This window comes from Nocardioides sp. SLBN-35 (assembly GCF_006715725.1).
Taxonomy (GTDB): Bacteria; Actinomycetota; Actinomycetes; order Propionibacteriales; family Nocardioidaceae; genus Nocardioides.
The window spans coordinates 5,008,848-5,236,111 of sequence record NZ_VFNU01000001.1; the positions used below are offsets into that span (position 1 = coordinate 5,008,848).

General features: G+C 72.3%; 209 protein-coding genes, 3 tRNA genes, 1 other RNA gene and 1 riboswitch. Of the genes, 71 read left to right on the top strand and 142 right to left on the bottom strand.

From position 1 onward, the window contains the following. Positions 1–76 precede the first annotated feature (76 nt). Positions 77–1,414 (top strand): iron ABC transporter permease, encoded by a 1,338-nt coding sequence (locus FBY23_RS24135; protein WP_260806530.1) that lies wholly within the window; start codon positions 77–79, stop codon positions 1,412–1,414. Beyond that, positions 1,414–2,451, top strand: a complete 1,038-nt coding sequence (locus FBY23_RS24140) for an ABC transporter ATP-binding protein (RefSeq protein WP_141800463.1) — start codon at positions 1,414–1,416, stop codon at positions 2,449–2,451. The genes FBY23_RS24135 and FBY23_RS24140 overlap by 1 nt, the downstream gene beginning before the upstream one ends. 17 nt (positions 2,452–2,468) lie before the next feature. Here the strand turns inward: FBY23_RS24140 and FBY23_RS24145 are convergent, their stop codons facing one another. Then, positions 2,469–3,611 (bottom strand): response regulator transcription factor, encoded by a 1,143-nt coding sequence (locus FBY23_RS24145; RefSeq protein WP_141800464.1) that lies wholly within the window; start codon positions 3,609–3,611, stop codon positions 2,469–2,471. Beyond that, on the bottom strand, positions 3,611–4,738 hold the full coding sequence (locus tag FBY23_RS24150) for a response regulator transcription factor (RefSeq protein WP_141800465.1): 1,128 nt from the start codon (positions 4,736–4,738) through the stop codon (positions 3,611–3,613). Before FBY23_RS24150 ends, FBY23_RS24145 begins: the two co-directional genes overlap by 1 nt. A 137-nt stretch (positions 4,739–4,875) precedes the next feature. Between FBY23_RS24150 and FBY23_RS24155 the strand changes: the two genes are divergently transcribed. Further along, positions 4,876–6,246, top strand: coding sequence for an FAD-dependent oxidoreductase (locus FBY23_RS24155; protein WP_141800466.1), 1,371 nt, complete (start codon positions 4,876–4,878; stop codon positions 6,244–6,246). Positions 6,247–6,274: 28 nt separating this feature from the next. Here FBY23_RS24155 and FBY23_RS24160 read toward each other — a convergent pair whose 3' ends face one another. Next, positions 6,275–7,324, bottom strand: coding sequence for an LD-carboxypeptidase (locus FBY23_RS24160; RefSeq protein WP_141800467.1), 1,050 nt, complete (start codon positions 7,322–7,324; stop codon positions 6,275–6,277). A 91-nt stretch (positions 7,325–7,415) separates the two neighbouring features. On the opposite strand from FBY23_RS24160, the gene FBY23_RS24165 reads away from it, so the two are divergent. Beyond that, on the top strand, positions 7,416–8,930 hold the full coding sequence (locus FBY23_RS24165; RefSeq protein ID WP_160158356.1) for an ATP-binding protein: 1,515 nt from the start codon (positions 7,416–7,418) through the stop codon (positions 8,928–8,930). 1 nt (position 8,931) lies between these two features. Here FBY23_RS24165 and FBY23_RS24170 read toward each other — a convergent pair whose 3' ends face one another. From FBY23_RS24170 to FBY23_RS24180, 3 genes are read right to left on the bottom strand one after another with little or no spacing between them, the layout of a single operon-like run. Continuing rightward, complete coding sequence (locus tag FBY23_RS24170; RefSeq protein WP_141800469.1) at positions 8,932–9,618, bottom strand: response regulator transcription factor; 687 nt, start codon at positions 9,616–9,618, stop codon at positions 8,932–8,934. Then, positions 9,608–10,432 (bottom strand): hypothetical protein, encoded by an 825-nt coding sequence (locus FBY23_RS24175; RefSeq protein WP_141800470.1) that lies wholly within the window; start codon positions 10,430–10,432, stop codon positions 9,608–9,610. The genes FBY23_RS24170 and FBY23_RS24175 overlap by 11 nt, the downstream gene beginning before the upstream one ends. A gap of 3 nt (positions 10,433–10,435) precedes the next feature. Then, positions 10,436–12,346 (bottom strand): hypothetical protein, encoded by a 1,911-nt coding sequence (locus tag FBY23_RS24180; RefSeq protein WP_141800471.1) that lies wholly within the window; start codon positions 12,344–12,346, stop codon positions 10,436–10,438. A 148-nt stretch (positions 12,347–12,494) separates the two neighbouring features. Between FBY23_RS24180 and FBY23_RS24185 the strand changes: the two genes are divergently transcribed. Both FBY23_RS24185 and FBY23_RS24190 read left to right on the top strand, forming a co-directional pair. After that, positions 12,495–14,618, top strand: coding sequence for an O-antigen ligase (locus tag FBY23_RS24185; RefSeq protein ID WP_141800472.1), 2,124 nt, complete (start codon positions 12,495–12,497; stop codon positions 14,616–14,618). Beyond that, positions 14,608–15,522, top strand: a complete 915-nt coding sequence (locus FBY23_RS24190) for a glycosyltransferase family 2 protein (protein ID WP_141800473.1) — start codon at positions 14,608–14,610, stop codon at positions 15,520–15,522. The genes FBY23_RS24185 and FBY23_RS24190 overlap by 11 nt, the downstream gene beginning before the upstream one ends. Before the next feature lie 367 nt (positions 15,523–15,889). On the opposite strand, the gene FBY23_RS24195 is transcribed toward FBY23_RS24190, so the two are convergent. Further along, positions 15,890–17,356, bottom strand: coding sequence for a hypothetical protein (locus FBY23_RS24195; protein WP_141800474.1), 1,467 nt, complete (start codon positions 17,354–17,356; stop codon positions 15,890–15,892). 649 nt (positions 17,357–18,005) lie between these two features. On the opposite strand from FBY23_RS24195, the gene FBY23_RS24200 reads away from it, so the two are divergent. Next, positions 18,006–19,457 (top strand): carbohydrate binding domain-containing protein, encoded by a 1,452-nt coding sequence (locus tag FBY23_RS24200; RefSeq protein WP_160158357.1) that lies wholly within the window; start codon positions 18,006–18,008, stop codon positions 19,455–19,457. A 39-nt stretch (positions 19,458–19,496) separates the two neighbouring features. On the opposite strand, the gene FBY23_RS24205 is transcribed toward FBY23_RS24200, so the two are convergent. The 5 genes from FBY23_RS24205 to FBY23_RS24225 are packed head-to-tail and all read right to left on the bottom strand — an operon-like array spanning position 19,497 to position 25,627. Continuing rightward, entirely contained in the window at positions 19,497–20,666 is a 1,170-nt protein-coding gene (locus FBY23_RS24205) for a hypothetical protein (protein ID WP_141800476.1), read from the bottom strand. A gap of 5 nt (positions 20,667–20,671) precedes the next feature. Beyond that, positions 20,672–21,871 (bottom strand): ParB N-terminal domain-containing protein, encoded by a 1,200-nt coding sequence (locus FBY23_RS24210; protein WP_160158358.1) that lies wholly within the window; start codon positions 21,869–21,871, stop codon positions 20,672–20,674. Next, the gene (locus FBY23_RS24215; RefSeq protein ID WP_141800478.1) at positions 21,868–22,752 is read right to left on the bottom strand and encodes a sulfotransferase; all 885 of its coding nucleotides are present in this window, start codon (positions 22,750–22,752) and stop codon (positions 21,868–21,870) included. Before FBY23_RS24215 ends, FBY23_RS24210 begins: the two co-directional genes overlap by 4 nt. Further along, the gene (locus tag FBY23_RS24220; protein ID WP_141800479.1) at positions 22,749–24,224 is read right to left on the bottom strand and encodes a lipopolysaccharide biosynthesis protein; all 1,476 of its coding nucleotides are present in this window, start codon (positions 24,222–24,224) and stop codon (positions 22,749–22,751) included. The genes FBY23_RS24215 and FBY23_RS24220 overlap by 4 nt, the downstream gene beginning before the upstream one ends. Continuing rightward, positions 24,221–25,627 carry a hypothetical protein gene (locus tag FBY23_RS24225; protein ID WP_141800480.1) on the bottom strand — a complete coding sequence of 469 codons (1,407 nt, stop codon included), beginning with the start codon at positions 25,625–25,627 and terminating at the stop codon, positions 24,221–24,223. Before FBY23_RS24225 ends, FBY23_RS24220 begins: the two co-directional genes overlap by 4 nt. Before the next feature lie 385 nt (positions 25,628–26,012). Here FBY23_RS24225 and FBY23_RS26785 point away from each other — a divergent pair, with 385 nt between their 5' ends. The 8 genes from FBY23_RS26785 (at position 26,013) to FBY23_RS24265 (ending at position 40,155) form a co-directional block, all read left to right on the top strand. Further along, complete coding sequence (locus tag FBY23_RS26785; protein ID WP_160158359.1) at positions 26,013–31,436, top strand: PKD domain-containing protein; 5,424 nt, start codon at positions 26,013–26,015, stop codon at positions 31,434–31,436. A 243-nt stretch (positions 31,437–31,679) separates the two neighbouring features. After that, entirely contained in the window at positions 31,680–33,125 is a 1,446-nt protein-coding gene (locus tag FBY23_RS24235; protein WP_141800482.1) for a sensor histidine kinase KdpD, read from the top strand. Between the two features lie 5 nt (positions 33,126–33,130). Continuing rightward, positions 33,131–33,817: a response regulator transcription factor gene (locus FBY23_RS24240; protein ID WP_260806531.1), complete on the top strand. Its 687-nt coding sequence runs from the start codon at positions 33,131–33,133 to the stop codon at positions 33,815–33,817. A gap of 476 nt (positions 33,818–34,293) precedes the next feature. Further along, positions 34,294–35,718 (top strand): hypothetical protein, encoded by a 1,425-nt coding sequence (locus tag FBY23_RS24245; RefSeq protein ID WP_141800483.1) that lies wholly within the window; start codon positions 34,294–34,296, stop codon positions 35,716–35,718. A 109-nt stretch (positions 35,719–35,827) separates the two neighbouring features. After that, complete coding sequence (locus tag FBY23_RS24250) at positions 35,828–36,277, top strand: UDP-N-acetylglucosamine--LPS N-acetylglucosamine transferase (protein WP_141800484.1); 450 nt, start codon at positions 35,828–35,830, stop codon at positions 36,275–36,277. Further along, positions 36,274–36,777: a glycosyltransferase gene (locus FBY23_RS24255; RefSeq protein ID WP_141800485.1), complete on the top strand. Its 504-nt coding sequence runs from the start codon at positions 36,274–36,276 to the stop codon at positions 36,775–36,777. The genes FBY23_RS24250 and FBY23_RS24255 overlap by 4 nt, the downstream gene beginning before the upstream one ends. Further along, a complete protein-coding gene (locus FBY23_RS24260) occupies positions 36,774–38,153 on the top strand; it encodes a sugar transferase (RefSeq protein WP_141800486.1) in 1,380 nt (459 codons plus the stop codon). The genes FBY23_RS24255 and FBY23_RS24260 overlap by 4 nt, the downstream gene beginning before the upstream one ends. A gap of 22 nt (positions 38,154–38,175) precedes the next feature. Further along, complete coding sequence (locus FBY23_RS24265) at positions 38,176–40,155, top strand: hypothetical protein (RefSeq protein WP_141800487.1); 1,980 nt, start codon at positions 38,176–38,178, stop codon at positions 40,153–40,155. Positions 40,156–40,158: 3 nt separating this feature from the next. Here the strand turns inward: FBY23_RS24265 and FBY23_RS24270 are convergent, their stop codons facing one another. Further along, a complete protein-coding gene (locus FBY23_RS24270) occupies positions 40,159–40,671 on the bottom strand; it encodes a nuclear transport factor 2 family protein (protein ID WP_141800488.1) in 513 nt (170 codons plus the stop codon). 63 nt (positions 40,672–40,734) lie between these two features. Beyond that, a tRNA-Tyr gene (locus FBY23_RS24275) sits at positions 40,735–40,816 on the bottom strand. A gap of 92 nt (positions 40,817–40,908) precedes the next feature. On the opposite strand from FBY23_RS24275, the gene FBY23_RS24280 reads away from it, so the two are divergent. The 4 genes from FBY23_RS24280 to FBY23_RS24295 all read left to right on the top strand — a co-directional run bounded on the left by FBY23_RS24280 (position 40,909) and on the right by FBY23_RS24295 (position 48,268). Beyond that, entirely contained in the window at positions 40,909–41,400 is a 492-nt protein-coding gene (locus FBY23_RS24280) for a YajQ family cyclic di-GMP-binding protein (RefSeq protein WP_141800489.1), read from the top strand. A 4-nt stretch (positions 41,401–41,404) separates the two neighbouring features. Continuing rightward, the gene (locus FBY23_RS24285) at positions 41,405–42,181 is read left to right on the top strand and encodes a lytic transglycosylase domain-containing protein (protein WP_141800490.1); all 777 of its coding nucleotides are present in this window, start codon (positions 41,405–41,407) and stop codon (positions 42,179–42,181) included. Between the two features lie 235 nt (positions 42,182–42,416). After that, positions 42,417–47,735 (top strand): sortase domain-bontaining protein, encoded by a 5,319-nt coding sequence (locus tag FBY23_RS24290; RefSeq protein ID WP_141800491.1) that lies wholly within the window; start codon positions 42,417–42,419, stop codon positions 47,733–47,735. 47 nt (positions 47,736–47,782) lie between these two features. Then, complete coding sequence (locus FBY23_RS24295) at positions 47,783–48,268, top strand: SRPBCC domain-containing protein (RefSeq protein WP_160158360.1); 486 nt, start codon at positions 47,783–47,785, stop codon at positions 48,266–48,268. On the opposite strand, the gene FBY23_RS24300 is transcribed toward FBY23_RS24295, so the two are convergent. The 5 genes from FBY23_RS24300 to FBY23_RS24320 form a co-directional block, all read right to left on the bottom strand. After that, positions 48,222–48,674, bottom strand: a complete 453-nt coding sequence (locus FBY23_RS24300) for a hypothetical protein (RefSeq protein WP_141800492.1) — start codon at positions 48,672–48,674, stop codon at positions 48,222–48,224. The genes FBY23_RS24295 and FBY23_RS24300 overlap by 47 nt on opposite strands. A gap of 81 nt (positions 48,675–48,755) precedes the next feature. Next, positions 48,756–49,754 (bottom strand): sulfate/molybdate ABC transporter ATP-binding protein, encoded by a 999-nt coding sequence (locus FBY23_RS24305; RefSeq protein ID WP_141800493.1) that lies wholly within the window; start codon positions 49,752–49,754, stop codon positions 48,756–48,758. Beyond that, positions 49,751–50,599: a sulfate ABC transporter permease gene (locus FBY23_RS24310; protein WP_141800494.1), complete on the bottom strand. Its 849-nt coding sequence runs from the start codon at positions 50,597–50,599 to the stop codon at positions 49,751–49,753. Before FBY23_RS24310 ends, FBY23_RS24305 begins: the two co-directional genes overlap by 4 nt. Beyond that, positions 50,592–51,440 (bottom strand): sulfate ABC transporter permease subunit CysT, encoded by an 849-nt coding sequence (gene cysT / locus FBY23_RS24315; RefSeq protein ID WP_141800495.1) that lies wholly within the window; start codon positions 51,438–51,440, stop codon positions 50,592–50,594. The genes FBY23_RS24310 and cysT overlap by 8 nt, the downstream gene beginning before the upstream one ends. Continuing rightward, the gene (locus FBY23_RS24320; protein ID WP_141800496.1) at positions 51,437–52,471 is read right to left on the bottom strand and encodes an extracellular solute-binding protein; all 1,035 of its coding nucleotides are present in this window, start codon (positions 52,469–52,471) and stop codon (positions 51,437–51,439) included. The genes cysT and FBY23_RS24320 overlap by 4 nt, the downstream gene beginning before the upstream one ends. A 365-nt stretch (positions 52,472–52,836) precedes the next feature. Here FBY23_RS24320 and FBY23_RS24325 point away from each other — a divergent pair, with 365 nt between their 5' ends. Then, a complete protein-coding gene (locus FBY23_RS24325; RefSeq protein WP_141800497.1) occupies positions 52,837–54,816 on the top strand; it encodes a 2-oxoacid:acceptor oxidoreductase subunit alpha in 1,980 nt (659 codons plus the stop codon). A 17-nt stretch (positions 54,817–54,833) separates the two neighbouring features. Next, positions 54,834–55,916, top strand: coding sequence for a 2-oxoacid:ferredoxin oxidoreductase subunit beta (locus FBY23_RS24330; RefSeq protein ID WP_260806604.1), 1,083 nt, complete (start codon positions 54,834–54,836; stop codon positions 55,914–55,916). Between the two features lie 81 nt (positions 55,917–55,997). Here the strand turns inward: FBY23_RS24330 and FBY23_RS24335 are convergent, their stop codons facing one another. Beyond that, the gene (locus FBY23_RS24335) at positions 55,998–56,444 is read right to left on the bottom strand and encodes a hypothetical protein (protein WP_141800499.1); all 447 of its coding nucleotides are present in this window, start codon (positions 56,442–56,444) and stop codon (positions 55,998–56,000) included. Positions 56,445–56,560: 116 nt separating this feature from the next. On the opposite strand from FBY23_RS24335, the gene rarD reads away from it, so the two are divergent. Then, on the top strand, positions 56,561–57,469 hold the full coding sequence (gene rarD, locus FBY23_RS24340; RefSeq protein WP_174245242.1) for an EamA family transporter RarD: 909 nt from the start codon (positions 56,561–56,563) through the stop codon (positions 57,467–57,469). A gap of 364 nt (positions 57,470–57,833) precedes the next feature. Here rarD and FBY23_RS24345 read toward each other — a convergent pair whose 3' ends face one another. The 23 genes from FBY23_RS24345 to FBY23_RS24455 form a co-directional block, all read right to left on the bottom strand. Beyond that, the gene (locus tag FBY23_RS24345; protein ID WP_141801253.1) at positions 57,834–58,778 is read right to left on the bottom strand and encodes a polyprenyl synthetase family protein; all 945 of its coding nucleotides are present in this window, start codon (positions 58,776–58,778) and stop codon (positions 57,834–57,836) included. A 68-nt stretch (positions 58,779–58,846) separates the two neighbouring features. Beyond that, positions 58,847–60,448: an NADH-quinone oxidoreductase subunit NuoN gene (gene nuoN, locus FBY23_RS24350; RefSeq protein WP_141800500.1), complete on the bottom strand. Its 1,602-nt coding sequence runs from the start codon at positions 60,446–60,448 to the stop codon at positions 58,847–58,849. Next, complete coding sequence (locus FBY23_RS24355; protein WP_141800501.1) at positions 60,448–61,956, bottom strand: NADH-quinone oxidoreductase subunit M; 1,509 nt, start codon at positions 61,954–61,956, stop codon at positions 60,448–60,450. Before FBY23_RS24355 ends, nuoN begins: the two co-directional genes overlap by 1 nt. Continuing rightward, entirely contained in the window at positions 61,956–63,899 is a 1,944-nt protein-coding gene (gene nuoL, locus FBY23_RS24360) for an NADH-quinone oxidoreductase subunit L (protein ID WP_141800502.1), read from the bottom strand. Before nuoL ends, FBY23_RS24355 begins: the two co-directional genes overlap by 1 nt. Positions 63,900–63,909: 10 nt before the next feature. Further along, entirely contained in the window at positions 63,910–64,203 is a 294-nt protein-coding gene (nuoK, locus tag FBY23_RS24365) for an NADH-quinone oxidoreductase subunit NuoK (protein ID WP_141800503.1), read from the bottom strand. Further along, positions 64,200–64,982 carry an NADH-quinone oxidoreductase subunit J gene (locus tag FBY23_RS24370; RefSeq protein ID WP_260806605.1) on the bottom strand — a complete coding sequence of 261 codons (783 nt, stop codon included), beginning with the start codon at positions 64,980–64,982 and terminating at the stop codon, positions 64,200–64,202. Before FBY23_RS24370 ends, nuoK begins: the two co-directional genes overlap by 4 nt. A gap of 26 nt (positions 64,983–65,008) precedes the next feature. Beyond that, complete coding sequence (gene nuoI / locus FBY23_RS24375) at positions 65,009–65,578, bottom strand: NADH-quinone oxidoreductase subunit NuoI (RefSeq protein ID WP_141800505.1); 570 nt, start codon at positions 65,576–65,578, stop codon at positions 65,009–65,011. After that, positions 65,571–66,881, bottom strand: a complete 1,311-nt coding sequence (gene nuoH / locus FBY23_RS24380; protein WP_141800506.1) for an NADH-quinone oxidoreductase subunit NuoH — start codon at positions 66,879–66,881, stop codon at positions 65,571–65,573. The genes nuoI and nuoH overlap by 8 nt, the downstream gene beginning before the upstream one ends. Beyond that, positions 66,878–69,322: an NADH-quinone oxidoreductase subunit G gene (locus FBY23_RS24385; protein ID WP_141800507.1), complete on the bottom strand. Its 2,445-nt coding sequence runs from the start codon at positions 69,320–69,322 to the stop codon at positions 66,878–66,880. Before FBY23_RS24385 ends, nuoH begins: the two co-directional genes overlap by 4 nt. Beyond that, positions 69,319–70,629, bottom strand: coding sequence for an NADH-quinone oxidoreductase subunit NuoF (gene nuoF, locus FBY23_RS24390; protein ID WP_222117931.1), 1,311 nt, complete (start codon positions 70,627–70,629; stop codon positions 69,319–69,321). The genes FBY23_RS24385 and nuoF overlap by 4 nt, the downstream gene beginning before the upstream one ends. A 57-nt stretch (positions 70,630–70,686) precedes the next feature. Continuing rightward, positions 70,687–71,412, bottom strand: coding sequence for an NADH-quinone oxidoreductase subunit NuoE (nuoE, locus tag FBY23_RS24395; RefSeq protein ID WP_141800508.1), 726 nt, complete (start codon positions 71,410–71,412; stop codon positions 70,687–70,689). Further along, entirely contained in the window at positions 71,409–72,746 is a 1,338-nt protein-coding gene (locus tag FBY23_RS24400; RefSeq protein ID WP_141800509.1) for an NADH-quinone oxidoreductase subunit D, read from the bottom strand. The genes nuoE and FBY23_RS24400 overlap by 4 nt, the downstream gene beginning before the upstream one ends. Beyond that, positions 72,746–73,477: an NADH-quinone oxidoreductase subunit C gene (locus FBY23_RS24405; protein WP_141800510.1), complete on the bottom strand. Its 732-nt coding sequence runs from the start codon at positions 73,475–73,477 to the stop codon at positions 72,746–72,748. The genes FBY23_RS24400 and FBY23_RS24405 overlap by 1 nt, the downstream gene beginning before the upstream one ends. Continuing rightward, positions 73,474–74,028 carry an NADH-quinone oxidoreductase subunit B family protein gene (locus FBY23_RS24410; RefSeq protein WP_141800511.1) on the bottom strand — a complete coding sequence of 185 codons (555 nt, stop codon included), beginning with the start codon at positions 74,026–74,028 and terminating at the stop codon, positions 73,474–73,476. The genes FBY23_RS24405 and FBY23_RS24410 overlap by 4 nt, the downstream gene beginning before the upstream one ends. Before the next feature lie 2 nt (positions 74,029–74,030). Next, positions 74,031–74,387 carry an NADH-quinone oxidoreductase subunit A gene (locus FBY23_RS24415; protein WP_141800512.1) on the bottom strand — a complete coding sequence of 119 codons (357 nt, stop codon included), beginning with the start codon at positions 74,385–74,387 and terminating at the stop codon, positions 74,031–74,033. A 171-nt stretch (positions 74,388–74,558) separates the two neighbouring features. Beyond that, complete coding sequence (locus tag FBY23_RS24420; protein WP_141800513.1) at positions 74,559–75,020, bottom strand: hypothetical protein; 462 nt, start codon at positions 75,018–75,020, stop codon at positions 74,559–74,561. A 19-nt stretch (positions 75,021–75,039) separates the two neighbouring features. Beyond that, on the bottom strand, positions 75,040–75,729 hold the full coding sequence (locus tag FBY23_RS24425) for a demethylmenaquinone methyltransferase (RefSeq protein WP_141800514.1): 690 nt from the start codon (positions 75,727–75,729) through the stop codon (positions 75,040–75,042). A gap of 5 nt (positions 75,730–75,734) precedes the next feature. Next, positions 75,735–76,394: a hypothetical protein gene (locus FBY23_RS24430; RefSeq protein ID WP_141800515.1), complete on the bottom strand. Its 660-nt coding sequence runs from the start codon at positions 76,392–76,394 to the stop codon at positions 75,735–75,737. Positions 76,395–76,458: 64 nt separating this feature from the next. After that, positions 76,459–77,097, bottom strand: coding sequence for an MBL fold metallo-hydrolase (locus FBY23_RS24435; protein ID WP_141800516.1), 639 nt, complete (start codon positions 77,095–77,097; stop codon positions 76,459–76,461). A gap of 22 nt (positions 77,098–77,119) precedes the next feature. Next, positions 77,120–78,985: a Na+/H+ antiporter gene (locus FBY23_RS24440; protein ID WP_141800517.1), complete on the bottom strand. Its 1,866-nt coding sequence runs from the start codon at positions 78,983–78,985 to the stop codon at positions 77,120–77,122. A 1-nt stretch (position 78,986) separates the two neighbouring features. Beyond that, the gene (menD, locus tag FBY23_RS24445) at positions 78,987–80,591 is read right to left on the bottom strand and encodes a 2-succinyl-5-enolpyruvyl-6-hydroxy-3-cyclohexene-1-carboxylic-acid synthase (protein WP_141800518.1); all 1,605 of its coding nucleotides are present in this window, start codon (positions 80,589–80,591) and stop codon (positions 78,987–78,989) included. Continuing rightward, positions 80,588–81,547, bottom strand: coding sequence for an o-succinylbenzoate synthase (locus FBY23_RS24450; RefSeq protein WP_141800519.1), 960 nt, complete (start codon positions 81,545–81,547; stop codon positions 80,588–80,590). The genes menD and FBY23_RS24450 overlap by 4 nt, the downstream gene beginning before the upstream one ends. Continuing rightward, the gene (locus tag FBY23_RS24455) at positions 81,544–82,590 is read right to left on the bottom strand and encodes an AMP-binding protein (protein ID WP_260806535.1); all 1,047 of its coding nucleotides are present in this window, start codon (positions 82,588–82,590) and stop codon (positions 81,544–81,546) included. The genes FBY23_RS24450 and FBY23_RS24455 overlap by 4 nt, the downstream gene beginning before the upstream one ends. A gap of 38 nt (positions 82,591–82,628) precedes the next feature. Between FBY23_RS24455 and FBY23_RS24460 the strand changes: the two genes are divergently transcribed. Beyond that, complete coding sequence (locus tag FBY23_RS24460; RefSeq protein ID WP_141800520.1) at positions 82,629–83,930, top strand: MFS transporter; 1,302 nt, start codon at positions 82,629–82,631, stop codon at positions 83,928–83,930. On the opposite strand, the gene FBY23_RS24465 is transcribed toward FBY23_RS24460, so the two are convergent. Further along, positions 83,920–84,366, bottom strand: a complete 447-nt coding sequence (locus FBY23_RS24465) for a MarR family winged helix-turn-helix transcriptional regulator (RefSeq protein ID WP_141800521.1) — start codon at positions 84,364–84,366, stop codon at positions 83,920–83,922. The genes FBY23_RS24460 and FBY23_RS24465 overlap by 11 nt on opposite strands. 55 nt (positions 84,367–84,421) lie before the next feature. On the opposite strand from FBY23_RS24465, the gene FBY23_RS24470 reads away from it, so the two are divergent. From FBY23_RS24470 to FBY23_RS24490, 5 genes are read left to right on the top strand one after another with little or no spacing between them, the layout of a single operon-like run. Further along, entirely contained in the window at positions 84,422–85,396 is a 975-nt protein-coding gene (locus FBY23_RS24470) for a glutamate-cysteine ligase family protein (protein ID WP_160158361.1), read from the top strand. Then, positions 85,393–86,382, top strand: coding sequence for a glutathione synthase (locus FBY23_RS24475; protein WP_141800523.1), 990 nt, complete (start codon positions 85,393–85,395; stop codon positions 86,380–86,382). The genes FBY23_RS24470 and FBY23_RS24475 overlap by 4 nt, the downstream gene beginning before the upstream one ends. Then, entirely contained in the window at positions 86,379–86,774 is a 396-nt protein-coding gene (locus FBY23_RS24480; protein WP_141800524.1) for an MAPEG family protein, read from the top strand. The genes FBY23_RS24475 and FBY23_RS24480 overlap by 4 nt, the downstream gene beginning before the upstream one ends. Before the next feature lie 60 nt (positions 86,775–86,834). After that, positions 86,835–88,124 (top strand): MFS transporter, encoded by a 1,290-nt coding sequence (locus tag FBY23_RS24485; RefSeq protein ID WP_141800525.1) that lies wholly within the window; start codon positions 86,835–86,837, stop codon positions 88,122–88,124. Between the two features lie 10 nt (positions 88,125–88,134). Further along, a complete protein-coding gene (locus tag FBY23_RS24490) occupies positions 88,135–89,016 on the top strand; it encodes a 1,4-dihydroxy-2-naphthoate polyprenyltransferase (protein WP_141800526.1) in 882 nt (293 codons plus the stop codon). 9 nt (positions 89,017–89,025) lie between these two features. Here the strand turns inward: FBY23_RS24490 and FBY23_RS24495 are convergent, their stop codons facing one another. Further along, positions 89,026–89,289: a DUF4229 domain-containing protein gene (locus FBY23_RS24495; RefSeq protein ID WP_141800527.1), complete on the bottom strand. Its 264-nt coding sequence runs from the start codon at positions 89,287–89,289 to the stop codon at positions 89,026–89,028. Between the two features lie 82 nt (positions 89,290–89,371). Between FBY23_RS24495 and FBY23_RS24500 the strand changes: the two genes are divergently transcribed. Then, a complete protein-coding gene (locus FBY23_RS24500; protein WP_141800528.1) occupies positions 89,372–89,611 on the top strand; it encodes a hypothetical protein in 240 nt (79 codons plus the stop codon). Positions 89,612–89,632: 21 nt separating this feature from the next. On the opposite strand, the gene ccsB is transcribed toward FBY23_RS24500, so the two are convergent. From ccsB to hemL, 6 genes are read right to left on the bottom strand one after another with little or no spacing between them, the layout of a single operon-like run. Next, entirely contained in the window at positions 89,633–90,658 is a 1,026-nt protein-coding gene (gene ccsB, locus FBY23_RS24505; protein ID WP_141800529.1) for a c-type cytochrome biogenesis protein CcsB, read from the bottom strand. Continuing rightward, positions 90,655–92,241 (bottom strand): cytochrome c biogenesis protein ResB, encoded by a 1,587-nt coding sequence (locus FBY23_RS24510; RefSeq protein ID WP_141800530.1) that lies wholly within the window; start codon positions 92,239–92,241, stop codon positions 90,655–90,657. The genes ccsB and FBY23_RS24510 overlap by 4 nt, the downstream gene beginning before the upstream one ends. Next, positions 92,238–93,002 (bottom strand): cytochrome c biogenesis CcdA family protein, encoded by a 765-nt coding sequence (locus FBY23_RS24515; protein ID WP_141800531.1) that lies wholly within the window; start codon positions 93,000–93,002, stop codon positions 92,238–92,240. Before FBY23_RS24515 ends, FBY23_RS24510 begins: the two co-directional genes overlap by 4 nt. Then, positions 92,995–93,570 (bottom strand): TlpA disulfide reductase family protein, encoded by a 576-nt coding sequence (locus FBY23_RS24520; protein WP_141800532.1) that lies wholly within the window; start codon positions 93,568–93,570, stop codon positions 92,995–92,997. The genes FBY23_RS24515 and FBY23_RS24520 overlap by 8 nt, the downstream gene beginning before the upstream one ends. Then, entirely contained in the window at positions 93,567–94,262 is a 696-nt protein-coding gene (locus FBY23_RS24525) for a histidine phosphatase family protein (protein WP_141800533.1), read from the bottom strand. The genes FBY23_RS24520 and FBY23_RS24525 overlap by 4 nt, the downstream gene beginning before the upstream one ends. Beyond that, positions 94,259–95,581 (bottom strand): glutamate-1-semialdehyde 2,1-aminomutase, encoded by a 1,323-nt coding sequence (hemL, locus tag FBY23_RS24530; protein WP_141800534.1) that lies wholly within the window; start codon positions 95,579–95,581, stop codon positions 94,259–94,261. The genes FBY23_RS24525 and hemL overlap by 4 nt, the downstream gene beginning before the upstream one ends. Positions 95,582–95,791: 210 nt before the next feature. Between hemL and FBY23_RS24535 the strand changes: the two genes are divergently transcribed. The 4 genes from FBY23_RS24535 (at position 95,792) to FBY23_RS24550 (ending at position 99,615) form a co-directional block, all read left to right on the top strand. After that, positions 95,792–97,015, top strand: a complete 1,224-nt coding sequence (locus tag FBY23_RS24535) for a lytic transglycosylase domain-containing protein (protein ID WP_141800535.1) — start codon at positions 95,792–95,794, stop codon at positions 97,013–97,015. 127 nt (positions 97,016–97,142) lie between these two features. Continuing rightward, positions 97,143–97,688: a dTDP-4-dehydrorhamnose 3,5-epimerase family protein gene (locus FBY23_RS24540; protein ID WP_160158362.1), complete on the top strand. Its 546-nt coding sequence runs from the start codon at positions 97,143–97,145 to the stop codon at positions 97,686–97,688. Then, positions 97,685–98,611, top strand: coding sequence for a Gfo/Idh/MocA family protein (locus FBY23_RS24545; protein WP_160158363.1), 927 nt, complete (start codon positions 97,685–97,687; stop codon positions 98,609–98,611). Before FBY23_RS24540 ends, FBY23_RS24545 begins: the two co-directional genes overlap by 4 nt. Beyond that, a complete protein-coding gene (locus FBY23_RS24550; RefSeq protein WP_141800538.1) occupies positions 98,608–99,615 on the top strand; it encodes a glycosyltransferase family 2 protein in 1,008 nt (335 codons plus the stop codon). The genes FBY23_RS24545 and FBY23_RS24550 overlap by 4 nt, the downstream gene beginning before the upstream one ends. On the opposite strand, the gene hemB is transcribed toward FBY23_RS24550, so the two are convergent. From hemB to FBY23_RS24595, 9 genes are all read right to left on the bottom strand, one after another. Next, on the bottom strand, positions 99,575–100,513 hold the full coding sequence (gene hemB, locus FBY23_RS24555; RefSeq protein ID WP_260806606.1) for a porphobilinogen synthase: 939 nt from the start codon (positions 100,511–100,513) through the stop codon (positions 99,575–99,577). The two genes, FBY23_RS24550 and hemB, sit on opposite strands and share 41 nt — an antisense overlap. Before the next feature lie 254 nt (positions 100,514–100,767). After that, entirely contained in the window at positions 100,768–102,108 is a 1,341-nt protein-coding gene (locus FBY23_RS24560) for a hypothetical protein (protein WP_141800539.1), read from the bottom strand. Then, positions 102,102–102,623 (bottom strand): SigE family RNA polymerase sigma factor, encoded by a 522-nt coding sequence (locus tag FBY23_RS24565; protein WP_141800540.1) that lies wholly within the window; start codon positions 102,621–102,623, stop codon positions 102,102–102,104. Before FBY23_RS24565 ends, FBY23_RS24560 begins: the two co-directional genes overlap by 7 nt. A 163-nt stretch (positions 102,624–102,786) precedes the next feature. Beyond that, positions 102,787–104,457 (bottom strand): uroporphyrinogen-III synthase, encoded by a 1,671-nt coding sequence (locus FBY23_RS24570; RefSeq protein WP_141800541.1) that lies wholly within the window; start codon positions 104,455–104,457, stop codon positions 102,787–102,789. Continuing rightward, entirely contained in the window at positions 104,454–105,473 is a 1,020-nt protein-coding gene (gene hemC, locus FBY23_RS24575; protein ID WP_141800542.1) for a hydroxymethylbilane synthase, read from the bottom strand. Before hemC ends, FBY23_RS24570 begins: the two co-directional genes overlap by 4 nt. Then, positions 105,470–106,777, bottom strand: a complete 1,308-nt coding sequence (locus tag FBY23_RS24580) for a glutamyl-tRNA reductase (RefSeq protein WP_141800543.1) — start codon at positions 106,775–106,777, stop codon at positions 105,470–105,472. The genes hemC and FBY23_RS24580 overlap by 4 nt, the downstream gene beginning before the upstream one ends. Beyond that, entirely contained in the window at positions 106,774–107,466 is a 693-nt protein-coding gene (locus tag FBY23_RS24585; RefSeq protein ID WP_260806536.1) for a redox-sensing transcriptional repressor Rex, read from the bottom strand. The genes FBY23_RS24580 and FBY23_RS24585 overlap by 4 nt, the downstream gene beginning before the upstream one ends. Before the next feature lie 149 nt (positions 107,467–107,615). After that, positions 107,616–107,855 (bottom strand): glutaredoxin family protein, encoded by a 240-nt coding sequence (locus FBY23_RS24590; protein ID WP_141800544.1) that lies wholly within the window; start codon positions 107,853–107,855, stop codon positions 107,616–107,618. A gap of 4 nt (positions 107,856–107,859) precedes the next feature. Continuing rightward, positions 107,860–109,488, bottom strand: a complete 1,629-nt coding sequence (locus FBY23_RS24595) for a class I adenylate-forming enzyme family protein (RefSeq protein WP_141800545.1) — start codon at positions 109,486–109,488, stop codon at positions 107,860–107,862. 42 nt (positions 109,489–109,530) lie between these two features. On the opposite strand from FBY23_RS24595, the gene FBY23_RS24600 reads away from it, so the two are divergent. The 3 genes from FBY23_RS24600 (at position 109,531) to FBY23_RS24610 (ending at position 112,601) form a co-directional block, all read left to right on the top strand. Further along, complete coding sequence (locus tag FBY23_RS24600) at positions 109,531–110,418, top strand: HAD family phosphatase (protein WP_141800546.1); 888 nt, start codon at positions 109,531–109,533, stop codon at positions 110,416–110,418. 133 nt (positions 110,419–110,551) lie between these two features. Then, complete coding sequence (locus FBY23_RS24605; protein WP_141800547.1) at positions 110,552–111,331, top strand: sigma-70 family RNA polymerase sigma factor; 780 nt, start codon at positions 110,552–110,554, stop codon at positions 111,329–111,331. 133 nt (positions 111,332–111,464) lie between these two features. Next, positions 111,465–112,601, top strand: coding sequence for a DUF5667 domain-containing protein (locus FBY23_RS24610; protein ID WP_141800548.1), 1,137 nt, complete (start codon positions 111,465–111,467; stop codon positions 112,599–112,601). 33 nt (positions 112,602–112,634) lie between these two features. Here the strand turns inward: FBY23_RS24610 and FBY23_RS24615 are convergent, their stop codons facing one another. The 4 genes from FBY23_RS24615 to FBY23_RS24630 all read right to left on the bottom strand — a co-directional run bounded on the left by FBY23_RS24615 (position 112,635) and on the right by FBY23_RS24630 (position 115,403). Beyond that, on the bottom strand, positions 112,635–113,822 hold the full coding sequence (locus tag FBY23_RS24615; RefSeq protein WP_141800549.1) for a lysophospholipid acyltransferase family protein: 1,188 nt from the start codon (positions 113,820–113,822) through the stop codon (positions 112,635–112,637). Beyond that, a complete protein-coding gene (locus FBY23_RS24620) occupies positions 113,815–114,876 on the bottom strand; it encodes an NAD-dependent epimerase/dehydratase family protein (protein WP_141800550.1) in 1,062 nt (353 codons plus the stop codon). The genes FBY23_RS24615 and FBY23_RS24620 overlap by 8 nt, the downstream gene beginning before the upstream one ends. 44 nt (positions 114,877–114,920) lie before the next feature. Continuing rightward, positions 114,921–115,022, bottom strand: coding sequence for a 30S ribosomal protein bS22 (locus FBY23_RS24625; RefSeq protein WP_008356322.1), 102 nt, complete (start codon positions 115,020–115,022; stop codon positions 114,921–114,923). A 165-nt stretch (positions 115,023–115,187) separates the two neighbouring features. Continuing rightward, on the bottom strand, positions 115,188–115,403 hold the full coding sequence (locus FBY23_RS24630; protein WP_141800551.1) for a helix-turn-helix domain-containing protein: 216 nt from the start codon (positions 115,401–115,403) through the stop codon (positions 115,188–115,190). Between the two features lie 248 nt (positions 115,404–115,651). Between FBY23_RS24630 and FBY23_RS24635 the strand changes: the two genes are divergently transcribed. The 4 genes from FBY23_RS24635 (at position 115,652) to FBY23_RS24650 (ending at position 118,580) form a co-directional block, all read left to right on the top strand. After that, complete coding sequence (locus FBY23_RS24635) at positions 115,652–116,089, top strand: hypothetical protein (RefSeq protein ID WP_141800552.1); 438 nt, start codon at positions 115,652–115,654, stop codon at positions 116,087–116,089. Next, positions 116,086–116,706, top strand: coding sequence for a TetR/AcrR family transcriptional regulator (locus FBY23_RS24640; RefSeq protein ID WP_260806537.1), 621 nt, complete (start codon positions 116,086–116,088; stop codon positions 116,704–116,706). The genes FBY23_RS24635 and FBY23_RS24640 overlap by 4 nt, the downstream gene beginning before the upstream one ends. Positions 116,707–116,867: 161 nt before the next feature. Beyond that, positions 116,868–117,833, top strand: a complete 966-nt coding sequence (trpS, locus tag FBY23_RS24645) for a tryptophan--tRNA ligase (protein WP_141800554.1) — start codon at positions 116,868–116,870, stop codon at positions 117,831–117,833. 54 nt (positions 117,834–117,887) lie between these two features. Next, positions 117,888–118,580, top strand: a complete 693-nt coding sequence (locus tag FBY23_RS24650) for an HAD family hydrolase (protein ID WP_160158364.1) — start codon at positions 117,888–117,890, stop codon at positions 118,578–118,580. A gap of 15 nt (positions 118,581–118,595) precedes the next feature. Here the strand turns inward: FBY23_RS24650 and FBY23_RS24655 are convergent, their stop codons facing one another. Then, positions 118,596–119,081: a DUF1772 domain-containing protein gene (locus FBY23_RS24655; protein WP_141800556.1), complete on the bottom strand. Its 486-nt coding sequence runs from the start codon at positions 119,079–119,081 to the stop codon at positions 118,596–118,598. Between the two features lie 255 nt (positions 119,082–119,336). On the opposite strand from FBY23_RS24655, the gene FBY23_RS24660 reads away from it, so the two are divergent. Continuing rightward, positions 119,337–120,269: an AraC family transcriptional regulator gene (locus tag FBY23_RS24660; protein ID WP_141800557.1), complete on the top strand. Its 933-nt coding sequence runs from the start codon at positions 119,337–119,339 to the stop codon at positions 120,267–120,269. Between the two features lie 32 nt (positions 120,270–120,301). Here the strand turns inward: FBY23_RS24660 and proC are convergent, their stop codons facing one another. The 7 genes from proC to FBY23_RS24695 are packed head-to-tail and all read right to left on the bottom strand — an operon-like array spanning position 120,302 to position 125,799. After that, positions 120,302–121,120, bottom strand: coding sequence for a pyrroline-5-carboxylate reductase (gene proC / locus FBY23_RS24665; protein WP_141800558.1), 819 nt, complete (start codon positions 121,118–121,120; stop codon positions 120,302–120,304). Continuing rightward, complete coding sequence (locus tag FBY23_RS24670) at positions 121,117–121,938, bottom strand: proline dehydrogenase family protein (protein WP_141800559.1); 822 nt, start codon at positions 121,936–121,938, stop codon at positions 121,117–121,119. Before FBY23_RS24670 ends, proC begins: the two co-directional genes overlap by 4 nt. A 33-nt stretch (positions 121,939–121,971) precedes the next feature. Further along, positions 121,972–122,706 (bottom strand): ABC transporter permease, encoded by a 735-nt coding sequence (locus tag FBY23_RS24675; RefSeq protein WP_141800560.1) that lies wholly within the window; start codon positions 122,704–122,706, stop codon positions 121,972–121,974. Continuing rightward, complete coding sequence (locus FBY23_RS24680) at positions 122,703–123,419, bottom strand: ABC transporter ATP-binding protein (protein WP_141800561.1); 717 nt, start codon at positions 123,417–123,419, stop codon at positions 122,703–122,705. Before FBY23_RS24680 ends, FBY23_RS24675 begins: the two co-directional genes overlap by 4 nt. A 39-nt stretch (positions 123,420–123,458) precedes the next feature. After that, positions 123,459–124,049 carry a TetR/AcrR family transcriptional regulator gene (locus tag FBY23_RS24685; protein ID WP_141800562.1) on the bottom strand — a complete coding sequence of 197 codons (591 nt, stop codon included), beginning with the start codon at positions 124,047–124,049 and terminating at the stop codon, positions 123,459–123,461. Beyond that, on the bottom strand, positions 124,046–124,864 hold the full coding sequence (locus tag FBY23_RS24690; protein WP_141800563.1) for a sugar phosphate isomerase/epimerase: 819 nt from the start codon (positions 124,862–124,864) through the stop codon (positions 124,046–124,048). The genes FBY23_RS24685 and FBY23_RS24690 overlap by 4 nt, the downstream gene beginning before the upstream one ends. Beyond that, positions 124,861–125,799, bottom strand: a complete 939-nt coding sequence (locus tag FBY23_RS24695; protein WP_141800564.1) for a Ppx/GppA phosphatase family protein — start codon at positions 125,797–125,799, stop codon at positions 124,861–124,863. The genes FBY23_RS24690 and FBY23_RS24695 overlap by 4 nt, the downstream gene beginning before the upstream one ends. 59 nt (positions 125,800–125,858) lie before the next feature. On the opposite strand from FBY23_RS24695, the gene FBY23_RS24700 reads away from it, so the two are divergent. From FBY23_RS24700 to FBY23_RS24710, 3 genes are all read left to right on the top strand, one after another. After that, positions 125,859–126,620 (top strand): hypothetical protein, encoded by a 762-nt coding sequence (locus tag FBY23_RS24700; protein ID WP_141800565.1) that lies wholly within the window; start codon positions 125,859–125,861, stop codon positions 126,618–126,620. A 307-nt stretch (positions 126,621–126,927) separates the two neighbouring features. Continuing rightward, on the top strand, positions 126,928–127,566 hold the full coding sequence (locus FBY23_RS24705) for a VOC family protein (protein WP_141800566.1): 639 nt from the start codon (positions 126,928–126,930) through the stop codon (positions 127,564–127,566). A 104-nt stretch (positions 127,567–127,670) separates the two neighbouring features. Then, positions 127,671–128,267 carry a class I SAM-dependent methyltransferase gene (locus FBY23_RS24710; protein WP_260806538.1) on the top strand — a complete coding sequence of 199 codons (597 nt, stop codon included), beginning with the start codon at positions 127,671–127,673 and terminating at the stop codon, positions 128,265–128,267. Here FBY23_RS24710 and FBY23_RS24715 read toward each other — a convergent pair. Then, positions 128,242–129,279 (bottom strand): LacI family DNA-binding transcriptional regulator, encoded by a 1,038-nt coding sequence (locus FBY23_RS24715; protein ID WP_141800567.1) that lies wholly within the window; start codon positions 129,277–129,279, stop codon positions 128,242–128,244. The genes FBY23_RS24710 and FBY23_RS24715 overlap by 26 nt on opposite strands. A gap of 90 nt (positions 129,280–129,369) precedes the next feature. Here FBY23_RS24715 and radA point away from each other — a divergent pair, with 90 nt between their 5' ends. Continuing rightward, positions 129,370–130,803, top strand: coding sequence for a DNA repair protein RadA (radA, locus tag FBY23_RS24720; RefSeq protein WP_141800568.1), 1,434 nt, complete (start codon positions 129,370–129,372; stop codon positions 130,801–130,803). Between the two features lie 271 nt (positions 130,804–131,074). After that, positions 131,075–132,148, top strand: coding sequence for a DNA integrity scanning diadenylate cyclase DisA (gene disA, locus FBY23_RS24725; protein ID WP_141800569.1), 1,074 nt, complete (start codon positions 131,075–131,077; stop codon positions 132,146–132,148). 22 nt (positions 132,149–132,170) lie between these two features. Here disA and FBY23_RS24730 read toward each other — a convergent pair whose 3' ends face one another. Together FBY23_RS24730 and FBY23_RS24735 are read right to left on the bottom strand one after the other, a co-directional pair. Further along, the gene (locus FBY23_RS24730; protein ID WP_141800570.1) at positions 132,171–132,602 is read right to left on the bottom strand and encodes a hypothetical protein; all 432 of its coding nucleotides are present in this window, start codon (positions 132,600–132,602) and stop codon (positions 132,171–132,173) included. A gap of 67 nt (positions 132,603–132,669) precedes the next feature. Beyond that, complete coding sequence (locus FBY23_RS24735; protein ID WP_141800571.1) at positions 132,670–133,443, bottom strand: hypothetical protein; 774 nt, start codon at positions 133,441–133,443, stop codon at positions 132,670–132,672. A 244-nt stretch (positions 133,444–133,687) separates the two neighbouring features. On the opposite strand from FBY23_RS24735, the gene FBY23_RS24740 reads away from it, so the two are divergent. Further along, positions 133,688–134,560, top strand: coding sequence for an A/G-specific adenine glycosylase (locus FBY23_RS24740; RefSeq protein WP_186348244.1), 873 nt, complete (start codon positions 133,688–133,690; stop codon positions 134,558–134,560). 7 nt (positions 134,561–134,567) lie between these two features. Here FBY23_RS24740 and FBY23_RS24745 read toward each other — a convergent pair whose 3' ends face one another. Next, entirely contained in the window at positions 134,568–135,152 is a 585-nt protein-coding gene (locus FBY23_RS24745) for a TetR/AcrR family transcriptional regulator (protein ID WP_260806539.1), read from the bottom strand. Positions 135,153–135,232: 80 nt separating this feature from the next. Between FBY23_RS24745 and FBY23_RS24750 the strand changes: the two genes are divergently transcribed. Further along, on the top strand, positions 135,233–135,559 hold the full coding sequence (locus FBY23_RS24750; protein WP_141800573.1) for a multidrug efflux SMR transporter: 327 nt from the start codon (positions 135,233–135,235) through the stop codon (positions 135,557–135,559). A 75-nt stretch (positions 135,560–135,634) separates the two neighbouring features. Further along, positions 135,635–136,525 (top strand): hypothetical protein, encoded by an 891-nt coding sequence (locus tag FBY23_RS24755; protein WP_141800574.1) that lies wholly within the window; start codon positions 135,635–135,637, stop codon positions 136,523–136,525. Between the two features lie 90 nt (positions 136,526–136,615). Here FBY23_RS24755 and FBY23_RS24760 read toward each other — a convergent pair whose 3' ends face one another. After that, positions 136,616–139,192 (bottom strand): ATP-dependent Clp protease ATP-binding subunit, encoded by a 2,577-nt coding sequence (locus FBY23_RS24760; RefSeq protein ID WP_141800575.1) that lies wholly within the window; start codon positions 139,190–139,192, stop codon positions 136,616–136,618. Positions 139,193–139,410: 218 nt separating this feature from the next. Here FBY23_RS24760 and FBY23_RS24765 point away from each other — a divergent pair, with 218 nt between their 5' ends. Continuing rightward, positions 139,411–140,952 carry a hypothetical protein gene (locus tag FBY23_RS24765; RefSeq protein ID WP_141800576.1) on the top strand — a complete coding sequence of 514 codons (1,542 nt, stop codon included), beginning with the start codon at positions 139,411–139,413 and terminating at the stop codon, positions 140,950–140,952. 81 nt (positions 140,953–141,033) lie between these two features. Here FBY23_RS24765 and FBY23_RS24770 read toward each other — a convergent pair whose 3' ends face one another. The 7 genes from FBY23_RS24770 to FBY23_RS24800 all read right to left on the bottom strand — a co-directional run bounded on the left by FBY23_RS24770 (position 141,034) and on the right by FBY23_RS24800 (position 147,220). Continuing rightward, positions 141,034–141,363: an Lsr2 family protein gene (locus tag FBY23_RS24770; protein WP_141800577.1), complete on the bottom strand. Its 330-nt coding sequence runs from the start codon at positions 141,361–141,363 to the stop codon at positions 141,034–141,036. Between the two features lie 93 nt (positions 141,364–141,456). Further along, positions 141,457–142,233, bottom strand: coding sequence for a type III pantothenate kinase (locus FBY23_RS24775; RefSeq protein ID WP_141800578.1), 777 nt, complete (start codon positions 142,231–142,233; stop codon positions 141,457–141,459). A 1-nt stretch (position 142,234) separates the two neighbouring features. After that, entirely contained in the window at positions 142,235–143,149 is a 915-nt protein-coding gene (gene nadC, locus FBY23_RS24780) for a carboxylating nicotinate-nucleotide diphosphorylase (RefSeq protein ID WP_141800579.1), read from the bottom strand. Beyond that, positions 143,146–144,840 (bottom strand): L-aspartate oxidase, encoded by a 1,695-nt coding sequence (locus tag FBY23_RS24785; protein WP_260806540.1) that lies wholly within the window; start codon positions 144,838–144,840, stop codon positions 143,146–143,148. The genes nadC and FBY23_RS24785 overlap by 4 nt, the downstream gene beginning before the upstream one ends. A gap of 156 nt (positions 144,841–144,996) precedes the next feature. Beyond that, positions 144,997–145,416 (bottom strand): aspartate 1-decarboxylase, encoded by a 420-nt coding sequence (gene panD, locus FBY23_RS24790; RefSeq protein WP_139624442.1) that lies wholly within the window; start codon positions 145,414–145,416, stop codon positions 144,997–144,999. Positions 145,417–145,433: 17 nt separating this feature from the next. Beyond that, entirely contained in the window at positions 145,434–146,312 is an 879-nt protein-coding gene (gene panC / locus FBY23_RS24795) for a pantoate--beta-alanine ligase (protein ID WP_141800580.1), read from the bottom strand. Then, positions 146,309–147,220: a Rossmann-like and DUF2520 domain-containing protein gene (locus tag FBY23_RS24800; RefSeq protein ID WP_141800581.1), complete on the bottom strand. Its 912-nt coding sequence runs from the start codon at positions 147,218–147,220 to the stop codon at positions 146,309–146,311. Before FBY23_RS24800 ends, panC begins: the two co-directional genes overlap by 4 nt. Positions 147,221–147,415: 195 nt before the next feature. Here FBY23_RS24800 and FBY23_RS24805 point away from each other — a divergent pair, with 195 nt between their 5' ends. Beyond that, the gene (locus FBY23_RS24805; RefSeq protein ID WP_141800582.1) at positions 147,416–148,555 is read left to right on the top strand and encodes a hypothetical protein; all 1,140 of its coding nucleotides are present in this window, start codon (positions 147,416–147,418) and stop codon (positions 148,553–148,555) included. On the opposite strand, the gene FBY23_RS24810 is transcribed toward FBY23_RS24805, so the two are convergent. From FBY23_RS24810 to folP, 11 genes are all read right to left on the bottom strand, one after another. Further along, positions 148,539–149,945 (bottom strand): bifunctional cytidylyltransferase/SDR family oxidoreductase, encoded by a 1,407-nt coding sequence (locus FBY23_RS24810; RefSeq protein ID WP_141800583.1) that lies wholly within the window; start codon positions 149,943–149,945, stop codon positions 148,539–148,541. The genes FBY23_RS24805 and FBY23_RS24810 overlap by 17 nt on opposite strands. A 20-nt stretch (positions 149,946–149,965) precedes the next feature. Next, positions 149,966–151,099 carry a hypothetical protein gene (locus tag FBY23_RS24815; protein ID WP_141800584.1) on the bottom strand — a complete coding sequence of 378 codons (1,134 nt, stop codon included), beginning with the start codon at positions 151,097–151,099 and terminating at the stop codon, positions 149,966–149,968. Further along, positions 151,099–152,325 carry a hypothetical protein gene (locus tag FBY23_RS24820; RefSeq protein WP_141800585.1) on the bottom strand — a complete coding sequence of 409 codons (1,227 nt, stop codon included), beginning with the start codon at positions 152,323–152,325 and terminating at the stop codon, positions 151,099–151,101. Before FBY23_RS24820 ends, FBY23_RS24815 begins: the two co-directional genes overlap by 1 nt. Next, the gene (locus FBY23_RS24825; RefSeq protein ID WP_141800586.1) at positions 152,322–153,155 is read right to left on the bottom strand and encodes a hypothetical protein; all 834 of its coding nucleotides are present in this window, start codon (positions 153,153–153,155) and stop codon (positions 152,322–152,324) included. The genes FBY23_RS24820 and FBY23_RS24825 overlap by 4 nt, the downstream gene beginning before the upstream one ends. Further along, the gene (locus FBY23_RS24830; RefSeq protein WP_141800587.1) at positions 153,152–154,324 is read right to left on the bottom strand and encodes a hypothetical protein; all 1,173 of its coding nucleotides are present in this window, start codon (positions 154,322–154,324) and stop codon (positions 153,152–153,154) included. The genes FBY23_RS24825 and FBY23_RS24830 overlap by 4 nt, the downstream gene beginning before the upstream one ends. A gap of 9 nt (positions 154,325–154,333) precedes the next feature. Then, complete coding sequence (locus FBY23_RS24835) at positions 154,334–157,921, bottom strand: CDP-glycerol glycerophosphotransferase family protein (protein ID WP_141800588.1); 3,588 nt, start codon at positions 157,919–157,921, stop codon at positions 154,334–154,336. A gap of 60 nt (positions 157,922–157,981) precedes the next feature. Next, positions 157,982–158,578 (bottom strand): hypothetical protein, encoded by a 597-nt coding sequence (locus FBY23_RS24840; RefSeq protein ID WP_141800589.1) that lies wholly within the window; start codon positions 158,576–158,578, stop codon positions 157,982–157,984. Between the two features lie 100 nt (positions 158,579–158,678). Next, on the bottom strand, positions 158,679–159,077 hold the full coding sequence (locus FBY23_RS24845) for a DUF3180 domain-containing protein (RefSeq protein WP_260806541.1): 399 nt from the start codon (positions 159,075–159,077) through the stop codon (positions 158,679–158,681). 112 nt (positions 159,078–159,189) lie between these two features. Next, the gene (folK, locus tag FBY23_RS24850) at positions 159,190–159,759 is read right to left on the bottom strand and encodes a 2-amino-4-hydroxy-6-hydroxymethyldihydropteridine diphosphokinase (protein WP_141800591.1); all 570 of its coding nucleotides are present in this window, start codon (positions 159,757–159,759) and stop codon (positions 159,190–159,192) included. Continuing rightward, positions 159,756–160,163 carry a dihydroneopterin aldolase gene (gene folB / locus FBY23_RS24855; RefSeq protein ID WP_141800592.1) on the bottom strand — a complete coding sequence of 136 codons (408 nt, stop codon included), beginning with the start codon at positions 160,161–160,163 and terminating at the stop codon, positions 159,756–159,758. Before folB ends, folK begins: the two co-directional genes overlap by 4 nt. Next, positions 160,156–161,031, bottom strand: a complete 876-nt coding sequence (gene folP / locus FBY23_RS24860; RefSeq protein ID WP_260806542.1) for a dihydropteroate synthase — start codon at positions 161,029–161,031, stop codon at positions 160,156–160,158. Before folP ends, folB begins: the two co-directional genes overlap by 8 nt. A gap of 23 nt (positions 161,032–161,054) precedes the next feature. Between folP and FBY23_RS24865 the strand changes: the two genes are divergently transcribed. Next, positions 161,055–162,620 (top strand): glycosyltransferase, encoded by a 1,566-nt coding sequence (locus FBY23_RS24865; RefSeq protein WP_141800593.1) that lies wholly within the window; start codon positions 161,055–161,057, stop codon positions 162,618–162,620. Positions 162,621–162,723: 103 nt separating this feature from the next. On the opposite strand, the gene rfbA is transcribed toward FBY23_RS24865, so the two are convergent. Beyond that, positions 162,724–163,617, bottom strand: a complete 894-nt coding sequence (gene rfbA, locus FBY23_RS24870) for a glucose-1-phosphate thymidylyltransferase RfbA (RefSeq protein ID WP_141800594.1) — start codon at positions 163,615–163,617, stop codon at positions 162,724–162,726. Between the two features lie 79 nt (positions 163,618–163,696). On the opposite strand from rfbA, the gene rfbB reads away from it, so the two are divergent. Both rfbB and FBY23_RS24880 read left to right on the top strand, forming a co-directional pair. Next, positions 163,697–164,692, top strand: coding sequence for a dTDP-glucose 4,6-dehydratase (rfbB, locus tag FBY23_RS24875; protein ID WP_260806543.1), 996 nt, complete (start codon positions 163,697–163,699; stop codon positions 164,690–164,692). A 2-nt stretch (positions 164,693–164,694) separates the two neighbouring features. Continuing rightward, a complete protein-coding gene (locus tag FBY23_RS24880) occupies positions 164,695–166,083 on the top strand; it encodes a bifunctional dTDP-4-dehydrorhamnose 3,5-epimerase family protein/NAD(P)-dependent oxidoreductase (protein ID WP_141800596.1) in 1,389 nt (462 codons plus the stop codon). A gap of 53 nt (positions 166,084–166,136) precedes the next feature. Here the strand turns inward: FBY23_RS24880 and folE are convergent, their stop codons facing one another. From folE to dacB, 6 genes are all read right to left on the bottom strand, one after another. After that, entirely contained in the window at positions 166,137–166,727 is a 591-nt protein-coding gene (folE, locus tag FBY23_RS24885; RefSeq protein WP_141800597.1) for a GTP cyclohydrolase I FolE, read from the bottom strand. Beyond that, positions 166,724–168,787, bottom strand: coding sequence for an ATP-dependent zinc metalloprotease FtsH (ftsH, locus tag FBY23_RS24890; protein ID WP_141800598.1), 2,064 nt, complete (start codon positions 168,785–168,787; stop codon positions 166,724–166,726). Before ftsH ends, folE begins: the two co-directional genes overlap by 4 nt. A gap of 109 nt (positions 168,788–168,896) precedes the next feature. Beyond that, a complete protein-coding gene (gene hpt / locus FBY23_RS24895) occupies positions 168,897–169,448 on the bottom strand; it encodes a hypoxanthine phosphoribosyltransferase (protein ID WP_141800599.1) in 552 nt (183 codons plus the stop codon). Positions 169,449–169,452: 4 nt separating this feature from the next. Then, positions 169,453–170,433 carry a tRNA lysidine(34) synthetase TilS gene (gene tilS, locus FBY23_RS24900; protein WP_141800600.1) on the bottom strand — a complete coding sequence of 327 codons (981 nt, stop codon included), beginning with the start codon at positions 170,431–170,433 and terminating at the stop codon, positions 169,453–169,455. A 14-nt stretch (positions 170,434–170,447) separates the two neighbouring features. After that, positions 170,448–171,497 (bottom strand): zinc-dependent metalloprotease, encoded by a 1,050-nt coding sequence (locus tag FBY23_RS24905; protein WP_260806544.1) that lies wholly within the window; start codon positions 171,495–171,497, stop codon positions 170,448–170,450. A gap of 39 nt (positions 171,498–171,536) precedes the next feature. After that, the gene (gene dacB / locus FBY23_RS24910; protein ID WP_160158365.1) at positions 171,537–173,000 is read right to left on the bottom strand and encodes a D-alanyl-D-alanine carboxypeptidase/D-alanyl-D-alanine-endopeptidase; all 1,464 of its coding nucleotides are present in this window, start codon (positions 172,998–173,000) and stop codon (positions 171,537–171,539) included. A 163-nt stretch (positions 173,001–173,163) separates the two neighbouring features. Between dacB and FBY23_RS24915 the strand changes: the two genes are divergently transcribed. Then, complete coding sequence (locus FBY23_RS24915; RefSeq protein WP_141801263.1) at positions 173,164–173,652, top strand: inorganic diphosphatase; 489 nt, start codon at positions 173,164–173,166, stop codon at positions 173,650–173,652. Positions 173,653–173,791: 139 nt separating this feature from the next. Here the strand turns inward: FBY23_RS24915 and FBY23_RS24920 are convergent, their stop codons facing one another. From FBY23_RS24920 to FBY23_RS24970, 11 genes are all read right to left on the bottom strand, one after another. Beyond that, positions 173,792–174,355 (bottom strand): TetR/AcrR family transcriptional regulator, encoded by a 564-nt coding sequence (locus FBY23_RS24920; RefSeq protein ID WP_141800602.1) that lies wholly within the window; start codon positions 174,353–174,355, stop codon positions 173,792–173,794. Continuing rightward, positions 174,352–175,047, bottom strand: a complete 696-nt coding sequence (locus FBY23_RS24925; protein ID WP_141800603.1) for a class I SAM-dependent methyltransferase — start codon at positions 175,045–175,047, stop codon at positions 174,352–174,354. The genes FBY23_RS24920 and FBY23_RS24925 overlap by 4 nt, the downstream gene beginning before the upstream one ends. After that, positions 175,044–177,032, bottom strand: a complete 1,989-nt coding sequence (locus tag FBY23_RS24930; protein WP_141800604.1) for an acyl-CoA dehydrogenase — start codon at positions 177,030–177,032, stop codon at positions 175,044–175,046. The genes FBY23_RS24925 and FBY23_RS24930 overlap by 4 nt, the downstream gene beginning before the upstream one ends. 32 nt (positions 177,033–177,064) lie before the next feature. Beyond that, positions 177,065–178,294, bottom strand: a complete 1,230-nt coding sequence (locus FBY23_RS24935) for a C40 family peptidase (protein WP_141800605.1) — start codon at positions 178,292–178,294, stop codon at positions 177,065–177,067. Between the two features lie 245 nt (positions 178,295–178,539). Further along, a complete protein-coding gene (locus FBY23_RS24940) occupies positions 178,540–179,616 on the bottom strand; it encodes a phosphatase PAP2 family protein (RefSeq protein ID WP_260806545.1) in 1,077 nt (358 codons plus the stop codon). A 10-nt stretch (positions 179,617–179,626) separates the two neighbouring features. Further along, positions 179,627–180,622 (bottom strand): ABC transporter ATP-binding protein, encoded by a 996-nt coding sequence (locus tag FBY23_RS24945; protein WP_260806546.1) that lies wholly within the window; start codon positions 180,620–180,622, stop codon positions 179,627–179,629. A gap of 28 nt (positions 180,623–180,650) precedes the next feature. After that, complete coding sequence (locus FBY23_RS24950) at positions 180,651–182,282, bottom strand: iron ABC transporter permease (RefSeq protein WP_141800607.1); 1,632 nt, start codon at positions 182,280–182,282, stop codon at positions 180,651–180,653. A gap of 11 nt (positions 182,283–182,293) precedes the next feature. Then, on the bottom strand, positions 182,294–183,361 hold the full coding sequence (locus FBY23_RS24955; RefSeq protein ID WP_141800608.1) for a thiamine ABC transporter substrate binding subunit: 1,068 nt from the start codon (positions 183,359–183,361) through the stop codon (positions 182,294–182,296). Continuing rightward, a riboswitch (TPP riboswitch) is annotated at positions 183,353–183,461 on the bottom strand. Its footprint overlaps the gene before it by 9 nt. Before the next feature lie 7 nt (positions 183,462–183,468). After that, positions 183,469–184,536 (bottom strand): MBL fold metallo-hydrolase, encoded by a 1,068-nt coding sequence (locus tag FBY23_RS24960; RefSeq protein WP_141800609.1) that lies wholly within the window; start codon positions 184,534–184,536, stop codon positions 183,469–183,471. A 9-nt stretch (positions 184,537–184,545) separates the two neighbouring features. After that, positions 184,546–185,370, bottom strand: coding sequence for an SDR family oxidoreductase (locus FBY23_RS24965; RefSeq protein ID WP_141800610.1), 825 nt, complete (start codon positions 185,368–185,370; stop codon positions 184,546–184,548). Next, entirely contained in the window at positions 185,367–186,500 is a 1,134-nt protein-coding gene (locus tag FBY23_RS24970) for a diacylglycerol kinase (protein WP_141800611.1), read from the bottom strand. Before FBY23_RS24970 ends, FBY23_RS24965 begins: the two co-directional genes overlap by 4 nt. Before the next feature lie 131 nt (positions 186,501–186,631). Between FBY23_RS24970 and FBY23_RS24975 the strand changes: the two genes are divergently transcribed. Continuing rightward, complete coding sequence (locus FBY23_RS24975) at positions 186,632–186,928, top strand: hypothetical protein (protein WP_141800612.1); 297 nt, start codon at positions 186,632–186,634, stop codon at positions 186,926–186,928. A 15-nt stretch (positions 186,929–186,943) separates the two neighbouring features. Here the strand turns inward: FBY23_RS24975 and FBY23_RS24980 are convergent, their stop codons facing one another. Then, positions 186,944–188,146: an NADH:flavin oxidoreductase gene (locus FBY23_RS24980; RefSeq protein WP_260806547.1), complete on the bottom strand. Its 1,203-nt coding sequence runs from the start codon at positions 188,144–188,146 to the stop codon at positions 186,944–186,946. Positions 188,147–188,264: 118 nt separating this feature from the next. On the opposite strand from FBY23_RS24980, the gene FBY23_RS24985 reads away from it, so the two are divergent. After that, positions 188,265–189,161, top strand: coding sequence for an oxygenase MpaB family protein (locus tag FBY23_RS24985; protein ID WP_141800613.1), 897 nt, complete (start codon positions 188,265–188,267; stop codon positions 189,159–189,161). Between the two features lie 13 nt (positions 189,162–189,174). Here the strand turns inward: FBY23_RS24985 and FBY23_RS24990 are convergent, their stop codons facing one another. From FBY23_RS24990 to nth, 5 genes are read right to left on the bottom strand one after another with little or no spacing between them, the layout of a single operon-like run. Continuing rightward, positions 189,175–189,951, bottom strand: a complete 777-nt coding sequence (locus FBY23_RS24990; protein WP_141800614.1) for an enoyl-CoA hydratase/isomerase family protein — start codon at positions 189,949–189,951, stop codon at positions 189,175–189,177. 21 nt (positions 189,952–189,972) lie between these two features. Continuing rightward, the gene (locus tag FBY23_RS24995; protein ID WP_141800615.1) at positions 189,973–191,157 is read right to left on the bottom strand and encodes a MarP family serine protease; all 1,185 of its coding nucleotides are present in this window, start codon (positions 191,155–191,157) and stop codon (positions 189,973–189,975) included. 19 nt (positions 191,158–191,176) lie between these two features. Continuing rightward, positions 191,177–191,917, bottom strand: coding sequence for a CoA pyrophosphatase (locus FBY23_RS25000; protein WP_260806548.1), 741 nt, complete (start codon positions 191,915–191,917; stop codon positions 191,177–191,179). Next, positions 191,914–192,534 carry a TlpA disulfide reductase family protein gene (locus FBY23_RS25005; protein WP_141800616.1) on the bottom strand — a complete coding sequence of 207 codons (621 nt, stop codon included), beginning with the start codon at positions 192,532–192,534 and terminating at the stop codon, positions 191,914–191,916. Before FBY23_RS25005 ends, FBY23_RS25000 begins: the two co-directional genes overlap by 4 nt. Further along, on the bottom strand, positions 192,534–193,250 hold the full coding sequence (gene nth, locus FBY23_RS25010) for an endonuclease III (RefSeq protein WP_141800617.1): 717 nt from the start codon (positions 193,248–193,250) through the stop codon (positions 192,534–192,536). Before nth ends, FBY23_RS25005 begins: the two co-directional genes overlap by 1 nt. 60 nt (positions 193,251–193,310) lie before the next feature. Between nth and FBY23_RS25015 the strand changes: the two genes are divergently transcribed. Beyond that, the gene (locus FBY23_RS25015; RefSeq protein WP_218235436.1) at positions 193,311–194,042 is read left to right on the top strand and encodes a Crp/Fnr family transcriptional regulator; all 732 of its coding nucleotides are present in this window, start codon (positions 193,311–193,313) and stop codon (positions 194,040–194,042) included. Positions 194,043–194,182: 140 nt separating this feature from the next. Here the strand turns inward: FBY23_RS25015 and FBY23_RS25020 are convergent, their stop codons facing one another. From FBY23_RS25020 to FBY23_RS26280, 5 genes are all read right to left on the bottom strand, one after another. Beyond that, positions 194,183–195,091, bottom strand: a complete 909-nt coding sequence (locus FBY23_RS25020; RefSeq protein ID WP_141800619.1) for a DUF559 domain-containing protein — start codon at positions 195,089–195,091, stop codon at positions 194,183–194,185. Positions 195,092–195,266: 175 nt separating this feature from the next. After that, a complete protein-coding gene (locus FBY23_RS25025; protein WP_260806549.1) occupies positions 195,267–196,085 on the bottom strand; it encodes an MBL fold metallo-hydrolase in 819 nt (272 codons plus the stop codon). Between the two features lies 1 nt (position 196,086). Next, complete coding sequence (locus FBY23_RS25030; RefSeq protein ID WP_141800620.1) at positions 196,087–196,977, bottom strand: NUDIX domain-containing protein; 891 nt, start codon at positions 196,975–196,977, stop codon at positions 196,087–196,089. Further along, entirely contained in the window at positions 196,974–197,450 is a 477-nt protein-coding gene (locus FBY23_RS25035; RefSeq protein ID WP_141800621.1) for a RidA family protein, read from the bottom strand. The genes FBY23_RS25030 and FBY23_RS25035 overlap by 4 nt, the downstream gene beginning before the upstream one ends. A 3-nt stretch (positions 197,451–197,453) precedes the next feature. Continuing rightward, complete coding sequence (locus FBY23_RS26280) at positions 197,454–197,609, bottom strand: hypothetical protein (protein ID WP_174245243.1); 156 nt, start codon at positions 197,607–197,609, stop codon at positions 197,454–197,456. Between the two features lie 65 nt (positions 197,610–197,674). On the opposite strand from FBY23_RS26280, the gene FBY23_RS25040 reads away from it, so the two are divergent. Then, the gene (locus FBY23_RS25040) at positions 197,675–198,088 is read left to right on the top strand and encodes a hypothetical protein (protein WP_141800622.1); all 414 of its coding nucleotides are present in this window, start codon (positions 197,675–197,677) and stop codon (positions 198,086–198,088) included. 5 nt (positions 198,089–198,093) lie between these two features. Here the strand turns inward: FBY23_RS25040 and FBY23_RS26090 are convergent, their stop codons facing one another. Further along, the gene (locus FBY23_RS26090) at positions 198,094–198,246 is read right to left on the bottom strand and encodes a hypothetical protein (protein WP_160158366.1); all 153 of its coding nucleotides are present in this window, start codon (positions 198,244–198,246) and stop codon (positions 198,094–198,096) included. A gap of 95 nt (positions 198,247–198,341) precedes the next feature. Between FBY23_RS26090 and FBY23_RS26360 the strand changes: the two genes are divergently transcribed. From FBY23_RS26360 to FBY23_RS25070, 6 genes are all read left to right on the top strand, one after another. Then, the gene (locus tag FBY23_RS26360) at positions 198,342–199,490 is read left to right on the top strand and encodes a sensor histidine kinase (RefSeq protein WP_141800623.1); all 1,149 of its coding nucleotides are present in this window, start codon (positions 198,342–198,344) and stop codon (positions 199,488–199,490) included. Then, complete coding sequence (locus FBY23_RS25050; RefSeq protein ID WP_260806550.1) at positions 199,487–200,164, top strand: response regulator transcription factor; 678 nt, start codon at positions 199,487–199,489, stop codon at positions 200,162–200,164. The genes FBY23_RS26360 and FBY23_RS25050 overlap by 4 nt, the downstream gene beginning before the upstream one ends. A gap of 88 nt (positions 200,165–200,252) precedes the next feature. After that, complete coding sequence (locus FBY23_RS25055) at positions 200,253–200,954, top strand: ABC transporter ATP-binding protein (protein ID WP_141800624.1); 702 nt, start codon at positions 200,253–200,255, stop codon at positions 200,952–200,954. Next, positions 200,954–203,395 (top strand): ABC transporter permease, encoded by a 2,442-nt coding sequence (locus tag FBY23_RS25060; RefSeq protein ID WP_141800625.1) that lies wholly within the window; start codon positions 200,954–200,956, stop codon positions 203,393–203,395. Before FBY23_RS25055 ends, FBY23_RS25060 begins: the two co-directional genes overlap by 1 nt. Before the next feature lie 200 nt (positions 203,396–203,595). After that, the gene (locus FBY23_RS25065; RefSeq protein WP_141800626.1) at positions 203,596–204,594 is read left to right on the top strand and encodes an ArsA-related P-loop ATPase; all 999 of its coding nucleotides are present in this window, start codon (positions 203,596–203,598) and stop codon (positions 204,592–204,594) included. A gap of 5 nt (positions 204,595–204,599) precedes the next feature. Next, a complete protein-coding gene (locus FBY23_RS25070; protein WP_141800627.1) occupies positions 204,600–205,790 on the top strand; it encodes an ArsA family ATPase in 1,191 nt (396 codons plus the stop codon). Positions 205,791–205,828: 38 nt separating this feature from the next. Here FBY23_RS25070 and FBY23_RS25075 read toward each other — a convergent pair whose 3' ends face one another. Continuing rightward, the gene (locus FBY23_RS25075; protein WP_141800628.1) at positions 205,829–206,110 is read right to left on the bottom strand and encodes a WhiB family transcriptional regulator; all 282 of its coding nucleotides are present in this window, start codon (positions 206,108–206,110) and stop codon (positions 205,829–205,831) included. Between the two features lie 204 nt (positions 206,111–206,314). On the opposite strand from FBY23_RS25075, the gene FBY23_RS25080 reads away from it, so the two are divergent. Further along, entirely contained in the window at positions 206,315–208,645 is a 2,331-nt protein-coding gene (locus FBY23_RS25080; RefSeq protein ID WP_141800629.1) for a transglycosylase domain-containing protein, read from the top strand. A 78-nt stretch (positions 208,646–208,723) separates the two neighbouring features. On the opposite strand, the gene FBY23_RS25085 is transcribed toward FBY23_RS25080, so the two are convergent. Beyond that, positions 208,724–209,182: a GatB/YqeY domain-containing protein gene (locus FBY23_RS25085; protein ID WP_141800630.1), complete on the bottom strand. Its 459-nt coding sequence runs from the start codon at positions 209,180–209,182 to the stop codon at positions 208,724–208,726. Positions 209,183–209,218: 36 nt separating this feature from the next. Between FBY23_RS25085 and FBY23_RS25090 the strand changes: the two genes are divergently transcribed. From FBY23_RS25090 to FBY23_RS25100, 3 genes are all read left to right on the top strand, one after another. Further along, positions 209,219–210,148 carry a metallophosphoesterase gene (locus FBY23_RS25090; RefSeq protein WP_141800631.1) on the top strand — a complete coding sequence of 310 codons (930 nt, stop codon included), beginning with the start codon at positions 209,219–209,221 and terminating at the stop codon, positions 210,146–210,148. Positions 210,149–210,252: 104 nt separating this feature from the next. After that, positions 210,253–210,326: transfer RNA gene (locus FBY23_RS25095), tRNA-Pro, on the top strand. A 137-nt stretch (positions 210,327–210,463) separates the two neighbouring features. After that, the gene (locus tag FBY23_RS25100; RefSeq protein WP_141800632.1) at positions 210,464–211,366 is read left to right on the top strand and encodes a hypothetical protein; all 903 of its coding nucleotides are present in this window, start codon (positions 210,464–210,466) and stop codon (positions 211,364–211,366) included. A gap of 110 nt (positions 211,367–211,476) precedes the next feature. Here the strand turns inward: FBY23_RS25100 and FBY23_RS25105 are convergent, their stop codons facing one another. The 6 genes from FBY23_RS25105 to FBY23_RS25130 form a co-directional block, all read right to left on the bottom strand. Then, complete coding sequence (locus FBY23_RS25105) at positions 211,477–212,520, bottom strand: aspartate-semialdehyde dehydrogenase (RefSeq protein WP_141800633.1); 1,044 nt, start codon at positions 212,518–212,520, stop codon at positions 211,477–211,479. Positions 212,521–212,525: 5 nt separating this feature from the next. Continuing rightward, complete coding sequence (locus FBY23_RS25110; RefSeq protein ID WP_141800634.1) at positions 212,526–213,806, bottom strand: aspartate kinase; 1,281 nt, start codon at positions 213,804–213,806, stop codon at positions 212,526–212,528. 81 nt (positions 213,807–213,887) lie between these two features. Further along, positions 213,888–214,535 (bottom strand): DUF5063 domain-containing protein, encoded by a 648-nt coding sequence (locus tag FBY23_RS25115; protein WP_141800635.1) that lies wholly within the window; start codon positions 214,533–214,535, stop codon positions 213,888–213,890. Between the two features lie 8 nt (positions 214,536–214,543). After that, positions 214,544–215,140, bottom strand: a complete 597-nt coding sequence (gene recR, locus FBY23_RS25120; protein ID WP_141800636.1) for a recombination mediator RecR — start codon at positions 215,138–215,140, stop codon at positions 214,544–214,546. Positions 215,141–215,155: 15 nt separating this feature from the next. Next, positions 215,156–215,542: a YbaB/EbfC family nucleoid-associated protein gene (locus tag FBY23_RS25125; RefSeq protein WP_141800637.1), complete on the bottom strand. Its 387-nt coding sequence runs from the start codon at positions 215,540–215,542 to the stop codon at positions 215,156–215,158. 56 nt (positions 215,543–215,598) lie between these two features. After that, positions 215,599–217,815 (bottom strand): DNA polymerase III subunit gamma and tau, encoded by a 2,217-nt coding sequence (locus FBY23_RS25130; RefSeq protein WP_141800638.1) that lies wholly within the window; start codon positions 217,813–217,815, stop codon positions 215,599–215,601. On the opposite strand from FBY23_RS25130, the gene FBY23_RS25135 reads away from it, so the two are divergent. Continuing rightward, the gene (locus FBY23_RS25135; protein ID WP_141800639.1) at positions 217,814–218,884 is read left to right on the top strand and encodes a methyltransferase domain-containing protein; all 1,071 of its coding nucleotides are present in this window, start codon (positions 217,814–217,816) and stop codon (positions 218,882–218,884) included. The two genes, FBY23_RS25130 and FBY23_RS25135, sit on opposite strands and share 2 nt — an antisense overlap. A gap of 7 nt (positions 218,885–218,891) precedes the next feature. Here the strand turns inward: FBY23_RS25135 and ffs are convergent. Both ffs and FBY23_RS25145 read right to left on the bottom strand, forming a co-directional pair. Further along, positions 218,892–218,982: signal recognition particle sRNA small type (gene ffs, locus FBY23_RS25140), an RNA gene on the bottom strand. A gap of 47 nt (positions 218,983–219,029) precedes the next feature. Then, a complete protein-coding gene (locus FBY23_RS25145; protein WP_141800640.1) occupies positions 219,030–219,251 on the bottom strand; it encodes a hypothetical protein in 222 nt (73 codons plus the stop codon). 82 nt (positions 219,252–219,333) lie between these two features. Here FBY23_RS25145 and FBY23_RS25150 point away from each other — a divergent pair. Further along, positions 219,334–219,422: transfer RNA gene (locus FBY23_RS25150), tRNA-Ser, on the top strand. Positions 219,423–219,486: 64 nt separating this feature from the next. Here FBY23_RS25150 and FBY23_RS25155 read toward each other — a convergent pair. From FBY23_RS25155 to FBY23_RS25180, 7 genes are all read right to left on the bottom strand, one after another. After that, positions 219,487–220,605, bottom strand: coding sequence for a glycerophosphodiester phosphodiesterase family protein (locus FBY23_RS25155; RefSeq protein ID WP_141800641.1), 1,119 nt, complete (start codon positions 220,603–220,605; stop codon positions 219,487–219,489). After that, complete coding sequence (locus FBY23_RS25160) at positions 220,605–221,828, bottom strand: S8 family serine peptidase (RefSeq protein ID WP_141800642.1); 1,224 nt, start codon at positions 221,826–221,828, stop codon at positions 220,605–220,607. The genes FBY23_RS25155 and FBY23_RS25160 overlap by 1 nt, the downstream gene beginning before the upstream one ends. Before the next feature lie 29 nt (positions 221,829–221,857). Next, positions 221,858–223,261 (bottom strand): type VII secretion protein EccB, encoded by a 1,404-nt coding sequence (gene eccB, locus FBY23_RS25165; protein ID WP_141800643.1) that lies wholly within the window; start codon positions 223,259–223,261, stop codon positions 221,858–221,860. Positions 223,262–223,268: 7 nt separating this feature from the next. After that, entirely contained in the window at positions 223,269–224,651 is a 1,383-nt protein-coding gene (gene eccD / locus FBY23_RS25170) for a type VII secretion integral membrane protein EccD (protein ID WP_141800644.1), read from the bottom strand. A gap of 113 nt (positions 224,652–224,764) precedes the next feature. Further along, the gene (locus tag FBY23_RS26095; RefSeq protein ID WP_160158367.1) at positions 224,765–225,079 is read right to left on the bottom strand and encodes a WXG100 family type VII secretion target; all 315 of its coding nucleotides are present in this window, start codon (positions 225,077–225,079) and stop codon (positions 224,765–224,767) included. Positions 225,080–225,119: 40 nt separating this feature from the next. Next, positions 225,120–225,440 (bottom strand): hypothetical protein, encoded by a 321-nt coding sequence (locus FBY23_RS26100; RefSeq protein WP_160158368.1) that lies wholly within the window; start codon positions 225,438–225,440, stop codon positions 225,120–225,122. Positions 225,441–225,574: 134 nt separating this feature from the next. Further along, positions 225,575–226,972, bottom strand: a complete 1,398-nt coding sequence (locus tag FBY23_RS25180; RefSeq protein ID WP_160158369.1) for a hypothetical protein — start codon at positions 226,970–226,972, stop codon at positions 225,575–225,577. Between the last annotated feature and the right edge of the window lie 292 nt (positions 226,973–227,264).

Here is a 227,264-nt window from a genome sequence, read left to right on the forward strand (position 1 = left end):
CCGGACGGAGGCCGTCGACTTCTTGTGGCGCCCCCGGATCGGGGAGCTGCTATGGAACACGTCGCGGCTGCTGGTCGTGGGGGTGCTCACGAGCGTCGTGGTCGGCGTGGCCGGAGCGTGGGTGGTCGAGCGGACCGACGTACCGGGTCGCGGATGGTGGCACGGCCTGCTGTGCGCGCCGCTCGCCGTACCCGCGTTCGTCAACGGCTTCGGCTGGGTCTCGACGACGCACGCGGTGCAGTCGTACCCGGGTGCGGTGATGGTGGTGACGCTGTCCTACTACCCCCTCGTCTACCTGCCCACGGTCGCCGCGCTTCGGCGGCTGGACCCGGCGGTCGAGGAGGTCGCGACGGCGCTCGGCAAGGGGCCCTGGCAGGTGTTCCTCCGGGTCACCCTCCCGGCGATCAGCCCGGCGGTGCTGGGCGGTGCGCTGCTGGTCGGGCTGCACCTGCTGGCGGAGTACGGCGCCCTGCAGCTGCTCAACTACCCGACCCTGACCACGGCGATCCTGCAGCAGTACGCCACCGTCTTCAACGGCCCCGAGGCGACCCTGCTGGCACTCGTCCTCGTCACCTTCTGCCTGCTCCTGCTGGGCATCGAGCTGCTGCTGCGGGGCCGACGGCCACGTTCGCGCGTGGGTGCCGGCACCAGCCGGGAGTTCTCCCGGGTCCGGCTCGGCCGGCGGCGGCCGCTGGTCGTCGCGGGTCTGGCCGGGCTCGCGCTCTGGGCGCTCGGCGTCCCCCTCGCCGCCCTGGTGCGCTGGCTGGTCCGCGGCACCTCGACCGGGCTCGAGACCGGCGAGCTGGCCGGCGCGCTCGGCAACACACTGCTGCTCGCGGTGCTCGCCGGCGCGCTGACCACGGCCGCCGCGATCCCCGTGGTGTGGCTGGCCGTCCGGCACCGCGGCTGGGTCACGACCGCCATCGAGCGCAGCGTCTATACCGCGAGTGCGATGCCGGGCATCGTGATCGCACTGGCCCTGGTGACGGTCTCGATCCGGGTGGTGCCGGACCTCTACCAGACCCTGCTGCTCCTCCTGGTCGGCTACCTCATCCTGTTCCTGCCGCGGGCCGTGGTCAGCGTGCGCGGCACCTTCGAGCTGGTGCCGCCCGGCCTCGAGGAGGTGGCTCGCAGCCTGGGCTGCTCCGGGCCCGAGGTCGCACGCCGGGTGACCCTGCCGCTCGTCGTACCCGGCCTGGCGTCGGGCGCCGCCCTCGTCGCCCTCGCCGTGTCCACCGAGCTGACCGCGACCCTGCTGCTCGCGCCGCTCGGCACCGAGACGCTCGCGACGAAGTTCTGGTCCGACGCGTCCTCGATCGCCTACGGCGCCGCGGCGCCGTACGCCCTCGCCCTCATCGTCTTGTCCGTCCCGTCCACGTGGCTGCTGGCCCGACTGTCGATCAGGAGCCGCTGATGACCGCACTCGAGATCCGCGGCCTGACGGCCGGCTACGGCCGCACCACCGTGCTCCAAGGGGTCGACCTCCACGTCGGCTCCGGCGTCACCGCGATCCTTGGCTCGTCGGGCTGCGGCAAGACCACGCTGCTGCGGGCGGTCGCGGGCTTCGTCGAGCCCACCGCCGGCACCATCGCGGTCGCCGGGCGACCGGTCGTCGGCGGCCCGCGCCCGGTCCCGGCGCGTGATCGCGGGATCGGGTACGTCCCCCAGGAAGGTGCGCTCTTCCCGCACCTGAGCGTGGCCCGCAACGTCGCCTTCGGCCTGCCCCGGTCCCGCCGCCGCGATGCCGGTGCGGTCGTCGCCGAGGCGCTGCAGCTGGTCGAGCTCGACCCCGCCCTGGCCGAGCGCTACCCCCACGAGCTGTCCGGCGGCCAGCAGCAGCGGGTCGCCCTGGCCCGGGCGCTGGCCCCGCGGCCCGCGCTGGTGCTGCTCGACGAGCCGTTCTCCTCGCTCGACGCCTCCCTGCGCGAGGAGACCGGTCGCGCGGTGGTCCGGGCGCTGCGCGCAGCCGGAGCGGCCGCCGTACTCGTCACGCACGACCAGGGCGAGGCGCTCTCCCTGGCCGACCAGGTGGCCGTGATGGTCGCCGGCCAGTTCCTGCAGGTCGCCGCCCCCGCCTCGGTCTACCTGTCCCCCGCCGACCCCCGGGTCGCGGCGTTCATCGGCCACGCGTCGCTGCTGCCGGGCGAGGTGCTCGGCGAGGGTCGCGGGCGGTGCGCGCTCGGCGAGGTGACGCTGCGGTCCGGTGGCTCGGCGGGCACGGCACGGTTCGCCGTACGGTCCGAGCAGCTGCAGGTGCGGCCCTCCGGCTCCGCCGACGGCGTCCCCGGCGAGGTCGTCGACGTCAGCTTCTTCGGCCACGACGCCACTATCCGAGTGCGGCTCGCGTCGGGCGAGCAGGTCACCGCACGTACGCCGGCCGACTCGGTGCCGGCCGCCGGGGACCAGGTGCGCGTCGTGGTCGTCGGCGACGTGATCGCGTTCGCCGACTGATCCACCGGCCCCCGCGCCTAGCCCACGTACCAGCCGGCGGGCCCGATCTCCCCACCCATCCGCGGCACGTACTGGTCGAAGAACACCCGCGCGATCAGCTCGCGTCGTGACCGCACGCCCGCCTTGTCGAAGACGGCCTTGAGGTGGTCCTGGACGGTGTACGCCGACAGATGCAGGGTGCGGCCGATCTCTTGGGTGCCGACGCCCTGCAGCACCAGCTGGGTGACGTCGCGCTCGCGCGGGGTCAGGCCGAAGGCGGCGACGACGAGGCCGACGATCTCGGGCGGACGGGCCTCCTCGATGGTGATCACGACATCGCCGTCGTGGTCGCCGGTGCTGCTGAGCGGTCCTGCCTGGAGGATCAGCCAGCGGCCGAGCCGGGTGCGGGCGCGGCAGCGGGGCAGCACGGTGGACTCGCCCCGGGCATAGCGGCGCGCTGCGCCGACCAGGCCAGAGAGCAGAGCGACGGGGATCCCGCCCTGGGGGGCGCGGGCGAGCTCGCGGAGCCGGTGCTCAGCGGTGGGCGTCATCTGGGCGATCCGGTACCCGGCGCCGATGATGACGACGGCCGGGCCGGGGAGCTCGGTGCCCCCGTCCTCGGGTTCGTCGACCTCGGCCAGCCGGGCCATCAGGCCGGCGCGCACGCCACGAGCGAAGGCGGGCGCGAGGGAGGCGAGGAAGTCGATCTCGGCATTGTCGAAGGGCCGGTCGTCGGCGCCGCGCATCAGACCCATGCCGCCCCACACCTCGGTGCCCTCGCGGAAGACCAGGCGGGCCTCGTCGGCGTGGCCGAAGTGGAGCAGGTGGTAGGACGCGATCCGCATCGAACGCTCGACGTCGCCGCCGGTCTGCAGGAAGACGCCCGCGGCCGGACGCTCCGCCGTCGCGAGCTCAGTGAACGAGGTCGCTTCCGGGCTGCCGTACTCGAGCAGGCCGAACTCGTCGTCACGCGGGTCCTGGGTCAGCAGGTGCCCGAACTTGCGGTCGCTTGTCAGGAGGAGGGTCCGCGGGTCGTGGGTGCCGACGCAGGCACTCACCCACGGCACCGCTCGACGCAGCGACTCCACGGCCTCCACCAGGAAGGAGTCGAGGTCGAGGCCGGCCTGTGCCACCACCCCGACGTCTTGCCGCACGCGCTCGCGGGTCAGCGTCGAGGCCATCAGGAGAACCAACCGGACGGGGCCAGCTCGCTGCCCATGCGAGGGACGTACTGGTCGAAGTAGACCCGCGAGATCAGCTCGCGTCGTGACCGCACGCCTGCTTTGTCGAAGACGGCCTTGAGGTGGTCCTGGACGGTGTACGCCGACAGGTGCAGCGTGCTCGCGATCTCCTTGGTGTCGACGCCCTGCAGCACCAGCTGGGTGACGTCGCGCTCGCGCGGGGTCAGGCCGAAGGCGGCGACGACAAGCGCCACGATCTCCGGCGGACGCGCCTCCTCGATGGTGATCACGACGTCGCCCTCACGGTCGCGGAAGGTGCTGAGTGGACCGGCCTGGAGGACCAACCACATGCCACCTGCGGTGCGCAGCCGGCAGCGCGGGGGCGCGGGGATCTCGCCGCGTGCGTAGCGGCGGGCCGACGCGATGAGCGCGGCGACCGGGGAGACCGGGTCAGGGTGGGTGGGGCTGCCGGCCAGCTCGCCGAGCCACTGCTCAGCGGTCGGCGTCATCTGGGTGGCCCGGTCGTCGGGGCCGACGATGATCACGGCGGGACCGGGACCGGGAGCCGGCGCGACGACGTCTGCCATCCGGGTGAGCACGCCGGCGCGGACGCCGCGGGCGAACATGCCGGTCAGCGAGGCGAGGAAGTCGATCTCCCCGGCGTCGAACGGCCGGTCGTCGGGGCCGCGGAACAACGCCGCGGCGCCCCACATCTCCCGGCCGTCACGGAAGGCCACCCGGGCCTCGTCGCCGATACCGAAGCGCGGCACCATGAACCGCTCCATCCGGGGCGAACGCTCGACCTCCCCGCCGTGCACGAGGTGCACGCCGGCGGCATCGGTCTGGGTGCGGACCAGCTCGGTGAACGCGGTGGCCTCGATGTCGCCGTACTCGATCAGCGCGAACTCGTGATCGTGCTCGCTCTCGCCCGCGAGGGCACCGTACTTGCGGCCGCTGGTGAGCAGGTGGGTGCCGGGGTCGTGGGTCGCCACGCAGGCGCTCTCCCAGGGGACGGCCCGGCGTAGGGAGGTCATCGCCTCCTCGAGGAAGGTCTCGAGGTCGAGGCCGGCGCGCGCGACGACGTCCACGTCCTGGCGCACGCGCTCAGCGGTCAGTCCTCGGGCCATGCCAGCAGTGTGGCGGATGCATCCGGGGGTGCGTATCCCACTTTTCTGGGGAAGTCCCGATCCCAGTCGCCAGTACGCGCAGCACCACCCGGAACAGGGATGGTCCGGACCCGTCGCGCGACCGCAGGGTGGGCGCCATGACCACCACTCCTGACCTCACGTCCCTGACCCGGCTCGGCGCCGGTTGCGAGCTCCACCTGCCCGGCGACGACGGGTACGACGTCGCCCGCACACCGTGGAACCTGGCCGTCGACCTGCGGCCGGCCGCGGTCGCCGTCCCGCGCACCGTCGCCGAGGTGCAGGCGGTCGTCCGGGCCGCGGCAGCCGCCGACCTGCGGGTCGCCCCGCAGAGCACCGGCCACGGTGCCGCGCCCCTCGGCGAGGGCGCCCTCGACGACGTCGTCCTGCTCCGGCTGCACGCCCTGACCGGTGTCAGTGTCGACCCGGCGACCCGCACCGCACGGGTCCTCGGCGGGACCCTGTGGGAGGACGTCGTCACCACGGCGGCCGCGCACGGGCTGACCGCGCTGCACGGCTCGGCTCCTGACGTGGCCGTCGCCGGCTTCGCGCTGGCCGGCGGGCTGTCCTTCTACGGTCGCCGGCACGGCCTGGCATCCGGCTCGATCCGGGCCGTCGAGGTCGTCACCGCCGACGGCGCGCTGAGGCGGCTGAGCGCCACCGAGGAGCCGGACCTGTTCTGGGCCGTGCGCGGCGCGGGAGGCAACGTCGGCGTCGTCGTCGCCGTCGAGCTCGAGCTGCTGCCGTACGCCGACGTGTACGCCGGCATGCTGCTGTGGGACCGCGAGCGGGCTCCCGAGGTGGTCCGGGCCTGGGTCGAGTGGACCCGCTCCGCACCGGAGTCGGCGACCACGTCGCTACGGGTGATGAGCTTCCCGCCGCTGCCCGAGCTGCCCCCGTTCCTGTCCGGGCGCGACATCGTCGTCGTCGACGGCGCCGTGCTCGAGTCCGACGAGGACGCGGCCGCCGTGCTGGCGCCCCTGCGGGCGCTCCAGCCGGAGCTGGACACCTTCGGACGGATCCCGACGACGGCGCTGCTGCAGGTCCACATGGACCCGCCGGGCCCGTCGCCGGCAGTCGCCGACCACAGCGTGCTGGGCTCCCTGGACGACGCCGCGGTCGAGGTCTTCCTCGAGCAGGTCGGTCCAGGCACCCGCGGCGGGCTGATGTTCGCCGAGCTGCGGCACCTGGGCGGGGCGTTCGCCGTACCGGATGCGGACGGGGGCGTGCTGTCGCACGTGCCCGGCGAGTACGCGCTCCTCTGTGTCGCCATGGCCCCCACCCCGCAGGCCGCGGTCGCCGGCCGGGCGGCGGCCTTCACGGTCGTGCGGGCGCTGGGCGCGTGGTCGCGGACCAGCCTGGTGCCGACATTCGCCGAGACCCGCGTCGACCCGAGCAGGTTCTACGACGGCGAGGACTGGGTCCGGCTGTGCCGCGTGCGCGACGCCGTCGACCCCGAGCGGCTGCTCGTGGCCAACCACGGCATCTGATCTCGGTCGGGCCCGGGTGTGGGTCGGGTCAGCCGAAGTCGGCCCACACCCGCCGGGCGGCGCCGTCGACCGTGACGGCTCCTCCGTGGGGGAGGATCCACTGCGGTCGGGTGTGCCCGAAGGGGATGCCGACGCAGACGACGGCGTCGGGGTTGTAGCGGCTCACCTGCTCGAGGACGACGTCACGCTGGGCGGCGCGCAGGGCAGCCCGCTCGGCCGGGTCCGGCCGTCGCTCGAAGTCGGAGACCGGTGGTCGCGCCACCAGCACCGCGTCGGCTGCGGCGATGAGACCGCGCTCCCCCAGGGCACGCACGATCCAGCCGACCTCACGGGCGGGGAGCAGCTCCTCCGAGGTCTCGAGCAGCAGCACGCCGCCGGCCAGGGCGTCCGGCTCCTCGCGGAACCGGCCCGCGGTCAGCACCCACTGGAGCACCTCGAGACAGCCGCCCCAGGTCGGCCCCGTCACCGACCGGGCGGGGCCCGACCAGGCCCACGGCTCGGTGGGCTCCCGGTCGCCGTACTCCGTGAGGGCACGGGGGTCGTTCCAGTCCCGGCCGACGTCCTCGGACTCGCCCGGGTCGGTCACCTCCAGCCGCCCGCCGTCGAGCAGGGCCGCCCGCAGGGAGGCTTCGTGCACGGGATCGAGGCCGGGCCCCGGGCCGAGGTGCACCTGGGTGGAGCCGCCGTAGAAACTGGCGATGCCGAGCGACCACAGCCACTGGTGCAGGTTGGTGTTGTCGCTGGTGCCGAGGAACGGCTTGGGGTCGCGACGAGCCGCCGCCGCGTCGAGGTGGGGCACGACGGTGACCTGGTCCTCGCCGCCGATCGTGGCGACGATCGCGCGCACCTCCGGGTCCGCGAGGGCGGCGTTGACGTCGGCTGCCCGCTGCTCCGGCGACGCCCCCAGCACACGGGTGGTCGGGTACTCCACCGGCACCAGCTCGGTCACCTCCGCCAGCCGCCGCATCGCCTGCTCGTGCACGGCCGGCGCGAACCCCGGCGCGGCGAAGGACGGCGACAGCACCGCGACCTTGTCGCCGGGTCGGGCCTTGGGCGGGTGGGCCGGAGCACGGGTCATGGAGCCAGCCAAGCACGGGTCGGACCGGGACCGGCGTACCGAATCCGGCCGATCCCGCCCGGAACCGGGCAGCGCTGCCGACAATGGGAGGGTGACGGCGCACCTGGGGGGCCGTCGGGACCGTGACCCCGCCGGGTCGCCCACCCGGCGGTGGATCCGCCGCGACGGGCACAGAGCAAGGCACTCGTCGTGGTGGTGGAGTGCTGCCGTCGCCGGCCTGCTGCTGTACCCGTACCTCGTCGTCGCGATGATCGGCGACCCCGACGGCGAGCGGGTGATCCTCGCCGGGCACGCGGTGATGCTGCTGTCCGACCTGCTGGTGCTCGGCGCGAGCGTGGCGCTCGCCGTCGACGCACGCCTGATGTACGACGGCCTGCGCGGCAGCATGGCCGTCGCCGCTGCCGTGGTGGCACTCCAGGACGCACCGCTGGAGGTGCTCGGGATGATCGACCGGTCACTGAGCCCGCTCGCCTTCCGGCTGACGAGCGGACACCTGGTCACGGTGCTGATCGTGCTCGTCGTGATCCACCGGGGACGCCGCGCCGCCGTCCCGGGCAGGTACCTGATGGTGACTGGCATCGTGCTGGGCCTGAGCGCCTCGACACTCACTATCGGCCTGCATCGGGCCGTGAAGCACTTCGAACGCGACGCGGGCGTCCTGACGACCGACGACCCGGTCGACATCGCAATCATGGTGTTGATCGGCCTGGTCCTGGTGGCGATCGGCCTGCAGCTGGCGACCTCCGCGCTGCCTAGGTGGGCCACGGCCCGCATCGGCGTCGGCATGCTCGCGATCTTCACGGCCCGGCTGTACTCGACCGTCGTCGACGCGATGACGCCCCCGCCCATCGCCGTCGTCGGCGTCGCGCTGTTCAGCGCCCTCACCGCCACGACTGCGGCCTCCCTGCTGCGGATCGCGCTGGAGCACCTGGACGCCCGGGTCACCCGCTACGCCCATCTCGCCGCCGAGGCCGAGGCCGAGGTCAAGCAGGACCGCGAGGTCGCGCACGAGGTCAGGTCGGCAGCCGCCGGACTCGCTGCCGGCGCGCGGCTGCTGGCCAGCGGGCAGATCCCTCCCGGGCCGCGACGCGACGCGCTGGAGAAGATGGTCGACATCGAGGCGGCCCGGCTGCGTCGTACCGTCGCCGCCCAGCCGGGTCCGATGACCATCGTCGACGTCGACGCCGTCGTCTCCTCGTTCGTCGTCGCCCAGGCCACCCTCGGCCACGTCGTCGCCTGGACTCGCGGCGGCCACCGGGTGCGTGCCCGGCACGACGCGCTCGCCGAGGCCCTGGGCACCCTGGTCAAGAACGCCGCCGACCACGCCGGCGGCCAGGGCACCACCATCACCTCGCGCCGGGTCGGCGAGCACGTCGAGATCCTGGTCTCCGACGACGGCCCCGGCCTCGAGCCCGCGCTGCGCGAGCGGCTGTTCTCGTGGGGCAGCCACGGGCGGGCGTCCGGCGGTCAGGGCATCGGGCTGCACCGGGCCCGCCGGATCCTGCACGAGCAGGGCGGGACCCTCGAGCTGGGCGAGCGGCCCGACGGCGGTGGTACGACGTTCGTCATCCGGCTGCCACGGGCGCGGGGACCGGAGGAGGACTAGATCACTGCCGGGCCCGGGGGAACACCTCCAGCGACCGCCGGTACAACGCCACCGCCGCGAGCTGCGAGTCCACCCCGAGCTTGCGCCGCAGCGACTTCACCTGGCTGCGGACGGTGGCCTCGGCGACACCGGACGCGTCGGCGATCCGGCGTACGGACAGGCCGTCGTAGAGAGCGCCGAGGACCTCGTACTCACGGTGGGTGAGCAGCTCCATGCGGCGTACCAGCTCGCGCTGCTCCTCCGCGACGCTCTCCCACTCGCGCAGGGCGCGCTCGCGCAGGACGTCGGGCGTGGGCGAGCCGCCGGCGAGGGTGTCGCGGACGGCCTTGGCGAGCCCGGCGGTGGTGGTCGTCGTGGGGAGTACGCCGGTCGCCCCGGCGCCGAGGACGGTGCCCCAGCGGGGCCCGAACTCGCTGTCGGTGAGGACCAGCCAGCGGATCGGGCCGCGGCTGACGAGCAGCTCGACGTCGTGGAGGAGGTCGGGGGTGCGCAGGTCGCAGAGGATCACGCCGACCGACGCACCGCTGCGGGCCAGGCCCTGGCGGAAGGAGAGGCGGCCGCCGCGCTCGGGCCACTCGAAGAGGACCGGTGCCAGGCCGCGACCGCGCAGGGCCGCGGCGATCGCCTGGCCGACGAGACGTCGCTCGGCGACCAGCGCCACGCGCCGGACCGGCTCCTCAACGGACATCGAGGACGACACGGTCGATCGTTCCGTGGAACTGGTCGGAGGAGCCCTGAGCGATCCGGCCGCGGTCGGCGACCTTGGCTCCGACGGACAGAGGGGCGTGGTCGAAGGTGATCGCGCCGGGGTCGCCGGCGACGGTCCACTCCTGGGGGTCGGTCTCGCCGTCGAGGTCGACCAGCCGCAGCCGCACCGACGGGCCGGTCCGGGTGCAGGTCAGCCGGTACCAGCGATCGGGCGTCACCGGCTGCTCCGCCGTGACGAACACCTCCCCGAGGGTCCCCGCGAGCCGGCAGGACGGGACGCCGTGGTCGAGCTGGACCTTGAGCTGCGCAGCCTGGCCGAACCGCCCCCGCTGCACGAGGTTGTCGCCGTCGTCCTCCGGGCGCCCGGCCGTCGCCGGGTCGGCACGGAAGTCCACCGCCACCAGCAGGTCGGCGGTGCCGGGGTCGAGCGGGTCGGCGGCCGACGGGTCGGTGCGCACGAGGAGCGCGGCCGCCGGGACCGGGCCCTCGGCGGCGTAGGCCGGGGTCCGGATGGCCGAGCCTCCGCCGCGGCCGGGCGTCCAGGTGAGGCGGCCGCCGGCCTGGGTGACGACGGTGACGTCGACCCGGGCGGTGCCGCTGTTGACGGTCCCCGGGACCATGTCACCGGGGACGACCACCTGGTCGAAGCCGAGCCCGAGGTCCACCTTGACGAGGCCCTTGGCCGGCGGCCCGGACGGCGGTGCGGCCGTCGGTGTCGCAGCGTCACCACTCACCGCGCATCCGCCCGCGGCACCGATCGCGAGCAGGACGACCACCAGGGCCGGGGCCGACATGACTCAGCCGCCCTGCACCGGAGGACCGGCGAACACCACGCCCGGCGTCCAGGTGCCGCGGACCGCGGCCACTTCGCCGCTCGGGCGGCCGGACTGCGCGGTCTGGGTCCAGCCGGTGCGCCGCAGGCGCCCCGACCCGGTGACCCAGTACAGGTGCTTGCCGGCGACGAACATGCCCCGCACCCGGCGCGGCGCGAAGCCACCGACCCGTCGCGACGCCACCAGTCGCTGGGCACCGACGATGCCGCTCTCGGGGTTGAAGTAGCGGTAGTGGAGGGCCCGGGAGCCGGCGAGGGTGAAGTAGATCCGTCCGCGGTCGTAGAACATCCCGGTCACACTCGCCAGCTCGGCCCGCCAGGCCAGCAGCGGCGTCACTGCATCGGCTGCGTCGACGGGCTCGGCCGGGCCGTAGCCGCTGCCGTCGAAGGCACGCCGGGTGAAGGACCCGTCCCGCCCGGCGACGTACAGCCGGCCGTCGAGCAGGAACGCACCGGCGACCGCTCCCCAGTCCGGCCCGCCGGGCACCGCCGACGCGGGTCCGGCCCGGCCACCCCGGTGGCTGCGGCGGAGCAGGTCGCTGCCGCGGCCGTTGTAGACGGTCGCGGGGCTGCGCGGCGTCGCGAGCGCCGGGTACGACGCCCCGCCGGTCGGGAGCAGCGCGATCCGGGCGCGCACCTGGTCACCGATCCGGTCCGTGTCGGAGCCGACCCACAGCCCGGCGCCCGTCGCGAGCAGGTCGCCGACGCCGATCCCCTTGGAGCGACCCGGATTCCAGCTGAACGGAAGGCCGTTCACGGGGCTGAGCGCGGCGATGCCCTCGCGGCTCACGGCCCCCGGGCCGGCGGTGTTGGAGCCGAACGGGTTGTTGAGCCAACGCTGGTGGCCGCCGACGTACACCGCTCCCGCGGTGACCTCGACCGACTGGAGGGTGTCGCCCCCGGTCGACGAGATCCACGACGGTCGAGCGGCACGGTCGGTGCCACGGGTCTCGAAGCGCGCGACGCTGTCGCACGGCGATCCGGGACCACCGGGACCTCCGGAGGTGGCGACGACGAAGTACGAGCCGTCCGGTGCGAAGGCGACGTCGCGGACGTAGCTGTAGTAGATGTCCACACAGGTGGCTGCGTAGAAGCGGGTGTGGAAGGACGTGGCCCGCGCGCCGTGCCGCAGGTCGAGCACGGCGAGCTGCGAACGCCGCTCGCCCTGGACCGAGCGGAAGTTGCCGATCAGCGCCAGGTAGCGCCCGTTCGCGCTGACGTCGATCCGCGAGACCGAGGTGCGGCCGAGGCCGCGCCGGGCCCGTCCGGCGACTGCCAGGTCCGGGTTGCTCCGAGCCCGCCCGGTCCGCGGCGCGAGCACCGCGAGCGCGCGCCGATTGTGCCCGCCGATGCGGGAGAACGCGCCCGCGACCCAGAGCCTGTTGCGGACCAGGCGCAGGTCCCGGACCGGGCCGTCGACCCGACCTGCGTCGAAGCCCGGCACCACCGAGCCGCCGGCGAGCGCGACCTGCGCGACCCCCGGCCGCGGCAGCCCGCCGATCCGGGCGAACTCTCCGCCGACGTACACCGTCCCGTCACGGCCGACCGCGACGGCGTTGACCGCTCCGTCCGGGTCGGGGTGGAAGCCCGGGTCGATCCGGCCGGTCGCGGCGTCGAAGGAGAGCAGACCGCGGCGCGGGAGCACCACGTCGCTGCCGTCGTCGCTCGCCCGGGTGAAGCTGCCGCCGAGGATCACCGTGCCACCCACCTGCACGACGGCGAGGACCTCGCCGTCGAGCACCTGCGGGGTGCCGGCGACCGGCTGCTCACCGACCAGGGAGCCGCCGCTCTCGGAGCCCGCCGAGGCCGGCGCGACCAGCAGCGCCGACCCCAGGAGGGTGACGCAGCAGAGCACGACTGCAGCGATCCGTGTCATGGCGACCTCCCCTCCCCACCGGTCCGATGAACGGGTTCACGTGGTCACTGGCGACAGTAGGACGGTCCAACCGGAGCCATGGCGGGTGCGCCGTTAGTCCCCCAAAATTGGTGAGCCGCCACGAGCGGAGGCCGGGTTCGCTTGCTCCATGACGTCCGCCACGTCACCGGGGGACCGGCCCGGACGGGGACCGACAGGGCGAGCCGAGCGCTGCTTCGTCGTCGGGATCGTCGGCCTGCCCCTGTGGTGGGTGCTGGGGTTGGCGTCCGTCGTGCCCCTGCTGGTCGCCGTACCGCTGCTGCTGGACCTGCGGCGCCGCCGGCGGGTCGTGGTGCCGTCCGGGTTCGGGTGGTGGCTGCTCTTCCTGGCCTGGGTCGCGCTCGGCGTCGGCACGCTGTGGGCCGCGGCCCCGGGTGCCGTCGACGACGGCGGAGCGGGGCGGCTGATGGTGTTCGGCTACCGGCTGTGCTGGTACGTCGCGTCCACCGTCGTGCTGGTCTGGCTCGGCAACACCCCGCCGGACCGGATCTCCGACCGGGTCGTGCACCGGATGATGGCGGCGGTGTTCGTCGTCGCCGTGGCCGGCGGGCTGCTCGGTCTGGTGGCACCGGACCTGTCGATCACGACGCTGGCCGAGCGGGTGCTCCCTCACGGCCTGCGCAGCAACGGCTTCGTGAGCACGCTGGTCTCGGCGCGGGCCTCGGACGTGCAGACCGTCCTCGGCGTCCCGGAGCCCCGGCCCAAGGCCCCGTTCCCCTACACGAACACGTGGGGCAGCGTGATGTCGCTGGGCCTGGTCTACTTCGTCGCGACCGTCGCGCGCTCGCGCTCCCGGTTGCGCCTGCTCGCGCCGGTCGTGCTGGCGCTGGCCGCGATCCCCGTCGTGTGGAGCCTCAACCGCGGGCTGTGGCTGGCGGTCGGCAGCTGCTGCATCGGCCTGCTCGTGCTGCTGGCGACCCGCCGCAACCACACGGCGCTCGCCGGGCTGGCGGTGGTGGTCGTCCTCGGCGGCTTCGCGCTGACCAGCACCCCGCTCGGTACGACGATCTCCGAGCGCCTCAGCCATCCGCACAGCAACGAGCGCCGCTCCCAGCTGCTGGTCGCGACGGTCGACTCGATGACCCGCGGCTCGCCCGTCGTGGGCTTCGGCAGCACCCGCAACGTGGCGGGCACCTTCACCTCGATCGCCGGTGGCGCGAAGCCGGACTGCCCCGCCTGTGGCGTGCCCCCGCTCGGCACCCAGGGCCAGCTGTGGCTGGTGCTGTTCTCCCAGGGCTGGGTGGGGACCGTGTTCTTCCTGGCGTTCTTCGTGCTCGCGCTGCGACGGACCTGGCGATGTCGGACGCTGAACCAGACCGTCGCGACGTTCGTGATCGGCGTCTTCCTGCTCCAGCTGTCGGTCTACGACACGATGGAGCTCCCGATGATGCTGGTGATGACCGCCATCGGCCTGGCCTGGCGCGAGCAGGGCGGCGGCAGCCGGCTGCGGTCCCCCGGCCGGCGGGCCGCGGTGGTCGTGGCCGGTACGGCGGCGCTCGGCGGGCTCCTCGGCGCAGCCACCACGCTCCGCCACGACCCGCACCGCACCAGCACGGTCACCGTCGCGCTCACCCCGTCTCCGACGTACCTGGACGTGGGCGACTTCGCGCGCGAGGTGACCGTGGGGGCGCTGGTCGACCAGCCGGTGGTCCAGCCGGTCGCCGCGACCATCGACACCGAGGCCGCGCTGGTCCGCTCCCAGCGGGCGCTCGCCCGCGCCGGGCAGCGGGTCGCGATGTCACCCCGCGAGCTGCGCGACGACATCAGCGTCACGGCGCCCCCGCTGTCGACGGTGCTGCAGCTGACCCTGACCACGGCGGCACCGCACGACCCCGAGGCCGCCGCGCGGGCCGTCGCCGAGGAGTACCTCGCCGAACGGCGCACCTACCTGGAGGACCGGCGCACCACGCTCGTCGCGCGGCTCCAGGAGCGGCTGGCCGCCATCGACCCGACCGATCCCGCGTGGGCCGCCACCCGGACCTACCTGCGCGCCGCGATCGACCACCTCACGACCCACCGGCCCGACGCCGGGACCCTGATCCGGCTCACGCCCGCGCGCCCCGTCGGCGCGGACCGCGGCGTACCGGTGACCAGCGGACTCGCGCTCGGCGGTCTCGCGGGACTGATCGGCGTACGCCTGCCCCGGCGCAGGCGCAGCAAGACCCGGACAACAAAAGAGCCCCCGGCCGGTCTGCCGGCGAGGGCCGAGGAGGTGCTGGTCCATGCAGGATGACATCTGGCCCGAGGTCGACGTCGTGATCGCGACCCACGACCGCCCCGTCATGGTGCGCGAGGCGATCGCGGCGGTGCTCGAGCAGGAGTATCCCGGTCGCATCCGCGTGATCGTCGTCTTCGACCGCTCCGAGCCCGACCCGCTGCTCGTGCGGACCACGGTCGAGCGGCAGGTCGACGTGGTCCGCAACACCCGCAGTCCCGGGCTCGCGGGCGCCCGCAACACCGGGATCCTCGCCGGCCGCGGCGACCTGGTCGCCTTCTGCGACGACGACGACCTCTGGCTCCCCGACAAGCTGCGCCGCCAGGTGCGCGCACTCGCCGGCAGCACCGCCCCGACGTCGGTCACCGGAATCGAGGTGACCTACGACGGCACCACCACCCGCCGGGTGCCGGCGCCGGCCGAGCTCGAGCTGCGCCACCTGGTCCGGCACCGGACGATGGCCGCGCACCCGTCCTCGGTCGTCGTACGGCGGCACGACCTCGTGCACCGGATCGGGCTCGTCGACGAGGAGATCCCCGGCAGCTACGGCGAGGACTTCGACTGGATGATCCGCGCCGCACAGCACGGCGGCTTCGCGCTCGTCGAGGCGCCGCTGGTGCGGGTGCGGTGGGGCGGGTCCCAGTTCTCCCAGCAGTGGGCGACCATCGCGGCCGCGATCGACTACGGCCTGGCCAAGCACCCGGCCTTCTTCGACGACCGGCGGGCCCTGGCCCGCGAGACCGGTCGCAAGGCGTTCGCCCTCGCCGCCCTCGGCCGCCGCGACGCCCTCCCCTGGGCCGCCCGGACCGCCTGGAGCTCACCGCTCGAGCCGCGCGCGTACCTGGCCGCGGCGGTCGCGCTGCACCTGGTGAGCGCCGAGCGGCTGTTGCACCTGGCTCATCGGCGGGGGCACGGGATCTGAGCCGTCGCGAGGCATTCGCGCCACCAGTCGACCGATGGCCGACGGTTCCCGCCCGTCCTTGGACCCGATTGCCAACGGCATCAAACCTGGGGCGCTTCAAGGCGCCTGTCGAGGTCGAGCCGACCGCGGCCACGACCGTTCGCGCCGTGGAGTGCCGGCTGGATGCGACCGTCGACCGCCACTGGTCGGAGCTGCGACAGTCGCAGGACACACCACCCCCGACACCGGCTGCGCCCACAGCGACGCCGACTCCCACACCGAGTCCCCCACCGACGAATCAGCCGTGCCCGCCGTCCGGAGAACCCTCCGCGAGTCCGGCCCCGACCGAGGTGCCCACGTGCCGACGAGCACGCCGGAACCCGAGCCGTCAGGCGGCGAGGTCGCCGGCGAGGGTGAGTTCCTGTTCGGCGTGGAGTTGGTATTCGGCTCGGGTGATGGGTCGGGTGCCGCCGCCGGTGACGAGGCGGTAGAGACCGTGGGGTGTGCCCCAGATCCATCGGTCGGGCCCGAGCTGCAGGACGGTATAGCCGGAGACATGCGTCTTGGCGCGATGGTGGGGCCGGGTGAGGGGCGTGTCGTTGTGATCACCGGTCTGGCCGGGTGGGCCGTGCTTGTCGTACGGCGTGGTGTGGTCGTGGTCCGGTGCCCGACCTTGTTTCGTGAAGAGGTTGGTGGCGTGGGGGAACACGTCCCCGACCGTGCGTAGCTGGGTGCGACGTTTGACGTCGGTGGGGTGCTCGTAGCCGTTGACCGACCGTCCGGTGTGCAGGTCGATGACCGGTTGGACGGTGATGGTCGCGTGCCGGCGCAGGAGGTTGCGGACCTGGGCGAGGAGCCTCGGGCCGAGGTTCTCGATGCGGGCGAGGGGTCCGAACTCGCCGGTGTCGGTCAGGGAGATGTGGACGATGAGCTCGGCGGTCGGGCTGCGGTGGTCTCGTGACGGTTGCTGCGCAACCTCCTCGACCTCCGGGGTTGACGGTTGCTGCGCAGCCTCCTCGACCTCCTCTGCCTGCGAGGTGTCGTCGATGCTGTTCAGGAAGGCGAGGACGGCGGCGGGGTCGGCGAGCATGGCGAACGCCTCGGCCCGCCAGTGGTCCAACGAGAATGGTTCGGCACCGTCGGGGACGTCGGCGTGCTCGGCGAGGGCAGCTGCGAGGTCGTCGACGGTGTGTTGGTGGGCGAGGGCGTCGGCCTCGTCGAGCCGCGCGAACACCGTCCCGATCCCCGCAGTGCCGTCGGTGTCGTCGACCTGGGATCCGGGGCGGGGCTTGGGGTACCAGACGCCCTTGTCGTTCTGATTCTTGCTGATCCGGGCCTGGTGGGCGACGGGGTCGGCCTCGATCACCTTGGCTTCAGCGATCGCGAGAATCCGCGACGGTGCCTCGTCCAGAGCAGCAGCCACCGCGGTGTCGACGACCCGTACCTGGCGGCGGTCGAGGCTGCGGGACATCCGTGCAACCCGCCGCACCACCCACACCTCACAACGTCCCTCGCGGACCCCGACCCACACGGACGGGAGGCGGTGACGCAGGTCGAACGCATCGGCCAACGCGCCACGGGTCACGAGCACGTGCTCGTGACGGGCGATCGCCATCTCGACCAGCGCGAGGTCGGCCACCTCCGGAGTCCCGTCGCCACCCAGGGCGATGAGCCGCGGCCCACCGAACCGGACCGGGACCGCGCCAGGTTCGGCCTGCGGGTCACCGGAGTGCAGATCGGCCCAGGCCAGCAGCAGTTCCAGCTGCTGGACCTCGTGGAGCCGGCGGATCCGGACGCCGTCGTCGGCCGCGTGGAGCAACTGCTCCGGCGTGGCATCCGAGAGGTCCGAGATCATGCCTCGATTCTATCGCACACATGTTCGAATGACGAGGCCTGTCGGGGACTTTCTCCTTGTTTCTAGGGGTTTTCGACCGCGCGCGAACCGCAGCCCGACCGCGGAACCCAGCCACCTCCCGACGTTCCTCGTCGCTGCCTTTCGGAACGCAACCGGCTACGCACCCGAAGGCCCGCGGACAGTTCGCGCAAACGGCCCCGGTGGTTTCGAGGCTCGTCGCTAGCGCTCCTCGCACCTCAACCACCGGACGAGGCGTCATCATGGTTTCGTGACGGGCGATCGCCATCCCCAGCAAGCACGGGTCGACCACCTGCGGCATGCCGTCCGAGAGGTGCAGGATCATGACTCGATCCCGTCGCGCACATGCTGGAACGAACAGGTCTTCTCGACGACCTTCCCTTGTCGTCCAGGACGGTTTCGAGGTTGGTCGGGTGGTTTCGAGGCTCGTCGCTGGCGCTCCTCGCACCTCAACCACCGCAGGGCTCGTCGCTGGCGCTCCTCGCACCTCAACCACGGCATGCGCCGTACCTCAAATGGGGGAGGATATTGGCCCCGAACTCTCCTTCCGGTTCCAATCGAGCCGATGACAAGAGAGAACGAGGGCCGTAATCCCGCTCCCACGGCCCCGGAGATCCGGGGAGGTGGCGTCGTGCAGGACGCCGAGAAGACGAAGAACAAGAACGGCCTCGTGCGGTGGCTCTGGCTACCGGTCCTGGCTGCGGTGCTGATGGCCAGCGCCGTCGCGGCGGTGCCGACGTCGGCGCAGCCCGGCACGGCAGCGAAGGAGACGGTCCCGACCGGCACCTTCGAGTCGCACCTGGACGGGTTCGCCGGTGTCGGCGGCAGCCGGGTGAAGCTGTCGCGCACCGGCGCGGGACGCAACCACAGCCGCGCGCTGGTCGTCCGGACCAAGAAGCACGGGCCGGCCGCGGCCGTGAGCAAGCGCAAGTTCGGCGGCGCCCACGCCAAGGGCACGGCGTACGTCGTGCGGGCCTGGGTCCGATCGACCGGCCAGCGCGCCGTCGCGCTGCGGGTCCGTGAGGTCAAGGGACACACCCTGCAGACCAAGACGAGGACCGTGAACGCCAAGGGCCGGGCCTGGACCCGGGTGAAGGTCAAGATGACCGCGAAGGCGGCGAACTCGGTGTTCAAGCTCCGATTCCGTACGCCGTCGCTCACCTCGGGGCAGCGCCTGCTGGTCGACGACCTGCGGGTCACCCCCCGTGGCGGCAAGGGCGCGGCGGGCACGCTGACCAACGGCTGCAGCCGGGACGCGCGCGGCATCCCCGCGTGCGGCACGTACATCGGCGCGGCCCACGGCGGCAACACGGACCCCACCGCGCTCGAGCAGCAGCTCGGCAGCAAGCTCGCGGTGCGCCGTACCTACTACACCGGCACCGGCGTCTCCAGCGCCGTCAAGACCGCCACGACCGACCTGGCCGCCGGCCGGCTGCCGTGGATCAGCTTCAAGCCGCCGTACAGCTGGACCGAGATGGCCGACGGCAAGGGCGACGCCTGGGCGAGTGACCTCGCGCAGCGCCTGGCCGCGCTCGACGGCCCGGTCTGGGTGGCCTTCCACCACGAGCCGGAGAACGACGGCGACATCCAGGAGTGGCGCCGGATGCAGGAGCACCTCGCGCCGATCATCCGCGGCATCGCCCCGAACGTGGCGTTCACCGTGATCGTGACCGGCTGGCACCAGTTCTACGGTGACCCGCAGTACAGCCTGGCGAACATCTGGCCGCGGGGCGTGAAGATCGACGTCGCGGGCTTCGACATCTACCAGGAGTACGGCGCGGTCAAGGACGGCAAGATGGACCTGCGCTGGGTCGACATGCCCGGCTACTTCCAGAAGATCGCGGCCTGGGCTCGCACCGTCGACGTCGACTGGGCGCTCGGCGAGACCGGGATCACCGACAAGGCGGCCGTCGACCGGCCGACCGAGATCGCCAACACCGTGCAGAGCATGGAGGACTTCGGCGGGATCGCCTACTCCTACTTCGACAGCGAGCTCAACAGCACCGCTCCGTGGACGCTCGGCACCCCGGAGAAGCTCAACGAGTTCGCCCAGGTGCTGGCCGGATCGCCGCACCTGCGCTGAGCGTAGGCCGAGATCCCCTCTCGAGCGCCTGCCCCGGGTTCACACCTGGGTCAGGCGCTCGAGTGCGATCAGGGTCTGCATCGCGCGCGGCGAGATGTGCTCGCCGCCGGGCACCTCCACCAGGCGCAGGTAGCGGGTCAGGATCGCGACCAGGTAGAGCAGGCTCGTCACGTGCGGCTCGCCACCGAGGCTGCGGTCGCGGTACGACGCGAAGCACAGTGCGCGCAGCACGCCCTCCGGTGACGTCGGCACGCCGGCGTTGAACGAGTTCACGACGTAGTGCAGCGGGTCCAGGCCCATCGGCACGCCGGTCTCGAACCGCTCCCAGTCCCACAGCAGGACGGCGTCGCCGGCGATCGCCATGTTCCACGGGGTCCAGTCGCCGTGCCAGGCACCCCAGCTCAGCTCCCGGCGGCCGACGATCGAGTCGACGCGCTCCATCGCCCGCCCGAAGCGGCCGCGCAGCACCGGGTCCGTCAGCGCGCCGGTCGCCTCCCACTGGCGGTGCCACCACGCGGAGTCGGCGAGCCGCCCGTCCGTCGAGGCGAAGGACGACGCGAGCTCGGTCATCGCCTCCTCGGGAGGCGTCCAGGACCGCCGGTGCCGACGCCAGGGCGAGGGCTGCAGCGGTCCGATCACGAGGACCGGCCGCCCGGCCCACGACGTACGGGCCAGCAAGGGGGGTGGGACCACGTGCTCGTACGAGAGCGCCGTCACGGTCGCCAGGGCCCGGCCCTCCGCGGTGACGTCGGCGCAGGTGTTCTCCGACCAGCCGACCTTGGCGAACGCCCGGCAACGGCCGTCCTCGTCGAAGACCTGCAGCACCGGCTTCCGGTTCACCCGGGCGGTGCCGATGCTGATGCTGAAGCTGACCCTGGTCCCGAGGACCTCCGAGAGGTGCTCGGCCAGCCCGTCGTGGCCGCCGCGGATCTCGACCCGCTGCCGCAGCAGGCCGGGGACGGCGCGCACGGCGGCACCCGCGGCCACCCGGGTCGTCGTCTCCCACCACGAGGAGGCGGTGCTGAACCGGCGCAGCGAGGCGCCGGCGGCCGTCGCCGACTCCACCGGCACGAGGACGGTGGGGTCCTCGCCACGGCTGAGCAGGGCGTAGCGGGCACGGACCGGCCGGCCGTCGCCCGCCGTACCGGCCGGGACGACGTCGGCGCCGGGCCACAGCTCGGCGACCGTCTCGAGGAGCTCGCTGGTCACCGCGCTCACCGGTCCCCGCGGGTGCACACGAACAGGTGCCGTCCGTAGTTCTCGGCGTACGGGCCGACCGCGTCGCGGTCGGGGCCGAGGTCGAGGACCTGTTCGAAGGTGGTGTTGGTCAGCAGGAACTCGCGGATGTGCTCGGGGTTCCAGCCGCGCAGCGACTTGTGGAACCAGCGCTCGTGCTCCTGCCCGGTGTCGAAGAAGAGCACCCGCCGCGTCGACCTGTCGAGCAGCCGGATCAGCTCGACCTCGTCGCAGGCACCGCGGCCGAGGACGAAGTGGTGCAGCAGGCTGAAGCACGACACCACGTCCCACTGCTCCCGGGTCCCGCGCAGGGCGTCGACGACGTCACCGATCCGGATCCGGTCCGGGTCGACGCCGTAGACCAGCCGGCCCAGGGTGGCGCCGAGCGGGTCGCGCTCGATGCCCTCGGCCGCCATCCCGCGCTCCGCCATCTGGCCGACGAACCAGCCGTAGCAGCTGGCCACGTCGAGGTAGCTCCCCTCGAGCAGGCCCCGCGGGCGCAGGAAGGCCTCCATCGCCTCGAGCCGGTCGATGCAGCAGCGCACGATCGGCCACATCGCCGTGAGCTCGGGTGAGTCGACCGGCTGGTAGAGCTCCCGGCCGCCCTCGAGCCACGACATCTCGTGGAGCAGGTCCTGCAGCGGCGTGGTCACCTTGCCGCGGCGAACCCGCACGGGCGTCGTGGTCGCCCCGGCCGCGGCGGCCAGCGCGATCCGGTGGTGGCCGTCGATCACCTGGAAGCAGCTCGAGTCCGCGATCGGTACGACGAGCACCGGCTGGCCCGGCGGCGAGTGCATCACCCCCGTCGGCACGTCGGCGGACCGACCCGCCGCGCGGGCGAGGACCTGCCGGGCCTGGGCCACGATCCCGGCGTCGTCGGTCGCGTCGAAGTAGACCCCGGTGTGTCGGATGCAGGCTCGTGCCATCCGCGCGTAGGAGGACCTGAGGATGTCCCGGTCGGACTGCTCGGGGCCGCGTTCCAGCAGGTGCGCGTGCGGCCCCTCGACGACCCGGCGCGAGGGCCACAGCGGGTCGATCATGGCCGTCGCGAACTCGTGTCCGGTCATCCCGTTCTGCCCCCCGAGGAGCAGGTGCGACAGGCGGACCTCACGGGTCCCGGCGTGCCACCTGGTGCCCCGGGCCAACCGGTGTCGGACGGGTGCGGAGAGAACGGTCATCGCGATGATTCCTTTCGCCAGCTGGGCACCCGGCCGAGAACCTCGGTGAGGCGGGCGTCGTGCTCGTCGAAGTGCCGCCGCAGGCGGGCCTCGAGGTCGGGTGGCAGCGGCTCGCCCGGCCGCTCGTTCCATCGGCCGACCTCGTCCGGGCGGTGCACCGGCAGGCCGAGTCGGCGCTGCAGGTCGACGTACACCGGGACCGGGTCGGCGAAGAGCTCGTCGGCCTCGACGACGTGCACGCGCTCGGGACCGAGCGCAGCGACGAAGCGGTCCAGCTGCGCGGCGTACTCACCGCGTTGGAGGTAGGCGTGGTGCCGGTGCTCGAAGCTGACGGCGCCCGGATCGGCGACCAGCAGTGCGGCGGCACCCGCCGTCCGCTCCCTCTCGCGGTCGACGGCCTCGGCGAACGGCAGCGTGTCGAACCCGCGGGCCAGCTCGTGGCGGTGGGCCGAGTGGGCGCGTGCGACGGGGTCGCGGACCATCGCCACGACCTGGACGCCCGGCAGCTCGCGGGCGATCCGCTCGGCCGCGAGCGGGTGGAAGAGGTAGTAGCCGCTGCACTCGAAGCTGGTCCGACGCCACCGGCCCGGTCGGCGTAGCGGGAAGTGGGCGCGGTACCAGCGCCGGCCGTGCCGGTAGCCGTCGTCGAAGTAGCCGGTGCCCTTGTCGACGGTGGGGCGACGCAGGTGCGGGTGCTCGCTGAGCAGGCGGAACAGGGTGGTCGTCCCGGCCCGCTGGGCGCCGACGACGATGACCGCCGGCTCCTCGCGCAGGTCGGCGGTCAGCCAGCCCCACCCGAGGAGGACCGCCCGCGCCGCACGGACCGCGGGCTCGGGCAGCCGGCGCCGGGCCCGGCCCGCGACCGCGCGCAGGCCGCTCATGCCGGCACCAGCTCGGGGCGCGCCGGGAGAAAGAGGTCGACGGCCAGCCGGGCACGCAGCCTCCACACCACGGCGGCGTACCCGACCGCGACGACCGCCGCGGCCAGCAGCCAGGTCGCCGGCGACAGGCCGCCGAGCAGCTGGAGCGCGGCGAGCGGCAGGCCGACGCAGCCGAGGGGAACGGCTGCGGCGAGGAGCAGGAGACGGCGCCCGGGCAGCAGCCCGATGTCGCCCCGGACCTGGACCACGGCGAGCGTGCACCGCACGACGACCGCGACCGCCCAGGCCAGCGCGGCGCCGGCGATGCCCATCCGGGGCACCAGCAGCAGGCACCCGCCGACGTCGATGACCAGCGCGACGAGGGTGTTGGCGAGGCTGCGGGTGCTGCGCCCGGTCATCAGGAGCAGGGTGTCGACGGGGCCCGAGGCGACCGCGACCAGCATCCCGCCGGCCATCACGAGGGCGACGGTGCGCGCGTCGTCGGTGGTGTACGCCGGCCCGAACCACCCGAGGTAGGCCAGCGGCGACGCCGCCACACACAGGTAGACCGGCCACGCCAGCAGCACGCTCCAACCGGTCGTCACCGCGAACACCCGGCTGAGCAGCGCGCGCCGTGCGCTCGCGTCCCCCTCGGCGCCGGCCAGGATCAGCGTGAACCGCGGCTGCACCACCGAGGACACCGCCTGGTTGGCCAGCTGACCGAAGACCACGAACCGGGTCGCCACGGTGTAGATCGCGGCGTCCGTGGGCGACAGGAGCCACGCCACCAGCACGATGTCGAGACGTTGCACGCCGACCTGCGCGATCCGGGCGGCCCCGCGGGCCCAGGTGAACCGCCAGAACGCGCGGGGCGTCACCGCCTCTCCCCCGCCCGCCGCGGGCCGAGGGGTGCGCAGCACGCGGTGCAGGGCGCGGACCGCGAGCACCGCGCTCAGCAGGTACGCCGCCCCCCAGGCCAGCGCCAGCGCCGCGCCCGGCAGGCCGGCCACGACGACGGCGGTCACCAGCACGATCTGCGCCGCGGGGCGCACGATCCGCTCGATGAGCACGGCGGCCCGGAACCTCGCGTGGGCCTGGACCGCGGCCAGGCACAGGTCGGAGGTGGCAGCGAGCGGCAGCGCCCAGACCAGCCACCGGGTGTCGGGCCACCAGGTCGCCAGGGCCAGCGCCAGCCCGCCCGCCGCCACCAGCACGGGGACGGCCGCCATCACGACCAGTCGTCGTACGGCGGCCGGCTCGTCGGTTCGCAGCACGAACCGGGCCAGCCCGGTGTCCGTCCCGAGCCCGGCGGCCGCGAGCGCGACGACGAACAGCGCCGACGCGGCGAAGAACCGGCCGGCCGGATCCGGGTCGACGCCCCGGGTCACCACCAGCACCAGCCCGAAGCCGGCGACGGTGCTGAGCACGGCGCCGAGCAGGGTCGCCGTGCTGCCCCGTGCGACGGCACGCAGGTGCTCGGAGGTATCGGTCACGACTCGTCCTCGCGGCCGTGGGTGAGGATCAGCCCGGCGACGACGGCGCCGGCCCGCTCGGCCTCGTCGGCGAGGACCGCGAGGTCGGCCTCGGTCGCCGTCCCCTGCGCGATCTCGGCCACCACGACGGTCGACGCGGCGAGCACGGCCCGCCCGACCGTCGTACCGAGTCCGGGCGAGCGGAGCAGCACCAGGTCGGCGCGCTTGGCGAGTTCGGCGAGGCTGCGGCGCATCTCGGCGGAGGCCGCGAGGTCGTCGAGGTTGTCGGGTGGCGATGGCGCGTCCTCCGCACCGGGCACGAGGGGACGAAGCCGGCTGCGGAAGTGGCCGTCCTCGACGAGGACGTCACTGACGACGGCGTCCTGCAGCACCAGCTCGGCCATCGCCTGCCGGTCCGCGCGGCGGGTCAGGTCGACGGCGACGACCTCGTAGCGGGCGCGCACGAACGAGTCGACGAGCGCGGGGAAGGCGATCGAGGGACCGGCAGCGACCGCGCCCACGGCGACGACGGGAGGCCGGTCCGAACCGACAGCGAGCACCACAGATCGCGCGTGGGCGATCACGTCGCTGTCGGCCCGGACCGGGGTCCAGAGCTCGCCGAGGACGGTCGGGCCGGCGTCGGCGAGGTCGTCCAGGTGCCGTACGACGTCCGGTGCCGCGCTGGTGCGGCGGACCACCGCGATCCCCAGCGCCACGAGGGCGGCGAGGAGACCCGCGATCCCACCGACCCGCGCCGGGGAGGCCCACAGCCCGGCGCCGACGACCTGCCCCGGGGTGACCACCTGGCCGGGGTCGAGCGCGACGGCCTGGGCCGCGGCGAGCTGGGCACGCAACGAGCTGATCTGGACGACGACCTCCTGCACCTGCTGCTGGATCAGCGCCCGCTCGGGTGCGTCGCTCTTGAGCTGGTCGAGATGGGCGACGGCCGCGTCCCGCTCGTCCTCGCGCTGCTTGACCAGCTCCTCGAGGCGCGAGGTCTGCTCGTAGACGGCCGACTCGGTGCGCGAGCGGCGGAACTCGAGGTAGACGTCGCCGAAGGCCGACGCCCGGGCCACCGCGGTCGCGTCGTCGTGGCCGCGTGCGGTGATCTGGAGCAGCTGGGTGTTGGGCGGCACCGCGACGGTGACGGCGGCGAGCAGGTCGGCCGGCGTGCCGGTCTCGTGGAGCTGGTCGAGGACGGCGCGGGCCACCGTGTCCGACCGCAGCACCTGTGCCTCGGTCTCGAGGTTGACCAGGTCGTCCCCCCGGCCGCCGGGGCTGTAGGCGTTGCCCTCCAGCGGGTGGAGCATGATCGTGGCGGTCCCGACGTGCTCCTGGGAGCGGCGCTGTGCCCAGCCCCAGGCGGCGGCACCCGCGAGCAGCCCCGCGAGGAGCGCGAGCACGACGACTCGCAGTGGAAACACACGACGCTGCTCCACGTCCACCTCCCCGGTCCAGGTCCGGCAGATCGGTCGGGGTCGACCGAGCCGGTCCGCTCGATGACCGGTTCATCATGGGCGCCCCCGGAGGCCGGGGAGCACGGAGTCGGCAGATACCCCCAATTTGTGGGATGGGTCGGCTCCGGGGTGCCGAGACCCCCGAAAGTACGGGCGAATCCTGCCCAATATCGGTCATGCCGCCGACCGGCGCCGGTTGACACGATCACACCGCCCTCAAGGACCGAGGGAACATGCGAGTGCGGGGACGGTGAGGCAGATGCGCACAACCACCACCAGTCGGCGTCAACCGGTCCCTAGCCGACGATGGCGGCGCGTCGCCCGGGCGGTCGTCCCCATCATCACCGCCTTCGTGGTCGTCCCCGCACTCGCGCCACTCAGCCCGCTCGCCCCGCCGGCCCAGGCCGCGCCCGGCGTCGTCTCGTACGTCGACTCGGCGAGCACCGCCGGAAACCGGACCTCGCACGTCGTCCGGATCCCGAGCACCGTCCAGGCCGGCGACGTGCTCCTCCTGGAGCTCACCACCAACAACACCGCCGCCACGATCGCCGACCTCCCGGGCTGGAACCTGATGGCCACCCGCGACGGAAACGGCATCCTGAGCCGGCTGTGGAGCCGGACCGCGGTCGCCGCAGACGCAGGCGTCAACGTCTCTGTCACGACCAGCGCCGCGGCCAAGTCGGTGATCGCGGTCGCCGCCTACCGCAGCTCGGGCGTCACCCCGTCGGCCGTCGCCGTCGCCGGCGGGTCGGACTCCTCCAGCACCAACGTCGACGCCCCGGCGATCGCCGTCACCGACGCCGGCTCCTGGCTGGTCGGCGTGTGGACCGAGAAGTCCTCGACCGACAGCACCTGGACGCTGCCGGCCGGCACCTCCAGCCGCACCACCGCCGCCACCACCGGCAGCGGCAAGATCAGCGGCGTGTGGGGCGACTCCAACGGCCCCGTCGCCACCGGTACGGCGCCCGCCCGCACCGCGACCCTCTCCTCGGCCGCCTCACGCAGCGCCACGTTCTCGGTCGTGATCAGCCCCGGGCAGCTCAGCGACACCGCGCCGCAGGCGTCCTTCACCGCGGGCTGCAGCGGGCTCACCTGCTCCTTCGACGCGTCCGGCTCGCTCGACGCGGACGGCGACACCCTCACCTACGCGTGGGCCTTCGGCGACGGGCAGACCGGTACCGGTCGTACGCCCACCCACACCTACGCCACCGCCGGGCCGCGCACGGTGACCCTGACCGTGAGCGACGGCAGCCACCAGGACGTCACCACCCGTCAGGTCAGCCCGGACGTGACGGTCACTGCCGGCGAGATCCAGTACGTCGGCGCGGCCAGCACCGCCGGCAACGCGCCCGGGCGCTCGGTGACCATCCCGGGCGCCGTCGAGCCCGGCGACCGGCTCGTCCTCTTCTTCGTCACGAACACCACGACCGTCCCGATCGACGACCCTGCAGGGTGGACGTTGATCCAGACCCGTGACGGCAACGGGATCCGCGGTCGGGCCTGGACCCGCAGCGCGACCGCGGCCGACGCCGGCCGCGACGTCACCGTGTCGAGCGGGACGACGTACGTGAAGTCCGCGATGACCGTCGCTGCCTACCGCAGCACGGGACCTGCCGTGGTCGGGGCGTCTGCTCTGGGGGGTGTGGACGCCCCGGCCACCAGCCACACCGCACCGGCCGTCACCGCGGCCCACGCGAACTCGTGGCTGGTCAACGTGTGGAGCGAGAAGTCATCCACCGAGACCGTCTGGACCCTGCCCGCCAGCGAGAAGGCGCGGACCCAGGCCGCTGCTTCGGGGACCGGCAAGGTGAGCGCGATCCTCGGCGACTCCGACGGCTCCGTACCCGTCGGCCCGGTCCCCGGGCGGACCGCCACCACCAGCACGTCCGTCTCGCGCGACATGCTCCTCTCGGTCGTCATCGACCCCGGCGTCGACGCGACGTCCACCAACGAGCCACCGGTCGCCGACTTCTCGACCGGCTGCGCGGGCATGACCTGTGAGTTCGACGCCTCGCACTCCTACGACCTCGACAAGGACGCGCTGACCTACACCTGGCAGTTCGGCGACGGGCAGACCGGGACGGGCGTCAAGCCGTCGCACACCTACGCGACCACCGGCACCCGGACGGTCACGCTCACCGTGAACGACGGCAACGGCCACACCGACCAGGCCACCGGCACCGCCACCGCGGTGCCGTCCGACCCGACGCCGGGCCACACCGCGCTCGTGCCCGACACGCCGCGCACCAACCAGCCGACCATCACCGACGGTGAGATCTGGGACATCGAGGTCGTCGGCAACCGCGTCTACATCGCCGGCACGTTCACCTCGATCCGCCAGCCCAACAACGGCGCGATCATCAACCAGGCCGGCCTCGCGGCGTACAACTGGAGCACGGGGCAGGTCGACACCGGCTTCCGGCCGACCTTCACCAACGGCGGCGTGGACGCGGTCGAGGCCACGCCCGACGGCACCAAGCTCTACATCTCCGGCACCTTCGGCACGGTCAACGGCCAGACCAGGAAGGCGATCGCGCGGATCGATCCCGCGACCGGCGCGCCGATCGCCGGCTTCACCGCCAACGCCAACGGCAAGGTCAACGAGCTCGCGGTCACCAACACGACCGTGTACGCCGGCGGCCGCTTCAGCACCATCAACAACGTGCCACGCGGCGCGCTCGCCGCCCTCGACGGCGTGACCGGCGCTGTCCGCGGCGACTTCGTCAACAACATCTCCGGCGGCATCGGCACCAACGGCGACCTGGCGGTGCAGCGGCTCAAGCTGAGCCACGACGAGGGTCGTCTGCTCGTGGTCCACACCGGGCGCCAGGTCAACGGCCAGGACCGGTACGGCGTCGCGATCATCAACACCCGCACCAACAAGCTGACCCCGTGGAAGACCACGCTGTGGCAGGACAACCTGCAGTTCGTGGGTGGCATCCAGCGCGCCTACGGCGGCGACATCTCGCCCGACGACTCCTACTTCATCGTCACCAGCGGCTCCGGCGGCGACCGACCGCCGATCAACGACACGGTGGTCCGGTTCAACCTCGACGAGGACCCGGACGCGCAGCCGGTCTGGATCACACGCCAGTTCGACTCGACGTACTCGGTGGCGATCACCGAGGCCGGCATCTACGTCGGCGGCCACTTCCAGTGGTCCGAGTCGGCGACCGCACCGCTGCCCTGGCCCGGTCTCGACGACGTCGGCTACGGCACCGGCCAGGGGCTGTCGGCGTACGCCCTGGGCGACGCGGTGGTCAAGCGCGCCCACCTCGCGGCGCTCGACCCGGTGGACGGTCACGCCCTGGAGTGGTTCGTGTCGTCCAACTCCAACGAGGGCGACAAGCACCTCGAGGCGACGCCGCGCGGCCTGTTCGTGGGCGGTGACGGCAACACCAAGGGCGGCTACAACGTCGGCCGGATCGCCTTCCTCGACTTCAACAGCGTGCCGGCCCAGAACGGCACCCAGACCACGATCACCGCTCCCATCGAGGGCCGGATCGAGCCCGTGAACACGCCGTACGAGATCACCGGCACGGCGACCGCCGCCACCGGCATCAACCGGGTCGAGGTCGAGATCCAGGACCGCAACTCCAACCGCTACCTCAACGACGACCTCACCACGTGGGGCACCACGACGCTCAACACCTTCAACGCGACGCTCGACCCGGGCACCGGGCCGACCCGCACCTGGCGGCTCCCGGTCACGATGACCAACAACCGCGAGCTGCTCGTCCGGGCTCGCGCGGTGGCCGGCAACGGCACGGGCGACAACACCAAGGCGTCGAAGAAGTACGAGACCTTCGGGACGTCCGACGCACCACCGACGACGAGCATCACCGGACCGTCGAGCCCGCAGGCCCAGACGACCTTCACCATCACCGGCAGCGCGTCCGACGACATCGGCGTCAACGGGGTGAGCCTGACCCTGCGCGACACCCAGAACCGCTACCTGCAGGACGACGGCACGGTGTCCTTCACCTACAACTCCTTCCAGATCACGCCCGACGTCGTCGGCGCGACGACCACGACCTGGTCCTACGAGGTGACCGTGCCCTTCGAGGACGAGTGGTGGGGCCAGGCCCGCTCCTCCGACACGGGCGGCCAGTCCTCGCTCGACACCGCCGACCGGCGCTGGATCGTCACGGCCAACGGACAGGCACCCGCGGTGTCGATCACACAACCGGTCCCGATGGTGCCGCCGACGACGGTCCAGCCGGTGACGGTCACTCCCGGCAGCCCGATCACGTTCGCCGGCTCGGCGACCGACGACCAGTCGTTGCACCAGGTGTGGGTGACGCTGCGCAACACCTCGACCGGTGAGCGGCTCGCCGCCGACGGCTCGTGGGGCACCAATGTGATCGCGGGCTCGTACCGGATCTCGCCGGTCAACATCAACCAGGCGAGCTACAACTGGAGCTACACGACGCCCTTCAGCCTCAGTCCCGGCACCTATACCTTCACCGTCAGCGCCGACGACAACATCGGGCTCTCGACGTCCTCGGCCAACCAGGGCCGGTTGACGCTCAACGCCACGATCCCCGGCGACAGCCCACCCAATGCGACCATCACCCCGACCGGCACGATCACCGGCCAGCAGGTGCTGCTGCTGAACCTCACCGGCTCCGCCACCGACGACAAGGGCGTCGCCCGCGTCGCCGTGTCGCTCCGCGACGCCGACACCAGCCGCTACCTCCAGCCGGACGGCACCATGTCCGCCTCGCTCGCCTACCTGGACGCCACCCTGGCCAGTCCCGGCGCGCCGAGCACGACCTGGTCGCTGAACCGGGCGCTGCCCGCCCAGGGCGACTGGAACGTGACGGCGTACGCCTGGGACAGTGCGGGTCAGCAGGACCCGTCGACCAGCGGAGCGACGTCTCGCTACCCGATCTACCCCGGTGACCAGCCCCCGGTGCTGACCGAGGACCTGCTCAGCCCGACCGAGGGCACCGTGTTCCCGGACGGCAAGATCTTCGTGAGCGGGCGTGCCGAGGACGACCAGGCGATGCAGCAGGTGCAGGTCGGGATCGTGAACTCGGCCGGGCAGTACATGAGCTCGTCGGGCACCTTCACCAGCACGACCGCGAGCTGGCGCACGGCGTTCCTGAACAGCCCCGGAACGCCCGGCTCGAACTTCTCCTACACCACACCGGTGATCCCGGCCGGTGACTACACCGTGCAGGTGCGGGCGATCGACCAGCACAACTTCATCAGTGCGGTCTACGAGCGGCACGCGACGGTCACCCACCCGCCGAACAACCCGCCGGTGGCGAGCTTCACCGTCAGCTGCACCAACAACGTGTGCACCTTCGACGCGCGCGGCTCGACGGACGAGAACGCCGCGACGCTGACGTACGCGTGGAACTTCGGCAACGGCAGCGGCAGTGGCCCGCTCCCGACCCGCACCTACACGGCGGCCGGGACCTACACGGTCACGCTCACCGCGAAGGACGAGTGGGGCGACACCGGCACGGCGACGCAGACCGTCACGATCGCCATCCCGCCCGGCAACCGGGCGCCGGTCGCCGTGCTCAACCCGCCGGCCTGCTCGGGCCTGGTCTGCAACTTCTCGGCCGTCGGCTCGAGCGACCCCGACACGGGCGACACGATCACCTACCGCTGGGTCTGGGGCGACGGCACCGCCAACTCGACGACGAGCTCGGCGTCCCACACCTTCCCGGCGGCCGGCAGCTACACCGTGGAGCTGACCGTGACCGACGGCTGGGGAGTGGCGACCACGACCACCCGCTCCGTGACCGTGTCGACACCCTGAGGATGGTGACGCCGTACCAACACGCCCGACCGATCGGCCAAAAATTGGGTACGTTGAGGCCTTCCTCGACGACGGACCGGAGACCCGCGCATAATCGCCAGCATGACGAGTCCGCACCCGGACCGTCAGTCCCGGCGCTCACGCAGGGCGCTCTCTCGGGCGGTCACTGGTCGGTCGTCTCTCCCCTCCCTGAGAGCTGCTGACCGCGCGCCCCTGTGGTGGGCCCTGCTCCTCGCGTGTCTGATGCTCCACCCGTACGGCGTCCTGCTTCTCGAGGCACCGTCCGCCCAGTCCCTGGCCGCCGCCGGGCACCTGTGCATGGTCCTGGCGGACCTGGTCCTGATCGCCAGTGCCCTGGTCCTCACCTTCGACGTGAGCATCGGGCAGAGCCTGGTCAAGGCCAGGATGGCGACGGCGATCACGCTGGTGGCCGTCCAGGACCTGCCGCTCGTGGTGATGTCGCTCGGCGATGCCGCGCACGGCGGCCACAGCTACCGGCTCACCGCCGGGCACCTGGTGACGGTCGTCGTCCTGTACGGCGTCTTCTCCGTCGGCGCTCGCGACCAGCGCCCGCCGCGGCTGAACCCGATGCTCGGCGGGCTGCTGCTGGGCCTCGGCGTGCTGGCCGCGCGGTTGGGCCTGATCCTCACCGACCCGTCGCCGTTCCTGTCGGTCCACCGGTGGCAGGACCAGCTGGTGCTCGCGGCGATCGCCGTCGTCACCGTGCTGGTCGCCCTGCGCCTGCTGCGCTCGGCGCTGCCCGCCTGGGCCGCGCAGCGCATCGCATGCGGCATCTTCGTGATCTTCGCGGCCCGGGTCTGGGCGACGCTCACCGAGGCCACCTCGCCGCCCCCGGTGGCGATGGCGGGCGTGGTGCTGTGCTCCTCCCTGGTCGCCACCACCGCGATCGGCATGCTCGTCTCCTCGCTGCGCGAGCACACCACCCGGGAGGCCAGCCTGGTGCTGCGGGCCGCCGAGGCGGAGGCGACCGTCCAGCACGATCGCGAGGTGGTCCACGAGATGCGCGCCGCCACGGCCGGCATCGTCGCCGGCGTCCATCTGCTCGCCAGCGACCAGCTGCCGCCGGGACCGCGTCGCCTGGCGCTCAAGCACATGGTCGACGTCGAGGCGGCCCGCCTCGGCCGGACCTGCACCGACGACGGTCCCGACCAGCTCGCCGCACTCGCGGTCGACCACGTCGTCGAACCGCTCGTCATCGCCCAGGAGGCGCTCGGCCACCGGGTGCACTGGCATCCCGACGGGCACCGCGTGCTCGCCCGTCACGACACCCTCGCGGAGGTCCTCAACGTGCTGCTCACCAACGCCCACCGCCATGCCCACGGACACGCCACGACCATCTCCTCGCGACGGGTCGGGGAGCACGTCGAGATCCGCGTATGCGACCGCGGCCCCGGCCTCGAGCCCGGCCTCGAGGAGCGGCTGTTCCAGTGGGGAGCGCGCGGCACCGGCTCGACCGGCCAGGGCATCGGCCTGCAACGCGCCCACCGGCTGATGCTCGAGCTCGGCGGCTCGCTCCACCACGACCCGGCAGCCGCCACGCTCGGCGGCGCGACCTTCGTGGTCACCCTGCGCAGCGCCGACACCGACGCGGACCTCGCGCGGACGCCGCACGTCCGGCCCGCCGTACCTCCGGAGCCGTCGGTCCCGACGGCCCTGGCAGCGGGCTGACGACCATGTCGACCGGACGCCCGCGCCCCATGCGGATCACCATCATCGACGACCACGCGCTGTTCGCGGAGTCGGTCTCGCTGACCCTCGAGGCCGAGGGGTACGGCGTACGCCGGATCGACCTGACCGACGAGCACACCACCCTGGCCACCGTGCTCGCGACCGCCCTGCGCAGCGCGCCCCGGGTGATCCTGCTCGACCTCGACCTGGGACGCGTCGGCGACGGCATGCGGCTGATCACGCCGCTCGCCGCCGCCGGGATCGCCGTCGTCGTGGTGACCGGCAGCGGTGAGAGCGCCCGCCGCGGCGAGTGCCTGCGCCGCGGCGCCAAGGCGGTGCTCGTGAAGACCTGTCCGCTGCACGAGGTCGTCGCCACGGTCCGCCGGGCCCGCGACGGCCTGCCCCTGATGAACGCCCAGGAACGCGGCTCCCTGATCGAGATCGCCCTCCACGACCGCGACGAGGTCCGCGACATCCGGACCCGGCTCGACCGGCTGACCCGGCGCGAGATGGAGGTGCTCGGCGCCCTCATGCGCGGCGCACCGGTCCGCGAGATCGCCCGCACCAGCGTGGTGTCCGAGGCCACCGTCCGCACCCAGGTGAAGTCGATCCTGGCCAAGCTGGAGATGAGCTCCCAGCTCGCCGCCGTCGGTGCGGCGTACAAGGTCGGCTGGCACCCGCCGCAGGGCTGAGGGTCTCGCGGTGGTTGACGTGCGAGGAGCGCCAGCGACGAGTCTCGAAACCACCTGGGCTATTCGTGTGAACTGTCCGTGGGCTTCGGTTGCGTCAGTGGTTGCGTTCCGAAAGACAGCGACGAGGAGGGTCGGGTGGTGGCTGGGTTCCGCGGTCGGGCGACGGTCCACGCCTGGAGGTCGAGGAGGTCGCGCAGCGACCGTCACGAGACCACCGCAACCGACCTCGTCCGATGGTCGAGGTGCGAGGAGCGCCAGCGACGAGCCTCGAAACCACCTGAGCTATTGCGCGAACTCCCAGCGGGCTTCGGGTACGTAGCCGGTTGCGTTCCGAAAGGCCGCAACGAGGACGGTCGGGAGATGGCCGGGTTCGGCGGTCGGGTCAGAGTTCGCGCGTGGTCGAAAACCCCCTAGAAACAAGGGGAAAGTCCGCGACGGGCCTCGCTATTCGAACATATGTGCGATAGAATCGGCGCATGATCTCGGACCTCTCGGATGCCACGCCGGAGCAGCTGCTCCACGCGGCCGAGGACAGTGTCCGGGATCGGCGGAAGGCCGAGGTCCGGCAGCTCGAGCTGCTGCTCGCGTGGGCCGATCTCCACTCGGGTGATCCGCAGGCCGAGCCCGGCGCCGTACCGGTCCGGTACGGCGGTCCGCGGCTCATCACCCTGGGCGGGGACGGGACCCCGGAGGTCGCCGACCTCGCACTGGTCGAGATGGCGATCGCCCGTCACGAGCACGTGCTCGCGACCCGTGGCGCCCTGGCGGACGCGTTCGACCTGCGCCACCGCCTCCCCGCCATGTGGGAAGGCGTGAAGGCCGGCCGTTGTGAGGTGTGGGTGGTGCGGCGGGTCGCACGGATGTCCCGCACCCTCGACCGCCACCAGGCCCGCGTCGTCGACACCGCGGTCGCTGCCGCCCTGGACGAGTCGCCGTCGCGGATCCTCGCCATCGCGGAGGCCAAGGTGATCGAGGCCGACCCGGTCGCCCACGCCGCGCGGGTCAAGGAGAACCAGAACCAGAAGGGTGTCTGGTACCCCAAGCCCCGTCCCGGGGCCCAGGTCGGCGAGGACAGCGATCAGGCTGGTGTGGGGACGGTGTTCGCGCGGCTCGACGAGGCCGATGCCCTGGCCCACCAGGAGGCGGTCGAGGACCTCGCTGCCGCGCTGGCCGAGCACTGCGAGGTGCCTGAGGGTGCCGAGCCGCTGGGCATGGACCACTGGCGGGCCGAGGCGTTCGCCATGCTCGCCGACCCCGCCGCCGTCCTCGCGTTCCTGAACGGCATCGACGACACCCCGGGCACCTCGGAGGTCGAGGAGGTTGCGCAGCAACCGTCACGAGACCCCCGCCGGGTCGCGGAGATCGTCGTCCACGTCTCCCTCACCGACACCGGTGCATTCGGGCCCGTTGCCCGGGTCGAGAGCCTCGGCCCACGACTCCTCACCCAGGTGAGCGACCTCCTGGGTCGCCACACGACCATCACCGTGCAGCCCGTCATCGACCTGCACACCGGACGCTCGGTCAACGGCTACGAACACCCCACCGACGTCAAGCACCGCACCCAGCTACGCACCGTCGGAGACGTGTTCCCCCACGCCACCAGCCTCTTCGCGAAACACGGCCGGACACCGGACCACGACCACACCGTCGCCTACGACAAGCACGGCCCACCCGGCCAGACCGGTGATCACAACGACACGCCCCTCGCCCGGCACCACCACCGTGCGAAGACCCACCTCGGCTACACGGTGCTGCAGCTCGGACCCGACAAGTGGATCTGGGGCACACCCCACGGCCTCTACCGCCTCGTCACCGGCGGCGGCACCCGACCCATCACCCAGGCCGAGTACCAGGCGCACGCCCAGCAGGCGATCGTCCTCGCCGACGACTACGCCGCCTGACGCCGACCGAGCGAAGCCCCAGACATGCCGTATTTGGGGCATGTCAGCCCCTCGGCACCTCCCTAAGGTCGGGGCATCGCCGTCAGCCACCAAGCTCCGGGAGTGCGTCATGCGGGTGCTTCTCGTCTCCTCCTCAGGAGGTCATCTCGCCCAGCTGATGTGCCTGCGCCCGTGGTGGGAGAAGCACGACCGGCACTGGGTCACCTTCGACACCGCCGACGCCGTCGCGAAGCTCGAGGGCGAGAGCGTGACCTGGGCGCACCACCCGACGACCCGCAACCTGGTCAACCTCGCGCGCAACTCCGTCCAGGCGCACCACGTGCTCGACGACTTCGGCCCCGACGTGGTGGTCTCCACCGGTGCCGCGGTGGCCGTGCCCTACTTCTGGCTGCGCCACCGGCGGCAGACGTCGTCGATCTACCTCGAGGTCTACGACCGGGTCGAGACCCGCACGCTGACCGGCAAGCTGTGCCGGCCGGCCACCGACCTGTTCCTCGTGCAGTGGCCCGAGCAGCAGCACCTCTACCGCTCCTCGGTCCTGGTCGGAGAGCTGTGGTGACGCCCGACCAGCCGCCGCTGGTCGCGGTCTTCCTCGGCACCGACCACCACCCGTTCGACCGTTTGCTGCGCTGGGTCGGCAGCCTGGCCGAGCAGCGGATGTTCCGCTTCCACGTGCAGCACGGCTCGACAGCACTGCCCGACGGACTGACAGGCACGTCCCTCCTCGGTCCGGGCGCGATGGCCGACCTGCTCGACCGGGCTGACGCGGTGGTGACCCACGGCGGGCCCGGCTCGATCATGGATGCCCGCGAGCACGGGCACCTTCCCGTCGTCGTACCGCGTGACCCGTACCAGGGTGAGCACGTCGACGACCACCAGCAGCGGTTCGCGCGCTTCGTCTCGCGGACCGGCCTGGTCGTGACGGCGTACGACGAGGACGAGCTCGCGACCCGGCTCTCGCTGGCGGTGCTGACCGGTCACCACGTCCCGACGGAGCACCGGGTCTCCCCCACGCTCGCCCGCTTCGAGGCGCTGGTCGAGGACCTCGTGCACCGATGACTGTCCTGGGTACCCGCACGACGGCGGTGGTGACGACCGAGCACGGGGTGTCCCGGGCGACGGCCCCGCTGCACCGCGCCGGGCGCCTGCTCGCCGCTGCCGACGCGGTGGCCGCGCTGGTCGTCGTCCTCGTCGCGAGCCTGGTTCCCGACGCGATCTCCCGCGTAGGTCCGGCCTTCCTGTTCGTTCCGATGTGGGTGGTCGCGGTGTGCGCCACGGGCGACTACCAGCTGCCCGGCCACCTCGGCGCCCGCTGCCGCCGGGTCGTGGTGGCCGCGCTGGTGCTGCCGACCGGCGCCCTGCTGGTCGCCGACCTGGTCGGCTACCCCCTGTCCGCCGGCATCGTCGCCGTGGTCTGCCTGACCAGCGCGGGACTCGGCGCGGTCGCCCGCGGGGCGATGGCCGTCGCGGCCCGCAGCGGCGTCCGGCTCAGCGGCGTGAGCCACCGCGTCGTCGTCGCCGGCACCCCGGACACCCTGCCCCGCCTGCTCGAGCGGCTCGGGACGTCGCTGACCCACCGCTTCGACGTGGTCGGGGCGGGCGACCTCGCCACCTGCGCCGGGACCGCCCGGGACACCAGTGCTGACGCAGTGATCCTCGCGCCGGACCCGAACGTCCCCGCCGCCGACCTGCAACGCCTGTGCTGGAGCCTGGAGGACGACGGCGTCGCGATCTTCGTGTGGACCGGGTTGCTCACCTCCCCGGCCGGGCGCACCCGGCTCGACCTGGGCGAGCAGCTGCCGCTGCTCCACCTCGGCGCGCCCCGTCGCCTGGGCCCCTCCCACATCGTGAAGCACGTGCTCGACCGGGCCGTCGCCGCGCTCGCCCTGCTCGTGCTGTCGCCCGTCCTGCTGGGGCTGGCACTGGCGATCCGGCTCGACTCGCCCGGCCCCGCCTTCTTCAGGCAGACCCGGATCGGCCGGAACGACGCGCCCTTCACGATGTGGAAGCTGCGCACCATGGGCTGCGACGCCGCGACAGCGGCGCCCGACCTGGTCGAGCTCAACGAGGCCAGCGGCCCCCTGTTCAAGATCCACCGGGACCCGCGGATCACCCGCGTGGGCCGGTGGTTGCGTCGTACGTCGCTCGACGAGCTCCCACAGCTGATCAACGTGGTGCTCGGCCAGATGTCGCTCGTCGGGCCGCGCCCGGCGCTGCCGGCCGAGGTGGCGGCGTACCTCCCCGACGTCCGGCACCGGCTGGTCGTACGTCCCGGGATCACCGGTCTGTGGCAGGTCTCCGGCCGCTCCGACCTCTCGTGGGAAGAGACGGTGCGCTTGGACCAGCAGTACGTCGACAACTGGTCGCTGCTGCTGGACGTCCGGATCCTGCTCCGCACTGCCGGAGCCGTCCTCGGCGGCCGAGGCGCCTACTGAGAGTCGAGAGGAAGAACGTCCGATGGGAACTGGGACCGCTCGCAGGACGACCACCCTGCTGCTTGCCGTGGGGATCGTCGTCATCACCTACCTGACGGGGCCGATCGCACCCGCTGCCCGCGCCGCCGACACCGGCAACGCGGCACCGCAGACAGGCCGGATCGTCGACGCCGACCCGGTCGCCTTCACCCCGCACGTCATGGACGGCGCCGTCTACGCGATGGCCCGGGTCGGTGACATGGTGCTGGTCGGTGGCACGTTCACCCGGGTCCGCAACGCGGGCAGCTCGACCGACATCGCGCGGGTGAACCTGTTCGCCTTCAACGCGTTCACGGGACAGGTGTCCACCTCCTTCGTCCCCAACCCCAACGACCGCGTCTACACACTCGCACCGGCGGCCGACGGGACGTCGGTCTACGTCGGCGGCGCCTTCACGAGCGTGAGGTCCGGCGGCGCGAGCGTCTCGGTCAGCCGGCTCTACGAGGCAGACGTCGCCACGGGCACCCGGATCGCGACCTTCCAGCCGGGCACCATCAACGGCCAGGTGCGCGACCTCTCGGTCACCGGCAACCGACTGTGGGTGGCTGGGAAGTTCACGCACCTGCAGGGTCGGCCGAGCGCCGCTCTCGGCACGCTCAATGCCACCACCGGAGCCCGCGATCCCTACTACACCGGCGTGATCGCCGGCGTTCACAACGGCGGCATCACCAACGTCCAGAAGATCGCGACCGACCCGGCCAACAGCAGGCTGGTCCTGGTCGGCAACTTCAACTCGGTCAACGGCGTGCGCCGCCACCAGCTCGCCGTCCTCGACATCGGCGGACCGAGCATGGCGCTCGCGAACTACTACACGACGCAGTACGAGTCCGCGTGCAGCTCCTCGTTCGAGACCTACATGACCGACGTCGAGTTCTCACCCGACGGCAGCTTCTTCATCGTCTCGACCACCGGCGCGTACGGCGGCTCCGCAAGTGTCGCCGGCACCAGCGGCTGCGACCTGGTTGCCCGCTACGAGTCCGCCGCCACCGGCACGAACGTCCGCCCCACCTGGGTGGCCTACACCGGTGGCGACACCACCTGGGACACCGAGGTGACGGCCGACGTCGTCTACGTCGGCGGCCACATGCGTTGGCAGAACAACCCCACCCGCGGTGACGCCGCCGGTCAGGGCGCCGTGTCCCGACCCGGCATCGGAGCCCTCGACGTCGCCAACGGTATGCCGTACTCCTGGAACCCGACCCGCACCCTCGGCGTCGGCGTCAAGGACATGGTCGCCACGCCCGAGGGCCTCTTCGTGGGCTCGGACACCGACGTGTTCGCCAACGAGACCCACCGCAAGGTCGCCTTCGTGCCGCTCTCCTCCGGCGCGACCCTGCCGGTCCGTCAGGTCGCGACGCTGCCTGCCACCATCTACCGGGTCGCCAGCGGGGGCTCCCAGCTGGTCAGCGTCGGATTCGACGGGACCACGGCCACGGTCCCCACCGACGCCCCCAATGGCACCGGCTGGGGCACGACGGTCGGCGCGTTCATGGTCAACGGCGACCTCTACACGGCCTACGCCAACGGCACGCTGACGCGTCGTACCTTCGACGGGACGACGTACGGCGCACCGGTCACGATCAACGCCGCCGACCAGCTCGTCCCCCAGTCCGACTGGCACAACGGCGACGTCCCCAACCTCACCAGCCTCTTCTACGACCGCGGCTGGATCTACTTCACCAAGGCCGGCTCGCCCCAGCTGTTCCGCCGCGGCTTCGAGATCGAGTCCGGCGTGGTCGGCCAGCAGCTGTACACCTTCCCGTCGGTCACCGGCGCCAGCTACAGCGGCATGCGGGGCGCCTTCGTCGCCGACGGGAAGCTCTGGTTCGCCGGCACCAACGGCTCGCTGACGCGGGCCGACTGGACGCCCACCGGAGCGGTCGCCGGCACCGCCACCCCGATCGCACCGTCCGGGTCGGGCTGGGCGTCACGAGCGCTGTTCCCGTTCCAGGCACGGCCGTAGCCATCAGCCGACGGCGCGGTCCCCGAGCACGGCCTGCCGCACGACGGCGAGCGGATCGCTCCCGTCGCGGCTGCCGCGGGGGCCGGCGCCCTCCGGCGCGAGCAGCCGGCCCGCGTCGCTGCGCGTCCACTCCCGCACGGCGTACCGCTCCCGGATCCGCCAGCCGGCGGGGGTGCGGACGAAGTGGTCGACGTACCGGAAGCCGGTGGTGAAGTTGCGCCGCGCGTCGCTCGACGGCGTCCCCCAGTGCACGGCGGTGCCGTACGTCTCGGCGACCGCCTCGTCGCCCGCCACCTCGGCGAGGTGGTTGCCGATGACGTGCATGGTGCCGTCGAGCCGGGGCAGCACCTCGCGCAGCCAGGCGACGTAGTCGTCGGCCGGCCCGCTGAACCCGGTGTGGTGGTCGACGCCGTCCTCGGCGTACACCGCCCGGATGCCGGCGTAGTCGAGCCGGTCGACCGCGCGGCAGTAGCGGAGCACGGTGTCGTGGATGTCGCGGCGGTCGGCGTCGGTCACGACGGCGAGTAAAGCAAACCGCCCCCGGTCCGCGTCTCCGCGGGCCAGGGGCGGTTCGTGCCGTGGCAGGTGAAGGATTCGAACCTTCGAAGGCAAAGCCGACGGATTTACAGTCCGCTCCCATTGGCCGCTCGGGCAACCTGCCTCGGTGCGATCCGGACCGCTTTTGGCGACCGGACCTCTACGCGGAACAATAGCGCAGCAGGACTGACCCCTCCGAATCAGCAGGTGACACCCATGGCCGACTCCTCGTTCGACATCGTCTCCAAGATCGACCGCCAGGAGGTCGACAACGCGCTCGGGCAGACGGCGCGCGAGATCTCGACCCGCTTCGACTTCAAGGGCACCGGCGCCACCATCGAGTGGAAGGGCGAGCACGCGATCGAGATCAGCGCGTCCGCCGACGACCGGGCCAGCGCCGTGCTCAGCGTCTTCCAGGACAAGCTGATCAAGCGCAACCAGTCGCTGAAGATCCTCGATGCCTCCGAGCCGCGCCAGTCCGGCCAGGTCTCCAAGATCGGGATCACCCTCAAGGAGGGGATCAGCTCCGAGGACGCCAAGAAGGTCTCCAAGCTGATCCGCGACGAGGGCCCGAAGGGCGTCAAGGCGCAGATCCAGGGCGACGAGCTGCGCGTCTCGTCCAAGAAGCGCGACGACCTGCAGGCCGTGCAGGCCCTGGTCAAGGCGCAGGACTACGACTTCGCGGTGCAGTTCACCAACTACCGCTGACCCGATGCCCCGGCCGGACCGCTACCTGGTCGGCGCGGTCTCCCTCGCGGTCGTCACGATCGCGCTGGTGATCGGCGTCGGCGTGGCGTTCGCGTACGACGCCGGCTCGCGTCGCCCACCGCTGCCGGACCCGGCGGCGCAGGCCCCGGCGCCGGCGCTCACCGGGGTCCCGCCGGCCCCCGCCGCCCCCGCCGCGCCCGCGACCGCGCCGGACCCGTACCGGCCCGACGCCGCCTGGCTGGCCCGGGTGGCGGCGCAGACCGGCATCCCGGCGCGGGCGTTGGCGGCGTACGCACGAGCGCACCTGCAGGTCGCGGCCGAGCAGCCGGGCTGCCGGGTCGCGTGGAACAGCATCGCCGCGATCGGCGGCATCGAGTCCACCCATGGCAGCGTGCACGGCTCGGTGCTGGGCGAGGACGGCGTGCCACGTCCGCAGATCCTCGGGCCGGTGCTCGACGGGGGCGCGTTCGGCGCCGTCCACGACACCGACGGCGGCGCGATGGACGGCGACGCCACCTGGGACCGCGCGATCGGACCGCTGCAGTTCATCCCCTCGACCTGGGCGACGTGGGGCGCCGACGGCAACGGCGACGGGGTCGCCGACCCGAACCAGATCGACGACGCGGCGCTCGCGGCCGCGCGCTACCTGTGCCACGCGGGCGACCTCACCGACCCCGACACCTGGCGGCGCGCGATCTTCAGCTTCAACCACTCCGACGCCTACGTCACCGACATCGCCGACCTGGCCAACGTGTACGCCGCGCGCTCCGCGCCAGCCTGAGCGCGAGATTTAACTCAGCACTGTCGACAAATCGACACGACGCGGTCGGACCCGGGCCTAAGGTCCCAGCTGACGCACCCGATCGGAGGTTGCGTCGCACGGGGAACCGTCGCCGGAGGGACCGGTGGCTCAGGTTCGACCGTCGGAGCGGTCCTGGCGCCGTTCTCGGGCCGATGTGTCGTGGGGGACGATCGGCATGTCGTTTTTCCGGCGAGGACTGGTAGTCGCGACGACCATGGCCTGCGTCTCGGTCGCCTTCCCGGCGGCCGTGGCACCGGCCACAGCACCTGCAGCGGCCGCGGCACCGGCGTCCGCGCGCGTGGCGTCGACCGTGGCGATGGGCCTGTTCGGTGGGTTCGAGATCGACGGCAACACCACCGTCGACGGCACCGGGCTCGACTGGGACACCACCGGTCAGCATCTCGTCGACGGCGCCGACGACCCGACCCAGTACAAGAACCCGAAGGACTTCGACAACCACCCGTCGACCTGGCAGGCCGCCGACGCGGTCGCTCCCCAGAAGGACGACTTCACCGACGCCTGGGTCCACACCGCGACCCTCAACGGCGAGGTGTTCGCCTACTTCGCCTTCCAGCGCGCAGCCACCCAGGGCACCGTGAACTACGACATCGAGTTCAACCAGCTCGACAACATGCCCGGGCTGCCGGCGCGTCCGGTCCGCTCGGTCAACGACCTGATGCTCGACGTCCAGCAGGGCGGCAACGGCGACTTCCAGATCGTGCACGCCTACCTGTGGACGCTGAAGAGCAGCCCCGACTGGGGCGCCAACTGCACGGAGGTGTCCGGCTACTCGCCGGGCGCCGGCTGGTGCGAGGTCCCCGTGCCGGCGAGCGCGTTCGAGGGCGCGATCAGCGGCGACAAGATCTTCGGCGAAGGGTCCCTGAACCTCTCGATGCTCTTCCCCGCGGGCACCTGCTCGAACGACTACGGCACCATCAACATGCGCTCGCGTACCTCCGACTCCCCCAACGCCTCGCTCAAGGACTACGTCGCTGCCGACGTCTCCGTCCCGTCCACCTGCGGCAGGCTGACCATCAACAAGCGGGACCCGCAGGGCGCCCCGGCCCCCGGCGCCACCTTCCAGATCTCGCCGGACCCGACGCCGGGCAGCGCCGCGGCGACGCTGACGGTGACCGACGGCGGGGCCGGCGACGACGACGGCGCGGCCGACGGCGTGATCGTGATCGACCCGGTCGAGCCCGGCACCTACACCGTGACCGAGACGGCGCCGCCGACCGGCATGCTCCTTCCGCCACCCGCCGACCGGACCCAGCAGGTCACCGTCGACGAGGCGGAGAGCGTCACGGTCAACTTCGCCGACCCGCACAAGTGGCTGCCGCCGACCCTCACGAAGACCGCCGAGGCGTCGTACGCCGCCCGTTACGACTGGACGATCACCAAGACGGTCGACCAGGCCGCGTGGAACGTGCCCGACGGCACGACCGCGAAGCCGACCTACACGGTCACCGTGACCGCCGGCCCCGAGCAGACCACCGACTACCGGGTCGTCGGCGAGCTGAGCATCACCAACCCCAACCCCCGCCCGATGGTCGTCACGGTCACCGACCTGCTCGCCGACAACACGGCCTGCACGGTCGCCGGCACCGACGCGGACGCCGGCGCGCCCGGTGAGCAGCGCACCCTCGCAGCCGGGCCGACCACGCTCGGCTACACCTGCACGTACGCGCAGGCACCGGGCAGCCCGAGCGGCACCAACACCGCGACGCTCACCTGGAGCCGCGCGGACTACCCGCAGCAGCAGAGCGACGCCAACGACCCCGCCAACGCACCCCAGGGCAGCGCGGTGGCGACGAAGGACTACACCTTCGCGCGCACCAGCCGCACCGACGAGACCGTCGACGTGACGGACACGCGACAGGGCGCCCTCGGCACCCTGTCGTGGGACGACGTCTGGGCGATGACCGACCACCAGAAGGTGTTCACCTACCAGCTCGAGCTCGCCGGCGAGCCGGGCGAGTGCACGACCTACGACAACACCGCGGCGCTCACCGAGAAGGACACGCCGACGACGCGCGACGACGACGCGTCGGTCGAGGTCTGCGTGGGCCTCGACCTGACCGTCGAGAAGACCGTCGCCGTGGCCTACGACCGCACCTACAACTGGTCGCTGGACAAGACCGGCCCGGCGAGCGTCTTCGTCGGGGACGACGGCAAGACCACGGTCGACTACCAGATCGACGTCCAGGCGCTGCCGACCACCGACTCCGCCCCGATCCTCGACGGCACGATCACCGTCGAGAACCCCAACGACTGGGACGTGACCGCCGACGTGGCCGACGTCTTCACCCTCAACGGCGACGACGTGACCTGCACCGTCACCGGAGGCGACGACGCCGTGGTCCCGAAGAACGGCACGCTCGACCTCGACTACACCTGCACGATCGACGCAGGCTCCTGGCCCGACAACTACCACGGCACCAACCGGGTCACCGTCACCTGGGACAAGGCCACGTACTTCTCGCCGACCGGATCCGCGACGTACGACAACGCGGTCGAGGACAGCGAGACCACCGAGACGCCGGCCCACAAGGACATCGACCTGGTCGACGCGATCACCGAGGCGGGCGGCAACCCGGTGGCCGTCACTCTCAGCCCGTCCAGCCTGAACTGGGTCGACGTCTGGAACGAGACAGGCCACACCGTCACGATCGACGCCCAGGTGCAGCTGGACACCGGGCTCGCGGCGGGCGCGTGTACGACGTACGACAACGTCGTCTCCATCACCGGGACCCAGATCTCCGACACCGCCACCACCGAGGTGTGCCGCCCGGAGATCACCAAGACGGTGAAGGCGGAGTACGGCCGCACCTACAGGTGGACGCTCGACAAGACCGTCGACGAGGACTCCGTCGAGATCGGTCCCGACGGCTCGGCGACCTTCCACTACGGCGTGACCGCGACCCCCGACGGGTTCACCGACGGAACGGCGTCCTGGACCGGCACCATCACGGTCGAGAACCCCTCGGCCACGAAGGCGCTGGACACGACGATCACCGACGTCTCGGGGGTCGCCGGCTGGACCTGCACGATCACGGGCGACCCCGCCGTCACCGTCGACCCGGGCGACACCACCGTCGTCCCCTACACCTGCGCCGGTGACGTGACCACCCACCCGAGCGGTACGAACACCGCCACGGCGACCTTCGGCGGCAAGGCCGTCACCACCGAGGTCCCGGTGTCCTTCGCCAAGGTCACCGACGTCGACAAGACGATCACGGTGACCGATCCGAAGGCCCCGAACACCACGCTCGGCAACGCCGACTGGGGCGACGGCACCCAGGCGACCACCTTCGAGTACGACTGGACGGCTCCCGCGGGCACGCTCGGGGTCTGCGAGACCTACGACAACACCGCCACCATCACCGAGACCGGCCAGACCGCCACCGAAAAGGTGGAGGTGTGCCGGGAGGCGCCGCTCGAGGTGACCAAGACCGCGGCCGGCTCCTACGACCGCACCTACCACTGGAAGATCGCGAAGGCGGCCGACGAGACGTCCGTCGAGATCCGCGACGGCCAGAGCCACGACTTCCACTACACCGTCGACGTCACCAAGGACGGCTACGTCGACTCCGGCTGGGAGGCGCACGGCACCATCACCGTGCACAACCCCAACGCGTACGCCGACGGGGCCATCGTCGCCGACGTCACCGACGATCTCTCCGGCGTGACCGGCGGCGTCTGCACCGTGACCGGCGGCACCGACGTCGAGCTCGCGCCAGGCGCGACCGAGGAGCTCGACTACGCCTGCACCTTCGGGGCCGAGCCCGCGGCGTACACCGGCACCAACACGGCGACCGCGAGCTGGACCGACCCTGACGACGAGGACGCGACGGCCACCGGCACCGCGCCGCTGACCCTCCAGGTCGACGACGAGATCGACAAGTCGGTCGACGTGGTCGACGACAAGACCGAGCCCGGGGCGAACCACCCGCTCGGCACCAGCACCTGGGACGCCGGTCCGTTCTCCTACACCTACACCGTCACCAAGTCGGGCGTGGCCGGGACGTGCACGACCTACGACAACACCGCGACGATCGTGCAGACCGAGCAGTCCGCCGACGAGTCGGTCGAGCTGTGCGTGGTGAGGACGCCGGCCGCCGCCGCCGCGTTCGCCGGCGACTTCGACCGGTCCTACGCCTGGGCGATCACCAAGGAGGCGGACCAGAGCCAGCTCCAGGCCGGGGTCGACGGGAAGGCCAACGCCCACTACGTCGTCGCGGCGATCCCGGGAGCGGCGACCGACAGCGGCTGGACCGCCTCGGGCTCGGTGCAGGTGACCAACCCGAACGACTTCAAGGACGTGTCCGCCGGCGTCTCGGTGACGCTGGACGTCGACGCCCCGGCCACCTGTGTCGCGACGGGCTCACCGGTGACGGTGCCGGCGGGCCAGACGGTCGCCGTACCGATCACCTGCACGTTCCCCGACAGCGGGTACGCCGACGGCACGGCCACCGTGTCGATCGCCTGGGCCGCCGGCTCGCCGGTCGTGACCCAGGTGCCGGTCGCCTTCGTGCTGGACACCGAGACGAACCGGACCGTCACCGTCACCGACGACAAGGCCGGCACCGTCGGCGCCCCGGCGACGCTGGGCACCGCGGACTGGAACGCCGGCGGCCAGCCGACCCTGTTCGACTACACGCTGCCCCTGTCGGCGGTCCCCGGCCAGTGCCAGACCTGGACCAACACCGCCACCATCGTGGAGACCAAGCAGTCGGCGGGCGAGCAGGTTCAGGTCTGCATGCCGGGTCAGGTCGGCGGCATCGAGCTGTCGATGCAGGCCTCGGTCAAGACCGCCTGCGTGACCAGGCGGTACGGCGAGGCGCTCGTGACGGCGGTCAACCCGATCACCTCCTCGATCCCGGGCACGGTCCGGGTCCGGGTGGGCAAGAAGGTCCGCGGCACCGCGCAGGTGCAGCCCGGCCAGACCCGCGAGATCCACCTCACCGGACTCCGGATCGGCAAGATTGTGCGGGTAGTCATGGACGGTGGCGCCGTCCTGGCGAAGGCGAAGGTGAAGGGCGGTTGCAAGGTCAAGGCGGTGGCACCGACCACCGGCGTGCGGCAGGCCGCCTGGGACGGAGGCCGGCTGAGCGTGCCGTCGACCGGGATCTCCGCCCAGCTGCGCGCGACCGCGACGCCGCGGGTCCCGCTGAACCGGAACGCCCTCGGCCAGGCCTTCTTCTGGCGGGGCGACGGCGAGCCCGGCGGCCCCGGCTCGGTCCTCGTGGCGCTGCACTCCAACCGCAGCGGCTGGGCCGCGGGCAACCGGCTGCCGAGGCTCCGCAAGGGCGCGACCGTGCAGGTGGAGCTGGCGTCGGGCAAGGTGCTGACCTACCGGGTGACCCGGTCGATCGCCCGGGCCCCGCTGAACCTCTCCGAGAAGCGGATGGCCGAGCTGCAGAGCAACCTCGGCCCGTCCCAGCTGGTGCTGACCACCTGCAACCGCTGGGCTCTCGACGGGAGTGGGCGGTACCGGTACCGCAGCCTGGCCTACCTGAAGCTGATCGACTAGATGTTCTGGCGCGCGCAGGGGTTCACGGGTTCGGCCATGATGACCCCGTGAACCCCTCCGCGCAGATCGACATCGACGCCCCGCTCGCCGTCGTGTGGGACGTCATGACCGACACCGGGCGCTACGGCGAGTGGAACCCCTTCGTCGAGCGCGCCGAGACCGCGCAGCCCGCCGCCGTCGGCAACCCGATCGTGCTCCACGTCGTGTGGGCCAACGGCCGCCGCACCCGCTCACCTGAGCGGATCACCGCCCTGGAAGGCCCCACCACCGACCCCGTCAGCGGTACGACGACCGCGCTGATGTCCTACGTCTACGAGGGCCTGCCGGCGCGGCTCGGGCTGGTCAGGGGGGTGCGTCACCAGCGCCTCACGCAGCACCCGGGCGGGCCCACGACGTACGACACCGTCGAGGAGTTCAGCGGACCACTCGTCCGCCTCGCCGGTCCCGGCCGGGTGGCCGACGGCTTCCGCCGCCACGCCGAGGGGCTCAGGCAGCGGGCGGAGCGGGAGGCTTCCTCGCGCCGGGAGGGATGAGCTCGTCGGAGTTCTTCGCCGCCCAGAGCGCGAAACCGAACACAGCGGCGCCGCACACGATGTCGGCGACCACGTGTGCCTGGCGCCACCAGACCATGTCGGTGGCGCCGGGGACCGTGTAGTGGCCGATGCCGATCAGCCCCGAGAGCGAGTAGCCGGTCAGGAACACCGCGGCGGTGGTGATGTGGCGCCGGAACCACAGCAGCAGCCCGACCGCCCCGAGCGCGGTGAAGACGAACCAGCCGATCGCGACCAGGGCCTTGGTCACGGTCGGCAGGGTCGCGTCGTCCGGCGGCACCGGGTAGTCGTCGTAGTTGACGTAGTTGTCGACGTAGTGGACGACCGACACCAGTACCGCGATCCCGAGCAGCCAGCACAGGACCCGCGTCGCCCGCAGATAGCTCACGCGCCCAGACTATGAGATGACCGGGCCGACGCCGCCTGCTACGCGCCGCGACGCACGCGCGCTGGCGCCGGCCCGGTCATCTCAGGCGGAGGCCACCGCCTCCCGCGGAACCCCGAGCACCGGGACCGTCGTCGCGCCGGTCGTCGGGCTCAGCCAGACCCTGCTGCCGAGCTCCAGGTCGAGCGCGCGTGCGTGGGTGCGGGAGAGCACGACCAGGACCGGCTCGTCCTGCCCCTCGACGTCGACGGTGAGGCGCACCTCGAAGCCGACGCGCAGCGCGCGCTGGACCACGCCCGCCGAGGAGCCGGGTACGCCGGGCGCGACCGCGACCTCGATGTCGTGGGGCCGCAGGACCAGCGGCCCGAGCCGGGTCACCGCGCCGAGGAAGCCCATGACGAAGTCGTTGGCCGGCTCGTCGTACAGCTGGTCGGGGCTGCCGATCTGCTCGATCCGGCCCTCGTTGATGACCACGATCTCGTCGGCGACCTCGAGGGCCTCCTCCTGGTCGTGGGTCACGAACACGGTCGTCACGTGGACCTCGTCGTGCAGGCGGCGCAGCCAGTCACGCAGCTCCTTGCGGACCTTCGCGTCGAGGGCGCCGAACGGCTCGTCGAGCAGCAGCACCGAGGGCTCGACGGCGAGGGCGCGGGCCAGCGCGAGGCGCTGCCGCTGACCACCGGAGAGCTGGGAGGGCAGCCGGTGCGCGAACTGCGAGAGGTGCACGAGCTCGAGCAGCTCGGCGACCTTCGCCTTCACCTCGGCCTTGGGACGCTTGCGGATCTCCAGGCCGAAGGCGACGTTCTTGGCGACCGTCATGTGCTTGAAGACGGCGTAGTGCTGGAACACGAAGCCGACGTTGCGCTTCTGCGGGGGCAGCCTCGTGGCGTCGGTGCCCTCGATCTCGACCGAGCCGGAGTCGGCGCTCTCGAGGCCGGCGATGATGCGCAGCAGGGTGGACTTGCCACCACCGCTGGGCCCGAGCAGGGCGGTCAGCTGGCCGGTCGGCAGGGAGACGTTGATGTCCTCGAGGGCGACGAAGTCGCCGTAGCGCTTGCCGACACCCCTCACTTCGATGCTCATGCGTGATCCTCCTTGCGGATCAGGGAGACGACGACGAGGGCCAGCACGGAGGCGAGCACGAGCACGAACGCGGCGGCGTACGCCGTGGGCTCCTCGTAGTTGTTGTAACGGTTCTGGATGAGAAGGGTGGCGGTCTCGCCGCGGAACTCGGCTCCGGGACTGACGATCTTGACCGCGCCGAACTCCCCGAGCGAGCGGGCCATGCTGAGCACGACGCCGTACACGACCGCCCACTTGATGCTGGGCAGCGTGATCCGCCGGAAGGTCTGCCAGCCGTTGGCCCCGAGGCTGCTGGCGGCCATCTCGGCGTCGGTGCCGATCTCCTCGAGCACGGGCACGATCTCCCGGATCACCAGCGGCAGGCTGACGAAGGCGGTCGCCATGATCAGGCCCGGCGTGGTGCCGATGACGTAGAAGCCGACCGACTCGAGTGCCTCACCGAACCAGCCCTTGCCGGTGCTGTAGGCCAGCACCAGCGCGAGGCCGACGACCACCGGCGAGACCGACATCGGCAGGTCGACGAGCACCGAGAGGATGCGCCGGCCCGGGAACTGGTAGCGCACGATGAGCAGCGAGATGCCCACCCCGAACAGGGTGTTGATCAGGACCGCCCAGAACGCGACGGTTCCGGTGAGGTTGAAGGCGTAGGTCACCGACGGGTCGCTGAGCCGGTCGAGGAAGGCGGACAGGCCTCCCTCCGCACCGACCTTGCTCGGCGCGAACGTCTGCTTGCCGACCTCGTAGAGCGGCCAGATGACCAGCACCGCCAGGTAGACGATCACCAGCGTGCGCAGGAGGTAGGCCACCGGACCGCGCCGGGCCCGGATCTGTCGGGTGTCAGCCACGGCGCGCCACCCTCCGCGAGATGACGTCGAGGGCCACGATCGTCAGCACCGCCACGACGAGCAGCAGTACGGCGACCGCGGCCGCGCCGGCCTGGTTGTCCCCCTCGAGGAACTTGAGGATCTTCAACGACGCGACCTCGGTCTCGTAGGGCGTGTTGCCCGAGATGAGGACCAGGGAGCCGAACTCGCTGATCGCGCGCGCGAAGCCCAGCGAGGAGCCGGCCGCGATCGCCGGCACCAGGCTCGGGAGGATGACCCGGCGGAAGGTGGTGAGCCGCGAGGCGCCCAGCGACGCCGCCGCCTCCTCGACGTCGGCGTCGAGCTCGAGCAGCACCGGCTGCACCGTGCGCACGACGAAGGGCAGCGTGACGAAGAGCAGCGCCAGGAAGATTCCCTGGCGGGTGTTCACGATGTTCACCCCCACCGGGCTCTCCGGGCCCCAAAGGCTGAGCAGGACCAGGCCGGCGACGATCGTCGGCAGCGCGAACGGGATGTCGATGACGACGTCGAGGATCCGTTTGCCGAAGAACTGGTCGCGGACCAGCACCCAGGCGACGACGGTGCCGATGACGGCGTTGACGACGGTGACGCCCGCGGCCTCGAGGACCGTCAGGCGCAGCGCGGCGAAGGTCTGCGCGTCGGTCAGCGTGTTCCAGAACGCCTCCCAGCCGCCGGCGGCAGCGGCCCCCACGACCGCCGCGAGCGGCAGCAGGACGAGGACGCTGAACCAGACCAGTGCCACGCCCAGGCCCACCCCCGAGGCGGGGGTGAGGCGGAACAGCCCGCTGGGCCGGCTCGTCGTGCGAGCCGGCCCAGGGGGTGCGACGAGTGTGTCGGTCACTGCTTGGTCGCTTCGGCGTACAGCTTGTCGAAGCGAAGCTTCTCACCGTCCTTGCCGAACCACTCCGCGTTGATGGCGCTCCAACCGCCGAGGTCGGCAGCGGTGCTCAGCGAGGCCGGGGCCGGGAAGGGGTCGGCCGGGTCGTTCGCACCCTCGACCTGGATGCCGGAGATGTCGAGGTCGCCGACGGGGCGGAAGCCCTTCTCCACGAACGCGGTCTGGCCAGCGTCGCTGAGGACGAAGTCCAGCCAGTCCTTGGCGGCCGGGTCGGACTTCTCCAGCACGGCGCCCGGGTTCTCGATGAGGAAGGTGTGCGGCGGGACGATGTAGTCCAGGTCCTCGCCGTTCTGGCGGGCCAGGATCGCCTCGTTCTCGTAGGTGAGCAACACATTGCCGACACCCTTCTTGAACGCCTCGGTCGCCTCACGGCCGCTGGCGGCCCAGGTGGTGACGTTCTTGAAGACCTTCTCGAGGAAGGCGTCCGCCTGCTCCTCGGTCGCGCCGTTCTGCTTGGCGTAGGTGTAGAGCGCCAGGATGTTCCACTTCGCCGAGCCGGAGCTGGCCGGGTCGGGCGTGACGATCTTGACGTCGTCGCGGGTCAGGTCGTCCCAGTCCTCGATGCCGAGCGGGTTGCCCTTCTGGGTGGCGATCACGGCGACCGACTCGGAGACGATGCCCTTGTTGGGGCCGGCATTCCAGTCGTCGGCCACGAGGCCGGCGTCGACCAGGCGGGTCATGTCGGGCTCGAGCGAGAAGACGACGTAGTCGACGTCCTTGCCCTTGGTGTCCGCGACCTTGCGGCTCTGGTCGCCCGACGGGCCGTAGGAGCCGGAGAACGTGACGTCCTTGCCGGCCTCGGTCTTGTTGAACTCCGCCGCGGCGGCCTTGTTGCCGGCCTCCGGGACGGCGAACCCGACGATGTTGACCGTCGAGCCCTTGTCGTCGCCGCTGCCGCCGTCGGCGCTGGCGCAGGCGGTCAGCGCCAGAGCGCCGGTCATCGCCAGGGCCGCAGCCTTGAGAACTCGCTTCATCGCACCCATTCCTTGCTTGCTCGGGCCGGCCTCTCGGGTGGCCAGTTCCATCAAACTAGATCGGAATAATACACATTAGTGAGTTAAGCGACTCGGTCGTAGACAAATCGACGACATGACGGAGGTCACACGCCCCCTGGCCGCCCGGAACGGCCCATCAGGCGGCACGGGGCCGAGCGCGTGAGCAGGGCGGACTATCGTGGTGAGGAGTTTTCGAGAACCGCGCCGCACGCCGGCCGCAGGGGACGACGAAAGACATTCACCGAAAGGTGGAACGTGTTCTAGTTTGAACCTAGAATCGACCCACCTGACGCCGTCGCCGCTTCCCCACGGCCGACGTCGATGTCGAGAGAAGTGGAGCAGGTGTGAGCCAGACCAAGCAGGTCAAGCAGCTGGACCGGGTCATCATCCGGTTCGCCGGTGACTCCGGTGACGGCATGCAGCTGACCGGTGACCGGTTCACCCAGGAGTCGGCCGTGTTCGGCAACGACCTGGTGACGCTGCCCAACTTCCCCGCCGAGATCCGGGCGCCCCAGGGCACCATCCCCGGTGTCTCGTCGTTCCAGATCCACTTCGCCGACCACGACATCCTCACCGCGGGCGACCGGCCCGACGTACTGGTCGCGATGAACCCGGCCGCCCTCAAGGCCAACCTGGGCGACCTGCCGCGCGGGGCGACGATCATCGTCGACACGCACGACTTCTCCAAGCGCAACCTCGACAAGGCGGGCTACACCTCCAACCCGCTCGACAAGCTGGGCGAGGTCGACGACCTCCTCGCCGGCTTCCAGGTCCAGCCGGTCGACCTGACCGGCATCACCGTGGAGGCGGTCAAGGAGTTCGGCCTGTCCCGCAAGGACGCCGCCCGCGCCAAGAACATGTTCGCGCTGGGCCTGCTGTCCTGGATGTACGGCCGCCCGACCGAGCCGACCATCGCGTTCCTCGAGAAGAAGTTCGCCAAGGTCCCCGACATCCTCGGCGCCAACATCGCGGCCTTCAAGGCCGGCTGGAACTACGGCGAGACCACCGAGACCTTCGTCGTCCAGTACGAGATCAAGCCGGCCCGCATGCACGCCGGGACCTACCGCAACATCACCGGCAACCTGGCCCTGTCCTACGGCCTGGTCGCCGCCGGCGTGCGCTCCGAGCTGCCGGTGTTCCTCGGCTCGTACCCGATCACCCCCGCCTCCGACATCCTCCACGAGCTGTCGAAGCACAAGGCGTTCGGCGTGACCACGCTGCAGGCCGAGGACGAGATCGCCGGCATCGGCGCCGCGATCGGCGCCTCCTTCGCCGGCCAGCTCGCGATCACCACCACCTCGGGCCCGGGCATCGCGCTCAAGTCCGAGGCGATCGGCCTGGCCGTGATGACCGAGCTGCCGCTGGTCGTCGTCAACGTCCAGCGTGGTGGGCCGAGCACCGGCCTGCCGACCAAGACCGAGCAGGCCGACCTGCTGCAGGCGATGTACGGCCGCAACGGCGAAGCGCCGGTCCCGATCGTTGCGCCGCAGTCGCCCGGCGACTGCTTCGCCGCCGCGGTCGAGGCCGCCCGGATCGCGATCACCTACCGCACTCCTGTCTTCCTGCTCTCCGACGGCTACCTCGCCAACGGCTCCGAGCCGTGGGCGATCCCGTCGATCGACGAGCTGCCGAAGATCGAGGCGAACTTCGCCACCGAGCCCAACCACACCTCCACCAACGCCAAGGGCGAGCAGGTCGAGGAGTTCTGGCCCTACGCCCGCGACAAGGACACCCTGGCGCGCCCGTGGGCCATCCCCGGCACCGCCGGCCTCGAGCACCGCATCGGCGGCCTCGAGAAGGCCGGCACGCCTCAGACCGGCCACGGCAACATCTCCTACGACCCGGCCAACCACGACCAGATGGTCCGGCTGCGCCAGGAGAAGATCCAGCGCATCGCCGACTCCCTGCCGCCGCTCGAGGTCGACGACCCCTCGGACGAGGCGAAGGTCCTGGTGATCGGCTGGGGCTCGACCTACGGCCCGATCGGTGCCGCCTGCCGCCGCGTCCGCCGCGCCGGCTACAACGTCGCACAGGTCCACCTGCGCCACCTCAACCCGTTCCCCAAGGACCTCGGCGAGATCCTGAAGGGCTACGACAAGGTCCTCGTCCCCGAGATGAACCTCGGCCAGCTCTCCAAGATGCTGCGCGCGGAGTACCTCGTCGACGCCCAGGGCTACAACCACGTCTACGGCCTGCCGCTCAAGGCCGCCGAGCTGGCCGAGGCCATCGGCGTCCTGGTCGGCGACGCCGAGGGTCGCGAGGTCGACCTCGGCGAGCACGGCCTCAACCTTCCTGCCGACCACGAGGAGGCTCCGGTCCGATGAGCACCATCGATCTCCCCATGCCCAGCCTGGGCACCGCGCTCGTCCCCACCCTGGCCGAGGGCGAGACCCAGACCGCGAAGGACTTCTCCAGCGACCAGGAGGTCCGCTGGTGCCCCGGCTGCGGCGACTACGCCGTCCTCAAGGCCGTCCAGTCCTTCCTGCCCGACCTCGGACTACGACGCGAGAACATCGTCTTCGTCTCCGGCATCGGCTGCAGCTCGCGCTTCCCCTACTACCTCGACACCTACGGCATGCACTCGATCCACGGCCGCGCACCCTCCATCGCGACCGGCATCGCCACCGCCCGCGAGGACCTCTCGGTCTGGGTCGTCACCGGCGACGGCGACGCACTCTCCATCGGCGGCAACCACCTCATCCACGCCCTGCGCCGCAACGTCAACATGACGATCCTGCTGTTCAACAACCGCATCTACGGCCTCACCAAGGGCCAGTACTCCCCCACCAGCGAAGTCGGCAAGGTCACCAAGTCCACCCCCGTCGGCTCGCTCGACCACCCCTTCAACCCGGTCTCGCTCGCCCTCGGCGCCGAAGCCACCTTCGTGGCCCGCACCATCGACTCCGACCGCAAGCACCTCACCGCCGTCCTCGCCGCCGCAGCCGCGCACCGCGGCACCAGCCTCGTCGAGATCTACCAGAACTGCCCGATCTTCAACGACGGCGCGTTCGACGCGATCAAGGACCGCGACAACGCGCACGCCCTGATCCCGCTCACCCACGGCGAGCCGATCACCTTCGGCGTGCGGGACGAGGCCACGGGCCTGGGCGACAAGGCGCTGGTGCGCGGCGCCGGTGGCGGCGTCGAGGTCGCCGACACCGCGTCCGTGGCGACCGAGGCGATCATCGTCCACGACGCGCAGAGCCCCGACCCGTCGACCGCGTTCGCGATCTCGCGGCTCACCGACGCGGGCTACCTCAACCGGAGCCCGATCGGCATCTTCCGCCAGGTCGAGCGCCCGACGTACGACGACCAGGCCCGTGCCCAGGTCGCCACCGCCAGCGAGGCCGCGGCAGCGCAGGGCAGCCCCGAGGAGCGGCTCACCGCCCTCATCAACGCGGGCGACACCTGGACCATCGACTGACCCGGTCCCCCGACGTACGAAATCGCAACGCGCCGCCGAGCTGAGCTCGGCGGCGCGTTGCGTTGCGCGGGACGGGGTCCGTCAGCTGCGCGGGTAGACCTTGAACTTGAAGATCGCCTTGGCGTAGACGGCGTCACCCTTGGCGACGACCTTGTAGCGGGTGGTCTTGCGACGCTCGGCCTTGACGAAGACCTTCTTGGTCAGGCCGCTGGCCTTGGTCTTGACCTTGGCGACCCGGACCCACTTGCCGCTGCGCTTGACGTAGACCTTGATCTTGACGCCCGGCGCGAGCGGGTTGGTCGCGAACTTGGCCCACAGGCGCTTGCCGTAGCAGTTCGGCGGGTTGGGGCCGCAGTCGCCGATGCCGACAGCGCGCGGCGTGACGCCCTTGGCGGCGACGACCTTGCTGGTCGCCGGCTGGACCTGGATCGAATCGGCGGCCTGGGCACCGGTCGGCGCCAGCGTCAGGCCGAGGAGCGCGGCGGTGAAGGCCGCGACCAGGACAGAGATCGTGCGAGTGAATCGCATCAGGGACTCCCCCTCGAGATCGGGATCGTTCGTGGACACGGCCTTCGTGCCCACCTGGACACGACCTGAAACCACCGGCCCCGCGGGTCGTGGCAACACGTCGCTAAGGTCCCAGTGTGTCGGACCAGCGCCGTGGCTTCGTCCTCGGGTTCCTCGCGTACCTGATGTGGGGTGCGTTTCCCCTGTACTGGCCCCTGCTCAAACCCAGCGGCGCCGTCGAGATCCTCGCCCACCGCATGGTCTGGTCGTTGGTCGCTATGGGCGTGCTCGTCGTCGCGCTGCGGCGGCTGGGCGCGCTGCGTGACGTGCTCCGCGATCGTCGCACGACGCTCCTGCTCGTGGTCGCCGCCGCCACCATCACGGCCAACTGGGGCACCTACATCTACGGCGTCAACAGCGAGCGCGTCGTCGAGACCTCCCTCGGCTACTTCATCAACCCGCTGGTCACCGTGCTGATGGGCGTGCTCGTCCTCGGCGAGCGTCTCCGGCCCGTGCAATGGACCGCCCTGGCCATCGGGTTCGCCGCCGTCGTGCTCCTCACCGTCGACTACGGCCGGCCGCCTGTCATCGCGCTCGTCCTCGCCTTATCGTTCGGCACGTACGGCCTCGCCAAGAAGTCCGCCGGCGTCGGCGCGATCGAGAGCCTCGCCTTCGAGACCGCCGTGATCGCCCCCTTCGCCCTCGGCTACCTGGTCTGGCTCGGCGCCAGCGGCCGCGCCCACTTCGCCGGTGAGGGCCCCGGCCACGTCTTCCTGCTCGTCGCGAGCGGAGTCGTCACCGCCATCCCCCTGCTCTGCTTCGGTGGCGCGGCCACCCGGGTCTCGATGACGACCCTGGGCCTGCTGCAGTACCTCACCCCGTCGATCCAGTTCGCCCTCGGCGTCACCCTGCTCGGCGAGCACATGCCCGCCGGCCGCTGGATCGGGTTCGCGCTGGTGTGGCTGGCGCTGGTCGTGCTCACCGCCGAGGCGCTGCGCCACCACCGCCGCCAGCTCGCGGCGGCCGCCGAGGCCTGCGCGGTCTGAGCCGCTTGTAACTAAGGGTTACAGCACGAAAACAGCCGCCAGAGCACCGAGGTAGGTGCCATAACGCCCGGGTAGTCAGGTGCGGGCACCGACTGCGGCAACGGCTCAGTGCCCGCCTGGGTCGCCGTCGACCCGCCGCATCTACCTCGGCACTCTTGCTAGTACCCGGGCGTTAGAGCACCGAAATTCGTGCAGTAACGCGTAGTTACAAGCGCCCGAGGCCTCGTGCGGCGGCGGACGGGGTGCACGTCGCCGCCGCACGAGACGCCAGAAAAGTTAACTGACTTACTGGCATTCAACGAGCCCGCGCCACCACGGTTCGGCCGAACCCGTGACAGGTGCTGCCGATCACTCCGCGCGTGCGTCAGGCGGAGCGGACCGCAACGACGTCGGCGAACGCCTCGAGCGCGGTGCGGACCGAGCCCTCGGGCAGCGCCCGGAGCAGCTCCTTGGCCTCCTGGGCGCGCGCGACGACGTACGCCTGCGCCTGGCCCATCGCGGGGTGCTTGCGGAGCAGGTCGAGCGCCTCGGCGTGCAGCTGCGCGTCGCCGGCGAGGTCGGATCGCGACGGGTCGAGCAGCTCGAGCAGGCGTGCGTCGGCCGGGTCGGTGGAGGCGCGGGCCAGGAGCACCGGCAGGGTGGGCACGCCCTCCTTGAGGTCGGTGCCGGGGGTCTTGCCCGACTCCTCGCTCTCGGAGGCGATGTCGAGGATGTCGTCGGAGAGCTGGAAGGCGGTGCCGACGAGCTCGCCGTACGCCGTCAGCGCCTCGACCACCGCCGGGTCCGCGCCGGAGAACAGGGCGCCGTAGTGGGCCGAGGTCGCGATCAGGGAGCCGGTCTTGCCGGCGACGACCTCGAGGTAGTGGGCCAGGGCGTCCTCGTCGGGGCCCGGCTTCACGGTCTCGAGGATCTGGCCCTCGACGAGGCGGGTGAACGTCTCCGCCTGGATGCGTACGGCGTCCGGGCCCAGCTCGGCGGTCAGCTCCGAGGACTTCGCGAACAGCCAGTCGCCAGTGAGGATCGCGACCAGGTTGTCGTAGCGGGCGTTGGCCGAGTCCTCGCCGCGGCGCAGCGCGGCCTCGTCCATGACGTCGTCGTGGTAGAGCGAGCCGACGTGGGTGATCTCCACGACACAGGCCGCGGTGAGCACCTCGTCGGCGTCCGGGCGCGGGCCGGCCTCGGCGGCCAGCAGGACCAGGAGCGGGCGGAACCGCTTGCCGCCGGCGGCGAGCAGGTGGCGCGCCGCCTCGGTGACGTACGGCGCGCGGCTGGACGCGTGGCCGTAGAGGGCCTCCTCGACCGTCGCCATCCGCGCCCGCAGGCGGTCGGCGAGTTCGGTGTCGTCGATCGGCAGCGCAAGCTCGGCCCCAGGTGTGTTCACCTGATGAAGTCTCCCGTACGGGTCACGAGATCGAGAACCGGGCCCGGCACGACGCCCAGGACCAGGGTCGCGACCAGGCACACCGCGATGGTGCCGGAGGTCAGCAGCGAGGACCTGGTGACCACACCCGCGCCGTCGGCACTGGGCTCGGTGAAGAACATCAGCCGGATGTGCCGCACGTAGAACGTGATCGCCAGGATGCTGCACGCGATCGCCACCAGCACCACGGGCCAGGCCCCCGCAGACAGCGCCGAGGTGAACACGGCCCACTTGCCGATGAAGCCGGCGGTGAGCGGGATCCCGGCCATCGAGAGCAGGAAGAACGCGAACGCGCCTGCCACCAGCGGGGAGGTCCGGCCCAGGCCGGCCCAGCGCTCGTACGCCGTCGCCTCGCCGCCCGCGTCGCGGACCAGCGTCACGATCGCGAATGCGCCGATCATGGCAAAGCCGTAGGTGGTCAGGTAGAAGAGCACGCCCTCGAGCGAGGTGTACTGGCCCTTGGCGAGCTCGCCGGCGCTCTGCACGCCCAGCACGCCGACCAGGATGAAGCCGGTGTGGGCGACCGAGGAGTAGGCCAGCATCCGCTTGACGTCGTTCTGGACGATGGCCAGCACCGCGCCGAGGACCATCGAGGCGATCGCGATCACCCACAGCATCGGCTGCCAGCTCCAGCGCTCGCCGCCGAAGGCGACGTACAGCAGGCGCAGCAGGGCGCCGAAGGCGGCGACCTTGGTGCCGGCGGCCATGAACGCGGTCACCGCGGTGGGCGCGCCCTGGTAGACGTCGGGGGTCCAGGCCTGGAAGGGCGCGGCGCCGATCTTGAAGAGCAGGCCGACCGCGAGCAGGCCGATGCCGGCGAGCAGCAGGCCGTGGTTGGCCGTGCCGGCGCGGACCGCCTCGTTGATGCCGGCGAAGGAGACCGAACCCGCGTAGCCGTAGACCATCGCGGCGCCGTACAGGAAGAAGCCGGAGGCGAAGGCGCCGAGGAGGAAGTACTTCATCGCGGCCTCCTGACTCAGCAGGCGGCGACGGCGTGCCAGGCCGCAGAGCAGGTAGAGCGGCAGGGAGAGGATCTCCAGGGCCACGAACATGGTGAGCAGGTCGCCGGAGGCCGGGAAGAGCAGCATGCCGCTGACGGCGAACAGGAGCAGCGGGTAGACCTCGGTGTGCTCCAGGCCGCGGGTCGAGGCCTCGCGCTCGCTCTCGGTGCCGGGCAGTGCGGCCGCCTGGCCGGTGAAGGCCGAGACGCCGCCCTCGAGTCGCTGCTCGGCGAAGAGCGCGACGCCACCGAGGGCGAAGACGAGGAGCAGGCCCCACAGGTAGACGGTGGGGCCGTCGACCACGACGCTGCCCATCGCGCCGACCAGGCCCCGTCCCTCGGCGCCGTCGGCGCCCTTGTGGGTGTCGAGGTCCATGCCGACGACGACGGTGGCCACCAGGGCGGCGATCACGGTGACCGCGGCGAGGCCGACCTGGGGCAGGCGGCGGGTGCCGCGCGGCAGGAAGGCCTCCAGCGCTACGCCGACGCAGGCGCCGCCGAGGACGATGAGGATCGGCAGCAGCTCGGCGTACTCGAGCTCGGGCTTCACGAACTCCATCAGTGCGCCTCCTCCGTCTGCACGACCGTCGGCTGGTCGTCCTGGATCCCCATCTGGTGCATCAGGTCACCCACCATCGGGTTGCTCACGTCGAGCAGCGGTGCGGGATAGAACCCGAAGAACACCAGCGCGGCCATGAGCGGGGCGACGGCGACGATCTCGCGCACGCCGAGGTCCTTGGTGCCCTCGACCTCGGGCGGCGTGGGGCCGGTCATCGTGCGCTGGTACATCCACAGCACGTAGATCGCGGACAGCACCACCGCGGTCACCGCGATCGCGCCGACGTACCACCCGTAGTCGAAGGCCGCCACGAACACGAGGAACTCGCTGACGAACGGCGAGAGGCCCGGCAGGCCGAGCGTGGCCAGGCCGGCGACGAGCAGCAGCCCGGCCAGGACCGGCGCGACCTTCTCGACGCCGCGCATCTCGCGGATCGAGGACGTGCCGCTGCGGTCGTAGAGGTAGCCCGCGACCAGGAACAGCGCGGCGGTGCCGAGGCCATGGTTGACCATGTAGAGGATCGCGCCGGTGCCACCCTGGCTGGTCATCGTGAAGACGCCCAGCGTGATCAGGCCGAAGTGGCTCAGCGAGGTGAGGCCGATCAGGCGGAAGATGTCGTCCTGGCCGATCGCGATGAACGCGCCGTAGACCACGGAGATCAGCGCCAGCGTGATGACCAGCGGGGTCGCCCACTGCGAGGCCTCCGGGAAGATGCCGAGGCAGAACCTCATCATCCCGAAGGTGCCGATCTTGTCGAGGATGCAGACCAGCAGCACGCCGGTGCCGGGCGTCGCCTTCTCGGTGGTGTCGGCCAGCCAGGTGTGCAGCGGGAACAACGGCGCCTTGATCGCGAAGGCGATGAAGAAGCCGAAGAACAGCCAGCGGCCGGCCTCGGTGCCGATGTCGAGCTTCTCGAGGTCGGCGAGGAGGTACGACGGCTCGCCCTGCTGGGCGGAGACGACGTAGAGCCCGATCACCGCGGCGAGCAGGATCAGGCCGCCCGCGAGCTGGAACATCAGGAACTTCAGCGCCGCCGCGCCCCGGCCCTCGCGGCCGAAGCCGCCGACCAGGAAGTACGCCGGGATCAGCGTCGCCTCGAAGACCACGTAGAAGAGGAACACGTCGGTCGCGCAGAACACCGCGAGCGAGAGGCCCTCGAGCGCCAGCGTCCAGGCGACGAACGCGCGGGCGCCGGCCGAGCCCGCGGCGTCGGCCTTGAACCACTCCGCGCCGAGCACCAGCGGGACCAGGAGGACCGTCAGCAGGACCAGCAGCAGGCCGAGACCGTCGACGCCGAGGGCGTAGTGCACCCCGAACGCCTCGATCCACTCGTGCTCCTCCTTCAGCTGGCGGCCGCCGTCGGCGTCGTACGACGCCGCGACGACCACGCCGACGACCAGCGTCGCCAGCGCGACGCCGAGGCCGGCGGTCTTGCTGACCGTGCGCGGGAGGAACGCGACGGCGACCGCACCGGCGACCGGCAGCCAGACGAGCAGGCTGAGCAACATCAGTTCACCACCACCAGGGTCAGGACGAGGAGCAGTGCGCCGCCGAGGATGCCGAGGGCGTAGGACCGGACGTAGCCGTTCTGGAGCCGCCGGAGCAGCTCACCGGTGCCGGCGAGGACCGTCGTGCCGCCCATGAAGAGCCCGTCGACGAGGGTGCGGTCACCGTCGGTGAGCGCGCGCACCGTGGCGCGGCCCGGGTTGACGACCAGGCCCTCGTTGATCGCGTCGCCGTAGAGGTCGGCGCGGGCGGCCCTCGTGGCGAACGAGACGTCGGCCGGCGCGGTGCGCGGGACGTCGCGCTGGCCGACCAGCACCCAGGCCAGTGCCACACCGACGGCGACCACGGCGATCGTGATCAGGGTGAGCACGATGACCGGCAGCGGCGGCTCCTCGTGCTCGGCGTGGCCGACGACCGGGCCGAGGAAGTCGACGATCCAGTTGCCGGCGAGCATCAGGCCGCCGAGCGCGGAGAGCGCGGCCAGCACCATCAGCGGAATGGTCATCACGAGCGGGCTCTCGTGGGGGTGGACGTCCTTCTCCCAGCGCTTCTTGGTGAAGAAGGTCATCAGCATCATCCGCGTCATGTAGAAGCCGGTGATGCCGGCACCGAGCAGCGCGCAGATACCGACGACCGGGTTCTCGGTCAGCGCGACCTCGATGATCTTGTCCTTCGACCAGAAGCCGGCGAACGGCGGGATGCCGATGATGGCGAGGAAGCCGAGGGCGAAGGTCGCGAACGTGATGGGCAGCGCCTTCTGCAGCGCGCCGTAGTGGCGCATGTCGACGTCGTCGTCCATCGCGTGCATCACCGAGCCGGCCCCGAGGAACATGTTGGCCTTGAAGAAGCCGTGGGTCAGCAGGTGGAAGATCGCGAACGCGTAGCCCGCGACGCCGAGGCCGGCACCGAGCATCATGTAGCCGATCTGGCTCATCGTGGAGCCAGCGAGACCCTTCTTGATGTCGTCCTTCGCGCATCCGATGATCGCGCCCCACAGCAGCGTCACCGTCGCCACGATGACCACCGCGGTCTGGGCGGTCGGCGCGAGCTCGAAGACGAAGTTGGAGCGGGTGATCAGGTAGACGCCGGCGGTGACCATGGTCGCCGCGTGGATGAGGGCCGAGACCGGGGTCGGGCCCTCCATCGCGTCGAGGAGCCAGGCCTGGAGCGGGACCTGGGCCGACTTGCCGCAGGCGCCGACGAGCAGCAGCACGCCGATCCAGTTGAGCGTGGTCTCGGTGGCGCTGCCGGCCAGGGCGCTGACGCCGCTGAAGCTCGCGGTGCCGAACGTGACGATCATCAAGAAGATCGCCAGGCCCATGCCCACGTCGCCGACCCGGTTGATGACGAACGCCTTCTTGGCCGCGGCGGCCGCCGACGGCTTGTGCTGCCAGAACCCGATGAGGAGGTACGACGCGAGGCCGACGCCCTCCCAGCCCAGGAACAGGCCCACGTAGTTCTCCGAAAGGACCAGCATGAGCATGGCCGCGACGAAGAGGTTCAGGTAGGCGAAGAACCGGCGCCGGCGCGGGTCGTGGGCCATGTAGCCGATCGAGTAGACGTGGATCAGCGAGCCGACGCCGGTGATCAGCAGCAGGAAGAGCGCCGACAGCGGGTCGTAGAGCAGGTCCATGCCGATGTGCAGCCGACCGGAGTCGATCCAGTCGTAGAGGTGCTGCGCGACCTGGCGGTCGCCCTCCTCGCGCCCGAGCAGGCTCACGAACAGAACGAGGCTGATCACGAAGGAGGTGGCCGCGGTCGCCGTACCGAGCAGGTGGCCCCACTTGTCGGTGTAGCGGCCGCCGAGCAGCAGGATCGCGGCGCCGAGCAGCGGCAGCGCGATGATCAGCCACAACAGGGTGAAGGGTCCGTCGGCGTCGGTCGGCGAGACCACGGGGATGTGCGTCTCGCTGGCCTTGAGGGTCAGCGCGGTGAGTGCGTGCATCATCTCGTCCTCAGAACTTCAGCAGGCTCGCGTCGTCGACCGAGGCCGAGCGACGGGTCCGGAAGATGGTCATGATGATCGCGAGCCCGACCACGACCTCGGCCGCGGCCACCACCATCACGAAGAAGGCGGCGATCTGGCCGTCGAGGTTGCCGTGCTGGCGGGCGAAGGCGACGAACGCGAGGTTGCAGGCGTTGAGCATCAGCTCGACGCACATGAACACGACGATCGCGTTGCGGCGGGTGAGCACCCCGATCGACCCGATCGTGAACAGGATGGCGCTGAGCACCACGTATTCGGTCACGCCTCGTTCTCCTCACTCGAGCCGGTCGCAGCGCTCTTGCCCGCCGTCTCAGGCTTCTCCGTGGGATCGACGCCGAGCTGGTCCTTGATCACCTCGATGTCCTTGAGGCCGGCCTTCTGCATGGTGCCGCGGGCCGCGAGGACCCGGGAGACAGACGCGGGCGCCGGGCTGCCGTCGGGCAGCAGGGCCGGGGTGTCGACCGCGTTGTGGCGGGCGTAGACGCCCGGTGGCGGCAGCGGGCCGAGGTGGGCGCCGCTCTCGGCGTACGCCCGGACCTTGTCGGCGGCGATGCTCGCCTGGGTGCGCTTCGGGGTGAGCCGCTCGCGGTGGGCCAGCACCATCGCGCCGACGGCGGCGGTGATGAGCAGGGCGCTGGTGGCCTCGAAGATGAACACGTAGCGGGAGAACAGCAGGTCGGCCAGCGCCTGGACGTTGCCACCGGCGTTGGCCTCGTCGAGGCCGACCGCGGTGCCGAAGGTGAGCTGGGTCAGCGCGACCACCATCACCACGACGAAGGCCAGGCCGACCAGCCAGGCCAGCGGCCGCTGGCCCTTGATCGTCTCGACCGTGGAGTCGGAGGCGTCGACGCCGACCAGCATCAGCACGAAGAGGAACAGCATCAGGATCGCGCCGGTGTAGACGATGATCTGGACCGCGAACAGGAACGGCGCCTCGAGGACGGCGTACAGCACCGCGAGGCTGATCATCACGACCGCCAGCAGCAGCGCCGCGTGGACGGCCTTGCGCACGAACAGGATGCCGAGCGCGGCCAGCACCATGATCGGCGCGAGGATCCAGAAGGCGGTCACTGCTCGGCCCCCTTGAAGTCGCCGCGGTAGTAGTCGTCGTCGGAGCCGAGCAGCTGCGGGTGCGGCGGCTGCTCCATGCCCGGCAGCAGGGGCGCCAACAGGTCGGACTTCTCGTAGATCAGGCTGGCCCGGCTGTCGTCGGCGAGCTCGTACTCGTTGGTCATCGTCAGCGCCCGGGTCGGGCAGGCCTCGATGCACAGACCGCACAGGATGCAGCGCAGGTAGTTGATCTGGTAGACGCGGCCGTAGCGCTCACCGGCGCTGTAGCGCTGGGACCTCCCGTCCGCGTCGAGGGTGTCGTCGTTCTCGGCGCCCTCGACGTAGATCGCGTCGGCGGGGCAGGCCCAGGCGCACAGCTCGCACCCAACGCACTTCTCGAGGCCGTCGGGCCAGCGGTTGAGCTGGTGGCGGCCGTGGAAGCGCGGCGCGGTGGGCAGCTTCTCCTTGGGGTACTGCTCGGTGACGACCTTGCGGAACATGGTCCGGAAGGTGACCCCGAACCCGGCCACCGGGTCCCAGAGCTGCTCCTTGAGGGAGGGCCCCTTTTCGCGCGGCTGGTCAGCCATTGCTCACCCCTGAATCGCGGACGGTCTCACTGACGGTGGCATCGGTGCGGAACACCAGCGGCGCGGCGGCACCGCGGACGGCGCCACCCGCCGGCATGGGCGGCACCGGGAAGCCCCCGGCGCGTGGCTCGACGGGCTCGGCGGTCGCCTCGTCGTCCTTCTCCGGGACGAAGAAGGTCAGCAGCAGCACGGCGAGCACCACGCCGCCGATGATCAGCCAGAACTGAGGGTTGCTGCCGAAGCCCTCGTCGAACACGCCCTCGTTGCGGGCCGCGCGCATGGTGGCGACGGCGACGATCCACACCAGCGAGACGGGGATCAGCCGCTTCCAGCCGAACGCCATGAACTGGTCGTAGCGCAGCCGCGGCAGCGAGCCGCGCAGCCAGATGAAGATGAAGATGAAGAACAGCACCTTGCCGAAGAACCACAGCACCGGCCAGTAGCCCTCGTTGGCGCCCGCCCACACGTGGTCGATCCAGAACGGCGCGTGCCAGCCGCCCAGGAAGAGGGTGGTCGCCAGTGCGGAGACGGTGGCCATGTTGATGTACTCGGCGAGGAAGAACAGCGCGAACTTCAGGCTGGAGTACTCGGTGTGGAAGCCGCCGACCAGCTCGCCCTCGGCCTCGGGGAGGTCGAACGGCGCACGGTTGGTCTCACCGACCATGGCGATCGTGTAGATCACGAACGACGGCAGCAGGATCAGCCCGAACCACAGGTCGTCCTGGGCGGCGACGATCTCGCTGGTGGACATCGAGCCGGCGTACATGAACACCGCGACCAGGGCGAGGCCCATCGCGACCTCGTAGGAGATCATCTGCGCGCTCGAGCGCAGCCCGCCCAGCAGGGAGTACGTCGAACCGCTGGACCAGCCGCCGAGGACGATGCCGTAGATGCCGATCGACGCGATCGCCATCACGAAGAGCACGGCGACCGGCATGTCGGTGAGCTGCAGCGGGGTCTGGTGCCCGAAGAAGCTCACCTCGGGCCCGAACGGGATGACGCTGAACGTCACGAACGCCGGCACCACGACGATCACCGGCGCGAGCACGAAGACCACCTTGTCGGCGGCCTTGGGGATCAGGTCCTCCTTGAAGGCCAGCTTCACGCCGTCGGCCAGCGACTGCAGCAGGCCGAAGGGGCCGTGCACGTTGGGGCCGATCCGGTGCTGCATCCGGGCGACGACCCGGCGCTCCCACCAGATGTTGAACAGCGTGAGCAGGACCAGGATGACGAAGATCAGGAGGGTCTTCAGCCCGACGACCCACCAGGGATCCTTGCCGAACAGACCGAGCGACTCGCTCACCCGTGCACCCCTTCCGCTCCCGTGATGGTGACCGTGGCGCCCGGGGACGCCAGGTCGGCGAGGACGCCGTTGCCGACCGAGTTGGCCGGCACCCAGACCACGCCCTCGACGAGGTCGTCGCAGATCTCGGCCGGCAGCGTCATCGAGCCGCGGTCACCGGTCACCGTGACCGTCGGGCCGTAGCGGTCGAAGTCGGCCGGCGTGACCAGGGCGACCGGCGTGCGCGCGGTGGCCTTGAGGAACTTGTCGCCGTCCTGCAGCGAGCCGTTGTCGAGCAGCTGCTTCCACGTGGCCAGCCGGACCGTCGAGTTGCCGCCTTCTCGCTGTTGAGTTGCCGCAGACTCGCCCGGGGCCGCCGGCAGGCCGACGCGCTCGCCGTCCCACGGCCCGAGCTGAGCCATCTCGGCTCGGACCTCGTCGACGGTGCGGAACCCGAGCGGACTCCCCTGACCGAGCCGGGCCATCTCGTCGGCGATGCCGGCGAGGGCGCGCAGGTCCGGCAGCGAGGCCGGGTTGTGCAGGGCGGCCTCCCAGGTGCGGACCCGGCCCTCCCAGTTGACGAAGGTGCCGGCCTTGTCGGTGGTCGGTGCGACCGGGAAGACGACGTCGGCGTGCTCGGTGACCTCGGTACGACGCAGGTCGAGCGCGACCAGGAAGCCGGCGGCGTCGATGGCGGCGCGGGTGGCGGCGGGGTCGCTGGTGTCGTCGGGGTCGACGCCGGCGATGACCAGGCCGCCGAGCTCGCCGGCGCTGAGGGCGGCGACGATCGCGTCGGCGCTGCGGCCCTCGGTCTCGGGCAGGTGCTCGACGCCCCAGGCGGCGGCGACGTCGATCCGGGCGCCGGTGTCGCCGACCGGACGGCCGCCGGGCAGCAGGGTCGGCAGGCAGCCGGCCTCGAGCGCCCCGCGGTCACCCGCGCGGCGCGGGACCCAGGCCAGCCGGGCACCCGTGGACGCGGCGACCTCGGCGGCGGCGGTGAGCGCGCCGGGCACGGTGGCCAGCCGCTCCCCCACCAGGAGGACCGACGTGGCGTCCAGCTCGCCGGCCAGCGCCCGCAGCGCGGCCGGCTCGTCGCCGGGCGCGGTCGAGACCACGCGGGCGGACAGCTTGTCGAGGCCGCGGGTCGTGAACGGCGCGAGGCTGATCACCTCGGTGCCGCCGGCACGGACCGACTTGCGCAGCCGCAGGAAGATCGCGGCCGCCTCGTCCTCGGGCTCCAGGCCCACGAGGACGACCGACGCCGCGGACTCGAGGTCGTCGTAGGTGACACCGCCGTTGCCGGGTCCGGTCAGCACCACCGACGCGGCGAGGAAGGCCGCCTCCTCGGCGGAGTGGGGGCGGGCCCTGAAGTCGATGTCGTTGGTGCCGAGCGCGACTCGGGCGAGCTTGCTGTAGGCGTAGGCGTCCTCGGCCGTCAGCCGGCCGCCGGTCAGTACGCCGACGCCGCCGGCCGCCTTCGCGGCGGCGAGACCGCGGGCGGCGACGGTGAACGCCTCGGGCCACGAGGCCGGGCGCAGTGAGCCGTCCTCGTCGCGGACCTGCGGGTAGGTGATCCGGTCGTCACCCTGCGTGTAGGCGAACGCGAACCGGTCCTTGTCGCTGATCCACTCCTCGTTGACCGCGGGGTCGTTGCCGGCCTGGCGGCGCAGCACGGCGCCACGGCGGTGGTCGACGCGGATCGCGGAGCCGCAGGCGTCGTGCTCGGCGATGCCCGGCGTCGAGACCAGGTCGAAGGGGCGGGACCGGAACCGGTACTGCTCGGAGGTGAGCGCGCCGACGGGACAGATCTGGATGACGTTGCCGGAGAAGTACGACAGGAACGGTGCGTCCTCGGCGATGCCGATCTGCTGCTGGGCGCCGCGCTCGACCAGCGCGATGAACGGGTCGCCGGCGATCTCGTCGGCGAACCGGGTGCAGCGCTGGCACACGATGCAGCGCTCGCGGTCGAGCAGCACCGTCGGCGAGAGGTTGATCGGCTTGGGGAAGGTGCGCTTCACGCCGCGGTTGCGGTCGTCGGAGAAGCGGGACTCGCCGCGGCCGTTGGACATCGCCTGGTTCTGCAGCGGGCACTCGCCGCCCTTGTCGCAGACCGGGCAGTCGAGCGGGTGGTTGATGAGCAGCAGCTCCATCACGCCCTGCTGCGCCTTGTCGGCGACCGGGCTGGTGACCTGGGTGCTGACGACCATGCCCTCGGCGACCGGCAGCGTGCACGAGGCCTGCGGCTTGGGGAAGCCGCGGCCGTTGCCGGCGTCGGGGACGTCGACCAGGCACTGGCGGCAGGCGCCGACGGGCGCGAGCAGCGGGTGGTCGCAGAACCTCGGGATCTGTACGCCGACCTGCTCGGCGGCCCGGATCACCAGGGTGTCCTTGGGGACGCTGACCTGGACGCCGTCGATGGTGACGGTGACGAGATCGGTCTTCTCGACTTCGCCGGTCGTCATGCCGAGACCTCCGTTCCGGACCACGCGGTGGACCGCGCCGGGTCGAACGGGCAGCCGCCCTGCTCGAGGTGGGCGAGGTACTCGTCACGGAAGTGCTGGATCGAGCTGGACACCGGACTGGTCGCGCCGTCGCCGAGCGCGCAGAAGGAGCGTCCGAGGATGTTGTCGCACTGGTCGAGCAGCTGGTCGAGGTCGGCCTCGCTGCCCTGGCCGTTCTCGAGGCGGGTCAGCGCCTGCACCAACCACCACGTGCCCTCGCGGCACGGGGTGCACTTGCCGCACGACTCGTGCTTGTAGAACTCCGTCCAGCGCAGCACCGCACGGACCACGCAGACCGTCTCGTCGAAGATCTGCAGCGCGCGGGTGCCGAGCATCGAGCCGACGGCTCCGACGCCCTCGAAGTCGAGGGGGACGTCGAGGTGCTCGGCCGTGAGCAGCGGGGTGCTCGATCCGCCAGGGGTCCAGAACTTCAGCTGGTGGCCCTCGCGGATGCCGCCGGCGAGGTCGAGCAGCTCGCGCAGGGTGATGCCGAGCGGCGCTTCATACTGGCCCGGAGTCCGCACGTGCCCGGACAGCGAGAAGATGCCGTGGCCCTTGGACTTCTCGGTGCCCATCGAGCCGAACCAGGCCGCGCCGTTCTTGACGATCGCCGGCACGGACGCGATGGACTCGACGTTGTTGATGACCGTCGGGCTGGCGTACAGGCCGGCGACCGCGGGGAAGGGCGGGCGCAGTCGCGGCTGGCCGCGGCGGCCCTCGAGGCCCTCGAGGAGGGCGGTCTCCTCGCCGCAGATGTAGGCCCCGGCACCGGCGTGGACGACGACGTCGAGGTCGTAGCCGGAGCCGTGGATGTCCTTGCCGAGGTGGCCGGCGGCGTACGCCTCGGCGACGGCGGCCTGGACCCGGCGAATGACGTGGACGACCTCGCCGCGGATGTAGATGAACGCCTTGTTGGCGCGGATGGCGTAGGAGCTGATGATGACGCCCTCGACGAGGACGTGGGGGTTGCCCATCATCAGCGGGATGTCCTTGCAGGTGCCCGGCTCGGACTCGTCGGCGTTGACGACGAGGTACTTCGGCTTCGGGTTGTCCTGCGGGATGAACGACCACTTCATGCCGGTGGGGAAGCCGGCGCCGCCCCGGCCGCGCAGGCCGCTGTCCTTGACGGCGGCGATGACGTCGTCGGGGCTCATCGCGAAGGCGACGTCGAGGGCGGAGTACCCGCCCTTGCCTGCGTACGTCGCGAGCTTCCAGGACTGCTCGGCGTCCCAGATGTCGGTGAGAACCGGGGTCAGAATGTCAGCCACGGAGTGTCCTCTCCCGGTTGTTGAGGAGCGAGCGCCAGCGAGCGTCTCGAAACACGCTCATGCGTCGCTCTCCGACTTCTGTGCGGCCTCGACGGCGGGCGTGGCCGCCGGATCGGGGGCGTGCCAGCCGCGCTGGCGGGCGATCTCGAGGCCGGCGAGCGACGCGGAGCCCGCGGAGGGGCCCTCGTCGACGCGGCCGTCGGGGAACCCGGCGAGGACCCGCTCGGCCTCGCGCCAGGTGCAGAGCTTGGGTCCTCGGGTCGAGCTGACCTCGTGGCCGGCGCGCAGTGCCTCGACCATCTGGACCGCCGACTCGGGGGTCTGGTTGTCCATGAACTCCCAGTTGACCATCACCACCGGCGCGTAGTCGCAGGCCGCGTTGCACTCGATGTGCTCGAGGCTGACCGTGCGCGAGTCGCCCTGGCGCTGGACTGCGACCTCGTCGTTGCCGATCTCGAGGTGGTCCTCGAGCCGCTGGAGGATCGCGTCGCCGCCCATCACCGCGCACAGCGTGTTGGTGCACACACCGACGTGGTAGTCGCCGACGCCGTGGCGCTTGTACATCGTGTAGAAGGTGGCGACGCCGTTGACGTCGGCAGCGCTGATCTCCAGGATCGCGGCGCAGGCCTCGATGCCCTCGGGGGTGATCCGGCCCTGTACCGACTGCACGAGGTGCAGCATCGGCAGCAGGCCCGAGCGCGGCTCGGGGTAGCGCTCGGCGATCTCGCGCAGCTCGGCGATCGTCTTGTCGTCCAGCTGGTTGGCGCTGGGCTGGGTGCTCATCGGTCGACGCCTCCCATGACCGGGTCGATGCTCGCGATGGCGACGATGACGTCGGCGATCTGGCCGCCCTCGCTCATCACGCCCATCGCCTGGAGGTTGTTGAACGACGGGTCGCGGAAGTGCGCCCGGAAGGGACGGGTGCCGCCGTCGGAGACGACGTGGGCGCCGAGCTCGCCGCGCGGCGACTCGACCGGCACGTAGGCCTGCCCGGCCGGGACCCGGAAGCCCTCGGTCACCAGCTTGAAGTGGTGGATCAGGGCCTCCATCGACTCGCCCATGATGTGGCGGATGTGGTCGAGGCTGTTGCCCATGCCGTCGCTGCCGATCGAGAGCTGGCTGGGCCAGGCGATCTTCTTGTCGGCGACCATGACCGGCGCGCCCTCGAGCCGGGCCAGCCGGTCGGCGGCCTGCTCGATGATCTTGAGGGACTCGTGCATCTCGTTGAGGCGCACCCGGAACCGGCCGTAGGAGTCGGAGGTGTCCCAGGTCTGTACGTCGAAGTCGTAGGTCTCGTAGCCGCAGTAGGGCTGCGCCTTGCGCAGGTCGAAGCCGTAGCCGGTGCTGCGCAGGACCGGGCCGGTGAGGCCGAGCGCCATGCAGCCCTCGAGGTCGAGGTGGCCGACGTTCTCGAGACGGGCCTTGAAGATCGGGTTCGCGTTGCACAGCGCGGCGTACTCGGGCAGGCGCTTCTTCATCAGCGCGACGAACGAGCGGATCTCGTCGAGCGCGCCCGGCGGCAGGTCCTGCGCGACGCCGCCGGGGCGGATGAACGCGTGGTTCATCCGCAGGCCGGTGATCAGCTCGAACAGGTCGAGGACCAGCTCGCGCTCGCGGAAGCCGATCGTCATCACCGTCAGCGCGCCGATCTCCATGCCGCCGGTGGCGATGCACACCAGGTGGGAGGAGATCCGGTTGAGCTCCATGAGCAGGACCCGCATGATCTGGGCCTTCTCGGGGATGTCGTCCTCGATGTCGAGCAGCCGCTCGACGCCCAGGACGTAGGTCATCTCGTTGTAGAACGGCGAGAGGTAGTCCATCCGGGTGCAGAACGTGACGCCCTGGGTCCAGGAGCGGAACTCCATGTTCTTCTCGATGCCGGTGTGCAGGTAGCCGATGCCGCAACGGGCCTCGGTGACCGTCTCGCCCTCGATCTCGAGGATCAACCGGAGCACGCCGTGGGTCGACGGGTGCTGCGGGCCCATGTTGACGACGATCCGCTCGGCGGCGTCGCCCTCGCCCATGTCGGCGGCGATCTCGTCCCAGTCCTGGCCGGTGACGGTGAAGACCTTGCCCTCGGCGGTGTCGGTGCCGTCGGCGTAGAAGTCGGTGCTCATCAGTTGTAGCTCCTCCGCTGGTCCGGCGGTGGCACGCTGGCGCCCTTGTACTCGACGGGGATGCCGCCGAGCGGGTAGTCCTTGCGCTGCGGGTGGCCCGGCCAGTCGTCGGGCATCAGGATCCGGGTCAGCGCCGGGTGGCCGTCGAACTGCAGGCCGAACATGTCCCACGTCTCGCGCTCGTGCCAGTCGGCCGCGGGGTAGACCGGGACGAGGGACGGCAGGTGCGGATCGGCGTCGGGTACGGCGACCTCGACGCGGACCCGGCGGTTCCAGGTGAACGACATCAGGTGGTAGACCGCGTGCAGTTCGCGGCCGGTGTCACCCGGGTAGTGCACGCCGCTGACCCCCGAGAGCAGCTCGAAGCGCAGACTCGGGTCGTCGCGGAGCTTCTTCGCCACCTCGCTCAGGTGGTCGCGGTGGACGTGGAAGGTGATCTCGCCGCGGTGGATCACGACCTGCTCGATCAGCGGGTCGAGCACGTCGGCGACCTTGTCGAACCAGCCGCCGTAGGGGCGCTGCGCCGCACCGGGCAGGACCACGGGAGCCACCAGGCCGCCGTACCCGCTGGTGTCGCCGGAGCCCTTGACGCCGAACATGCCGTGGCGCTCGCCGACCGCACGGACCTCGAGGCCCGGCTCGCCGAGCGCCTCGGGGGCGTTCTCCGGGGACTGCTCGACCGCGGGCTGCTCGACCGCCTTCTCGGGACCGGCGGGCTTGTCGTCGCTCACCGGAGCATCCCCCTCATGTCGCTGGTGGGAAGGGCGACCAGGCCCTCGGCCTCGAGCTCACGGATCTGCGCCTGGCGGTTGGCGCCGAGCGGGGTGTGCTGGACCTTGTCGTGGAGCTTGAGGATCGCGTCGATGAGCATCTCGGGGCGAGGCGGGCAACCCGGGAGGTACATGTCGACGGGGACGACGTGGTCGACGCCCTGGACGATCGCGTAGTTGTTGAACATGCCGCCGCTGCTGGCGCACACGCCCATCGCGAGCACCCACTTGGGCTCGGCCATCTGGTCGTAGATCTGGCGCAGGACCGGGGCCATCTTCTGGCTGACCCGGCCGGCCACGATCATCAGGTCGGCCTGGCGCGGGCTGGCGCGGAAGACCTCCATGCCGAACCGGGCGAGGTCGTACTTCGGGCCGCCGCTGGTCATCATCTCGATCGCGCAGCACGCGAGCCCGAAGGTCGCCGGCCAGAAGCTGGCCTTGCGCATGTAGCCGGCCAGGCCCTCGACCGTGCTCAGCAGGACTCCGCTCGGGAGCTTCTCCTCGACACCCATGGTCAGTCCCAATCCAATCCGCCGCGGCGCCAGACGTAGGCGTAGGCCACGAAGACCGTGGCGATGAACAGCACCATCTCGATCAGTCCGTACCAGGCCATGGCGTCGAAGCGAACGGCCCACGGGTAGAGGAAGACGATCTCGATGTCGAAGACGATGAAGAGCATCGCGGTGATGTAGTACTTCACCGGGAAGCGCCCCGTCAGCGCCTGGGGGGTCGGCTCAATGCCGCACTCGTAGGAGTCGTACTTCGCGCGGTTGTAGCGCTTCGGCCCGACCAACGTGCTCATGACGACCGACCCGACCGCGAACAACGCGGCCAAAGCCGCCAGCACCAGCACCGGCGTGTAGAGCTCCATGAGCCTCCCTCTCGTGATCTTGTGAACAGAATCACTAGTGGCGTGCCACACATCCTGCCACTGCCCGGAGGCCTCGTCACAGGGGGGTGGTCATCGGGGGCGTCCGATGCGCCCGGCGACGCCGAAACCGGCCCTGACCTGCGGATTTAACGCACGAGAGGGTTGCGTAATTCAGGGTCTCGGGATGCGCTGGACCCACGTGTCCGGGAACAGCTGGCGCGGGATGGTGAGCCACTGCCGGCTGGCCTCGTCGCGTGCCAGGACGACGACGGATCCCGGTACGACGCGGGCCAGTCGCGCCCAGGGCAGCTCGCTGGCGCCGGCCGCCGTCTCGAGGCGCAGCGCCTCGTCCGTGGCCTCCGCCGCCGCCGTGGCGCCGACCGGGTAGGCGGCCAGCAGCATCCGGCGCACGGAGCGGCGCGCGCTCACCCAGAGCCAGGCTCCCATCGCGACCCCGAACACCGGACCCAGGAGGAGTCCGGGCGTGCCCCAGCGAGCCGAGCCGAACACCGCCATCGCACAGGCGGCGAGCACCACGAGGTAGAGCGCGAGCCGGCGCCACAGCTGCCAGGTCGACGTACGGACCAGCGCAGCCTGCTCGGCCTCCGTGACCGTCCACTCGACGCGGTCCACGGACGACTCCACGGGCCGGTCAGGCCGTCGCGCGGTGCAGGGCGACGATGCCGCCCGACAGGTTGCGCCACTCGGGCCTGCTCCAGCCCGCCTCGCCGATCAGGTCGGCCAGCCCGCGCTGGTCGGGCCAGGCGCGGATCGACTCGGCCAGGTAGACGTAGGCGTCGGGGGCCGAGGAGACGGTGCGGGCGACGGCGGGCAGCGCCTTCATGAGGTACTCGATGTAGACCGTGCGCCACGGGCTCCACGTGGGGTGGCTGAACTCGCAGACCACCAGCCGGCCGCCGGGCTTGGTGACCCGGCGCATCTCGGCGAGCCCGGCCAGCGGGTCCACGATGTTGCGCAGGCCGAACGAGATCGTGACCGCGTCGAAGGTCGCGTCGCGGAACGGCAGCTTCGTGCCGTCACCGGCGGTGAACGGCAGGTGGGGCAGCTGCTTCTTGCCCACCTGGAGCATGCCGATCGAGAAGTCGCACGGCACCACCTCGGCGCCGGCGTCGAGGAACGGCTGGCTGGAGGTGCCGGTGCCGGCAGCGAGGTCGAGCACCCGGTCGCCGTACGACGGGTCGACCGCGGCGAGGACGTCGCGCCGCCAGCGACGGTCCTGCCCGAAGGACAGGATGTCGTTGGTCAGGTCGTAGCGCCGAGCGACGGTGTCGAACATCCGTCGGACGTCGGCGGGCTGCTTGTCGAGCTCTGCACGGGCCACGCGCGTCAGGCCCTTCCGGTGAGCTCGAGCACCTTGTCGACGTACGACGCGACCTCGTCGGGCGTCAGGCCGTTGGTGTAGAGGTCGTAGGTGAGGCCGTCGACCTCCTTGCGGCACTGCACGCGGTAGTCGGCGCCGGTGGGCTTCTGGCCGGTCGGCGTGCCTGTGGTCTGGTCGACCGGCTCGTTCCATGCGATCGCGCAGTGACTGCCGTCGATCACCTCGAGCGTGTAGTGCGAACCCGACTCGTCGACGACGAACGGACCGCTCGGGTTGACCAGTCCGGCGTTGCCGGGGACGACCGTCACCGCGATCTGCGCCGGGATGGACTGGGACGAGGAGGAGGCGGCGGGCACGTCGATGTAGGCGCGGACGGCGGCCTCGTCGTACTGCTCGGCGAGGATCTTGCGGGTCTCCTCCTCCGACTTCGCGGCGCGGTCGGTGAAGGTCTTGATCTGGGCCGCCTGGTCGGGCGAGGTCGCGCCGGCCTGCTCCGGCGTGATCGCCTGGAGCGCGACGAAGCGGTCGTCGAGCTTGGTCGGCAGCGTGGGCACCGCGGCCGGGTCGTCGACGACCTTCGGGAGGCCGACGCCGAAGCCCACGGCTCCGGCGAGGAGGAGGACGCCGGAGGTGGCGCCCACGACGGTGGATCGAGCGATCGGCATCAGGCCATCATGCCGGGTCGACCTGAGCGTGTGCTGACCGGGCCGTCCAGCGACCGCCGGCGGATCAGAGGTCGGCGCCGTCGGCCAGCCGGGCGTACTCCTGGCCCGCGGCCTCGAGGAACCGGCCGAACTGCGCGTCGGCGACACCGAGCCCCTCGGCGGAGAACACCCGGTCGTGGATGGCGACATTGCGCGGCGCACCGACCTCCCGGGCGAAGTCGACGCCCTCGGAGACCCGCATCCAGGGCGCGCACACCGGCGCCAGCAGTACGTCGACCGCCGCCCCCGGCGCGACCAGCGCGTCGCCGGGGTGGAACACCGTGCTCTCCCCCGCGGTCAGCAGGTAGCCGCTGTTGTGGAAGCGCGGCAGCTCCGGGTGGATCACCGCGTGCAGCTCGCCCACCGCCCGGATCGCGAACCCGCCGATCGTCCAGGCCTCGTCGGGGGCGACCACGGTGACCCGCTCGAGCAGGTCCGGCGCGTGCTCGCGGATCTGGGCGGCGACGGCGTCGATGGTGAAGATCGGCGCGTCCGTGGCCCGCAGGTGGTCGGGCGCGTAGTGGTCGGGGTGCTCGTGGGTGACCAGCACCGCGTCGACGCCCTCGACGGACTCGCGCTGGCTCCACACGCCGGGGTCGAGGACGATCGTCGTACGGCCGTGCTCGAGCCGGACCGCGGAATGACCGAACTTGGTGAGGCGCATGGGCCCACGCTAGCCCGCTGGCTCAGCCGGTCTGGTGGTGCACGTAGCACCAGCGCCAGTCCTCGTCCGGCTCGACCGAGCGCATGACGGGGTGCTGGGTGGCGCGGAAGTGGGCCGTGGCGTGCCGGCTCGGGGAGGAGTCGCAGCAGCCGACCTCGCCGCAGGACAGGCACATCCGCAGTGCGACCCAGCGGGTGCCCTCGGCGAGGCACTCGGTGCAGACCGGGTCGTCCGGCGGGTCGAGCAGCGGCGCGTCGGCGAGGTGCTCGCAGCCGTCGTTGCGCTGCATCCGGCTGGTGGCGCGCAGGTCCGCGCGGGCGGCCTCCGCGGCGTCGAGCATCGACTCCTCGACGTCGAGCATGGCCAGCACCTCGCTGACGATCTCCGAGGGCACCGACCCGGTGGAGCGGATCTCCAGCACCCGGCGGCGCTCGGCCTCGATCATCTCGCCGCGCCAGCGTGAGTACAGGTCGCTCGGGCTCTCCTCGCCCTCGGTGGTGCCGAGGCGCTCCCAGGCGGCGAAGTTGCGCTGCTCGATGCGCTGGATGATCAGCGCGCGGACCTGGTGCGGGTCGTCGCAGTCGACCGCGAGCTCGTCGAGCCGGTGGATGCCGGCCTTGGCCGCCTGCTGGAGCAGGGTGGCCCGGGCGAGGGCGTCGTCGTGCGGGTCGGGCGAGGGCACGTGGAGCCTGCGGGCCAGGAGGGGCAGGGTCAGGCCCTGACCGAGGAGGGTGCCGGCCACGACCGTGAAGGCGACGATCAGCAGCACCTCGCGGTGCGCGGTGTCCTCGGGGACGGTGAACGCGGCGGCCAGGGTGACCACGCCGCGCATGCCCGCCCAGCCGATGAGGAAGGAGTAGCGCCACGAGCGCTGCTCCCCGGTCACCGGGTCCGGGCCGTGGCGCAGCAGGAAGGCCTGGCCGGCGAACACCCACACCATCCGCAGCACCACCACGGCCACGAACACGGCGGCACAGGCGACGGCGACGGTGCCGACACCGAACTCGCTCTCGCCGACCTCGGCCAGCAGCCAGTCGGCCTGCAGCCCGATGAGGAGGAAGACCGTGTTCTCCAGGACGTAGGCGATGGTGCGCCAGTTCATCCGCTCCGCGATCCGCGACTGCGCGGTCTGCAGCACCGGCGCCACGTGCCCGAGCGCCAGGCCCGCCACCACGACCGCGACCACGCCCGAGGCGTGGATCCGCTCGGCGACGATGTACGCCGCGAACGGGATCACCAGCGAGATCGCGGTGTCCATCAGCGGATCGGTGATCTTCTTGCGCAGGAAGCCGACGACCACGAACGTCAGCGCCCCGATCGCCACCCCGCCCCCGGCGGCGATGACGAAGTCGCGCCCGACCTGCCAGGCGGTGACCGTCGTACCGATGGCGGTGACGGCGGCGCGCAGCGCGACCAGCGCGCTCGCGTCGTTGAACAGCGACTCGCCCTCGAGGATCGTGACGATGCGCCGGGGCAGCCCGATCCGGCGGCCGATCGCGGTCGCGGCGACCGCGTCGGGCGGCGCGACGACCGCGCCGATCGCGAGCGCCAGCGGCCACTCGACGTCCGGGATGACGAGGCGGATGACGGCGGCGACGCCGAACGTCGTGAACGCGACCAGGCCCACGGACAGCAGCAGGATCGGACGCCGGTTCGCGTTGAAGTCGACGAGCGAGGTGTTGACCGCGGCCGAGTAGAGCAGCGGTGGGAGCAGGCCGAGGAGCACGACCTCGGGTTCGAGGCGCAGCTCCGGCACCCCCGGGACGTACGACGCCGCGACGCCCACCACGACCAGGGTCAACGGCGCCGGGACCTCGAAGCGCTCCGAGATCGCGGTGACCGTCAGGACCGTGGCCGCGATGGCGATGAGCAGGAAGGCGATCTCCACGTCAGTCTCCTTCGGTCGCGAGCGCCCGGATCCGCAGGTCCAGCTCGCGCCGGCCCTCCCGCGACACGACGGCCTCGACCACCTCGATGCCGCCGTTGGGACTGGCCAGCGCCTGGTCCAGCTCGGGGCGCGAGGTGACCCGCAGGTGCGGGACCCGGGCAGCCGCGCAGAGCCCGGCGAGGTCGTGGCCGTGGGGGGTGCCGAAGAGCCGCTCGAAGGACGCAGCGTGCTCGGGGGCGCCCTGCTCGAGCATGGAGAAGATCGCGCCTCCGTCGTCGTTGGGTACGACGATCGTCAGGTCCGGGCGCGGCTCGTCGGGCCCCAGGACCAGCGCGGTCTGGTCGTGCAGGAAGGTCAGGTCGCCCATCAGGGCGAGGTTCCGGGTGCCGTCGGGGCGGCCCAGTGCGGCGCCGACGGCGGTGCTGATGGTGCCGTCGATGCCGGCGAGGCCGCGGTTCGCGATCACCTTGCGGTGGGTGCCGACCGCGGGCGGGCGGGCCATGATGTCGAGGTCGCGGATCGGGCTCGACGCCCCCACGACCAGCAGGCCGCCGGCGGGGAGGGCGGCGTGGGTGGCCGCCGCGACGTCGTACGGTGTCAGGGCGGGCTGCTCCGCGAGCAGCCGGTCGATGCGCCGGCCGAGCTCGCGGTCCGCCGTACGCCAGGCGTCGAGCCAGGCCGGGTCGTCGGGCTGGCCCGCGGTCCACACCGGTCCGTCGATCGTGCGGGACCCGTCGGGCCGAACCGGCCACACACCCGGCCCCGGCACCACGAGGACCTCGACGTCGGCGCGCTCGAGCAGCCGGGTCACCGGCCGGGACAGGGTCGGGCGCCCGAACACGACGACCCGCTCGATCCGCGCCCCCAGCGGCCCGGCGAGCAGCAGGCGGTAGGTGCGCAGCGCGTTCTCGCCGGTCCGCGAGCCGCTGGACGGCTCCGCGAACAGCGGCCAGCCGGCGGCCTCGGCCAGCTGCCGCGCCCGCTGGCTCGCGTCGTCCCCCGCCACCACGACGGTCCGCGGCCCCTCCGTGAGCGGGTCGGCACCGCGCCCCATACGAATTGGTCGCGAATCCGGCTCGACCGCAGCCAATTCGCATGGGGCGCGGGACACATCAGGCACGAGCGGGGTGTCGAGCTGGAGGTTGAGGTGGACGACGGAGTCCCACGGGGCGGGGACGGCGGCGAGGTCGGCCACCGAGTCGATGTCGTACGTCGGCACGAAGCCGCCGAAGATGCCCACCTGGTCGGTGGTCTGGTTGGCGCCGGTGCCGCGCAGCCGGGCGGGGCGGTCGGCCGAGACGACGACCAGCCCGACGCCGGCGTGCACCGCCTCCAGGACGGCGGGGTGCAGGTTGGCGACGGCCGTGCCGGAGGTGGTGAGGACGGCGGCGCGGGCGCCGGACTTGGTCAGGCCGAGGGCGAGGAAGCCGGCGGTGCGCTCGTCGATGCGGGTGTGCAGCCGGAGCGCGCCGGCCTGCGCGGCGGCCCACAGCGCCATCGCCAAGGGCGCGTTGCGGGAGCCGGGGGCGACCACGACCTCGCTCACGCCGGCTCGCCGCAGCCGGTCGACGAGGGCGTCCGCGAGCGCGAACGAGCTGTCCGTCATGGACGCTGATCCTTCCGCACCGCCCGCACCTGCGTGAGCCGGGCCTCCCAGTGCGCCACCCGGTCCGGCGTGGCGGCGAGGGCGTCGAGGCGCGCCTCCTCCACGGCAGGTCGTACGACGGGCAGCGCACCGCCGACCGGCAGCAACGACTCGCCCACGACGTCGCCGGTGAGCAGCTGCACCGTGGCCAGCCCGCAGGCGTACGGCAGCTCGGGCAGGGCGGCCGCGAGCGCGACCCCCGCGGCGATGCCGACCGAGGTCTCCAGCGCGCTGGACACCACGACGGGCAGGCCGATCCGCTCGGCGATCTCGAGGCACGCGTGGACCCCGCCGAGCGGCTGCACCTTGAGCACCGCGATGTCGGCGGCGTCGAGCTCGCGGACCCGGTAGGGGTCCTCCGCACGGCGGATCGACTCGTCGGCCGCGACCGGCACCGAGACCCGGCGCCGCACGAGCGCGAGGTCCTCGACGGACGTGACCGGCTGTTCGACGTACTCCAGGCCGCCGGCGGCCCGGTCCAGCCGGCCGATCGCGGCGACCGCGTCGTCGACCGACCAGCCACCGTTGGCGTCGACCCGGATCCGACCGCCCGGGCCGAGGGTGTCGAGCGCGTCGCGCACCGCCTCCAGCCTGGCCTCCTCCTCGGCGAGGCCCTGCCCCGGCTCGGCGACCTTGACCTTGGCGGTCGCGCAGCCACCGGCGAGCACGATCTCGTGCGCTCGCTCGGGTCCGACAGCGGGCACGGTCACGTTGACCGGCACCCGGTCGCGCACCGGCGCGGGCCACGTCCCGGCGGCAGCCTCCTCCGCGCAGCGCAGCCACGGCTCGGCCACCTCGGGCGGGTACTCCAGGAACGGGCTCCACTCCCCCCACCCGGCAGGCCCGGGCAGCAGCACGGCCTCACGCACCGTGATGCCGCGGAAGCGGGTCCGCATCGGGATCGAGACGACCCTCATCGCACCTCCTGGTCTCGAGACGGTTGCTGCGCAACCTCCTCGACCTCCGGGTGGTGCAGCAGCGCCTGCCGGTCGGGCTTCCCGTTGGCCAGCAGCGGGATCGCGTCCAGCAGCACCAGCTGGCGCGGCGCCCAGGCCCGGGGGTGCGCGGCGCCCACCCAGTCCCGCAGCTCTTCCAGCCCGGCCGTCCCCACGACGAAGGCCACGACCCGGTTGCCCCACTCCGGATCAGGTACGCCGAGCACCTCGGCGGCATCCACACCCGCATGCCCGCGCAGCCGCTCGGCCACCGCCGGCCCCGGCACGTTGAGCCCGCCCGTCACGATCACGTCGTCGACCCGCCCGATCACGGCCAGCCGCCCGTCCTCGTCGAACCGGCCGGCGTCGGAGGTCAGGAACCAGCCGTCGACGAGCACCTCGGCACTCAGGTCCGGCCGGCCGTCGTACCCGGTGAACAGGGTCGGCCCGGCGATCCGGATCCGGCCACCCTCCCCCAGCGCGACGGCGACCCCGTCGAGCGGCATCCCGTCGTACACGCAGCCTCCGGCGGTCTCCGCCGATCCGTACGTCGCGACCACCCGGACCCCCAGCTCCGCGGCCCGGAGTCGCAGGGACGCACCGATCGGACCGCCACCGAGCAGCACCGTGTGCGCGCGGCGCAGCGCCTCCAGGTCGGGCTGCGACGACAGCATCCGCGTCAGCTGCGTCGGCACCAGCGAGACGAACCACCCGTCGCCGTCGGGCCAGCCGTCACCGTCCAGCACGGTCGGCGCGTGCCCGGCGACCAGCGAGCGGACCACGACCTGCACCCCGGCGACGTACGACGGCGGCAGCGCCAGCACCCACGGTCCGCTCGCCCCCAGCCGGGCCGCCGAGGCGCGCACCGACGCGAGCACCGCGGCCCGCGGGACCCGGACCCGCTTGGGCTGCCCGGTCGACCCGGACGTGGCGACGACCAGGTCGACGTCGTCGGGGCCGTCGAGCCAGGCGCGCGCCTGCGCCACCACGCTGTCGGGCGAGCCCTCGGGCGACCAGAAATCCACGCGACAGACGCTAGCGGGCCCGGCGAGAATGACTGCCGATGAGCACTCCTCTCCCGGGCGATCCACGCGGGTTCTTCGCCCGCCTGATGCCTCCTGTCGGCCTGCCGCGACGACTCGCCACGCAGGGCATGGTCTTCGCCGTCGGCGAGAGCGCCTTCATGACGGGCAGCGCGGTCTTCCTGACCAAGGTCGTGGGCATGTCCGCGGGCCGCGCCGGCCTGGCACTGACGATCATGGGCATCGCCCAGTTCGCGTTCTCCTATCCCGCGGGCCGGATCATCGACCGGGTCGGCCCCAAGCGGATCTGGGCGGCCCAGGCCGTGGCCCGCGCCCTGGTGTTCCTCGCGCTCCCGTTCGTCGAGGGCTTCGGGCAGTACGTCGTCGCGGCCGCCCTGATGGGCGCCTTCACCGCCTTCGGCCGGTCGAGCCACCAGGCCTACGTCTACGACGTGCTGCCGCCCGCGACGCGCGTGCAGACGCAGTCCTACATGTACTCCTGGCTCAACATCGGCCACACCCTGGGCGCACTCGTGGGCGGCCTGGCGCTCGCCACCGGCAGCCTCGAGGTGATCCGGTGGACGCCCGTGGTCACGGCCGTGCTGATGGTGCTCAACGCCGTGGGCATCACCCGGCTGCCCGCCGCCCCGCACGACCTGCGCGTCTCGAGCGGCGAGGCCCGCGTCCGCCCGACCGGACCCGGCCCGCTGCGCAACATCGGCTGGATGTTCACGACCTTCTTCCTCGGCGTGATGTGGACCAACCAGATCCTGCTCAACGTCGTGATCCCGCTGTGGCTGGTCGAGGCCACCGACGCGCCGCAGGTCCTGCTGGCCTGGCTGTTCGGCACCAACACGGTGCTGTGCATCTTCCTGCCGGCCTACACCTCGAAGGGGGTGCGCAACCTCGACGACGCCCTGCGCTACGTCTGGATCTCGTCCGCCTTCTTCGTGACCTCCTGCGTCATCACGATGATCACCCACTCGACGGTCGGCCTGATCACGGTGCTGCTCGTCTGGCTGGGTCACGTCACGGTCACCGGCGCCGAGCTCGCCATCTCCGGCGCCAGCTGGTCCTTCGAGGCCGAGCTGTCCGACCCGGACCGGCGCGGCGAGTACCAGGGCGTCCAGGAGGTCGCCGGCGCGCTGGGCTTCCAGTGGTCGCCGGCCGTCTACACCTTCCTCGCCCTGACCTGGGGCGCCGAGGGCTGGCTGGTGATCGCGGGCATCATCCTCGTCGCCACGATCGGGCTCGGTCCGTCCGTGCGGGCGGCACGGCGCTTCGCCGAGCGGAACTTCCGGCCCGTCGCCGCCGGGGAGAGCGCACCCACCGTCACGGCGTGAGCAGGGTCCGCACCCGTTCGAGGACGCGACGGGCGGCGTCGTACTCCTCGTCGCCGAGCTCAGCGCGGAACCGGCGGTCGAGATCGGTGATGTGGTCGAAGCCGGCCTGGGCGACCTCCTTGCCGTACGCCGTGTAGGTCACCAGCTTCGCGCGCCCGTCGGAGGGGTCCGGCACCATCTCGAGGATCCCGAGCCGGACCAGGTCGCGGACCGCCTCGCCCATCGACTGCCGGGTGATCTCCGCACGGGCGGCCATGTCGGCGGCGCGGGCCCCCTCGGGCGGCAGGGTCGCGAACACCGCCGAGTGCGCGAGCGCGACCTCGGGGAAGCCGGCGCGGTGCGCGCTGGCGATCATGTCGGCCCGCAGCGCCCGGGCCGTCTTCTCCACGAGCGCGATCAACGGCTCGCGATCGGGGCGGTTCAGCTCTCTTGACATATTGACAGGCTACCTTCCATTATTGACAGGCAGCCTTACTTTATCAGGAGATGCCATGGACGTACGAACCCTTCGGCCCGCCGTCGCCCGGCTGTTCCGACCGCAGCTCCCCGGCAGCACCCGCACGGTCCGGGTGGCGGTCGAGCAGGAGCTGTTCGCCATGGGCCTCTTCAGCGGCGCAAGCGTCGCGCCCGAGCGGGTCCGTGAGGCGAGCGCCGGTCGCTGGTACGCACCCTGGCTGAGCTTCGAGCCCGGCGGCCAGGTCGAGCTCAGCCTCCCGTCCGCACCGTCGCCCGATGCCGCGGCCCGCCACCTCGTCGAGGTCACCGCCGCCCTCGGCCGCGACCTGCAGCCGCACTCGGTGGTGCTCGACGCCCGCCCCGTCCGCCGCTGTGACCCGGCCACGCCGCGCCACCTGCGCACCCCGCGGTACGACGCCATGGAGCACCACCTCGACACGATCGGCCCCGCCGGCCGCCGGATGATGCGCTCCACCGCCTCCACCCAGGCCTGCCTCGACTGGTGGCCGGGCGCCGCCGGGATCGAACAGTGGCGGGTGCTGCTGCTGGCCGGCCCGTTCCTCGCCGCCGCGACCGCGCGCAGCACCGGACCCGACGGCCGGCTCACCACCTGGCTCGCGGTCGACCCCGCGCGGACCGCCTTCGACGACCGGCTGCTCCACGGCGACGACCCGGTCGCCGCCTACGCCTCCTTCGCCGCCGGCGCCACCGACTTCCTTGGAGCCTGCGCCGAGGCGCACCTCAGCACGCTGTTCCCGCCGGTCCGCCCGCGCGGGCGCTACCTCGAGGTCCGCTTCCCCGACGCCCGCCCTGCCCGCGAGGTCGGCGACCTGCTGCACGGCCTCGCCGCGCTCCTGTACGACGACGAGCGCCGGCGTGCGGCCCTCGCCTCCCTCTCGGGAGAGCGGGCCCGGCTGGCCGAGCACTGGGCAGACGCTGCGGCGGGCTGCTGCGACGCGGACCGCGGGCTCGCTCTCCTGACCGGCTCGCGCCGGAGGGTCGCGGCATGAGCGTCCTGGTCGTGGCCGACCCGTGGGCCGGGCTGGACCCGGCGGTCGACTCGACCGTCGGGCTGGTCGCCGCGGCCCAGGACCTCGGCGTCGCCGTCCGGGTCTGCACGCCCGAGGACCTCACGGTGGTCGCGGGGCGCCTGCTGGCACGAGCCACGCCGGTGACGCTCGGTCCGCGCGTCCGCGGCGACGACCACCGCTGGCTCGTCAGCACGCCGTGGTGCCACGTCGGGCTCCCGGATACCGTCGACGTGGCCGCGACGGTGCAGCTCGTGCTGCTGCGGATCGACCCGCCGGTCGACGCGCGGTACCTGCACACGACGTACCTCCTCGACCTGGTCGAGGCCGCCGGCACCCGGGTGGTCAACCACCCCGCGGGCGTGCGCGCGCTGCACGAGAAGCTGGTCGCGCTGCGCTTCCCCGAGCTCTGTCCACCGACGCTGGTGACCCCCGATCCCGCGCAGGTGCGCCGATTCGTGGTCGAGCACGGCGCGGCCGTCGTGAAGCCGGTCGACGGGTTCGGCGGCCTCGACGTGTGGCTGCTGCACGACGACGCGGCCGCGCGAGCGCTGGCCGAGTCGGCGACCGCCGGCGGCCGGCGGCACGTGATCGCGCAGGCCCACCTCAGCGCCGTCGCCGACGGCAACAAGCGGCTGTTCCTCGTCGACGGCGAGATCGTCGGCGCCGTCCTGCGTCACCTCGAGCCCGGCGACTTCCGGATCGGGCCGCCCTCCGCCCCTGCGAGCGTCGACGCCGCCGACCGGCGCATCGTCGCCGCCGTCGCTCCCCTGCTCGCCCGCCACGGCATCGCGACCGCCGGCCTCGACGTCATCGACGGCCGGCTGATCGAGGTCAACGTGACCTGCCCCGGCGGCACGAGCAAGACCGACGCCCTGCTGGGCACCGACCTGGCCGGTGCGACCCTGCGCCGGCTCCTCCCGACCGTCCTCCCGACCGTCCTCCCGAGAGAAGAGGCCTTCGCATGAGCACCATCGTGATCACCTGCATCGCCCTGATGGGCATGCTGCTGTTCGTCCTCGGCGCCAACGTCACCCGGCACCGGGCGATCCGCGGCGCGGACGGACCGCAGATGCCCACCGACCCGGCCGACCGGCTGCTCATCGCGCAGCGCGCGCACGGCAACGCGGCCGAGTACGTCCCGACGCTCGTCGTCCTCCTCGTCGTCTGCTCCACGCTGACCGCCGGCTGGTGGCTCGACGTGCTCGCCGTGGTCGCCACCGCGGCCCGCTTCGGGCACGCCTTCGACATGCTCAGGTCGAGGACGCTGGCCGCGCACGGCCCGGTCCGCGACTCCGGGGCGATGTTCACCTACCTGTCCGGCATCGCGCTCGGGGTGACGGCGCTCGTCGCGATGTGACCCGGATCCCCCGGAAGTCCTTCGACAGCCGGCCGGCGCCGGGCATAGGTTCTCCTCTCGATGCCCAACCTCCTCTCGGACCGGGTCACCCGCCTCGCTGGCCCCACTCCTCTCGTCCGCCGTCTGTCCGGCCAGTCCGTGCTCTCCGCCTTCGGCGACGGGGTGTTCCTCACCGGGAGCGCGGTGTTCTTCACCCAGATCGTCGGGCTGTCCGCGGCCCAGGTCGGCTTGGGCCTGTCCATCGCGGGCCTGGTGACCTTCCTGCTCGCCGTACCCCTGGGCAAGCTCTCCGACCGCTACGGCGCCAAGCGGGTCTGGGCGCTCGCCTCGCTGGTCGAGGCGCTGCTCTACCTGGCGTGGCTGGCCGTCGGTGGGCTGCTCACGTTCGTCGCGATGATGATCGTGTTGGAGAACGTCACGTCGGCGAGCCGGTCGGCGCGCAACGCCTACCGCTTCGACGTCTTCCCGCGCGAGGAGCGGGTGTCGTCCAACGCGTACTTCCGCGCCGCCCGCAACGTCGGCTACACCCTGGGCGCCCTGCTGGCCGGCATCGCGCTGGCCACCAACGACGACCACGTGATCCGCGCCGTACCGCTCGCGACGGCCACCCTGCTCGTCCTCAACGCCGCCCTCGTCTCCCGGCTGCCCTCGGTCGCGCACCACGCCGAGGAGGCGCCGCTCGAGGAGGCCCTGGAGGCGGTGACCGACGGACGGGACGGCGACCGGCGCAGTGCGCTGCGCAACAAGGGGTACGTCGCGATGGCGGTCTGCGGCGGCATCCTCGGCACCCACCAGGTGCTGCTCAACGTCGTCATCCCGCTGTGGCTCGTCGAGGAGACCGACGCGCCGCGGGTGCTGCTGGCCTGGCTGTTCGGCACCAACACGGTGATGGCGGTGCTGCTCCAGGTGGCGGCTGCCCGCGGCGTCACCACCGTCGCCGACTCGCTGCGCGCCCAGCGCCGGGGCGCGTTCTTCTTCGTCCTGTCCTGCGGGATCGTGCTGGTCACCCACGACACGGTCGGCTGGGTGACCATCGCGCTGGTCTGGATCGGGCACGTCACCGTCACCGGCGCCGAGCTGTTCCAGTCCGCCGGGGAGTGGGGCCTGCAGGCCGAGCTGTCCGACCCCGCGCGCCGCGGCGAGTACCAGGGCGTCTCCCAGCTCGGCTACACCCTCGGCACGGTCTGGGCGCCGGCGGCGTACACCTTCCTCGCCATGGAGTGGGGCACCCCGGGATGGTTCGTGATCGCCGGGATCGTCCTCGTCGCGGCCGTCCTCATCCACCCGGCAGCACGCGCCGCCGAGCGCCACCTGACCCGGCTGGACGACGCCGCGGCCGCGCCTGCTTGAATCGACGGCTATGGCCACTGCAGCGCACTGGATCGCGGGCGCCCGCGTCCGCACCCTCCCGGCGGCGGTCGCGCCGGTCGTCGTCGGCACCGCCGTCGCCGTGTACGACGACCGCGGGGTCTGGTGGAAGGCGCTGCTCGCCGCCGTGGTGAGCCTGGCCCTCCAGGTCGGCGTCAACTACGCCAACGACTACTCCGACGGCATCCGTGGCACCGACGACGAGCGGGTCGGCCCGCTGCGCCTGGTCGGCTCCGGGCTCGCCAGCCCCGGCGCGGTGAAGCGCGCCGCCTTCGGCTCCTTCGGCGTCGCCGGCGTCGCCGGCCTGGTCCTGGCGGCGACCACCTCGTGGTGGCTGGTCCTCGTCGGGGCGCTCTGCGTGCTCGCCGCCTGGTACTACACCGGTGGCAAGAAGCCCTACGGCTACCTCGGGCTCGGGGAGGTCATGGTGTTCGTGTTCTTCGGCCTGGTCGCCGTCGTCGGCACCACCTGGGTGCAGACCGAGCGCTGGGGCGCCAGCGGCTGGGCCGCCCTCGCCGCCGGCACCGGTGTCGGCGCGCTGGCCTGCGCGATCCTGGTCGCCAACAACCTGCGCGACATCCCCACCGACAGGGTCGCCGGCAAGATGACACTGGCCGTGCGGCTCGGCGACCGTCGTACCCGGGGCTTCTACGCCGTCCTCGTCGGCCTGTCCGCCGCCGCCGTCGTCGTGCTCGCGGCCCTCACCACCTGGTGGGCACTGCTCGGCCTGGGCTTCCTGCTGCCCGCCGTGGCGGCGGCACGGATCGTCCTCGGCGGCGCCCAGGGCCCGGCGCTGATCCCGGTGCTGCAGAAGACCGGGGTGGCCGAGCTGGTCTGGGCCGTGCTGGCCGGCGTCGGCCTGGTCGTGGGCTGAGGCTTCGCCTCAGTCCTCCGTGTCCTCCTTGGACCGCATCTCCTCGTACTTCTCGGTGATCCGGCCCGCGCGGTTCTCGACCTTCACCGCGAACGCCGAGCGCTGCCGCTCGAGCAGGACGTACGACGCGACGCCGCTGACCAGGAAGGCGATCACGATGACCCACAGCACGTTGACGGTGTCGGCGACGAGCAGCCACACGCCGCCCACCACGCAGAACGCGCCGATGAACAGGCCCGCGCGCAGGGCCGTGTAGATCCAGAACTCCTTCACCTGTCCAGCCTAGGCCGGAGAAGCGCGGAGAAGGTCATCGGGAGGGGGAACGATCTCACCGCCCAGGTCCTACTCTGGAGACGTGAAGCTGTTGCTCGTCGTCCTCGTCTTCGCGGCCGTGACCTACCTCGCGGTCCGCTGGCTGCAGGAGCACGGCGACGGCGACCAGCCGGCGCGTCGTCGGACGCCGAAGCCGCACCCGCCCACCCGTCCGGTCGCCCCTGACGACGACGAGGGCTTCCTGCGCGACCTCGAGTGGCGTCGCCGCCAGCGGGAGCGACACCGCGACACACCGCAGCCGCCGGACTCACCCGACGCCTGAGTCGGCCGGCCTCCGGTTCAACTACCGAATTCGTCCCCGGAACGGCAGTTCGGCGACAAGTCCGGTAGTTGCGTCGACAACACGCTCGGCCGCGTAGGAGTGCTGGCTCGTGGTCGAGAAGTAGTTGATCCCGATGAAGTTGAACCACAGCGTCGCGACGCCGAGCAGCGCGAGCAGGGCGGCCTTGCGGCCCTTCCAGCCGGCGGTGGCACGGGCGTGGAGGTAGCCGGCGTACACGACCCAGGTGATGAACGCCCACACCTCCTTGGGGTCCCAGTTCCAGTAGCGCGACCAGGCCTCGTGCGCCCAGATCGGGCCGGTGATCAGGACCGCGAAGGTCCACACCGGGAACGCGAAGGCGTGCACCCGGTAGGCGAGGCGGTCGAGGGCGTCGAGCTGGGGGACCCGCCCGATCCATCGGCTCAGCGGCCGCTCGGTCGCGGCGGCGCGGCGCTCGGCGCGCATCCGGACGAGGTACATGGCCGACGCGATGCCGCCGAGGGTGAAGGCGCCGGTCGCGGTGATCGCGGACACCACGTGGATCACGAGCCACGGCGAGTTCAGCGCCTCGGTGAGCGGCGCGACGGCGTCGTAGAGCCAGATCACGGCCAGCATGAGGGTGGCGACGACGAAGCCGACGACGAGCGGGCCCATCCAGCCGAGGGCGAACTTCTTGTAGAGCACGACGTACAGCAGCGCCACGACGAACGTGCCGGAGAGCGTGAACTCGTACATGTTGCCCCAGGGCACCCGGTTCGGGTCCGCGGCCATGCCGCGGCCGACCAGGGCCACGAAGTGGGCGGCGCAGGCGATCGAGGTGAGCAGGATGCCGAGCCGGCCGAGGAACGCCGTCCGCGCGCCCTCGGGCTCGGGCTCCGCCGCCGTCGGCGCGTCCGCCGCGGCGCCGGCGCCCACCAGCTCACGGTCGGCCGCCGGCTGACGCAGCGAGGCCCATTCGGCCAGATAGACCACCAGGGCCAGGAAGTAGACGACGCCGGCCGTCGCGACGGCCTGGTTGCTCAGAGTCTCCCACGCGGTGTTGCTCATGACTGCCTCACGTTCTCGGGTTCGTCCCGCAGCTTGTCGAGTACGGCGGCGAGGACCTCGTCCATCTCACCATTTCCGGATCTGTCGAGGACCGCCACCTCGACCCGGGTGCCGCTGCCGTCCCCATCAGCACCGACGGGCACCGCCCGCACCCACACCCGGCGCGGCCGGATGAAGAGCGAGCAGCACAGGCCGATGAGGGCGAGGATCACGCCGGTCAGCGCGATCCCCTTGCCGGGCGTCTGGCTGATCTGCACCCGGATCCACGGGTCCACCCGGTCGAAGGTCACCGAGCCGAGCCCGTCGGGCAGCTCGACGGAGTCACCCGGCTGCAGGTCGACGCGCAGCGGCTTGCCGTCGGCCTTCTTCAGCTGGGTCGCCTTGGCCTTGTCGAGGACGTAGACCGACTGCGAGCGACCGTCGTCGAGCCCGAGGTCGCCGGTGTAGGCGAGCATCGACAGCGTCGGGTTGAGGTCGTCGCCGAAGACGGTGACGGGATTGCCGTCCTTCATCTCGAAGCTGGGGAAGAACAGGCCGTCGAGCCCGATCTGGCCCGGCTTCGCGGTCGGGCACTTCACGACGCCGTACGACAAGAAGCTGGCGTCTCGTGGCAGGAAGACCGTCGGCCCGGTGCACACGACCTGGCCGGTGCCGTCGCGGACCGTGATGACCGGCGCGTAGCCGTGCCCGATCAGGAAGACGTCGGTGCCGTCGATCTCGAGCGGGTGGTTGACCTTGAGGTCGTACTTCTTCGGCTCGCCGTCGCCGACGCGGTAGGTCAGCCCGGCCTGGAACTTGCGGGCCTGGCCGAAGCGCGGGCCCTCCTTGAGCCAGTCGACGGAGAACTTGTCGACGCTGAACCGGAAGTTCTCCATCTGGCTCTGCCGGAACAGGCCACCGGGCTTGAAGTCGTCGTACTGCGTGAGGTTGTTGCTGAAGGTGGTGCCCTGCACCAGGATCACGCCGCCCTGGTAGCCCCACAGGCCACCCATCGCGACGCCGGCGAGCACGATCAGCAGGGACAGGTGGAAGACCAGGTTGCCGGCCTCGCGGACGTAGCCCCGCTCGGCGGCCACGAAGTCGTCGCCCTCGCCGGCCTTGCGGATCCGGTGGCGGCGGCCGAGCACCCGGCGGGCCCGGGCCAGCACCTCGTCGGGCTCCTGCTCGGTGTCGTACGACGCCTGGACCGGCATGCGGGTCAGGTGGCGCGGTGCCGCGGGCGGCTGGGCGCGCAGGGCCCGGTAGTAGACGAACAGGCGCGGGATGATGCAGCCGACCAGGGACAGCACGAGCAGCAGGTAGACCGCCGAGAACCACGGCGAGCTGTAGACCGAGAACAGGTCGAGCTTCTCGTAGACCGGCGTCAGCTTCGGGTGCTCGTCCTTCCAACGGGTCACGGCGAGCGAGTCGACGTCGGCCTGCGGGATCACCGAGCCGGGGATGGCGGCCAGCGCGAGCAGCAGGAGCAGCATCAGCGCGGTGCGCATCGAGGTGATCTGGCGCCACGTCCACCGGCCGAGCTCGCGCGCCGTCAGCTCTCCGGACCGGCGCCCGTCGGCACGACGCTCGTCGGGGCCGCTCATACGAGCGTCTCCCCGAAGTCGACGGTGCGCAGCTGCGCCCACTGGACGATGTGGTCCCACCAGCCGGTGACCATCAGCAGGCCGATCGCGACCAGGAACAGCCCGCCGATCCGCATCACGGTGGCCTGGTGGCGGCGTACCCACTTCAGCGCGCCGACGGTGCGGTTGTAGGCCAGCGCCACGATCACGAACGGGATGCCGAGGCCCAGCGCGTAGCAGAGCGCGAGCAGCGCGCCGCGGGCGGCGGTGCCGCCGTCGGCGTAGGTGAGGTTGAGGATGACGCCGAAGGTCGGGCCGACGCAGGGCGTCCACCCGATCGCGAACAGCGCGCCGATGAGCGGGGCGGCACCGAGGCCGACGCCCGGCAGCTTGTGGATGCGTACGTCGCGCTGCAGCCACGGGACGAACCCGGCGAACACCAGCCCGAGCACGATGAGGATCCCGCCGAGCACGAGGGTGATGGTGTCCTGCCAGCGCTGCAGCTGGGAGGCGAGGCCGCCGAACGCCGTACCGGCGAACACGAAGACGACCGCGAAGCCGAGCACGAAGAGCACCGAGCCGAGCAGCATCCGGCCTCGGCGGTGGCTCGCCTCACCGGCGGCCAGGTCGGCGCCGGAGAGCCCGGTCGCATAGGAGAGGTAGCCCGGCAGCAGCGGCAGCACGCACGGGGAGAAGAAGGAGACCAGCCCGGCGACCATCGCGACGGGGACGGCGATCCCGAGCCCGCCGGCGAGCGCCTGCTCGCGGAACCAGTCACCCATCGGACTCCGCCAGGGTGTCCTCGACGACGGTGGTCAACGTGGTCTTCGACGGGACCGGCCCGTTGATCAGCGCCGCGACCCGGCCCTCACGGTCGAGGACCAGGGTGGCCGGGGGCGCGTACGGCGCGTACTTGCCCATGTCGAGCAGCGTCTCGCTGCCCGGGTCGTAGAGCGACGGGTAGTCGACGCCGCGGTCCCTCTCGAACGCCGCCGCGGTCTCCGGCGCGAGGTCACGGATGTTGATGCCGACGAAGGCGACCTGGTCGGGCTGGTCCTTGGCCAGCTCGTCCTCGGCCTCGACCAGCATCGGCATCTCGCTGCGGCACGGCCCGCACCCGGACCACCAGACGTTGAGCACGACGACCTTGCCGCGCAGGTCGGCGATGTCGAGCGGCTGGCCCTGGATCGTCGTACCGCTGATGCCGAGGGGCTGCTGCCGGTCGGCGGCCTTGACCAGGACGAGCTGCTGGTCGCCGTTGATGTAGTTCTGGTCGCCGGTGCCGCCGATCCGGGAGCACCCGGACGCGAGGAAGACCAGCCCGATCAGGGCGACGACACGACGTCTCATGCCGAAGGGGTCCCCTCCGGCCGGTTCTCCTCCGGTGCGTCACCGGCGGAGAACGGCGCGGCGATGTCGCCGGTCGGGATCAGGTCGATGGCGGGCTCGGCGTACGAGATCTCGACCAGCTCCTCGCCGGCGAACCCGAACGAGGTGATCGAGCACAGCGTGCACTGGCGCTTGCGCGGGTCGTGGAGGAAGGAGCGCTTCTCCGCTGCCAGGCGGGTGGTCCAGATCGGCAGCTGGTGGGAGACCAGGACGGCCTCGTGACCGGCGGCGTCGCGACGCGCGTCGTGGACGGCCGCCATCATCCGCTCGACGATCGCCCGGTAGGGCTCGCCCCACGACGGCTTGAACGGGTTGTAGAGGTGGCGCCACAGCAGCGGGTTGCGCAGCGCGTTGTTGCCCTTGCCGAAGGTCAGGCCCTCGAACCGGTTGGCGGACTCGATCACCCGCGCCTCGCGACCGACCTCGAGCCCGAGCGCGGACGCCAGGGGCGCGGCGGTCTCCTGGGCGCGCTCCAGCGGCGAGGAGCGGATCACCGTGATGTCGTTGCCCTTGAGCGCCTCGGCGACCCGGTCGGCCATCGCGCGCCCGCGGTCGGAGAGGTGGAAGCCGTCGCGGCGGCCGTAGAGCACGCCCTCGGGGTTGTGGACCTCGCCGTGACGGACCAGGTGGACGATCGTGTCGGGGGTGCTCACAGCGCGGCTCCGAAGGCGGTGGCGGCGGCGCGGGCAGCCACCGGAAGGGCGTCGAGGATCTGCTGGACGGCCCGGTCGTCGTGGGACGAGGAGACGAACCACGCCTCGAAGGCCGACGGCGGCAGGTGCACGCCCTGGTCGAGCATCGAGTGGAAGAGCGCCGCGTACGCCGGCACGCTGGTGCCCTGCGCCTGCGCGAAGTTCGTCACCGGGGCCTCGGTGAGGAACACCGAGAACATCGAGCCGGTCGACTGGATGACGTGCGGCAACCCGGCAGCGGTGAACGACTCCGCGACCCCGGCGCGCAGCGCGTCGGCGACGACGTCGAGCCGGGCGTAGACCTCGTCGGTCGCGGCGGTGAGGGTGGCGAGGCCGGCGGCGGTCGCGACCGGGTTCCCGGCCAGGGTGCCGGCCTGGTAGACGGGGCCCTCGGGAGCGAGGTGGGCCATCACGTCGGCGCGGCCGCCGAACGCGGCGGCCGGGAAGCCGCCGCCCATCACCTTGCCGAAGGTCATCAGGTCGGGGGCCCAGCCCTCGACGGCGCCGTCGGTTCCCCACTGGCCGGCCTCCGAGACCCGGAAGCCGGTCATCACCTCGTCACTGATGAACAGCGCGCCGTGAGCCTTGCAGGTCTCGGCGAGGAACCGGTTGAACCCCGGCGCGGGAGGTACGACGCCCATGTTGCCCGGCGCGGCCTCGGTGATCAGGCAGGCGATCCGGTCGCCGTGCTCGGCGAACACCGCGGCGACCGCCTCGCGGTCGTTGTAGGGCAGCACCAGGGTCAGCTCGGTGGAGCTGGCCGGCACGCCCGGGGTGCCGGGGATGGAGAAGGTGGTCAGGCCCGAGCCCGCCGCGGCGAGCAGCGAGTCGACGTGGCCGTGGTAGCAGCCGGCGAACTTCACGACCACGTCGCGGCCGGTGAAGCCGCGGGCGAGCCGGATCGCCGACATGGTCGCCTCGGTGCCGGAGGTGACCAGGCGCAGCCGCTCGACCGGGGTGCGCGCGACGATCGCCTCCACGAGCGCCACCTCGCCCTCCGTGGGCGTGCCGTACGACGTCCCGCGGCCCACCGCCGCCTGGACGGCGTCGAGCACGGCGGGGTGCCCGTGGCCCAGGAGCATCGGCCCCCAGGAGCAGATCAGGTCGACGTACTCGTTGCCGTCGACGTCGGTCAGCCACGGCCCGGAGGCCGAGCGGATGAACCGCGGCGTACCGCCGACGGCGTTGAACGCACGGACCGGGGAGTTGACGCCGCCGGGGGTCACCTCACGGGCCCGGGCGAAGAGGGCCTCGGAGGTCGAGGTCAGGGGTGCGGACACCGCGCCATTGTCGCCGATGGGTCCCAATGGCCCTCATCCCGGCCACCTGTTTTGTGCACCGCGCCCATAGCACGGGCGCGACGTTGTGTGCGGGATCATGTGACACCCGTAACGCGGGTGTGTCACGATTCGTTGACTCGGTGCACAGGTGGGCACTGAGGGAGAGCCCGCGAGAACGGGGCCACTCGTGGCCAGGGGAGAGAGTTACACATGTCGAGGAAGCGTCTGGGGCGACTGCAACGCGTCGCGACCATCATCCCGCTCGCCTTGCTGTCCGCAGCGTGGACCGCTTCGGTCGCCGGCATCGGCGGCATCGGCTCGCCGGTCCAGGCCGCCGAGACGCCCGGTCAGGTGACCGACGGCACCAGCGTCCCGGAGGAGTCCATCGAGGACCCCGCGAGCCTCTCCGACCCGGCCTCGATCGAGGGACTCGAGGACGGCAACGAGGCGGGCATCGTCTCCGCCGCCTCCACCAACGCGATCCCGGCCGCCGCCCTGGCCGCCTACCAGCGCGCCGAGACGGTCATCAACTCCGCCGACGAGTCCTGCAACATCACCTGGCAGCTCATCGCCGCGATCGGCCGCGTGGAGTCCAACCACGGTCGCCACGGCGGCAACGTCCTCGACAACGACGGCGTGGCCACCCCCGGCATCTACGGCCCGGCGCTCGACGGCCAGGCCAACACCAAGGCCATCTCCGACACCGACGCGGGCGTCTACGACAACGACACCCAGTGGGACCGCGCGGTCGGCCCGATGCAGTTCATCCCCTCGACCTGGCAGGTCGTCGGCGTGGACGCCGACGACGACGCCGCCCGCAACCCGCAGGACATCGACGACGCGGCGCTGGCCGCCGCCGTCTACCTCTGCTCCGGCGACGGCGACCTCTCCACGGTCGTCGGCCAGCGGGCCGCGGTCTACCGCTACAACCACAGCCAGGCCTACGTCGACCTGGTCCTCAAGATCATGAACGCCTACCTCGAGGGCGACTTCACCTCGGTGCCGAACAACTCGACCGCCGCGGGCTACGTCGTCCCCGAGCCGCCGAGCTTCGACGTCAGCGGCCCCGGCAAGTTCAAGAGCAACAAGGGCGGCAAGGGCACCACCACCGGCACCCCGTCCGCCGACCCGACCCTCCCGGCACCGCCCGCGGACGCCGGCAACGGCGGCAACAACGGCGGCGGCACCGGCGGCGGTGGCACCGGTGGCGGCGGCACCGGCGGCGGCAGCCCCGCGCCGAGCCTCCCGGAGCTGCCCGGCCCGCTCAACGACGTCGACACGGGCGCCGGCGCGGTCACCTCGAACCTGATCAGCGGCGTCCTGGGCCTGCTGACCAGCCAGCAGGCGGCGAGCGCCTGCCAGGCCGAGTACCCGAAGCTGACCCAGTCGGTGCAGCTGCTGAACTGCCTGCTCAGCTACGGCCTCAAGCCGTAGCCCACGCACGACCCGCGAGAGCCCCGGAACTGCCCCCCTGGTCCGGGGCTCTCGTGTTTCTCCTGCCGTGGGCCCACCCAGCGACTACCGTTTCCCGCGGCCTCCACCGAGGCCCGGAGGAGGAGACGTGGCACTCACGGGCGAGGACACCGCGCTGGCAGGCGTGCGGGTCGTGGACCTCACCGCCCACGCCGACGAGCGGGGACAGTTCGTGGAGGTGTTCCGCGACGAGTGGCCGCTCGACGTGCGCCCGGTGCAGTGGAACGCCGTCCGCTCCCGGGCCGGGGTGCTGCGCGGGGTCCACGTGCACGTCACCCACCACGACTACCTCACCGTCCTCGCCGGCACCCTGGTCCTCGGCCTGCACGACCTGCGTCCCGACAGCCCGACGACCGGACGCTCCGCCGTGCTGACGATCGACGCCGACGCGCCCACGGCCGTCGCGATCCCGCCCGGCGTGTGCCACGGCTTCTGGTTCCCGGTGCCGAGCGTCCACCTGTACGGCGTCGACAGCTACTGGGACGTCGCCGACGAGCTCGGCTGCCGCTACGACGACCCCGCGCTCGGCCTCGACTGGCGGCTGGACCCCGACCCGCTGCTCTCCGAGCGGGACCGGGGCGCCCCGGACTTCGCGACCATGCGCGCGGCGTACCTCTCCGGGGTCGAGGCGTGAGCGCACCCGTCGTCGGCCTCGTCGGCTTCGGCCGCTGGGGACGGCTCATCTTCCGGGACCTGCGCGCCCTGGGCGCCGAGGTGCACGTCGCGGTGCCGTCGGAGGCCTCGCGGCAGGCCGCACTCGGGGGCGGCGCCGCCTCCGTGGTGGCGTCGGCCGCGGACCTGCCCGATGCCGACGGCTACGTCATCGCGCCGGTCACGGTGCGGCATGCCGAGTGCGTGCGGGCACTGCTCCCCCGCGAGCGGCCGATGTTCGTCGAGAAGCCGCTGACCGCCGACGCGGAGAGTGCCGCCGAGCTGGTCGCGGCCGCCGGCGAGCGGATCTTCGTGATGGACAAGTGGCGCTACCACCCCGGGATCCTCGAGCTCGCCCGGCTCGCCCGCAGCGGCGCCTTCGGCCCGCTGCGCAGCATCACCAGCCACCGGCTGGGCTGGGGCAACCCGCACCGCGACGTCGACGCCGTGTGGATCCTGCTCCCCCACGACCTGTCGATCGCGGTCGAGATCCTCGGCCGGGTCCCGCAGCCGCGGTTCGCGGCTGCGGCGGACGCCTCGGGCAGCGGGCTGCTCGCCGTCCTGCGCGACGACGACGGACCGCTGGTCACCTGCGAGGTGTCGGCCGACCACCCGGTCAACCGTCGTACCGTCGTCGTGGTCGGCGAGCACGGCTCCGGCCAGCTGGCCGACTCCTGGGACGACCGGATCGTGCTGGCCGGGACCGTCGACGGGGTCGAGATCACGCCCGAGACCCGCGAGCGGCCGGTGGGCGCCGAGCTCCCCCTGGCGGCCGAGCTGCGGGCCTTCCTGGACCACCTGGCCGGCGGCCCGCCGCCCCGGTCCGACGCGAGCGACGCCCTCGCGGTGGTCCGGGCCATCGCGACCCTGCGGACCATGGCCGGGCTGCCCGGCGCGAGCGGTTGACCGGGTTCACCGTCCTGCTCCCGGTGCACCGCCCACCGGTGATGCTGGGGACGGCGATCGAGTCGGTGCTGGCGCAGAGCGTCACCGACCTCGACCTGGTCGTGATCTGCGACGGCGCGCCGCCGGAGACCGCCGCCTTCGCGCAGGAGTACGCCGAGCGCGACCCGCGGGTCCGCGTCCTCGACCTGCCGAAGGGCGAGCGGCACGGAGAGGCGCACCGTCACCGGGTGCTGGAGGAGGTCGACGAGGCGACGCGCCCGCTGGTGGCCCAGATCGCCGACGACGACCTCTGGTTCCCCGGACACCTCGCCGAGCTGCGGCAGCTGCTCGCCGACGCCGACTTCGGCAACCTGCTCCAGGTCCGACTGACGCCCGAGGGCGAGATCGCGGTGCACCTCGGCGACCTGGCCGACCCGGCGACGCGGGAGCGGATGCGCACCGAGAGGTTCAACCTCTTCGGGCCGAGCGTCGCGGGCTACCGGCTCGCGGCGTACCGCCGGCTGGTCCACGGCTGGCAGCCCGCCCCCGCCGACGTGTGGAGCGACCTGCACATGTGGCGCGCCTTCCTCGACACCCCGGGCCTGCAGCTGGCGACCCGGTACGCGGTCGAGGGCGTCAGCCTGCCCGACGCGGAGCGCACCGACGTCGACCTGGCCGACCGAGCGGCCGAGAACCGGCGGATCGCCGCCGCGCTGCTCGGCTCGGACACTGCCCAGCGCGACTTCCGCGCCCGCGCCTTCGCCGAGCTGGGGGCCAGCCTGAGCGTCACGACGACGTACGCCCGGGAGGTCGCGACGGCCCACCAGGGCGCCATCACCCAGATCTCCGACCTGTGGACCCACCTCGAGGGGACCCGCGGGGCGTTCGACGCCGCCTCCGCCGCGCTCGAGAGGAAGCGGAAGGCCAACCGGCGGCTCCGGGCCCGCAACCGGGCCCTGGCCGAGGAGCTGGCCGCGCTGAAGGTCAGCTCAGCAGGCCGGCGGCCTCGGTGGCCCAGTAGGTGAGGATGATGTCCGCACCGGCGCGCCGGATCGAGGTGAGCGTCTCGAGGATCGCCGCCTCGCGGTCGATCCAGCCGTGGGCCGCGGCCGCCTCGAGCATGGAGTACTCCCCCGAGATGTTGTACGCCGCCGTCGGCACGCCGAGCTCGCTCGCGGCGTCGGCCACGCGGCGCAGCACGTCGAGGTAGGCCAGGGCCGGCTTCACCATGACGACGTCGGCCCCCTCCTCGATGTCGAGGAGCGCCTCGCGCACGCCCTCGTTGGCGTTGCGACGACCGTCCTGCTGGTAGGTGCGGCGATCGCCCTGCAGGGAGCTGTCGACCGCCTCGCGGAAGGGTCCGAAGAAGGCGGAGGCGTACTTCGCGGAGTAGGCGAGGATCCCGGTGTCGGTGAACCCGGCGGCGTCGAGGGCGTCGCGGACCACCGCGACCTGGCCGTCCATCATGCCGCTGGGGCCGACCATGCCGGCGCCGGCCTCGGCCTGGACGACCGCCATGTCGGCGTACCGCACCAGGGTGGCGTCATTGTCGACCCGGCCGGCCGCGTCGAGGACCCCGCAGTGGCCGTGGTCGGTGAACTCGTCGAGGCACAGGTCGCCCATCACGACCAGCGCGTCGCCCACCTCGCTGGCGACGTCGGCGATCGCGACGTTGAGGATCCCCTCGGGGTCGGTGGCGCCGGAGCCGGTGGCGTCCTTGACCTGCGGTACGCCGAACAGCATGATCCCGCGCAGCCCCGCCTGCGCCGCCTCGGCCGCCGCCTTGCGCAGCGAGTCGCGGGTGTGCTGGACGACACCGGGCATCGAGCTGATCGGCGTCGGCTCGCTCGCGCCCTCGCGCACGAACGCCGGCAGCACCAGCTGCTCGGGCCGCAGCGTGGTCTCGGCGACGAGGTCGCGCATCGCCGCCGAGGTCCGCAGGCGACGGGGACGGACGACGGGGCGCAGGATCTCGTTCACACCTCCGAGTCTAGGAGCGGGCTAGATGAGTAACTCCAAGGGATCGTGCACGCGAGCGGCGCTCGACGCGTGCGCTGGCAAAGGCCACTTCGTTCAGACCTAGGTTGCGGCCATGCTGGGCGCACGTCGAGCGTCTGCAACGCCGCCAGCGTGCGTGGTGAGCGTCGCGGAGCGTGCGACCCCTTGGAGTTACTCATCTAGGGAAGCCAGCGCGCCAGCCACTGGGTGGCCCCGGGGATCGGCTCCTGCGGGCCGCTCGCCGTACCGACAGGGGTGTCCCACAACACGTAGCCCGCCGGCGTCGGACCGCCGAGGGAGTAGGAGGACACCGCCTCGCTGACCCGGAGGAACCGGCCGCTGTCGAGCTCGTAGACGTAGGTCCCGGCCGCATCGCGCTTGTAGGACGTCACCTGGACCAGGTCGCCGTTCACCCCGCCGCCGATGTCGTCGTCCTGGAGGGTGGTGATCGTCCGGCCGTCGAGGTCGAGCACCTGGACCCGGTCGTCGCGGCCGTCGTCGTAGGTGCCGCAGTACTGGCTGAGCACGATCCGGTCGCCGCTCGCGCCGAAGCCGAGCAGGTTGCACCGCTTGCCGGAGTGGGGGTCGAAGTCGTGCTCAGCGCCGGTGGCGAGGTCGCGGACGTGGATGCGCCGGTTGATGCCGTTGGTGGCCGCGGTCCAGATCATCGCGTCGTCGGTGAAGGCGAGGTCGCCGGCCCGCAGGTGCTCGTCGCGGACGTCGGCCGGGTCGGTCAACGAGACCGACCACACGTCGTAGGTCTCCCCCTCGGCGCCGGCGTCCTCCGCCTCGCCGTCGGGGCCCGTGGGCCAGCCGCCGGGAGGCGGCGACCCGGCGGTGGCCGGCACCCCGAGGTACAGCCGGCCGTCGGGGCCGAGGTCGGCCTGGAAGACGTCCGCCTTGCGCGGCAGTCCGGGCCACTGCACCGACGACCACGCACGCGAGGTGCGGTCGTAGGTCCACGCCCGGACGCCGTTGCCGCTCCCGGTGCGGAAGGTGAGCAGCACGATCCGGTCGGCTCCGAGCTCGAGCGGGAACACCTGCTGGTGCTCTGGGAAGTCCGGCAGCCAGTCCTTCGCGCCGGTGGCGGGATCGAGGAGCGCGTAGCGGACCGCGTTGTCGGGCCCGTGGGGGCCGTCGCGGAACAGGAGCCTCCCGTCCTCGGTGACGCCGTCGTAGTACTGCCCGTTGGCGGCGTCGAGGTCCTCGTTGGTGTAGGACGCCAGCACCTCGTAGTCGGTGCCCTCCTTCGCCGGCCGCGCATCGGAGAGCCGGACCACCGGCCCGTCGGGGCGCGGCACCAGGCTCGCCTCCGGCGCGTCCCGGCCGTCGGTCCCCTGGCCCACCAGGGCGCCGGCGGCGACGGCACCGGCCACCGCCACGGCGAGCCCGCCCGCGAACCGGGCCCGGCGTCGTCGTACCTGTCGGCGGCCGCCGTCGAGGACCGCGGCCAGGTCGATGTCGTCACCCGGCGGGGTCGCCGCCGCGTCGTGCAGCAGTGCGCGAACGTCGTTCACCATGTTCCAGCTCCCAGGGTCAGCTCGCCGAGCGACGAGTCCTCGAACACGGAGCGGAGCCGGTCCAGCGCACGCGCGGTCTGGCTCTTCACGGTGCCCTCGCTGCAGCCCAGCGCCTTCGCGGTGTCGGCGACGCTGAGGTCGTCGAAGTACCGCAGCACCACGCAGGCCCGCTGCCGCGGCGGCAGCCCGGCCAGCACCTGCAGCAGGGTCTCCCGGGCGCTGACCAGCTCGGCGACGTCGACGCCGTCGGGCCGCTGGTGGTCGGGCTCGACCACCAGCTCCGTGCTCGACCGGCGCCGGGCGTGGTCGAGCACCACGCTGACCAGCGCCCTGCGGGCATAGGCGTACTCGCGCCCGGCCCGGGTCAGCCGCGGCCACGCGACGTATACCCGGATCAGCGTGTCCTGGACGTGGTCCGCCGCCCGGTCCCAGTCGCCGCACAGCAGGTACGCCGTACGGCGCAGCCGGTCGCGCGCCCCCTGGGCGAAGGCGACGAACTCGTCCTCGTCACGCATCGGTCATCCGCTCCATGACGCACCCAACGTGGTGACCACCCACCCAGGTTGCACCGACCCGGCACAAAGTAGCTCCGGAATTGCGCCGACCCGGCAGAAAGTGGCCTGCGTACGAGCCACTTTCTGCCGGGTCGGCGAGAAATTCGAGCCTGTTCGGGCCGGGTCAGGCCTTGCGACGACGAGCCGAGGGCTTGCGGTCGCTCGGCTTGGTGACCGGCTCGCCGGCCTCGAGCATCGCGGCCCGGCGGCTGGCGCCGAAGCCGGCGAGCGCCTCGACGAGCAGCTCGACGTCCGGCTTGGGGGCCAGCACGTCGACCCGCAGGCCGTGCTCCTCGGCGGTCTTGGCCGTGGCGGGCCCGATCACCGCGATGATCGTCGACGGGTGCGGCTTGCCGGCGATGCCGACCAGGTTGCGCACCGTCGAGGACGACGTGAACACGACGGCGTCGAACTTGCCGGTCTTGATCGCGTCACGGGTCGGCGCCGGCGGCGGAGCGGCCCGGACGGTGCGGTACGCCGTGACGTCGTCGCACTCCCAGCCGAGGTCGATCAGGCCGGCGACGAGGTTCTCGGTCGCGATGTCGGCGCGCGGCAGGAACACCCGGTTGATCGGGTCCAGCTGCTCGTCGTACTCGGGCCAGTCCTCGAGGAGACCGGCGGCGGACTGCTCGCCCGAGGGGACGAGGTCGGCGCGCAGGCCCCAGTCGGCGATCGCCTGGGCGGTCTTCTCACCGACGGCGGCGATCTTGAGGCCGGAGAAGGCGCGGGCGTCGAGGCCGTACTCCTCGAACTTCTCGCGGACCGCCTTGACAGCGTTCACGGAGGTGAACGCGATCCACTCGTAGCGACCCTCGACGAGTCCGCGGACGGCCTTGTCCATCTGCTGCGGGTTGCGCGGCGGCTCGACGGAGATCGTGGGGACCTCCTCCGGGACGCCGCCGAACTCGCGGATCCGGTTGGACAGCGACGCGGACTGCTCCTTGGTGCGCGGCACCAGCACCCGCCAGCCGAACAGCGGCTTGGTCTCGAACCAGGACAGCTTCTCGCGCAGGTCGACGACGGCGCCGATGACGGTGATCGCCGGCGGGGCGATCCGCGCGGCGCGCGCGTCGGCGGCGATGTGCTCGAGCGTGGAGGTGATCGTCTCCTGCTCGGTGGTCGTGCCGACCCGGGTCATGGCGACCGGGGTCTGCGGCGAGCGGCCGATCGCGATGAGCTGCTTGGCGATGTCGCCGATCTGGCCGACGGCGGAGAGCAGCACCAGGGTCGGGGTGTCGGCGTACCGGGTCCAGTCGACCTTGTCGCCGCAGGTCACCACGGCCACCTCGCGGTGGTCCTTGGTGGTCAGCGGGATGCCGGCGTACGCCGGGACGGCGCCGACCGAGGAGACACCCGGGACGACCTCGAACGCGAGCCCGGCCTTGGCGACCGCCTGGGCCTCCTCCGGACCGGACGCGTAGAGGAACGGGTCGCCGCCGAGGAGGCGGACCACGCGCAGGCCGCGCTTGGACTGCTTCACGACGACCTTCGCGCGGGCGGCGTGGGTGAGCGGCTGGCCGTCCTCGCCGAAGCCGCCGTCGATGATCTCCGGGTCCGGGGCCGGCTCGTCGCCGACCTGCTCGGCGCGGGCGCGCACCACCGCGACCAGATCGGCATGACCCGGTTCCTCGGTGATGACCACGTCGGCGTCCTCGATCAACCGGACGGCCCGCACGGTGAGCAGGTCGGGGTCGCCGGGGCCGGTGCCGACGAAGGCCGTGAAGCCGGGGCCTCCGGGGTGGACCTGGGCGGCGGCGGGAGTCGAAGCAGCCTTGGCTGTCGTGGCTCGCGTCATGGGTTGTGCACCTCTGCAGATCGTGCGGACGGGGGGTCGTTCGGTTCGGGGGTGCGGGACTGGTCCCGCAGCTGGGCCATCAGCTCGTCGCCACCGTCGGCCAGCATCTCGGCGCCGAGGTCGCCGCCGAGCTTGGCGGCGGCTTCGGGCCAGGACGTGGGGTCGGTGCCGAGCTCAGCCGACGCGGAGCGACGTACGGCGAGCGCGCCGTCCTCGGACAGCACGACGGCCCGCAGCCACAGCTCGGGTCCGTCCTCGCCCTCGGCGACCTCGGCGAGCGCGCCGATCGGGGCGGCGCAACCGCCCTCGAGCGTGGCCATCAGGGTGCGCTCGGCGGCAACGGCGGCGTGGCTGGCGGGATCGTCGAGGCGGGCGAGCAGCGCGAGGGTCGCGGTGTCGTCGGCCCGGCACTCGACCGCCAGCGCACCCTGCCCGGGGGCCGGCAGCACCTGCAGCGGGTCGAGCACCTCGGTGACCTCGTCGAGCCGGCCGAGCCGGGCCAGGCCGGCGCGGGCGAGCACCACGGCGTCGTAGGTGCCCTCGGCGATGCGGCCGATGCGGGTGTCGACGTTGCCGCGGACCGCGACCAGCTCGACACCGAGGCCGAGGGCCTCGATCTGCGCGACCCGGCGCGGGGAGCCGGTGGCGACCCTGCTGCCCTGCGGCAGCTCGCCGAGGGTGAGGCCGTCGCGGGCGACGACGACGTCGCGCGGATCCTCGCGAGGAGGTACGGCGGCCAGCGCGATCCCCTCGGTGGCGTACGTCGGGAGGTCCTTGAGCGAGTGGACGGCGACGTCGACCTCGCCGGCGAGCAGCGCGTCACGCAGTGCGCTGACGAAGACCCCGGTCGAGGGCGCGCCGACGAGCGAGACGCCGCTGGCCTGGCTGCGGTCGCCGTCGGTGGTGATCTCGACCAGCTCGGTCGGGGTGCCGAGCGCCGCGAGGGCGTCGGCGACGTGGCCGGACTGGGTCGTGGCCAGCAGGCTGCGGCGGGTGCCGATGCGCAGTCTCGTCATGACCGGCCCTCCTCGCTGACGACGGGACGGGTGACGGCGTCGACCGCGTCGGGGTCGAGCGCGAACAGCTCGGCGAGCGCGGCGGCGTACGAGACGGCGCCCTGCTCGTTGGCGAGCTCCTTGACCCGGACGGTCGGCTCGTGGAGCAGCTTGTCGGCGACCCGGCGCACGGTCTGCCGGATCTCGTCGCGGACCGCCTCGTCGAGCTCGGGCAACCGGCCCTCGAGGCGGGTCATCTCGGCGTCGACGACATTGGTGGCCATCGAGCGGAGCGCGACCACCGTCGGGGTGACGCTGGCCTGCCGGCGGGCGGCGAGGAAGGCGGTGACCTCCTCACCGAGGATCCGGCGCACCTCCTGGACCTCGCGGCCGGTGGCGCCGCCGTGGAGCAGGTCGGCGAGCTCGGCCAGCCCGACGCGTCGTACGCCGGGCAGGTCGGCCACGTCGGGCGCGATGTCGTGGGGCAGCGCGAGGTCGATCAGCGCCAGCGGCCGCTCGACCTCGCCGCGCACGCGGGTCAGCAGCGCCCGGTCGATGATCGTGCCGGACGAGCCGGTGCAGCTGATCACGATGTCGGCCCTGGCCAGCTCGTCGCCGAGGTCGGCCAGCCGGACCGCCTCGCCGGAGTACTGCACGGCCAACCGGACCGCCCGGTCCACGGACCGGTTCACGATCGAGAGGCGCCCGGCACCGAGGCGGCTGGCGGTGGCGGTCGCGAGACCGGCCATCGCGCCGGCGCCGACCACGACGACGTGCTTGCCCTCGACCGCACCGACGACCTGGGCCGTCTCGTCGAGCGCCGCGCTGACCAGCGTCGGCGCGACCTGGTCGATCTCGGTCTCGGCGCGGGTGCGCTTGCCGACCCGGAGCGCCTGCTGGAAGAGCAGGTTGAGGTTGGGACCCACGGTGCCGAGCTCCTGGCCGCGGCGCAGCGCCTCGCGGGTCTGGCCGAGGATCTGGCCCTCGCCGACCGCCATCGAGTCGAGGCCGGCGGCCACCTGGAACAGGTGGGAGATCGCACCGTCGTCGTAGTGGACGTAGAGGTGCGGGAGCATCGCCTCGGTCGTCTCGCCGGCCCGGTCGACCAGGAGGCGGGAGATCTGCTCGATGCTGCCGTGGAAGCGCTCGACCTCGGTGTAGATCTCGAGGCGGTTGCAGGTCGCGATGACCGTCGCCTCGCTGACGTGCTCGCACGACGCGGCGTCGGTGATCAGCTTCTGCACGCCGTCACGGTCGAGCGCGACCCGCTCGAGCAGGGAGACGGGCGCGGAGTTGTGGGAGATGCCCACCACCAGCACGCTCATGCGGCACCTCCGTCGGCCGACGGGGCGGCGTCGGCGCCGTTGGCCTTGCGCTGCTCGTGGTAGGCGAGGATCTGCAGCTCGATCGACAGGTCGACCTTGCGTACGTCGACGCCCTCGGGCACCGCGACCACGGCCGGCGCGAAGTTGAGGATGCTGGTGATGCCGATCGCGACCATCCGGTCGGCGACGTCCTGCGCGGCGACGGCCGGCGTGGCGATGACGCCGATCGCGACGTCGTGCTCGCGGACGATCTCCTCGAGGTCGGCGAACGGGCGGACGACGACGCCCGCCACCTCACGCCCGACGATCCCGGGGTCGGCGTCGAGCAGCGCGACGACCCGGAAGCCGCGGCTGCGGAAGCCGGAGTAGTTGGCCAGCGCGTGCCCCAGGTTGCCGATGCCGACGATGACGACGGGCCAGTCCTGGGTCACCCCGATCTCGCGGGCGATCTGGTAGCGGAGGTAGTCGACGTCGTACCCGACGCCGCGGGTGCCGTAGCTGCCGAGGTAGGAGAGGTCCTTGCGCAGCTTCGCGCTGTTGACGCCGGCGGCGCTGGCGAGGTCCTCGCTCGAGCAGGTGCGGATCCCGCTGTCGGCCAGCGCCGTCAGGGCCCGCAGGTAGACGGGCAGGCGGGCGACCGTGGCCTCCGGGATGACCCGGGCGGCATCCGTCGAACTCCGTGTGGTCACAGCTCCACTTTCCAGCCGCACGATCAGGCGTCGACCACGCGGCTCGATCACTGTAGGAGTTTGTGAACGTGGGAACAAAATGGACGGGAGCACCCCGCATCGGGTACGGGCGCACCCCGTGGTAGGCGCCGGCGGACCGGGACGCGTGGTCAGCGCAGGGCGGCCCGCAGGCGGTCCGGGCTGACCCGCCAGAAGTCGTGCTGGCGACCGTCGACGAAGGTGACCGGGATCTCGTTGGCGAACCGGTCGGCGAGGGCGGGGTCGTCGTCGATCGACAGTTCCTCGTAGCTCTCGCCGAGCTCGGCGCACACCGCCTCGATGACCGCGCGTGCGTCGTCGCACAGGTGGCAGCCGGGCCGGCTGTAGAGGGTGATCCGGGGGGTGCTCACCGGCTCACTCCAAGATCCCCAGCGCCTTGCGCCGCTCGGCGCCGCGCAGCACGCCCTTGCGGATCTTGCCGGTCACGGTGCGCGGCAGGGCGGTGACGACCTCGACCCGCACCGGTCGCTTGTACGGCGCCAGCTGCTCGGTGGCCGCGGAGCGCACCGCGCTCACGACGGCCTCGGCGACGGGTCCGGTGACCTCGCCGGCGTCGGGGACGACGTACGCGACGACGGCCTCGCCGGTCTGCTCGTCGGGTACGCCGAGCACAGCGGCCTGGCGCACGCCGTCGACCTCCTCGAGCACCGCCTCGACCTCGGTCGGGTAGACGTTGAAGCCGGAGACGATGACCAGCTCCTTGACCCGGTCGACGAGGAAGAGGTCGCCGTCGGCGTCCAGGAAGCCGACGTCGCCGGTGGACCACCAGCCGTCGTCGGCAGGTCCGTCGTGGCCGTCGGGCCAGTAGCCACTGAACAGGTTGCGGCCGCGGATCTGGATCTCGCCGGGGTCGTCGACGGCGGCCTCGTCGAGCGGGACGCCCTCCTCGTCGACCAGGCGCAGGTCGATGCCGTCGAGCGCGGCCCCGACCGAGCCCGGCTTCACCTGCGCCGAGCGCAGGGTGCTGGTGACCACCGGCGAGGCCTCGGTGAGGCCGTAGCCCTGGTGGATCGGGACCTGGGCCAGCGCGTGGAACTCCTCGACCGTCTCGGCCGCGAGCGGCGCCGAGCCGGACAGGATCATCCGCACCGGCCCGAGCCGCTCGGCGAGCGCCTCGACGCCCTGCCAGGCCGCGAACACCGGCGGTGCGACGGGGACGACGCTGCAGGCCTCGTCCTCCACCAGGTCGAGGGTGCCCTCGGGGTCGAAGCGCTCGGCGAGCACCAGCTTGGCGCGGTGCCGGATCACGCCGCCGAGCACGGCGCCGAGACCGTAGACGTGGAAGAGGGGTAGTACGCCGAGCACGACGTCGTCGGAGTGGATCATCGGCGGCTGCACGGCGGCGACCTGGTCGACGTTGGCGAGCAGCGCGCGGTGGGTGAGCATCGCCGCTCGCGGGCGCCCGGACGTGCCGCTCGTGTAGAGCAGCACGGCGAGCTTCTCGGGGTCCTGCAGCGGCGGGACGGGGACGGCGGGCTCGGCCCGCAGGTCGTCGTACCTGCTCTCGGCCGGGCCGACCTCGTCGGCCTCGACACCGACCAGCACGACCCGCGGGGCCGGCCGGTTCTCGTCCTGCGCGGCGGCGACCACCTCGGCGCGGGCCACGGCTTCGCGGACGGCGGCGGCCGTCTGCCCGCCGGCGAGGACCAGCCGGGCACCGCAGTCGACGAGCATCGCGGCCAGCTCGGTGGGCACCGACCCCGGGTTGACCGGTACGGCGACCGCCTGGGCGCGCAGCACGCCGAGGTAGCCGGTCACGAACTCGAGCCGGTTGCCGAGCGCCAGCAGCACCCGGTGACCAGCGACGACGCCGGCGCGGCCCAGACCGGTGGCGATCCGGCCGACCTCGTCCTCGAGCTCGGCCCAGGTCAGGCCTCGGCCTCCTGCTTCGACCACGGCGAGACGTTCGGGATGCTCGGCGGCGGCTGACGCGACGAGGGCGGCCACGTCGGGGACAGCAGCGGCGGCGTCCGGCAACGACATGGAGGGATCCTACGTCGCTCTGATTCTTCTAGGCTGGGGCGCATGGTGCCGCCCGCCGACCGCCCCCGCCGGCTCAACCTGCAGCAGCGCTCGCGCCTCGCCGGCGAGGCCGCGGCCGCCGCCGCGGAGGTCGAGACCGCGCTCGCGCACCCGGTCGACCCGAAGGCGGCCGCCTTCTTCGACGTCGACAACACGGTCATGCAGGGCGCCAGCATCTTCCACCTGGCCAAGGGGCTGTACCGCCGCAAGTTCTTCACCACGCGCGACCTGGTCGGGGCGGCGTACAAGCAGGCGTACTTCCGCATCGCCGGCGTCGAGGACCCCGAGCACGTCGCCGAGGCCCGCAACTCCGCGCTGGCCTTCATCGCCGGGCACACCGTGCAGGAGCTCGAGGAGATCGGCGAGGAGATCTTCGACGAGGCGATGGCCCACCGGATCTGGCCCGGCACCCGCGCGCTGGCACAGATGCACCTCGACCAGGGCCAGCGGGTGTGGCTGGTGACCGCGGCACCGATCGAGATCGCCGGCCTGATCGCCCGCCGCCTCGGCCTCACCGGTGCCCTCGGCACCGTCGCCGAGCACGTCGACGGCGTCTACACCGGCAAGCTGGTCGGCGACATGCTGCACGGCCCGGCCAAGGCGGTCGCGGTGACCGCCCTCGCGGAGCGCGAGGGCCTCGACCTTGCACTGTGCTCGGCCTACAGCGACTCCAGCAACGACCTGCCGATGCTGAGCCTCGTCGGCGACCCGTGCGCCATCAACCCGGACGCGAAGCTGCGCGCCCACGCCCGAGCCAACGGCTGGCGGATCCGCGACTACCGGACCGGCCGCAAGGCCGCCCGGGCCGGGCTGATCGCCGGATCGGCGGCCACCGGCGCGGCGATCGCCGGGGCGGTCGTGCGGCGGCAGCTGCGTCGGCACATGTCCTGACCCGTCCCTACCGGACGGTAACCTGACCCGTTCGGGTGGTCCGGGATCCGGTCGATCGGTTGTCGCGTTCCGGTACCACTGCGGAAGGATCCGCCGTAGGATCCCCTGCGGGGGCATTAGGGAGGGGACCCGCATGACCTGGCAGCGCACTGACCTGTCGCGAGGGCTGGAGGCCCTGCGCGCGGCCGTGCTCGCTGCCCTGTCCCCGCAGCCGGTGCTCGCGGGCGGGCCCGCGGGCCGGCGTCGTACCGCCGACCACTGGCTGCTCAGCGAGGCCCAGGCGGAGACCGAGGGCTTCGACCGCGACGGCTCGCCGGGCTTCGGCGACTCGACCCTCGCCACCTCCTCTGAGGACTCCCCCGAGGCGCGCGAGCGCCTGATCGCGCTCGTCGAGCTGGCCCGCGGCGGCGACGCCGAGGCGTTCGGCCAGCTCTACGACCACTACCAGCCCTCGGTCTACCGGTTCCTCTACTACCGCACCCGCTCGGTCGTGGTGGCCGAGGACCTGTGCTCGGAGACCTTCTTCCGGGCGCTGCGCAACATGTCGTCCTTCCGCTGGCAGGGCAAGGACTTCGGCGCCTGGCTGATGACCATCGCCCGCAACCTGGCCACCGACCACTTCAAGGCCGGCCGGACCCGCCTCGAGCTGACCACCGAGGACATGGGTCAGCACGACGACGCGACCGAGGGGCCCGAGAACGCCGTCCTCGCCAGCCTCACCAACGAGATCCTGCTGGAGTCGCTCACCAAGCTCCCCAACGAGCAGCGCGACTGCCTGATCATGCGCTTCCTGCAGGGCATGAGCATCGCCGAGACCGCCGCCGCCCTCGGGCGCAGCGACGGGGCCATCAAGCAGCTCCAGCTGCGCGGCGTGCGCAATCTCGCGAAGCTGATGCCGGAGGGAATCCGATGATCCTTTCGGACTACTCCGGTGTGGCCTTCCGGACCGTAACCAGCCGCAGCTCCCTGTCGTTGGATGTTCGAGAGAACACGAGGGCGTGCTCCACGGGAGCCCGCGCCCTCCCGACACGAGGACGGACGTTGTGATGCGCGGGAACGCCTGGTCGCGCGGCGCCGAGGAGTTCGACGCTCTGGTCTCCGGCCGCGCCGGTGACTCGGAGGCTCACGCCGAGCTGCTCGAGCTGGTCGCCGCCCTGCGCGCCGTCCCCCCGGTCACCGCCCGCCCCGAGTTCGTCTCCTCGCTGCGCACCCAGCTGGTCGCCGCCGCCGAGCGCGAGCCCGCACGCGCCGAGCACGCCCTGGCCGTCCACCTCACCCCGCGCCAGCGCCGTGGCTCCCGCGAGCGTCGTCTCGCCGCGGTCATCGGCGGCTTCGCCGTGGTCTCCGCGACCGGCTCGATGGCGATGGCCTCGCAGGACGCCCTGCCGGGCGACGTGCTCTACCCGGTCAAGCGTGCGATCGAGAACGCCCAGACCAACCTGCAGCCCGACGGCGCGGCCAAGGCCGAGGCCCTCATCTCCCACGCCGAGGCCCGCCTCGACGAGCTCCAGTCGCTCGTCGCGCGCGACCGGAGCGCCGACGAGGTCAACGCGACCCTGCAGGACTTCACCGACCAGGCCCGCCAGGCGTCCGAGTTCGCGCTCGACGACTACACGGCCACCGGCAAGGCCGACCGGATCGCCGACCTGCGCGCCTTCGCCGGCGACAGCATGGACGCCCTCGCCGCGCTCGGCCCGATCGTCCCGTCCGACAGCCGCTCGCTGCTGATCACCGCGACCCAGACGATCCGCCAGATCGACGCCGCCGCCTGGGAGGCCTGCCCGAGCTGCGCCGAGGGCGCGGTGGCCGAGGTGCCCGACTTCGCGACGCTGCCGCTCAGCGCGGTGCTCAGCGGCAACGTGACCGCCTCGGTGACCGACGCGGCCCCGCTGACGACCAAGAAGAAGGACAAGGCGCCGCAGACCACCGCCACCCCCGGCGCGACCGCACCGCAGGTCCCGCCGGTGCTGCCTCCGATCGAGCTCCCGTCGGTGCCGAACCCGACGAAGAGCCCGAAGCCGCTGGGCGAGACGGTCGACAACGTCACGAAGGGTCTCACCGGAACCCTCGGCATCGACGGCGGCAGCCAGACGACCGACGGCACCACGACCGACCCCGGCCTCGTGCCCAACCTGGTCGACGGGGTGACCGGCATCCTCGGCGGCCTGCTCGGCGGCCAGTAGCAGCCCGAGCGCAGGCTCTCCGTCAGTTCTGCGTCAGCGGAAGACGGACTCGCGCTGCATGAGCAGGCTGTAGAGCGTCTGCTGGATGGTCTCGCGGACCTGGTCGGTCACGTTGAACACCAGCATCGGGTCCTCGGCCGCGCCGTCGTCGTACTCGTCGGTGCGGATCGGCTCGCCGAACTCGAGCAGCCACTTGGACGGCAGCGGAACCAGGCCGAGCGGCCCGAGCAGCGGGAACAGCGGCGTGATCGGGATGTACGGCACGCCGAGCAGGCGGGCCAGCGACGGGATGTTGCCGACGAGGGGGTAGATCTCCTCGGCGCCGACCACCGAGAGCGGCACGATCGGAACGCCGGTGCGCAGCGCCGCCGACACGAAGCCACCGCGACCGAACCGCTGGAGCTTGTAGCGCTCGGAGAACGGCTTGCCGATGCCCTTGAAGCCCTCGGGCCACACGCCGACCAGCTCGCCGCCGCGCAGCATCCGCTCGGCATCCTCGCTGCAGGCCAGGGTCGCGCCGCCCTTGCGGGCCACGGAGCCGACCACGGGCAGCCGGAACACCAGGTCGGCGCCGAGCGGGCGCAGGAAGCGGCCGGTGTGGTCGTGGATCGACACCATCGTCATCAGGCCGTCGACCGGGATGGTGCCGGAGTGGTTGGACACGACCAGGGCGCCGCCCTCGGTCGGGATGTTCTCGACGCCGCGGACCTCGATCCGGAACCACTTCTGCGCCACAGGTCGCAGCGCCGCCATGAAGAAGCGCTCGGTGACCTCGGCGTCGAAGCCGTACTCGTCGACCGTGTAGTCGCCGGTCACCCGGCGGCGCAGGAACGCCAGGAAGCGGGCCAGCTGAGGCTCCCACTGGTCGCCGAACAGCTCCTTGCTGGCGGCCTGGAAGCCCGCCAGCCAGTCGCCGACCGGGATGCCGGCGAGCGGGCCGGCGCCGCGCTCCTCGGTGCGTGCCGGCGCCACCAGCGGCGCAGCGGGTACGTCGGCCGGCGCGTCGAGCAGCGACGGCGTCTCGATCACGGGCGTCTCGTCGACCGGCGGCTCGGCGACCGGGGCCTCGGTCGGAGCCGGCTCGGCGGGCTTCTTCGCCGGCGCCTTGCGCGGGGTGCTGCCCTTCGGCGCGAGCCCGCGAGCCGCGGCCGAGGGCCGCTTGCCGGTGCCGCGGCCGGGCTGGCCGCGGGTGCCGATCGGGATGATCTCGGCGTCAGCCATCCGTGCCTCCAGCGAGGGTGAGCTGGGCGGGACGGTCGTCGTCGACCGCAGGGAGGCGCTCGGCGAGCGAGCCGAGCACCCGGTCGGTGCGGCGCGAGCCGGGCGGGAGCGAGGCGGCGAACTCGGCGAACGCCGAGGCCGTCGTGTAGTGCGGCTCGAACCCGAGCTCGCTGCGCATCCGCGTGGTGTCGACGCCGCGGCCGTAGGTCAAGAAGGCGACCAGCTCGGGCGACAGGTCGGCACGGCGCACCGACTTGAGCACCGAGCCGAGGCCGCCGAAGGCGACGCCGGGGACCGCGACGTTGGGCCGGCCGGAGCGGCGCAGCGCCTGGGAGAGCATGAGCAGCCCGTCGCCGGCGACGTTGAAGGTGCCACCGACGTCCTGGTGGACGGCGTGGCGCAGCACCCGGTTGAGGTCGGTCTCGTGCAGGAACTGCAGTCGCGGGTCGAAGCCGAGGACGGTCGGGATCACCGGCAGCCGGAAGTACGACGCCAGCGGGCTCACCACGCGCGGGCCGATGACGTTGGCGCAGCGCAGCAGGGTGGTCGTGACGTCGGGACGCCGGCGCGCGAAGCCGCGGACGTACTGCTCGACCTCGACGACGTCCTTGGCGTACCCGGTGCGCGCGGGCCGGCGCGGCTCCATGTCCTCGGTGAACATGGCGGGGTCGCGGCTGCTGGCGCCGTACGCCGTCGTCGAGGACTTCACGACCAGGGCGCGCAGCCCCTCGGCCTTCTGGCAGGCGGCGAGGAGCTGCATCGTCCCGATGACGTTGAGCTCCTTCATGGTGCCGCGGGCACCGGCGGAGCCGGGGGTCGCGATCACGCTCATGTGGACGACGGTGTCGACGTCCTCCTTCGCGATGACCTTCGCGATGACCGGGTTGCGGATGTCGGCGCGCACGAACATGACGTCGCCGAGGTCGCCCCGCGGGGGGACGACGTCGACACCGATGACCCGGTCGATCCCGGGGTCGGTGGCCAGGGTGCGCGCAAGGGTGCGGCCGAGGTCTCGCGAGACCCCCGTGACCAGGACCGTGCGTCCGGCACCCATCTCCACCGACTCCTCGGAATCAGGAAGCTACTGGTCGGCTCGGGTCACTTGCCGAGCTTGCGACGCTGGACGCGCGTCTTCTTCAGCAGCTTGCGGTGCTTCTTCTTCGCCATGCGCTTGCGGCGCTTCTTGATGACAGAACCCACGTGGAACCTCTCCAGAGCGCCGGGCGCGGCAGCGCTCGGCGTGACGTACGACGCCCCGGGGACCCCGGAGCACCGGGTCAGCCTATCCGGAGCCTCGTGAGCGCAGTGAATCAGCGCAGGAGATGGGATGAAGATCGCACCGCCGCCGAGCGGGCGGCGCAGCCGTCAGCCGGCGGAGTAGAAGGACTTGCGCAGGTAGTCGTTGACGTCGTCCTCGGTGACCCGGAACGAGCGACCCACCCGGACGGCCGGGAGCTCGCCGCCGTGGACCAGGCGGTAGACGGTCATCTTGGACACGCGCATGACCGAGGCGACCTCGGCGATCGTGAGGAACTTCGGGTCCGGTAGGGACTCGGCGCGCTCGCGCGACGAAGGAGCCATGACACACCAACTTTCCGCGTCCGGGGTCACCGCCTTCCCCAGCTGTGATCCGCCGGACGCCACTTGCGTGAGAATAGGGCCAGATGTGACTCGTGGGGAAGAGATGGACCATTGAAACTTTCCCGCACCGGCGTGTCGGCTTGACCGCCCCTTCTTCGAGGACGATGTCCCGAACCTCTTGTCGTACACCTATGTTCAACTTATGATCTTGAACATTCTTGTACGACTTAGTTCCGGAGGTGAGACCGATGAACGGCCGACAGATCCGCAGGTTCGCGCTCCACTACGGCGAGATGGTCGCCGCCATGCTGATCGGCATGATGGCGCTCTGGCCGGTGTGGTCACTCGCCACGGGCGCCGCCGCCGACACGTCGTGGCTGCGCTCGCAGAGCGTCGAGACGCTCGTGATGGCGACCACCATGGCGCTGCCGATGGCCGGGTGGATGCGCGTGCGCAGCCATCGCTGGGCGCCGATCGTCGAGATGTGCGCCGTCATGTACGCCGGGTTCGCCGTGGCGCTGCCCCTCTACTGGACCGGGGTCCTCGACGCCGCCGGCCTGATGCTGGTCGGCCACGTGGCGATGTTCGTGCTGATGCTGGCCGCGATGGCCTGGCGCTGGGAGGAGTACGCCGGATGCCACGACCCGCACCGCCACGACCGGGCAGCGACCATGATGGCGTCGTGACGACCAGTGCCGCCCGCCCCCTGCGCGCCGACGCCCGCCGCAACGTCGAGGCCATCCTCGACGCGGCCACCGCGACCCTGGCCCGCGACCCGGACGCCAGCGTCAACGACATCGCGAAGGCGGCCGGGGTCGGCCGGGTGACCCTCTACGGCCACTTCGAGAACCGCGGCGGGCTGGTGGCGGCCGTCGTGGCGCGTGCCATGCACGAGTCGGACGCCTCGCTGCGCGGCGTCGACCTGTCCGGCGACCCGGCGGCCGCCCTGGTCCGGCTGGTCGAGGCGACCTGGCAGGTGACACTGCGGTACGGCGCCCTGGTGGTCGCGGCCGAGAGGAGCCTGCCCGCGGCCGACCTGGCCGCCGCCCACGACGAGCCGCGCGAGCGCGTCGAACGGCTCCTGGAGCGCGGGCGCGACGCCGGCCGGTTCCGCGCCGACCTCCCGGTCTCCTGGCTGGTGACGACCATGCACACGGTGACCCATGCGGCCGCGACGTCCGTCTACGCCGGCGACCTGGCCGCCGAGCAGGGCGCCCGGGCGATCGCGGCCACCATGCTCGGGCTGCTGACCCCGCCCGGTCAGGTGGTCCCGGACCTCGACGCGTTGCGCGCCGTGCACTGACGCGTGCGATGATCGGGGTGTGTCGACCTCGATGACCTTCGCCTGGCGGCCCGCCTGACGGCGGCCGCCTCGACACACCCCACCACCGGCCGCCCACGGGCGGCCGTCGTGCTTCTCCGGACCGGTCCGGCGCCCGTGGGCCTCATCCCAGGAGCCCTGCCATGTCCGTCCCGCCCCGACGTCTCTCCCTCCTCACCCCGAGCGGTCGGCTGACCCTCGGCAACCTCCTCGGCGCGCTGCGCCCGATGCGGGCCGCCCAGGCCGAGGCCGACTGCTTCTACGGCATCTCCGACCTCCATGCCCTGACCACGCCCCGCTCCCCCGACGACCTGCGGGCCGCGATCACCGAGCAGTCGACGCTCCTGCTCGCGGCCGGTCTCGACGCGAGCACCCTGTTCCGGCAGAGCCAGGTGCCCGCGCACGCCGAGCTGTCGTACCTGCTCGAGTGCGTCGCCGGCACCGGCGAGCTGGGCCGGATGATCCAGTTCAAGGAGAAGTCGCGGCGCCAGGAGTCGGTGCGGACCTCGCTGTTCACCTACCCGGTGCTGATGGCCGCCGACATCCTGCTCTACCGCCCCACCCACGTCCCGGTCGGCGACGACCAGCGCCAGCACATCGAGCTCACCCGAGACCTCGCCCTGCGGTTCAACACGACCTACGGCGAGGTGTTCACGATCCCCGAGATCACCGTGCCCGCGGCCGGCGCGCGGGTCATGGACCTGTCCGAGCCCACCGCCAAGATGAGCAAGTCCGGGCCCGACGCCGGATCGATCGCGCTGCTCGACCCGCCCGACGTCGTACGACGCAAGGTCGCCCGCGCCGTCACCGACTCCGACACCGGGCCGGCGGCGGTACGGTCCGACCGCACGGCCAAGCCGGGCGTGACCAACCTGCTCGAGATCCTCACCGCCTGTGGCGGGTCGACCGACGGGATCGGCTCCTACGGGGCGCTCAAGTCGGCGGTCACCGACGCAGTGGTCGCGGAGCTGGCGCCGCTCCAGGATCGGTACCGGGAGCTGGCAGCGGACCCGGTGCACGTGAGCGAGGTGTACCGCCGCGGCGCCGAGCGGTGTCGCCAGGTGACCGCCCCGGTGCTGGCCGCCGCCCGGGCCGCGATGGGGCTGTGAAGGGGCTGTCAGGGGATGCGGAGGGTGTCGGTGGCCGCTGGCAGACTGCTCCGCATGACGTTCCGGGCCCTGCTCCTCGACCTGGACGACACCCTGGTCGACCACCGCGGCGCCTCGGAGCGGGGCCTGCGCGCGTGGCTGTCCGGGCTCGGGCTGGCGCAGACGCCGGACGAGCTGGAGCACCACGTCGAGCGCTGGTTCGTGCTCGAGGCGCGCCACTACGAGCGCGCCCAGCGCGGCGAGGTGAGCTACGTCGAGCACCGGCGGGCCCGGATCCGCGACTTCCTGCCGGGCTGGGACCTGGCCGACGACACTCTCGCCGACGACGTCTACGCCGGCTTCCTCGGCTGCTACCGGGCCGCCTGGCGGGCCTTCGACGACGCGGCCGCGGCAATCGGGCGTGCCCGTGCCGCGGGCCTGCCGGTCGGCATCCTCACCAACGGCCAGCTGCCCATCCAGACCGAGAAGCTGCGCCGCACCGGGCTGCTCCGCGCCGACGTACCCGTGTTCGCGTCCTCCGCGCTGCCGGCCGCCAAGCCCGACCCGCGCTCCTACCTGACCGCCTGCGCGTCCCTCGGCGCCGAGCCTGCCACGACCCTCATGGTCGGAGACTCGCTGCGCCACGACGTCGTCGGCGCCCAGCGGGCCGGGCTGCAGGCCCGGCTGCTCGACCGCTACGGCCGCCACGACGCCCGCCGCACGGGCGTGCGGGTACGGACCGTGCGCAGCCTGGCCGAGGTCGCCTGAACGGCGCGGACCGGCTCATCGCTCCGTGACCACCAGCGCCCATGCCAGCAGGCCGAAGGCGCCGGTGGCCAGGACGGTGCGGATCACGTTCGACGCGACCCAGCGGGCCTCGTCGAACGCCTGCCGGGCGGCCGCCACGTCGATCCGCAAGGGGTCGCCGGCGGCCTTGAGGGCGTCGTTGAGGGGCACGTTGACCGCCAGCGTCAGCACGAACGCGACGAGGTAGAGGGCGAGGGCGGTCGCGACCCAGACGAAGGCGTCGGTCCGGAAGGCGCTGGCGGCCGCGGTGGCGGTCAGCAGGAGCGCTCCCATGAAGCAGCCGCCGATGAACCAGGGATTCATGATCGCCCGGTCCATCTCCTGGAAGGACCAGACGAACGTGCGGTCGTCGGTGCGCGCGAGGCCGGGCATGACGGTGTGGGCGTAGAGGGCGAAGGCGCCGGCGGTCAGGCCCATCGAGACCGTGGCGGCCAGCAGGCTGAGGATGCGGAGGGTGGACATGGCTCCATCCCACCGGCTCGCAGCGAGTCGTGACATCGCCGAGACGCTCGACTGCATACGCGATCGTCCTAGTGTCCTGTCCGGTTGAAGCGCTGACATAGTCGGTGGTCCTGGTGCGTGCATCGCAAGGCGCCGTCGCGCAGCCATACCGGGTCGTCTCGCAAGCGTCGGCAACGCCGCGAGGTGCGTGCCAGGGCCGCCGAATATGGCGGCGAATCATCCGGACAGGACACTAGCCTTCCCTAGGCTCTCTCCATGGACGCACTCGGCGCTCTGCTCAGCGGGCCCCGCGCACAGGACGCGTTCCTGCTGCGGGCGGTGCTCGAGCCACCCTGGTCGATCCGGATCGAGGACGAGGCGCCGCTCACCGTGCTCACCGTGGTGCGCGGCTCGGCGTGGCTCGCTCCCGAGGGGCAGGAGCCGACGTGGCTGGGGCCGCGCGACGTACTCGTCGCCCGCGGGCCCGACCCCTACACGATGGCCGACGCGCCCAGCACGCCCGTGCAGACGATCATCCACCCCGGCCAGCGCTGCACGACGCTGTACGGCGAGGAGCTGGCCGAGAAGCTGGCCCTCGGCGTGCGCAGCTGGGGCAACAGCCCCGACGGCGGGACGGTCATGCTGATCGGCACCTACCAGCTCGCCGGCGAGGTCAGCCGTCGCCTTCTCGACGCGCTACCCCGCTCGCTCGTGCTCCGCGGCGACGAGTGGGACTGCCCGATCATCGACCTGCTGGCGGCCGAGATCGTCAAGGACGCCCCGGGCCAGGAGTCCGTCCTCGACCGGATGCTCGACCTGCTGCTGATCTCCGCGCTGCGCGCGTGGTTCGCCCGTCCGGACGCCCGCGCGCCGAGCTGGTACCGGGCCAACGGCGACCCCGTGGTCGGCCGGGCGCTCCGCCTGCTCCACAACAACCCCGAGCACCCCTGGACCGTCGCCGACCTCGCCCAGCGCACCGGCATCTCCCGTGCCGCCCTCGCCCGTCGCTTCACAGCCCTCGTCGGCGAACCCCCGATGGCCTACCTGACGGGCTGGCGGATCGCCCTGGCCGCCGACCTCCTCCACGAGCCCGGCGCCACCCTCGAGGCCGTCGCACGCCAGGTCGGCTACAGCACCCCGTTCGCGCTGAGCACCGCCTTCAAGCGGGTCCGCGGCATCTCCCCCGCCGACCACCGCCGCGCCTCATAGTGGTGTGGCGCCGAGGGGCCGGGCCCGGAACCCTAGGAGCCGAGCTCGCGCGAGCGGTCGCGGGCCGCTTCGAGAGCGGCGAGGAAGGCCGCGCGCACCCGGTGCACCTCGAGCTCACGCAGGGCCGCGGCCGTCGTACCGCCCGGCGAGGTGACCTGCTCGCGCAGCACGGCCGGGTGCTCGCCGGTCTCGCGCAGCATGGTCGCCGAGCCGACCAGGGTCTGGATGACCAGCTCCTGGGCGATGGTGCGCGGCAGGCCCAGGTGGACGCCGGCCTCGATCATCGACTCGACCACGAAGAAGACGTACGCCGGCCCGGAGCCGCTGATCGCGGTCACGGCGTCCTGCTGCTTCTCCGGCACCTGGACCACGCGGCCGACCGACGCCATCAGCTCCTCGGCCTCGGCGAGGTGGCTCTCGTCGCAGTGGGTGCCGGGCGAGATCGCGGCCATGCCCTGGTCGACGAGCGCGGGGGTGTTGGGCATGACCCGGACGACCGCGACGCCGTCGGGCACGTGGGCCTCGACGAAGCCGGTGGTGATGCCGGCGGCGAGGGAGACGAGGAGCTGGCCGGGGAGCAGGGCGGGGGCGAGCTCGGTGAGCACGTCGGCCATGTCCTGCGGCTTGACGACCAGCAGCACGGTGTCAGCCGTGGCGGCCTCGGTGACGTCGTCGACCACGCGGACGCCGTACCTCTCCGCGAGCTCGGCGGCACGCTCGGGCCGCTTCTCGACGACCACGAGCGACTCGGCGCTCCGGCCGGCCCGGATCAGGCCGGACAGCAGGGTCTCCCCCATCACACCGGCACCGATGACTGCGGTCCGCTTCTCGCCCACGCCCTGCTCACTCATCCTCTGGAGACCAACGACGTGAGGAAGAGTCTCAGGTCGGCGGGACGCTCCGCCAGTCGTCCCACCAGGTAGCCGTGCCACGCGGCGCCGTACGGAACCAGCACCCGCACCTGCTCGCCGGTACCGGCCAGCCGCTGCTGCTCGGCCGACCTGACGCCGTACCGGAGCTGGAGCTCGTAGGTCGCGGGCGCGCGACCGTAGCGACTCGCGAGGGCGACCGCGATCTCGATCAGCCGCGGGTCGTGGGTCGCGATCACCGGATGCCCGGCGCCGTCGAGCAGGACCTTGAGGCAGCGCACATAGGCCTTGTCAGCCTCCGCAGCGTCCTCGCCCGCGCCGTGTTCGAGCCGGACCCGGCTGCCCGGCCCGGCCAGCGCCCGGCAGTCGTCCTCGGTGCGCGGGAGAGCCGCGTGCAGCTCCACGCCCACGCCGGGGAGCTCCGCGCGCAGGGCCGCGACCAGCGCCAGCCGCGCGTCCACGTCGGTGAGGTCCGCCCCGATCGTCACGGTCGCGCCGGCAGCGGCAGCGGTCCGGCAGATCCTGCGGGCCTCGTCGAGCGAGCACGTGCCGACGGTGATGTCGGTGCCGGCCGCGAGGCCGGCGTCGGAGAGCCGGTCGATCAACGTGAGGTGCTCGGCGACCACGGAGCCGCTCGGCTCCCCGAGTCGCTCGACGCCGGCCGCGAAGCCCGCGGCCCGCAGCTCACCGACGGCTCGCACCGCGTCGTCGACCCGCTCGCCCGCGACGTAGGCGCGCACGACCCGTCGGCCCACCGGGCTGCGGGACAGCAGCGTCAGGGAGTCCCGCAGCGGTCGCATTCCCCAAAAGTAGGGGGTGTCGGGTGAACCCGATCAGTCGGTACGACGCCGGAGCGTCGCCGCACCGAGGGCGAGGGCGGCGACCGCGAACGCCACCACGATCCCGACGTCACGCCACACCTCGCCGGCGCGGGTCGTGGTCGCGAGGTGCTCCATCGCGTCGACCGCCCAGGTCAGCGGCATCACGTCGGCGACCTTCTCGAGCACCTGCGGCAGCCGGTCGCGGGGCACGATCAGCCCGCAGAGCAGGATCTGCGGCACCACGATCGCCGGCAGGAACTGGACGGCCTGGAACTCGGTGCGGGCGAAGGCGGAGACGAACAGGCCCAGCGCCGTACCGAGGACGGCGTCGACCACGCCCACGAGGACGAGCAGTGCGTCGGGGCCGCGCAGGTCGAGGTCGAGCAGCCCGATCGCCACGCCCGCGGCCAGCGCCGCCTGCACGGCGGCGATCGCGCCGAAGGCGAGCGCGTAGCCGACCAGGAAGTCGAGGCGGCCCATCGGCATCGTGAAGAGCCGCTCCAAGGTGCCGCCCGACCGCTCGCGCAGCGTGGTGATGCTGGTGACGAGGAACATCACGAAGAACGGGAAGATCGCCAACAGGGCGGGCCCGATCCGGTCGAAGACGAACGGCTGGTCCTGGAAGATCCACCACAGCAGGGCCTGCAGCAGGCATGGGAGCACGAGCAGCATCGCGAGGGTGCGGTGGTCGCGGCGCAGCTGGGTGAGGACCCGTACGGCGATCGCCAGGGTCACCCGGGGCGTCATGCCGCATCCCCGTGCTCGACGAGGGCGAGGAACGCCGACTCGATGTCGTCCGCGCCCTGCGACTCCTTGATCTCGGTGGGCGTGCCGTGGGCGATGATCCGGCCCTCGCGCATCAGCAGCAGCGTGTCGCAGCGCTCCGCCTCGTCCATCACGTGGCTGGACACCAGGACCGCCGTACCGGCCTCGGCGATGCGGTGGAAGAGCGCCCACAGGTCGCGCCGCAGCACGGGGTCGAGGCCGACGGTCGGCTCGTCGAGCACGAGCAGCGCGGGGCTGCCGAGCAGCGCCACGGCCAGCCCGACGCGCGAGCGCTGGCCGCCGCTGAGCCGGCCGACGACGGCGTCGCGGTGGCTGCTCAGGTCGACCGACGCCAGGGCATCCTCGGCCGCGGCGGTCGGCAGGCCCAGCACGCGGGCGAAGAAGCGGAGGTTCTCGAGGACGGTCAGGTCGTCGTACACGCTGGAGGACTGGGTCTGGTAGCCGATCCGGTCGCGCAGCGGTGCGCTGCCCGCCGCCTCGCCGAGCACGGTGACGTCACCCGCGGCCACCCGCTGGACGCCGACGATCGAGCGCAGCAGCGTGGACTTCCCGCAGCCGGACGGGCCGAGCAGGCCGGTGACGCCGGCGCCGACGGACAGGTCGAGACCGTCGATCACCGTCGTCCCGCCGCGCACCACACGGAGGCCGGCGATCTCGACGACGGAATTCATCATGTGTTGAATAATGCGCCTCCGCGACGGCACGCGCAAGGGTCAGGGGAGGGGTCCGGCGAGGAAGCCGTCCAGCACCGGGGCGTACGCCGCCACCAGGGCGTCGACGTCCATCGCGACGATCGCGTCGGCACGCACGACGTACCGCAGCACGATCACCCCGATGACCTGGCTCGCCACCAGCTGCATCCGTCGCTCGGGCGCGTCGATCCCGAGCGCCTGGCCGAGCGGCACCAGCACCACCGGCACGAACCCGCCGCGGAACAGGGCGTCGCCGCCGGGCTCGATCAGCCGCCGCACCATCGCCAGCAGGGCCGGCCGGGTCGCGGCGTCGTCCCACACGCCGATCAGCGCGCGCAGCAGCCGCTCGCCGGCGCCCTCGACCGGGCCGACCACCTGCTCGGCGAGCACCGCGCGCGGGTCGACGGGCAGCTCGAGCGCGGCCACGAACAGGTCGTCCTTCGAGCCGAAGTAGTGGTGCACCAGCGCCGGGTCCACGCCCGCGTCGCCCGCGACCCCGCGGATCGTCGTACCGGTGAACCCGGACTCCGCGAACCGGGCGCGAGCCGCCGAGAGGATGGCGGCGCGGGTGTCCGGGTTGCCGCGCCGGCGGCCCCGCGTCGTCGCGGTCACGGACCTTCCCCGGCGTCGGCGGGTACGGCGGTCAGGTGCTCGATCGCGAACTCGAGAGACTCGCGCAGGTCGGCCTCGCGCTCCTCGCGGGTCGTGCAGCGCCGGGTGTTGATCTCGAGCACCACCTCTCCGGCGAACCCGGTGGCCGCGAGGTGGCGCAGGAAGGCGTCGGCGCCCATGTCGCCGCGCCCGGGCACGAGGTGCTCGTCCTTGGCCGAGTCGGTGCCGTCGGTGAGATGGATGTGGCGCAGCCGCGGGCCGAGCCGCTCGGCCATCGCGACCGGGTCGGACTGCGCGATCGCCGCGTGGGACAGGTCGATCGTGGTGTTGGCGTAGGGCTCCGCGGAGGGATCCCAGCCGGGGAGGTACATCTCGAGGCGGCGGCGCGATGCCCGCCACGGGTACATGTTCTCGACGGCGAACGCGATGCCCGAGGACTCCTCCAGGGCGGCGATCCCGTTGACGAAGTCGCGGGCGTACTCCTTCTGCCAACGAAACGGCGGGTGCACGACGACGACCTCGGCGCCCACCTCCTTCGCCATCGCCGCCGAGCGCTCGAGCTTGCCCCACGGCTCGACGCCCCAGACCCGCTGCGTGAACAGCAGGCAGGGCGCGTGGATGGCGCTGATCGGGATGTCGTGGTGCTCGGAGAGCTGGCGTACGGCGTCGACCTGCTGCGACAGAGCGTCGATGCCGACCATCACCTCGACCGCCTCGTAGCCGACGGCGGCGGCGTAGGTGAACGCGTGAGCCGTCGACTCCGGGTAGACCGAGCTCGTGGAGAGCCCGATCCGGGGACGGCCCCGCTCGCTCATGACGGGTCGTTGACGCTGAGCTTGTCGATCCGCTCGAGGATCACGCCCTCGCGCAGGGCCCACGGGCAGATCTCCAGCTCCGACAGGTCGAAGATGTCCATGCAGGCCTCGGCGACCAGCGCCCCCGGCACGATCTGGTGGGTGCGGCTCGGGGAGACGCCGGGCAGCGCGGCCAGCTCCTCGGGCGTCATCGCGACCAGCTTGGGGATCCACTGGCGCAGCTCCGCCAGCGGCAGGGTCCGCGGCACGAGCGGGCCGTCGGCCGACGGCGCGGCGCCGCAGATCCGGGCCAGGGAGCGGAAGGTCTTCGAGGTCGCGGAGGCGCGGTGCGTCGTACCGGCACGCAGGAGGTGGCCGGCGTCGCGGGCGATGTCGGCCCGGATCCGGCGCCGGATCTGGCGCAGCTGCTCCTCGTCGGGCTGGGCCGCGAACTCCGCGCGTGCCAGCCGGGCGGCCCCCAACGGCAGGGACCACGCGACGTCGGGGCGCTCGTCGGAGCCGGCCGCGATCTCCAGCGAGCCGCCGCCGATGTCGAACACCGCGAGCCGGCCGGCCGACCAGCCGAACCAGCGTCGTACGGCGAGGAAGGTCAGCCGCGCCTCGTCCTCGCCCGGCAGCACGGCGATCCGCACCCCCGTCTCGGCCTCGACGTGGGACAGCACCTGCTCGGAGTTGCCGGCGTCGCGGACCGCGGAGGTCGCGAAGGAGAGCATCTCCTCGCAGCCCTTCTCCTCGGCCACCACCAGCGCCTGCGCGGTGAACGCGGTCAGCGCGGCGATCCCGGTCGGCGACACGTCGCCCTGGTCGTCGAGGTGCTCGGCCAGCCGCAGCGGCTCCTTGTAGGAGTACGCCGGCAGCGGCGCCGCACCTCCGTGGGCGTCGACCACCAGGAGGTGGCCGGTGTTCGAGCCGATGTCGAGCACACCCAGACGCATGTGTCCACGGTACTAGTCAGGAGCGCGCCCACGACCACACGGCCACTACTGTGGGGTGAGTGCCTGAGGTCCCGCTCGACTTCCCCCGTGCGTGGGTGGAGTTCACCAATCCGGCCGACGAGTCCGAGGTCCTCAAGTGCGACCTCACCTGGCTCACGTCGTCCTTCACCTGCATCTTCGGCAGCGGCTGCGCCGGCATCTACGCCGACTCGCCCGACGTCGGCTGCTGCACCCTCGGCGCGCACTTCGCCGACAAGGCCGACGAGAAGCGGGTCGCGGGCTTCGTCGAGCAGCTGACCCCGGCGCACTGGCAGTCCCACCCGGGCCGCCCGGTCAAGCGCAAGGACTGGGTCGAGAAGGACGAGGACGGCGAGCGGAAGACCCGCATGCACGAGGTCGACGGCCAGCGCTCGTGCGTGTTCTCGAACCGCCCCGGCTTCGCCGGCGGCGCGGGCTGCGCGCTGCACGGGCTCGCTCTCGAGCTCGGCCGCAACCCGCTGGAGACCAAGCCTGACGTGTGCTGGCAGCTGCCCATCCGGCGTACCTTCCGCGAGATCGAGCGGATGGACGGGTCGTCGTACGTCGAGGTCACCATCACCGAGTACGACCGCCGCGGCTGGGGGCCGGGCGGGCACGACCTGGACTGGTACTGCTCCGGCAACACCGAGGCACACGTCGGCGTCGAGCCGGTCTACGTCACCAACGAGGCCGAGCTCGTGGCGCTCATGGGGCACGAGGCCTACGTCGAGCTGGTGCGCCACTGCGAGGCTCATCTGCGCTCGCGATCGGCCCTCGCGCTGCATCCCGCGGACCCTCGCTGATCCAGCCGCTTGTAACTAAGGGTTACAGCACGAATTCCAGCACCACAACGCCCGGGTAGTAGCAACAGCGCCCGGGTAGCCGCGCGCCGCCGCGAGCCGATGCCGCGCGGGACAGCCCAGATCGCAGTCGGCTCGTCCGCCCCATCTGCCCGGGCGCTGTTGCCACTACCTCGGTGCTGCTGCACCAAATTCGGCGCTGTAACCCTTAGTTACAAGTGGCCTCCGGGAGGCGCCGGCCACCTCTCGACATCAAGAGACAGCGACCCCGATTCGTCGGACCTCTCCGGGCATGCTCAGAATGTCTGGCATGCGCCTGGATCATCTCTCCTACGCGGCCGGCCCCGACGGACTCGCGAGCACGGCAGCCCGCCTGGGTGCGGCGATCGGGCGTGAGTTCGTCGACGGCGGTGTCCACCCCCGCTTCGGCACGCGCAACATGATCCTGCCGCTCACCGACGGCACCTACCTCGAGGTGGTCGAGGCGCTCGACCACCCGGCCTCCGACAAGGCCCCCTTCGGCCAGGCCGTCAAGGCCCGCTCCGCGCTCGGTGGCGGCTGGCTCGGCTGGGCCGTCGCCGTCCCCGACATCACCATCGTCGAGGAGCGCCTCGGCCGCCCCGCCGTCCCCGGCTCGCGGCACCGCCCCGACGGCACCGAGCTGCGCTGGAAGCAGATCGGCATCAACGGCCTCATCGCCGATCCGCAGCTGCCGTTCTTCCTGCAGTGGGACCTCCCCGCCGACCTCCACCCCTCGACCGGCGCCGACGGCACCGTCTCGCTCGCGGGCATCGAGATCGCCGGCGACCCGCAGCGGGTCAGCGAGTGGCTCGGGGAGACCGTCGAGGCGCCGCTCGAGGACGTCAAGGTCGAGTGGGTCGCCCCGCACGGCACGCCCGGCATCCTCGCCGCCCAGGTGCTGACGCCCGCGGGAATCGTGAGGATCTGAACCACGTCGCCGGGGCCATCCCGAGCCCCAACATCTGGCACCACACCGCGACGTACGAGATCGAGAACCGCGCCGCCGATCCCGACGGCCGGCTCTGGTCGGCCATGTCCGCGCGTGCGGACTGGACCGGCCGCACCGTGCTCGACCTCGGCTGCGGCACCGGCTTCCACCTGCCCTCCTTCGCCGAGACAGCGGCGCACGTGATCGGCGTCGAGCCGCACGCCGGCCTGACGAAGCTGGCTGCCCGACGGCTGCGGACGCGCCAGGTCGCCAACGCCGAGGTCCGGCAGGGCACGGCCCAGCAGGTCCCGCTCCCCGACGCGTCGGTCGACGTCGTGCACGCCCGGTGGGCGTACTTCTTCGGTCGCGGCTGCGAGCCCGGGCTGGTCGAGCTCGACCGCGTCGTACGGCGGGGCGGGGTCGCGCTGGTCATCGACAACGACGGCTCCCGGTCCACGTTCGGCGGCTGGTTCCGCCGCGGCTACCCGCACCTGGACCCGCCCGAGGAGACCGAGCGGTTCTGGAGCGTGCGCGGGTGGACGCTGGACCGGGTCGACATGGGGTGGCGGTTCGCCTCGCGGGCGGACCTGGAGGCCGTCGTACGCATCGAGTTCGCACGCGAGATCGCCGACCAGGTCCTCGCCGAGCACCAGGGGCTCGAGGTCGACTACGCGGTCAATCTCTGGTCGAAGAGCTTCTGACCTCCAAGGACGGCTGGAGGAGTACGCCGCTCTCGGCGGCGCGACCGGGCGCGAGCAGTGCCCGGAGCGCGGCGACGAGGTGGACCGCGACCTCCTCGAGCGGCTGGCGGACCGAGGTCAGGCCCATCACCTGGGCGACCTGGGAGTCGTCGAACCCGACCACGCCGACGTCTCGACCGGGCTTGAGGCCACGGTCGGACAGCGCCCCGAGGACACCGACCGCGAGCGTGTCGGAGGCACAGACGAACGCGGTCGGAGCGCTCGACTCGAGCAGCGAGGCCGCCGCACGCCCGCCCGCGAGCACGCCGTCCTCGACCGCGGCCTCGAGCCCGGCAGTGGGCAGCTCGAGCGCGGTCATCGCGCGATGCCAGCCGGCCCGCCGGTCCTCACCGATGCGCGAACCGGGCTGCCAGCCCAGCCATGCGATGCGCTCGTGGCCCTGCGCGCGCAGGTGCTCGGTCGCCGCCGCGACGCCCGCGGCGCCGTCGACGTCGACCCACGGATGGGCCGCGCCCGGGTCGTCCCACGGGCGCCCGAACGCCACGAACGGCGCGCGGCGCTCCGCCAGGCCGATGGTCTGCGGGTTGCCGAGGTAGGTGTCGGTGACGACGAAGGCGTCGACGGCGGTCGAGCGGAGCAGGTCGTCGTACCCGCCGAGGGGGTCGGGCAGCTCGCCCTCCGCCGCGCGGCCGCCGGAGAACAGCAGCACGTGGTAGCCCGCCTCGCGCGACGCCTCGACCAGCGCGTGCACGAACCGGTCCATCGCCATGTTGGCGGTGAACTCCTGCGCCGGGCTCAGACGCAGCCCGACGAGGTGCGAGGAGCGGGTGCGCAGGTGGCGGGCGGCCTGGTTGGGCGTGTAGTCGAGGTGCTCGATGGCGTCCTGCACCCGCGCCAGGGTGTCGGGCCGCAGCAGGTCGGGGTTGTTGATCGCGTTGGACACCGTCTGCCGGGAGACGCCGGCCCGCTCGGCGACGTCGGCGAGGGTGGCCGGCGGGCGAGGGGTGTCCACCGCGCGATTCTCCCACGCCGTTCTCCGCCGCTTTCCACAACCGCCGCGTGCCAGGACGGTTCCGTCGGCGGTCTGTTCTACTGTCGTGCCATGGCTGGTTCGAAAACACGTTCGACTTACCGCTGCGGCGAGTGCGGCTGGTCCACGGCGCGCTGGGTGGGCCGTTGCGGCGAGTGCCAGGCGTGGGGCTCGGTGTCCGAGGTGGCGGTGGCGAGCGCCGGTCCCTCCCGGCGTACGTCGTCCGCCCCCGTCACGAACGCCGCCGTCCCGATCGGCCAGGTGTCGGCCGAGCGGGCCGTCCACCACCGCTCCGGCGTGCCCGAGCTCGACCGGGTGCTCGGGGGCGGGCTGGTGCCCGGCGCCGCGGTGCTGCTCGCCGGCGAGCCCGGCGTCGGCAAGTCGACCCTGCTGCTCGAGGTGGCCGCCCGCACCGCCGGCACCCAGCAGCGCACGCTCTACGTGACCGGCGAGGAGTCTGCCGCCCAGGTCCGGCTGCGCGCCGACCGCACAGGGGGCATCCACGACCAGCTCTACCTCGCCGCCGAGACCGACCTCGGTGCGGTGCTCACCCACATCGAGCAGGTGCGGCCGAGCACGGTGGTCATCGACTCGGTGCAGACGATCAGCGCCTCCGGCGTCGACGGCGTGCCCGGTGGCGTCACCCAGGTCAAGGAGGTGGCGCAGGCGCTGGTGCGGATGGCCAAGAGCCGTGACATCACCGTGGTGATGATCGGCCACGTCACCAAGGACGGCGCGATCGCCGGTCCGCGCGTGCTGGAGCACCTCGTCGACGTCGTGCTCCACTTCGAGGGCGACCGCAACTCGCGGTTCCGGATGCTGCGCGCGGTCAAGAACCGGTTCGGGCCGGTCGACGAGGTCGGCTGCTTCGACCTCGGCCCCGACGGCATCCGCACCGTCGAGGACCCCACCGGCATCTTCGTCGAGCGCCACCACGGCCGGGTCCCCGGCACCTGCGTCGCCGTCTCGATGGAGGGGCGCCGTCCGCTCCTGGCCGAGGTGCAGGGTCTGGTGACCCTCTCCCCCGCCGAGCGTCCGCGGCGCACCACCTCCGGCATCGACAGCTCCCGGCTGGCGATGATCCTGGCCGTGCTCCAGCAGCACTGCGGCATCCGGCTCCACCAGCACGACGTGTTCGCCTCGACCGTCGGCGGTGCCCGGATCAGCGACCCCGGGGCCGACCTCGCCCTCGCGGTGGCGATCGCCTCGGCCCACTTCGTCAGCGCCCCGCCCGCCGGCGTCGTCGCCCTCGGCGAGATCGGGCTCTCCGGCGAGCTGCGTCGGGTCCGCGACCTCCCCCAGCGGCTCGCCGAGGCCGCCCGGCTCGGCTTCGCCATGGCCGTGGTCCCCGCCGACCCCGGCGCGGCCCAGGGCGCCCGTCGCGGCGGCGGTCGTGAACGGACCGTCGACGGCATGCGAGTGGTCGAGGTCGCCGACGTCGCCTCCGCCTTGGTCGCGCTGCACCTCGACCGGCGGACCAAGCACGCGCTGGAGGTGGTCGAATAGCCCCGACCACCCCGCCTCACCCGCACCCTAGGGCCGGGACATGCTTCCCCAGCCCGGTCGCGGCCTCGTCGTGGCAGCCGACGCCCGGACCCATCGGCTGCTGATCGATCTCGCCGCACCCCCACCTGGCCGCGATCGAGGACGGCTCGGGGAAGCGCGATCCGGCATCCACGGATCCGAGGACACCCCGTGCGCGGATATCGAGGCGTGAGGCGCACCCTGCGCGGATAGGGTGAGACCTGTCCGAGCAGCACATCAGCAGGGAGCACCAGTGGTCACGTCGGCCGATCCCCGACTCCGCGAGGCCCTCGCGTCCATCGCCCCCGGCACTCCGCTGCGCGACGGACTCGAGCGGATCCTGCGCGGCCGTACCGGAGCACTGATAGTGCTCGGGCAGGACCGGCTGGTCGACAGCCTGTGCACGGGCGGCTTCGAGCTCGACGTACCGTTCACCGCCACCGGCCTGCGCGAGCTGGCCAAGATGGACGGCGCGATCATCGTCGACGGCGCTGTCAACCGGATCATCCGGGCTGCCGTGCACCTGATGCCGGACCAGAGCATCCCGTCGGAGGAGACCGGTACCCGACACCGGACCGCCGACCGGGTCGCCAAGCAGACCGGGCACCCGGTGATCTCGGTGTCGCAGTCGATGCAGATCATCGCGGCGTACGTCGGCGAGACCCGTCACGTGCTCGAGGACTCCGGCCAGATCCTGTCCCGCGCCAACCAGGCGCTGGCGACCCTCGAGCGCTACAAGTTGCGCCTCGACGAGGTCTCCAGCACCCTGTCGGCGCTGGAGATCGAGGACCTGGTGACGGTGCGCGACGTCGCGGTCGTCGCCCAGCGCCTGGAGATGGTCAGCCGGATCGCCCGGGAGATCGAGGACTACGTGCTCGAGCTCGGTACCGACGGCCGGCTGCTGGCCCTCCAGCTCGAGGAGCTGGTGACGGGCGTCGACACCGAGCGCGAGCTGGTGATCCGTGACTACGCCCCGTCCCGGCGCCGCAGCCGCGAGCCCGGCGACCTGCTCGGCAAGCTCGAGCAGCTGTCCTCGACCGACCTGGTCGACCCGTCGGCGGTGGCGAAGGTCCTCGGCATCGGCACCGGCGAGCACCTCGACGGCGCGGTCGCGCCGCGCGGCTACCGCCTGCTCACCAAGGTGCCGCGGCTGCCCGCCAACGTCATCGAGGGCCTGGTCGACCACTTCGGCACGCTGCAGAAGCTGCTGTCCGCAGGAATCGACGACCTCCAGGCCGTCGAGGGCGTCGGCGAGCTCCGCGCACGCAGCGTCCGCGAGGGACTGAGCCGGCTCGCCGAGTCGACGATCCTCGAGCGCTACGTGTAGCCAGCGCCCGCGCCGGAGAGGCTCACCGGGCCGGGGCGCCGGCTCCAGCGCCGGCCGACGGCGACTCAGCATCCGCGGCGGCGCAGGTCTTGTTGACGTAGTCGAAGAACGCAACGACGTCGGCGGCGTCGTCCTCGTCGATGCCGTAGACCTCGGCGAGGCCGGCCGTGTCGGCCACGGCCTGGTCGAGCTGCTCGAGCTGCTCCTGATCGATGCTGCCGAGCTGCTCGACGAACACCTCGAACCCGTCGCGGGCGTCGTCGTCGATGTCACCCGGGGCGCCGACCTCCTCGAGCGCCTTGGCCCGGGCGTGCACGCCGGCCAGGTCGTTGCCGGAGTCGGCCGACCAGGTGGTGCAGAAGTCCTTCGTGCTCGCGGCGTCCGGCGAACCACCGCAGGCAGCGAGGGCGGGGACGAGCAGCAGCGTGGTGACGATCCCGAGTCGTGTGCGCATGGGGGCGCTCCTGCCCCGGGCCGCGATGGCCAAACGGCCGCGGTCGCCCGTCGGGGATCGCGCCGGGTCAGTTGACCGGCGTCTTCGACTTCTTCGCCTTCTTGGTCTGCTTGTCCTGCGGGGTGACCTGGATGGTCTCGGCGACGGGAGCGTTGAGGACGAAGTCGGCCTCCGCAGGCTCGCCACCGAGGGCCGCGGCGGCGACGGTGAAGTCACCGGGCTCGGCCCAGCCGGCGCGGCGGGTGCAGCCGTCGGTGGACTCGCGGGCCTCGGCCCAGGTGAGCTGGATGGTGCTCGGGACGGCCTTGCGTACGACGACCGACTGGGCGGGGATCGCCTGCTTGCACTGCCGGGTGGTCCACACGTCCTCGGAGCCTCGGGCGACCTTCACGACGAGGGAGTCGGGGCCGACCTGCCAGGTGCAGGCCTCCGACTCGCGGGTCTGCAGCGACAGCGAGATGACGACGTCCCGGCCCGCGACGGCACCGGGCGCGATCGAGGGCGTGACGAGGACGTCCGCGGCCGAGCACTCGCCGTCGGGTACGGCGAGGGTGGGCGTCGTGGGCACGGTGGCCGGCGTCGTCGCGCCCCCACCAGCCTGCGCGCCGTCGGCCGCACCGTCGGCCTTGCCGCCGTCCTTGCCGCCCTTGCCCGCCTCGTCGGACCCGGTCGTCCGGACCTGGCCCCCGGCCTGCTCCGCGGCCGGCTGCTCGCCCGAGCTGCCGTCGCTGCCGGCGGTGAGCAGGCGCGCGATCACGAACACCAGCGCGAAGGCGATGCCGAGCACGAAGACCCGGCGCCGCCAGTACACCCCGGGCGGGAGCTGGCGAGACGTGGGCATGGGACGACGGTAGTCAGCCGCGCCCCACGATCCCGGCTGACCCGCCGACGTCACCGGCGATCGGGGCCACGTCACAATAGGGGCGGTCGTCTCCGAGGACTCGCCTCCAGCGCCCTGTGCACGCACCTGGCAGCGTTGGCGTCGCTCGTTGGACGACCTCAGTACGACTTCGCTCCGCCGCCTTGCCATGCACGCACCCAGAACACTGGCCACCCGACGATCCCCCGGAGACGACCACCCCGCGATGACGACGAGCCCGCTGGTCGAGACGGTCCTGCACTGGTACGACGAGAACGCCCGCGACCTGCCGTGGCGCCGCCCCGAGGCGACCCCGTGGTCGGTGCTGGTCAGCGAGTTCATGCTCCAGCAGACGCCGGTCGTCCGGGTCCTGCCCGTCCACGAGGCCTGGCTTGCCCGCTGGCCCACGCCGGCAGCCCTGGCGGCCGAGTCGTCCGGCGAGGCGGTGCGGGCGTGGGGCCGGCTGGGCTACCCGCGCCGGGCGCTGCGGCTGCACGCCGCGGCGGTCGCGATCACCGAGCAGCACGGCGGCGAGGTCCCGGCGTCGTACGACGACCTGTTGGCGCTGCCCGGGATCGGCGACTACACGGCGGCGGCCGTGGCGGCGTTCGCGTACGGGCAGCGCCAGGTCGTCCTCGACACGAACGTGCGACGGGTCCTGGCCCGCACCGTGAGCGGGACCGAGTTCCCGCCGCGCTCGGTGACCCGCGCCGAGCGCGACCTGGGCGCCTCGTTGCTGCCGGAGGACGCACCGACGGCGGCGACCTGGTCGGTGGCGGTGATGGAGCTGGGCGCCCTGGTCTGCACCGCCGACCGGCCGCGCTGCGACGGCTGCCCGGTCACCGAGCTGTGTGCGTGGCAGCTGGCCGGCGCCCCGGCGTACGACGGGCCGCCGCGCAAGGTGCAGACGTACGCCGGCACCGACCGTCAGTGCCGCGGCCGGCTGCTCGCGGTGCTGCGCGATGCGCCCGGAGCCGTACCGAAGGCACGCCTGGACCTCGCCTGGGAGAGCACCGACCAGCGCGAGCGGGCGCTGGCGTCCCTCGTCGCCGATGGCCTGGCCGCGGTCGACGCGGACGGCCGCTACCGGCTGCCCTGAGCCCTTCTCAGCCTCCCGATGCCGCGATAGCGGCCACCGCGTCGGCGAGGTCGGTGACCGACCGGTCGAGGGCGGCGGTGCCGCGGTCGAGCGGCAGGTCGAGCTGGAGGCCCATCATCGCGGCGTCGAGCAGGTTGGCGGCCCGCGGCGCGAGGGCGGGGCTGCAACCCGCCGCCACCAGCAGGTCGGCGAGGGCGCGCAGCCAGGCCTGGTTGGAGTCCCCGACCACGCTGGCGTACGGCTCCTGGCCGAACAGGCCGAGCGCCGCGGCCTCGACGTACAGCCGCTGGCAGCGCTCGAGCTGCCCCTGCGTCGAGGCGGCCCACAGCGCCACCACCGCCTCACGCACCGACGGCGCAGCGGGCAGGGAGCGGACCAGCCCTATCGACCGCTCGTTCGACGTGTGCAGCACGGTTGCGACCAGGTCGTCCTTGCCGGAGAAGTGGTAGAGCAGCATCCGGTCGCTGGTCCCCAACGCGGCCGCCAGGGGGCGCAGGCTGAGCCCGATCAGGCCGTGCTCGAGGACGTGGTCGGTCGCCGCCTCGGCCAGCTGTCGTCGCCGGTCACCCTCTCGTGCCGTCGCCGTTTCCACCCCACGAATGTAGCAGGTGCTACAGTATGTAGCAGTTGCTACACGCGGCCCGTGAGGACGGGCAGAGAGGAAGGTGCGCCATGGCGATCGCCTGGGCGCTCCTGATGGCCGCCATCGGGGTCGAGGTCGCGGCGAGCGCCGCACTCCCCCGCACCCAGAGCTTCCGAGACCCGCTGTGGACCGCGCTCGTGCTGGCCGGGTACGCCACGTCGATCTGGCTGCTCGCGCTGGTCGTGAAGCACCTACCCGTCTCGATCGCGTACGCCGTGTGGGCAGGTCTCGGCACGGCCGGCATGGCCGTGGTCGGCGTGCTCTTCCTCGACGAGCGGCTCGACCTGATGAAGGCGGCCGCGCTCGCGCTGATCGTGCTCGGCGTGGTGCTGCTCAACCTCGCCGGCGCGCACTGACCGCGCCTCGAGCCGACCGCGTTCATCCCCAAATCTGGGGATGACCGAGTAAGGCACCGTCCCTACGTTGACCGGATGCGGACGCATCGAGCCCTCGTCATCCTCCCCCTGGCCGCGGTGCTCTACGCATCGGTCGGCCAGGCGGCCACTCCGACGCTCACCGTGGGCGGCACCGCCGCCACGCCCGCCGACACGGGGGGATGCGCCCCCGACACCGTCTTCTGGCAGGACTCGGTCGCCGGGAGCAGTCCTTCCTACACGGTGCCGGGCAAAGGTGTGATCACGTCCTGGTCGGTCATGGCCGGCGCCGGCCCGGGCGGCATCGTCCAGCTCAAGGTCGGACCCGAGGGCCCGGACAACACGTACACGATCGCCGGATCGAGCGTCCCGAGGGCACTGACCCCGTCCGTGCTCAACACCTTCCCGGCCCGCATCTCCGTGGCCGCGGGCGACAGGCTCGGCCTGCGCGTTCCCTCGGGCTCGGCGGTCGCACCGTGCAGTATCGCCGGGACCGCGGGCGACACGATGAGGTACATCTCGGGCGTGGGACCCGACCCCGCGCTCGGCTCGACGTACGTGACGAATACCGCGGCGAACCTCCGGATCAACGTCTCCGTCCAGGTCGAGCCCGACGCGGACGGGGACGGGTTCGGCGACGTCACCCAGGACCAGTGCCCGACCAGGGCGACGTCGCAGGGCGACTGCGCGGCGCCCACGGCCGGGTTCGGCAAGTACAAGAAGGTCCTCAGGACGAGCGGTGCCAAGGCGAAGCTCAAGCTGACGCTGACCTCGACCGAGCCCGGCTCCACGTTCATCTGCTCCGTCGACGGCAAGCAGCCCAAGCCCTGCGCGAGCCCGTTCAAGGCGAAGCTGAGGCTCGGCAAGCACACCATCCACGTCACCGCCACCGATGCCGCGGGCTACACCTCGCCGGCCGCGGTCGCCAGGATCAGGGTCGTGAGGTAGGCCTGGACCCAGCGCCCAGGCCCGAGAAACACCTCGACCCGGCAGAACTTCTGCCGGGTCGAGGTGTTTCAGACGCCAGTTCGTGCCGGGTCAGTCGTTCCCGGCAGCCGGGAGGTCGCCCTCACCGAGGTCACCCAGGTCGCCGGGCTCGGCGATGGTCTCGGCGACGGTCTCGAGCGGCGGCATGTCGGGCAGCTCCCCGACCTTCTGGCCCTCGAAGGTGAAGGTCGCGGCCGGACCCTCGCCGTCGACGTCCACGAGCACGATCTGGCCGGGGCCGACCTCGCCGTAGAGCATCTTCTCGGCGAGCACGTCCTCGATCTCGCGCTGGATCGTGCGGCGCAGCGGCCGGGCGCCCAGCACCGGGTCGAAGCCCCGCTCGGCGAGCAGGTTCTTCGCCTTCTGGGTCAGCTCCAGGCGCATGTCGCGGTCGCGCATCCGGACCTCGACCGCCGCGATCATGTTGTCGACCATCGCGACGATCTGCTCCTGCGACAGCGGCGGGAACACGATGATCTCGTCGACGCGGTTGAGGAACTCGGGGCGGAAGTGCTGCTTGAGCTCCTCGGAGACCTTGCCCTTCATCCGCTCGTAGGAGCCCGCCGCGTCACCGGCCTGGTTGAAGCCCAGGTTGATGCCCTTGGCGATGTCGCGCGTGCCGAGGTTGGTGGTCATGATGATGACGCAGTTCTTGAAGTCCACGACCCGGCCCTGCGAGTCGGTCAGGCGACCTTCCTCGAGGATCTGCAGCAGGCTGTTGAAGATGTCGGGGTGGGCCTTCTCGACCTCGTCGAACAGGACGACGGAGAACGGCTTGCGGCGCACCTTCTCGGTGAGCTGGCCGCCCTCCTCGTAGCCGACGTAGCCCGGGGGCGAGCCGAAGAGGCGCGAGACGGTGTGCTTCTCGCCGAACTCCGACATGTCGAGCTGGATCAGCGCGTCCTCGTCGCCGAACAGGAACTCGGCGAGCGTCTTGGACAGCCACGTCTTTCCGACACCCGAGGGGCCGGCGAAGATGAACGAGCCACCGGGACGCTTCGGGTCCTTCAGGCCGGCACGGGTACGGCGGATCGCCCGGGACAGCGCCTTGACGGCCTCCTCCTGGCCGATGACCCGCTTGTGGAGCTCGTCCTCCATCTTGAGCAGTCGCGTGGACTCCTCCTCGGAGAGCTTCACGATCGGGATGCCGGTCGCCACGGCGAGCACCTCGGCGATCAGCTCCTCGTCGACCTCGGCGACCTCGTCCATGTCGCCCGCGCGCCACTGCTTCTCGCGCTCGGACTTCTTCAGGATGAGCTGCTTCTCCTCGTCGCGCAGCCGCGCGGCGGCCTCGAAGTCCTGGCCGTCGATCGCGGCCTCCTTGCGCTGGCGGACCTCGGCGATCTGCTCGTCGTACTCGCGCAGGTCGGCCGGCGCCGTCATCCGGCGGATCCGCAGGCGCGAGCCGGCCTCGTCGATCAGGTCGATCGCCTTGTCGGGCAGGAAGCGGTCGGAGATGTAGCGGTCGGCGAGGGTGGCCGCGGAGACCAGCGCCTCGTCGGTGATGGTCACCCGGTGGTGCGCCTCGTAGCGGTCGCGGATGCCCTTGAGCATCTCGATCGTGTCGGCGATCGACGGCTCGGGCACCTGGATCGGCTGGAAGCGGCGCTCGAGGGCGGCGTCCTTCTCGAGGTACTTGCGGTACTCGTCGAGGGTGGTCGCACCGATCGTCTGCAGCTCGCCGCGGGCCAGCATCGGCTTGAGGATCGAGGCCGCGTCGATGGCGCCCTCGGCCGCACCGGCACCGACGAGGGTGTGGATCTCGTCGATGAACAGCACGATGTCGCCGCGGGTGCGGATCTCCTTGAGCACCTTCTTGAGGCGCTCCTCGAAGTCACCGCGGTAGCGGGACCCGGCGACCAGCGCACCCAGGTCGAGGGTGTAGATCTGCTTGTCCTTGAGCGTCTCGGGGACGTTGCCCTTGACGATGTCCTGGGCCAGTCCCTCGACGATCGAGGTCTTGCCGACGCCGGGCTCACCGATGAGCACCGGGTTGTTCTTGGTACGCCGCGAGAGCACCTGCATGACGCGCTCGATCTGTTGAGCACGGCCGATGATCGGATCGAGCTTGCCCTCACGGGCGTCCTGGGTCAGGTTGCGGCCGAACTGGTCGAGCACCAGCGAGGACGACGGGGCGTCGCCGCTGCTGGCGGACCCGGTGCTGGCCGCGGCGGCGGTGCCCTCCTTGCCCTGGAAGCCCGAGAGCAGCTGGATGACCTGCTGGCGGACCCGGTTGAGGTCGGCGCCGAGCTTCTGCAGGACCTGGGCGGCCACGCCCTCGCCCTCGCGGATCAGGCCGAGCAGGATGTGCTCGGTCCCGATGTAGGAGTGACCGAGCTGCAGCGCCTCGCGCAGGGACAGCTCGAGGACCTTCTTGGCTCGCGGGGTGAACGGGATGTGGCCCGACGGCGCCTGCTGGCCCTGGCCGATGATCTCCTCGACCTGGGCGCGCACGGCCTCCAGGGAGATGTCCAGCGACTCGAGAGCCTTGGCGGCGACACCCTCACCCTCGTGGATGAGGCCGAGCAGGATGTGCTCGGTCCCGATGTAGTTGTGGGAGAGCATGCGGGCCTCCTCCTGGGCCAGCACGACCACCCGGCGGGCACGGTCTGTGAACCGCTCGAACATTGCACGCTCCTCACACGTCGCACGGGGTTGTTCTCAGGGTCTACAACCCCGCTCACACCCTACGCGTTCCGATCCAGCCGTCCGGATCCGTCCGCTGTCAGCGAACGGACGGTCTCGCCGACCGATCCGCCCCGATCGTCCCGATCCCGTTTCGCCGGGACGAGGCCGGGCACGTGTCGCACATTGACCTTGGGGGGCCATCGGGCAGGAGGACGACTGTGACCACGTATTCGAGTCAGGCGATCACCGACTTCAAGAAGAGGATCGCCCACAACGCCATCAAGATGATGTTCGAGGAGAAGGGAGTGGGCTGGGAAGGCGATGCCGCCACCGGCTTCAACCAGGGGTCGATGATCCCCTATCCCGCCCTCTCGGGAAACACGCTGCCTCCGGTCAGTGGCCCGACCGGCATCGTCCAGTTCTTCGTCCCCGGGGTGTCGATGAACGCTCACGGTCAGTGGGACCGTGAGGACGGGGCCGCCCTCACCTCCACCAGCTTCCCGCCGGGCACCACGCTGGTGCGCGAGGAGGAGATCAACAACCTGCCCGGCTACATCTGCCAGGTCGACCCGTGGACCTCCTGCTACCAGCCGTGGATCCAGCGGATCGAGTCCGCCCTCGAGGGGTGGGACACCCTCCCCGACCACGGCCGGTTCGCCACCGAGGCCGGGAAGGCCAACGCCGCGGTCCAGGAGCTCACCCCCACCAGCGGCTTCGGCAGCCCGAGCGCCGAGGAGTGGCGCCCGACCTTCACCGACCCGAGCCGGACCACGGCCTTCGACCTGTTCTCCGAGTACGTCGGCGCCGACGTCGACTCCAACATGGTCTACGCCTTCCGCAGCAAGTACGGCCCCGTCCGGGCCGGCACCGTGATGCAGAACCAGGGCCAGATCGCCTACGGCCTGACCCTGATCCTGGGCGGCGAGGCCAAGCTGTGGGAGGAGGCCGGGGTCGACATCATGAAGCTGTGCGAGGCGGCCGAGGCGGCCTTCCACTACGAGCCGCCCTCCTTCGACTTCAACTTCAGCCTGAAGATCTTCAAGGCCTTCACCGATCTCGCCGGCACCTTCGTGCCGGCCCCCGCGGGCACCGTCCTCAAGGGCGCCTCGGCGGTCGCCGGGTTCCTGCAGGCCGTGATCCCGGAGAACACCACGGAGACCACTCCGCCTCCCCCGCTCTCGGCGTCGACGGCCGAGCAGGTCGCCAAGAACTTCGAAGAGGCGATCCTGACCCTGCGCCGCGCCACCTTCCACCAGGAGGAGGTGCTCTACCACTGCGCCCGACGGCTCAAGGAGGGCATCGACACCGTCAAGGTGGACTACCTCCACATCCATGCCGGCGCCGGCATCGACCCGGGAGTCGCCACCGCTGAGCGAATCCAGGTGCACACCGGAGCGCTCAAGGACATCGGGATCAACCAGGTGCCGATCATCGCCTCCATCTTCGCCAGGGCGGCCGACGACACCTACGGTCTCGCGCCTGCCGACATCTGGGCCCGCGGCTGGCCCCTGGGCTACGGCTTGAAGGGTCCTCAGGAGATCGTCGCGGAGATCCTGACCGACTTCGACAAGGTCGCCACCGGCTCCGCCCGGGAGCTCGTGGACGCCGGCAAGCTGCTCGCCATCGCCGCCGGCTGGATCGAAGGCGTCGACGAGGGCAGCCAGGCCGACCTGACCGGTCTCAACGACGAGCTCGAGCGCGGCAAGACGAGCTGGGAGCACCCGCCGCCGGAGCCGGTGCTGCCCCCCGGCCTGCGCTGACGCGCGGGCTCAGCCTCGATCCACCGACTCGCCGCGTCGCGAGCGGTGGCGCGCAGCAGCGGGGAATCGGTGGACCGAGGCTCAGTGCGCGGACTCGTAGGCCTCGCGCACGTCGGCCGGGATCCGCCCCCGCTCCGGCACCGTGAACCCGTTGTCGCGGGCCCACTCGCGGATCTCCTTGGCGGAGGTGCCGCCGGCGGCCGCGGCCCGGCCGCCGCGCTTCGCGCCGCCGGCGCGAGCGACCTTGCGGCCGTGGCCGACGTAGGCCGCCAGGGCGTCGCGCAGCTTGGAGGCGTTCTTGTCGTTGAGGTCGATCTCGTAATTGGCGCCGTCGAGCCCGAAGCTGACCGTCTGGGTGGCGTCACTTCCGTCGATGTCATCGACCAGGACGATGTTGACCTTCTGTGCCATGCGCGGAGCTCCCTCGAAAAGGAAAAGGAAAAGGATGACTGCGCCGAGCTCGACGCGATATTCGATCCTTGCACAAGTTGGGGAAGGAATGCATCAACGCCGATTGCGCAGGAATACCTTTTCCAGTCCGCGCAGGGTCAGCCACGGCGCCCGGTGGGTGAAGCACCGGCACTCGTCGGTGACGAGGGGGGCCAGATAGCCGGTGGAGATGACCGACACGTCGCCGGCCGTGGCACCGAGCGCCGCGGTCAGCCGCTCGACCATGCCCTCGACCTGGCTGGCGACGCCGAACACCATCCCGGACTGGAGCGCCTCCACGGTGTTCTTGCCGATCACGCCGCGGGGGCGGACCAGCTCGACCATCCGCAGCTGGGCACCGCCGCGGCTGAGCGCGTCGAGGGAGATCTCGATACCGGGAGTGATCGCACCGCCGACGTAGCGGCCCTGCTCGTCGACGACGTCGTAGGTCGTTGCGGTGCCCCCGAAATCGACGACGATCGCCGGGCACTCGAAATCGGCGGCGGCGGCGAGCGCATTGACGATGCGGTCGGTGCCGACTTCTCGAGGATTGTCGACGAGAATGGGCACACCGGTGCGAATACCGGGCTCGACGATGACGCACGGAATGTCCGGAAAATGCGACGGCAGCATCTCGCGCCATGCATTGAGGACCGCCGGGACCGTCGCGCACACCGCGATTCCGCTGACCTCGTCCTCGCGAGTGCCGAGCAGGCCGCGCAGCAGCACGCCCCATTCGTCGGCGGTGCGGTTCTCGGCCGTCGACACCCGCCAGTCGGCGTGCACCGCGCCGTCGGACACGAGTCCGAGGACGGTGTGGGCGTTGCCGATGTCGGCGGCGAGCAGGGGCATGTCAGCTCGTCCGGAAGTCCAGACCGAGGTCGAAGACGTTGACGGAGTGGGTCAGCGCGCCCACGGAGATGAAGTCGACGCCGGTCTCGGCGACCTCGCGGGCCCGCTCCAAGGTGAGCCCGCCCGAGGCCTCGAGCGTCGCCTTGCCGCCGGCGGCCTGGTTGATCCGGACCGCCTCGGCCATGTCGGCGGTCGACATGTTGTCCAGCAGCACCTCGGTGCAGCCGGCTGCCAGGACCGCGCGCAGCTCGTCGAGGTCCATCACCTCGACCTCGACCCGCAGGCCCGGGTGCTTGGCGACGACGGCGTCGTAGGCCGCCACGACACCGCCCGCGGCGACGGCGTGGTTGTCCTTGACCATCGCCCGGTCGACCAGGCTGAACCGGTGGTTGACCCCGCCACCGCACCGCACGGCGTACTTCTGCAACGCGCGCCAGCCCGGCAGCGTCTTGCGGGTGTCGAGCACCCGGGCGCGGGTGCCGGCGAGCGCGTCGACCCACAGCGAGGTCGCGGTCGCGATCCCGGACAGGTGCGAGGCGAAGTTGAGGGCGGTGCGCTCGGCGGTGAGCACGCCGCGGACCGGTCCGGAGACGGTGAGCACGACGTCGCCAGGCCTCACGCGGGTGCCGTCGGGGACCCGGTCGGTGACCTCGACGGTGTCGCCGAGGGCGTAGCCGAAGGCGAGCTCGGCGATCGCGAGACCGGCGACGACGCCCGGCTCGCGGGCGGCGAAGTCGGCGACCGCCCGGCCCATGTCGGGCATCGCGTCGCTGGTGACATCGTCGACGCCACCGGGCAGGTCCTCCTCGAAGGCGACCACGACATGGTCGTAGACCGCCTTCGGGTCGAGCCCGGCGGCCCGGATCTCGGCGACCAGCGTGGCCGGCAGCTCGTCGAAGGGGGTGCGGGCGATCATGCGGGCAGGTCTCCGTCGGTCGCGGGCGCGGGGACGAAGGTGACCGTGGTGGCGCCGTCGTCCATGGTCACGTCGAAGTGGCCGGCCCAGCGGGCGTCGTCGCGCTCGGGGAAGTCCTCGCGCCAGTGGGAGCCGCGCGTCTCCTCACGCAGCGCGGCGGCCTCGGCGAGCGCGGCGCTGATGGTGACCAGGTTGGTGGCCTCCCACGAGGCCTGGTCGACGGTCTCGGCCGTGCGGCCGGCCAGCTTGTCGAGCACGGTGGCCGCCTCGCTCAGGCCGGGCGCGGTGCGCAGCACGCCGACCCGGGAGCTCATCGTCTCCTGGAGCTCGCCACGGACGTCACCCGCGACCAGCCCTGCGGTACGACGGTCCGCGGCCGGCTCGCGCCAGGGGGCCAGGTCCCCGGGCAGCACCTCGGCGATCCGCCGCGAGAACACCAGGCCCTCGAGCAGCGAATTGGACGCGAGCCGGTTGGCGCCGTGGACACCGGAGCAGGCGACCTCGCCGGTGGCGTAGAGCCCGGCGACGTCGGTGCGGCCGTGGAGGTCGGTGCGGACGCCGCCGGAGGCGTAGTGACAGGCGGGGGCGACGGGGATCAGCTGGGTGACCGGGTCGATCCCGTAGGAGCGCGCGGTGGCGAGGATGGTCGGGAAGCGGTGCTCCCAGAACTCCGCGCCGAGGTGGCGGGCGTCGAGCCACATGTGGGGCCGGCCGGTCTCGAGCATCCGCTTCATGATCGCCTTGGCGACGACGTCGCGGGGCGCCAGGTCGGCGAGCTCGTGGACGCCCTGCATGATCCGGTTGCCCTCGTCGTCGACGAGGAAGGCGCCCTCGCCGCGGACGGCCTCGGAGATCAGCGGCTGCTGGCCGCGGGAGTCGGGGCCGAGGTACATCACCGTCGGGTGGAACTGCACGAACTCCAGGTCGCGCAGGGTCGCGCCGGCCCGCAGCGCGAGCGCCATCCCGTCGCCGGTCGACACGACCGGGTTGGTGGTCTGGGTGAACACCTGTCCGAGGCCGCCACTGGCGAGCACGACCGCGCGGCAGTGGACGGCGCCGACGCCGTCGCGCTCGCCCTCGCCGATGACGTGGAGGGTCAGACCCGCCACGCCCGTCGTACCTGTCTCGTCCTCGCCGAGCAGCAGGTCGACCGCCAGCGCGTGCTGGATGACCTCGATGTCGGGGGCCGCCTCGATCGCGGCGATCAAGGCCCGCTGGATCTCGGCGCCCGTGGCGTCGCCGCCGGCGTGCGCGATCCGGTCGCGGTGGTGGCCGCCCTCGCGGGTCAGCGACAGCTCGCCGTCGGCGGTGTGGTCGAAGTTGGTGCCGAGCGCGATCAGCTCACGGACCGCCTCGGGGCCCTCGTTGACGAGCACCCGCACGGCTTCCCGGTCGCAGGCACCGGCACCGGCGACGAGGGTGTCGAGCTCGTGCTGCTCGGGGGTGTCACCGGGACCGAGGGCGGCGGCGATGCCGCCCTGCGCCCACTGGGTCGACCCGGCGTTCAGGACGTCCTTGGTGACGACCAGGATCTTGTCCACCCGGCCGCGCAGCCGCAGGGCGGCGGTGAGGCCGGCGATGCCGGAGCCGACGATGACGACGTCGGCGCGCGTCGTCCAGCCGGGGCTCGGGGCGGTCAGGCACCCGGGCAGGCGCAACGTCTGTAGTGGCGTGCCTCGAAGATCACTCACCACTCCACGCACCCAGTGCACGCACCTCGCTGCGTTGGCGTCGCTCGGTAGACAACCCGGTATGCCATCGCTCCGCCGCCTTGCGATGCACGCACCCTGGGCACGTGGACCAGCAAGTCATCTTCGAGACACGCCACTAGCATCCCCGCAGGCTACTCAGCGACCGGCGGTCACGTCGCCCCGGGACAACCCCGGGTCGCCGAAGGTCTCGGCGGGGTCGAAGCCCGTCGCCATGATCTTGTTGTCGGCGTCGACGAAGACGACGTGCGGCTGGTGCTCCTTGGCCTCCTCGGTCGTCATCTGCCCGTAGCCGATCAGGATGACCAGGTCGCCGGGGTGGACCAGGCGGGCGGCGGCACCGTTGATGCCGATCACGCCGCTGCCGCGCTCGCCGGCGATGGTGTAGGTCTCGAGGCGGGCGCCGTTGGTGATGTCGACGATGTGGACCAGCTCGCCGGCCAGCAGGTCGGCCGCCTCGAGCAGGTCCTCGTCGACGGTGACCGAGCCGACGTAGTGGAGGTCGGCCTGGGTGACGGTCGCACGGTGGATCTTGCTCTTCATCATGGTGCGCAGCATGGGAATCCCCCTGGGTGTCAGAACTGCAGCGGCAGGTTGTCGATGAGCCGGGTGGTGCCGACCCGGGCGGCGACGAGGATCCGGCCCTCGGTGCCGGGCTCGGGGTAGTCGGGCAGCTCGCCGAGGCCCGTGGTGGTCAGCGCGAGGTAGTCGAGCTCGACGCCGGGCTCGGCCTTGATGACGCCCATCGCGGCCCAGCGCGCGGCCGGGACGCCGTACGACGCCCGCTGCTGCGCCGCGCGCAGGGCCCGGCTCAGCGTCGCGGCCTGCTGGCGCTCCTCGTCGTCGAGGTAGCGGTTGCGGCTCGAGCGGGCCAGGCCGTCGGGCTCGCGGTCGGTCTCGGCGCCGACGATCTCGATGCCGAGGCACAGGTCGGTGGTCATCCGGCGGATCAGCGCGAGCTGCTGGTAGTCCTTCTCGCCGAAGATCGCGACGTCGGGACGCACCAGGCCGAACAGCTTGGCGACGACGGTGAGCACGCCGCGGAAGTGGCCGGGGCGGCTGGCGCCCTCGAACAGGTCGCCGAGCGGGCCGGGCTGGACGGTGACGGCCTCGGTGGCGACGCCCTCGTGCGGGACGCCGTCGGGGTACATCTGCGCGACCGTCGGCGCGAACACGATGTCGACCCCCTCGGTCGCGGCGAGGGCGAGGTCTGCGTCGAAGGTGCGCGGGTAGCGGTCGAGGTCCTCGGTCGGCCCGAACTGCAGGGGGTTGACGAAGATCGAGAGCACGACGGTGCCGTCGTCCCCGGCACGCTCGCGCGCGATCCGCAGCAGCGACGCGTGGCCCTCGTGGAGCGCGCCCATGGTCGGCACGAACACCACCGGGCCGGTGCCCCGCAGGTCGCGCAGCTCGGACCGGCTGCGGGCAACAGCCGGGACGGTCGCGGTGGTCACAGGCTGTCCACCCGCGGTGCGTGCAGCACCCGCCGGTCGCCGTACGCGCTGAGGACCGTGGCGATCGCCTGGGCGCGGATCGGCAGCAGCCGGCCGTCGGTGACGGCACGGTCGAGAGTGGCCCACGCCATCGCGACGTACGACGGCACGGTGTCGGGCGCGTTGGCCGAGATGTCCTTCAGGTGAGCCGCGACCGTCTGGACGTCGCCGCGGACGATCGGGCCGGTGAGGGCGGCGTCGCCGTGGGCGAGCGCGTTGTCGAGGGCGGCGTCGAGCAGGGGGCGCAGGGTGCCGGCCGGGTCGTCGACGCCGGCGGCGCTGAGCAGGCCCATCGCCTCGCTCACCAGGGTGACCAGGTGGTTGGCCCCGTGGGCCAGGCCCGCGTGGTAGAGCGTGCGCATCTCCTCGGGGACCCAGGTCGGGCGCCCGCCGAGGTCGGCGACGAGGGCCTCGGCGAGCTCGCGCTCGGCCGGGCCGGCGGTGAGGCCGAACACGCATCCCTGGAGGCGTTCGAGGTCGACGGCGGTGCCGGTGAAGGTCATCGCCGGGTGCAGCGCGATGACGCGGGCCCCGACCGCGGCGGCCGGCGCGAGCACGGCGAGGCCGTGGCGACCCGACGTGTGGGCGACGACCTGGCCGGCGTGCAGCGCGCCGCTGTCGGCGAGCACCGTCACCACGTTGGGCAGCATGTCGTCGGGCACGGTGAGCAGCAGCAGGTCGGCCTCGCGGGCGACGTCGCTCGGCTTGCGCATCGGGACGCCGGGCAGCAGGTCGGCGGCACGACGACGCGAGGCATCGGACTCACCGGCGGCGGCGACGACGGGGTGGCCGGCTGCGCGGAGACCCGCGGCAAGGACGGCGCCGACGCGACCCGCGCCGATCACACCCACGGAGAGCTTGGGGGACATCGTGAACCTTTCGTTCCCGTCCCTCCGACCACTCGCGCCCTGCGGTGCGAGCCGGTGTGGGTACCGGACGTTGTGCTCAATGGTGTCGTCCCGGGGTTCCGGGACGCCTCAACGGTACGCCTACTCAGATTGCCCCGGAACGGGTCGGTCCGGTGGCTTGCGTCACAGAAGTCGAGCGTCTCCTATCCTCGGGGCATGTCGTCGCCCTCCCCGCTGCCCGCCGGCGCGCGCGTGCTGCACGTCGGGCCTCACAAGACCGGCACGACGGCACTGCAGAGCGCGTTCCACCTGGCCCGGAAGGCCGCCGCGGAGCAGGGGGTCCGCTACCTGTCGCGCAGCCAGCACGACGCGCGGGCGGCCCGCTACGTCACCGACCGGATGGTCGCCGGCCGCGACCCGGCCCGGGCCGAGAAGGCGTGGCGGTCCGTGGTGGAGGGGCTCACCGCTCCCGGCCCCGAGCGCCGCGTGTTCAGCAGCGAGTTCCTCTCGGACGCCACAGACGAGCAGGTCGCGCGGATCGTCGGCGAGGTCGGCGCCGAGGACCTGTGGGTAGTGGTCACCCTGCGTCCGCTCGCCCGGATCCTGTCGTCGCAGTACCAGCAGGGCCTGCAGCGACAGAGTCGCCACACGTACGACGCCTGGCTGCGGATGGTGCTCGCCGACGACGTCTCCGATCCGGAGCCGCGGGAATTCTGGAACCGGCACCGCCATGATGCGCTCGCGCGCAGGTGGTCCGGCCACGTCGGCGCCGAGCGGGTGATCGTCGTCGTCCTCGACCCCCGCGACCACACCTTCCTCCCCCACACCTTCGAGCAGCTCCTCGGCCTGTCGCGCGAGACCCTCGCCGGCCAGGACGCACGGGAGAACCGGTCGCTCACCGCCGACGAGGCCGAGGTGCTGCGCCGCTTCAACGGCAGCTACGCCGACCTCGGCCTTCAGCCCGATCACTACGTCCGACTGTTCCGCCACCTCAAGGACCACCTCAAGGAGCGCGCGCCCGGGCCCGGGGAGGCGCCACTCGTCACGCCGGACTGGGCGGTCGAGCGCGCCAACGCGATCGGGGCCGCGATGGCCGCGGCCATCCGCGATCTCGGCGTTCCGGTGTACGGCGACCTCGACTCGATCTCCGCGACCCGGCCCAGCGGCGTCGACGCCACCCCCGAGCCGCCTGCGGCGATCGACGCGGGCGTGGCCGCATGGTTCGGCGCGGGGCTGGCGCTGGCGGCCGAGCGGCTGGTCGCACAGTCGCCTGCTGCACCGCCACCGGCGGCGCCGGAGCCCACCGCCGCCGTACCGACCGGGGGGCTGCGGGGAAGGCTCAGTCGCCGAGGCTGAAGGGGTCGTCCTTGCGGACGTCGTAGACGTGCCCCGACTGGTCGGAGATGAGCACGTCGACCGAGGTGCGCGCGACCGTCTGGGAGCCGAGCAGGGTGCCGGGGGCCTCCTGGCCGAAGGCCTTGGTGCGCATCGGGGTGGCGGTCCGCTCGGGGTTGATGCAGTTGACCCGCACGCCCGCGTCGGCCCACTCGTCGGCGAGCGCCTGGGTCAGGTTGACCGTGGCGGCCTTCGCCGAGGAGTAGAGGCTGTAGCCGCTGCGACCGCGGGTGTAGGAGCTCGACGTGAACAGGAGCAGGGAGCCCTGGGAGGCGGCGAGGTGGGGGTAGAACTCCTGAGCGATGAAGATCGGCCCGAGGTAGTTGATCTCGGTGGCGGCGTAGACCGTCTCCTCGGTGGTCTCGAGGAGCTCGCCGCGGGGCAGCACGCCGGCGGTGTTGACGACGAAGTCGATGGTGCCGGCCTTGGCGATCGCCTCCTTCGCCGCGGCGGCGACGTCGGAACGACGGCCCACGTCGGTGTTGGTGGTCGACCGGCTGAAGGTGAGCACGGTGGCGCCGTAGGACTGCGCGAGCTCGGCGATGTCGGCACCGATGCCGTAGCTGCCGCCGAAGACGACCATCGTCCTGCCCTCGAGCGCGGCGCGGTAGCCGGCGTCGTCCTTCGCGCGGGGCAGGTCGATGCCGGTGAGCTGGAAGAGCTTGTCGGCGATGTAGACGTCGATCGGCTCGGTGACCTTCATGTTCCGGTCGTCGCCGTGGACCACGATGATCGGCTCGTCGGGCAGGTACTTCAGCACGACGCTGCAGTCGTCGGTGGCGGTGAAGTCGGGGTCGCCGGCGGCGATCTCGTAGGCCCGGGCGAGGACGTCGAGCCGGAAGGCCTGGGGCGTCTGGCCGCGGCGCAGCGACGCGCGCGGCGGGATGCTGCGGATGGTGTCGTCGGTGGCGACCTCGATGATCGTGTCGGCCGACGGGATGGCGACGTCGACGGCCGGGTAGCGCTCCAGCGCGGTGAAGCACTCGCCGATGATCCGCGGCGTGACGAGCGGGCGGACCGCGTCGTGGAGCAGGATCCGGGTCTCGGCGACGTCGCCGGTCCCGGCCAGGTGGTCGATCGCACGCTGGGTGGTGTCGTTGCGGGTCTCGCCGCCCTCGAGGATCGCGGTGACCTTGGGGTAGGCGCCGCCGCGGGTGATGTCGCGCACCGCGTCGGTGTGGCCGGGCGTCATCATCACGACGACCTCGTCGACGTCGGCGTGGTCGTGCAGTGCGAGCAGGGTGTGCTCGAGCAGGGTCTTGCCCGCGACCTTGATCAGCTGCTTGGGGATGTCGAGTCCGACCCGGCTCCCGACACCACCGGCGAGCAGGACGGCGACATTCCTCGTCATGGCTGGCAGTCTCCCACGGGTCAGGAGCGGCGGAGGATTCGGCGCCGGAGCTCGGCGACGATGGCGCGGCCGCTGACGGCGTCGAGCGAGCGGGCAGGCGTCGCGGCGGGAGACTGGGGCGCGAGCGTGAGGGCGACGCGGAAGTACGCCTCCATCATCCGGCCGGCCGACGCGACGTCCACGACCTCGGGGACCTCGACCTCGACGGGGTGGGAGGCGGGGTCGCTGGACAGGTGGCGCACGTCGCCCAGCACCCGGGCGCCGGACGACTCCAGCGCCTCGACCCACTCGGCGACGTACTCGTTGGCGCGCTCGGCCGCCCACCGGGGCACCCGCACGGTCTGGTGCCGAGGCGCGGCCTCCACGACCGAACGCAGCTTGATCCTGCGGGTGTCGCCTGCGGTGGCCATCCACGCGTCGAGGTCTCCGCCGTGCTCGCGGTAGGCGGTGGCGAAGTGCCGGAGCATCTCGGCCTCGGGCATCGGCAGGGACAGGTTGCGCGACGGCGACGGCTCGAGCAGCTGGGGGACCCCGAGCAGGCTCTCGAAGGCGCGCAGCAGCCACGCGTGGTCGGTCGGGTCGAGCACGACGAAGACCAGGTTCTCCTCGCCGAACGCCGCACCCCAGTCCTGCAGCACGCGGCGGGGATTGAGCCGCCGCAACGGCTGGCCCGGGACGAAGCCGGCACCCACGCCGCCGAGCGGCTCCTCGGCGAAGGTGGTGCGCAGCCAGTCGTCGAGCGGCTGGGGGTGGGCGCGGCGCAGGCCCTGCTGCCAGCGCGAAGCGAGCTGAGGTGCGAGCGCGCGGATCGTGCAGACGACGTACGACGGCCCGAGCTCCTCGCGCAGCCCGCGGATGCGGTCGGGCTGGGCCAGCGACAGGGACTCGCTCGACCAGAACGTGCGCCGGGCCGTGGACGTGCGGAACTCGTGGGCGAGCTGCTGCCAGCGCTCGTGCTCGGCGCCCCAGTAGGACCGGACGTTGCCGGCCGCGGTGATGGCCACCTTCCGCTCGTGCGCCCGGCGCGAGACGTTGTGGGCGCCGTGCTGCTCGAGCGCGGCACGCGCGGCCCACAGCGAGTGCTGGAGTGCGGTGGTGCCGGTCTTCGGCATGCCGATGTGGAGCAGCCTGGAACCGTCGGGAAGGGAGTCCATCAGCGCTCACCGAGCCGGCGGCGGGCGCGGCGGGCGAGCTCGCGGGCCGCCGTACGACGGGCGCCGTCCTGGTCGCGCTCGGTGTCCCAGTGCTCGGCGACGGCCCGGTGCCGCGACCACACCGCCTGCTCGACCGGGCCCGCGAGGTCGCGGTGCTCGGGGCGGGGGTGGACGCCGGTCAGCTTGCTGATGATGCCGACGGCGAGGGCCGCGGCGGCGCCGGGGTCGATCGCGGTGACAGGGGCGTTCTCGCCCTCGGCGGGCGCGAGCGCGCGGTCGGAGAGCAGGCCGAGGTCGCCGATGACCCGCGCACCGGACGCCGCGATCCGCTCCGCCATGCCGGCGCCGACCTCGAGCGCCCGGTCGATCGCCCAGCCGGGGGTCAGCAGCCTCTCGGCGGCGGGGTCGGGCGGTGCGGCCTGCAGGCCGCGGGCGGCGCCGAAGCGGATGAACCGGCCGTGGTCGGCGCTGGTCCACGGCGCCCGGGCGGTGCGGTCGACCAGCTCCTGCATCAGCGTCGCCTCGGCGAAGGTCAGCGACCGGTTGGTCTTGTCGGCCGGCGGGCGCAGCAGTCCGTCGGGGAGCCCGAGCAGGCTCTCGAAGGCCGCCGGGAGCCCGCGGTGGTCGCGGTCGTCGACCACGATCACGCTCACCCGGTCGCCGCCGACGAGCCCGACCCAGCGCTCGACCAGCCGGTCGTGGCGGTGCCGCTGCCAGAAGGACGGGGTGACGGTGCCTCCGTCGGGGTCTTCGGCCTGGTCGAGGATCGCGCGCAGCCACTCGCCGTACGACGGCACGGGGACGTTCTGGCCGTACTGCTGCCACTGCGAGCCGAGCAGGCGCACGATCGGGCGCACGGTGATCACGACATGGGTCTGCGGGCCGAGCACGTCGAGGACGGTGCGGGCGCCGTCGTCGGTGGCCTCGCAGTAGACCTCGCTGCTGAGCACGCCGATCCGCGGCCGGTCGGCCTGGAGGGCGGCGACCATGGCGTACCACCGCTCGCGGAACGCGTCGATGTCCTTGCCGGGGTCGACCCGGCCGAGGGCGACCGCCATGGCGGCGTTCATCTCGTGGGCGAGCTCGCCCGGGTAGGCGACGCCATGGGTCGCGAGGGCCTCGCGGGCCTCCCACAGCGCGCCCTGCATCGCGGTGGTGCCGGTCTTGTAGGGCCCGATGTGGACCAGCGTGGTGCCGTCGGGCAGCGGGGTGATCGGCGCGGTCATCGGGTCCCCCGCAGTCGGGTGAGGAGGGCGCGGGCCGGCAGCTCCGCCAGGGGTACGACGACCGCCCGGTCCGGCGCGAGGTCGGCCGGCCGCTCGACCTGGCCGAGCATCACCTCGAGCGCGGCGTCGGCGGCCACGTCGAGCGGGACCAGGCCGCGCTCGGCGGGGACCGGCCACAGCAGCGCGTCGCGGGGCCCGCTGACGGTGACCCCGTCGGCCTCCAGCGCCGCGAGAGCGGCCCGGCAGGCGTCGCGCATCGCCCGGGCCTCGGCGGGACCGAGGTCGGGATCGGTGTCGAGCGCCCGGCTGATGCAGGCGGTCGCGTCGGCGGTGCCGTCGACGGCGGTCTGCCAAGCGGGCGGCAGCAGCACCTCGACCTGCGCGACGATCGCGTCGGCGTACGCGCGAGCGGTGTCCTGGCCGCCCGGCACGCTCTGCGGCGGGATCGGGTCGGCATCGGTGTGGGCGGCCGCTGCGGCGACGTCGAAGCGCGGCCAGCGGCGACCGGCGGCGAGGGTGAGCAGCTCGTCGAGCGAGGTGACCTCGTCGAGGGACACCGCGAGGTGCACCGGCGCCTCGGCGGTGTGGACCGCCCGGACCTCGGCCACCCAGGCGGCCAGGCCCTCGGGGGTCGGCTCGGACAGCAGCTCGGCGACGGCGCCGACGACCAGCAGGGTGCGGTCGGCGTCGAGGTCGACCTCGACCACGGTGACGTCGGGCCGCTCGTCGTCGTCGCGGGTGACCCGCTCGTCCTCCAGCGAGGCCCACCAGGTGGGCACGGCGAAGGCGTTCATCCCGGCGTGGGCGTCGGGCACGTGGAGCAGGCTCATCCCCTGCCCACCCGTCGCCGGGCGCGGCGGCCGAGCTCGCGGACCAGCTCCCGGCCGCCGTACGACGACAGGTCGGGCGTCTGGGATGCGCCGGACGGGGTCCTCGCCGCGTGCTGGAGGGCGGCAGTGAACGCGACGTCCATCAGCCGGCCCGCGCTCTCGACGTCGACGGTGGTCGGCACGTCGACCCGCTCCGGGTAGTCGGCCGGGTCGACGAGCAGGTCGGCCAGATCGCCGACCACGGTGACTCCGGAGTCCTCGACGGCGGAGTTCCACGCCGCGGCGTACTCGTTGGCGCGCTCGGCGACCCACCGCGGGGCGCGGATGGGGTGCGCCTCGAGAGTGTTGGTGTAGTCGCGCAGCGGGATCCGCGCGAGCACGCCGATCACCTCCATCCACGTGGGGTGGTCGCCGCCGTGGTCGGTCCAGGCGCGGTTGAAGTGCCGCAACATCTCGGCCTCCGGGTAGGGCAACGAGGCGTTGCCCTCGGGCACTGGCTGCAGGATGTCCGGAACCCCCATCAGGCGCTCGAAGACGCGGAAGTTGCGCAGCCTGTCGGTCGGGTCGGGTACGACGAGCACGATCCGCTCCTCGCCGAAGACTGGGCCCCACTCCTCGACGATGCGACGCAGGCTGAACCGGTGCAGCGACGGCATGAACCTGAGGTAGTCGATGGTCACCTCGCCGTCGGGGGTGACCGCGTCGAACTGGTTGACCGCCCATTCGTCCAGCGACTGGGTTCCGCGCCGGCGCAGCCACTGCTGCCACTGGGACACCATCAGCGGCGCCAACGGCCGCAACGTGACGACGACATGGGTGTCGGACCCGAGCTGGTCGGCGAGATAGGCGACCCGCTCGCCCCGGGCATGGCTCAACGACTCGCTCGACCAGAACGTGCAGCGGGCGTCGGACTCGCGGAACTCCGTGGCCAGTGCCTGCCAACGCTTCTCCCAGGCGCCCTGCCAGAACTCGGCGAGCCCGCCCGCGGCGACCTGCCCGACCCGCATCTCGTGCCGGCCATGGTTGACGTTGTGGGCGCCGAGCGCCTCGAGCTCTGGACGGGCTCGGTCGAGTGCGCCCTGCAGCGCGGTCGTCCCCGTCTTCGGAAGCCCGATGTGGAGGAACCGCGAGCCGTCCGGGAGGGCGTCGGGCAGGTCGACAGAGCGCATCGGGTGATCCTAGATCTCGGTCCCGAAGAAGGCCGCCGCCACCCGCTCGGCGGCGTGCCCGTCCATGAAACGGCTGAACCGCTCGTGGAAGGCGGCCACCTCGCCGGCGTACCGCCGCCGTAGTCCGTCGAGGTCGCGCAGCAGGTCGACGACCTGCTCGGCGGTGTCGACGTGGGGGCCGGGGGCGGTCGGGCCGTAGTCGTAGAGGAAGCCGCGCACACCGCCGACGTAGGTGTCGAGGTCGGGGACCAGGAAGACCATCGGCCGGTCGGTGAGGGCGAAGTCGAAGCGCAGCGACGAGTAGTCGAGCACGGCGGCGTCGGCGGCGAGGATCAGGTCGTTGATCTCGGGGTACTCGGTGACGTCGAGGAAGCGCGTGGCCCCGGCGCCGTCGCCGGAGGGGTTGTGGAACCGGTGGCCGCGCAGCAGCAGGACGTAGTCGGGGCCCAGCTCGCGGGCCGCGGAGGCGACGTCGAGGTGGTGGACGGCGTCGGCCGCGCGCCAGTTGGTGGCCTGGTCGTCGCGCCACGTGGGGGCGTAGAGGATCGCCTTCTGGTGGGGCTCGATGCCGAGGCGGCGCCGCACGTCCTCGCGTACGACGGCCGCGCGGTCGCCGACGAGGACGTCGTCACGGGGATAGCCCTCGCTGTGGATCGCCCCGTCGTAGGCGTACTCGCGGCGGTAGAACTGGTCCATGTCGGGGTCGGGCGTGAGGATCAGGTCCCACTGCTGCGAGGTGCGGGCCAGCTCGAGCTCGATGCGCCGCGGCGGGTAGTGCTTGGCGTCCCACATCCGGATGCCCATCGACTTCGACGGGTAGCCGTGGAAGGTCTGCAGCAGCCGCTGGCCGGGGCGCTTGCGGAACCAGCGCTCCGGGTCGATGTTCATGCACAGCTGTCCGGCGGCGGCCAGCACGCGGTACCACTCGCGGGTGGTCATCACGACGGGCACGGCGCCCTCCGGCACCCACGAGGCGGCGGACGCGACGCCCCAGTAGAGCGTGAGGTCGGGGCGGGTGCGCCGCAGCTCGTGGTGGAGCGCGAGCTGGCTGTCGGTGGCGGTGGCGCCGACGTAGGACTGGAAGTAGACGGCGTCCGGCTCGAGCGGGATGTCGCCGTCGGCGTACCACTCCTGCAGCTGGGTCTGGCCGTAGGGGACGCGCTCGTCGACCGGCACCGGCGGGAGCAGCTCGATGCCGGCGACGCGGCCCTCCTGCACGACGCGGGCGGAGTAGCTGCGGTGACCAGTGCCGACCATGAAGTGGTGGAGGCGGTCGATGCCGGCCTCTCCGAGCAGGCTGCGCGTGGTGGTGCCGCCGATGGTGACGGCGAGCCAGAACCAAGCGGGTGCGAGCGGGCGCTCGCCGAGGCCCCAGCGGTCGGCGGTGAGGGTGAGGCTCACGCGGACCGTGCCGTCGGCGGCGGCCGGCGGCAGGTCGGTGGCGAGGACCTCGGTGCCACCGACCTGGGTGAGGAGGACGATCCGGGCGTCCTGGCCGGGTGCGGCGCCGAGCCAGCGGGCGGTGACGTCGAGCCGGAGGCCCTCGACGAGGAGGTCGTCGACGACGAGGGTGCCGGCGGTCTCGTAGAGCTCGGTGTCGCCGGACGGGGTGCGGGAGCCGACCAGCTCGCCCTCGCCGACGCCGAGCCACTGGGGCGCGCCGGCGGCCCAGCCGAGCGGGATCTCGCGGCCCTCGGCCGTGAGCGCCTGGACCTGCCAGCGCCGCTGGCCGGACCAGGCGGCGGGGAACTGGAGCCGGAACGCCCTCTCGCCGCTCGGCGTGGTGGTGAGCTCGGCGCGGACCTGCTGGGTGCCCTGGGTGACACGTAGGCCGGTGATCTCGGTGGCGGCGGGGACGAGGGTGCCCTCGACCGTGCGGCCCTGGACGGTGAGGGAGCGCAGCCGCGGGCCGCTGTCGGGACGGATGCGCAGGCCGACCACGTCGGAGCGCGGGTTGAAGGCGACGACCGACCCGGCGACCGGGCGGGGTGCGAGGTGGTCGCGGCCGATGAATCCGGCCGAGGCCTGCTCGTCGATGAGCGGGACGGCACCGGTGCGTCGTACGCCGTCGACGTCGATGTCGACCTCGAGGACCCAGGTGCCGGTGCCGTCCGTGGTCGCGGCGACCACGTCGGCGACGGGGACGACGGCGGCGAAGGCGCCCCACGAGAAGTCCTGGTGGCGGCGCAGCGCCTGGTTGGCGCGGGCGTCGCGGAACTGGCGGATCTGCAGCGGGACCCGTTGCCCGGTGGCGCTCTCGACGAGCGCACAGGTGATCGCAGGCGTCGTGCTCATGTGCACGAAGTCGACGGCCGCGAACACGGTCAGCTCGAGCGTGGTGGCGTCGACCCAGCGCGCCTCGCGCAGCATCGCGCGGAACCGGGTCTCGTCGGCGGTCATCTCGAACAGCTCGGGTGGGATGGCCAGCTCGGCATCGTCGTGGTGCGGCAGCAGCGCCCAGACCTTGCCGTCGCGGACCTCGGTGGGCCGGTTGCCGCGGGTGAACAGCCGGGCGCCGAGGAAGTCCTCGAGCGCCTTGCGGTGGTTGTTGCGCAGCAGCCACAGCTTGACCCGCGCCTCGGCGTTGAGCCGGGCCCAGACGTGCTCGTCGGCGGCGTCGAGGAGCATCGCGACGTGGTCGCGCAGCGTCTGCCACTGGTGCTCGTCGGCCCGCTCGACGTCGGCGATCAGCGGTTGCACGGCCGTGTCGAGCACGCCCCACAGGAACCACTCGCGGACCTCGGGCAGCCCGAGTGCCTCGACCCGGTGCCAGGTGTGGTCGTTGCGGTCGATCCAGCCGGCCAGGCCGCTGAGCACGTCGGGCACGGTGCCGACCTGGACGCCGTCGCGGCGGTCGGTCGGGATGTAGGTGAAGTCGGCCAACAGGTCGAAGGCGGACGCCCGCTCCAGCAGCCCGAGCGCGACGTCGGCGCCGTCGGGGAAGTCCTCGGAGAAGCGCAGGCCGGTCTGCTGCCAGGCCGCGCGCGTGAAGAGCTTGTTGCCGAGGCCGAGGTCGGTGACGGCGACCGGAGTGGCCGCGAGCGTCGTACCGCGGACGGGGGTGTGGTGGGCGGCGTCGTACGCGGAGTCGGGGATCCAGCCGGCGATGTCGGGCTCGCGCATCGCGCCGACCACCACCGGCGAGCCGGAGCGCGCGTGGGCCTCGACCAGTCGCTCGATGCCGGTGTGGACGAAGTCGTCGCCGGCGTTGGTCACGACGACGACCAGCTCGCCGGCCGCGGCGCCGACGCCGGCGTTGCGGGCCGCGGCGAGGGACTTCTCGACCTTGATCCGGGTCTTGATCCGCCAGTCCCCGGCGGCGTGCTCGCGCACGGTCGCGGTGACCCGCTCGTGGCGCCCGAAGCGCACGACGAGGACTTCGAGGTTGCGGTGGGTCTGGACCTTCAGCGAGTCCAGGCAGGTGCCGATCCGGGTCGTGTCGTCGTCGCTGACCGGCAGCACGACGGTGACCAGGGGGCCGGAGAACTCACCACGGAAGCGGCGGGTGGCGCGGCCGACGGGACCGCGCAGCCGCCCGGGTCCTGCCTTGGCGAGCCGGATCAGGCCCTGCTGGGCGCGGGCGCGGTCGAGTGCCACGGCAGCAGCGTCCTTCCGGGTCGACGGGTGGGTCGCCCGATGCTACCTAGGGGTGTGGGGTCAGGCGGGACGGCGGGCCCGGGTGCGGGCCTGCGCCTCGAGGGCGTGGATCTGCGAGGTGAGGACGTCGAGCTCGGCCTCGAGCTCGGCGACCCGGACGACGGCCTGGCCGGCGCGCTCCTCGGCGTCGGCGAGGCTCTTGGTGAGCCGGTCGGCGGTGCGCTGGGCCTCCTCGGCGCGCTCGCCGGCCTCGACGAGGTCGCGGCGGGCGTCGGCCAGCTCGGCGGCGGCGTCGCCGAGGCGCTTCTCGAGGCGGGCGATGGTGGCGTCGCGCTTGGCGACCTTGCCCGTCATGTCGGCGGCGAACTCGACGTTCTCCGCGGTGCGGACCTCGGTCAGGTCGGCGTACGCACGCGCCTGGGTGGCCCGGTCGCGGGCGGCCTCCTGACGGGAGTCCAGGAGCTCGGTGTGGGTGATCTTGGTGGCCGCGGCGCCCAGGACGAGGGCGGCGCCGGCGGCGATCGTGACGAGGAGCCAGGAGCCGGTCACGGCCGTACCGGCGACAGCGAGCGTCGCGAGCACGAGGAGGAGCACAGCGACCAGGACCCGCGTGGAGCGCTGACGACGGCGGTTGCCGGACATGACAGGGGAAGTCATGTCTTGCACGGTAGGCCTCCGGGCGCTCGAGACGCGGCAGACACGCTTGTCACAACCGTCCCAACCGTCACAGTCGGTCGTCCCCGAGCCCGGATCCGGGTTAAGCGTCGTCGTGGACCCGACAGGCCCTTTCCAGCAACAGGCCCGCGACCACCGCGGCGAGGGCACACCCGGCGGCGACGAAGGAGCGCACCATCCGCTCGTCGGCCAGCTCGGCCGGGTCACCGATCCAGGAGAGCGCGTAGCCGACGTACCCGCCGGTGACCAGGGCGGCGACGAGGGCACTGGCACGGGCGAGGACGAACCGGTTGACGGCCTGGTGGGGCTCCAGCCGCTCGCGGCGCACGTGGACGGCGCGGTGGGTCACCCAGGCGACGTACCCGAGGATCACGGCGAGCAGCAGCAGCGCGAGCGGCTGCGCCGCCGAGACCAGCGGGGGTACGACGCCGATCCGGTCGCACACCGGGTGGACCGCCCAGCCGACGACCGCGCCGGCCACCGCCCAGCCGAGGACGGTGGGCAGGCCGGTGGGTCGCAGGCCGTCCGGTGACGGCCCGGACGGTCCCGAGGGCTCCTGCTCGGGCTCCTGGACCGGGTCTCGGCTCAGGGTGCTACTCCGTCTCGAGCACCAGGTCGTCGCGCAGCTTGAGGCCGTCGGTGCCGGCCTTCTCGAGCAGCTCGGCGACCGGGCCGTGGTCGAGCAGCTGGGCGTCGGGCTCGAGGTCGTGCCACGGCTTGAGCACGAAGGCGCGCTCGTGGGCCCGGGGGTGCGGGAGGCGAAGGGCGTCGGTGTCGCTGCGGCGGTCGCCGACGACGATCAGGTCGACGTCGAGGGTGCGCGGGGCGTTGGGGACATCGCTGCGCTCGCGGTCGAAGGCGTCCTCGATGGCGAGGGCGCGGTCCAGCAGGCGGTGGGCCGACAGGGTGGTGTCGGCGAGCACGACGGCGTTGAGGAAGTCCTTCGTGTCGGGCGGGCAGTCCACGGGGGCCGTCTCGTAGACCGGCGACACGCCGGTGATCCAGACCTCCGGGGTGTCCGCGAGCACACCGAGCGCCCCCTGCAGCGTCGCGAACCGCTCGCCGAGGTTGGATCCGAGTGCGATCACCACCCGACGGATCGGTCGCATCTCGCCGGTCAACGTGTCCGCGTCGACGATGTTCGGATTGGGGGTCTCGGTCATGCTGGGCCCTCTGCCTTCCCGGTTCGGTCTCCCACCCCTGCTGCCTCACGGCGGCGGGTGATGGTGAGCTGTACGTCGGCGAACGTCGCCTTGATCGGCGCATCCGGCTTGTGGACGGTCACACGCACCCATTCAACACGAGGGTCCAACAGGCAGGTGTCCGCGATCCGCTGCGCGAGGGTCTCGATCAGGTCGACCGGGTCCCTCGTCACGGCGGCCACGACCTGGTCGACGAGGCTTCCGTAGTCCACGGTGTCACGCAAGTCGTCCGAGGCCGCCGCGGGGGCGGTGTCGACCGCGAGGGTCAGGTCGATCCTGAACACCTGGCCGTCGCGTCGTTCGTGGTCGAAGACGCCGTGGTGGGCGAAGCACTCGATGCCGAGGATGCTCAGCTCGTCAGTCATCTCGATCCCTCTCCGGCGCCACGGCCCGATCCGCGGCTGGGGTCCACTGTGCCGCAACCGCCAAGGCGTCGCGGTGGGCACGCACATCGTGGACCCGCAGGCACCACACCGGCGCACCGCCCAGCCCCGCGGCGAGCAGGGCGCTCAGCGCCACGCCGGCCGCCTCCCGCTCCCCGACCGGGCGCGGCCGGCCGGCGGCGTCCTCGAGCAGGCGCCCGAGGAAGGTCTTGCGGCTGCCGCCGACCAGCAGCGGGAAGCCGAGGTCCGCCAGCGCGTCCAGGTGGCGCACCAGCTCCCAGTTGTGTTCGGCCAGCTTGGCGAACCCGAGCCCGGGGTCGAGCACGATCTGGTCGTCCCGCACGCCGGCGGCCCGGATCGCGGCGACCCGCTCCCCCAGCTCGGCGCGGACGGCCGCGACCACCCCGCCGTCGTACTCGGTGAACTGCTGCATCCGGTCGCTGTGGGCGCGCCAGTGCATCGCGACGTAGGTGGCGCCGGTGCGCGCGACGACCTCGAGGATCGTGGGGTCGGCGAGGCCGCCCGACACGTCGTTGACGATCCGCGCACCGGCCTCGAGCGCCCGCTCCGCGACCTCGGCGCGCATCGTGTCGACCGACACGACGGCGCCGTCGGCGGCGAGCGCCTCGATGACGGGTACGACGCGGTCCAGCTCCTCCTCGAGCAGCGGCCGGGTCGCGCCCGGTCGGGTGGACTCACCACCGACGTCGAGGATGTCGGCGCCCTCGGCGAGCAGCTGCCTGCCGTGCGCGACGGCGCGCTCGGGGTCGTCGTACCGCCCGCCGTCGGAGAACGAGTCGGGCGTGACGTTGACGACCCCCATCACCAGGGGCGTCGACGGTCCGGTCATGGCGGAAACCCTAGACTCCGAACATGGCCGAGGCTCCTGCGGTGTCCGTCGTGATCCCGACCTACCGCTCCGGCCCAGGGCTGGACCGGGCCATCGCGTCCCTGGACGCACAGACCCTGCCCCAGGACCGGCTCGAGGTGCTGCTGCTCGACGACGGCTCCCCCGACGACACCGCAGCCCGGATCGAGCAGATCGCGGCGGGGCGCGCCAACTACCGGGCGTTCGCGCTGGAGGCCTCGGGCTGGCCGAGCCGGCCGCGCAACATCGGTGTCCGCGAGGCGCGGGGCCGCTACGTCCTGTTCCTCGACCACGACGACGAGCTGTACCCGGACGCGCTCCGGGCCGCGGTCGCGCTCGGTGACAGCGCCGGCGCGGACGTGGTCAACGGCAAGGAGGTCCGCACCCAGATCGCCCGCTGGGGGCTCGCGCACTACACCCACGACGCGCCCGACGCGAGCGCCGAGCCGCTGCGCGGCCTGCTGCCGATGACGCCGCACAAGCTGTACCGGCGCGCGTTCCTGGTCGACCACGAGGTCCGCTTCCCGGAGGCGCCGCGACACCTGTGGGAGGACCTGTTCTTCCACGTCGAGGTGATCCGGCACGAGCCGGCGGTCGCCCTGCTGAGCTCGACGCCCTTCTACCACTGGCGCAAGACCGCCGAGAACAACTCGACGTCCAGCGACGGCACCAAGCTCGACTACAGCGGAGACCCGGAGTACTGGCCCTACCTCGACAAGCTGTTCCGTCTCGTGTCCGGTGTCGAGCAGCCCGCGATCCGCGACGAGCTGCTGGCCCAGAACGTGCACGTCCGGCTGGTCTCCCAGCTCGGCCAGCGCGCGACCGACGCCGACGACGAGAGCGTCGCCGAGGCCCGTGCCGAGGCCGCCCGGATGCTCGCGACCTACGTGCCCGCCGAGCTCGACGCGCTGCTGCCGGAGCGCAGCCGGGTCGCGATCACGCTCTTCCGGGCCGGCCACGCCGACGCGGCCGCCGACTTCCTGCGTGACGGCATCGACCGCAAGCCCGACTTCACCGTCACCGCGGTCGAGGACGCCGGCGACGGAGCCGTCACGGTCACCGGCACCGTGGCCTGGAGCCGCGTCCCCGGACAGCCCTTCGCCCGTCGTACGGCGGCCGGCGAGGTGGTCCGCGACCTTCCCGAGCCGTTGGCGGGTCTGCTCGCCGAGCACGGCCTCACGCCGAGCGCGGACGTGTCGGACGCCTTCGTGGACGTGGCGATCCGGCACGCCCCCACCCGGGTCAACTGGCTGCTCCCCTCGACCTCGCGGGTCGCCCTGGTCGAGCAGGAGGACGGCACCCTCGAGCCCGCCGGCACGTTCACCGCCCGCTTCGACCCCGCCACCGCCGCTATGGGCGGCGCGCTGCCGACCGGCGCCCACCTGGTGCTGGGGATGTGCGAGCTCGACGGCCGTACCGGCATCAAGCGGGCCTTCAGCGACCTCCCCGCCGGCACGCAGGTCGGCTCGGTCGTGCTCGACTACTCCGCCCAGGACGGGCTGTTGCTCCGGCTCCCCGCCGCCGAGCCGCCCGCCCGCAAGAGGTTGCTGGGCCGGCTGCGGCGGGGCTGAATCCGAGTCCTCCCCCGAATCGTTCGATCGAACGGTTCGGGGGATTTCGGGCGCCGGAAGTCCCCCGAACCGTTCGATCGAACGATTCGGGGGACCGGCAGATTCACAGCAGGTGGTTCGGGCCGGCGTCGGCGGCCTCGGCGAGCAGGTCGAGCAGGTAGCGGCCGTAGCCGCTCTTGAGCAGCGGCTTGGCCAGCTCCTCGAGCCGGGCGTCGTCGATGATCCCGAGCCGCCAGGCGATCTCCTCCGGGGCGCCGACCTTGGTGCCCTGCCGGGCCTCGAGGGCGCGCACGAAGTTGCTGGCGTCGTTGAGGTCGTCGAAGGTGCCGGTGTCGAGCCACGCGGAGCCGCGCGGGAGCACCTCGACCTGGAGGCGGCCCTCGTCGAGGTACATCCGGTTGAGGTCGGTGATCTCCAGCTCGCCGCGGGGGGAGGGCTTGAGCGACTTGGCCTTCTCGACGACATCGGAGCCGTAGAAGTACAGGCCGGGGACGGCGTAGTGGCTGCGCGGCTTCTCGGGCTTCTCCTCGAGGGAGAGCGCCTTGCCCTCGGCGTCGAACTCGACGACGCCGTACGCCTTCGGGTCGGCCACGCGGTAGCCGAACACGGCAGCGCCGTCGAGGTCATTGAAGCGACGCAGGCGGGAGCCGAGGCCGGCGCCGTAGAAGATGTTGTCGCCGAGCACGAGACCGGCGCCGCCACCGGCGAGGTGCTCCTCGCCGATGAGGAAGGCCTGCGCGAGACCGTCGGGCGAGGGCTGCACGGCGTAGGTGATCTCGATGCCGAACTGCGACCCGTCGCCGAGCAGGCGGCGGAACTGGTCGGCCTCGTGAGGCGTGGTGATCACCAGCACCTCGTGGATGCCCGACAGCATCAGCGTGGAGAGCGGGTAGTAGATCATCGGCTTGTCATAGATGGGCATCAGCTGCTTGCTGATGGCGTGGGTGATCGGGTGCAACCGACTCCCCGTGCCGCCCGCCAGGATGATCCCGCGCATCTCGTCTCCCACTCCTCGACGCCTCGATGGCCCCGTCTCGATGTCTCGACGGCGCATTCTCCTTCATACACTGTCCGACGTGCGCATCCTCGTCACCGGCGGAGCCGGGTTCATCGGGTCGAACTTCGTCCACCACCTCGTCCGCCACACCGACGCCTCCGTGACGGTGCTCGACAAGCTGACCTACGCCGCGAGCCGCGAGTCGCTGGCCGGTCTGCCCGAGGACCGGGTCCAGCTGGTCGTCGGCGACATCGTCGACGCCGGCCTCGTCGAGCCGCTGGTCAACCAGCACGACGCGGTCGTCCACTACGCCGCGGAGTCCCACAACGACAACTCGCTCAACGACCCGTCGCCGTTCATCCAGACCAACCTGATCGGCACGTTCACGCTGCTCGAGGCGGTCCGCAAGGCCGGCGTCCGGTTCCACCACGTCTCCACCGACGAGGTGTACGGCGACCTGGAGCTCGACGACCCGAAGAGGTTCACCGAGGACACGCCGTACACCCCGTCGTCGCCCTACTCCGCCTCCAAGGCGGGCTCCGACCACCTGGTGCGTGCGTGGGTGCGCAGCTTCGGCGTGCAGGCCACGATCTCGAACTGCTCCAACAACTACGGCCCGTGGCAGCACATCGAGAAGTTCATCCCGCGCCAGATCACCGAGGTGGTCGACGGCCGGCGCCCGAAGCTCTACGGCTCGGGCGAGAACGTGCGCGACTGGATCCACACCGAGGACCACTCCTCGGCCGTGCTCCGGATCCTCGAGCAGGGCCGGATCGGCGAGACCTACCTGATCGGCGCCGACGGCGAGAAGTCGAACCTCGAGGTGGTCCGGCTGATCCTGACCCTGATGGGCCGTGACGCCGACGACTTCGAGCACGTCACCGACCGCGCCGGGCACGACCTGCGCTACGCGATCGACTCCGGCAAGCTGCGCAGCGAGCTCGGCTGGTCGCCGCAGTACGCCGACTTCGAGGCCGGCCTGGCGGCCACCGTCGAGTGGTACCAGCAGAACGAGGCCTGGTGGCGCCCGAAGAAGGACGCCACCGAGGCGGCCTACGCCGCGAAGGGCCAGTGACCATGGCGGAGCTTCGCATCGAGACGACGCCGATCCCCGGCCTGCTCGTCGTCCACCTGCCGGTGCACGGCGACGACCGCGGCTGGTTCAAGGAGAACTGGCAGCGCGAGAAGATGGTCGCGCTCGGCCTGCCCGACTTCGGTCCGGTGCAGAACAACATGAGCCTCAACGCCGCCCGCGGCGCGACCCGCGGCATCCACACCGAGCCGTGGGACAAGTACGTCTCCGTCGCCACCGGCAAGGTGTTCGCCGCATGGGTCGACATGCGCGAGGGCGAGACCTTCGGGGCGACGTACTGGACCGAGGTCGACGAGAAGACGGCGGTCTTCGTGCCGCGCGGCGTCGGGAACTCCTACCAGGCGCTCGAGGACGGCACCGTCTACTCCTACCTGGTCAACGACCACTGGAAGCCCGGTCACGCCTACCCCGCGCTCAACCTCGCCGACGCCACGGTCGCCATCCCGTGGCCGATCCCCCTCGACGCCGACGAGGTCGAGATCTCGGCCAAGGACCTGGCCAACCCCGTGCTCGGCGACGTGGTGCCGATGGCTCCCCGGAAGACGCTGATCACCGGCTGCCGGGGCCAGCTCGGGCAGGCCCTCGCGCCGCTCCACCCCGGCGCCACTCTGGTCGACCTCGACGAGCTGGACCTCACCGACGAGGCGGCCCTGGCCGCCTGGCCGTGGGAGGAGTACGACCTGATCCTCAACGCGGCCGCCTACACCGCGGTCGACAAGGCCGAGACGCCCGAGGGCCGGCCCGTCGCCTGGGCCGCCAACGCCGCCGCGCCCGCCGCCCTGGCCCGGATCGCCGCCGCCCGCGGGATCACTCTCGTCCACTACTCGACCGACTACGTCTTCGACGGCTCCCCTGTCGAGGGCGGGCACCGCGAGGACGAGCCGTTCGCGCCGCTCGGCGTCTACGGCCAGACCAAGGCGGCCGGGGACCTTGCCGTCGCGGGCGCCCCGCGCCACTACATCCTGCGCACCTCGTGGGTCATCGGCGAGGGCCACAACTTCGTGCGCACCATGGCGAAGCTGGCGGCCGACGGCGTCGACCCGGCGGTCGTCGACGACCAGGTCGGCCGACTGACCTTCACCTCCGAGCTGGCCCGCGCCACGGCGCACCTGGTGGCCACCGGGGCGCCGTACGGCACGTACAACGTCACCAACGGCGGCGAGCCGCGCTCGTGGGCCGACTACGCCCGCAAGGTCTTCGAGCTCACCGGCCAGGACCCGGCCCGGGTCAGCACGGTGACGACCGAGGAGTACGCCGCGGGCAAGGCCCTCTCGCCCCGGCCGCTGCACAGCACGCTGGCGCTGGACAAGCTCGCCGGCACGGGGTTCGTGAGCACCGACGCCGACGAGGCGCTGGCGGCGTACCTGGCCTGATGTCTGCTGCATGAATCCCCGGCCGGCCGGGGATTCATGCAGCGCGTCAACCCTCAGCCCCGCGGGCTGTGGATGAGCGCCATCGCCTCGGCCCGCGTGGCGGGGTCCTTGAGCATGGTGCCGCGGACCGCAGAGGTGATGGTGCGCGCACCGGCCTTGCGCACGCCGCGCATCGTCATGCACAGGTGCTCGGCCTCGATCACCACGATCACGCCGCGGGCGTCGAGGAGCTCCATCAGGGAGTCGGCGACCTGGGTGGTCAGCCGCTCCTGGACCTGCGGGCGCTTGGCGTAGACGTCGACCAGGCGGGCCAGCTTGGACAGGCCGGTGATCTTGCCTGTCTCGGCGGGGATGTAGCCGACATGGGCCACGCCGGTGAACGGCACCAGGTGGTGCTCGCACATCGACCACAGCTCGATGTCGCGGACCAGCACCATCTCGTCGTGCCCGAGGTCGAAGGTGGTGGTCAGCACCTCCTCCGCCGTCATCCGCAGTCCGGCGGTGAGCTCGGCGTACGCCCGAGCCACGCGGGCCGGGGTGTCCTTGAGCCCCTCGCGGTCGGGGTCCTCGCCGATGGCGGCGAGGAGCTCGCGTACGGCGGCCTCGGCGCGCTCGTGGTCGAACGCGCCCGTGCCCTCGCTCATGCGGAGGGCGCCGGCGGCTGCGGGTCGGTCGGAGGTGCGGTCGGCGTACCGCCGTAGATGTCGCCGCCGGGTCCGGGCGGGGTCAGGATCTGGCCGCCGTCACCGTTGGCCGGCTCGGGGACCGAGCCGTTCTGCTCGGCACGGCGCCGGATCTCCTCGGGGATCTCCACCGGCGGGATGGTCGACGGGATTCGGGTCGGGGAACCGGTCCAGGCCGGACGCGCCGGACGCAGCCGCAGTGCGGTGAAGACCTCCGCGACCTGCTCCTTGTCGAGGGTCTCCTTGTCGAGCAGCGCGAGCACGAGCGCGTCGAGCACGTCGCGGTTCTCCACCAGGATGTCGAAGGCCTCCTGGTGCGCCGTGGCGAGGAAGTTCTTGGTCTCCTCGTCGATGATCGCGGCGACGTCCTCGGAGTAGTTGCGCTGGTGCCCCATGTCACGGCCCAGGAAGGGCTCGGAGTTGGAGTCGCCGAGCTTGATCGCACCGAGGCGGTCGGTCATGCCGTACTGGGTGACCATCGCACGAGCCAAGGCGGTCGCCTTCTCGATGTCGTTGCCGGCGCCGGTCGTCGGGTCGTGGAAGATCAGCTCCTCCGCGGCCCGGCCGCCCAGCATGTAGGCGAGCTTGTCGAGCATCTCCGAGCGGGTCTGGGAGTACTTGTCCTCGTCGGGCAGCACCATGGTGTAGCCCAGCGCCCGGCCGCGGGGCAGGATCGTGATCTTGTGGACCGGGTCGGTGCCCGGCAGCGCCGCCGCGACGAGGGCGTGACCGCCCTCGTGGTAGGCGGTGATCAGCTTCTCCTTCTCCGACATCAGCCGGGAGTTGCGCTGGGGGCCCGCGATGACGCGGTCGATCGCCTCGTCGAGGATGGGCGCGGTGATGACCTTCTGGTTGTTGCGAGCGGTCAGCAGCGCGGCCTCGTTGAGCACGTTGGCGAGGTCGGCACCCGAGAAGCCGGGGGTCCGGCGCGCGACCGACATCAGGTCGACGTCGGGGCCGAGCGGCTTGCCCCGCGAGTGGACCTCGAGGATCCGTTTGCGGCCGGCCAGGTCGGGCGCGTCGACCTGGATCTGGCGGTCGAAGCGGCCCGGGCGCAGCAGCGCCGGGTCGAGGACGTCGGGCCGGTTGGTGGCCGCGATCAGGATGACGCCGCCGCGCACGTCGAAGCCGTCCATCTCCACGAGGAGCTGGTTGAGGGTCTGCTCGCGCTCGTCATGACCGCCGCCCATGCCGGCGCCGCGGTGGCGACCGACGGCGTCGATCTCGTCGATGAACACGATCGCGGGCGCGTTCTCCTTGGCCTGCTCGAACAGGTCGCGGACGCGGGAGGCACCGACACCGACGAACATCTCGACGAAGTCCGAGCCGGAGATCGAGTAGAACGGGACGCCCGCCTCGCCGGCGACGGCGCGCGCGAGCAGGGTCTTGCCGGTTCCGGGCGGGCCGTAGAGCAGCACGCCCTTGGGGATCTTGGCGCCGACGGCCTGGAACTTCGCCGGCTCCTGGAGGAACTCCTTGATCTCGCCGAGCTCCTCGATCGCCTCGTCGCAGCCGGCGACGTCGGCGAAGGTGGTCTTCGGCATGTCCTTGCTGATCATCTTGGCCTTGGACTTGCCGAACTGCATGACGCCCCGGCCACCGCCCTGGACGTTGTTCATGAGGAAGATGAACAGCAGGATGATCAGCGCGAACGGCAGCAGCGTCGCGAGGATCGAGCCGAGCAGGCTGGGCTGCGGGTTCTTGAAGTTGTACTTGTCGAGCTCGCCCGCGGCCTTCTGTTCCCTGACCGCGTCGATCAGGCCCTCCTGGGCGCCGTCGACGTAGTAGGAGAGGACCTTGTCCCCCTGCTTGCGGGTGCCCTTGTCGAGAGTCGCCTCGATCGACTGGTCGCCGTCGACGAAGGTGATCTCCTCCACCTGGCCCTTGGCGATGTAGGTCGCCATCTGCGAGGTGGGGACCTCGTCGTACCCGCCTCCGGGTGCGAGGAACTCGAGAGCGAGGACGACGGCGAGGACCGCCACCACGATCCAGAGCCAGGGCCCCCTGAAAACGCGCTTCACAGACTTACTCGCTCCCCAACTCCGTCGACAAGGATCAGACGACGGTACACGCCGCCGACGGGTCCCATTCTGTCTGGTCCCTGGTTGGGCAGCGCGGTGAGCGGCTGAATCAGGAGTAGACGGAGGGCGCGAGGGTGCCGATGTCGCGCATGTTGCGGTAGCGCTCGCGGTAGTCGAGGCCGTAGCCGACGACGAACTCGTTGGGGATGTCCCAGCCGACGTACCTGGGCTTCACCGGCATCTGCAGCGCCTCGGGCTTGCGCAGCAGGGTGGCGATCTCGACGCTGGCCGGGCCTCGCGAGCCGAGGTTGGAGGTCAGCCACGACAGCGTCAGGCCGGTGTCGATGATCTCGTCGACGATGAGCACGTGGCGCCCGGCGACGTCGGCGTCGAGGTCCTTGAGGATCCGCACGACACCGGAGGACTTGGTGCCGGAGCCGTACGACGACACGGCCATCCAGTCCATCTCGACGTGCTTGTTCAGGGCGCGGGCGAGGTCGGCCATGATCATCACCGCGCCACGCAGCACGCCGACGAGGACGAGGTCCTTGCCCTTGTAGTCGCGCTCGATCTCGGCCGCCATCTCGGCCACCCGGGCCTGGATCTGCTCCTCGGTGAAGAGCACCTCGACCAGGTCGTCCGCGACGTCGCTCGCATGCATGGCGTCAGCCTGCCACAGGGGTCGGCCCGAAGCGGAGGTGGGAGCGGTCGCGGTACGCCGTCACGTGGCCGGGCAGCTGGACCTCGCCGTTCGTCGTCCCGGCGACGAGGCGCTGGAGTGCCGTGACGTGGACGTGGAACAGCTCGGCGTCGACCGCCCCGGCTGCGAGCGCGGCGAGGCGCAGCACCCGGCCGGAGAGGGCGGGGAGCAGGTCCCGGACGCCGGCGAGGGAGAGGCCGTCGGGACCGGCCAGGTCGTCGTACGCCGTCGCGGCGAGGGCGTCGAGCGCCTCGACGTCGGCGCGGACCTGGTCGGCGGTGCGGGCCAGCGTGGCGGCGACACCGGGGCCGAGCTCGTCCTCGAGCACCGGCAGCACCCGCTGCCGGACCCGGACCCGTGCGAAGCCGGGGTCGCTGTTGTGGGGGTCGTCCCAGAACTCGATGCCGTCGGCCAGGCAGGCGGCGACGGTGTCGGCGCGGGCGACGTCGAGGAGCGGGCGGCGGTAGTGGTCGAACGCGCGACGCATCCCGGCCAGGCTCCGCCCGCCCGAGCCCCGGGCGAGCCCGAGCAGGACCGTCTCGGCCTGGTCGTCGCGGGTGTGGCCGAGCAGGACGAGCTCGGCGCCGAAGTGCTCGTGGAGCTGGTCGAGGACGGCGTACCTGGCCCGCCGGGCGGCCGCCTCGACCCCGAGCCCGGCGGGGTCGACCTGGACCCGCGCGGTCGCGGTCTCGTCGGCGCCGAGGCCGGCCATCTGCGCGACGACGCGGGCCGCGTGCTCCCCTGATCCGTCCTGCAGGCCGTGGTCGACCGTCGTACCGACGACCCGGAGTCCGCACTTGTGGCCCTCGAAGACCGTGGCCGCGAGCAGGGCGAGCGAGTCGGCGCCGCCCGAGCAGGCCACCAGGACGGTGGCGCCGGGGTCGAGGTCGGCCAGCGCGCGTCGTACTCCTTGGCGCACGGCGGCGATCGCCGGGTGGAGGCCCATGTCAGCGAACGGGCTCAGGCCAGGACGCGCTTGACCCAGCCGTCCGGGTCACTCAGCTCGGCCTTGCTGGGGAGGTTCTCGGGGCCGGCCCAGACGGCGTTGAACTCCTCCATGCCGACCCGGTCGACCACGGAGCGCACGAAGTGGGCACCGTCGCGGTACTGCGCCATCTTGGCCTCGAGGCCGAGCAGCCTGCGCAGCACCCGGTCGAGGGCGCCGACGCCCTGCCGCCGCTTGGTGAACTTCTTGCGGATCTGGGCGACGCTCGGGATGACGGTCGGGCCCACGTCGTCCATGACGACGTCGGCGTGGCCCTCGAGCAGCGACATCATGCCGGTCACCCGGTCGATGACCTCGAGCTGCTCGGGGGTGCTGAACATCTCGACGATGCTGCCGCCGTTGCGGCCGGCCTTGATCGCCTCGGTGATCCGCTCGAGGCCGCCCTCGAGGAAGCTGGCGGGCTCGACGGTGTCGCTGATGGCGCGGATCTCCGAGAACAGGTGCTCTCGCATCCACGGCACGGCGGTGAACTGCACCCGGTGGGTCTCCTCGTGGAGGCAGACCCAGAGCCGGAAGTCCTGGGGATCGACGTCGAGCTCGCGCTCGACGTGGACGATGTTGGGGGCCACCAGCAGCAGCCGGCCGTGGGGCTCGTGGAACGGGTCGAACTGGCCGAGCACCTTTCCGGCCAGGAACCCGAGCAGCCCGCCGACCTCGGCGCCGGTGACCTTCGCACCGACCTTGAGCCCGATCCCGCTCGGCGGCTTGCTGGCCGCGATCTTCTCGATCATCGGCCGGGTGGCGACCTCGAAGCCCTCGGCGTTGGCCTGCACCCAGCCCGGCCGGTCGACGACCAGGATCGGCGCCGTGCCCTGCGGCGCGTCCAACCCGGTGAACTCCCGGACCAGCCCGGTCGAGCGGTGCGCACCCGCCCGCAGCTCGGCGACCGCCTCGTCGGCCTCCGCCCGGCTCACCACCGGTCCGTCGCCGGCCAGCCTGGACCCCAGCGCCACGGCCAGGCCCCAGTCGATCATCGGGGGCAGTGGTACGGCGGGTGCGGTCATGCGTGGAAGCCTAGGGCGTGTCCCCCAAGCCGGCCCGGATCAGCACAGGCAGGCGCCGAGTCCGGCGGCCGCGGTGTCCATGGTGGTGCGGGCGAGCAGGCCCTTGTCCTTCTTGACCTTGTCGGCCATGAGCGCGAAGGCCAGGAGGTGACCCTGGGCGTCGATGGCGATGCCGGCGAGCGAGGTGACGCCGGTGAGGGTCCCGGTCTTGGCCCGGACCCGGCCGCGACCGGCGGCGGGACCGAGGTCCATGCGGTCGGTGAGCGAGCCGGTGTAGCCGGCGACCGGAAGGGCGGCCAGCAGCGGGCGCAGCTGGGGGTGGTCGGCGGACGCGGCGAGGCGGAGCACGTCGACGAGGACGCCGGGCGCGAGCCGGTTGGCACGGGACAGCCCGCTGCCGTCGTACAGGACCGAGCCGCGCAGGTCGATGCCGTTGGCGGTGAGCACCCGCGCGACGGCCTGCTGGCCGCCGGTGAAGGACCCGTCGCCGCTGTCGGCGATGCCCGCCTGGCGCAGCAGCACCTCGGCGGCGGCGTTGTCGCTGACCTCGACCAGGCGCTGCACGATCTGGGCGACCGTGGGGCTGGTGACCCGGCCGACCTCGGTCGCGCCGGCGGGCGCGGGGGTCCGGATGGGGCTGCCGGTGACGGTGATGCCGCGACGGGCCAGCGCCTGCGCGAACGTGGTGGTCGCCTCCAGCGCGGGGTCGGCGACCGGCCCCTGCCCCGGGAGCGCCCGGCCCTCGTCGACCCACAGTGCGCTGACCGGGTTGATCTCCTCGGGGATGTAGTCCGGCTTCCAGGTCGGGTGGACCGCCGGGCCGGCGAACAGCGAGTCGTCGAAGCCGAGCTCGACGCTGGTGACGCCGGACGCCTTCAGGTTGCGGGCCGTCCGCTTGGCGAGGGTGCGTACGTCGGCCCGCCGAGGGTCGTAGGTCGCCCCCGTCGGCGTGGAGTTGGGCTCACGGGCCAGCAGCGGGTCGCCGCCGCCCACGAGGACCAGGCGGGGCGTCGTACCGCTGGTGTCGAGGACGGTGGTGGTCGCGAAGGTGTGCTCGGGACCGAGCAGGAACAGTGCGGCCGTCGAGGTGACCAGCTTGGTCGTCGAGGCCGGGATCGCGACGCCGGCGCCCTCGGCGGCCTCGTACGCGTAGCCGGTGCCCTCCAGCGGGCCGACCGCGGCGATCACGTGGCGGCCCAGGTCGGCCGAGTCGAGTGGCGCGAGCGCCTGCTTCACCGCGCGGGCGTCGAGTGCGGCCGTGCCGTCGGCAGCCGGCGCCAGCGCATCGGGTACGACGACCGGCGGCACGTCGACCTCAGGTGGCGGCGCGACCGCGGCCGGGTCGGCCGGCGTACCGCCGTCCCCGCGCAGGTCGTCCCACCACCGCTCGGCGGCCCCGGTCCGCCAGGCGACCCCGGCTCCCGCGAGCAGCGCCACGACGAGGACTCCGGAGAGCACACGACGACCTCGCCGGGTGCCCGGCTCGCGGTCCTTCTCGGCCACGGTTCTCCTTCCGGGAGTGCTCCCCGACTGCGCGTTCCGGGACATTGTGCGGGACAATGCTCCGAACAACGGCGCCGGGCAGGTTCACAGCTCCCGCGAGCACGTCCGCGCCAGACCCGATCGTCAGCCCCGATCCGGGCCGAGAGTGTGGAGGAAGACTGTGCTGGAGTTCGACGTCCTCGTGGAGATCCCCAAGGGGAGCCGCAACAAGTACGAGGTCGACCACGAGACCGGGCGCATGCGCCTGGACCGGTTCCTCTTCACCTCGACGATGTACCCCGCCGACTACGGCTACATCGAGGACACCCTCGGCCAGGACGGCGACCCGCTCGACGCGCTGGTGCTGCTCCAGGAGCCGACCTTCCCGGGCTGCCTGATCAAGTGCCGCGCGATCGGCATGTTCCGGATGACCGACGAGGCCGGCGGCGACGACAAGGTCCTCTGTGTCCCGGCCGGCGACCCGCGCATGGAGCACCTGCGCGACATCAACCACGTGCCGAACTTCGACCGGCTCGAGATCCAGCACTTCTTCGAGGTCTACAAGGACCTCGAGCCCGGCAAGTCCGTCGAGGGCGCCGACTGGGTCGGCCGCACCGAGGCCGAGGCCGAGATCGCCGCGTCGTTCGAGCGGTTCAAGACCACCGGCCACTGAGTTTCGTTGACTTGCCCCATCCTCACCGTTGACTTGCCGGTTCCTCGCGGTTGAGTCGCCGGTTCCTCACCGTTGAGTGACCGATGGGTGCCAACTCGACGCTGAGAACCCGGCAACTCAACGGTGAGTCTGCGGCAACTCAACGAGGGGCGAGCAACCCCGACAGCCCCGCGGCGATCGCCGCGGGGCTGTCGTCGTACTCGGGCGGCATCGTCACGTAGCTGAGCGCCAGCCGGGCCAGCGTCCGGGCGAGCTCGCGTACAACGGCGGGGTCGGTGCCCGGCCAGGCTGCGCCGGCCGCTTCCTCCAGCTGCTCGGCGACCCGGACGAGGAGCGGGCCGGCGTCGGTGGTGACGATCCGGACCAGGTCGTGGTGGGCGTCGCCGGCGCGGACCCGGTCGATCAGCGGGTCCTCGGCGGCGGTCTCGAGGAAGAGGCGCAGGCCCTCCCCGAGACCCTCGCGCGGCGAGTCCGCGTGGGCGGCGAGGGTCGAGCCGATCAGCGCGCACAGGGCGTCGGCGAGGTGGACCGTGTAGGCCTGCGCGAGCCCGTAGCGCGAGCCGAAGGCGTTGTAGAGCGTCTGCCGGCTCACCCCGGCGTCCCGGGCGACCGCCTCGAGCGTGACCTCGCCCCAGGGCCGTTCGAGGAGGAGGGCGCGCAGGGCCGCGAAGATGGCGGTCCGACGCTCCGCGACCGCACTCACGTTCCGGCGCCCCCGCGCTTGACCCCACGGAAGTACGCGATCGCGCCGCTGCGCTCGAGGACGAGGTCGGCGATCCCCTCGCGGGCGAACCAGTCCTCGAGGTCGGCGCTGGTGCAGCCGGGGCCGAGGAGGCCGGCGGCCCGGCCGACCCGGCGCAGCGGCTCGAAGCGGAGGCCGGTGTCGTTGAGCAGGGCACTGCCGGTGAGGACGCCGCCGGGGCGCAGCACCCGGGCCATCTCGACCACGGCGCGCTCGGGGTCGGGGAAGCAGTGCAGGCCGGTGAAGGTGACGACCAGGTCGAAGGAGCCGTCGTCGAACGGCAGGTCACCGACGTCGGCGATGCGCGGCACGACCTGGTCGGCGAGGCCGCGACGCTCGGCGACGCGCATCGTGCGGTCCAACATGGTCTGCGCGATGTCGCCGGCGACGTACTCCACGCCCTGGCCGGGCCGCAGGCCGCGCAGCGCGACCCCGCCGCCGCAGGGGATGTCGAGGATCCGGCTGCCCCCGGGCTGCCGGCCGATCTCGTCGGCGGCCCGGTAGAGCCGGCGCAGGTCGCTGTTGATGCCGACCCTCCACACGGCGCCGCCGGCGGTGGGGTGCTCGACACTCCAGTCGTAGAACGACGCCCACAGCGGGTCGTCGGACCAGCCGCCCAGTCCGGGGATGTGGGACAGGGTGGACCGGATCATGCCTCTCCTCCGATGAGTGCTTCGGCGCGCAGCAACGCCTCCGGTACGGCGAACGCGTCGACCAGCTCGCGCGCGACCGGCCGCACCCGGCGGCACAGCTCCGCGACCTCCCGGGTGATCGCCTTCGAGCGCTGGGTGGTCAGCCGCCCGTGCTCGATGAACCAGCCCCGGTCGGCCTCGATGCCGGACAGCGCGTGCAGGTCACAGAGCAGGTTGAGGGTCAGCCTGAGGTCGCCGTCCTCCTTGGGCACGGAGGCGACCTTGGCGACGAAGGCCTCCAGCACCAGCCGCTCGACGTGGGCGCGGGCCGCGGCGATGACATGGTCCTGCACCCGCGAGAAGACCTCGCCCGGGTTCATGCCGGAGTCGACACCGCGCTTGAGCCGCCGGGCGACGCCGCCGATCAGGTGCTCCTCGCGGAACCGGTACATCGCGAGGTGGTAGTTGGGGTCGCGCAGCCCGCTGTCGGTGTGCCAGTCGTCGTTGCCGCCCGGCAGGGCGTCGCGAATCTGCTCGAACAGCCGGTGCACGCGCGTGCGCTCGAGCACGGTCTCGACGGCGAGACCGGCGACGAAGCGCACCATCCCGAGCTGGTCGAGGTCGGAGAAGTCGCTCGCGTAGTCGGTCAGCAGCCCCTTGCCGACCAGCTGCAGCAAGACGTGGTTGTCGCCCTCGAAGGTCGTGAAGACGTCGGTGTCGGCCTTGAGCGCGGCGAAGCGGTTGACGGCGAGGTAGCCCGCGCCGCCGCACGCCTCGCGGCACTCCTGGATCGTGTCGGTCGCGTGCCAGGTCGCCAGCGCCTTGGTGCCGGCGGCCCGCGACTCCAGCAGCCGGCGGGTCTCCTCGTCGTCGCGGATGCCGGAGAACACGTCGTGCAGCTCGCCGGCCAGCACCTCCTGCGCGAAGTGCAGCGCGTAGGTGCGCGCCAGCCGCGGGAACAGCCGGCGCTGGTGCAGGCCGTAGTCGAGCAGCAGCTGCTCCTTCTCGACCGCGCCCTCGTCCTCGGCGCCGGTCTCGAACTGCCGGCGCCGCAGGCCGTAGCGGACCGCGATGGTCAGTGCCGTCTTGGCCGCGCTCACCCCGGCCGCGCCGACCGAGACCCGGCCCTGGACCAGGGTGCCGAGCATCGTGAAGAACCGCCGGCCGGCGCTCTCGATCTCGCTGACGTAGGTGCCGTCCTCGGTCACGTCGGCGAACCTGTTGAGCAGCGCCTCACGCGGCACCCGCACCCCGTCGAACCAGATCCGGCCGTTGTCGACGCCGTTGAGGCCCATCTTGGGGCCGTCGTCCTCGATCCGGACGCCGGGCAGCGTCGCGCCGTCCTCGTCGCGCAGCGGTACGACGAGCGCGTGCACGCCGTGCCCCTCGCCGGCCACCTCCAGCTGGGCGAACACCACCGCCACCCGTGCGTGCTCGGCGGCGTTTCCGATGTAGTCCTTGCCGGCGCTGGGGGTCGTCGTGGTGACCACGAACTCGGACGTCGCGGGGTCGTAGGTCGCGACGGTGCCCAGCGCCTGCACGTTGCTGCCGTGCCCGGTCTCGGTCATCGCGAAGCAGCCGAGCAGCCGGCCACTGACGACGTCGGCGAGGTAGGCGTCGTGGTGGCGCTTCGTGCCGAGCTGCAGGATCGCGCCACCGAACAGGCCGAACTGCACGCCGACCTTGACGAGCACCGACAGGTCGCCGTACGCCAGGGACTCGAAGGCGGCGATCGACGCCCCGATGTCGCCGCCCCCGCCGTACTCCTTCGGGAAGCCCATCCCCGCGGCGCCGGTGCCGGCGATCTCGAGCACGACGTCCTTGACGCGCTCGCGGAACTCCGCGCGCGGCATCGCCTCGGCGTCCTCCAGCACGGAGGCGTACGACGGCAGCAGCTCGCGCACCGTGCGGCGGACGTCGGCGTACCCCCCGTCGAGCAGGGCGGTGAGCGCGACGACGTCGACCGTCAGCTCGGGGGGCGCGGTCGCAGTGGACTCCTCGGCCATGGGGCGAACCTAGTGGATGCGCGGAAGCCCGGTCAGGGCCGCGCGAAGAAGTCCGGCGTACGCCAGTAGTCGATCGACTCCACGCTGACGGGCCGGCCGGTGCGCGGGGCGTGGATGATCTGCCCGTCGCCGGCATAGAGGGCGACGTGGAAGATCGCGCCCGGGCCGCCGTCGGACCAGAACACGAGGTCGCCGGGGCGCAGCTGGTCGCGGGTGATCGGCGTGGACTGCTCGTACTGCGCGACCGAGTAGTGCGGCAGCGTCCTCCCCCCGGCCGCCCAGGCCTTCTCGACCAGGCCGGAGCAGTCCCACGAGTCCGGGCCGGCGGCGCCCCACCGGTAGGGCTCGCCGAGCTGGGCGCGGGCGAAGGCGATGGCCGCCTGGGCGCCGTCGGCGGGCGCGGGGTCGGCGGCCGGGGTGGGCGCATCGCCCTTGTCGCCCTTCGCGGCCTTGGCCTCCTCGGCCTCCTTCGCCGCCTTGGCGTCGGCGGCGGCCTCGGCGGCCGCCTCGGCGTCGACGGCGGCCTGGTGGGCGCGGGCGACGGCGACACTCACACCCTGGAGGCGGGCGAGCCGCTTCACGAGCCGGGTACGGCGGGCCTCGATTCGCGCAGTGACCGCCTCCGCGTCCTGGGCGGTCGCCCGGGCCCGGTCCCGCGCGGTCCGCGCGTCGGCGAGCGCCCGGTCCGCCTCGGCCGCGGCCGCGGTGGCCGCGTCGGCGGCCTCGGTGGCAGCCGTCGACGCGGCGATGTACTCGTCGCGCCGCTGGTCGAACAGTGCCTGCACGTGCTCGTTGGCCGAGGTCTGCTCGAGCAGCGCGTCGATCCCGTCGGCATCGACGATCGCCTCGACCATGGACAGCTCCAGGCCCATGCCCTGGGCGGTGATGACCGCGTCACGGAAGGCGTCCTCGTGCTCGGCCAGCGCCTGGGCGGCGGCCGCGGAGTCCGCCGTCGCCCGCCGCTCGGCTGCGCGCGCGGTGCGGGCGGCCCAACGCGCGCCGTTCCAGGCCTCGGTCGCGCGGGCAGCGCGGATGGTCGCGGTGTCGAGCTCGGCGGCCGCGTCCGCTAGCCGCTGCTGGATCGCGGCAACGTCACTCTGGGCGGCGCCGGCCCGGTCCTGCGCGGCCTGGACGTCGGCGGCGCTCGGCGCACCGGGGTTGGCCGGGGTGGGCGGGGTCGGGTCCGCCTGCGCTCCGGGGATGCAGACCACCGCCGTCAGGACGAGGGCGGCCAGGCCGGTACCGAAGGTGGAAGAACGCACTCGCGTCACCGTAGTGCGCTTTTGTCACATGCGAAACAAAAACCTCAGAAATCTCACAGGTCGTCGGCGTGTCGGCTTGCGAATTACATCGATGTCATTCTCGATCAGTCCGCCAGTTTCACCGGTCGGCCGGTGAAACTGGCGGACTGGGACGACAAAACTCGCGCTTGGACGAGGATGCTTCCTCGTCCAAGCGGGAGTTTCACCGGTCGACCGGTGAAACTCCCGCGGCGACCACATCCGGGTCAGTCGACGTTGACCGGGACCTTCGAGGTGGTGGTCGTCGGATGCGAGTGCCCGCGTCTGTCGAACTTCTGGCCGCTCGCGATGCCACCGACGTAGAACGAGACGATCGCGATCGCGATGCCAGCGAGGTCGTCGGCCACGTAGTGCCAGCCGAAGTAGAGCGTGGCGATCACGGTGAGGCCGAAGTTCACCCAGAACACGATCTTGAGGATCTTCGAGCGCAGCGTGTACTGCACCATCAGGGCGAAGAGCAGGGTGATCGCGCAGTGCAGGCTGGCGAAGCCGGCGATGGAGTTCACGGACTCGGTGGCGCCGCCGTACAGCACGTTGCCGCGGGCCCTGACGATCGAGTTCATCAGGTCGGTGGTGCCGGTGTGGGACAGCGCGGTGTACTCGGGCCAGTAGGCGATGCCGGGGCCGAGCGTGGGCAGCAGGTAGTACGACAGCGTCCCGAGCGACCAGGCGAGGCACTGCGAGGTCACGAACCAGTAGCCGAAGGAGTGGTTGCGCGACCAGACCAGCCAGGCGGTGACGGCCAGCGGCACCAGCGGCAGGAAGCCGAGGTAGATCGGCGAGAGCACGTGCGCGGTGAGGGACGTGCCGAAGACGGCGTGCAGCACGTCGCTCGGGTCGTGGCCGAAGAAGATGACCCGGTCGAGGATGTGCAGCTCGCGGTCGAAGGACAGCGCGCGGACCTCGCCCGGCGCGGCGTTCGGGTCGGAGCGCACGAACGGCAGGAACGACTTGAGGTTCCGGTAGCTGACGTAGGTCAGGTAGAAGCTGATGACGCCGATCGCGACCAGGATCGCGCGCTCCTTGGTCCAGTGCGTGCGCAGCCGCTCCCGGACGACCGGCACCACACGGCTGGGCCGGCCGTGGGCCTTCCACAGCGCCAGCGGCAGCAGGTCGAGCAGGAGCGCACCGAGCAGGAGGAGCGGCAGCCGGATGTACGACGGTCCGAGGAAGCTCCCCTCGGGGTCGAGGAGCCGGCGATCGAGCTTCCACGCGGTGAGGACGGCGAGACCCAGCATGAGCGCGGCCGTGCCGATGAGAAGGGTGTAGGCGCGGCGATACACCCGAGGGATCCTACGGTGCAGTCCCAGCGGGTTCGGCCGCAGTGTCGGGCAGAGCGGCGATTCCGTGCTCTGCGACACGTACGACGACCCGCTGGCCCGGCTCCGCCACCCAGCCCGGCACCCCGACGGCGTCCAGCTCGCCGACTCCGTCGACGGCCACCACCAGCCGGCCGGCGTCGGGGGTCGGGCGGAAGCCGACGACCGAGGCGGGGAGGCCACCGGCGAGGTCGGGACCGGCCAGCAGGGCGGACGGCCGGAGCGCGATCCCGCCCGAGGGGCGGCCGAGGAGGGCAGCGGCGAGGTGGGGGGCGAGGACGCGGGAGTAGCCGAGGAACAGGGCGGTGCCGGCGTCGGCCGGGTGCGCCCAGACGTCGCCGGTGGCACCCTCCTGGACGATGCGTCCGTCCCGCATCACGGCGAGCCGGTCGGCGATCGCGAAGGCCTCGTCCTGGTCGTGGGTCACCAGCAGGGCCGTCGTACCGGCGTCGGCGAGGATCTGTCGGAGGTCGGCGGCGAGCCGTCCGCGCAGCCCGGCGTCGAGGGCACTCAACGGCTCGTCGAGCAGCAGCAGCCGGGGTCGCGCGGCCAGGGAGCGGGCCAGGGCGACGCGCTGTCGCTCGCCGCCGGACAGCGTGCGGGGCAGGCGGTCGGCGTACCCGCCCAGGCCGACCAGCTCGAGCAGGTCATCGACCTCGGCGCGGACGGCGGCGCGGGAGGCGCCCTGCAGGCGGCGGGCGTAGCCCACGTTGCGGGCGACGGTCAGGTGGTCGAAGAGCTGGCCGTCCTGGAACATCAGCGCGAACCCGCGCCGGTGCGTCGGTACGCCGGCGAGGTCGGCGCCGTCCCACGCGATCCGCCCGGAGGTCAGCGGCTCGAGGCCGGCGACGGCGCGCAGCAGCGTGGACTTCCCGCAGCCCGAGGGCCCCAGCACGCCGAGCACGTGGCCGTCCTCGACGCTGAGGTCGACGCCGTCGACCGCCACCGTCCCGTCGAAGGCGACGCTCACTCCCCGAAGCTCCAGGCTCACCACGAACTCACCACGATCCCACTCCCGGCACACGCAGCCGCTCGACGACGAGGATGACACCCGCGGTCACGGCGGCCAGCACCACTGACGCGGCCATGGCGGTGCCATAGTTGAGGGCACCCGGATGCCCGAGCAAGCGGTAGATCACCACCGGGAGTGTCGGCTCGGCCGGCCGCACGATGAACGACGTGGCGCCGAACTCTCCCAGCGACACCGCGAACGCGAAGCCGGCCGCGGCGAGGAGCGGCCGCCACACGACGGCGAGATCGACGGTCAGGAGGGTCCGCAGCGGACCGGCTCCGAGCGAGGCGGCGGCCTGGCGCTGGCGGTCGTCGATGCCGGCGAGAACCGGCACGAGCGTGCGGACGACGAGAGGGAGGGCAACAAGCGCTTGGGCGATCGGCACCAGCAGCGGACTCGCCCGCAGGTCGAGCGGCGGCTGGTCGAGGGCGATCAGGAACCCGAAGCCGAGGGTGACCGCGGAGACGCCGAGCGGCAGCATGAAGAAGCCGTCGAGCACGGCCCGCGCCCGCTTTCCCGCTCTGCTGCGGACCTTCCGGGTCACCGCGAATGCCACGACGAGCCCGAGGGACAGCGACATCCAGGTCGCGTCGACCGCGATCCGCAGGCTCGCGGCGAGCGCGTGGATGACCGAGACCTGGAGCAGGCCGTCGGCCGACCCGCCCAGCGCGCGGTAGAAGTCGAGGCTCCAGCCGCCGTCGCGTCGCACCGAACCGACGAGGAGCGCCAGGACCGGCAGGGCGACAAGGGCGAGGGTGAGCGCGGTGACCGCGAGGGCCGGCAGGTCGCGCGGGCGGGGGCGGGCGGGGGCGGCAGCGATGCGTCGCACGGTCGGGTCGGGTGCGGCGCGCAACCGGCCCACCACGACGAGCAGGGCCACGACCGCCAGCATCTGCACCAGCGAGAGCGCCGCCGCGGCCGGCAGGTCCAGCAGGTCGGCGGTGAGCAGGTAGATCTCGGTCTCGACCGAGGAGTACCGGACGCCGCCGAGGACCAGCACCACACCGAACGCGGTCGCGCAGAACAGGAAGACCACGCTCGCCGCCGACACGATCGCCGGGCGCAGCGCGGGCAGGGTGACGGTCCGGAACACCTGCAGCGGCGTGGCGCCGAGCGCGGCCGCGGCCTCGGCTGGGCGGCGGTCGAGGCCCTCCCAGGCGACGCCGACGGTGCGGATCACGACCGCCACGTTGAAGAAGACCAGACCGATCAGGATCGCGGCCGCCGTGCCGTCGAGGTCGAGGAACCCGAGCGGGCCGGACGACGAGATCAGCTCGCGCACGGCCAGGCCGACGACAACCGTGGGCAGCACGAACGGCACGAGCAGCGCCGTACGGATCAGGGCGCGGCCGGGGAAGCGCAGCCGGTGCAGGACATAGGCGGCCGGCAGGCCGAGCAGCACCGCGAGCGTGGTCGCGACACTGCTGGTCCACACCGTGAACCAGAGCACGCGGCCGGTGCGCGGGCGCCGCAGCACGTCGAGCACGGCACCCGGGTCGAACGAGCCGTCCGGCCACACGCCGCGGTGGAGCATCGCGCCGACCGGCAGCACGAAGAAGACGGCGACGACGGCGACCGGGACCGCGGCGAGCAGTCCCAGTGCCAGTCGTCGGGCCATTCTCGAACTGCCTAGCGCGACACGATCTCCGTCCACTGCTCCAGCCAGGCCTTGCGCTTCTCGGTGATCTGGGCCGGCGCGACCTGCTCGGTCTTCTCGGGCTGCTTGGCGAACCTCGCCCAGTCCGCGGGCAGCTCGACCGACGAGTCGACCGGGAACACGTACATCGACTCGGGCAGTGCCGCCTGCACCTCGGGCGAGAGCAGCCAGTCGATCACGGCGTGCGCGCCCGCGGTGTTGGTCGTGTCGCCACTCAGCACACCGGCGTACTCGACCTGCTCGAAGCAGCCGTCGAGCAGCGCGCTGGTCGTGGTCTTGTCGCCCGCCTTGTCGAGAGTGAACGCCGGCGAGGAGTCGTAGGACACCACGATCGGGCGGTCGCCGCCGGAGAAGGTGAAGTCGGTGAAGTACGCGTCGGACCAGCCCTTGACGACCTTCGCGCCGTTGTCGACGAGCCCGGTCCAGTACGACGACCAGTCGTCGCCGTACTTCGCGATCGTCGCGAGCAGGAAGGCCAGGCCGGGGGAGCTGGTGCTGGCGCCGGGGATCACGAAGAGATCCTTGTAGGCGGGCTTCGTGAGGTCGTCGAGGCTCGTCGGGGCCGGGATCCCCTTGGCCTGGAACCAGGCGTCGTCGACGTTGACGCAGACGTTGCCGGTGTCGACCGGCGTGAGCGCGTCCTCGTCGTCGCCGTCGAGCTCGTAGGCGTCGGCGCCCTGCGGCAGCGTCGGCGCGTACGGCGCGAAGACGCCCTCGTCGACAGCTCGCGTCGCGAAGGTGTTGTCGACGCCGAAGACGACGTCGCCGACCGGCTTGTCCTTGGTCAGGACCAGCTCGTTGGTCAGCGCGCCGGCGTCCTCGAGCTTGCTGATCGTGAGCCGGTAGCCGGTGTCCTTCTCGAAGGCCTTGACCAGCTCCTCGGGGACGGCGAACGACTCGTGGGTCACCAGCGTGACCGTCTTGTCGTCCGCCTTGTCGCTGTCACTCTCGCTGCTGAGGAGCGAGCAGCCGCTGGCGAGCAGGACGGTGGTCGAGAGGCCCACCAGGGTGAGGCGGCCGGTGAGCGTGCGCGTACGCATCGGATGACTCCCTTCGCCGGTGCTAACCGGATCAGGTTCGGAGGGTCTGCGGCCCGCGCCGCACTCTCAGCACCCGGATGGTGCTCCCCTGTCTGACGCCTCCGATTCTAGGACGCGGTGTAGACCACGCCGTCCGGCAGGTCGACCGCGGTGGCCTGACCCCGGGCGACGAGCAGGTCGAGGTGCGCCTTGGTCTCCATCGCGGCCATGCCCTGGCTGAACACGTCGAGCTCCCCGAACGCCCGCTCGTGCCGGGTCCAGCCGAGGTCCTTGGCGACGACGAGCGAGGTGGCCGCGCCCCGCGCGCGGAGGGAGTCGAGGCACAGCGAGAGCCGGTCCTCGTGGTGGGCGAGCAGCTCGTCGACGCGCTGGTACGACGACGGCGCGACCGGGCCGTGGGCGGGGAGGATGCGCAGGTCGGGGAGCTCGCGGACCCGGGCGAGGGAGGCCATGAACTGGCCGAGGGGCTGGTCGGCGGGCGGGACGGTGAAGCCGATGGAGGGCGTGATGGTCGGGAGCACGTGGTCGCCGGAGAAGAGGACGCCCTCCGCCTGGTCGGCGAAGACGTAGTGGCCGGGGGTGTGGCCGGGGGTGTGCACGGCGTCGAGCCGGCGCCGGCCGATGTCGACGGCCTGGTCGCCCTCGAGCCAGGTGCTCGGGAACGCCCAGTCGACGGCCTGCGGAAGGTCGCGCGGACCCGCGGCCCAAAGCTCCGCGATCTCCTCGGCGCCGGCGGTACGCAGCACGGCGAGGAACGGGCTCTCGTCGAGGCCCTCGCGGCTGGCGCGGTGCAGCAGCTCGAGCGCGGGCTGCTCCTCGCGACCGAGGGCCACGTCGGCGCCGTACTCGTGGCCGAGGACGGTGGCGAGCGTGAAGTGGTCGCGGTGCACGTGGGTCACCAGGAACCGCTTGATGTCGCCGAAGCCCGAGCCGATCGAGCGCAGGGACGTGTCGAGCAGCTCCCGGGCGACCGGGATCGACCAGCCGCCGTCGATCAGGGTGAGCCCGTCGTCGCCCTGGACGACGTACACGTTGATCGCCTTGAGCGCGTCCATCGGCAGCGGCAGCGGGATCCGGTGGACGCCCTCCGCGACCTCCCAGGCGCCTTCGTCGGCCCAGTGCCGGCCCGAGTCGGGCGAGATGGCGTGTCCGGTGGCGACCCCTCCAGTGCTCATGAACGCACTCTAGGCGTCGTTCACATCCGGTCGCAGATCGGGTAGGTGGAGGTCGAGGTTCGGCTCCTGGATGCCGCCGTCGACCTCGAGCAGCTTGCCGGTGACGTACTTCCCGGCCGGCGAGGCGAGGTAGACGACCGCGGCGGCGATGTCCTCGGCCTCGCCGATCCGGCCGAGCGGCGTGGCCTCCTCCAGCTGGGTCCTCATCTCCGGCACGCCGGCCACGAACTCCAGCGCGCTGGTCATCACCGAGCCCACGAAGACGCCGTTGACGCGGATCTCCGGGTTGAGGTCGGTCGCGGCCAGCCGCGACCAGTGCGCGAGCGCGGCCTTGGCGGTGCCGTAGGCGAGGTACCCGCGCCCGGCCAGCCGGCCCATCGCCGAGGAGATGGAGGTGATCGACTTCTGCCGGCCCTCGCCCGCGGACCTCAGCATCAGCGGTACGGCGGCCCGGCTGAGCGCGTGCGCGGTGGCGACGTTGAAGTGGAAGGCCTCCTCGAGGTAGGCCACGTCGGTGTCGAGGAAGGCGTTCGGGATGGTGCCGCCGACGTTGTTGACGACGACGTCGAGGCGCCCGAACTCGTCGAAGGCCGCACCGGCGAGGGCGGCGACCTCGTCGGTGTGCGCCAGGTTGGCAGGTACGACGAGTGCCCGGCGCCCGGCCTCCTCGATCCGCTGTGCGACCTCCGCCAACTGGGCCTCGGTGCGCGAGGAGATGACGACGTCCGCGCCGGCCTCGGCGAGCGCGACGGCGGTGGCGGCACCGATGCCGCGGCCGGCGCCGGTGACGACGGCGACGTGGTCGGTGAGCCGGAATCGGTCCAGGATGCTCATCGCTTCTCCTTGGCGCCCGCGACGGTACCGGTGACGAGGCCGCGGCCGGTGACCAGCGGCAGGTCGAGGGCGGTGACCAGTCCGGGCCTGGCCGCGACGACGGCGGGGATCGCGTTGATCAGCCGCTGCGCGGTGACGATCATCCCGGACACGTTGTGGTCGCCGTGCTCGCCGTGGTGGGTGAACTCGAGCTTCATGCAGGGCTCGCCGGTGATCTCGATCCGGTAGCAGCCGTCGCCCTCGGCGGGAGTGGGCCACTCGGGGACCTGGTCGGGCGCCGTACGCGTGACGTGCTCGAGGGTGACCCGCGGGACCCCGTCGACCGTGCCGATGACGCGGAAGCGGACGGCCCCCATGGTGCCTTCCGCCACGTCCAGTGACACGGTCCTCGTGTCCCGCGGCGCGGGCCGCCGGTCGACCTCCTCGACCAGCGGCTCGTCGAGCGTCACGCCGAGCCCGGCCGCGATCAACCGCACCACCGGCCCCCAGGCCGTGGTGAGGATGCCCGGCTCCCACAGCAGCGGCTTGGCGTCCCCACCGTCGATCGGCCGTCCGAAGCCGAACAGGTCGCGCATGACCACCGGCTGGTAGTACGTCGAGTAGTCCGCGATCTCGCTGACCACGACGTGGTCGATGCGCTGGGAGAGCGAGGTCAGCACCAGCGGCAGCACGTCGTTGGCGAAGCCGGGGTCGATGCCGTTGACGTGCAGGCTGGCGTTGCCCTGCCGACCCGCCTCGTCGATGGCCTCGATCATCTCGTCGGGCAGCGTGCCCTCACGGTGGAGCAGGATGACCGGCCCCGAGGAGACGACGTTGACGCCGTCGCGGACCAGCTCGGTGAGGTCGGCGATCGACTCGAACACCCGGTCGTCGGTCATCGCGCCGTGCACGACGCAGTCCGGCCGCAGCGCGACCAGCTCGTCGCGGTCGGTCGTGGCCCTGACGCCGAGCTCGCGGTCGAGACCGGCGAGCAGGCCGGCGTCCTGGCCGTGCTTCTCGGGCGTCGAGGTCCACACGCCGACCAGCTCGAGGTCGGGATGGGCGTCGACGCCGACGATCGCGTGCCGCCCGATGGTGCCCGTGGACCAGACGACGACCCGTAGCGGCTTCTCGGGGATGACCTGTGACATGCGGGCCAATGTAGAACGAGTTCTAGTTTCTGGGAAGAGGTGTCCCGCGCCCGGGAACGGGGCATGCAGCCCGTCGACCGGAGGGCGCGCACGTCCGCGCGCCCACACCGACCGACCCAGGAGACCCATCCATGAAGATCAAGCTCGTCAGCTCGGCCGTCCTTCTCGCCGTCACGCTCTCGGCGTGCGGTGGCGGCGGCCGGCCCTCGCAGGACGAGGTCGCCGACGCGATCAAGGACCAGATCCCCGGTGGCTCCTCGGCGCTGACCGACGACGTCATCGACTGCATCGCCAAGGCCGTCGTCGACTCCGACCTCTCCGACGAGACCCTCAACAAGATGGTCGACAACGACAAGGGCTCCAGCGACGAGGTCTCCGACGCCTCCGAGGTGATCGGCAAGGCCAGCGCCGACTGCATCGCCAAGTGACGCGGGGCTGACCCCTCAGCCTCGATCGGGCGCCGGGATCACCTCTCCCGGCGCCCACTCGGGGCAGCGGGTCCCCGAGTAGATCGTCGGCATGCAGCGGTTGCAGTGGATACAGATGCCCCCGGCCGCCGTACCCGACCGCAGCCTGTGCACCAGGTCCGGCTCGCGCAGCAGCGCCCGGCCCATCACGACGAAGTCGAAGCCGTCGGCCATCGCCTGTCGCATGGTCTCGAGCCGGTTGATGCCGCCGAGCAGCATGAGCGGCATCGCGACGGCGGAGCGGAGCTCCAGCGCCTTCGGGCGGAAGTACGCCTCCTCGAAGGCGTAGCGCTTCATGAACCCGCGCCCTGCCGGCGTCCTCATCCCCCACCGCACGAGCGGTGGCATGGTCGCGGCGAACTCGGCGACCGGGGCGTCGCCGCGGAACAGGTACATCGGGTTCATCAGCGACGAGCCGCCCGAGAGCTGCAGGGCGTCGAGGTGACCGTCCGCCTCGAGCAGCTGCGCGAGCTCGACGCTCATCGCGGTGGTGACCCCGCCGGCGAAGCCGTCGGAGACGGAGACCTTGGCGGTCACCGCGACGGCGTCCCCGACCTCCTCGCGTACGACGCGCGCCACCTGTCGCGCGAGACGGGCCCGGCGCTCGAGCGGGCCGCCCCATCGGTCGCGGCGGCGGTTGAGGCCGGGGGCGAGGAAGGACGAGATCAGGTACGAGTGCGCCATGTGCAGCTCGAGCACGTCGAAGCCCGCGCGCACCAGGGTCCGGGCGGTGTCGACGTACGCCCGGGTGACGCGGGTCAGGTCCTTCTCTGACGCGGAGCGGATCATCTGCATCGACAGCGGGCTCGGCATCGGGCTGGCCGCGATGGCGTGCACGCCGTTGGAGCGGCCGTTGGCGACCGGGCCGGCGTGCCCGACCTGGCCGGCGATCGCGGCGCCCGTCGCGTGGATCTCGTCGGCGAGCCTGGCCAGGCCGGGCAGGGTGCGCTCCCCCACGACGATCTGCTCGCTGTGGGTGCGTCCGTCCGGCGCGACGGCCAGGTAGGCGACCGTCGTGAGGCCGACGCCGCCGGCAGCGGGAGCCCGGTGATAGGCGATGAGCTCGTCGGTGACCACGCCGTCCGGCGTACGCCCCTCGAAGGTCGCAGCCTTGACCGTGCGGTTGCGCAGCCGGACCGGACCCAGGTCCACCGGGGCGAAGACGTCGGGGATGCTCACCGGGCGCACTCTAGCCGCGAACTGGAACACGTTCTAGAAGGTCGCGGTCCGAAAAGCGAAAGGAAAGTGAGAACTCGTCATCTATTGCGGATCCGGGGACCGTCCTAGGCTCCGGAGCATGGCCAAGACGCTGTGGCGGGACCGCAACGAATCGCTCGACCCGGAGACCGACTACGTCGAGATCTACCAGAACCTGGCGCTCTACGAGTTCACCTGGGACCTCACCCAGGCGCTGAGCTTCGCACTGTTCCGGACCTACGCCGTCCCGAGCATCGGCCGCCTCCTCGACGAGACCGGCGCGTTCACCGGCGCCGTCCAGAAGCGGTACGACGACACGGCGCTGCTCCTCGAGGCACCGTTCGTGCACGGCTTCGACTCGGAGGCCGGCAGGACCGCGCTGCGGCGGATCAACCAGATGCACCGCATGTACGACATCTCCAACGACGACTTCCTCTACGTCCTGTCGACCTTCGTCGTGGTCCCCAAGCGCTGGCTCGATGACTACGGCTGGCGCGCGCTGACCGCCACCGAGCTGCGCGCGAGCGTGAACTACTACCGCGCGCTCGGCAGGCACATGGGGATCAAGGACATCCCCGAGACGTACGACGCGTTCATGCACCTGATGGACGACTACGAGCGCGCCCACTTCGACTTCGACGCGGGCGGACGCCGGGTCGCCGACTCCACGCTGCGCCTGCTGACGACCTTCTACCCGCGCCCGCTGCGCAGGCCGGTCGAGCTGTTCAGCCGCGGCCTGATGGACCAGCCGCTGCTCGACGCGTTCGCCTACACCGACCCCGGTCCGCTCGTGCGCCGGCTCAGCGTCGGCGCGATGAAGGTGCGGGCGCGGCTGCTGCGCTTCACGCCGTCGAACCGGGTGCCGACGTACACCGCCGACCTGCCGCGGATCAAGAGCTACCCCGGCGGGTTCGCGCTCGCCGACCTCGGCACCTTCCCGGTGCCCGGCGCCGGCGGCTGCCCGGTGCGGCACGACGCCACCGCGGCCGCCGACTGAACTCGGCGACCCACTAGCCGTTGAACCGGGGCGCCCGCTTCTCCACGAACGCGGCGACACCCTCGCGCCCGTCGGGGCTCACCGAGAGGGTGCGGATCGACAAGGACTCCTGGCGCAGCGCGGTCTCCGGCGTCGGCGCGGCGACCTCGCGCAGCAGCCGCTTGGCGGCGGCGTTCGCGGTGGCGGAGCCGGCGGCGAGGCCGTCGACCACCTTGTCGACGGTGGTGGCCAGCTCGTCGGCGGGCACGACCCGCGCGACCAGGCCGGCGGCGTACGCGTCCTGGGCGGTGAGCAGGTCACCGAGCAGGGCCAGGCGCAGGGTCCGGTGCAGGCCGAGGGTGTTGACGAGCAGCGAGCTGCCGCCGTCGGGCGAGAGGCCGACCTTGGTGTAGGCGAGGCTGAACTTCGCGCTGTCGGCGGCGATCACCACGTCGGCCGCGGCGGCGAGCGGGAAGCCGGCGCCGGCGGCGGTGCCCTGGACGGCGCTGACGACGATCGCGTCGGAGCGGACCAGCTCGCTGACCACGCGGTGCAGCGCCTCGGCCAGGTCGTCGATGAAGGCGGCCACGTCGTCGGCTCCGGCGAAGGCGCCGAGGTCGCCGCCGACCGAGAAGAACCGGCCCTCGGCGGCGAGTACGACGACGCGCGCGCCGTCGCGGTGAGCGGAGCGGACGGCGTCGTGCAGCTGGGCGACCGAGGCGTGGTGGATCGGGTTGCCGCGCTCGCCGTCTGCGAGGGTGATCCGGGCGACGCCGGCGGCGTACTCGTAGCGCACGAAGGTCTCGGTCATGCGTCCACTATGGCGGAGCCTCTAGGAGGCACAGTCGCCGGTGTCGACCTCGGCATCGTCGGTGCCGGGGGCGGTGCCGGCCCGGGCGCTGGCCTGCACCTGCTGGGCGGTGAGGGCGTAGCCGGTCTCCGGGTCGGTGACCGAGGCGGCGAACACGACGCCGGCGACCCGGCCCTGCGGCGTGACGATCGGGCCGCCGGAGTTGCCGGGGCGGACCAGGCCACGCAGGGAGTAGACCTCGCGGACCACCGTGCCGTTGCCGTAGATGTCGGGCGAGCGGAGGTTCTGCATCGCGCGGACCCGCCCGGTCTGCACGTCGAACGGCCCGTCCTGCGGGTAGCCGACGATCGCGACCGCGTCCTCCGCGCCGATCGTGGTGTCGAAGTCGAGCACCGGGGCGTCGTCGGTCTCGAGGGCGAGGACGGCGATGTCGAGCTCACGGTCGTAGAGCACGACCCGGGCGAGCTCGGTGCCGCCGCCGATGCTGACCTCGGGGTCGTCAACGCCCGCCACGACGTGGGCGTTGGTCATCACACGGTCGGGCGCGAAGACGAAGCCGGTGCCCTCGACGCCGCGACCGCAGTCGTTGGCGCCGCGGATCTTGACCACGCTCGACCGGGTCTCCTTGACCGGCTCCGTGCCGGGCAGGTCGGCCGGGCCGGGCGCGACCTCGACGATGCGCTCGGGCGCGAACGGCTCGAGGTAGCGCGGGAAGAAGCCGGTGCCGACGACGTTGTTGAAGGCCTGCAGCGCGTTGGGGGCCGAGTCCGGCAGCACCGTGTTGACCTTCGAGAGCACCACCGAGCTGCGCACCATCGAGGTGACCGAGCCGATCCGGGTGCCGGAGATCGCGACGCCGAGGGCCCACGCGACGAGCAGCACGGCGAGCCCGCTCAGCAGCGCACCGCCGATGGCGTCGAGCGCCCGGGCGGGCTGCCAGGTGATCCGCTCGCGGACCCGGGCGCCGGCGTACTGCAGCACGGCCTGGCCCAGCGACGCGCACAGGATGACGATGAACAGCGCTCCCAGCGAGACCGCGAGCGACGGCTCGAAGTTGCTGAGCACCACGGGGGCGAGCAGGATCCCGCCGAGGCCGCCCGAGAGCAGGCCGATCGTCGCGAACGCGCCGGTGATGAAGCCCTGCCAGTAGCCGGACAGGGCGTACGCCGCGACGAGGACGACGAGCAGCCAGTCGAGGACGTTCACGCGGGGCTCATTCGGCGGCTCACTCGTTGGGCTCCAGGATGTCCATGCCGTCCCCCGGCTCCTCGTCGGCAGCTGCCGCGGCGGCCGTCCGGCGGACGTGCTCGGCGAGCATGTAGTCCGGGAGATCATGCACCGGCGGGTCGCTCACCGGTGGGAGCCACCCGAGGAAGTCGAAGAACCGGGTCAGGATCCCGCCGGTGAAGCCCCACAGGATCACATCCTTGTCGGGGCCGATCAGGAAGCCGGGGCCCATCCAGCCGCCAGGATGACGGACCTGGATCCGGTGCTCGGGGGCGAACAGCTCCTCGAGCGTGACCCGGTGGATCGCGTGCACCTCCTCCGGCGAGGCGACCCGGATCGGAGCCGGGTCGCGCCACCAGCCGAGGACCGGCGTGACCGCGAAGTTGGACGGCGGCAGCCACAGCTCGGGCAGTGTCCCGAAGACCTCGACGCCGGCCGGGTCGACCCCGATCTCCTCGTCGGCCTCGCGCAGCGCGGCCTCGACGACGGTCTCTCCGGGGTCGATGCTGCCGCCGGGGAAGGAGACCTGGCCCGGGTGGGAGCGCATGTCATGGGCCCGCTCGGTGAGCAGCACGTCGTGGTCGCCGAACAGCATCAGGACCGCACCGCGGCGTACGGGCCTGTCCTGAGGGGGCAAGAACGCCGTCAGCTCGCTGCCCTGGATGGCACGCGCGCCTGCCGCGACCGGCCGCAGCCAGTCGGGCAGGTCGTCGGGGACGTCGGTGGGCAGGTCGCTCACGGCGCCGCCTTCTCGGTGAGGTCGATGCCGAGGTGCTGCTTCACCAGCGCGACCACCTCGTCCAGCGAGTCGAGGCCGCCGGCGGCCTGCTCGACCGAGCCGTCGGCGCGCACGAACAGGAACTGCGGCAGGCCCTTGATCACCAGGTCGCTCTTCTGGAGGTCGCCGCAGGCATCGGCCGCCGACGGGTAGGTGACGCCCTTCATCCGGGCGAAGTCGATGGCCGCGGCGGGGTAGGTGTCGAGGTAGTTGACGCCGAGCAGGGGCACCCGGCTGCCGTAGGTCTCGTGGAACTGCTGCAGGACCGGCATCTCCTCCCGGCACGGCGCACAGGTCGTCGACCAGAAGTTGATGATCGCCGGGCCCTTCACGTCGGCCAGCGAGACCGGGGCCGTGCTGCCGAGGCAGTCGATCGCCAGGTCGGGCAGGTCGGCGGCACCGGACTCGGTCGGCAGTGCCGTGCAGTCGGCGATCCCGGCGGCCTCGCGGTCCTTGACCAGGTCGGGCGTCGTGACGTCGACCTTGCACGCGAACGCCGCGGGAGCAACGCTGTCGCAGCCGGTCAGCAGCACGGCGGCCGCCACCAATGCGACGAGCGCGGCGGGCAGGCGATGCATCAGTTGGGGCCCTCCGTGCGGACCAGCTTCTCGGCCTCGACCGGGTCCGTCGGACCGGTGCCGTACGACGGGCACCACCGGGCGACGGGGCAGGCACCGCACGCGGGCTTCTTGGCGTGGCAGCGGCGCCGGCCGTGCCAGATCAGGTGGTGCGACAGCATCGTCCAGTCCCGCTTGGGGAACAGCGCACCGACGGCGTGCTCGACCTTCACCGGGTCGGTCTCCTCGGTCCACCCGAGCCGCCGGGCCAGCCGGCCGAAATGGGTGTCGACGGTGATGCCGGGGACGTCGAAGGCGTTGCCGAGGACCACGTTGGCGGTCTTGCGGCCCACTCCGGGCAGGGTCACGAGGTCGTCGAGCCGCGCAGGCACCTGGCCGTCGTACTTCTCCACCAGGGCGGCGCTCAGCTTGAGCAGCGACTCGGTCTTGGCCCGGAAGAAGCCCAGCGGGCCGACGATCTGCTCGAGGTGGGCGCGGTCGGCGGCGGCCATCGACGCAGGGTCGGGATAGGCCGCGAACAGGGTCGGGCGCACCGCGTTGACCCGCTTGTCGGTGGTCTGCGCGGAGAGCACGGTGACCACGAGGCACTGGAACGGGTCGTCGAAGTCGAGCTCGGCCTTCGCGTCGGGGTAGGTCTCCCCCAGCACCCGGTCGATCTTCCGCGCCCGCCTCACGAGCTGGGTCGACGTCTCCTCGGTGGTGTCGATCGGCCGCACGGACGCCACCCTACGGTGTGGGTACGACAGTCTGATCCTGCGCGTCCTGTTAGGTGTGACATGCCGCACTGGCTAGGATGCCGCAGACCGGGTTTTACGTTCTTTGGAGGAAGCGTGGACAACGACGTACTCCGTCAGGCGCCACTGTTCAGTGCCCTCGACGACGAGGCGATGGCAGGGCTGCGCACGTCGCTGGCCACGACCCGGCTGCGCCGCGGCGAGGTCCTGTTCCACGAGGGCGACAGCGGCGACAAGCTGTACGTCGTCCTCGAGGGCAAGGTGAAGCTCGGCCGCACCTCCTCCGACGGGCGCGAGAATCTGCTCGCGATCATGGGCCCCGGCCAGATGTTCGGCGAGCTGTCGCTCTTCGACCCCGGCCCGCGCTCGGCGACCGTCACCTGCGTGACCGACGCCGAGTTCGCGTCGCTGTCCCACGAGGACCTGCTGCGCTGGCTCGAGGGCCGCCCGACCGTCGCCCGCGGGCTGCTCGCCCAGCTGGCGGCCCGGCTGCGCAAGGCCAACGACGTCGTCGCCGACCTGGTGTTCTCCGACGTCCCCGGTCGCGTCGCCAAGGCGCTGCTCGATCTCGCCGACCGCTTCGGCCGCACCGCCGACGACGGCGTGCACGTCCACCACGACCTCACCCAGGAGGAGCTGGCCCAGCTGGTCGGCGCCTCCCGCGAGACGGTCAACAAGGCGCTCGCCGACTTCGCGTCGCGCGGCTGGCTGCGCCTGGAGCCCCGCTCGGTGGTCATCCTCGACATGGAGCGGATGTCGCGCCGAGCGCGCTGAGCCACTTCGTACGGCAGACCCGGGTCTCTTCCCAGTCCCTCTAACCGTTCGATCGAACGGTTAGAGGGACATCTTCACGCCAGAACTCCCCCAACCCGTTCGATCGAACGGATTGGAGGTAGGTCCACCCGACGCCACGCTCAGGCTGCGAAGTGCGCACGCCAATCGTCGCTGATCATGGGAACGGCGCCCCAGCCACGAAGCACCAGCTGGCGTCGAACACGCCGAAGGGTGTTGAGCGGGTTCTCGAAGATGCCCTCCGCCGTCACCACGATGACGCGATAGCCCTCGTCGTCGAACTCCTCGCGTCGGGCGATGTCCGCCCGCCACTGTGACCTGTCCGTCGCATGCTGCCGGCCGTCGTACTCGACGATCAGCTTGATCCGCTCGTAGCAGAGGTCGTAGCGCCTGCGCCAGGAGCCATCCTCCCAACGGCGCACGACGTTAACCTCTGGTTCTGGGAGGCCAGCCAGGACGATCAGCAGTCGCAGCCGAGTCTCCATCGGAGAATCGACTCCGTCGCGCACGAAAGTCGCCGCCGCACGTGCGAGGCCCGCGTAGTACGCCTCAGTCTCCGCGCACGCCTTGCGCAGCTCGGATGCCGTGAGCTTGAACTTGCGGCAGAGCGCATCGCCCAAGATCACCAGATCGACGAATCCCAGACTTCCCGCGCAGTCGATGAACGTCTCGAAGGGATCGCTCACCCGCATACCTCTCACGACGATGATGCGGCGACGTCGGCTCGTCACGTGGATCTTGATCTGCGGCCTGAATCGACGCTCTTTCTCTTGCCGCACGGTGATGTGGACGAACGGGTGGTCCGGAACAGGAAGTCCAAGCAGCGCCGCGGCGCTCAGCCGACTCACGAACGCCCACGGCGGATGAAGCAGCAACGCTGCGCGATACATGCAGTCAAGGTCGGCATGCTCCTCAAGCACCCACACGCCCCTGACCAACTGGTGGTACGCCTTGTTCTGCAGCTCCCATCGCGTGTGCCCCGCGCGCTCGAACTGTCTCGTGAGGAACGGACGGCTCAGATCGATGTCCATGACCGAAGAGTTGTCGGTGTCGCCCGATCCTGCTCGCCTCCTCCACAGCCTCCGATGAGCGAAGGCGGAATGCCACCCCCTCTAACCGTTCGATCGAACGATCTGGGGGAGTTCGAATTCCAGACGTCCCTCTAACCGTTCGATCGAACGGTTAGAGGGACGTCAGTCGGCCTGGTCAGCGGTGTGCCAAGTACGCGAGCTGGGCCCGCACCGACGACTCCGCCGCACCCCAGAGCGACTCGTCGACGTCGGCGTACACGACCTCCACGACCTGCTGCGGCAGGGCCGGGTCCTCGGCGACGTCGGGCGGGAGCTCGCCCGTTGTGAGACCGAGGCGCTGGAGCGCGACCTCGACCTGGGCGAGGCGATCGCGGCGGTGCACGACGTAGTGGTCGAGGACCCCGGCGGCGTCGGGGAGCACCGGCCCGTGGGCCGGCCAGAGCGACCGCACCCGGCCGTCGGTGACGAGGGAGCGCATCCGGGCGATCGAGTCGAAGTACGAGCCGAGGTCGCCGTCGGGGTGGACGATCACCGTCGTACCGCGGCCGAGCACCATGTCTCCGGTCAGCAGGGCGCCGTCGGCCTCCACGAGCAGGGAGATCGAGTCGGTGGTGTGGCCCGGCGTCGTCAGCACCTCGACATCGAGGCCGCCGACCGAGAGCACCTCGCCGTCGGTGAGCGGGTCGGATCGCCAGCACTGCGCGGGATCGAGCCCGCGCACCCCGCAGCCCATCCGCTCGGCGAAGGAGCGCGCCGCCTCGGTGTGGTCGAGGTGGTGGTGGGTGACCACGACCGCCTCGACCTCGCCGGCGACGGCCGCCACGGCGTCGAGGTGATCGTCGTGCAGCGGGCCCGGGTCGACCACGATCGAGCGGCCGGACCCGGGCTCGCGCAGCACCCACGTGTTGGTGCCGTCGAGCGTCATGATGCCGGGGTTGGGGGCGAGCACGCAGCGGCCACGCTCGCCGTACCCGCCTCCGGTCCAGGGCTCCACGTCAGGACCTCCGCGCTGCCAGCAGCGGGCGCAGCAGCTCGGGGACCGACATCGTGAAGCCGTCGCCGAGCGGCACCACCTCGGGCATGAACATCTCCACGCTGCGGTCCGCGCCGGCCGCGATCACGGCCTCGACACTGCCCATGGCGCCGATCTCCATGCAGGTGAGGTACGTCGGCGGCAGCATCGCCATCTCGCCGGCCTCGGCCTGCGCGACCGCGTCGTCGGCGGCGAGCCAGACGACCTCGGAGGACTCGGACGAGACGTCGCGGGTGACCTGCCCGTCGGGCAGGTGGGCGACGAAGAACCACGTGCGGTAGCGCTTCGGCTCGAAGACCGGCGTCAGCCAGCCGCTCCAGATGCCGAGCAGGTCGGTGCGCAGCACCAGCCCGCGGCGGTCGAGGAAGTCGGTCATCGACAGCTCACGCGACTCCAGCGCGACCCGGTCGGCCTCCCAGTCGTCGCCGGTGGTGTCGGCGATCACTGAGTCGGCGGCGGTGCCGGCGAGCAGCACACCCGACTCCTCGAACGTCTCGCGGACCGCGGCGCAGACCAGCGCACGTGCGACGTCCACGGTCGTGCCGAGCCGGGCCGCCCACTCGTCCGGCTGCGGGCCGGCCCAGGCGACCGTGTGGTCGTAGTCGCGCGGGTCGACGCCGCCGCCGGGGAACACGCACATGCCCCCGGCGAAGTCCATCGTGGTGTGCCGGCGCAGCAGGTAGATCTCCGGGCGCCCCTGCGCGTCCGAGCGCTGTAGGACCACCGTCGCGGCGTCCCGCGGCTCGGCGGCCTGGCGCCGCCCGTCGCCGTACTCCGCCGCGAGGTCCGCGACGTGCGCCGGCAGTGGGATCGGCGGCAGAGGGATCCGCGGATGCCTCGGCCCGAGTGTCACAGGGCCGCCATGATCTCGGCGACCACCTCGACCTCGACCGGCGCGTCCAGCGGCAGCACGGGTACGCCGACCGCGGACCGGGCGTGGATCCCCGCGTCGCCGAAGACGTCGCCGAACAGCTCGGACGCACCGTTCGCGACGCCGGGCTGGCCGGTGAAGTCCGGCGTCGATGCCACGAAGACGACGACCTTGACGATCCGCACGTTGGCCAGGTCGCCGGCGACCGAGCGGATCGCGGCGATCGCGTTGAGCGCACACTGGCGGGCGCAGGCGTAGGCGTCCTCGGCACTCACGGTGTCGCCCACCTTGCCGGTGGCCATCAGGGCGCCGTCACGCATCGGCAGCTGGCCGGCGGTGTAGACGTGGTCGCCGCTGCGGGTCGCGGGGACGTACGCCGCCACCGGCGGCACGACGTCCGGGACGCTCAGGCCGAGCTCGGCCAGGCGCTCCTCGGGGGTGGTCGCGTCGGTCACCGCTCAGCCCTCGACCGGGCGCTTGAAGTACGCGATGTCGTTGCCGCCCTGGCCCGGGACGAGGGTGACGAGCTCCCAGCCGTCCTGGCCGAAGTTGTTGAGGATCTGCGCCGCGACGTGGTTGAGGACGGGCGCCACCTGGTACTCCCACTTGGTCATGCCTCGCACCCTACTCAGGGGCGAGGTGGTGTGGCGTCGGTCACACGATGTGCAACGATGCCGCGGTGAGCCTCGACAACGCCGTCTGGATGCTGACCGCGCTCGCCGCGGTCGTCGTGCTCCTGACCAGGATGCGGCTCTCCTCGGAGCACGGCCAGTCCGGCCACGCGGTCGTCCCGCTCGCCGTGGTCAACGCCCACACCCTGATCGGCGTGGTCGCGCTCGCGGTGTGGATCTACTACCTGACTTCGCCCAGCGGCGGCGTCGGTGCCGTCGCGCTGGTCGTCTGGTGGCTCGAGGTGCTGCTCGGGATCCTCATCCTCGCGCGGTGGTTCGCCCGGCCCGGCAAGCACGCCGCCGACACCACGGGCGACAGCTGGGCCGAAGGACCCTCGCTCTCGATCCTCGGGCACGTCGGGATGCTGCTCGGGATCGGCTTCTTCACCTGGGTGGTGCTGGCCGACAGGATCGCGGGCTGAGGCGCTCAGCCGTAGCGGTTCACGACCCACAGCATCTCGCGGTACCTGTCGTCCTCCTCGGGCGGCGGCGGGTCGATGTCCTGCGAGGCGCGCAGCTCGTCGGGATCGATCGGCGGGGGCAGGTGCTTGTAGCGCTCCAGCCGGGACTGCTCGGCCATGGGGACTCCTTCCGACGTCTTCGATGGTACGTCGGACGCGGCGGATCCACCCGTGGTCTGACGCCTGGGCGTCCGGGCCCGTCTACGGTGGCCCGGTGCATCGGCAACCCTGGCGCCTCGGGCCGCGCGGCGAGCGGTGGTTCGACCTCGTCCTGACCGGGTTCCTGCTGCTGCCGGTGGTGCCGTACCTGCTCTTCGTCGACGCCCTCGACGGCGTGCTGATGCTGTTCCAGATCACGCCGCTCGTGGTCCGCCGGCGCTGGCCGGTGCAGGTGTTCGCGGCGGTGGCCGCGGGCAGCGCGGTCCAGGCGCTGGTGACCGATCACCCGCTGTGGAGCCAGTTCGCCTTCCCCGTCGCGCTCTACTCCGTCGCGCGGTACGCCGGGCCGCGGTGGGCCGGCGCGGCACTCGGCACCGGCCTGGTCGGCGCCGCGATCGCCTCGGTCGACTGGCTGCGCGGCTTCGGCGCGAGCATGCTCACCCCCGAGAACGTGCTCGCGTACTCCGTCACGATCGGCCTCTTCGTCGTCGTCGCCTGGACGCTCGGCACGCTCGCCCGCACCCGTCAGGCGTACGTCGACGCGCTGGTCGAGCGCGGCGAACGACTCGAGCGGGAGGCGGCCCAGCAGGCCGCACTGGCCGCCATGGAGGAACGGCACCGGATCGCGCGCGAGATGCACGACGTGGTGGCACACGGACTGACCACGATCGTCGTGCAGGCCGACGGCGCTCGGGCCGCGGCGGCGCACGACCCGTCGGTGACCGGACCCGCGCTGGCCACCATCGCGACCACCGGCCGGGAGGCGATCGCCGAGCTGCGCCGGATGCTGGGCCTGCTGCGGGCCGAGGAGGGGCTGACCGCGCCGCAGCCCCGGCTCGCCGACCTGTCGGACCTGCTGGACGGGGCGCGGACCGCCGGGACCGTGGTCGACGCACGGCTCGCCCCGATGCCTGCCGTGTCGGACGGGGTGGCGCTCACGACGTACCGGATCGTCCAGGAGGCGCTCAGCAACGTGCGCAAGCACGCGGGGCCCGGCGCCACCGCCCGGGTCGGGGTGTGGCTGGACGGCGGTGCGGTCGCGGTGGAGGTGGCCGACGACGGGCGCGGCGCCGCGGCTCCCGACGACGGGCGCGGACTCGGGCTGGCGGGGATGCGGGAGCGGGTCGACGCCCACGGCGGCACGCTGACGACCGGGCCGGCGGTGGGCGGCGGTTTCCGGGTGTGCGCGAGGATCCCCCTGTGAACGATCCGGGGAGCGAGCCGATCCGGGTGTTCCTCGTGGACGACCAGGACCTGGTCCGGGCGGGGTTCCGGATGCTCATCGACAGCCAGCCCGACCTGAGCGTGGTCGGCGAGGCCGGCGACGGCGGCCAGGCCCTGGAACGGCTCGCGGTGACGCGCTGCGACGTCGTGCTCATGGACGTGCGGATGCCGCGCCTCGACGGCGTCGAGGCCACCCGCATCCTGCTCGAGCGCCCCGACCCGCCGCAGGTGATCGTGCTGACGACCTTCGACCTCGACGAGTACGCGTTCGCCGCTATCCGCGCCGGCGCCGCCGCCTTCCTGCTCAAGGACGCCACCCCCGAGACGCTGCTCGACGCGATCCGCACCGTCCACGCCGGCGACTCGGTGGTCGCCCCGAGCACCACCCGTCGCCTGCTCGAGCACTTCGCCGGCGCCCTGCCCGACCTCGCGCCCGCCGGCGCGGACGACCGCCTGGCCACCCTCACCGACCGCGAGCGCGAGACCCTGGTCCTCGTCGGCCGCGGTCTCACCAACGCCGAGATCGCCGCCGACTTCGTGGTCTCCGAGGCCACGGTCAAGACGCACATCGGACGCCTGCTCGCCAAGACAGCGTCGCGGGACCGGGTGCAGCTGGTCGTGCTGGCGTACGAGTCCGGGCTCGTCGGCTCCTGACCGTCGCACCCGGTCCACCCGTCGTCGTACCCACGGATCAACCCGTGGCCTGACGATCCGCCGGCCGATCCCGGCGAGGCTCGGTGCCATGACCTCCCTGCTCGCCGCCAGCGCTCGCGGCCTCACCAAGTCCTTCGGCCGCGGCGACACCACGGTCCACGCCCTGCGCGGCGTCGACCTCGACCTTCCTGCCGGCCGGTTCACCGCGATCATGGGGCCCTCGGGCTCCGGCAAGTCCACGCTCATGCACTGCCTGGCGGGCCTGGACCAGCCCAGCGCCGGCACCGTCTCGGTCGCCGGACAGCCCCTGGAGAGCCTCGGGGACGACGCGCTGACCCGGTTCCGGCGCGACCACGTGGGCTTCGTGTTCCAGGCGTTCAACCTGCTGCCGATGCTCACCGCCGAGCAGAACATCTGGCTGCCGACCGAGCTCGCAGCTCGCCCGCGCAACCCCGACACCCAGCAGCGCTTCGCCGCCATCGTCGAGACCCTCGGCCTCACCGAGCGTCTCGGCCACCGCCCGGCCGAGCTGTCCGGCGGCCAGCAGCAGCGGGTCGCCATCGCGCGGGCGCTGCTGGCCGGACCGGCGATCGTGTTCGCGGACGAGCCGACCGGCAACCTCGACAGCACCAGCTCCGCCGAGGTCCTCTCCCTGCTGCGCCAGTCGGTGCGTGAGCTCGGCCAGACGGTCGTCATGGTCACCCACGAGATCGAGGCGGCGCAGTACGCCGACGAGATCGTCGTCCTCGCCGACGGCCGGATCGTCGAGCGCCGCGAGGTCGCGGCCTGATGCGCACCGTGATCTGGGCGTCCCTGCGCACCCATACCCGCAGGTACGGCGCCGCGCTGCTCGCCGTCGTCATCGGCTCCGCGTTCATCGTGGTGACCGCCGCGCTGTCCTCCGCGATGCGCGAGGGCCTGACCGCCGGCCTCGGCGAGCCGTACGCCGGCGCCACCGCTGTCGTCGACAGCCCGTCGGCGGCGGACGCGGCGGAGCTCCTCGACGCCGCTCCCGCCGCGGGCGCCGACGCGTGGCTGATCGGCTGGACCATGCAGCAGGTCGCGGTCGGCGGCACGGACGGCGGCACGGACGGCGGCACTGTCGTCGACACCGACACCGACATCGGGCAGCTCCCCGACCGGCCCGACCGGCGCTGGCAGGAGCTCGTCCAGGGCCGGTTCCCCGGCGGCTCCGGCGAGGCCGTCGTCGACACGAACACCGCGAAGGTCGAGAAGCTCGGGGTGGGCGACCGGCTGCGGATCGGCACCGGTGCCAGCGCGCTCGACGTCACCGTCGTCGGGCTGGTCGACTCGCCGTCGACCTACGCGTACGCCTCGGTCTACGTGCTGTGGTCGGACCTCGCCCGCTGGCAGGACCAGCTGTTCGTGACCAGCCTCGCCTGGGCGGGCGCCGACGCGACCACGACGATCCGCGCCGTCGTGCCCGACGCCGACGTCCAGGACGTCGACGGCTACGTCCAGGACCTCCAGCAGGAGGTCAACAACGGCGTCGACATCGTGCAGATCGTGGTGCTGCTGTTCGGCGCGATCGCCCTCGTGGTGGGGGTGCTGGTCATCAACAACACCTTCACGATCCTGTTCGCGCAGCGGACCCGCGACTTCGCGCTGCTGCGCTGCGTCGGCGCGACGCGGCGCCAGGTGCTGCGCTCGGTGCGGCTCGAGTCGCTCGCGCTGGGCGTGCTGGCCGCCGTCATCGGGGTCGGGGCCGGTCTCGGCGCGGGGCACGGCCTGGTGGCGCTGGTCCGCGCGCAGTGGCCGGGGACCCGCCTCGGCGACGCGAACGTGACCCTGTCCTGGCTCGCCGGATCCGCGGCGGTGGCGGTCCTCGTCACCCTGGTGGCGGCCTGGCTGCCCACCCGCCGTGCGGTCCGGGTCAGCCCGCTGGCCGCGCTGCGTCCCGACGACAGCACCCAGGTCCGCAGCCGCACCGGCCGGATCCGGCTCGCGCTCGGCTTGCTCGGCCTGGTGGCCGGCTCCCTCGGCCTCGGCGCCGCGATCGCGACGGCCAACGTCGGTGCCCTCACCATCGGCGGCGCCCTGGTGTTCGTCGGAGTGCTGCTCCTCGGTCCGGTCCTGGTGCCCGCCCTGATCCGCTCGGCCGAGCCGCTCACGCAGCGACTGCTCGGGCCGGCCGGGCGGCTCGCCGCCGGCAACGCGGTCCGCAACCCCCGGCGTACGGCGGCCACCGCGGCCTCGCTGCTCGTCGGCGTCACGCTCACGACAGCCGTGCTGACCGGCATGGCCAGCTCCCGCAGCGCCCTCGCGGCCGACATGGACGAGCAGCACCCGATCGACCTCGCCGTCACCGGCACTGCTCCCCTGCCCGCCGACGCGCTGCCCCGGCTGCGGGCGATCGACGGGGTCGTGGCCGCCGTACCCGTCCCCGGAGCGGTCGCCCGGATCGGCGAGCTCGACCCGCTCCCGCTCCTGACCGCCACGGCCGGCGGCGACGCGAAGGTGCTGCACGGCGACCTCCCGACACCCGGTCCCCGCCAGGTGCTGGTGCCCTGGGACCTGATCGGCGACGGCCTCGAGGTCGGCGACGTCGTGCGGGTCACGGTCGGCGACCGGCGCCGCGACCTTCGGGTCACCGGTGGTGAGGGCTGGGGCGAGGCCGCCCTGGTCCGCCGTACGACGCTCGCCCGGCTCGCTCCCGACGCCCGGCCCCGAGCGGTCTGGCTGCGCGCCGCGAAGGACGCCGATCCCGAGGACCTGGCCGGCTCGGTCGAGGCCGTCGCGTCGCCGCTCGACGCCGGCGTGGAGAACGGCCTGGCCAAGCGGGCCTACGTCGACACCCAGCTCGACGTGCTCACCGGCGGGGTCGTCGGCCTCCTCGCGATCGCGGTCCTCATCGCCCTGGTCGGCATCGGCAACACGCTCGGCCTGTCCGTGCTCGAGCGCGGCCGCGAGCACGCGCTGCTGCGGGCGCTCGGCCTGACCCGGCGACAGGTACGCAGGATGCTCGCTGCCGAGGCCGTCCTGCTGTCGGTCGTGGCGACCGTGCTCGGCACCGCGTTGGGCGTGCTGTTCGCGTGGACCGGCGTCCGTGCGCTGGTGCAGCCTGCGGTCGACGGCGCGAGCCTGGTCCTGCCGTGGGGCCAGCTCGCCGCGGTCGTGACGATCTCCGCGCTCGCCGGCCTGGTCGCGGCGGTGCTCCCGTCGCGCAAGGCGTCCCGGATCACCCCGGCCGCGGGACTCTCGCTGGACTGACCCCCTCACCCGACGGAGCCTCGCTAGTGGTGTGGCTCGGAAATGGCTTGTCCCTTCGCGTGCCCACAGTGTGTGCATCGCAAGGCGGCATCGCGACGGCATACCGGGCGTATTCCGAGCGATCGCCAAGCAGCGAGGTGCATGCTGTGGGTGCGCGAAGGGGTGAGCCATTTCCGTGACGCACCACTAGGCTCCGTCGGGTGAGCGATTGGCCGAAGGTGCGTCTCCACGTCGTCACCGGCAAGGGCGGCACGGGGAAGTCGACGGTCGCGTCGGCCCTCGCGCTCGCCCTCGCGACCCGCGGCAAGAACGTCCTGCTGTGCGAGGTCGAGGGCCGCCAGGGCATCGCCCGGATGTTCGACGTCGACCCGCTGCCCTACCAGGAGCGGCGCCTCACCACCGGCCTGCCCGACGCCGACGGCGGCCGTGGGGTCGTCCACGCGCTGCACATCGACGCCGAGTCCGCGCTGCTGGAGTACCTCTCGATGTACTACCGCCTCGGCCGCGCCGGCAAGGCCCTCGACCGGTTCGGCGTCATCGAGTTCGCGACCACCATCGCCCCCGGCGTCCGCGACGTGCTGCTGACCGGCAAGGTCTACGAGGCGGTGCAGCGCAACAGCCGCAACAAGAACGCGATCGAGTACGACGCCGTCGTGCTCGACGCGCCGCCGACCGGCCGGATCACCCAGTTCCTCAACGTGAGCAACGAGCTCGCCGGGCTGGCGAAGGTCGGGCCGATCAAGGCCCAGTCCGACACGATGATGACGCTGTTCCGGTCGCCGCGGACAGCGGTGCACCTGGTCACCGTGCTCGAGGAGATGCCGGTCCAGGAGACCGCCGACGGCATCGCCGAGCTGCGGGCCGCCCGGCTGCCCGTCGGCGGCGTGGTCGTCAACCAGGTCCGGCCCCGCGACCTCGACGCCGAGGACCTCGCCGCGGCCCGCGCCGGCACCCTGGACCGCGGCCGCATCGAGGCCGACCTCGCCGAGGGCGGCATCACCGCCGGCCCGGCGCTCGTCGACGGGCTGCTCGCCGAGGCCGCCGACCACGCGGAGCGCCGGGCGCTGGAGGACAGGCAGCGGGCCCTGGTCGCCGCGCTGGACGTGCCGTCCTACGAGCTGCCGCGGATGGCCGGCGGCATCGACCTCGGCGGGCTCTACGAGCTCGCCGGCCTCCTCCGAGTCCAAGGGATGGCATAGCGACCATGGCCCGCAGCAGCGCCCACCGGCCGTCCAGGGTCGGCCCCGCGACCGGCCGCCAGGCCGACCCCCTCGACGTCGACGCCCTCCTCGACGACCCCGGCACCGGGATCATCGTGTGCTGCGGCTCGGGCGGCGTCGGGAAGACCACGACCAGCGCCGCGCTCGCGCTGCGAGCCGCCGAGCGCGGCCGGAAGGTCGTCGTACTGACGATCGACCCGGCGCGCCGGCTCGCGCAGTCGATGGGCATCGAGGAGCTCGACAACACCCCGCGCCCGGTCACCGGCGTGCAGGGCAGCGGCCACCTCGACGCGATGATGCTCGACATGAAGCGCACGTTCGACGAGGTGGTGCTCTCCCAGGCCAGCCCGGAGAAGGCGAAGCAGATCCTGGCCAATCCCTTCTACATCGCGCTGTCGAGCTCGTTCGCGGGCACGCAGGAGTACATGGCGATGGAGAAGCTCGGCCAGATTCATCGTGATGCGCAGGCGAGCGGAACCTACGACCTGATCGTGGTCGACACCCCGCCGTCGCGCTCGGCGCTGGACTTCCTCGACGCCCCCGAGCGGCTCTCCAGCTTCCTCGACGGCCGGTTCGTGCGGTTGCTGCTGATGCCCGCGAAGGGGCCGGCGAAGCTGATGACCGCCGGGATCGGCCTGATCACCAACGCGCTGACGAAGATCCTGGGCGCCCAGTTCCTCAAGGACCTGCAGACCTTCGTGACCGCGCTCGACACGGTCTTCGGCGGGTTCCGGCAGCGGGCGCAGCAGACCTACTCGCTGCTGAAGGCCGACGGTACGGCGTTCCTCGTGGTCGCCGCGCCCGAGGCGGACGCGCTGCGCGAGGCGGAGTACTTCGTCGAGCGGCTCAGCGAGGACGACATGCCGCTGGCCGGCCTGGTCGTCAACCGCGCCAGTCCGGCCCCGGGCGGCGAGCTGTCGGCCGAGGAGGCGACGACCGCGGCCGAGCGGCTGCGTCGTACCGACGACGAGTCCCCGACGGCACCGCTGACCGCCGGGCTGCTGCGGCTGCACGCCGACCGGGTGCGCATGGTCGAGCGTGAGCGCACCCTGCGCGACCGGTTCGCGACCGCGCACCCCCAGGTGGCGACGGCCGTCGTACCGGCGCTCGCCGGTGACGTGCACGACCTCGACGGCCTGCGCCGGGTCGGCAACCTCCTCGCCCGGCGCCACTGACCGGAGTCAGCAGCGTCGGAGAAGGCGGTTCCCTGTCGTCAGACGGCGGGGATGGCCTGCTCGTCGCGCGCGTCCTCGAGGACCTTGCGCCACGAGGCGGCGGGCCGGCGACGGAGGAGAGCACGACGCTCCCGCTCGGTCATCCCGCCCCAGACGCCCCACTCGATCTGGTTGTCGAGCGCCTCGGCGAGGCACTCGGTGCGTACGGCGCAGCTGGTGCAGACCTGCTTCGCCTTGTTCTGCTCGGCACCACGGACGAACAGCTGGTCCGGCTGCTGGTCCCGGCAGGCGGCGCGCGGCGCCCAATCCTCAACCCACATATGTGTCCCCTGTACTTCCCACATCCGAAGAGCCGTCGCCCCCACAGCGCTCGGTCTCCTCGACCGGACCAAAGTAAAGGAGGATCGCCAAGACTGATATCGCTCATTGGGCCCAACCTGTCTAGTCACATCGGACTAGACAGGTCGAAGGCGGGGGCGCGCGACGAGTCGGGCCGGTGAGGCAGGGTCCCGTACCCTGACCGCATGGCGCGCACCCGGTTCGACGGACTTCCCCCCGGGAAGGTCGCTTCCCACCTCGGCGTGATGCTGCTCGTCGCGGTCGTGCTCGGTGTCGTCGTCTCCGGCCTGGCGATCCCGTTCGCCGGCGTGCTCGGCTTCTCCGCGCGCAACGTCTCCGAGTCGGTCGACGACCTGCCGCAGGAGCTCGAGACAGAGCAGCTGCCCCAGCGCACCGAGGTGCAGGACGCCGAGGGCAAGACGATCGCCACGCTCTACGACCAGAACCGGGTCAACGTCCCGCTGCGCCAGATCTCGCGCACGATGGTCGAGGCCATCGTCGCGATCGAGGACTACCGCTTCTACCAGCACGGCGCCCTCGACGTGAAGGGCACCCTGCGCGCCCTGCTCACCAACCAGGCAGCCGGCGGTGTCTCCCAGGGTGGCTCGTCGATCACCCAGCAGCTCGTGAAGCTGACCCTGATCACCCAGGCCGAGGGCGACAAGGAGGCGATCGCGGCCGCCAAGGAGGACAGCTACGGTCGCAAGCTGCGCGAGCTGCGCTACGCGATCGCCCTCGAGAAGCGGCACAGCAAGGACTGGATCCTCGAGCGGTACCTCAACACGGCGTACTTCGGCGACGGCGCCTACGGCATCCAGGCGGCCGCTCAGCACTTCTTCGGCGTCAACGCCAAGGACCTCAAGCTGCGCCAGGCCGCGCTCCTGGCGGGCCTCGTGCAGAGCCCCGAGGCCTACAACCCGACGCGGAACGCCGCCCAGGCCAAGGTCCGCCGCGACATCGTGCTCGAGCGGATGGCCCAGCTCAACGTGATCCCCCAGGCCGACGCCGACAAGGCCAAGGACCGCAAGCTCGGCCTGCACGTGCAGGAGCAGCCCAACGGCTGCGTCAACTCCGAGGCCCAGTTCTTCTGCGACTACGTCGTGCGCTGGCTGATGACCGATCCCGCCCTCGGCGCCACCGAGCAGGAGCGCAAGCGGCTGATCTTCAACGGCGGACTCACCATCAAGACGACCGTCGACCTGCGCTACCAGAAGGCCGCCAACGATTCCGTGGCCTCGCACGTCTACAAGGACGACTCGGCCATCGGCGGCCTGGCGCTCATCGAGCCCGGGACCGGCAACGTCAAGGGCCTGGCCCAGTCGCGGCCGATGGGCAAGAAGAAGGGCGAGACCTTCCTCAACTACGCCGTGCCGACGAGGTACGGCGACGCGGCCGGCTTCCAGCCCGGATCGACGTTCAAGGCGTTCGTGCTGGCCTCGGCGATCAACCAGGACATCCCGCTGACCCAGCGGTTCCCGGCGCCGCAGACCCTGACCGTCAACCTGGGCGACTTCACGACCTGCGACGGGCCCTACCAGAGCGGCGAGACCTGGAGCCCGAAGAACTCGACCAGCGCCTCGGCCGCCCCCAACCTCTACGAGGGCACCCAGAAGTCGGTCAACACCTTCTTCGTGAACCTCGAGAAGGCGACCGGCATCTGCGAGCCGTGGAAGCTGGCCCGCGAAATGGGCATCACCGAGCTCACCAAGGCCGCGCAGGTCCCGTCGTTCACCCTCGGCATCGCCGACGTCAGCCCGCTGGAGATGGCCGAGGCGTACGCCACCTTCGCCGCCCAGGGACTGCACTGCGACGCCCGCCCGGTCACCGAGATCGCCGACGCCCAGGGCAATGTGCTCAAGAAGTACGAGAAGCAGTGCACCCAGGTGCTCGCCAGCCCGGTCGCCAACGCGGTCAACGACGTGCTGCGCGGCGTGGTCTCCTCAGGCGGGTTCGCCGCGGCCCAGTACCCGGGCCAGCCGGCCGCCGGCAAGACCGGTACGACCAGCGACAACAAGGCCGTGTGGTTCGTCGGCTACACCCCCAACCTCGCCGGCGCGGCGATGGTCGCGGGCGTCAACCGGGCCGGCCAGCCGCAGTCCCTCGACGGCGTCTCGATCGGCGGCGCGGTCCGCTCGACCTCCGGTTCCACGACCGCCGGCCCGATCTGGGGCGACGCGTTCAAGGCCGTGGCCCCGCTGCTCGACGACGTCGACTTCACCCGCCCGTCCTCGACCGACGTCCGCGGCCTGCTGATCACGGTGCCGCCCGTGTCCGGCAAGTCGTACGACGACGCGAAGGCGACCCTCGAAGGGCTCGGCTTCACCGTCGTCAACGGCGGCACCGTCGACTCCGCGGTCGGCCAGGGCCTGGTCGCCTGGTCGGCGCCGGGCACCGGCGCCCGCCTGGCCTCCGGCGACACGGTCACGCTCTACGTCTCCGACGGCACGCCGAAGGTCAAGAAGGGCAAGGGGAAGAAGAACAAGGGCCACGGCAACAACGGGAACGGCCAGGGCTGACTCTGGACCGCACCCCATGCGTTCTGGTCGCAGATCGGCCCAGATCGCGACCATTCCGCATGGGGTGCGGCGGACAGCTCAGCCGAGCTGGCGGCGTACCTCAGCGGCCACGGCGGCACCGTCGGCACGGCCCTTGACCTGCGGCTGCACGATGCCCATCACCTGACCCATCGCCTTCGGCCCGGCACCCGCGGCCCCGGCCTGCTCGACAGCGGCGGTCACGATCGCGGCGATCTCCTCGGGACCGAGCTGCTCGGGCAGGTAGTCCTGGATCACCGCGGCCTCGGCCCGCTCCTTCGCGGCGCTCTCGGGCCGGTCGCCCTCCTCGAACGCCACCGCGGCCTCGCGGCGCTTCTTTGCCTCGGCGGCGAGGACGGTGAGGACCTCGTCGTCGGTGAGCTCCTTGGCGACCTTGCCGGCGACCTCCGCGTTGGTGACCGCGGTGAGGATCATCCGCAGCGTCGACGACCGGACCTCGTCGCGGGCCTTCATGGCGGTCGTGAGGTCGGTGCGCAGCTGCTCCTTGAGGGTGCTCATGCCCCGATTCTGCCTGCCGTGGGCGAGACTGGACGAATGGGATTCGGGAGGGCAGTGCTGCGGACGGTCGGCGCCGGGGGCGCCCTCGGGGCCGCGGTGACGTCGTACGCGCTGTGGGAGGCGCGCCAGTACACCCTGCGCCGGGTCGACCTGCGGGTGCTGCCCGCCGGGATGCGGCCGCTGCGGGTGCTGCACCTCAGCGACCTGCACATGACGCCCGGGCAGACGCGCAAGCAGGAGTGGCTGCGCGATCTGGCCCGGCTGGAGCCGGACCTGGTCATAGACACCGGCGACAATCTCGCCCACCGCGACTCCGTGCCCGTCGTACTCGACAGCCTCGGCGGCCTGCTCGAGTGTCCCGGCGTCTTCGTGCACGGCTCCAACGACTACTTCGAGCCCGGCTTCCGCAACCCGATCGGGTACCTCCTCCCGGACGACGGCTCCCGCCACACCCACGTCCCCCAGCTGCCGTGGCGCGACCTCACCGCGGGCCTCACCGGCGCCGGCTGGCTCGACCTCACCAACCGTCGCGAGCAGGTCAAGGTCGGCGACGCGGTGCTGGCCTTCGCCGGGGTCGACGACCCGCACCTCGAGTACGACGACCTCGGTGCCGTCGCCGGACCCGCCGACCCCACGGCCGACCTGCGGCTCGCGGTCGCCCATGCGCCGTACCTGCGGGTGCTGGACCAGTTCGCCGCCGACGGCTACGACGCCGTCGTCGCCGGACACACCCACGGCGGCCAGGTGCGGCTGCCGTGGCCGGGCGGCTCGCGCGCGTACGCCACCAACTGCGACCTCGAGCCCGCGCGCGCCCGCGGCCTGCACCGCCACCCCGCCGACTCGCGCCCCGGCGACCCGGGCTCGGCCTGGCTGCACGTGTCGGCCGGGCTCGGCACCAACCCCTACACCCGGGTCCGGATCGCCTGCCGCCCCGAGGCCACGCTGCTCACGCTGCAGCCGCGCTGACCCGTCCGGCGATCGGCCTGAGGCGTATCCCGATTGCAGGTCCGGGCCCTGGCTCCGCTATGCTCCGGTGCTTGTGAGTCGGCTTCTTCGAGGCCGGTGATCGGCGGGCTGTGGCGCAGTTTGGTAGCGCGCCTCGTTCGGGACGAGGAGGCCGCAGGTTCAAATCCTGTCAGCCCGACAGGCCGAAGGGCGGATCCGGTGGAGCCGGATCCGCCCTTCGACGTTCTCAGCCTCGTTTCTTCACCTTCCGCGCGCCGCCGTGTCGTCCGCCGACCGCGCGCCGATCACCTGTGCGTTCGTGACACACTGCATGCCATGTCAGACGAGCAGGACAAGCTGAAGCTCAGCTTGGAGCCGCCCAAGCTGTTCGGGCGGAAGAAGAAGTCCGCCCAACCGGCCGAGGCGCCCGCCCCGGCCGCCGAGGCGCGGACTGCTCGTCCTGCCGCCGAGCCGGAGCCGGTTGCCGAACCGGTCGCCGAGCCCGAGCCCACCGTAGTGCTGCCCGAGGTCGTCGAGCCGGAGCCGGAGCCGGAGCCCGTCGTGGTCGCCGAGCCGGAGCCGGAGCCCGTCGTGGTCGCCGAGCCGGAGCCGGAGCCAGTCGTGGTCGCCGAGCCCGAGCCGGAGCCCGTCGTGGAGCCCGAGCCGGAGCCGGTCGTCGCGGCCCCCGCACCGGTGGCCACGGCCACCCCCAAGCCCGCACCCAAGCCCGCCCCCAAGCCCGCCCCCAAGCCGAAGCCGGCTCCCGAGCCCGCCGTCGTGGACGTCGAGCCCGAGCCGGTGAGCTCCGCGGCCCTCGAGGACGCGGAGATCGCCGCCCTGGGCGACGGCGGGCCGCTGCTGACCGTCTACCGCGCCGCTGCCCTCACCGGGCTCGTGGTGGGCGCGGCGATGGTCGTGCTGACCTGGCTGTCCCTGCGCGGCTGCGAGGCGGTCCGCGGGACGTCCTCGTGCGGCGGCGGCCCCGGCTTCCTGCTGCTCGTCGCCACGTTCGCACTCTGCGTCCTGCTCGGCGCCCAGCTGCTCAAGGCGTTCGCGATCCCCGACCCGGGCAGCAGCAGCTTCCTGGCGGTCGGCCTGGTCGCCGTGGTGGCCCTGCTGTTCCTCATCAACCTGCTCGACCACTGGTCGACGCTGATCATCGTGCCGATCCTCAGCATCGGCGCCTACCTCGCCTCGGTCTGGGTGACGAAGACGTTCGTCGACCCGGCCAACGAGTAGCGCGACCCGGCTCGAACTGGCCCGAAAAAGCCGCCGACCCGGCAGAAAGTGTCCTCGCTCAGGACATCTTCTGCCGGGTCGGCGCAATTCTGGCGCCCGTTTGTGCCGGGTCAGCGGGAGGCGGCGATCAGCTCCGCGATCTGCACGGTGTTGAGCGCGGCCCCCTTGCGCAGGTTGTCGTTGGAGACGAACAGCGCGAGGCCGCGGTCGCCGTCGACGCCGGGGTCCTGGCGGATCCGGCCGACGTACGACGGGTCCTTGCCGGCTGCGGCGAGCGGGTTCGGGATGTCGGCGAGCTCGACGCCGGGAGCCGTGGCGAGCAGCTCCCGCGCGCGCTCCGGAGTCAGCGCCCGCTCGAACTCGGCGTTGATCGCCAGCGAGTGGCCCGTGAAGACCGGGACGCGGACGCACAGGCCGGAGACCCGCAGGTCCGGGATGCCGAGGATCTTGCGGGACTCGTTGCGGAGCTTCTGCTCCTCGTCGGTCTCGTTCAGGCCGTCGTCGACGAGGTTGCCGGCGAACGGCAGCACGTTGTAGGCGATCGTCTCCTTGTAGACGCCCGGCTCGGGGAACGCGACGGCCTCGCCGTCGTAGGCCAGCTCCCGGGCCTTGTCGCCGGCCGCGGCGACACCGGTGGCGAGCTCCTCGACGCCGGCGATGCCGGAGCCGGAGACGGCCTGGTACGTCGACGCGATCAGCCGGACCAGCCCGGCCTCCTCGTGCAGCGGCTTGAGCACCGGCATGGCGGCCATGGTGGTGCAGTTGGGGTTCGCGATGATGCCGCGACCGGCCGCGATCACCTCGGCCGCCGCCTCCGGGTTGACCTCGGAGACGACCAGCGGGATGGACGGGTCCTTGCGGAAGGCCGAGGAGTTGTCGACGACGATCACGCCGGCGTCGACGAACCGGGGCACCAGCGCGCGCGAGGCGGTGGCGCCGGCGGAGAACAGGGCGACGTCGAGTCCGGTCGGGTCGGCGGTCTCGGCGTCCTCGACGACGACCTCGCGGTCTCCGAACCGGAGCACCTTGCCGGCCGAGCGGGGCGAGGAGAAGAACCGGACCTGGTCGACCGGGAAGCTCCGCTCGAGCAGGATCTGGCGCATGGCGACGCCGACCTGGCCGGTCGCGCCGACGACTCCGATGTTGATGCCCATGACGCTCAGCGCCCCGTTCCGCCGTAGACAACGGCCTCGATCTCGTCCGACCCGAGGTCGAACGCTGCGTGGGCGGCGTTGACGGCCGCCTCGACCTGGGTCTCGGCCACGACGACCGAGACGCGGATCTCCGAGGTGGAGATCATCTCGATGTTGACGCCCGCCTCCGAGAGCGCCTCGAAGAAGCGCGCGGAGATGCCCGGCGAGGAGCTCATGCCGGCACCGACGATGGACACCTTGCCGACGCTGTCGTCGTAGAGCAGCGACTCGAAGCCGACCGAGTCCTTGAGGCGGTCCAGCGCCGTCATCGCGGTCTGCCCCTCGCCGGCGGGGAGCGTGAAGGAGATGTCGGTGAGGTTGGTCGCGGCTGCCGACACGTTCTGCACGATCATGTCGATGTTGATCTGCGCGTCGGCGACGGCGCGGAAGATCGCGGCCGCCTCGCCCGGCTTGTCCGGTACGCCGACCACCGTGATCTTGGCCTGGCTGCGGTCGTGGGCGACACCGGTGATGATCGCGGCTTCCATGGAGCTTCCCTCCTGAACAACATCCTCGGCCTTGACGACCCAGGTGCCCTCCTTCTCGGAGAAGGACGAGCGGACGTGGATGGGCATGTCGTAGCGGCGGGCGTACTCGACGCACCGCAGGTGCAGGATCTTGGCGCCCTGCGCGGCCATCTCGAGTGTCTCCTCGTAGGAGATCCGCGGCACCTTGCGGGCGCGGGGCTCGATGCGCGGGTCGGCGGTGAAGATGCCGTCGACGTCGGAGTAGATCTCGCACACGTCGGCCTTCAGTGCGACGGCGAGCGCCACCGCGGTGGTGTCGGAGCCGCCGCGGCCGAGGGTGGTGATGTCCTTGGTCGTCTGCGAGACGCCCTGGAAGCCGGCGACGATGGCGATCGCGCCCTCGCCGATGGCGGCCTCGATGCGGCCCGGCGTCACGTCGATGATCTTCGCCCGGCCGTGCTCGGCGTCGGTGATCACGCCGGCCTGCGACCCGGTGAAGGAGCGCGCCTCGTGCCCGAGGTCGTGGATCGCCATGGCCAGCACGGCCATCGACATCCGCTCACCCGCGGTGAGCAGCATGTCGAGCTCGCGCGCGGGCGGCAGCGGGGAGACCTCGTTGGCCAGGTCGATCAGCTCGTCCGTCGTGTCCCCCATCGCGGACACGACGACCACGACCTGGTGGCCGGCCTTCTTCGTGTTGACGATGCGCTGCGCGACGCGCTTGATCCCGGCGGCATCGGCGACCGACGAGCCGCCGTACTTCTGCACGACAATGCCCACGGGGGCTCACTCCTGGCGGTGGTCTCGGGGGAAGGGCAAAGGCCACGACGACGGGGCCACCCCCGATTCTACGAGAGGGCGCTAGGCGTTTTCGCCGCTGTCCAGCACGGCGGCCGCCGCCTCGACCAGCGCCAGCTCCTGGGTGGTGTCGAGGTCCACGTCGAGCCGGTCGTGGGCCACGACCGACAGCAGCGCCTTCATCGCCGACCCGGCCAGCGCACCCCACGAGGAGACGTAGGAGAACTGCCACCACCACAGCGCCTCCTCGACGTCGCCCGCGTCGTAGTGGCGCACGCCGACGGCGAGGTCGGCCGCGATGCTGGTCAGGTCGTCGGAGAGCAGGCCCTCGACCATCTCGGGGGCGTAGGGGTCGAAGACGTAGCTGTAGGTGTCGAGCTGCCCGAGCAGGGTCGCCAGCTGGAGGCGCAACTCGTCGATGTCGTCGGGGTCCGGACCGTCGTCGGGCTGGTACTCGTCGCGCGGCGCGAAGTCGCGGTGCACGCCCAGCCGGGCGCCGGTGAGCGCGATCTGGCTGATCTGGATCAGCAGCAGGGACACGGCCTGGCCGCCGCTCGCCTGGGCTGCGACGACCCTGACGCCGTCGAGGAAGGACCGCACGGACGCCGCGATGTCGTCGGCGAAGCGCACGGTCTCGGTCTCCACCGCGATCAGCGCCTCCAGTGCCGCGAGGCCTGGGAGCTGCTCGGTGGTGGTGCTGTTGTCGCTCATGTTCCCGTTCATGTCGCTGTCTGCCTTCCCACGAATGCCCGACCCAAGGTGACCTCGTCGGCGTACTCGAGGTCTCCTCCCACCGGAAGTCCACTGGCCAAACGCGTCACGCGCAACCCCAGGGGGCCGAGCATGCGCGTGAGGTACGTCGCGGTGGCCTCGCCCTCGAGGTTGGGGTCGGTGGCGAGGATCACCTCGACGACGGTGCCGTCGCCGAGCCGCGTCAGCAGCTCGCGGATGTGGAGCTGCTCGGGACCGATGCCGTCGATGGGCGAGATCGCGCCGCCCAGGACGTGGTAGCGGCCGCGGAACTCGCGGGTCCGCTCGATCGCGACGACGTCCTTGTACTCCTCGACCACGCACAGCACCGTCGGGTCCCGGCGCGGGTCACGGCAGATCCGGCACTGGTCGTCCTCGGCGACGTTGAAGCAGACCGAGCAGAACTTCACCTTGTCCTTGACCTCGATCAGGACCTCGGCGAGGCGGCGTACGTCGGCCGGGTCGGCCTGCAGCAGGTGGAACGCGATCCGCTGGGCACTCTTCGGACCGACCCCGGGCAACCGCCCGAGCTCGTCGATGAGGTCCTGGACGACGCCTTCGTACAAGGGTGCGGCCCCCGCTCAGAAGCCGAGCTGGCCGGGCGACGGCAGGCCGCCGCCCAGGTCGGGCATCCCGCCGGCCAGCGGGCCGAGGGTCTGCTCGGCGAGCTCGTCGATCTTGGTGCGGGCGTCGCGGAACGCGGCCACGACCAGGTCACCGAGGTCGGCGAGCGCCTCGGCGTCGGTGCCCTCGAGCGCCTCGGGCTTGATCTGCACGGCGGTCAGCTCGCCGGCGCCAGTGACCGTCACGGTCACCGCACCGCCCGCGACCGTGCCCTCGACCGTGGTCTCGGCCAGGCGCTGCTGGGCGTCCTGGAGCTGGTCCTGCATCTGCTGGGCCTGCTGGAGCAGGGCGCCCAGGTCGAGGCCGCCGCCACCGGCGAGGGCGTCGAAGGGGTTCTGGCTCATGTGGGTCTCTTCTCGGTGTCGGTGAGGAAGGTCTGGTACGTCGGGCGCCGGGCGGGTCAGTCGCCGCGCGGCGTCTCCTCGATCAGCTGGGCGCCCAGCTCGCGGGCCAGGAGCTCGGCACTGGACTCGGCATCGACCTCGCGGTCGTTGAAGTCGACGGCGGCGTCGGGGTCCTCGGGCGGCGCGTCGACGGCGGCGCCGGCCCGGGCCTGGAAGTCGGCGATCATCTGGCGGCGGGCGCCCGGCTCGGGGTCGGGCTCCGGCTCGGGCGGGCCGTCGGCCGGCGGCGGCTCGGTCGCCCATGGCGGCGGGTCGTCGGTCGGGGCCGCGGGCGCTGGAGCGGGCGCTGCGGCGGGGGCGGCCGGTGCAGCCGCTTGCGGGGGCGCGGTGACCGCGGGCCATCCGCCGGCGTCGGCCTCGGCCGGGGCGGACGCGGCCGGGACGGGCGCGGCCGGGGCTGCGGCGGGCTCGGGGGTGCGCGCGTTGGGGTCGGCGGCCGGGTCGACGATCGCCTCGATCCGGACGTCGGCGCCGATCTCGTCGATGACGGCCTGCTGGACGATCTCGGCGTGGCCGCCGGACTCGAACGAGCGGCGCGGACCGTCGGACTGGAAGCCCAGGCTGAGCACCTTGCCGTTGAACCCGACGACCTGGGAGTTCTGGGTGAGGTGGATCCAGGTGACCCGCTTGACGCTCTTGACCCGGTCGATGACCGAGGGCCACAGCCGGCGTACGTCGATCAGGGTCAGGCCGCTGCCGCCCGCCGGCTCCTCGGCAGGAGCGGCAGGAGCGGCAGGAGCGGCGACAGGCTCGGGAGCGGACGGCGGCGGGGCGGCCGCGACCGGCACCGGCTCGGGCGCCATCTTCGGCGCCATCTCGGGCACCGGCGCGGGAGCAGCAGGGGCAGCGGGAGCGGCCGGGGCAGGAGCCTCCACCCGCTCGGGCGCGGCCCGGTCGTGGCGGGAGGGCGCCGGCCGGTCCTGGGCGGGGACGGCGGCGGGGGCCGGGGCCGGCGCGGACTCGGCGGAGGTCGTACCGCTGATCGAGGCGCGACGCTCGAGCCGGTCGAGACGGGCGAGCACCCCCTCGGTGGTGTGGTCGGCAGCGGGGAGCAGGATCCTGGCGCAGATCAGCTCCAGCAGCAGCCGTGGGGCGGTGGCGCCGCGCATGTCGGTGAGCCCGGCGGCGACCAGGTCGGCGGCGCGGGTCAGCTCGGCGCGGCCGAACGCGGCGGCCTGGGCGACGAGTCGGTCGGCCTGGTCGCCGGAGAGGTCGAGCAGGCCGGACGCGGCGGCGTCGGGGACCGCGGAGATGATGACGAGGTCGCGCAGCCGGCGCAGCAGGTCCTCGGTGAAGCGGCGCGGGTCCTGCCCGGTCTCGATCACTTTGTCGACCACACCGAAGACGGCAGAGCCGTCGCCGGCCGCGAAGGCCGACACCACGTCGTCCAGGAGGGTGTCTGGGGTGTAGCCGAGCAGCCCGCTGGCCAGGTCGTAGGTCACGCCCTGCGGCCCGGCGCCGCCGAGCAGCTGGTCGAGCACGGACAGGGTGTCGCGCGCGGAGCCCGCGCCGGCCCGGACCACCAGCGGCAGCGCGGCGGGCTCGATGGAGACGCCCTCGCGGTCGCACAGCTCGGTGAGGTACGACGTCAGCAGGCGCGGCGGGATCAGCCGGAACGGGTAGTGGTGGGTGCGCGAGCGGATGGTCGGGATGACCTTCTCGGGCTCGGTCGTGGCGAAGATGAACCGCAGGTGCGGCGGCGGCTCCTCGACGAGCTTGAGCAGGGCGTTGAAGCCCTGCGTGGTGACCATGTGGGCCTCGTCGATGATGTAGACCTTGTAGCGGCTCTTGACCGGCGCGAAGAACGCCTTCTCGCGCAGGTCTCGAGCGTCGTCGACACCACCGTGGGAGGCGGCGTCAATCTCGATCACGTCGATCGACCCGGGGCCGTTGCGGGCCAGGTCGCGGCAGCTGTCGCACTCGCCGCACGGGTCGGAGACGGGCGCCTTCTCGCAGTTGAGCGCCCGGGCCAGGATCCGCGCGCTCGTCGTCTTGCCGCAGCCACGGGGGCCGGAGAAGAGGTAGGCGTGGTTGACCCGGTTGGCGGCCAACGCGGCCCGCAACGGCTCGGTGACGTGCTCCTGCCCGATGACCTCGGCGAAGGTCTCGGGCCGGTAGCGGCGGTAGAGCGCGAGCGGGGAGTCCACGGGTGCCACCCTAGTCGCAGGGCCCGACACCTCCGGGCGCCCCCGAAGGAGAGGACGAGCAGGCATGACGACGATCGACCGGGACGAGGCGCGGGCCTTCCAGAAGCGCATGGTCCGGGTGCGCGAGGACGCCGCCCTGGGCCTGCTCCTGGGCATCGGCGACGAGCTCGGCCTGCTCGACGTACTGGCCCGCACCGGACCCGCCGACCCGGCCACGCTGGCGGCCGCAGCGGGGGTCGACGAGCGCTACCTGCGCGAGTGGCTGGACGGCATCGTCGCGGGCGACGTGGCGACGTACGACGCCGCCACCGGCCACTACGCCCTCCCCCGCGAGCGCGCCGCCTGCCTCACCCCGGCCGACGGCCCGGTCAACCTCGCGCGCAGCCTCAAGATGCTCACCATGCTCGCCGGCGTGGAGCCCGAGCTGCGGGAGAGCTTCCGCCACGGCGGCGGGCTGGGCTACGACCGCTTCCCCCGGTTCCACGAGCTGATGGCCGCCGACGCCGCGGCCGTCCACGACGCCGGCCTGCTCGACGTCGTCGTCCCGACCGTCCCCGGCCTGCACGAGCAGCTGAGCGCCGGCGCCGCCCTGGCCGACATCGGCTGCGGGTCCGGGCACGCGGTCAACCTGCTCGCCCGCGCCTACCCGGCCAGCACCTTCGTCGGCTACGACCTCGGCGACGAGGCGATCGCGGCTGCCCGCGCCGAAGCCGCGGCCTGGGGCCTGACCAACGCGACCTTCGAGGTCCGCGACGTCGCGGAGCTCGGGGAGGAGGCGGCGTACGACGTCGTGACCGCCTTCGACGCGATCCACGACCAAGCCTTCCCCGACCGGGTGCTCGCCGGCATCGCCGCCGCGTTGCGGCCCGGCGGCACCTTCCTGATGGTCGACATCAAGGCCCAGTCGGGCGTCGAGAACAACCTCGGCCTGCCGTGGCTGACCTACCTCTACACGCTGAGCCTGATGCACTGCATGACGGTCTCCCTGGCTCACGGCGGCGCCGGCCTCGGCACCGTGTGGGGCCGGCAGACCGCGGTGCGGATGCTCGAGGAGGCCGGCCTGGTCGACGTCGACGTGCGCGAGGTCCGGACCGACCCGTTCAACTACTTCTACGTCGCCCGCCGGCCGCACTAGGAGAAGCAGAGGCCCCCCACGCACCCGATAGAGCTCACTTACCCTTGCTGCCTTCCGGCCCTGGGGGAGTTGGGTGAGATACCGCCACGTGGGGGGTTGCGGACCACTTTAGGGGATGAGCCGAGCGGGCCTCACATCGCCGTGGTCAGCGCAGGATGTTGACCACCGTCAACAGGACCGGCGCGACCATCACGACCAGCAGCACCCACGCGACCACCCGGTGGGAGCGCTTCGAGCTGTCGAGCGACCCGGCGAGCTCGAGCAGCGCACCGTCCGGCACCAGCCGGTTGAGGCCCATCCGCTGCGCGTCGGCAGGCAGGTGCTCGACGGGAGCCCACGGCTCCGGGTCGTCGCCCCGCGCGGTCATGCAGCGATGGTACGTCGGCAGCGTGGCCCCGAGGGGAGTCCCGATTCCACCTCGCCGTCCATCTGCCGGTAATCTCTCCCACGGAGCTGTCGCCTAGTGGCCTATGGCGCTCGCTTGGAAAGCGGGTTGGGTTAACAGCCCTCGGGGGTTCGAATCCCCCCAGCTCCGCCAGCAGCACCGGACGGCGTCGCGCGCAGCGCGGCGCCGTTCGACGTTCTCAGCCGGATCGGCCGGGTCAGCCGGCCGCCGGCGGTGGGCCGAGCATCTCACCGGCGAGGTCGAGGTCGTCGGTCATCACGGCCCAGCAGCCGGCGGCGGCGAGCGCGGCCAGGGTCGCGGGGTCGTCGGTCGTGCGGGCGACGACGCTGATCCCGGCCGCCCGGGCGCGGGCGACGAGGGCGCGGTCGATCGTCGGGGCGTCGACGTGGATCGCGTCGACCTTGCCGGCCAGCGGTCCGAGGTCGGCGGGCGCGACGGACCGGATGAGCGCGACCCGAGCCGTCGGGAGGACCTGGGAGAGACGTTCGAGCCCGGTCAGGTCGGCGCTGCTGAACCGGATCCGGCCGGAGTCGACCAACGGCAGGTAGGGCTGCAGGGCGGCCGCGACGCGGTGCACGAAGTCGGGGCTCGACTGCTTGAGCTCGAGATGGGCGCCCAGCCCGCTGGCGGCGACCTGGCGCAGCAGGTCGTCGAGCTCCGGGACCCGGGTGCCGGCCCAGCCGGCACCGAACCAGCCGCCGGCGTCGAGCTGCCGGATCTCGGCGAAGGAGAAGGACTCGACAGGCTGGTCGGCCCGGTCCGGGAAGACGTTCGCGACGTCGGTCGTCCGCCGCAGCGTCGGGTCGTGCACGAGCACCAGGTGGCCGTCGGACGTCGCCCGTACGTCGGTCTCGACGCCGGACGCGTGGCCGGTGGCCGCGGTGAACGCGGGCACCGTGTTCTCGGGCGCCACGGCGCTGCGACCGCGGTGCGCGAGCACCTGGGGCGTCACCGCCGGCCACACCCGCAGCGTGCGCGCCCGCGAGCGGAGCGCGGGACGACGGCCGTGCTTGGCGACCCGCGCCCGCAACCGCACCACGCCCGGCTGCCTGAGACGTACGTCGAAGCGCGCGACCCGGGCCCGCCCCGACCGTCCCCGCAGCACCCGCACGCCGCTCGACGTCGCCACCCGCAGCCGGACCGTGCGCCGGCGCGGACCCGACGCCGGGACACGGACGACGACGCGGACCGTCGTACCGCTGCGGGCGTGGTCGGGTGCCCGGAGCACCACCCCCTGCTGCGCCGCCTCGGCCGGCGCCGGCGGCACGCCGAGCAGTCCGGCGAGCAGGGCGACCAGCGCGAGGGCGGCCCGCATCAACGCCGCCGGGACAGGAGCGGGCGCACGATGAGGAGCACGACGAGCGCCGCACCCCCGCCGAGTCCCCACCAGACGGCGTCGTGGCGGGCGCCCGCCAGCACGTCGGCCTCAGCGCGTGGCGGCCGCGCCGGCTGGTTCTGGACCTTCTTCTCGGCACCCATCTCGGCGACGTCGCGCTGGATCGCCTCGACCGGCTGGACCACGCCGTACCCGGTGATCGGGCTGGACGGTCCGCCGTTGCCGCTGGCGGTCTGCTCGAGCCGGGTCCGCAGCTGCGCGGCGTCCTCGTCGGGATGCATCGACCACACCAGCGCCGCGACCCCGGCCACCTGGGCGGCCGCCCACGCGGTCGACGCGGGTGCGACGACGCACCAGCCGCCGTTGCGGGCCCGCGACACCGCGTCGGCGCCGGGCGCGGACAGGTCGATGGCGGAGCTGCGGAGCACGGTGCCGGAGCTGCCGGGCGTCGAGACGCCGACCGCGACGACGCCCGGGTCCGCGGCCGGCCAGACCAGGTCGGCGACGTCCTCGCCCTTCTTCGGCTCGTCCTGGTAGCCGTCGGGGAAGCCGCTGTCGCCGGTGGGGCGATCACCCGACGCGGCGACGAGGAGGACACCGGTGTCGACGAGGCGGTCGACCTGGGCCTCGAGCTCCGGGGAGTGCGGCACCTGGGTGGGTACGACGACGACCACCCGGCCGCCGAGGTCGCCGCCCGGGGCCCGGCGGTTCGCCACGTCGGCCAGCGCCGCGGCGAGGTCCGCCGCCATCGGGACCTTCTCTCCCTCCTGGGAGCGCTCCGGGCTGTCGTAGAACCTCTTGTCGACGATCCCGGCCCCCGGCGCGATGCCGACGTCGATCTTGGGCTCGCTCTGGTCGGCTCCGGCGATGATGCCCGCGACGGCGATGCCGTGGCCGCTCGGGAGGTCGGTCGGCCCGGGGTTGTTGAAGCCACCTGCACCGCTGTCGACGACGACCACCTTCACGTCCTGGCCCGGCCGCCGACCGGCCTTCCTCGCCAGGGCCTGAGCCTCGGCGACGTGGAGCGAGAGGTTGGCCGTGTTGTCGCCCTTGACGGTGCGCTGGTCGGTGGTCGCCATGTCGACGTCGAGGCACGACGCGCCGACCGGTGCCTCGGCCGAGGTCGCGGTCACCGCCGCCATCGCGGGTGTGACCGACAGCCCGACGAGGGTGCCGGCCAGCGCCGCTGCGGCGGCGCGCACAGGTCCCGGGACGTGCCCTGGGCCGTGTCCTAGCCGCACGACTGGTCCTTGGACGGCGGGCACAGCGCCGCGTCCTGGGAGAGCTCGGGGCCGTCCTCGAACAGCTTGTTCCACACGTCGGGCACCACGATGACCGGCACCTTGGCGTAGCCCAGCTGCTCGAGGTCGAAGGTGCTCGCGACCGGGTAGCTGTAGCCGCGGTCGTCGATGAGGTGGATCGTGCCTTCGTCGCTGCTGATCCAGTCGGCCGAGCGGATCACGGCTCCCTGGCCGGACGCGACCGTGACCTCGCGGTCACCGGGCGAGACACCCTCGGCGCTGGCGTCGCCCTGGGGGGCGGTCGCCAGGCGGGCGGCTGCGGGCTCGCCCTTCGCGGTCACCAGCTGGGCGCACGCCTGCTCTGTGGCGGGCAGCGACCTGCTCAGGACCTTCTCGGGCCAGAACTCACGGGCGTCCGTGCTCGCCGGGGCGAAGTCGAACGCCGCACCCGCCACATAGGGGATCTCGGTCGGCTGCTTCTTGCCGAAGGAGGTCGTGCGCAGCACCGCGGCCGCGAACGGCGTCAGCTCGAGGAAGCCCTCGGCGGTGAAGGCGTAGGTCTTGTTGTTGGCCTGCACCCAGTCGCCGACCCGCGCGCCGTCGTAGCCCGGCGCCACGGCGGGCTGTCCGACACCGTCGATGCCGAGGCCGGTGGCGTCGAGCGGGTCGCCCGGCGGGAACAGCTCCAACCACGCGTCGGGAACGGTGATCTCGTCGTTGGGCGAGATGCCGAGCTCGACGAAGAGGGGTTGGTTGTCGGGGAGCAGGTAGCGGTAGGCGCGCCGGGGGACGCCCGGGACGTCGGCCTCGGCGATGAGGAAGACCTTGCCGTCCTCGGCGGACTTCACGACGAAGCCGTCGGTCGGCACCTGCCGCACCCCGGGCAACGCCGAGACCGCGGTCTGCATGCCGAGGCCCGTCCCGGTGCACGAGGTCCAGCCGCTCTCGTCGAGATTCTTGACCGCCGGCACCGTCGCGGGCGCGTCGAGGATGCCGATCGGCTGCCCCTTGCGCACCCCGGCGATCTCGTCGTCGGGCACCTTGCGGGCCTCGACGCTCGCGCCGAGGATCAGCTGGGCCGAGGTCACGTTGATGACCGGACGCACCCGCGGCTGACCCGGCACCGCGTCCTCGTCGAGGATGACGTAGAGCGCGCCGCGGTCGTCGGCGACCAGGCCCGGCTTCTTCCAGTCGACCTCGGCCCGGTCGGACAGCGCACCGGCGATGGCGGCGCCCGCGACGAGGAGTACGGCGAGCGCGATGCCGCCCACGATCATCCGGCCCGGGCGGGCGGGCTCGACCTCGCGGCCGCCCGGCGCGCCGGAGACGAACGCCGTCACCAGGCGACGGCGGCTGAACGAGTAGGCCTCGACGAGGTCCTTCTTGGTGGCCATCGGGGAGTCAGCCGATCCAGTCGCGGACCTGGTCGAACAGGCCGGTCGCGACGACGAGGAGCGGAAGCAGGGTGAGCAGCGCGACGGACTCGAGCACGTCGCCGAACCGGCCGCGGCGCACCGACGGGGCGGACGGGCTGAGCGTGGCGACGAGGAGCACAGCACCGACGACCGCGAGCACGACGGCCAGGGTCGGGCGCCAGTCGGGGTGGAGGGCGAGGACGGCGATCGCGGTCGCGGCGATGCCGGCGACACCGGACGCGAGGCCGAGCAGGACCTCGCTGCCGGTGCGGTACTGGCGGGTGCGCAGCACCACGATCAGGCACGCGTCGACCGCGAGCAGGGTTCCGGTGACGCCGAGGCTGACGGCGAGCGGCGCGACCAGGACGAGGAGCAGGCCGACGGTGCCGCTGATCGCCAGCAGGATCTCGTGGGCGACCCGGGCGTCGGCGGCGACCCGGTCGCGCTCGATGTCGTCGGGGTCGGCCGTGATGTCGGCGGCCGAGTAGAGCTGGTCGACACGGGTGGTCGTCGCACCGAGGGCGAGCCACGGGAAGACGCTGCCGGCCAGGACCACGAACGCGAGCACCGTGGTCAGCAGCGGAGCCGGCGCGAAGCCGTCGGGCGAGGAGCGGACGTAGACGCCGACGCCGACCGCGAGCGCGCCGACGACGAGCGGCGGGATGGCCAGGGTCCGGCCGGCCCCGAGCCCGATCAGGCACACCACACCGGCGAGCAGCGCGCCGGCACCGGCCGCGGCGAGCGGGTCGGCGAACCAGACCTCGCCGTCGGGCACGAGCATCACGCCGGCGACCGCGGCGTAGCCCGCGCCCAGCCAGGCCACGCCGACCCCGGCCTCGTGCTCGCCCTGCGCCCGCGACAGCACGATCGCGCCGGCGCAGAGCGCGGCGGCGACCAGGGCGGTCGCGGCGGCCGCGATGTCGGAGCCGCGCTGCACCAGCAGCGCGCCGGCACCGAGGGCGAGGAACAGACCCGCCGCGACGAGCGCCGTACGACGCCCCGCGGCCGGGTGCCACGGCTCGAGGTCGTGCTCGACGACGTCGGTCATCGCCTCGACGACGTCGTCGTAGACGCGCGGGGCCGGGTCGTCGACGCCCGCGGTGACGGTGAGCAGGCCGCCGTCCTCGATCCCCTGCAGGGTGAGGCCGGTGTCGAGCGCGAGGCGTCGGCCCTCGGAGGTGCCGACCCGGTAGCCGCCGTGGACGGTCGCCGGGTCGAGGAGCCCGACGCTGCGGGCCAGCTCGGGCAGCAGCTCGGCCACCGGGATCGCCCCCGGGAGCACCAGGTCGACGCGCCGGGTGCCCGACGTGACGGTCACCCGGACCAGACCGGACGCGACGGCTGCGCTCGTGCGCGGCGCCTGTGTCATCTGCTCAACCCTTCCCGAAACTGGGGCTCGATCCTAGAAGCCTGCCCTACCGGAGACAGCAACGGAGGGACCGACCACGTGGGTCGGCCCCTCCGTACGTGCATGGGACCGGATCAGAAACGCCCGGCTCCGCGCTTGTCCGCCTGGATGTAGTCGGCGTTGGACTGGTAGGTCGTCTGCGAGACGCCGTCGAGCAGGTCGAGCAGTTCCTTCATCGCCCAGTCCCAGGCCAGCTTGGCCTGGTCCCAGGACTGCCGCTGGGCGCTGGTCTCGGCCCAGGTCAGGACGTACTGGCGGGCGTCGCTCTCGAGCTGGTCGAGGCGGGCGTTCATGTCCTTGGCGGTCTGGTACATCGCCTGGGCGGCCGCCTCGAGCTCGGGGTGGTTGACGCGCAGGCCGTCGAGGCCGCCGAAGTTGGGATCGGTCATGGTTCTCTCCTTGAAGTCTTGGGGTGGTTGGGAGGCGGGACTACTGCGCGTCGAGCTTGCTGAGGAAGCCGGCGAGGTTGCCGCCAGCCGTGCTGTCGGTGTTGACGTTGTCCGACTCGGTCTCGATGAGGGAGTTCTCGAACTGGTCGAGCGCCGCGGTGACGACCTTGTGCTTCTCGAGCCAGGCGTTCTTGACGTTCTGGAACGAGAGGCCACCGCCGCCGACCCACGCCTTGTGCATCCGCTCGAGGTCGATCTCCATCTTCCCCGCCTTCGTCGCGAGGTCCTTCTTGGTCTCGGCCACGAGCTCGGCGACCTTCTTGAGAGCGCCTTCTGCGTGTCCGAACTCAGTGCCTGCCATGTCTGCTCCTTGGTTGCTGGTTGGCGGGCGGCATCAACCCGCCCCTGCATTGCGGTTCCATCGATCTGGCTCCCCGAGCACTGCCAAAGAGCCGACGCGTCAGGGGTTACCCCCGCTCCGCGAGGGGCTAAACATCAGCCCGTGACTTCCCACAGATGACGGAAGAAGCCGACCGCCACGACGAGCGATCCGACGGCGAACGCGCCGCACATCGCCTCGGCGATCTCGGCCCGGCGCGACCACCACGCCGAGCGCCAGCCCCGGCCCACGAACACCGCCGACAGCACGAGGGCACCGGCGATCGCGACCGCCACCGCGGCGACCGCGCCGGGCGCGGTGACCGGGTCCCGGCCACCGGGTGCGATCCCGAGGAGGACGACGGCGAGCACGGCCAGCGCCAGGACGCCGGCCAGCCGCAGCAGCCGGCTGGCGGCCGCGTGGCGGTAGCTGCGCGCGGCGAACAGCAGCGTGGCGCCGCCGAAGCCCACCAGGCAGCGCGCACCGGTCCGGTCGAGCGGCAGGTCGGCGGTGGCGAGGAGGAGGGGTGCGGTGATCACGACGACCACCAGGACGGCGGTCGCGGAGGCGGTGACGGCACGAGCACCCCGGTCGGCGACGGCGCGCACGGCCTGCTCGGGCACCACGATCCGGCCGCGCCGTCCCGTCGGTCGCTCGCGGGCCGACCATGCGGTGACAGCGAGGCGCTCGAGGTCGAGGAGGTACTGGTCGGGGACGTCGACCACCAGCTCGGGCACGAAGCGTGCGGCGAGAACGGCGGCGAGGAAGAGCACCGCCCACACGACCTGCGGGGAGACGCCGGTCAGGGCGCCCAGCCCGGCGACGACGAACCAGCCCGCACCGACCGCGACCCAGACCCGCAGCCCGTCGACCGCGGTGCTGTCGGGCTCGGCGAGCGCGCGACCCACACCGGCGGTGACGGCAGCACAGAGGGCCGCGATGCCGCAGACGGTCGGGAGCCGCTCGGGCACGGGATCCCAGGCAAGTGCGAAGCCGGCAGCGGCGGCGAACGCCGGGGCGGCCAGCACCCGCTGGACTTGCAGTACGCCGATCGGCAGGGAGCCAAGGAGCGCGGCGGCGAGGAGCACGCCCACGACCGGCCAGCGCTCGTCGGGCGACAGCTGCGCGGCGCACCAGCCGGCGAGGGCGGCGAAACCCACGGCGAGCGCGCACCAGGTCGCCGAGGCCCGGCCGGCGACGAGGGCGGACTCGGCGCCGTCACCGGAGCGGAACCTGCTGCGCGGCGGGGCCGGGCGGGACGACGGGTCGACCGCGACGACCACCGAGCCCGCGACCAGACCGACGTCGCCGACGACGTCGGCGAGCTGGAGCGGCTCGCCGGAGCGGGTGACCAGCGGCAGCACGACCGGCAGGCCGGCCTCGGTGGAGTAGGCCCGCGACACGTCCTCGAGCGTGGCGTCCACCGGCACCGTCAGGTCGAGCACGCCACGAGGTCCGTGCACCGTCACCGCGGTGACCGTGCCCGGAGCCGGGGTGCGGGACGTCCCGTTCACCAGTGCTCTCCTCCCGAGATGAGTCGTGGTGCCGGACCGAGGTTCACGGCCCGGCTCGCAGGGTAGTCCTTCACCCTGTGTCTTCCGAGGCTGCTTACCCTGACGGACCCGGGTCCTATCATCGTGCGCGTCGCATGACCGGGCATCGACGACAGGGGACGGCAGCGTGACGGTGGGCATCACTCCAGGCAGCGGGCCGGGCACGCATCGTGCCCCGGGCGGCCCGGGACCCGGGCTTCCTGGCGGTCCCGGTGGTCCCGGTGGTCCCGGTGGTCCCGGTGGTCCTCCGGGC

Excerpts from the sequence above, each read along its gene's own strand:
- FBY23_RS24140 (WP_141800463.1), top strand. The coding sequence starts at position 1,414 with ATGACCGCACTCGAGATCCGCGGCCTGACGGCCGGCTACGGCCGCACC.
- FBY23_RS24145 (WP_141800464.1), bottom strand. The coding sequence starts at position 3,611 with ATGGCCTCGACGCTGACCCGCGAGCGCGTGCGGCAAGACGTCGGGGTG.
- FBY23_RS24150 (WP_141800465.1), bottom strand. The coding sequence starts at position 4,738 with ATGGCCCGAGGACTGACCGCTGAGCGCGTGCGCCAGGACGTGGACGTC.
- FBY23_RS24155 (WP_141800466.1), top strand. The coding sequence starts at position 4,876 with ATGACCACCACTCCTGACCTCACGTCCCTGACCCGGCTCGGCGCCGGT.
- FBY23_RS24160 (WP_141800467.1), bottom strand. The coding sequence starts at position 7,324 with ATGACCCGTGCTCCGGCCCACCCGCCCAAGGCCCGACCCGGCGACAAG.
- FBY23_RS24170 (WP_141800469.1), bottom strand. The coding sequence starts at position 9,618 with ATGTCCGTTGAGGAGCCGGTCCGGCGCGTGGCGCTGGTCGCCGAGCGA.
- FBY23_RS24175 (WP_141800470.1), bottom strand. The coding sequence starts at position 10,432 with ATGTCGGCCCCGGCCCTGGTGGTCGTCCTGCTCGCGATCGGTGCCGCG.
- FBY23_RS24180 (WP_141800471.1), bottom strand. The coding sequence starts at position 12,346 with ATGACACGGATCGCTGCAGTCGTGCTCTGCTGCGTCACCCTCCTGGGG.
- FBY23_RS24185 (WP_141800472.1), top strand. The coding sequence starts at position 12,495 with ATGACGTCCGCCACGTCACCGGGGGACCGGCCCGGACGGGGACCGACA.
- FBY23_RS24190 (WP_141800473.1), top strand. The coding sequence starts at position 14,608 with ATGCAGGATGACATCTGGCCCGAGGTCGACGTCGTGATCGCGACCCAC.
- FBY23_RS24195 (WP_141800474.1), bottom strand. The coding sequence starts at position 17,356 with ATGATCTCGGACCTCTCGGATGCCACGCCGGAGCAGTTGCTCCACGCG.
- FBY23_RS24210 (WP_160158358.1), bottom strand. The coding sequence starts at position 21,871 with ATGACCGTTCTCTCCGCACCCGTCCGACACCGGTTGGCCCGGGGCACC.
- FBY23_RS24215 (WP_141800478.1), bottom strand. The coding sequence starts at position 22,752 with ATGAGCGGCCTGCGCGCGGTCGCGGGCCGGGCCCGGCGCCGGCTGCCC.
- FBY23_RS24235 (WP_141800482.1), top strand. The coding sequence starts at position 31,680 with ATGCTCCACCCGTACGGCGTCCTGCTTCTCGAGGCACCGTCCGCCCAG.
- FBY23_RS24240 (WP_260806531.1), top strand. The coding sequence starts at position 33,131 with ATGTCGACCGGACGCCCGCGCCCCATGCGGATCACCATCATCGACGAC.
- FBY23_RS24245 (WP_141800483.1), top strand. The coding sequence starts at position 34,294 with ATGATCTCGGACCTCTCGGATGCCACGCCGGAGCAGCTGCTCCACGCG.
- FBY23_RS24250 (WP_141800484.1), top strand. The coding sequence starts at position 35,828 with ATGCGGGTGCTTCTCGTCTCCTCCTCAGGAGGTCATCTCGCCCAGCTG.
- FBY23_RS24260 (WP_141800486.1), top strand. The coding sequence starts at position 36,774 with ATGACTGTCCTGGGTACCCGCACGACGGCGGTGGTGACGACCGAGCAC.
- FBY23_RS24265 (WP_141800487.1), top strand. The coding sequence starts at position 38,176 with ATGGGAACTGGGACCGCTCGCAGGACGACCACCCTGCTGCTTGCCGTG.
- FBY23_RS24280 (WP_141800489.1), top strand. The coding sequence starts at position 40,909 with ATGGCCGACTCCTCGTTCGACATCGTCTCCAAGATCGACCGCCAGGAG.
- FBY23_RS24285 (WP_141800490.1), top strand. The coding sequence starts at position 41,405 with ATGCCCCGGCCGGACCGCTACCTGGTCGGCGCGGTCTCCCTCGCGGTC.
- FBY23_RS24290 (WP_141800491.1), top strand. The coding sequence starts at position 42,417 with ATGGCCTGCGTCTCGGTCGCCTTCCCGGCGGCCGTGGCACCGGCCACA.
- FBY23_RS24305 (WP_141800493.1), bottom strand. The coding sequence starts at position 49,754 with ATGAGCATCGAAGTGAGGGGTGTCGGCAAGCGCTACGGCGACTTCGTC.
- FBY23_RS24320 (WP_141800496.1), bottom strand. The coding sequence starts at position 52,471 with ATGAAGCGAGTTCTCAAGGCTGCGGCCCTGGCGATGACCGGCGCTCTG.
- FBY23_RS24330 (WP_260806604.1), top strand. The coding sequence starts at position 54,834 with ATGCCCAGCCTGGGCACCGCGCTCGTCCCCACCCTGGCCGAGGGCGAG.
- FBY23_RS24335 (WP_141800499.1), bottom strand. The coding sequence starts at position 56,444 with ATGCGATTCACTCGCACGATCTCTGTCCTGGTCGCGGCCTTCACCGCC.
- FBY23_RS24345 (WP_141801253.1), bottom strand. The coding sequence starts at position 58,778 with ATGGCGACGGTCGAGGAGGCCCTCTACGGCCACGCGTCCAGCCGCGCG.
- nuoN (WP_141800500.1), bottom strand. The coding sequence starts at position 60,448 with ATGGAGTTCGTGAAGCCCGAGCTCGAGTACGCCGAGCTGCTGCCGATC.
- FBY23_RS24355 (WP_141800501.1), bottom strand. The coding sequence starts at position 61,956 with ATGTTGCTCAGCCTGCTCGTCTGGCTGCCGGTCGCCGGTGCGGTCGCC.
- nuoL (WP_141800502.1), bottom strand. The coding sequence starts at position 63,899 with ATGCACGCACTCACCGCGCTGACCCTCAAGGCCAGCGAGACGCACATC.
- FBY23_RS24370 (WP_260806605.1), bottom strand. The coding sequence starts at position 64,982 with ATGGTGCTGGCCGCGCTCGGCATCCTGTTCGTGCGCAAGGCCGTCCAC.
- nuoI (WP_141800505.1), bottom strand. The coding sequence starts at position 65,578 with ATGGCTGACCAGCCGCGCGAAAAGGGGCCCTCCCTCAAGGAGCAGCTC.
- FBY23_RS24385 (WP_141800507.1), bottom strand. The coding sequence starts at position 69,322 with ATGACGACCGGCGAAGTCGAGAAGACCGATCTCGTCACCGTCACCATC.
- nuoE (WP_141800508.1), bottom strand. The coding sequence starts at position 71,412 with ATGAGCACCCAGCCCAGCGCCAACCAGCTGGACGACAAGACGATCGCC.
- FBY23_RS24400 (WP_141800509.1), bottom strand. The coding sequence starts at position 72,746 with ATGAGCACCGACTTCTACGCCGACGGCACCGACACCGCCGAGGGCAAG.
- FBY23_RS24410 (WP_141800511.1), bottom strand. The coding sequence starts at position 74,028 with ATGGGTGTCGAGGAGAAGCTCCCGAGCGGAGTCCTGCTGAGCACGGTC.
- FBY23_RS24415 (WP_141800512.1), bottom strand. The coding sequence starts at position 74,387 with ATGGAGCTCTACACGCCGGTGCTGGTGCTGGCGGCTTTGGCCGCGTTG.
- FBY23_RS24430 (WP_141800515.1), bottom strand. The coding sequence starts at position 76,394 with ATGCCGATCGCTCGATCCACCGTCGTGGGCGCCACCTCCGGCGTCCTC.
- FBY23_RS24435 (WP_141800516.1), bottom strand. The coding sequence starts at position 77,097 with ATGCGCCTCACCAAGTTCGGTCATTCCGCGGTCCGGCTCGAGCACGGC.
- menD (WP_141800518.1), bottom strand. The coding sequence starts at position 80,591 with ATGACGGACAGCTCGTTCGCGCTCGCGGACGCCCTCGTCGACCGGCTG.
- FBY23_RS24450 (WP_141800519.1), bottom strand. The coding sequence starts at position 81,547 with ATGAGGGTCGTCTCGATCCCGATGCGGACCCGCTTCCGCGGCATCACG.
- FBY23_RS24460 (WP_141800520.1), top strand. The coding sequence starts at position 82,629 with ATGAGCACTCCTCTCCCGGGCGATCCACGCGGGTTCTTCGCCCGCCTG.
- FBY23_RS24465 (WP_141800521.1), bottom strand. The coding sequence starts at position 84,366 with ATGTCAAGAGAGCTGAACCGCCCCGATCGCGAGCCGTTGATCGCGCTC.
- FBY23_RS24470 (WP_160158361.1), top strand. The coding sequence starts at position 84,422 with ATGGACGTACGAACCCTTCGGCCCGCCGTCGCCCGGCTGTTCCGACCG.
- FBY23_RS24475 (WP_141800523.1), top strand. The coding sequence starts at position 85,393 with ATGAGCGTCCTGGTCGTGGCCGACCCGTGGGCCGGGCTGGACCCGGCG.
- FBY23_RS24480 (WP_141800524.1), top strand. The coding sequence starts at position 86,379 with ATGAGCACCATCGTGATCACCTGCATCGCCCTGATGGGCATGCTGCTG.
- FBY23_RS24485 (WP_141800525.1), top strand. The coding sequence starts at position 86,835 with ATGCCCAACCTCCTCTCGGACCGGGTCACCCGCCTCGCTGGCCCCACT.
- FBY23_RS24490 (WP_141800526.1), top strand. The coding sequence starts at position 88,135 with ATGGCCACTGCAGCGCACTGGATCGCGGGCGCCCGCGTCCGCACCCTC.
- ccsB (WP_141800529.1), bottom strand. The coding sequence starts at position 90,658 with ATGAGCAACACCGCGTGGGAGACTCTGAGCAACCAGGCCGTCGCGACG.
- FBY23_RS24510 (WP_141800530.1), bottom strand. The coding sequence starts at position 92,241 with ATGAGCGGCCCCGACGAGCGTCGTGCCGACGGGCGCCGGTCCGGAGAG.
- FBY23_RS24515 (WP_141800531.1), bottom strand. The coding sequence starts at position 93,002 with ATGGGTGACTGGTTCCGCGAGCAGGCGCTCGCCGGCGGGCTCGGGATC.
- FBY23_RS24520 (WP_141800532.1), bottom strand. The coding sequence starts at position 93,570 with ATGAGACGTCGTGTCGTCGCCCTGATCGGGCTGGTCTTCCTCGCGTCC.
- FBY23_RS24535 (WP_141800535.1), top strand. The coding sequence starts at position 95,792 with ATGTCGAGGAAGCGTCTGGGGCGACTGCAACGCGTCGCGACCATCATC.
- hemB (WP_260806606.1), bottom strand. The coding sequence starts at position 100,513 with ATGCGCGACCTCGTCGCCGAGACCACGCTGCGGCCCGAGCAGCTGGTG.
- FBY23_RS24560 (WP_141800539.1), bottom strand. The coding sequence starts at position 102,108 with ATGGTGAACGACGTTCGCGCACTGCTGCACGACGCGGCGGCGACCCCG.
- FBY23_RS24565 (WP_141800540.1), bottom strand. The coding sequence starts at position 102,623 with ATGCGTGACGAGGACGAGTTCGTCGCCTTCGCCCAGGGGGCGCGCGAC.
- FBY23_RS24570 (WP_141800541.1), bottom strand. The coding sequence starts at position 104,457 with ATGACGCGAGCCACGACAGCCAAGGCTGCTTCGACTCCCGCCGCCGCC.
- hemC (WP_141800542.1), bottom strand. The coding sequence starts at position 105,473 with ATGACGAGACTGCGCATCGGCACCCGCCGCAGCCTGCTGGCCACGACC.
- FBY23_RS24580 (WP_141800543.1), bottom strand. The coding sequence starts at position 106,777 with ATGAGCGTGCTGGTGGTGGGCATCTCCCACAACTCCGCGCCCGTCTCC.
- FBY23_RS24595 (WP_141800545.1), bottom strand. The coding sequence starts at position 109,488 with ATGTCGTTGCCGGACGCCGCCGCTGCTGTCCCCGACGTGGCCGCCCTC.
- FBY23_RS24600 (WP_141800546.1), top strand. The coding sequence starts at position 109,531 with ATGGTGCCGCCCGCCGACCGCCCCCGCCGGCTCAACCTGCAGCAGCGC.
- FBY23_RS24605 (WP_141800547.1), top strand. The coding sequence starts at position 110,552 with ATGACCTGGCAGCGCACTGACCTGTCGCGAGGGCTGGAGGCCCTGCGC.
- FBY23_RS24610 (WP_141800548.1), top strand. The coding sequence starts at position 111,465 with ATGCGCGGGAACGCCTGGTCGCGCGGCGCCGAGGAGTTCGACGCTCTG.
- FBY23_RS24615 (WP_141800549.1), bottom strand. The coding sequence starts at position 113,822 with ATGGCTGACGCCGAGATCATCCCGATCGGCACCCGCGGCCAGCCCGGC.
- FBY23_RS24620 (WP_141800550.1), bottom strand. The coding sequence starts at position 114,876 with ATGGGTGCCGGACGCACGGTCCTGGTCACGGGGGTCTCGCGAGACCTC.
- FBY23_RS24630 (WP_141800551.1), bottom strand. The coding sequence starts at position 115,403 with ATGGCTCCTTCGTCGCGCGAGCGCGCCGAGTCCCTACCGGACCCGAAG.
- FBY23_RS24635 (WP_141800552.1), top strand. The coding sequence starts at position 115,652 with ATGAACGGCCGACAGATCCGCAGGTTCGCGCTCCACTACGGCGAGATG.
- trpS (WP_141800554.1), top strand. The coding sequence starts at position 116,868 with ATGTCCGTCCCGCCCCGACGTCTCTCCCTCCTCACCCCGAGCGGTCGG.
- FBY23_RS24650 (WP_160158364.1), top strand. The coding sequence starts at position 117,888 with ATGACGTTCCGGGCCCTGCTCCTCGACCTGGACGACACCCTGGTCGAC.
- FBY23_RS24655 (WP_141800556.1), bottom strand. The coding sequence starts at position 119,081 with ATGTCCACCCTCCGCATCCTCAGCCTGCTGGCCGCCACGGTCTCGATG.
- FBY23_RS24660 (WP_141800557.1), top strand. The coding sequence starts at position 119,337 with ATGGACGCACTCGGCGCTCTGCTCAGCGGGCCCCGCGCACAGGACGCG.
- proC (WP_141800558.1), bottom strand. The coding sequence starts at position 121,120 with ATGAGTGAGCAGGGCGTGGGCGAGAAGCGGACCGCAGTCATCGGTGCC.
- FBY23_RS24670 (WP_141800559.1), bottom strand. The coding sequence starts at position 121,938 with ATGCGACCGCTGCGGGACTCCCTGACGCTGCTGTCCCGCAGCCCGGTG.
- FBY23_RS24675 (WP_141800560.1), bottom strand. The coding sequence starts at position 122,706 with ATGACGCCCCGGGTGACCCTGGCGATCGCCGTACGGGTCCTCACCCAG.
- FBY23_RS24680 (WP_141800561.1), bottom strand. The coding sequence starts at position 123,419 with ATGATGAATTCCGTCGTCGAGATCGCCGGCCTCCGTGTGGTGCGCGGC.
- FBY23_RS24690 (WP_141800563.1), bottom strand. The coding sequence starts at position 124,864 with ATGAGCGAGCGGGGCCGTCCCCGGATCGGGCTCTCCACGAGCTCGGTC.
- FBY23_RS24695 (WP_141800564.1), bottom strand. The coding sequence starts at position 125,799 with ATGCGTCTGGGTGTGCTCGACATCGGCTCGAACACCGGCCACCTCCTG.
- FBY23_RS24705 (WP_141800566.1), top strand. The coding sequence starts at position 126,928 with ATGCGCCTGGATCATCTCTCCTACGCGGCCGGCCCCGACGGACTCGCG.
- FBY23_RS24710 (WP_260806538.1), top strand. The coding sequence starts at position 127,671 with ATGTCCGCGCGTGCGGACTGGACCGGCCGCACCGTGCTCGACCTCGGC.
- radA (WP_141800568.1), top strand. The coding sequence starts at position 129,370 with ATGGCTGGTTCGAAAACACGTTCGACTTACCGCTGCGGCGAGTGCGGC.
- FBY23_RS24730 (WP_141800570.1), bottom strand. The coding sequence starts at position 132,602 with ATGCGCACACGACTCGGGATCGTCACCACGCTGCTGCTCGTCCCCGCC.
- FBY23_RS24735 (WP_141800571.1), bottom strand. The coding sequence starts at position 133,443 with ATGCCCACGTCTCGCCAGCTCCCGCCCGGGGTGTACTGGCGGCGCCGG.
- FBY23_RS24740 (WP_186348244.1), top strand. The coding sequence starts at position 133,688 with ATGACGACGAGCCCGCTGGTCGAGACGGTCCTGCACTGGTACGACGAG.
- FBY23_RS24750 (WP_141800573.1), top strand. The coding sequence starts at position 135,233 with ATGGCGATCGCCTGGGCGCTCCTGATGGCCGCCATCGGGGTCGAGGTC.
- FBY23_RS24755 (WP_141800574.1), top strand. The coding sequence starts at position 135,635 with ATGCGGACGCATCGAGCCCTCGTCATCCTCCCCCTGGCCGCGGTGCTC.
- FBY23_RS24760 (WP_141800575.1), bottom strand. The coding sequence starts at position 139,192 with ATGTTCGAGCGGTTCACAGACCGTGCCCGCCGGGTGGTCGTGCTGGCC.
- FBY23_RS24770 (WP_141800577.1), bottom strand. The coding sequence starts at position 141,363 with ATGGCACAGAAGGTCAACATCGTCCTGGTCGATGACATCGACGGAAGT.
- FBY23_RS24775 (WP_141800578.1), bottom strand. The coding sequence starts at position 142,233 with ATGCCCCTGCTCGCCGCCGACATCGGCAACGCCCACACCGTCCTCGGA.
- nadC (WP_141800579.1), bottom strand. The coding sequence starts at position 143,149 with ATGATCGCCCGCACCCCCTTCGACGAGCTGCCGGCCACGCTGGTCGCC.
- panD (WP_139624442.1), bottom strand. The coding sequence starts at position 145,416 with ATGCTGCGCACCATGATGAAGAGCAAGATCCACCGTGCGACCGTCACC.
- FBY23_RS24800 (WP_141800581.1), bottom strand. The coding sequence starts at position 147,220 with ATGTCCCCCAAGCTCTCCGTGGGTGTGATCGGCGCGGGTCGCGTCGGC.
- FBY23_RS24805 (WP_141800582.1), top strand. The coding sequence starts at position 147,416 with ATGTCGTCGCCCTCCCCGCTGCCCGCCGGCGCGCGCGTGCTGCACGTC.
- FBY23_RS24810 (WP_141800583.1), bottom strand. The coding sequence starts at position 149,945 with ATGACGAGGAATGTCGCCGTCCTGCTCGCCGGTGGTGTCGGGAGCCGG.
- FBY23_RS24815 (WP_141800584.1), bottom strand. The coding sequence starts at position 151,099 with ATGGACTCCCTTCCCGACGGTTCCAGGCTGCTCCACATCGGCATGCCG.
- FBY23_RS24820 (WP_141800585.1), bottom strand. The coding sequence starts at position 152,325 with ATGACCGCGCCGATCACCCCGCTGCCCGACGGCACCACGCTGGTCCAC.
- FBY23_RS24825 (WP_141800586.1), bottom strand. The coding sequence starts at position 153,155 with ATGAGCCTGCTCCACGTGCCCGACGCCCACGCCGGGATGAACGCCTTC.
- FBY23_RS24830 (WP_141800587.1), bottom strand. The coding sequence starts at position 154,324 with ATGCGCTCTGTCGACCTGCCCGACGCCCTCCCGGACGGCTCGCGGTTC.
- FBY23_RS24840 (WP_141800589.1), bottom strand. The coding sequence starts at position 158,578 with ATGACTTCCCCTGTCATGTCCGGCAACCGCCGTCGTCAGCGCTCCACG.
- folK (WP_141800591.1), bottom strand. The coding sequence starts at position 159,759 with ATGACCGAGACCCCCAATCCGAACATCGTCGACGCGGACACGTTGACC.
- folB (WP_141800592.1), bottom strand. The coding sequence starts at position 160,163 with ATGACTGACGAGCTGAGCATCCTCGGCATCGAGTGCTTCGCCCACCAC.
- folP (WP_260806542.1), bottom strand. The coding sequence starts at position 161,031 with ATGACCGGACCGTCGACGCCCCTGGTGATGGGGGTCGTCAACGTCACG.
- FBY23_RS24865 (WP_141800593.1), top strand. The coding sequence starts at position 161,055 with ATGGCCGAGGCTCCTGCGGTGTCCGTCGTGATCCCGACCTACCGCTCC.
- rfbA (WP_141800594.1), bottom strand. The coding sequence starts at position 163,617 with ATGCGCGGGATCATCCTGGCGGGCGGCACGGGGAGTCGGTTGCACCCG.
- FBY23_RS24880 (WP_141800596.1), top strand. The coding sequence starts at position 164,695 with ATGGCGGAGCTTCGCATCGAGACGACGCCGATCCCCGGCCTGCTCGTC.
- folE (WP_141800597.1), bottom strand. The coding sequence starts at position 166,727 with ATGAGCGAGGGCACGGGCGCGTTCGACCACGAGCGCGCCGAGGCCGCC.
- hpt (WP_141800599.1), bottom strand. The coding sequence starts at position 169,448 with ATGCATGCGAGCGACGTCGCGGACGACCTGGTCGAGGTGCTCTTCACC.
- tilS (WP_141800600.1), bottom strand. The coding sequence starts at position 170,433 with ATGGGCCTCCACCCGGCGATCGCCGCCGTGCGCCAAGGAGTACGACGC.
- FBY23_RS24905 (WP_260806544.1), bottom strand. The coding sequence starts at position 171,497 with ATGACCGCACCCGCCGTACCACTGCCCCCGATGATCGACTGGGGCCTG.
- FBY23_RS24925 (WP_141800603.1), bottom strand. The coding sequence starts at position 175,047 with ATGATCCGGTCCACCCTGTCCCACATCCCCGGACTGGGCGGCTGGTCC.
- FBY23_RS24930 (WP_141800604.1), bottom strand. The coding sequence starts at position 177,032 with ATGGCCGAGGAGTCCACTGCGACCGCGCCCCCCGAGCTGACGGTCGAC.
- FBY23_RS24950 (WP_141800607.1), bottom strand. The coding sequence starts at position 182,282 with ATGGCCCGACGACTGGCACTGGGACTGCTCGCCGCGGTCCCGGTCGCC.
- FBY23_RS24955 (WP_141800608.1), bottom strand. The coding sequence starts at position 183,361 with ATGCGTACGCGCACGCTCACCGGCCGCCTCACCCTGGTGGGCCTCTCG.
- FBY23_RS24960 (WP_141800609.1), bottom strand. The coding sequence starts at position 184,536 with ATGAGCACTGGAGGGGTCGCCACCGGACACGCCATCTCGCCCGACTCG.
- FBY23_RS24965 (WP_141800610.1), bottom strand. The coding sequence starts at position 185,370 with ATGAGCATCCTGGACCGATTCCGGCTCACCGACCACGTCGCCGTCGTC.
- FBY23_RS24970 (WP_141800611.1), bottom strand. The coding sequence starts at position 186,500 with ATGTCACAGGTCATCCCCGAGAAGCCGCTACGGGTCGTCGTCTGGTCC.
- FBY23_RS24975 (WP_141800612.1), top strand. The coding sequence starts at position 186,632 with ATGAAGATCAAGCTCGTCAGCTCGGCCGTCCTTCTCGCCGTCACGCTC.
- FBY23_RS24985 (WP_141800613.1), top strand. The coding sequence starts at position 188,265 with ATGGCCAAGACGCTGTGGCGGGACCGCAACGAATCGCTCGACCCGGAG.
- FBY23_RS24990 (WP_141800614.1), bottom strand. The coding sequence starts at position 189,951 with ATGACCGAGACCTTCGTGCGCTACGAGTACGCCGCCGGCGTCGCCCGG.
- FBY23_RS25005 (WP_141800616.1), bottom strand. The coding sequence starts at position 192,534 with ATGCATCGCCTGCCCGCCGCGCTCGTCGCATTGGTGGCGGCCGCCGTG.
- FBY23_RS25015 (WP_218235436.1), top strand. The coding sequence starts at position 193,311 with ATGCCGCACTGGCTAGGATGCCGCAGACCGGGTTTTACGTTCTTTGGA.
- FBY23_RS25020 (WP_141800619.1), bottom strand. The coding sequence starts at position 195,091 with ATGGACATCGATCTGAGCCGTCCGTTCCTCACGAGACAGTTCGAGCGC.
- FBY23_RS26280 (WP_174245243.1), bottom strand. The coding sequence starts at position 197,609 with ATGACCAAGTGGGAGTACCAGGTGGCGCCCGTCCTCAACCACGTCGCG.
- FBY23_RS26090 (WP_160158366.1), bottom strand. The coding sequence starts at position 198,246 with ATGGCCGAGCAGTCCCGGCTGGAGCGCTACAAGCACCTGCCCCCGCCG.
- FBY23_RS25055 (WP_141800624.1), top strand. The coding sequence starts at position 200,253 with ATGACCTCCCTGCTCGCCGCCAGCGCTCGCGGCCTCACCAAGTCCTTC.
- FBY23_RS25060 (WP_141800625.1), top strand. The coding sequence starts at position 200,954 with ATGCGCACCGTGATCTGGGCGTCCCTGCGCACCCATACCCGCAGGTAC.
- FBY23_RS25070 (WP_141800627.1), top strand. The coding sequence starts at position 204,600 with ATGGCCCGCAGCAGCGCCCACCGGCCGTCCAGGGTCGGCCCCGCGACC.
- FBY23_RS25075 (WP_141800628.1), bottom strand. The coding sequence starts at position 206,110 with ATGTGGGTTGAGGATTGGGCGCCGCGCGCCGCCTGCCGGGACCAGCAG.
- FBY23_RS25080 (WP_141800629.1), top strand. The coding sequence starts at position 206,315 with ATGGCGCGCACCCGGTTCGACGGACTTCCCCCCGGGAAGGTCGCTTCC.
- FBY23_RS25085 (WP_141800630.1), bottom strand. The coding sequence starts at position 209,182 with ATGAGCACCCTCAAGGAGCAGCTGCGCACCGACCTCACGACCGCCATG.
- FBY23_RS25090 (WP_141800631.1), top strand. The coding sequence starts at position 209,219 with ATGGGATTCGGGAGGGCAGTGCTGCGGACGGTCGGCGCCGGGGGCGCC.
- FBY23_RS25100 (WP_141800632.1), top strand. The coding sequence starts at position 210,464 with ATGTCAGACGAGCAGGACAAGCTGAAGCTCAGCTTGGAGCCGCCCAAG.
- FBY23_RS25105 (WP_141800633.1), bottom strand. The coding sequence starts at position 212,520 with ATGGGCATCAACATCGGAGTCGTCGGCGCGACCGGCCAGGTCGGCGTC.
- FBY23_RS25115 (WP_141800635.1), bottom strand. The coding sequence starts at position 214,535 with ATGAGCGACAACAGCACCACCACCGAGCAGCTCCCAGGCCTCGCGGCA.
- FBY23_RS25125 (WP_141800637.1), bottom strand. The coding sequence starts at position 215,542 with ATGAGCCAGAACCCCTTCGACGCCCTCGCCGGTGGCGGCGGCCTCGAC.
- FBY23_RS25135 (WP_141800639.1), top strand. The coding sequence starts at position 217,814 with ATGACGACGATCGACCGGGACGAGGCGCGGGCCTTCCAGAAGCGCATG.
- FBY23_RS25130 (WP_141800638.1), bottom strand. The coding sequence starts at position 217,815 with ATGCCTGCTCGTCCTCTCCTTCGGGGGCGCCCGGAGGTGTCGGGCCCT.
- FBY23_RS25145 (WP_141800640.1), bottom strand. The coding sequence starts at position 219,251 with ATGACCGCGCGGGGCGACGACCCGGAGCCGTGGGCTCCCGTCGAGCAC.
- FBY23_RS25155 (WP_141800641.1), bottom strand. The coding sequence starts at position 220,605 with ATGCGGGCCGCCCTCGCGCTGGTCGCCCTGCTCGCCGGACTGCTCGGC.
- eccB (WP_141800643.1), bottom strand. The coding sequence starts at position 223,261 with ATGGCCACCAAGAAGGACCTCGTCGAGGCCTACTCGTTCAGCCGCCGT.
- eccD (WP_141800644.1), bottom strand. The coding sequence starts at position 224,651 with ATGACACAGGCGCCGCGCACGAGCGCAGCCGTCGCGTCCGGTCTGGTC.
- FBY23_RS26095 (WP_160158367.1), bottom strand. The coding sequence starts at position 225,079 with ATGACCGATCCCAACTTCGGCGGCCTCGACGGCCTGCGCGTCAACCAC.
- FBY23_RS26100 (WP_160158368.1), bottom strand. The coding sequence starts at position 225,440 with ATGGCAGGCACTGAGTTCGGACACGCAGAAGGCGCTCTCAAGAAGGTC.